A 230686-nucleotide genomic window follows, 5' to 3' on the forward strand; every position below is an offset into this window, starting at 1 on the left:
ACTCGGCCTGGGTTGGCTCAATCTTGTGATGGTTAGACATATGCAGTCACCCGCGTCTCAAGGTGTGGCGTTTGCTGCTCGATGAAAAATTTGCGCAGCAGGTTTTGCGCGCTCAGCAGGCGGTATTCCTTGCTGGCGCGAAAGTCGGACAGCGGGGTGAAATCTTCAGCCAGTGCTACGCAGGCACGTTCCAGGGTCGACGCGCTCCAGGGGGAGCCGAGCAGGGCATCTTCGCAGGCCTTGGCCCGCTTGGAAGTGGCCGCCATGCCGCCATAGGCCACCCGTGCTTCCAGCACCAGCCCTTTGTCGATATGCAGGTTGAAGGCTGCGCACACGGCACTGATGTCGTCATCCAGGCGCTTGGAGACTTTATAGGCGCGAAAGGTATGACTTGCGCTGGCGCGTGGGATGACAACTTTCTCGATGAATTCGCCTTCCTGGCGTGCAGTCACCCGGTAGTCGATGAAGTAGTCCTCAATCGCCAGGGTGCGGCGTACTTCCCCTTTGCACAGCACCAGCTGTGCACCGAGAGCGATCAACAGAGGGGGCGTGTCGCCAATGGGTGAGGCGTTGCCAATATTGCCGCCAAGGGTGCCTTGATTGCGGATTTGCAAGGACGCGAAGCGTTGCAGCAGCTCGCCGAAGTCCGGGTATTCAGCCTTGAGCGTGCTGTAGGCGTCCGTCAGTGAAACGGCGGCACCGATTTCAAGACGGTCATCAAAGCGCTCGATTCGCTTCATCTCGGCCACATTGCCGACATAAATCATGACCGGTAACGGGCGATGGAACTGCGTGACTTCCAGCGCCAGATCGGTCCCTCCAGCCAGCAGGCGCGCTTGGGGATGCGATTCATACAACTGGGCCAGATCGCTGATGGTCAAGGGCAGCAGGCAGCGTTTGTCGCCGCTGTTCAGTTCTGCGGTCTGGGTCGGGGCAATGGCCTTGAGTTGAGCGATAGTCTGGCTTTGTTGTGCATCGAACTGATCGGGTCGATCTGCGCTGCAGGCCTGCTCGGCGGCAGCCAGGATGGGGCGGTAACCGGTACAGCGACACAGGTTGCCCGCGAGTGCTTCGTGCGCCTGATGCCCATCATGATGGCCAGTGTTGTTCTTTTGCAGGGCGAACAGCGACATCACAAAGCCCGGGGTGCAGAAACCGCACTGCGAACCGTGGCAGTCGACCATTGCCCGTTGCACGCTGTGCAGCTGGCCCTGGTGCTTGAGGTCTTCAACGCTGATCAGTTGCTTGCCGTGCAGGGTCGAAACAAAGGTCAGGCACGAGTTGATACTGCGATAGCGCAGGCGCTCGGCGCCTTTATCATCGGTATGCAATTCACCCACCACTACCGTGCAGGCACCGCAGTCGCCGCTGGCGCAACCTTCCTTGGTGCCGGGTTTGTGCAGGTGTTCGCGCAAGTAAGCAAGCACGGTCATATTCGGGTCCAGCACATGCTCGGAGCGCAGCGTCTGGTTGAGTAGGAACTGGATCACGGAAGGCCTCGCAAAATCATTATTGTTATAGAGCGGGATGGGCTGAATCTAGCCAAAGCTGACTCTCAGGTCAAGAAAATAGGCTCGCCTGTCCCGGTGAATTAAATAACGGATATTTATTTGCTTATTTCGTGCCAAATTCAGCGATTGAGGCACTCCGCTAGCACCGAACAAGTGCGTTACACTGCGCCGCTTGTACTGATCGAAGATTTTGAAGGTAAAACATGACGTTCAAGGCGCCGGATAGCCTCGCCGAGCAAATCGCTCACCACCTTGCCGAACGCATCATTCGTGGCGAGCTCAAGCCAGGGGAGCGCATTCAAGAGCAGAAAGTGACACTGGCACTCAATGTCAGTCGCGGATCTGTGCGCGAAGCATTGTTGATCCTTGAGCGCCGGCACCTGATCGCGATCCTTCCGCGGCGTGGCGCCCACGTTACCGAGCTCACCGCACACAAGGTGCAGAGCCTGTGTACGCTGATGAGCGAGATGTACATCCTGCTGGGCAACGCCGTTGCCCGGCGCTGGGCGGTTCCGGCCGATCTGGGCCCCTTCCTGCAAATTCAGCAGCGCTTGATCGCCAGTTACGAGCGTCAGGACATCAGTGCATTTGTCGAAGACAGCTTCAATGTGATGCGCGCGGCGTACCCGTTTGCCGACAACCCGTATTTGCAGGAAACCGTTGAGAACCTGCATCCGGCCATGAGCCGTGCTTATTACCTGGCACTGGATCAGCGCAAGGCAGAAATGAGTGAATACCTGGAGCTGTTCGCGCAGTTGCTCGAAGCCGTGCTGGCGCGTGATTTGCCGCAGATCCGGGAGGTACTGAGCCGTTACGCCCAGCGCAGTTGTGACCTGGTGCTGTCTGCCTTGACGGTTGCCTGAGCGTGCGCCTCACTTGCATCAAGCTCGCGGGCTTCAAGTCCTTCGTCGATCCGACCACCGTTAACTTCCCGAGCAATATGGCGGCCGTTGTAGGCCCTAACGGCTGCGGCAAGTCCAATATCATCGACGCCGTACGCTGGGTGATGGGTGAAAGCTCGGCCAAGAACCTGCGCGGCGAGTCGATGACGGACGTCATCTTCAATGGCTCCACCACGCGTAAGCCGGTGAGCCAGGCCAGCATCGAGCTGGTATTCGATAACTCCGACGGCACGTTGCTGGGCGAATACGCGGCCTACGCCGAGATATCCATCCGCCGTAAAGTGACCCGCGACAGCCAGACCACCTATTACCTGAACGGTACCAAGTGCCGTCGGCGTGACATCACCGATATTTTCCTGGGTACCGGCCTCGGGCCTCGCAGCTATTCGATTATCGAGCAGGGCATGATCTCGAAATTGATCGAGTCCAAGCCCGAAGACCTGCGCAATTTTATCGAAGAGGCGGCGGGCATCTCCAAGTACAAGGAGCGTCGCCGCGAGACTGAAAACCGTATTCGTCGTACCCACGAAAACCTCGCCCGCCTGACTGACCTGCGCGAAGAGTTGGGTCGTCAGCTCGAGCGCTTGCATCGCCAGGCGCAGGCTGCCGAGAAGTATCAGGAGTACAAGGCCGAAGAGCGTCAGCTCAAGGCTCAGCTGTCAGCCTTGCGCTGGCAGGCACTGAACGAGCAGGTGGGTCAGCGCGAAGCGATTATTGGCAACCAGGAAGTCAGTTTCGAAGCCCTGGTGGCCGAGCAGCGCAATGCCGATGCCAGTATCGAACGCTTGCGTGACGGGCACCATGATCTGTCAGAGCGCTTTAATTTGGTGCAAGGGCGCTTCTATTCGGTCGGCGGTGATATTGCCCGGGTCGAACAAAGCATCCAGCACGGTCAGCAGCGTTTGCGTCAGTTGCAGGATGATCTGCGCGAAGCCGAGCGTTCACGCCTGGAAACCGAGTCCCATCTGGGCCATGACCGCACGATGCTGGCGACGCTGGGTGAAGAGCTCGAAATGCTCGCACCCGAGCAGGAGCTGTCCAGCGCTGCGGCTGAAGAAGCCGCTGCCGCGCTGGAAGAGTCCGAGCACACCATGCACGGCTGGCAAGAGCAGTGGGATGAGTTCAACCTGCGGTCGGCAGAGCCCCAGCGTCAGTCCGAAGTCTTGCAAGCGCGTATTCAGCAGCTGGAAACCAGCATGGAGCGCGTGGCCGAGCGTCAGCGGCGTCTGGCGCAAGAGCGCGCCTTGCTGGCGGCGGACCCTGAAGATGCGGCAATTCTTGAACTGAGCGAGCAACTGGCTACCAGCGAGTTGACCCAGGAAGAATTGCAGGCCAGCGAAGAACTGCTTGTCGAGCGGCTGGAGCAGGTGCGCCATGACTTGCAGCAGGCGACACAAAATCAGCAACAGGCTCAGGGTGAGCTGCAGCGGCTCAACGGTCGCCTGGCCTCCCTTGAGGCCTTGCAGCAGGCAGCTCTGGACCCGGGTACCGGTGCGGGAGAGTGGCTGCGTGAGCAGCAGCTCGCCGATCGTCCCCGTTTGGCCGAAGGCCTGCGTGTTGAAGCCGGTTGGGAGCTGGCGGTCGAAACCGTGCTGGGGGCCGATCTGCAGGCCGTGCTGGTGGATGACTTTGCGCAACTGGATCTGGCCGGGTTCGCCCAAGGCGACCTGCGTCTGTTCAGTGGCGGTTCTCAGGGGAGTCGTTTGTCGGGCAGTTTGCTCGACAAGGTTGAGGCCGACTTTGATCTGTCGCCATGGCTGGGTCAGGTCAAAGCGGTTGAAACCCTTGAGCAGGCCTTGGCCCTGCGTGCGCAATTGGCAGATGGCCACAGCATGATCAGCCGCGACGGGTATTGGGTCGGGCGCAATTTCCTGCGCGTACGGCGTGCCAGCGAAGCCGAAAGCGGTGTGTTGGCCCGTGGTCAGGAAATTCAGCGTTTAGGCGCAGAGCGCGAAGAGCGCGAAGCCACCCTGGCCACCCTTGAAGAGCAACTGCAGCACTTGCGCGAGCAACAGTTGGCGCAAGAAGACTCGCGAGAGCAGGTTCGTCGCCGTCTGCAGGATGAAGCCCGTCAGCAAGGTGAGATCAAAGCCAGGCTTTCCGCCAGTAAAGCCAAGGTCGAGCAATTGACGTTGCGTCGTCGTCGCCTTGATGACGAGCTCGCCGAGCTGGCAGAGCAGCGTGCAGTGGAGCATGAGCAGGTTGGTGAGTCGCGCCTGCAGCTTCAGGAGGCGCTGGATGCCATGGCCACCGACACGGAGCAGCGCGAACTGCTACTGGCCCAGCGCGACAGTCTGCGCGAGCGCCTGGACCGGGTGCGTCAGGAAGCACGCCAGCATAAGGACCACGCTCATCAGTTAGCGGTTCGCCTGGGCTCGCTAAAAGCGCAGCACGACTCGACCCGTCAGGCCCTTGAACGGCTTGAACTGCAAGCCGAGCGTCTGGCTGAAAAGCGTGAGCAGCTCAGTCTTAATCTGGAGGAGGGTGAAGCCCCCCTCGAAGAGTTGCGCCTCAAGCTTGAAGAGTTGCTCGACAAGCGCCTGACCGTGGATCAAGAGCTCAAGATCGCCCAGGCCGCCCTTGAGGATGCTGACCGTGAATTGCGTGACGCCGAAAAGCGCCGCAATCAGGCCGAGCAACAATCTCAGCTGATTCGCGGGCAACTTGAACAGCAGCGCATGGAATGGCAGGCGCTGACGGTGCGTCGTACCACATTGCAGGATCAGTTGCTGGCCGATGGCTATGACTTGCACGGGGTGCTTGCCACCTTGAGTGCCGAGGTCAATGAGCAGCAGGCCGAAGAAGAATTGGAACGTATTGCTGCACGTATTCAGCGTCTGGGCGCGATCAACCTGGCCGCCATCGATGAATACCAGCAGCAGTCCGAACGCAAACGTTATCTGGATGCCCAGGATGCCGATCTGGTTGAAGCACTGGATACGCTGGAAAACGTTATTCGCAAGATCGATAAAGAGACGCGCAGTCGCTTTAAAGACACCTTTGATCAGATAAATGGTGGATTACAGGCACTTTTCCCAAAAGTTTTCGGTGGTGGCAGCGCTTATTTGGAACTGACGGGCGAAGATTTACTCGATACAGGGGTAACAATCATGGCGCGTCCACCGGGCAAGAAGAACAGCACCATTCATTTGCTGTCCGGTGGCGAGAAAGCATTGACTGCCCTGGCATTGGTTTTTGCCATTTTCAAACTCAATCCGGCGCCGTTTTGCATGCTCGATGAAGTTGATGCACCGCTTGATGACGCTAACGTGGGCCGCTATGCCCGCCTGGTAAAAGAGATGTCACAGACCGTGCAATTCATTTACATCACGCACAACAAAATCGCCATGGAAATGGCTGATCAGTTGATGGGGGTGACAATGCATGAGCCCGGCTGCTCTCGTCTGGTGGCGGTTGATGTCGAGGAGGCAATGGCAATGGTCGATGCTTGAGCTATAAGCATGTAGGGGGATTTTTTCTTCTTGTAAGAGGATTCCTAAATATTTGTCTGGCATGACTGATGGGTCGTGGGCTATATGGGCATTAGCTCAATGCGACAGACGGTGTAAAGTTATCTTTGGTCGTGTTAATTTAGCGTCTAATTTTTTGTACGTGGGTAAAACGCCATTCAGAACATAGAGTTGGCGCCACGTTTTAAAGGGCTTTAGGCTCTTCTTCATAGAATCATTTTTTAGGGGCACGGGATTACATGGAAATCGGTCTGCGCGAGTGGCTGATAGTCATCGGCATAGTGGTCATCGCCGGTATTCTTTTTGATGGCTGGCGCCGTATGCGCGGCGGTAAGGGCAAGCTCAAGTTTCGCCTTGACCGCAGTTTTTCCAACGTCCCGGATGAGGAGACCAGTGCTGAATTGCTCGGTCCTTCGCGTGTCCTGGATACACCCGCCCACAAAGAGCCTCAGCTTGATGAGCACGACCTGCCATCGGTAAGCATGTCGCCACGGGATAAAAGCTCCAAGCGCAACAAGCGTGGCGGCGAGCCGAGCCAGGGTGACTTGAACCTCAATCTTGATCTGGAAGACGGTCCGAGCATCAGCGCCCGCGATGATGACTTCGCACACGAAGCCAAGCCGCGTGGGCGTTCAGCGCCAAGTGTGCCGGCGGTTGAGGCGAAGGAACAACAGCCGCAACAGGCTGCTGAAGAAGTGCTGGTGATCAGTGTTATCAGTCGCGATCCTGCCGGCTTCAAAGGGCCTGCACTGCTGCAGAACATCCTTGAAAGCGGTTTGCGCTTTGGTGAGATGGATATTTTCCACCGTCATGAAAGCATGGCGGGTAACGGTGAAGTGCTGTTCTCCATGGCCAATGCCGTGAAACCGGGCGTGTTCGATCTTGATGATATCGACTTGTTCAGCACTCCGGCCGTGAGCTTCTTCCTCGGCTTGCCGGGGCCGCGTCATCCCAAACAGGCCTTTGATGTGATGGTTGCCGCTGCACGCAAGCTGTCTCAGGAGCTCAATGGTGAGCTTAAAGATGACCAGCGCAGCGTGTTGACTGCCCAGACCATCGAACACTACCGTCAGCGCATCGTTGAATTCGAGCGTCGCGCCCTGACTCAAAAACGCTGAACAAGTGGGGGCCAGCATGATTGCTCCCGCAGAAACGCAAAATGATTAACGCAAGAGCAGCCTCGGCTGCTCTTTTGCTTTGTGAGAGAACACCCCATGACCGCCGCCAAAACCCGAATTCTAGAGCTGCGCGCTGAACTGGATCAGCACAACTATCGCTATCACGTGCTCGACGAGCCGAGCATTCCTGATGCCGAGTACGACCGTCTGTTTCGCGAGCTCAAGGCGCTGGAAGCCGAGCATCCGGAGCTGATCACTGCGGACTCGCCGACTCAGCGTGTCGGTAGCGCGGCGCTGTCGGCTTTTACGCAAGTGCGCCACGAAGTGCCGATGCTGAGCCTGGGCAACGCTTTTGATGAAACCGATATGCGTGAATTCGATCGTCGTGTCAGCGAGGGTCTGGATTTGCCGGCGGGCGATCTGTTTGGCGGCGGCGCTGAAGTCGAATACAGCTGTGAGCCCAAGCTGGATGGTCTGGCGGTCAGCCTGCTTTATCAGGACGGCAATCTGGTGCGTGGTGCTACCCGGGGTGATGGCACCACGGGCGAAGATATCAGTGTCAATGTGCGCACCGTGCGCAATATCCCGCTCAAGCTGCATGGCAGCGGTTGGCCTGCGGTCCTGGAGGTACGAGGCGAGGTCTTTATGTCCAAGGCCGGCTTTGACCGTCTTAACGAGACTCAGCTCGCCGCAGGCGGTAAAACCTTTGCCAACCCGCGTAACGCGGCTGCAGGTAGCTTGCGTCAACTGGACTCGAAAATTACCGCCAGCCGTCCCTTGGAGTTTTGCTGCTACGGCCTTGGCCAGGTGTCTGAAGAGTTTTCAGATACCCATATCGGCAACCTCAAGCAGTTGCAGCAGTGGGGCATGCCAATCAGTCATGAGTTGAAACTGGCCAAAGGTATTGCCGAGTGCCTGGACTACTACCGCGATATTGGCGAACGCCGTGCGGCCCTGCCTTATGAAATCGATGGTGTGGTGTTCAAGGTCAACAGCCTGGCATCGCAACGTGAACTGGGCTTTCGTGCTCGCGAGCCACGCTGGGCAATTGCTCACAAATTCCCGGCGATGGAAGAGCTGACCGAGCTGCTGGATGTGGAGTTTCAGGTCGGACGTACCGGGGCTGTCACGCCGGTAGCGCGTCTCAAACCGGTCAAGGTGGCAGGTGTCACTGTCTCCAATGCCACGCTGCACAACATGGATGAAGTGGCGCGTCTGGGGCTGATGATTGGCGACACGGTGATTATCCGCCGCGCCGGTGATGTGATTCCGCAGGTCGTGCAAGTGGTGCTTGAGCGGCGACCTGAAACCGCGCGCCCGGTGCAGATCCCTGAGAGCTGCCCGGTGTGTGGATCGCACGTTGAACGCACGCAATTGATCAAGCGCAGCAAGGGTCGCGAAACCATCAGTGAGGGGGCGGTATACCGCTGTGTCGGGCGGCTGGCCTGTGGTGCTCAGCTCAAGCAGGCGATCATTCACTTTGTTTCTCGCCGTGCGATGGACATTGAAGGCCTGGGCGAAAAGAGCGTTGAGCAGCTGGTGGGCGAGGGGCTGGTGAGTTCGCCTGCCGATTTGTACACCCTGACCTTCGAGCAAATTGTCGATCTTGAAGGCTTTGCCGAGCTGTCGAGCAAGAACCTGCTGCAGGCTATCGCCGACAGCAAGCGTCCGACATTGGCGCGTTTTATATACGCGCTGGGTATTCCGGATGTAGGAGAGGAGACGGCCAAGGTGCTGGCGCGCTCTCTGGCCTCTCTTGAGCGTGTTCAGCGTGCTTTGCCGCAAGTCCTCACCTACTTGCCGGATGTGGGGCTTGAAGTGGCCCATGAGATTCACAGCTTTTTCAGTGATGCGCATAACCAGCAGGTGATTACGCAACTGCTTGAGCGTGGCCTGGAGCTGCAGGATCAGGGGGATCTGGGCGCGGAGTTCGCAGCCAGTGCCACTCTGGGTGGTCTGATCGACAAGTTGCATATCCCCTCGGTCGGACCGGGTGGCGCGCAAAAGCTGGCCGAAAAGTTCGTAACGCTTGAGGGCGTAATCAACGCGGACTGGCTCGATATGCGCCAGGCACTGCCTGAGAAACAAGCCAAAGCCGTGCGCGAATTTTTCGATAACCCTGAACATGCCCGGGCGGCCTTGGAAGTCGAAGCGCAGCTGCGCGACTTCGGGATGCACTGGCAGAGCGAGAAAAAGGCGGTCGAAGGTTTGCCGCTGGCAGGGCAGACCTGGGTGCTGACCGGTTCGCTGGAGTTAATGAGTCGCGACGTTGCCAAAGACAAGCTCGAAAGTCTGGGGGCCAAGGTGTCGGGTTCGGTCTCCGGCAAGACCCATTGCGTTGTGGCGGGTCCCGGTGCGGGCTCGAAACTGGTCAAGGCCAACGAACTGGGGCTCAAGGTGCTGGATGAAGAAGCCTTTGTGGCATTCCTGGGTGAGCAGGGCATCTCGATCTAGAACGGCAACCTCCCAGTAGGAGCGAGCTTGCTCGCGAGCGCTTAGCGGTTTCGTTAAAAAGCCCGCGAGCAAGCTCGCTCCTGCACAGTCCATTGTCGGGCTCCCACCATCCATGGTCTCGGCCAAGGTATAAAGCCCAATCCAAGTGCTTGAGCCCGCTCATTTTTTTATTCTTGCCCCAGCGGTTGTAAGTTTTTCTCAGACAGGTACAATGGCGCCGTTCGCTGCTAAGCGGATGTTGTTATGGTGACCCTATCGGTCCCTCCGCAACGATTACCCGTTAACCTGGTCAGATCCGGAAGGAAGCAGCCACAGCGGGAACATTGTGTGCCGGGGTGTGGCTGGTGGGGTTGCCTCCATTTTAAAAAATCCTCCATTGCGCAGGGTTTTTAGTCCAAGCAAAGCCTTCCTTTCTCTCTGTTATCCACACCTTGTCTCGACGCTCTGTTTGCTGTCGGCGTATTTTCGTGCGCGCATTAATCGTGTGCCGGTATGACCTGAGCAGTTTAAAGTGCGCACCGGATGCAATTTTGCCCTTGCTCCGCTAGCATTAGCCCCTTCCGCTTTTCAGACGCGACGGTTATCAATGAGTTATCAGGTTCTTGCACGTAAATGGCGTCCGCGCTCGTTCCGCGAAATGGTCGGCCAGACCCATGTGCTCAAGGCTCTGATCAATGCCCTGGACAGTCAGCGCCTGCATCACGCCTACCTGTTTACCGGTACCCGTGGTGTCGGCAAGACCACCATTGCGCGGATCATCGCCAAATGCCTGAACTGTGAGACAGGTATCACCTCGACCCCGTGCGGGACGTGTTCGGTGTGCCGCGAAATCGACGAAGGGCGCTTTGTCGATCTGATCGAAATCGATGCCGCGAGCCGGACCAAGGTCGAGGACACGCGCGAACTGCTCGATAACGTGCAGTACGCGCCAAGCCGCGGGCGCTTCAAGGTCTACCTGATCGACGAAGTGCACATGCTCTCCAGCCACTCCTTCAATGCGTTGCTCAAAACCCTTGAAGAGCCGCCGCCCTACGTCAAATTCATTCTGGCGACCACCGATCCGCAGAAATTGCCGGCGACGATCCTTTCCCGCTGCCTGCAGTTCTCCCTGAAAAACATGACCCCCGAGCGTGTAGTCGAACACTTGAGCCACGTGCTGAGTGTCGAAAACGTACCGTTCGAAGATGACGCGTTGTGGTTGTTGGGGCGCGCCGCTGACGGTTCGATGCGCGATGCCATGAGCCTGACCGATCAGGCCATTGCATTCGGAGAAGGCAAGGTGCTGGCGGCTGATGTGCGCGCCATGCTCGGTACCCTCGACCATGGTCAGGTGTTTGACCTGCTGCACGCCTTGATCGAAGGCGATGCCCGGGCACTGCTTGAGGCTGTGCGCCATCTGGCCGAGCAGGGCCCGGACTGGAACGGCGTGCTGTCCGAAATCCTCAATGTTTTCCATCGTGTTGCCATTGCCCAGGCGTTGCCCGAAGGGGTCGACAACGGCCATGGCGACCGCGATCGCGTGCTGGCCCTGGCCCGGGTATTGCCCGCCGAAGACGTACAGTTTTATTACCAGATGGGCCTGATCGGCCGGCGTGATTTGCCGCTGGCGCCAGACCCGCGCGGTGGCTTTGAAATGGTCCTGCTAAGGATGCTGGCCTTCCGCCCGGCGGACACGACAGACTCACCGAGCCAGCCGCTAAAGCCAGTAGGGATCAGCCAGGCCACAGTTGATTCCGCTCCAATCGTGGCTGGCGTGCCCTCTGTTGCGCCAGTAATGGCTGCACCTGCCGCTGTTGCACCGGTTGAGGCCGTCAAGCCAGAACCGGTTGTTGAGCCAGCGCCCGTGCCTGTAGCGGTCCTCAAGGCGCCAGCAGCGCCTGTAGTGGACTTGCCGTGGAACGAGCCGGCGGCTCCAGTGATCGAGGCACCGATCGTGCCACAAGCGGTGCTCGATACCGTCGGTGAGCAACCCGATTTGCCTCCGATGCCGATGCCCACGCCTGACAGCGTGGTGCCGGAAGCGCCGCAGTGGGAAGCAGCGCCGATACCTGAGCCAACGCCCGAGCAGGTGGACTCGGCTCTGTCGGGCCCGGATCGCGATGACGAGCCGCCGCTGGACGAAGACTACATCGAGCCGGACATGGACTCCGCGGCTTACAGCTACCTGGACGAGCTGGCCAGTGAGCATGCCGGCGAGCCCGCTCCTGAGCCCGAGCCATTGCCTGCTGCCGAGCCTGCCACCGGGCTGGCCCTTGAATGGCTGAACCTGTTCCCCAAGTTACCGGTATCGGGCATGACGGCGAGCATCGGCGCCAACTGCACATTGATGGCGGTTGATGGCGATGACTGGTTGCTGCATCTGGACCCGGCGCACAGTGCACTGTTTAACGCCACTCAGCAGCGCCGGCTCAACGATGCACTGAACCAGTACCATCAGCGCACACTCAAAGTGACTATCGAGCTGGTAAAGCCGCAGCAGGAAACCCCGGCTCAGGCAGCTTCACGCTTTCGGGCCGAGCGCCAGCACCTGGCCGAGGAGTCGATCTATGCCGATCCGCTGGTCCAGCAAATGATTGAACAGTTCGGCGCGGCAGTCCGTGACGATACGATTCAACCGGTAGACGTTATTGAGGCCAAGGCTTCGTAACGTCGGAAAAACTTACAGCCCGAGGTCGTTTTGACCGCGGGTGCATTGTCCAAATAACGTTTGAGGTGATTCCCATGATGAAAGGTGGCATGGCCGGCCTGATGAAGCAGGCACAGCAGATGCAGGAAAAAATGGCCAAGATGCAGGAAGAACTGGCCAATGCTGAAGTTACCGGTAAGGCCGGTGGCGATATGGTGACTGTGGTCATGACCGGTCGTCACGACATCAAGCGTGTGAGCATTGATCCGGCTCTGCTTGAAGGCGTCAGCGAAGACGACCGCGAAGTGCTGGAAGATCTGTTTGCTGCTGCTGTCAACGACGCCGTACGCAAGATCGAAGCCAACAGCCAGGACAAAATGTCCGGCGTGACCTCCGGTATGCAACTGCCGCCGGGTATGAAGCTGCCGTTCTAAGGCGCTGCTAAAAAATGCCAGGCCCGGTGCCTGGCATTTTTTTGCCTGTCTGCTTTTGACTAATGCTGGCTTGCCCCGGTGCATGCGTCTGCTGGTATTTGACGCTGGCGCGGACCGCGGGTATAAACCGCCTCTCGTTGTTTTGTCGGACCTTTCCCTATGAGCTTTAGCCCCCTGATTCGCCAACTGATCGATGCCTTGCGCACCTTGCCGGGGGTAGGTCAAAAGACTGCACAGCGCATGGCTTTGCAATTGCTTGAGCGTGATCGCAGTGGCGGTTCGCGTCTGGCGCTGGCCTTGACGCAGGCTATGGAGGGTGTGGGTCATTGTCGCCTGTGCAGAACCCTGACCGAGGATGATCTGTGCCCGCAGTGTGCCGATGTGCGCCGCGACGACACCCTGCTCTGTGTGGTTGAGGGGCCCATGGATGTGTATGCCGTCGAGCAGACCGGTTACCGCGGTCGCTACTTTGTGCTCAAAGGGCATTTGTCACCGCTGGATGGCCTGGGCCCGGAGGCGATTGGCATTCCACAGCTGATGACGCGTATTGCAGAGCAGGGCACCTTCGCCGAGGTAATCCTGGCGACCAATCCTACGGTCGAAGGTGAGGCTACCGCGCATTACATTGCGCAATTGCTGAGCAACAAAGGCCTTATTGCTTCGCGCATCGCGCACGGCGTACCGCTGGGGGGCGAGCTGGAACTGGTTGACGGCGGAACACTGGCCCACTCATTCTCCGGGCGCAGACCCATCGCACTGTAGCAACGAGCCTGCTCGCGAGCAGGCTATGCGGCCTTACTCCGTCAGTGAGAACTCAGTCAGGCAAAACGTCGGAACGCCCATATCCTGCAGGCGTTTCGACCCGCCCAGCTCAGGCAGATCAATAATCGCAGCCGCTTCAAATACCTTCGCGCCCATGCGGCGCACCAGGCTGGCAGCAGCGATCAGGGTTCCGCCAGTGGCGATCAAGTCATCGACGATCAGCAGCGAGTTGCCCTCACACAGGCTGTCGGCGTGAACCTCCAGAAACGCTTCGCCATATTCCGTCTGATAGCCCTCGGCCAAAACATCGGCGGGCAACTTGCCTTGTTTGCGAAACAGGATCAGCGGCTTGTTGAGTTGATGCGCGAGCACTGAGCCGATCAAAAAACCACGGGCATCCATTGCGCCAATGTGGCTGAAGTCGGCCTCGACGTAGCGTTCGATAAAGGTATCGGCAATGACGCGCATGGCGCGTGGGGATTGATACAGCGGCGTGATGTCACGAAAAATGACCCCCGCCTTGGGGAAGTCAATCACGGGGCGAATCAAGGATTTGAGGCAAAAATCGTCGCGAGTCATATCGGGCTCCTGGCGTTTAAGGCGCCAGTATAGCCCGGTAAGTGAGGTCGTCAGATTTCCAGAGAGCCACCGGCCAGGGCGCACAGCTTGATCGGATCAAGAATGTGCACTTCTTTGCCTTCGGCGGTGATCAGCTGGTTTTCTTGCAGGCGGGTAAATACCCGGGATACCGTTTCGACTGCCAGGCCCAGGTAGTTGCCAATTTCATTGCGCGACATGCTCAGGCGGAACTGGTTGGCCGAGAAACCACGGGCGCGGAAACGCGCGGACAGGTTGACCAGAAAGGTCGCGATACGCTCATCGGCGGTCTTTTTCGACAACAACAGCATCATTTGCTGATCGTCACGAATTTCCCGGCTCATGATGCGCATTAACTGGCGACGCAGTTGTGGCAGTTGTACCGAAAGTTCGTCCAGACGCTCGAAAGGGATTTCGCAAACAGGCGTGGTCTCCAGTGCCTGGGCAGACACCGGATAGGATTCGGTGTCCATGCCTGACAAGCCGACCAGCTCGCTCGGCAAGTGGAAGCCGGTGAGTTGCTCTTCGCCACTGTCACTGAGACTGAATGTTTTGAGCGCCCCGGAACGGACGGCATAAACCGAGACAAATGGGTCGCCCTGACGGAACAGGAACTCGCCTTTCTTCAATGGACGACCGCGCTTGACGATTTCCTCTAACGCATCCATGTCTTCCAGATTCAACGAAAGTGGCAAACACAGAGGCGCCAGACTGCAATCCTTGCAGTGAGCCTGGCTATGAGCGCGCACTTTTACTGGCTCGGACATTTCTTAAATCCTTGTAGGAAAACACACATAAGACGCAAGGTTACCCCAGAGAGGGGGGCCGAGACCAGCGCGCCAATTCAGTGCACCTCGCTCAAGAAATCTGCAGCCTGACCGATAGTCTGTTAACGCTAAAGCACAGGGAGCAGGGCAGATGTCGTCGATGGGTGGTGTTGGCCTCAGTCAAAGTGGCATGTTGACCATAAATACGCCTGCGATAAACAGCCAGAATGCCGCAGTGGCTGACCAGGACACCGAGCCTGGCCAGGCGGCAGCTCCCGCAGAGGGGGTTAAAGTGGTCATTTCAGGTGCGGCCATGAAGTTGGCAAAAGCGCAGAAGGATCAGAACGACGACATTGAAGGCAGCGGCTTGCCGGATCAGGTGCAGAAAATTCTGAAGATGATTCGCGAGATCAAAAAGCAGATAGCTGAAAAGCAGGCTCAACTGCAGCAAGTCATGGCCAACAGCAGTCTGAATCCCGAGCAGGCCAAGGCTCAGGCCGCCGGGTTACAGGCGGCAATTGCCGGTTTGAGTGCTGCATTGCTCAATGCCAATGCCAGCTTGGTCAAGGCCATGAAAGACTTGAGCGGTGAGGACGCGCTCAAGGCTACCTCATTGATGGCCAGCTAAATCACCCGGGAAAATCGCTGCCGACTGGCCTGTTCCAGGTACGCATCAAATACCATGCACACCGAACGTACCAACAGCCGCCCGGCGGGCAGCACGGTCAGTTGCTCAGGCCCAAGTTCAATCAGGCCGTCTGCGGCCATTTTCTGCAGCGCGGGCCACTGCGGCGCAAAATACCCTCGAAAATCGATATTGAACGCCTGCTCGATGTGGGCGAACGGCAAGTGCAGATTGCAGATGATTTGTTGAATGACTTCGCGCCGGATCCGGTCATCCTGATTGCACAACAGGCCTCGAGCGGTTGCGAGCTGGCCGCTGGCCAGGGTGCGCTGATACTGGGCGATGTCGCTGTCATTCTGGCAGTACAGCTCGCCAATCTGGCTGATGGCCGAGACACCGAGCCCGATCAGGTCGCAATGGCCGTGGGTGGTATAGCCCTGGAAGTTGCGTTGCAGGGTGGCTTCTTCCTGGGCGATGGCCAGTTCATCGTCCGGCAGCGCGAAGTGATCCATGCCGATGTAGCGATAACCGGCGGCTGTCAGTTGTGCAATGGTGCACTCCAGCATTTTCAGTTTATCGGCCGGCGAGGGCAGGTCACTGGTGTTGATCCGGCGTTGCGGCATGAAACGCTCAGGCAAGTGCGCGTAATTGAATACCGACAAGCGATCCGGTTGCAGGTTGATCACTTCTTTGATGGTTTGCGCGAAGGCTTCGGGGGTTTGCTTGGGAAGGCCGTAGATCAGGTCGATATTGATCGAGCGAAACTGCAAGGTGCGCGCAGCATCGATCACGGCACGGGTTTCTTCCAGGCTTTGCAGGCGGTTGACTGCCCGCTGGACTTGGGGGTCGAGGTCTTGCAGGCCAATGCTGACGCGATTGAACCCCAGCTCGCGCAACAGGCCCATGGTCGACCAGTCGGCTTCACGCGGGTCGATTTCGATGCCGTAATCGCCGGAATCGTCGTCCAGCAAATTGAAATGCTCACGCAGGCTGGCCATCAATTGGCGCAATTCATCGTGGCTGAGAAAGGTCGGCGTGCCACCGCCAAAGTGCAGTTGCTCGACTTTTTGTTTGGGGTCGAGGTGGCAGGCGACCTGGCGGATTTCTTGTTCCAGGCGCTGCAAGTAAGGCTGCGCTCGGCCGCGGTCCTTGGTGATGACCTTGTTGCAGGCGCAGTAGTAGCAAATATTGGCGCAGAACGGCACGTGTACATACAGCGACAGGGGCCTCAGCGCCTTGCGGCTTTCACGCAGGGCGTGCAGCAGATCGAATGTGCTGACCTGGTCAGTGAACTGCATGGCCGTCGGATACGAGGTATAGCGCGGTCCGGCCAGGTCGTAGCGGCGAATTAAATCTGAGTCCCAACGAATGGCGTCGAGCATGCGGGCATTCCCCTGGGATGACTGGCAATGCGCTGGAGTCTAGGGGCTCGGGATTCGTATCACCTTGATTTGTATCAATGGCTGCGTGTGCTGCATCGCGGGCAGGCACGCTCCCACAGTGCGTCCCGGTTGCACTGCTACGGTGGGCGCCAGCTTGCTGGCGATGGTATCGGTCCGGTCATCCAGTTCGACCTGCATCGCTGGCAAGCCAGCTCCCACAGTTCGACCAGTTGCACAGTTGCCGCACAAGTGACTGGACTAATGCCCCATCAACCAGTGCTGGTGCGGGCCGGGCAAGGTCCAGATGCCGAACAGGATTACCAGTAACCCGCCGGCCATACGCACGCTGCGTTTGCGCAGCAACGCCGTGACGCGCTCGGCCGCAAGTCCGGTTGCCAGCAGCACGGGCCAGGTACCCAGACCGAAAGCCAGCATCAGGAGTGCACTGTCGATCGCGCTGCCCTGGCTGGCCGACCAGATCAGCGTGCTGTAGACCAGGCCGCATGGCAGCCAGCCCCAGAGCGCGCCCAGCAGCAATGCGCGAGGCAGGCTCGACACTGGCAGCAACCGGTTGGCAACGGGCTGGATATGCCGCCACAGGCCGCGTCCCAGGCCTTCGATACGGGTCAGGCCGCTCCACCAGCCCGCCAGATACAGCCCCATGCAAATCAGCAGCAGCCCGGCGAGGATGCGCATATACATCGCCGCCGGACTATTGGCCACTGCCCATCCGGCGAGCCCCAGCAATAAGCCCGCGGCGGCGTAGCTAAGGATTCGCCCCAGGTTATAGGCCAGCAGCAACCGAAAGCGTCGACTGCGTTGCTCTTTGGGAATGGCCAGGGTCAACGCCCCCATCAGGCCGCCGCACATGCCCAGGCAATGGCCGCCCCCGAGCAGGCCCAGAATCACGGCCGAAACCAGCAGTGGTGCCAGCTCAAGCATGGGGTGGCGCCTTGCTGTCGGTGTCTGGGTCCGATTCCGGGTGATGAAGCCTGGCTTCTTCGACAGCCGCTGTGTGCTGCGGGTCCTGGTCGTCAAACAGGATGCTGTGGGCAGGGCTGTCGAGGTCGTCGTACTGGCCGCTGTCTACTGCCCAGAAGAAGACATAGATAGCGATTGCGACAATCAGCAAGGCCGCGGGAATCATGATGTAAAGCGCTGGCATAAAGGCTCCAGGCCACCGGTTCAGATCGGTAGCGGGCGGGTTTGTGATGCAAGCTGAGTATGCGCCTGACGGGGCATGCGGGTCAGGCGCAAAGCGTTAAGCACCACCGTCAACGAGCTGATCGACATGCCGATGGCGGCCCAGATCGGGGTGATCCAGCCCAGCGCCGCAAAAGGCAGCATAAGGCCGTTATACAAGCCGGCCCAGAGCAGGTTCTCGATGATCACCCGGCGCGTGCGCCGGGCCAGGCTGAAGGCTTGCACCAGTGCATCCAGGCGATTGGACAGCAATACCGCATCGGCACTGGTTTTGGCCAGGTCAGTGGCCGAGCCCATCGCCACGCTGATATCGGCGGCAGCCAGCACCGGCACATCATTGACGCCGTCACCGAGCATCAACACTTTGCGGCCCCGGGCATGCAGTTGTTGCAATACCTGCAGTTTGTCATCCGGGCGCAAGCCGCCCCGGGCTTCATCGATACCCAGCTCGGCGGCTACGCTGTCGACCATCGGCGAACTGTCTCCCGAGAGCAGCAGCGTGCGCCAGCCGCGCGCCCTGCAGGCGGCCAGCAGTGCGGGGGCATCGTCGCGCAGGCGGTCATCGAGCACCAGCCAGGCCAGCGGGCCCCGGGTATCGCCCAGTAACAGCCATTGACCGGGTTCGTCGGGCATGTGCGGGACCGGGCAGTGGCTCAGCTCGCAGACAAAACCCGGCTGGCCGATGCGCAACCGCCGATCGCCCACCAGGCCTTCAAGGCCGCGGCCCGGCGTGCTTTGCACCTGTTCGGCGGCTTGTGCTGCGCGGCCGAACGCCCGGGCGATCGGGTGTTCCGAACGGTTCTCAAGGGCTGCCGCCAGGCCCAGGCACTGATCGCTGTCCAGTTCGCCCAGTGGCCGGATGGCGCGCAAGGTCAGCCGGCCTTCGGTGAGGGTGCCGGTCTTGTCGAAGATCACCGTGTCGATCTGGTTCAGCCCCTCGATCACATGGCCGCGCGTCAGCAGCAGCCCCAGCTTGTGCAACGTCCCTGTAGCGGCCGTGAGCGCGGTCGGTGTTGCCAGTGACAGGGCGCAAGGGCAGGTGGCCACCAGCATTGCCAGGACGATCCAGAAAGCCCGCGATGGATCGAGTTGCCACCACAGCAGGCCGATCCCGGCAGCGGCAATCAATGAAAACAGCAAGAACCATTGCGCGGCTTTATCGGCGATCTCGGCCAGCCGCGGTTTCTCGCTCTGGGCCCGGTCCAGCAGGCGCACGATGGCAGACAGGCGTGTGTCCTGGCCCAGGGCCAATACCTCGACGGTCAGTGCACCTTCGACATTCAGGGTCCCGGCGGTGACCGCATCGCCAGCCCGGCGTGCCTGGGGCAAGTACTCGCCGGTCAGCAAAGACTCATCGATGCTTGACTGGCCGTCCAGAATCTTGCCGTCGGCCGGAAGAACCGCGCCGGGGTGGACCAGCACCTTGTCGCCGACTTTCAGTTCGGTCAGCAGAATGCGCTCGCTCTGCCCGTCATCACTCAATCGCAAGCAGGACGCAGGCAGCAGGTTGACCAGTTGTGCGGTCGCGGCGGCAGTGCGCTCACGGGCACGGCGCTCCAGATAGCGCCCGGCCAGCAAGAACAGGGCGAACATGCCGACCGCATCGAAATACAGCTCGCCGACACCGGTGATGGCCGTCCAGATACCCGCGACATAGGCGCCGCCGATCGCCAGCGAAACCGAGACATCCATGGTCAGATGGCGGGTGCGCAAGTCGCGCATGGCGCCTTTGAAAAAGGGGGTACAGCTGTAAAACACGATGGGCGTTGTCAGAAACAGTGCAACCCAACGCAGGATGGTGTGCATCTCGGGGCTGAGATCGATGTTGAATTCGGGCCAGGTGGCCATGGTTGCCATCATCGCCTGGAACCACAGCAGTCCGGCGACACCCAGCTGACGCAAAGCCAGGCGGTTTTCAGTGGCCAGTTGTTCCGTCGCCCTGTCAGCCTGATACGGGTGCGCGGCATAGCCGATGTGGCGCAGTTCGCTGAGTATTTCACTCAGTGGTAACTGGCTGTCGGCCCAGCGTACATGCAAGCGGTGGTTGGACAGGTTGAGCCGTGCTTCGCTCACCGCAGGCAGGTGGCGCAGGTGTTTTTCAATCAGCCAGCCACAGGCGGCGCAACTGATGCCTTCGATCAGCAGGGTGGTTTCGGCCTGTTCGCCCTCATGCCGGACAAAGGGTTTTTGCACATCGGCGCGGTCATACAGGGCCAGCTCTTCAACCAGTTGTACGGGGAGCGCTTGAGGGTTGGCCGAGGCTTCGCTGCGATGCTGGTAATAGCTTTCCAGGCCGCCGGCCACGATCGCTTCCGCCACCGCCTGGCACCCGGGGCAGCAGAACTCGCGCAGCTGGCCCAGAACAACGGCGGTATACCGGCTGCCAGGAGGGACGGGCAGGGCGCAGTGATAGCAGGGAACGGGAGAGGTCATGACGGTCTTTCGCGATGGAAGTGCGACATTGCAGGCCCTCAGGCTCCCACAGAATTGTGGGGGGCTGAGGGCCTGCGATGGGTTATTTCGCTTTGCGGTCTTCTGCGCCCTGCAGGGGCTCGTCGCCCAGCAGCAGGTCCTTGTCAGGTCCTACCAGCTCCTCTTCAAACAGGCGCCAGGTTTTGCCGTCTTCAACGCCCAGCAGCTCTACAAAGCGACGGCCTGCGACCTTGTCATCCAGTTGGCCGATGTAACGGCCCGGTTCTGATGCGCTCTGGCTCAGACTGATCTTGCGGTCTTTCTCGGGTTGAGTCGGAGAAATCAGGTTCAGCTCCAGCACCTGCGGTTTGCTGTTGCCCTCAAGCAGCAGCACCACTTCGCCGGTCATTTCGTCCATGCGCAGCTTGGCCTTGAGTTGCAGGGTCTGGCCCAGCAATTCGCGGTCAAGGGAGCGGTTGATGCCTTTGCCGGCCTCGTAGTAGTTGTCGTTGACCAGGTTGTCCGGGTTATTCACGGCAATGGTCACCATCGACAGGGTCAGCGTCACCGAGCAGGCGAGAATGGCAATGATGATCCACGGCCAAAGATGCTTGTACCAAGGGCTGGAGGCGTTTGCTGCGGGCATGGCAGGTTCTCTTCTCTTATCTGATTTGTGGGCCGATGAAACGGCTCTTGGCTTTAACGGTCACGTCGTTGTGGTCGGCATCCTTGAGGATGAAGAACACTTCGTTGGTGCTGGAGGGTAGCTGCTCCGGCGCAATCGAGAGCTCGACCGGCAGGCTGACGATGTCGCCCGCCGCGACCTTGATTTCGCGTTTGCCCTGCAGTTTCAGGTCAGGCAGGCCGGTGGCCTCCAGCACGTAGGTATGGTCTTGCTGGTCCTTGTTCATGATCTTCAGGCTGTAGACGTTTTCGATCCGGCCTTCAGCGTTTTCGCGGTAGAGCACGCGGTCTTTACTGACATCGAACCCCACCAGGGTGCGGGTATAAAACGCTGCTGCCAGCAGGCCCATCATGGTCAGCAGGACCAGCGCATAGCCAATCAGGCGCGGGCGCAACTTGCGGGTTTTCTGGCCCGAGAGGTTGTGCTCGGTGGTGTAGCTGATCAGGCCGCGCGGGTAGTTCATTTTGTCCATGATGCTGTCGCAGGCATCGATACAGGCGGCGCAGCCGATGCACTCGATCTGCAGGCCGTCACGAATGTCGATCCCGGTCGGGCACACCTGTACGCACATGGTGCAGTCGATGCAATCGCCCAGGCCCAGGGCCTTGTAGTCAGTGTCTTTTTTGCGCGGGCCACGGACTTCGCCGCGCCGCGGATCGTAGGAAACGATCAGCGTGTCCTTGTCGAACATCACGCTCTGGAAGCGGGCATACGGACACATGTAAATGCACACCTGCTCGCGCAACCAGCCAGCGTTGCCGTAGGTGGCCAGGGTGAAAAAGCCGACCCAGAAATACGCCCAGCCATCAGCCTGGCCGGTAAAGAAGTCGAAAACCAGTTCGCGTATCGGCGAGAAGTAACCGACGAAGGTCATGCCGGTGACAAAGCCGATCAGCAGCCACAGGCTGTGTTTGCTGAATTTTCGCAGGAACTTGTTGGCGCTCATCGGCGCCTTGTCGAGCTTGATGCGCTGGTTGCGGTCACCTTCTGTGACCTTCTCGCACCACATGAATACCCAGGTCCAGACACTTTGCGGGCAGGTGTAACCACACCACACGCGTCCGGCGTATACGGTAATAAAGAACAGGCCAAAGGCGGCAACGATCAGCAGCCCGGACAGCAGGATGAAATCCTGTGGCCAGAAGGTGGCACCAAAAATAAAGAATTTACGTTCGGGAAGGTTCCACCAGACCGCCTGGTGGCCGCCCCAGTTGAGCCATACCGTGCCGAAATACAGCAAGAAAAGCACCGCCCCGCCGGCGATGCGCAAGTTGCGGAAAAGACCGGTAAAGGCCCGGGTGTAGATCTTTTCCCGGGCAGCATACAAATCGACGCTTTCGCCGGTTTTTTGCTCAGGCGCAGTGACGTTTTTAACAGGAATCTGATTGCTCATTAGTGCGTCCCACGGCAGTGGAAAATGCCTCGGTCAGTACATGCCGACCGCGGTCAGAAGGTGTAGCAGTGGCGTAATGATACGCCTGTGACTCTAGCTCAAGGGTGCGACCTTTGGTCGCGTTCCGGAAAACCTGAAGTTGGTATAGGAGTTGTAACAAGTCGTGACGTGGATCAATTGACTTGAGGCTGCGGTTGCAGTGCCAAGGCGTCACGCCCGGGCCGTTGCGGCGTCAATCGAAAGCGCCGGCGGCAATAAAAAGGCCCCGCCAGCTGTCGTTGGCGGGGCCTTTTGTGAAGCAATTACAACCCTGGTTTACTCGGCTGCCTTGGCCTCATCGCCATGGGACAAGCTGTAAACATAGGCGGCCAGCAGGTGGACCTTGTCGTTCCCTTGCAAGTCAGCCTGTGCAGGCATCTGGCCCTGACGGCCGTAACGGATGGTCTGCTGCAGTTGGGCGAAGCTCGAACCGTAGATGAATGCACCCGGGTGGGTCAGGTTCGGTGCGCCCATCAGCGGGTTGCCTTTGCCTTCCGGGCCGTGGCACACCGCACAGTTGGTGGCGAACAGTTCCTTGCCTTTGGCAGGGTCTGCTTTCGCGCCTTCGGGCAGTTTGCGACCGTCCAGGCCGGTCAGGACATAGGCGGCAACGTCGCTCACGCCTTGTTCGCCGATCACTTCAGACCAGCCCGGCATGATCGCGTGGCGACCCCCCATGATGGTGGTCTTGATGTCCGTTGGCGTACCGCCCCAGCGCCAGTCGGCGTCGGTCAGGTTAGGGAAGCCATAGGCGCCTTTGGCGTCAGAACCGTGGCACACCGAGCAGTTGGAGGCGAACAGACGGCCACCCATTTTCAGTGCTTGCGGGTCTTTGGCCACTTCTTCAATAGGCATGGCAGCGTATTTGGCGAAGATCGGTCCGAACTTGGCGTCCGATTTAGCCATCTCCTTTTCCCACTCGTGAACACCGGTCCAGCCTGTCTGGCCATTGGCAAACGCGGTTTTCTCTTTGGTGTCCAGGTAATCGTAGCCCGGCAACAGGCCTTTCCAGTTACCCAGGCCCGGGTAGAGCACCAGGTAGCCAAGGGCGAAAATGATGGTGCCGATGAACAGCATGAACCACCATTTAGGCATCGGGTTGTCGTACTCCTCAATCCCGTCGTAAGAGTGCCCAACTGTCTCGTCAGTTTGCTCGCTGCGTTGGCCCTTGCGGGTAGCCAGCAACAACCAGGTCAAGGCGAAGATGGTACCCAGACTGAGGACTGTGACGTACAGACTCCAGAACGTAGTCATTCTTTGTTACTCCTAGAAGCTTGCTCTTGCTCGACGTGCTTGATGGCTTCGGGATCATCCTTGAAGGGCAATAAGGTAGCGTCATCAAACTCCGACTTGCGTCGCGGACTGAAAACCCACAATGCCAAACCGATAAAAGCCACCATCACGACGACAGTGCCCAGGCCACGAATCATCCCGATATCCATCTAAATCACCGTTTGCTTTTGATGATGGTGCCCAGGCCCTGGAGATAGGCCACCAGCGCGTCCATTTCGGTTTTGCCTTTCACGGCATCCTTGGCACCGGCGATATCTTCGTCGGTGTAAGGGACGCCGAGCACGCGCAAGACTTCCATTTTTTTCGCCGTGTCCTTGCCGTCCAGCTTGCGTTCTACGAGGAACGGATAAGCCGGCATGATCGACTCGGGTACCACGTTGCGCGGGTTGTACAGGTGCGCACGGTGCCAGTCATCGGAGTAGCGACCGCCAACCCGGGCCAGGTCAGGCCCGGTACGCTTGGAACCCCACAGGAACGGGTGGTCCCAGACGCTTTCGCCGGCTACCGAGTAGTGGCCGTAACGTTCGGTTTCTGCACGGAACGGGCGAATCATCTGCGAGTGGCATTGCACACAGCCGTTGGCGATGTAGATGTCACGACCTTCCAGTTCCAGGGCGGTACGCGGCTTCATGCCTTCAACCGGAGTATTGGTGACATCCTCGAAGAACAGCGGAACGATTTGGGTCAGGCCACCGATGCTCACGGCGATGACCATGAAGAAGGCCATCAGGCCAATATTCTTCTCGATTGTTTCGTGCTTCATCAGTGGGCTCCAACGACAGCGATTTTGCTCGCTGCTTCAGCTTCTACCGGGTTCGAGGCGCGTACGGTGCGGAACACGTTATAGGCCATGAACAGCATGCCGCTGGCGAAGATAGCCCCGCCGATGGCGCGAACGATAAAGCCAGGGTGGCTGGCTTGCAGTGCTTCCACGAACGAGTAGGTCAGGGTGCCGTCGTCGTTGATTGCGCGCCACATCAGGCCCTGGGTGATGCCGTTGACCCACATCGAAGCGATATAAAGCACGGTGCCGATAGTCGCCAGCCAGAAGTGCGTATTGATCAGGCTGGTGCTGTACATCTGCTTCTGGCCGTAGATGCGCGGAATCATGTGGTACATGGCGCCGATCGAAATCATCGCTACCCAGCCCAGTGCCCCGGCGTGTACGTGGCCGATGGTCCAGTCGGTGTAGTGCGACAGCGAGTTGACGGTCTTGATGGCCATCATCGGGCCTTCGAAGGTCGACATGCCGTAGAAGGCCAGGGACACCACGAGGAAGCGCAGGATCGGGTCGGTGCGCAATTTATGCCAGGCGCCCGACAGGGTCATCATGCCGTTGATCATGCCGCCCCAGCTTGGCGCCAGCAGGATGATCGACATGGCCATGCCCAGCGACTGGGCCCAGTCCGGCAGAGCGGTGTAGTGCAGGTGGTGCGGGCCGGCCCAGATGTAAAGGGTGATGAGGGCCCAGAAGTGCACGATCGACAGGCGATACGAGTAGATCGGACGTTCGGCCTGCTTCGGCACGAAGTAGTACATCATGCCCAGGAAGCCGGTAGTCAGGAAGAAACCTACAGCGTTGTGGCCGTACCACCACTGGATCATGGCGTCGGTGGCACCGGCGTAAGCCGAGTAGGACTTGAAGAAACTTACCGGCAGGGATGCGTGGTTGACGATGTGCAGCATCGCCGTAACGATAATGAACGCCCCGTAGAACCAGTTACCGACATAAATGTGCTTGGTTTTACGCTTGGTAATGGTGCCGAAGAACACAATGCCGTAGACCACCCAGACGATGGCCAGCAGGATAGCCAGTGGCCATTCCAGCTCTGCGTATTCCTTGGTAGTGGTGTAGCCAAGCGGCAAGGTGATGATCGCGCCGATAATGACGGCCTGCCAACCCCAGAAGGTAAATGCGGCGAGGGCGTCGGAGATCAGGCGGGTCTGGCAGGTACGCTGCACGACGTAGTACGAGGTACCAAACAATGCACAGCCACCAAAGGCAAAAATCACAAGGTTGGTATGCAAGGGGCGCAGGCGGCCAAAGGTCGTCCACTCAAGGCCAAGGTTTAATTCAGGCCACACAAGCTGTGACGCGATAAAAACCCCGAGCCCCATGCCAAGGATCCCCCAGACCACCGTCATGATGGCGAACTGGCGGACTACCTTATAGTTATAAGCAGTCGGACTGATTGCTGTGCTCATTCTAAGGTTCCACGGTTTTGGTGTTTTATTAGGAGTAAAAATCGGTCGCAAGTATGTATAAAGCGTAGGGTTATTGCAACGCGGCTTGACCTCGGTCAATGCGTTCCAACGCTTATTCTGCGGCCTTTCCATGCGTGGTGTAGGGTCAAATAGACCGTCAACAAAACAACCCATGGAGGGCAAAAATGAAGGGTGCGGGCGGATCAAAACCGGGTGGGGTGCAGGCATCGCGACATCATGGCGAAGATCGCAATCGACGATAGCCGGTGTAAACCCACCAGTGTGGCCCGTAACGGAGCCCTTCAACTTACCGATTAATTTCACTTGACGTGAAACCGGCGGACCCGGGATCACCGAAGCTATGAGCTTAGTCCTGAATGGCGCGAGAGCAACGAGGGACTAAAAGAGGTGCGACACTTGGTCGCGCTTTGAGGCGGGAACTGCCGCACCAAAATGATGCGGCAGGAAATGTCCGGTAATTATTCGGCTGATTTTTCCTCTTGATTCCCATGAGACAAGCTGAACACGTATGCAGCCAGCAATTGCACCTTGTCGTTACCCAGCAGATCGTTTTGCGCCGGCATATGCCCCTGGCGACCATGGCGAATGGTTTGCTGCAATTGCGCCAGGCTGGTGCCGTAAATAAAGCCCGCAGGCGCAGTCAGATCAGGCGCCCCCATCAGTTGCATGCCTTTGCCATTGGCGCCATGGCAGGCCACACAGGTGGTTTCGAAAGCCTGCTTGCCCGCGACCAGATCCACTGTCGTGTCCTGTGGCAAAGGCAGCCCGGCCAGATCGTGGCGCACATAGGCGGCGACGTTCTTGACGCCGTCGTCACCCAGCACTGCACCCCAGGCCGGCATCGCCGCGATGCGCCCGCCCATGATCGTGGTTTTAATGGTGTCAGCATCGCCGCCCCAGCGCCAGGTGCTGTCGGCCAGGTTGGGGAAGCCGAAGGCGCCCTTGGCATCCGAGCCGTGGCACACCGAGCAATTGGACGCAAACAGGCGCCCGCCCATTTTCAGTGCCTGGGGGTCTTGGGCTACTTGCTCAACGGGCATGGCGGCGTATTTGGCGAAAATGGGGCCAAACCTGGCGTCTGCCTTGTCCATCTCCTTTTGCCATTCATTGACCCCGGTCCAGCCATCCTCGTAACCCGGTAGCAGGCCTTTCCAGTTGCCCAGGCCCGGATAGAGAATCAAATAGCCCACACCAAACACCAGCGTGCCGACGAACAACATGAACCACCATTGGGGCAGCGGGTTGTCGTACTCTTCGATGCCATCAAAGCTGTGGCCCATGGTCTCGACGGTTTCGCTTTTTCTTTCCCCCTTGCGGGTACTGATCAACAGCCAGGTCAGGCCGACCAGCGTGCCAATGGTCAGCACGCAGATATAGATACTCCAGAAGGTGGTCATTGTTTATTGCTCCTAGACGCTTGTTCTTGCTCGACGTGTTTAATCGCCTCTGGATCGTCTTTGAATGGCAGTAGGGTCGCGTCTTCAAACTCCGACTTGCGCCGCGGGCTGAATACCCACAGCGCCAGGCCGATAAAGGCCACCGCCACCACGACTGTGCCGAGGCCGCGGATCATTCCGCTACTCATGTCAAACATGGCTCACCTCTTGCTCTTGATGGCAGTGCCGAGCACTTGCAGGTAGGCCACCAGCGCGTCCATTTCGGTCTTGCCCTGCACCGACTGTCTGGCGTTGGCGATGTCTTCATCGGTGTATGGCACGCCCAGGGTGCGCATCACTTCGAGTTTCTTTTGGGTATGGCGGTCATCCACCGGTTCCGACACCAGCCACGGGTAGGCGGGCATTTTCGACTCCGGCACAACGTTGCGCGGGTTGTACAAATGCGCGCGGTGCCAGTCGTCCGAATAGCGTGCGCCGACCCGCGCCAGGTCCGGCCCGGTACGTTTGGAGCCCCACAGGAACGGGTGGTCCCAGACGCTTTCACCGGCGACCGAGTAATGGCCATAGCGCTCGGTCTCGGCCCGGAACGGACGGATCATCTGCGAGTGGCATTGCACGCAGCCTTCGCGAATGTAGATGTCACGCCCTTCCAGTTGCAGCGCGGTGTAAGGCTTCATGCCCTCGACCGGGGTATTGGTCACATCCTCAAAGAACAGCGGCACGATTTGCGTCAGGCCGCCGACGCTCACACAGAGGATCATCAGCAACAGCATCAGGCCGATATTTTTTTCAATGATTTCGTGTTTCATGGCGAACTCCTCAGGCCGTCTGCGCGGCGGCTACGACTTCAGCGGGCTCGGCGTTACGCACGGTGCGCCAAGTGTTGTAAGCCATCAGCAACATGCCGCTGAAGAAGATCGCCCCGCCGATCAGTCGCACGACATAGCCCGGATGGCTGGCCACCAGGGTTTCGACGAAGGAGTAGGTCAGCGTGCCGTCTTCGTTGACTGCGCGCCACATCAGGCCCTGGGCGATGCCGTTGACCCACATCGAGGCGATGTAAAGCACGGTACCGATAGTGGCAAGCCAGAAATGCGCGTTGATCAGGCCCATGCTGTACATCTGCGGGCGACCGAAAATTTTCGGGATCATGTGATACAGCGCACCGATCGAAATCATCGCTACCCAGCCCAGCGCACCGGCGTGTACGTGGCCGATGGTCCAGTCGGTGTAGTGGGAGAGGGCGTTGACGGTCTTGATCGCCATCATCGGGCCTTCGAAGGTCGACATCCCGTAGAACGCCAGCGACACCACGAGGAAGCGCAGGATCGGGTCGCTGCGCAACTTATGCCAGGCCCCGGAGAGCGTCATCATGCCGTTGATCATGCCGCCCCAGCTTGGCGCCAGCAGGATCAGTGACATCACCATGCCCAGCGACTGGGCCCAGTCCGGCAGCGCGGTGTAGTGCAAGTGGTGCGGGCCGGCCCAGATGTAAAGGGTGATCAGAGCCCAGAAGTGCACGATCGACAGGCGATAGGAATAGATAGGGCGTTCGGCCTGTTTGGGCACGAAGTAGTACATCATCCCCAAAAAACCTGCCGTCAGGAAAAAGCCCACGGCGTTATGGCCGTACCACCACTGCACCATGGCGTCAGTCGCGCCGCCATACAGCGAGTAGGACTTGGTGAAACTGACCGGGATTTCCAGGTTGTTGACGATGTGCAAGATGGCCACGGTCACGATGAATGCGCCGAAGAACCAGTTGCCCACGTAAATGTGTTTGGTCTTGCGCTTCATGATCGTGCCGAAAAACACGATGGCATAAGCGACCCAGACGATGGTGATCAGGATATCGATCGGCCACTCAAGCTCGGCGTATTCCTTGGAGCTGGTGTAGCCCAGCGGCAGGCTGATGGCAGCCAGCAAAATCACCAGTTGCCAACCCCAAAAGGTAAACATGGCGATCTTCGGCGCGAACAGCGTTGCCTGGCAGGTACGTTGTACCGAGTAAAAGGAGGATGCAAACAATGCACAACCGCCAAAGGCGAAGATCACCGCGTTGGTGTGCAAAGGGCGCAGGCGCCCGAAACTGGTCCATGGCAAATTGAAGTTAAGTTCTGGCCAGACCAGCTGCGCGGCGAGAAATACGCCGAGCCCCATACCGACGATGCCCCAAACCACCGTCATAATGGCAAATTGGCGGACCACCTTGTAGTTGTAGGCAGTACTTGTAGAAGTGTTCATGGTTCCCCATCCACGGTTCAGGCGAATACAAAGGCACGCCTGGAGTTATAGGCAGACTAAAAGCGAGGCAAGCATGGGCGTAGCAGGCAAGGCCGGTATTGACAGGGATCAATGGGCGCAATGCGTACAGGAGCAGGGCTGGTTATGGAATCCGGCCTCGGACGAGGTGAAAAGCGCGCAACCGCAGACCTTGATCCTGGCCCATGGTGCGGGTGCTCCGATGGACAGTGCCTGGATGACCGGTATGGCTGAACGCCTTGCGGCACGAGGGGTGAACGTATTGCGCTTCGAGTTCCCGTACATGGCGCAACGCCGGCTCGATGGTGGCAAAAGGCCGCCAAACCAACAGGCCAAATTGCTCGAATGTTGGCGCCAGGTGTATGCCGGGGTGCGACAGCATGTCGCCGGGCAAATTGCGATTGGCGGCAAGTCCATGGGCGGGCGCATGGCCAGTCTGGTGGCTGATGAGTTGGGAGTTGATGCTCTGGTCTGTCTGGGCTACCCGTTTTACGCCTCCGGCAAACCGGAAAAACCGCGGGTGGCGCACTTGGCCGGGCTGCAGACAGCCACCCTGATCGTGCAGGGCGAACGCGATGCCCTGGGCAACCGGCAAGCCGTCGAGGCATACACGCTGGCGCCGGGCATTGAACTGCACTGGTTAGTGGCGGGGGATCACGATTTGAAGCCGCTCAAAGTATCGGGGTTTACCCATGAACAGCATCTGGACGCCGCTGCCGACAAAATCGCGCAATGGCTCCCCCTGTAGGAGCGAGCTTGCTCGCGAGCTGTTCAATATGCCAGCGAAGAGCTCGCGAGCAAGCTCGCTCCTACAGGTAAAGGGGGGGCAGTGCTTAACGGTTGAACCGCTCCACCAGTGAATACTGGGTGTTTACGGTGCGGGTCAGTTCTTCGCTCAATAGCGCCGAATGCTGGGCCTGCTCTGAAGTCTGGTCCGCCAGGTCGGCAATGGTGCTGATGTTGCGGCTGATTTCTTCAGCCACTGCGCTTTGCTCTTCGGTGGCGGCCGCGATCTGGGTGGTCATGTCGGTGATATTGGCCACCGCTTCACTGATGCCCACCAGCGCCTTGTCCGCTTCCAGTACCCGGGCCACGCCTTCTTCAGCCTGACGATGCCCGGCATTCATGGTCTGTACGGCAGTGGCCGCCGTCTGCTGCAACTTGGCGATCAGGCCATGAATCTGTCCGGTCGACAGGCTGGTGCGTTGTGCCAGTTGACGCACTTCGTCAGCCACCACGGCAAAGCCCCGGCCCATCTCGCCGGCACGCGCGGCTTCGATGGCTGCGTTCAGGGCCAGCAGGTTGGTCTGGTCGGCAATGCCCTTGATCACGTCAACCACGCCGCCGATTTCATCGCTGTCTTTGGCCAGCTGAGTGACCGTTGCCCCGGTTTCACCGACCACGATGGACAAGCGTTCAATCGCCTCGCGGGTTTCACCGGCGATGTCACGCCCGCGCCCTGTCAGGCGATTGGCCTCTTGAGTCGCGTCAGCCGTGCGCTGTACGTGGCTGGCCACTTCTTGCGTGGTGGCAGCCATCTGGTTAACGGCGGTGGCGACTTGTTCGGTTTCAACTCGCTGGCGCTCAAGCCCCTTAGAGCTGTTGTGTGCCAGTACATCGGCTTGACGGGCCTGCTCGCTTAAATGTTCGGCAGTGTCCTGCAGTCGGGTCAAACAGGTCTTCAGGCGCGCTTCCTGGCTCAGAATCGACATTTCCAGACGCGCTTGCGGGCCACGGCTGTCGGTGTACATCTGGGCAATCAACGGGTCAGAGGTGGTTTGTTCGGCCAGGCGCAGCAAGCGCTTGATCCCGCGTTGTTGCCAGCCCAGGCCAAGCAACCCCAGCGGGATCGACAGCGCGGCCGCCAGGGCAAAGCCCCAGCTGGAGTTGAGCAGGGCGCCAATCATGAAACTCAGTTGGCTGACCAGAATGAAGGGCAGCCAGTCCTGCAGCACGGGGAGCCATTTATCGCGCTGTGGCACCGCCGACTTGCCGCGATTAAGGCGCGAATACAGAGCTTCGGCACGACGGATCTGTTCGCCGGTGGGCTTGACCCGGACCGACTCATAGCCCACCACTCGCTCATTCTCGAATACCGGGGTCACGTAAGCGTTGACCCAGTAATGGTCACCGTTGCGGCAACGGTTTTTCACAATGCCCATCCATGGCGCGCCTTTTTTCAAGGTGCTCCACATGTGTTCAAAGACGGGAGAAGGAACATCCGGATGACGCACGAGGTTGTGCGGTGCGCGTATCAGCTCTTCACGCGAGAACCCGCTGATCTCGACAAAGGCATCGTTGCAATAGGTAATTACACCTTTGGCATCGGTGGTGGAAATCAACCGTTGTTGAGCGGGGAAAGTGCGTTCGCGTTGGGTGACGGGCTGGTTATTACGCATGTCGTATCTATCCGTAAGACTTTGACAGGCTGTCGGCACGCGCAGGGATTTGTTTAATTATTAATTCGGCTGCCGCAGGTGACCAGACACCCCGGCAGCCTTTGTGTATCAGGGCGCCAGCATCGGATAAGTGAAGAATACGAAGTGCAACAGGTTAAGCCCGAAGTGAGTGGCGATCGCCGCACTCAGGCCGCCGAAACGCCAGGCCAGGCCATAACCAAGGCCGGCAATACCCGACAGCAGTACCCAATGCCAGCCTGCGGCCATATGCGCCAGGCCGAACAATAGCGCAGCAATGACCAGTGCCAGTGTCTGGCCGTAGGGCAGCTGTTTAAACCAGCGACTCAAACTGCCCTGGATGTAGCCGCGAAACAGGGCTTCTTCGACCAGTGTTACCAGCAGTAAATTGTTCAGCACCCAGATCCAGCCGTGTGCGGGCCATTTAGGGGCCCAGGTGATCATGCCCAGCAGCATCGCGCCGCCAAGCGCTGCAATTGCCACCAGTACCAGGGCCATCAACGTCGCGCCAAACGAGACTCGCCAGGAAAAGCGTGGCGCTATCCAGGGGCATACCAGTAATAGCCAGAAGCCAATCAGCGGCTTGTCCAGATTGAGGTACAACGAGAAGGGCACGGCGTCCGGCGTCAGCCGTTCGGGGTTGATGGCGCGGCCATTATGGAAACCGGGTAGCCAGTGCAGCGCCAGTGCCAGGGCCAGCAATACAAACAGCGCGTGACCGGCATAGCGCAGCCATTGCTGGCGGTGCTGACGGGCTGCGAGCCCGGACAGAATCAGGGCAAACAACGCGATAAGAGCCTGGGCGCCCAATTGGCCGTAGCTCAGGGCAAGGCAGTAGCCGAGGGTAAGAAATGCCAGATAAGGCCATGGCAGAGCAATCATGAAAATCCTTGGAATCGTTAAAAAAAACGCCCCGAATGCATGTCGGGGCGCGTCAGTATAACAATACAGATGCAAAAGATTCTCAACGCAAATTCCGTGATCCGAGCCCGGCCCGGAACACACCGGGTGGATACGATCTCACTGACACCCCATCACCCGTAGGAGCGAGCTTGCCTCGCGAGCCTTTCAGCGCGCCCCGCAACAGCTCGATCCCACAGGTATTCAGCCAGTTTCAGGAGGCAATCAACTGCCGCAATACATAGTGCAGAATCCCGCCCGCCTTGAAGTACTCGACCTCATTCAGGGTATCGATCCGGCACAGCACCTCGACTTTCTCCTGTTGACCATCCTCACGGGTGATGACCAGCGTCAGGTTCATCCTTGGTTGCAGTTCGGCACCGGTCAGCCCCAGGATATCCAGAGTCTCCTTGCCGGTGAGCTTCAGGTTCTTGCGGTTCTGATCCAGTTTGAATTGCAGCGGCAGCACGCCCATGCCCACCAGGTTCGAGCGATGGATGCGCTCAAAACTCTCGGCAATCACCGCTTTGACCCCCAGCAGGTTCGTGCCTTTGGCGGCCCAGTCACGGCTGGAGCCGGTGCCGTACTCCTGGCCGGCAATCACCACCAGGGGAGTGCCCGATGCCTGATAGCGCATCGCTGCATCATAGATCGGCAGTTTTTCGCCACTCGGAATGTAGATCGTGTTGCCACCTTCTTCGCCGCCGAGCATCTCGTTGCGAATCCGGATGTTGGCAAACGTGCCGCGCATCATCACTTCGTGGTTACCGCGCCGCGAACCATAGGAGTTGAAGTCCCGTGGTTCGACGCCTTTCTCGCGCAGATAGCGCCCGGCCGGGCTGTCGACCTTGATATTGCCGGCAGGGGAAATGTGGTCTGTGGTCACCGAATCGCCGAGCAACGCCAGCACGCGCGCGCCCTTGACGTCCTTGATCACCGGTAACGGGCCACCAATGTCATCGAAGAAGGGTGGATGCTGGATGTAGGTCGAATCTTTCTGCCAGACATAAGTCGCCGCCTGTGGCACCTCGATGGCCTGCCATTGTTCGTCACCGGCAAATACCTCGGCGTACTCCTTGTGGAACATGGCGGTCGTCACCTGTGCTACGGCATCGGCGATTTCTTTCTGGCTGGGCCAGATATCGCGCAGGTACACCGGTTTGCTGTCTTTGCCGATGCCCAGCGGTTCAGTGCTGATATCAATGCGCACGCTGCCGGCCAGGGCATAGGCCACAACCAGCGGCGGCGAAGCCAGCCAGTTGGTTTTCACCAGTGGGTGCACGCGCCCTTCAAAGTTGCGGTTGCCCGAGAGCACCGAAGCCACGGTCAGATCAGACTGGGTGATGGCTTTTTCAATCGGCTCGGGCAACGGCCCGGAGTTGCCGATGCACGTGGTGCAGCCGTAGCCGACCAGCGCAAAGCCCAGCTGGTCGAGGTACTGGGTCAGACCTGCGGCCTTGTAGTAGTCAGTCACCACCTTGGAGCCAGGGGCCAGCGACGTTTTCACCCACGGCTGGCTTTTCAGGCCTTTTTCGACCGCTTTTTTGGCCACCAGCCCGGCAGCCATCATCACACTCGGGTTGGAGGTGTTGGTACACGAGGTAATGGCCGCGATCACCACGGCACCGTTTTTCAGGCGATAAGTCTGCCCTTCAACGCTGTAGTCCACTTCACCGATCAGGTCGGCATTGCCCACGGCCACGCCACCGCCGCCTTCACTTTCAAGACGGCCTTCTTCTTTGTTGGTCGGTTTGAATTGCAGGCTCATGAAATCGTTAAATGCCTGCCCTACATTGGGCAGTGACACCCGGTCTTGTGGGCGCTTGGGCCCGGCAAGGCTGGCTTCGACGCTGCCCATGTCGAGTTCCAGGGTTTCGCTGAAGACCGGTTCCTGGCCTGGCATACGCCACAGTCCCTGCTCTTTGCAGTAGGCCTCGACCAATTTGACCGCAGCCTCGGGCCGCCCGGACAAACGCAGATAATCCAGGGTGATCTGATCGACCGGGAAAAACCCGCAAGTGGCGCCATACTCCGGTGCCATGTTGGCAATGGTGGCGCGGTCAGCCAGTGGCAGATCCGCCAGGCCGTCGCCGAAAAACTCGACGAACTTGCCGACAACGCCCTTGCTGCGCAGCATTTGCGTCACCGTCAGCACCAGGTCGGTGGCGGTGATGCCTTCTTTTAGTTTGCCGCTGAGTTTAAAACCCACCACTTCCGGGATCAGCATCGACACTGGCTGGCCGAGCATCGCGGCTTCGGCTTCAATGCCGCCCACGCCCCAGCCCAGGACACCCAGGCCATTAATCATGGTGGTGTGGGAGTCGGTACCGACCAGTGTGTCGGGGAACGCGTAAGTCCGGCCGTCTTCGTCCTTGGTCCAGACTGTCCGTCCCAGGTACTCCAGGTTTACCTGATGGCAAATCCCGGTACCGGGCGGCACGACGCTGAAGTTGTCAAAGGCATCCTGGCCCCAGCGCAGGAATGCATAACGTTCACCGTTGCGTTCCATCTCAATATCAACGTTTTGTTCAAAGGCGTCCGGGCTGGCGAATTTGTCGACCATTACCGAGTGGTCGATCACCAGGTCTACCGGGGACAGCGGATTGATTCGTTGCGGATCGCCGCCGGCCTTGGCCATCGCCGCGCGCATGGCGGCCAGGTCGACCACGGCCGGCACGCCGGTAAAGTCCTGCATCAATACCCGGGCCGGGCGGTACTGGATTTCCCGGTCGCTGCGCCGTTCCTTGAGCCAGGCGGCCAGCGCCTTGAGGTCCGGCGCGGTGACGGTCTTGCCGTCTTCCCAGCGCAGCAGGTTTTCCAGCAATACTTTGAGCGACATGGGCAGCCGGCTTAAATCGCCCAGTGATCTGGCGGCAAGGGGCAAGCTGAAATAGTGATAAGTCTTGTCGTCGACTTTTAGTGTGGCGAGGGTGTTCAGGCTATCAAGGGAGGACATGAAATGACTCCTTTTGACCCGCACGGTACGGATCGTGTGGAACGAGCAGAGCTTCTAACGTAGCCCTGAATCATTGATCTGGCTAATAACTGGACTGTCTATAAGGGTTCAAGGTTCCGAACTCAGTTATCATGCTGGCCTTTTCGTGACAGTCCTTGCTCCAAATCAAGGATGCGCAGCCGGCCAATTCCCGCCTGCTGCCCAGGAGTAATTCAATGAACACCGTTTTTATGCATTGCCGGCCCGGTTTTGAAGGCGAAGTCTGCTCCGAAATCGCCGAGCATGCTGCCCGCCTCAATGTCTCTGGTTATGCCAAGGCCAAGCCAAGCAGTGCCTGTGCCGAATTTGTCTGTACTCAAGAAGGCGGCGCCGAACGCCTGATGCGCGGCTTGCGTTTTGTCGAACTGATTTTCCCGCGTCAGTGGGCCCGGGGCGGTTTTATCGAACTGCCGGAAACCGACCGGATCAGCGTCATTCTTCAGCACATGGCCGACTTTCCGGTCTGTGGCAGCCTGTGGCTGGAAATGGTCGACACCAATGACGGCAAAGAGCTGTCCAACTTCTGCAAGAAGTTCGATGCCCATTTGCGCAAGGCCCTGATCAAGGCCGGCAAGCTGGTAGAGGACGATGAGCTCAAGCCGCGGTTGCTGCTGACCGTTAAAAGTGGTCGCGAACTGTTCCTCGGCCTGGCCGAGTCGAACAACTGCGCCATGTGGCCAATGGGCATCCCGCGGTTGAAATTCCCCCGTGAGGCGCCGAGCCGTTCGACCCTCAAACTGGAAGAGGCGTGGCATCATTTTATCCCCCGTGACCAGTGGGATGAGCGCCTGCACAGTGACATGACCGGAGTTGACCTTGGCGCTGCGCCCGGTGGCTGGACCTGGCAGCTGGTCAATCGCGGCATGATCGTTACCGCCATCGACAACGGCCCGATGGCCGAAAGCCTGATGGACACCGGTTTGGTGCAGCACTTGATGGCGGATGGTTTTACCTTCAAGCCCAAGCAGCCAGTGGACTGGATGGTCTGCGACATCGTGGAAAAGCCTGCCCGCAATGCGGCGATGCTTGAAGAGTGGATCGGCGAAGGTCACTGTCGCGAAGCGGTGGTCAACTTGAAATTGCCGATGAAACAGCGTTATGCCGAAGTGCGGCGCTTGCTTGATCGCATTGCTGACGGTTTCAAGGAGCGCGGTATCCAGGTCGAAATTGGCTGCAAGCAGCTGTACCACGACCGCGAAGAAGTGACCTGCCATTTGCGTCGACTGGACGTGAAAAAAACCAAATCCCGTTGATTCAGGAGTTACTGATGAGTTTTGCTGATTTGCCGGTTGACGGCACGCTGGACGCCACCGGGCTCAACTGCCCTGAGCCGGTGATGATGCTGCACCAGCACATTCGCGACCTGGCACCGGGCGGCTTGCTGAAGGTCATCGCCACGGACCCCTCGACCCGGCGTGACATCCCCAAGTTCTGCGTGTTTCTGGACCATGAACTGGTGGGGCAGCAGGAAGAGGCGGGCACCTACCTGTACTGGATTCGCAAGAAGCAGGATTAAACAAGCCTAACCCCTGTAGGAGCGAGCTTGCTCGCGAGCCGTTCAATGCGAAGAGCTCGCGAGACAAGCTCGCTCCTGCGGTGTGTGTTTATGCCATGCGAATCCGTTTTTTGGCGCTGCGGGTCAGGCGTACGCTGAGCATCAGCGCTGCGCAGGTAAGCCCCACGATCAAGCCTTGCCACAGCCCGCTCGGACCATTGGCCGGGCCTAACCAGTCCGTCAGCCCCAGCGCGTAACCCACCGGCAAGCCAATTCCCCAATACGCAAACAGGGTCAGGATCATCGTCACCCGCGTGTCCTGGTAGCCGCGCAACGCGCCTGCGGCAGTCACTTGGATTACATCCGAGAACTGGTACAGGGCCGCAAACATCAGCAGCATGGTCGCCACTTCGATCACCATCGGGTCGGCCGTGTAAACAGTGGCAATCTGCTGACGCAGCAACAGAATCAAACTGGCTGACATGCACGCCCATACGAGTGCCGTGCCCATGCCCACACCCGCAACAAAGCGTGCTTCGCGCGGTTGCTGGCGGCCCAGGGCCTGCCCCACGCGTACGGTAATTGCCATGCCCAGGGAGTAGGGGATCATAAACACCAGCGAGCTGAAGTTCAGGGCGATTTGATGGCCTGCGACCACCGTTGCCCCGAGGCTGCCAATCAACAGCGCGATCACCGCAAAAATGCTCGACTCGGCAAATACCGCAATGCCGATCGGTAGCCCCACACTCAGCAAGCGCTTGATGATTGCCCACTGCGGCCATTCAAAATGGCTGTACACCCGGCTCGACTGGTAGATCGCACCGCGCCAGGTCCAGGCCACCATGCCCAGCGCCATGAACCACATCACAATGGCTGTCGCCCAGCCACAGCCCACGCCGCCCATGGCCGGGACACCCAAATGCCCATAAATGAATACGTAGTTGATCGGGATGTTGAGCGCCAGCGCACACAACCCCAGCACCATGCTTGGGCGCGTCCGGCCCAGGCCATCGCTGAAGTTGCGCAACACGCAATACAGTCCCACCGCCGGCATGCCGCTGGCGATCCCGTGCAAGTAGCCCATGCACGGCTCAATAAGGTCCGGGGCGACGTTCATCAGGTGCAGCAGCGGCTCTGCCGCCAGCAGGACAAATGCCGCGCACAGCCCGGTGATCAGCGCGAGCCACAGGGCCTGGCGCACGATCGGGCCGATTTCCTGGTGACTGTTGGCGCCAAAGCGCTGGGCGACTTTGGGCGTGGTCGCCAGCAGGATCCCTGACATCAACAAAAACACCGGTATCCAGATGGAGTTGCCCAGTGCCACGGCCGCCAGGTCACGGGGCCCGACACGTCCCGCCATGACAGCATCGACAAAGCCCATGGCCGTGGTGGCGACCTGGGAGATGATGATTGGAAATGCCAGCCCCAATAGCGCACGCACTTCGGTGCGGACCCGTGCCGGACGGCTGACAGGGGTAGGGGGGGTATCAATGACAGAGTTCACAAGCGTGCATCCACAGTGTTTAAAGCGCAAAGCCGGCGATTGTACGCTTGCCCCCTGTGGGCGCAAAACCTTGAGTTGTACGGGCTTTGTAAGCGTATGCCACGGTCCGCTGGCTCATTCATTGTTACAACGCCTACACTGCCACTCCGCCAAAGGAGCCTGCCATGTTGATTGTTGCTGACGAAAATATCCCGCTGATCGAAGAGTTCTTTGCCGGGTTCGGTGAAATACGCCGTTTGCCGGGGCGCCAGATCACGCGTGCAGATGTGCATGCTGCAGATGTGCTGCTGGTGCGTTCGGTGACCAAAGTCGATCGCGAGTTGCTTGAAGGCAGCGCGGTACGCTTTGTCGGGACCTGCACCATCGGCACCGATCATTTGGCTCTCGACTACTTTGAACAGGCGGGTATTGAGTGGTCCAGTGCCCCGGGCTGCAACGCCCGTGGCGTGGTGGACTACGTGCTCGGCAGCTTGCTGACACTGGCCGAAATCGAAGGCGTCGACCTTGTTCAGCGTACCTACGGGGTGATCGGGGCGGGTGAAGTGGGCGGGCGTCTGGTCACGGTCCTGCGCGCATTGGGCCTCAAGGTGCTGGTCTGCGATCCGCCGCGTCAGGCCGCCGAGGGGGGCGACTACGTCAGCCTTGAACACATCATCGAGCACTGCGATGTGCTAAGCCTGCATACCCCGTTAGGCAAAACCGGCAGTTTCCCGACCTGGCATTTACTGGATCAGCAGCGTCTGGAGCAGCTCAGGCCGGGTACCTGGCTGATTAACGCCAGCCGCGGTCCGGTGGTCGATAACGTTGCACTGCGAGAGGTGTTGAACCGGCGCGACGACCTGCAAGCCGTGCTCGATGTCTGGGAGCACGAGCCCGAGGTGGACCGGGAACTGGCTGACTTGTGCGTGCTGGCGACGCCTCACATTGCCGGTTATAGCCTTGAGGGCAAACAGCGGGGTACGGCGCAGATCTATCAGGCCCTGTGCGACTTCCTCGGGCAACCGGCGGTAGTGCGCCTGGCCGATTTGCTGCCGCCACCCTGGCTGGTGAAGGTCGAACTGAGTGCCAGTAGCGACCCGGGCTGGGCTTTGGCCATGCTGTGCCGTGGCGTATATGACCCGCGCCGGGACGATGCAGACTTTCGCCGCAGCCTGACCGGCAGCGTCCACGAACAGAAGCTGGCGTTCGACGGGTTACGCAAGCACTACCCCGTACGCCGTGAAATAGAAGGCCTGGCGGTGCATGTCGATGGCGACTCAGTGGCCTTGAAGCAATTGGTCAAGGCCCTGGGAGCGGTATTGGTTTAAGCGGGCGGGCACAAAAAAACCGGCCTTACTGCGTAAGACCGGTCAGTGTTCTGAGTGCTGGCATGTGGGAGCGGGCTCGCCCGCTTTCCGGTTTTTCAAGCTAAACCCTGTCGTCTGCACCGCGGGCCAGCCTCGCTGCCTCAGCGTCAGTCCTTGATCACGGGCTTGACCAGACGCTGCTCCAGTTCGTGGCAGGCGTCCTGGATCATCTCTTCTGTGATCGAAATTTCCTGGCCATTTTCATCAATAATCGCGCAGCCCAATGATTGTTTGGGTTGCGTACGAATTACTGGAACCGCTTGGGCATTGTGTTGCAAATCCATGGCCTGTCTCCTCATCAGGGTGTATCGCTACTTTAGGTCCGTTTAATGACCAAGCTGTGACATGGCTTGGCGACGTACCCAGTCCAACAGAAATATCCTGAAACTTCCACCCTGATTTTAGAACGATAATGCCTATGGCTTGTTGTCTCAGGTCATATTCAAAACGATTGAGAAAGGTTTACCGCTGTAGGCCGGACTTCGTTGTAGGCTGTTTCACGCTTTCCTCTGGATGCCTACCATGCTTTCTTCGCGTCAACGCCGGGCCATTCGTCTGGCTGCCCATTTTGTAGCACCGTATCGCTGGCAGGCGGTTGGCGCCTTGTTGGCCCTGATCGTTACCGCGGGTGTCACCCTGTCGATGGGACAGGGCATTCGTCTGCTGGTCGACAAAGGGTTCATGACCCAGTCCCCGCACCTGCTCAATCAGTCCATCGGTTATTTCCTGTTGCTGGTGCTGGCTTTGTCGGTGGGCACCTTCGTGCGTTTCTATCTGGTGTCCTGGATTGGCGAGCGGGTGGTTGCCGACATCCGGCGCCAGGTGTTCAACCACCTGATCGGTCTGCATCCGGGCTTTTATGAGAACAACCGCAGTTCGGAAATCCAGTCGCGGCTGACCACCGACACCACGTTGCTGCAATCGGTGATCGGTTCTTCGTTATCCCTGTTCTTGCGCAACAGCCTGATGGTGATCGGCGGGGTAGTACTGTTGTTTGTCACCAACCCCAAACTCACCAGCATCGTGGTGGTCGCCTTGCCCCTGGTACTGGTGCCGATCCTGTTTTTTGGCCGTCGCGTGCGCACTTTGTCGCGTCAGAGCCAGGATCGCATCGCCGATGTCGGCAGCTACGTCGCCGAAGCCCTGGGCCAGATCAAAACGGTCCAGGCTTACAACCACCAGCAGCAGGATCAACAACGCTTTGCCGGCACCGTCGAAAATGCGTTTGCCACCGCACGTAAACGTATCCTGCAGCGCTCGTGGCTGATTACTCTGGTGATCCTGCTGGTGCTGGGGGCTGTGGGTGTGATGCTGTGGGTCGGCGGCATGGACGTGATCGCGGGGCGCATTACCGGCGGCGAGTTGGCGGCATTCGTGTTTTACAGCCTCATCGTCGGCAGTGCCTTTGGCACGCTTAGTGAAGTTATCGGTGAGCTGCAACAGGCTGCGGGAGCGGCTGAGCGAATTGCCGAGCTGCTGCAATCCAAAAGTCTGATCATGGCGCCGAGCAGCGACTTGCTGGTATTGCCCCCGCGGGTGGCCGGTAACTTGCAGCTTGAGAACCTGTACTTTTCCTATCCGTCACGGCCTGAAAGCTATGCGATCGAAGGGCTGAGCCTTACGATCCATGCGGGCGAAACCCTGGCCCTGGTCGGTCCGTCGGGTGCAGGCAAGTCGACGCTGTTCGATTTACTGTTGCGTTTTTACGATCCCCAGGCGGGCCAGATCCTGCTCGAAGGCCTGCCCATTACCCGGCTGGATCCGCACGATCTGCGCCGTTGCTTTGCACTGGTGGCGCAAACCCCGGCACTGTTTTTCGGCACGATTGAAGACAACATCCGCTATGGCAATGCACTGGCCAGTGACGCGCAAGTCGAAGCCGCAGCACGGATTGCCCATGCCCACGACTTCATTCAGCAAATGCCCGAGGGCTATAAAACCCATCTGGGGATGGCGGTCTGGGCTTGTCAGGCGGGCAGCGGCAACGGCTGGCCATTGCCCGGGCGCTGCTGGTGGATGCGCCGATTCTGCTGCTGGATGAGGCCACCAGCGCCCTTGATGCCCAAAGTGAGCACTTGATCCAGCAAGCCCTGCCCAGCCTGATGCAAGGCCGCACCACTCTGGTTATCGCCCACCGACTGGCCACTGTGCAAAATGCCGACCGGATAGCGGTGATGGATCAGGGCAAGCTGGTTGCGATTGGTACCCACGCGCAGCTGATCGCCAGCAACCCGCTGTATGCGCGGCTGGCGGCGCTGCAGTTCAATGTGGATATGGGCAGTACCAACCAGTAGGAGCGAGCTTGCTCGCGAGCTCTTTAAACAGCTCGCGAGCAAGCTCGCTCCTACAGATTTTTAGCGGTACTCACACAGGTAAGCGGTCTCGACCACAACCTTGAGCTGGAACTTGCTGTTGGCCGGTACGTTGAACTGGCTGCCGGTGACGAACGTCTGCCACTGCTCGCTGCCCGGCAGCTTGACGCTCAACTCACCCGATACCACGTGCATGATTTCGCGCTCGGCAGTACCGAACTCGTATTCACCCGGGGCCATGACGCCAATAGTGGCTTTACCTTCGGCTTGTGCGAAGGCAATCGACTTGACGGTACCGTCGAAGTATTCGTTGACTTTAAACATGGCGATTCCTCGGAATGGGCTAAAAATGGCTGGCCAGTATGCAGAAGCCGTTTTATCCCGTCACGCCCTTTTATGGCGGCTAAACCTTGAGAATCAGCGGTAACAGCCGTGCCGTGTTACGGGCATCTTCGAGGGCGCGATGCTGTTGCCCGTTGAACTGCATGCCCGCCAGTTGCAGGGCACTGTTAAGGCCCGGCGCACGCCTTAGCTGGCGGGCCTGGGCAAACTGTTGCTTGAGGTTCATGTGCGGCAAACGGGCCAGCGCGCTGTCGAGTTTTTTCTGCTGCCATTCCTGCTCCAGTTGCTGGCGGTCGTAGTCGCCCCAACTGGCCCAGCCTTCAAGTTTGGGCAGGTGCTGGCCGAGCCAGCGCTCGAACTGTTGCCAAACCTGTACCATCGGAGCCCCTGCATCAATATTGGCCTGGGTAATACGGGTCAGTTGCCGGCAAAAAGGAGTCAGCAGCGGGCGTCGTTGCGGGCGAATGAAGCGCTGGAAATGATCCACCTCGCGTCCGGCGCGAGTCACCACACTGGCGCCGATTTCGATGACTTCCATTTCCTCAATAGGCCAGCCGCCATCATCTGTCGTCGCTTCCAGGTCAATTACCAGCCAGTGAGGCATGTGCAGCTTCCTTAAAACAGCATCGGCGTTGAGAGTGGAGCGTAGCTAAAGCAGCGCAAATTTGTAGTGGGCCAGTCAAGCCCTTGCTTGATAACCTCAGCACCCTTAAATTACGGGCACGCATGATCTCAGGTCATGCGCAGATCAATAAGTTCCAGTGATGGGCTACTCCAGAGGTGTATGGCTTTGAAGTGTTTGCCAGTGTGGATGGTCCATTGCGCATTGTTATCCTTAAGTGCGCTTTTTCAGACGCCAGTCTGGGCTGTCCAGGAAGTCAGAGTGGGGGCGGCCCATTTTCCGCCCTATACCGTGCGCCCGGAGATCGGTGTCGATACCGGCCTGTTGCCGCAGTTGCTCGATGCCCTGAACCAGCTGCAAGCCGACTATCACTTCGTCATTGTTCCGACCTCTAACGCACGGCGCTATCGTGAGTTCGAGCAGGGGCGCATGGACATGGTGCTCTTCGAAAACCCCACCTGGGGCTGGAATACCATTGCCCATAACCCGGTAGACATGGGGCTTGAAGATGTCGAAGTGTTTGTCGCCAAGCACCAGCCTGGTCGCGGCCAAGCGTATTTTGACGACCTTGCCAATAAACGGCTGGCGCTCTTTAACGGCTATCACTACGCCTTTGCCGGCTTCAAGACCTCGCCCCAGTTCTTGAGCGCCACATTCAACGCCAGCCTGACTTACTCCCACGCCGCCAATTTACAGATGGTTCTACGCGGGCGGGCAGATATCGCGCTGATTACCCGCTCCCATCTCATCGACCTGCTGAATAAAAACCCGCAGATCGAGCCGATGGTCCTGGTGTCCGATCGTGTCGACTACATCTACCATCACTACGCCTTGCTGAGTCCGCAAGCGCCTATCCAGGGCCAGCAGCTTGCGAAGATGTTGCAGGCGCTTCGTGACAATGGCCAGTTCGCATCGATTTTTGCCCCTTACAAGATTGCCGCTGTACCCGCGCAGGTACCCGGCGCTCGACCGGTGCCTTAAATTCTGGCCGGTGGTTCACGTCATATTGTCTGATGAAGTGTATTGGGCATCTGCACAGCAGGAGCGAGCATGCCGTCATCGCGGATGCGGAATTAAAAAGCTCGCGAGCAAGCTCGCTCCTACAGGGGGGGAGTGGGGGGCTGTCAGCGTCTTGCAAAGGTGTCGGGCTGGGTTCCCGACACTCTGCGGCAATGAACCAGCGCATCACGAATCATGAAGTTCACCAGTGTCGGCGAGACACCCAATTGCTTGGCGATGTCCTTTTGCTGCACCCCGTGCAGACGGTACATTTCGAACGCATAGCGCGTGCGATTCGGCAGTTCGGTCAGCGCTACAGCGATGCGCTCAAGGGTCGAAAAGTTGATATGCGAGGTTTCCGGTGATGCGCCGTGAATGACCACATTCAAGCCTTCCTCTTCTGTGCCCGAATACTTCTGTTCGAGGGCCTGTTTGCGGTAATGGTCAATCGCCAGGTTGCGTACGATCTGAAACAAGTAACTCAGTTGCGCCTTGAATGAAGAAGTGATCTGCGGCGCTGACTGCAAGCGGAAGAAAGCATCCTGAACCACGTCTTCAGCCCTGGATCGGCAGCCGGTGATACGGGCTGCGATTTTGACCAGTGTCAGCCGATTATCTACAAAGGCTTGAAGTAAGGGTGAGTCGCACCTGCTTGTGGACACTTGTTCCGTCATGGAGATCACCTGCTGCAAATGAATGAGTGCAGCGGCTCGGGAGGCCGCGACACAGTTCGCAACAAACTAGGCTGAATGATAATTATTGTCAATTGAGAAAGAGAATTAATGGCGCGGCTGGCAGCGGATTGAGACATCGCTCACATCGCTCGTAAATGCCTCTAAAACGCCACTATTGGCCGGACTAATGGTCTGAATCGGCACCGTACAAACCTGTAGGAGCGAGCTTTCGCGCGAGCTGTTTGCTATTTCGCAAAGCTCGCTCCTACAGGCGTTCCGGGGTTATTTGGGACCGAGGATTTTTACCAGTTTGTCCGGCGAAGGTGCACCTTGCTGCTGCTGCAGGTTGCCTTGTTCGTCGAGGTAGAAAATCGCCGGGGTCGCTGACACATCGAGGTCGGTCATCAACTGTGCATTGGCGTCCAGCTTGGCCTGGACGTCAGCCGGGATCTTGGTCAGCGGCTTGAGCTTGCTGGCTTTGCCGGCCTGCTCATGTTCGTGCAGGGCTTGCTGAGGGTCTTTGGCAGCCAGCAATGCGGCAGATTTTGCCGGGCTGTCTTCGCGGATGATGCCGACCATGATGTGGCGCAGTTGCACCTTGCCCGAATCAACCCATGGCCGGGCCTGTTCCCAGAACATGTTGCAGTACGGGCAGTTCGGGTCGCTGAACAGGTAAACGATGCGCGGCGCATCTTTTTTGCCGTCGGCAATCCAGTTGCTCTTTTCCATATTGGCCCAGACCTGCTTGGCCATCGGCTCGTACACCAGCTTTTGCAGCGGTGCCAGGCTCAGGTCGTTGCCGTTGGCGTCATACAAATTACCCACCAGTACGTTTTTGCCGTCAGGGGTCAGATACAGGGCCATGCCACGGTTCTGATACTGGGCGGCATAGCCATGCATGCCGCTGGGTGCGTCGAAACTGCCAATGATTTTTGCGCCCTTGGCTTCAATCTTCTTGATCGGAGCCGGCCATTCTTCAGCGTGCAGCAGGGGCGATTGCAGCAGGGCGGCGCCCAGCAGGGTGGTTACGCTCAGGTTTAGCAGTTTGCGGTTAAACATTTTTGCAGATTCCTAGCAGGGTCGGCCTGGTGGGCCGACATTGAATTGTTCTGATCAAAGCTTTCCAGCGCGCGGGCCAGGCTGGCTTCTGACAGCTCGCCCAGGTGACTGCCCAGCAGGCGACCTTCAGGGCTGTAGAACAGGGTAGTCGGCAGGGCCATCGAGCCGACTTTTTGTGCCAGTTGGCCGCCGCTGTCGAACAGCACGTTGCTAAGGTTCAGACCCTGGGTCTCCAGGAAGGTGCTGACGCTCTGCATGCTTTCGCCCTGATTAACGAACAGGAAGGTGATGTCCTGATGGTGATGCTGGGCGTTTTGCAGCACCGGCATTTCCCGCCGGCACGGCGGGCACCAGGTGGCCCACAGGTTGATCACCAGAGGGCCGCCCTGGTAGCTGCTCAATTGCACCGATTCGCCACTGGCATTGCGCAGCACGATTTCCGGCATGCGTGTTCCTTGCTCGTAGAGGCTGGACGAGAACGTGGCCAGCAGCCAGAACGCCAGGCCAGCGCCCAGCCCCCAGCCCAACGGGCGTCGCAGCCCCGGGCGACGCCAGCCCCAGATCAGCGCACCGACCACGACTGCCAGTAACCCCGGCCACAACACAAAACCACCGTCGCGCAGGTCGAGAATCTGCAGCAGGTCTTTCTGGAAGTAGCGCCAGTAGCTGATTACAAAGCCGATTCGGGCTACCAGCAAACCCAGCAAAAACAGGCTGAACAACGCTGACTCCGGGTTTTCGCCGCCGCGTTTGGCCACCCGCCACCCCACCAGCGTCGCCAGGGCGAGCGCCAGTATCAGCAGCAGGTGGTTGATGGCCAGGGCAAACGAACCAATGGTCAGGGTGAGCATTTAAAGGAGTTCCCGGGTGGCGTTCCAGTTATTCAAAAAGGTCTCGGCGTTGACTTCGCCGGTGATGCGTTGTGCGCGGCGCTCAACAGCGTCGGGACCGATCCAGATGAAACTGGGTGGCCCCGGCACTTGATAGCGGCCGAGCAATTCGCGGCTGGCGACATTATCGGCGGTCACGTCCAGACGCAACAGGCGCACACCTTGCAGGGCCTGCATCACCTGCGGTTTGGCAAACACCTGTTTCTCCATGACTTTGCATGACACACACCAGTCGGCGTAGTAATCCAGCAACACCCATTGCCCCTGCTCTTTGGCACTGGCCAGTTCGCGCTCCAGGCTGGCGGGGTCCTTGAGGGTGATAAAGGCATCATGGGCCGTGTTTGCGTTGCTGCTGGCGACTGTTTTGGCGGTATACACCTGTAACGGTTGCCACAGATCGGAGCCACCCCCGGCGGCTCCCACCAGCAACAGGCCGCCCCATAAACCCGCCAGCAGGCTCAACGGGTTGAACAGGGCCCTGGCGCGCAGGAACGTCTGCGCCTGTTGCCACAGGCTGCATGCCACCAGAATCAGCAGCACGCCCCACAGTCCGAGCCACAGGGACTCGTCGAGCACCGGGCGGATCAGCAGCAGGGCAGTGCCCAGGAACAGGAAGCCGAACAGGCCTTTCATCAGGTTCATCCAGGCCCCGGGTTTGGGCAGGAAGCGACTGCCTACGGTGACCAGCAGCAATAGCGGCACCCCGATGCCGAGCCCCATGACAAACAGCACCAGGCCGCCTTGCACGGCATTGCCGCTTTGCGCGATGTACAGCAGGGCGCCTGCCAGCGGGGCGGTCATGCACGGGCCGACCAGCAAACCGGAGAGCGCGCCAAGAATGCCCGCGCCCAGCAGGCTGCCACCTTTGCGTCCGCGCCCGGCGTTTTCCAGCCGGTCACGCAGCGCTGCGGGCAGCTGCAATTCGAAGAAGCCAAACATGGGGAGCGACAACACGACAAACAGTGCGGCAAAACTGCCCAGCAACCAGGGCTGTTGCAGCAGTGCCTGCAAGTTGGCGCCCAGCAATGCGGCGAGTACGCCGAGCCCGGCATACACCAGCGCCATGCTGATGACATAACTGCCCGCCACCGCAAAACCGCGTCCGGCGCTGGCACCGCTGCCCACTACCAGTCCGGCCAGAATCGGCAGCATCGGCAACGAGCACGGGGTAAAGGCCAGTAGCAGGCCCAGGCCGAAAAACAGCAATAAACTCCAGCCCAGCGAACGCTGTTGCAAGCTGGCGGCCAGGGACTGGTCCTGAGCCTGGCCTTGCGCTGCGACCGGCGCAGTGCCGCCCAGATCCAGGGTCTGGCTTTGCGGCGGGTAGCACAGGCCGGCATCGGCACAGCCTTGCCAGCTGACTTTGACCTGGCCGCTGGCACCTGCCGGAATCAGCAATTCAACGCTGCCCCGATACACCTGGGTTTCGCCAAAAAACTCGTCACTGTGCTCCAGCCCTTGAGGCAACGCAGGCTTGTGTGCCTCGTCCAGGCCGTCAAACTTGAAGCGTTTCTGGTACAGGTAATAGGTATCGGCAATCTTCCAGTGCAGACGGGTTTCGCCGGATTGCAGGGCTTCAGAGCTGAACTCGAAGGCTTTATTGGCAGGCAGAAAGTCGGGCTGTGCAAAAGGATCACCCGTGCCCTTGGCTTGAGCCAGGCCGGCGAAACACACCAGCAACAAAGTCATCAACAAACGCATCTTTAAAACCTTAAGCAATCACAAGTGGCGCTACAGTGCTGGCAACCCATTAACTGATCATTAACCGCCGTACAGCCTGGTGACCCACCATTGGCTCTTTGGCGGCATAATCGGCCCTTAATCCCGGCGCTTTTTAATTGGCCACATTTACGTGGGTATCAGCATGCATGTACTGGTTTGCGAAGACGACGAACTGATTGCCAGCGGCATTGTGGCAGGGCTCACGGCTCAAGGCCTGACGGTGGAACACGTCGGCACGGCCGCAGCGGCCAGGGCCATGCTCAAAGTGGCAGAGTTCGATGTGATGGTGCTCGATCTTGGCCTGCCGGATGAAGACGGCCTCAAGCTGCTGCAACAGTTGCGTCAGCAAGGCTTCGAGCTGCCGGTATTGGTGCTTACCGCGCGCGACTCGGTGACGGACCGGGTCGATGGCCTGCAAGCCGGAGCCGATGATTACCTGCTTAAACCCTTTGATCTGCGCGAGCTCGCAGCCCGTTTGCACACCCTGTTACGCCGGGTGGCCGGGCGCAGCGTCAATCTGATCGAGCATGGTCAGTTGAGCTATGACCCCAGCAGCCGCGTGACCCTGCTTGCCGGTCAGCCGGTGGACCTTTCGCGTCGCGAGCAGGCGCTGTTGCAAGCCTTGCTGCACAACCGTGGCCGGGTCCTGTCCAGCGAGCAACTCAAGGACAGCATCTATGGCTTTGGCGACGAACTGGAGAGCAATGCCTTGAACGTGCATATCCATCACCTGCGCCGAAAGCTGGGCAATGGCATCGTTGAAACCGTTCGTGGTCTGGGCTATCGCCTGGGCCCGGCCGACGGTGTCGGGCAGCCATGATGAGCATGCGACTGCGTTTGAGCCTGACCATCGGCTCGGCGTTCGTGCTGGTCTGGGCCCTGGCCGCAGCCTGGATGCTCAGCGATCTGCGCCAGCAAATGATGTTCTCCCTTGATCAACGACTGGTGGCTTCGGCGCGGATGGTGGCCGGGCTGCTGGAGCAGTTGCCGCAATTGCCGGTCAAGGGCGAGGGGACCCATTTCAGTGCCGAACAACTGACCATCCCAGGCGGCATGGCCTGCCAGGTCAGTTCTTTGCGCGGCGAGATTCTGGCCCGCAGTCACAACAATCCGGACCAGCCGATGCAGTCCGCGGCGGCCGGTTTTCATGATCAGACCATCGATGGCGCCACCTGGCGCACCTTCACCCTGGATCGCGGCGATGTGCGGATCACCACCGCGGACCGCCAGGTTGAGCGCGAAGCGCTGAACCTCTCGGTATTGCTCGCGGCTTCGGTGCCGGTGGGCATGGCGTTGATGGTGTGCCTGCTGCTGTTGTGGCTGGGCATCGGCCAGGGGCTGGCGCCACTGCAGCGCATGCGTGCCGCCCTGATGCGGCGCGATGCCGATTCGCTGCAACCCTTGCAGATAGAACCGCTGCCCAGCGAACTGAAACCGCTGCTCGACTCCCAGAACCAGTTATTTGCACGCATCGCCAAAGCCATTGAGCGTGAGCGGCGCCTCACAGGTGATGCCGCCCATGAACTGCGCAGCCCCCTGACGGCGATCAAAACCCACCTGCAGGTGGCGCGCATGACCGATGGCGCCGCGCGTGAGCAGTCCCTGGCCCACGCTGAAACCGCGGCTGACCGCTTGCATCGCACTCTCGAACAGTTGCTGTTGCTGGCGCGGGTGGAGGGCAGCCTGTCCTTCGATGACGGCGTGCAGTGTTCGGCCGAGCAAGTGGCACGGCTGGCGATCCATGATGCGGCGAGTGGCGCGGCTGAGCGCATTGACCTGCAACTGCCTGAAGGGCTGCCGGGCACTGCACTGCAAGTGCCTTCGGTACTGGCGATTGCCGCACTGCGCAATTTGCTGGATAACGCCCTGCGCCATACCCCGGCTGATACCCAGGTTGAATTGTCGCTGCGGGTTGAAGGCCCTTACGTGCATTTTGTGGTGCGCGACCACGGCCCGGGCATCCCGCCAGAAACCCTGCAGCACATGACCCAGCGCTTCTGGCGCAATGGCAACAGCAATGGCTGCGGCCTGGGCCTGGCCATCGTGCAAGCGATAGTCGAGCGTTGTGGCGGCGACCTGAGTTTTGATAGTCGGGCCGACGGTTTGCGGGTTGAACTGCGCATGCCATTGCAAACCGCGTGACCTGTCTATGGGAGCTGGCTTGCCACCGATACTGGCGCCTCGGACTATCTGAACGTGCCAGTTGACCCCATCGCTGGCAAGCCAGCTCCCACACGGTAAGGGGCTGGCTTTTTTTCAACGGTTTTATTGATCTGAATCTTGTCGCTCAGCGATTTTTCTGGAACGATCCCCCCCTCCAATAAACACCCGCAACAGCGCTTTAACAGGGGCTTGTGCAGTATTTTCGGCGCTGCAAAAGCGTACTGTTTTCCCTTTTTCCTGGCCGATAAACGCCGTGTTTATCCGGTTTGCGGACCCCGTAAAAGACCAAGAACTCAAGGTAGAAAAATAATGAAGGATTCAACGCTTGATCACCGACCTGACGGGGAAGAACCAGAGCTCAAACGCAGTCTGTCCAATCGTCACATTCAACTGATCGCCATTGGCGGAGCCATCGGTACGGGCCTGTTCATGGGCTCGGGCAAAACCATCAGCCTCGCCGGTCCCTCGATCATCTTTGTCTACATGATCATCGGTTTCATGCTGTTTTTCGTCATGCGCGCCATGGGCGAATTGCTTTTATCCAACCTCAATTACAAGTCTTTCATAGATTTTTCAGCTGACCTGCTGGGCCCCAGAGCTGGCTACTTTACCGGCTGGACATACTGGTTTTGCTGGATCGTGACAGGCATTGCCGATGTCATCGCCATCTCCGGCTACACCCAGTTCTGGTTCCCCGACATCCCCCTGTGGTTGCCTGCAATTGCTTGTGTGGCCTTACTGCTGTCGCTGAATCTGATCACGGTGAAAATGTTCGGTGAGCTGGAGTTCTGGTTCGCCATGATCAAGATCGTGGCTATTTGCGCGTTGGTCTGTACCGGCCTCTACATGGTGGTTACCGCTTTTCAGTCGCCGACCGGCAACACGGCTTCGGTGGCCAACCTGTGGAATGACGGCGGCATGTTCCCCCATGGCTTGATGGGCTTCTTCGCCGGCTTTCAAATTGCTGTCTTTGCCTTTGTCGGCATTGAGCTGGTAGGTACAACCGCTGCCGAAACCAAGAACCCGGAACGCAATTTGCCACGGGCGATCAATTCAATCCCGCTGCGCATCATCATGTTTTATGTGTTCGCGTTGATTGCGATCCTGGCCGTTACTCCATGGCGCGATGTAGTCGCCAACAAAAGCCCCTTCGTCGAACTCTTCATGCTTGCCGGTCTGCCGGCTGCCGCAGGCATCATCAACTTTGTGGTACTGACCTCTGCGGCCTCATCGGCCAACAGCGGCGTGTTCTCCACCAGCCGGATGCTGTTCGGCCTGGCACTGGAGGGCGAAGCCCCGCGCAAGTTCAAGATCCTTTCCCGGCGCGCAGTGCCCTCCAACGGCCTGATCTTTTCCTGCATCTGTCTGTTGGCGGGTGCGCTGGTGATTTATCTGGTGCCGAACCTGATGGATGCATTCACCCTGATCACCACTGTCTCGGCGACCCTGTTCATGTTTGTGTGGACGATGATCCTGCTGTCCTACCTGGCGTATCGCAAAAAAAGCGATCACCTGCACCAGGCATCGCACTACAAAATGCCGGGTGGCAAGGTCATGGTCTGGGTTTGCCTGACCTTCTTTGTCTTCATCCTGGTATTGCTTGCCCTGGAGGACGATACCCGTCAGGCGCTGTACCTGGTGCCGGTCTGGTTCGTGGTGCTGGGCCTGGCCTACCGTTCAGTACGCCGCAACAAGATGTTGGCCCACGACCGCTAACGTGTAGTCGCTGACAAGGAACGAGGCTGCGATCGGGTGCGCAGCAGTCGTAAAAATGAGTGCTCAGGTTTTGCGGGCATTGCCCGATCGCAGCCTCGTTCCTCGACAGCGACTACAAGGGTTACGTGGCCGTGGTCAGCACTTTCACAATCGCGTCGACAGTGCTTTGCAGTGCCGTCACCGGGTCGGCGCCATCGGCGCTGACTACCACCAGTTCGCTGCCGCCTTCAGTCACCGCTGCCTGCAACGCTGCGCACGGTGGGCGATGATCCAGCACCAAGGCTACGTCATTGTCCTTCAGGGTCTGGCTCAAGGCCTTTAGTGCCTGGGGCGTCCATGGCTCATCGCCTTTGTGCTGTACCTCGACCCGCTCCAGGTTCAGGCCGCCGGTCAAGTAATCCAGTCGGTCCGACAAGCTCACCACCGTCAGGTTGTCAGCCCCGGCCAGCCTGGCCTCGCTGTCAGCACTGAGTTTGAGCAGTCGCTGCTTGAGGTTGGCAAGGTTGGCTTCAATCTGCGTTTTGGCGGACGGTGCCAGGCGCACCAGGTCCGCCGCAATCACGTCAGCCATGCGCCCCATATTGTTACTGGCCAGCCAGGGCTGGCTGTTCAGCCCGTCGGGGTGATTGCCCGGCTGCAGCGCGATGCCCGGCAAGCTGCCGTCCACCGGGCGCGCGGCGTCGACTTCGACGATACGGATATTGCTGCGCCGCGCCATCGGGTAGAGCGGGTCGTCGCGCCACACCGAGCGCAGACCGATCACTGCATCGGCATTGACCGCCAGCTGCTGCAGGGCCGGTGCGCCGCGACCACTGAAGTAAGCACTTTGCCGACTGCCGGGCAGATTGGCTGCGGCGGCCCGCTCCAGGGTGACGTTGCTGTCTTTGACCAGCAACTGGCCCAGGCCGTAAGTAATCGGCAGGCTGGCGAGGATTCGCAGCGGTGCACCGCCAGCCGTGTCGGCCGCCTGCAGCAGGGTGCTGAGCAGGCCGGCGATGGCCAGTGCCAGAGTCAGTTTGCGTAGAGTAAACATTTATCCAATATTCCCTTTCAGGCTGGGTACCACGCCACGGGCGATGGCTGCGAGGGCGAAAGCGATACCGGCCACCAGAATGATTGCCGCGCCGGACGGAATGGGCAGGTCGAACACGATAGGCAGCAAGATTCCGCACAAGGTGCTGACCGTTGCGATCAATACCGAAATCCAGAAAAAGCCTTTGAGCGACTGGCTGAGCAAGCGTGCCGCCGCCGCCGGAATCACCAGCAGGGCGCCCACCAGAATGGCTCCGATCACCTTGACCGCCGCTACGGTAATCAGGGTCACCAGAATCACGAACAGGTAGTCCAGGGTCTTGACCGCGACCCCGCGCACGGCAGCCAGTTGCGGGTTGAAGCTGGCGAGCATGATGCGGTTGTACAGCGGCAGACTCAGGCCAAGCACCAGTGTGCCGACGATCGCCAGTACCAGCAGGTCGTTTCCGTTGACCGTCAATACTGAGCCGAACAGTACGTTTTCAAGGATGTGCACGTTGATCTTGCCCGCCAGAATCAGCAGCAGGCTGGCGCCCAGTGCCAGCGACACGGACAGGAACACGCCGATCAGGGTGTCCGGGGCCAGGCCCGTTCGGTTGCGCAGGTAATTGAGTGAAATGCCGAACAACAGGCAATAGCCGAACAGGCTGCCATAAGGGCCGGTGTAGGGTTCGCCGAGCAAAATGCCGATGGCCACGCCCGTCAGCGCGGCATGCCCGACGGCTTCGGAGAAAAAGGCGAAACGCTTGACCACCACCAGGGTGCCCAGGCCGCCCAGCACAGGGCCGATCAATAACCCGGCAAGCACCGCGTTGACCACAAAGCCATAAGCCAGGATTTCCGGCAGGTAGCCGGCCGAGGCCCAGCCCTGGACCATCAGACGGAACGCTTCATAGCTCATCAGGCAACACTCCCGCGAGTCTTGGGATGGGTCGAAAACAGATTCAGCAACCGCTCCGGGCTGAGGGTCTGCTCTGGCGGGCCGTCGAACAGCACCTGGCGATTGAGCCCGGTGACGCGTTCGGCCAGGCGCTTGACGGCGGCCAGGTCGTGCTCGATCCAGACCACTGTCACTGCGTTCGCGTGCCAGTGCGCCAGCAAGCGTTCAAATACCTGGGCCCCGGCTTCATCCAGCGCCGACATCGGCTCATCCAGAACCAGCAATTGCGCAGCCGGAATCAAGCCCTGGGCCAGCAACACGCGCTGGCGCTCACCGCCCGACAACGCGCCCATGCGCCGCTTGCGCTTGTCCTGCATGCCCACCCGTTCCAGCGCCTCGCCAATGGCCGGGGCGACCTTGCGCGACAGCCCCATAAAGGCCGGCCGGCGCTGGCACATGGCTGCCATAAAGTCGTCGACGGTCATCGGCAGGCCGCGATCAAACTCCAGGGCCTGGGGCACGTAGCCGATCACCCCCGGCTCTGCGGGCCAGTTCAGGCACAGACGACCCTGATGCGGCATTTGCCCCAGCAGGGTTTTGATCAGCGAGCTTTTGCCGCCGCCGTTGGGGCCGACCAGTGCATGCACACTGCCGGGGCGAATGCTGAAACTGACGTGGTCGAGAATCAGGGTGCGACCCAGGGTCAGGGACACCTGATCAAACTCGACTCCGGGCCCCGTGGCCGTAACGCTCAGGTGTTCAGCGGCGCTCATGCTCCGGCCTCCTGAATGGCCCTGACCACGGTGTCGAGGTTGCCGGTCATTTCTTTTTCATACTTGTCGGCGCTGTAGTCACCATAGGAAATGTGCGACAGCGGGTACAGCTTGACCCCGGACTCGCGTTGAATGGTGTCGACATAGCTCGAGGGGAAATCCATCTCGGAGAAGATCACTTTCACATCCAGTTCCCGCAGTTGATCGATGGTTTTCTTCAACTGGCTGGGGCTTGGCTCGATGCCATGCGCCGGCTCCACCACGGCGGTGACTTCGAGGCCGAACTCGCGCAGCAGGTAGTCATAGGCGGCGTGTACCGTGGCCACCCGCAAGTCCGCGTTGGGCGCCTCGGTCAGCTTGGCCAGCGCGGCAGCGCGCATCTGGCGCAGGCGTTTGCCGTAGGCGCGGGCATTGGCGGTGTAGGTTTTGGCGTTGACCGGGTCGAGCTTGCCCAGTTCACGGGCGATGTTATTGACCTGGGCAATAGAGGCGCTGATCGAGAGGAAAGTATGGGGGTTGACCACCTTGCCCGCACCCCGGGCGGCATTGCCGGTAGCTGCCAGCAGCGGCACGTTCTGATTGGCTTCGATGACCGCGATCTGCGGCTTCTCGCTGGCTTCAATCATGCGGTCGGCAAAGTCATCATGGCCCACGCCATTGAGCACTATTACATCCAGCGTGCCGATGCGCTTGATGTCTTCGGCGCGGGGCTCATAGGCATGGGGATTGAAACCGGCCGGGATCAGCGGCACCACTTCGGCCTTGTCGCCGACGATATTGGCCACGTAGCTGTAATAAGGGTGCAGGGTGATGCCGATACGCAGCGGCTTGGCCAGTGGAGCAGGAGCGTCGGCCCAAGCCAGAGGAGCAAGGCAAAACGCCAACAGGCCGGCGAGCAGCAGGCCGCGGCGGCGCAAAACAGATGAAGTGGACATGTCGAGCCTCAGGTAAAACGGTGGGTTCAATGCCGATGCTGGCGAGTAACCCCGGCATCGAATTGCGCGATCACTTGCTGCCACCCGTTCTGATTGAGCGCAGCATCGCTGAAGTCGGCCGGGGCGCTGGGGCCGGGGTTGCGGTTGAGCCACACATCCGGCTGCGCGCCGATACGCATCAGGAACGAGCCCGCCACCTCAGGGGCCGCGCTGATGCCCAGATAGGCCTGGCCCCCCAGCAATTGCCAGGCGTGGCTGCCACGGCTGACGGAGCTGGCATCGATGGCAAAAGGTGCAAAGCCTTCGTCGGCCAGGTGCGCGGGCAGGGGCAAGGCGCCGGACTCTTCTTTGAGCAGCAGGATCTCGTCCAGCGTCACTCGCAGGTCGGCGTAGAGGCCTTGTTCGGCGGCGTTCAGATCGCGCCGTGCATCCAGCTGATGGGCGGCCACTGAAGTCATTTCCTGTGACTCATGACGCCAGGCCACCACGGATCCGGCGACGGCCAGAATCAGCAGGCACAACAGCAACACGTACAGCGTTTCATGCCCGGCACCGGCGGGGCGTACGACTTGAGTGGTCATGGGGCCTCGATGTCGGCTTGATCGATTTCAACGATGTGACCGGGGCCGGCGTCGAACAGCACGTAAAATTCGGCATCAGGGCGCTTGAAGGTCATGCTTGAGTCCGCCCCCAGCTTGCCCGGTACCAGGATGGTTTCGTCGTAGCCGATCACGTCCAGGGTGACCCCCGGGGCGCCGCTGCCATCGGAAAACCCGCCGGTACAGCGGATTTGCCCGTCTTTGACGCTCTTGCACTCGCACATCGGGTTGTGGGCCAGGGCCTGACCGCTCAGGCCCAGTAACGCCATCAACCCTGCGGCCATGACCGGATGTTTAAACAGTCGCGAATTCATTGTTTAGCACCTCGTTGGGCCAGCCAGGCCACGGTGGCCGGTGAAGCCTGACTCAGGGGAATGGACGCCTGATGCATCGAGCCGTCCCACCCTTCAAGGGTGATCCACAGGTCGGCGTCGGCTTTGGTGCGCTCGGGGATCGGCAGCGTGGCGCCCATGCGATACGGCGTACCGAAAAAAATCACCCCGGCGGCCCGCAGGCTGCGTGGCTTGCCAATGCGCAGGTAAGCGGCCTTGACCTGATCGATGGAGCTGTCGCTCAGCGCCGCGTTGAAGCTCTTCATGTAGCCTGCCGGGCCATCCGGTCGCGGGCCTTCGTTGCGCAGTTCAGCCAGTTGCAGGCTCCACGGCCCGACCTGCACCGTGCCCACGTCGCGCTCGCCCAGCCCGCTGTCACCGCGAAACAGCGACGCATCGGCAAAGTACTTGGGCATAAATCCCAGCGGCACCAACAGCAGCAGGATGTTTATGTGAAAGCGCCATTTGTGCCACAGCCGGCTCAGGGTGGAAGGGGGCTGTGCAGTCACTGCCTTGCTCATGCATTGGCCTCTGCAGGTTGTTTTTTACGAGGGCTGGTGGCCAGGCTTGCTGCCGGGCGCGCGGATTTATGGCTGCGTTTAAGGGCGTTGGCGGTGGCCAGTGCGGTACGTTTGGTCCAGATCAGCAGGCCGCTCAACACCATCATGCTCAGGACCAGGCCGAAGAAGAACCAGATCAGCTTGACCCACAGGCCGCCGAAGTCGCCGGTGTGCAGCGGGCGCATCGACTCGGTCACCAGCTCCAGGCCGGAGCGGTCGGCGATCATCCGCGAGCCTTCAATCGCGCCGTTGTACGGGTTGATTTCGGCGGTCTGGAACAGCAGCGGGTACCAGCCCGGGCCGCCCACTTCGATGTGGCCGTAGGCATTGCCGGGCAGGCTGACAAAGCTGGCTTCGAGGCCGGGAATCTTCTGGGCGGCAATCTTCACTGCCTGGTCGAGGCTGATCTGCGGCGCGGGCTGACCGTTGGCCATGATCGGCACATCCTGGCGCGCCACTACCGGCGGGATGCCTTCTGTGGAGATTGAAATCTGGTTATCAAACATAAAGGCCTGAATCAGAAACCACAGGCCGGTGATGGAAATCACCGCAATAAACCAGATCGACCAGATGCCGCACAGGCGATGGAAGTCGCCCCAGAAAATCCGCGCCCCGTGCTTGAGGCGCAGGTTGGGTTTGAAAAAGCCTTTCCAGAATTTCTTATAGACCACCAGCCCGGTCACCAGCGACGCCAGCAGTGGCAAGCCCAGGAATGACACCAGATACCAGCCCCAGCTGTAGCCATTGGTAAACGGCACCAGCCACCAGCCGTGCAAGGCGCGGGTGAATTGCTTGAAGTTAAAGCTCGGGCTTTCACCCTGTATCGCCCCGGTGTACGGGTTGATATAGAGCGAAGGCGAGCGCCCGTCGGGGTAAACCACATCGGCGACCAGCGCAAAATGCGACTCGTCGGGGCGGCTGATCGACTGCACTGCCAGTTTGGGTTCGGCTGTGTGAATCGCGCTGAGCACCTGCTCATAAGTGAGCAGCGGCGCGTCATCCGACGGTTGGGTGGCGCGGGCTTGAGGGGTGGCCAGCCACACAATCTCCTGGCTGACCACGGCCAGGGTTCCGGTGACACAGACAATCAGCACAAAAAACCAGATGGGCAGCGTTAGCCAACTGTGGACCAGGAACCAGAGCTTTGAACGGGACTTTTTGGACATGGGGAACGGCAAACTCGCGGCTGAGCGGGTGTGTAATCGCCATTGAGAAGCGATTGCTTATCCATGTAGGACGGATGAGATGCGCAATACCCGAAGCCGGAGTTGTAATAAAATATTTCTGTGGTTTGTCCCCTCTTCTGTAGGCGCGAGTTTGCTCGCGAGCTTTTCAAATGCCACTAAAGAGCTCGCGAGCCAGCTCGCTCCTGCAGGTATTTGGGGGGTTAATCCAGGGAGCGTCCGAGTTTCCAGTAACCCATCAAGGTCAGGGCCTTGCGATCCAGCCCGCATTCATTAATGAAAAACCGCCGGATCGTCATCACGGCTGCCGATTCACCGGCGACCCAGGCATAAAACTCGCTCTGTTTGGCGCTGGCCCGTTCCCACAGGAGCTGGCGGGTCAGATCGGGCTCTTCGAGTTCGCCCGCGGGTTGTGTTCTGATCAGCGGCAGGCTCGCGAGCTCGCGGGCGGCCAGGGTCATGCCGTCGCCGTGCTGCTTGCCCAGGCTGGCGCGGGGCAGCCAGTGAACTTTGGCACTATGGCCACAGACCAGGGGTAGGCAGTCCGATTCCTCGGGGACTTCGATAAAGGCTTGCACCCTGGGCGGGTCCGGGTGCAGGGCGAGTTGTTCGAGAATTGCGGCAATGGCCGGCAGGGCGGTTTCGTCGCCGATCAACAGCACCTGGCGCACGCCGTCTGGTGGCAGCCACTCATAGCCGCCCGGGTCGGCGTCAAACGCAGCATCGGGGGCCACGATTTGCAGGCGGTCGCCCGGTTTGGCGTGGGCGGCCCAGCGCGACGCGGGGCCGCTTTCACCGTGCAGCACAAAGTCGATGTCCAGCTCGCAGGTTTGTGGGCGCAGATTGCGAATGGTGTAGGTGCGCATGGGTACTGCGAGGTCGGGACTCAAGTTGCGCCGTGCTGCTTGCCAGTCGCCTTGCTTGGGCAGATTGGGGGCAGTGCCATTGGCTGCGGGGAAGAACAGTTTGACTCGCTGATCCGGCCCCAGTGTGCGCATCAACCCTACGTCACTGCCGCTGAACACAAAGCGCATCAGTGACGGGCTCAAGGCAATGCTGTGCTTGAGCCGGATATCGAACAGCTGGTAACCGGCCGGTTTACTGGGTTGTTTGCCCAGGGCTTGCACCAGCGTGGTGGCGACGGACATGGCAGCACCTAAATAAGCAGGAGTCATTAGATAGAACGACGCGTGCTGCGCTTAATTTACAGGCTGTTGCCTGCATCGCGGGCAAGCCCGCGATGAGGAGGGCTGTTCAAGCCCCGAAGGTGAGTTGTGCGATCAGCCAGATGTTGGCGCAACTGATCACGGCAAACAGGAACCAGGCCAGCAGTCGTGTCGGCAGGCGGTTGGCGAACGGGCCCATGAGTTTGCGGTCGCCGGTCATGCGGATCAGCGGGTACAGGGCAAAGGGCAATTGCAGGCTGAGCACCACTTGGCTGAGGATCAGCAGCTTGCCCACCGCATCGTCTCCCATTAGCCAGACTCCTAGAAACGCCGGGATCAGTGCCAGACCGCGGGTGATCAGACGGCGCTGCCAGCAGGGGATCCGCAAGTCCAGATACCCTTCCATGATGACCTGGCCGGCGATGGTGCCGGTGAAGGTCGAACTTTGCCCGGAGGCCAGCAACGCCACGCCGAACAGGACGCTGGCCATGGCGCCGCCCACCAGTGGGTCGAGCATGCGGTAGGCGTCCTGGATCTCCACCACATCGCTGTGGCCGGTTTGGTGAAAGGCCGCTGCGGCCAGGATCAGAATGGCGGCGTTGACCAGCAGTGCCAGGGCCAGTGAGCCGATGGTGTCGATGCGCGACAGGCGTACGGCGTCCAGTTTGCTGGCGTAATCGGTGCCCGTCAGGCGTGTCTGCACGATGGAGCTGTGCAGGTACAGGTTGTGCGGCATGACGGTGGCGCCAATGATGCCTATCGCAATGTATAGCGGCGCTGCCTCACTGATGGCTGACAGGGACGGTTTGAAACCTTCGAAAACATCCGGCCAGTAAGGCTTGATCAGCACCAGTTCGACAAAAAAGCACACGCCAATGGTCATCACCAGTACCAGCATGATGGCTTCCAGGCGGCGGAAGCCTTTGCCTTGCAGGGCCAGGATCAACAGAGTGTCGAAGGCGGTGAGGGCGATGCCGAAGGTCATCGAGCAGCCCAGCAGCAAGTGGAAGGCCAGCGCACAGCCGAGCACTTCGGCCAGGTCGGTGGCGATGATCGAGATTTCTGCCAGTACCCATTGTGTCCGTGCCGAACGCTTGCTGTAGCGTTCGCGGCACAGTTGGGCCAGGTCGCGGCCGGTGGCGATGCCCAGTCGCGAGCACAGGCATTGCACGGCCATGCCCGCAAGGCTGGCAAGCAACACCACGAACAGCAAGTTGTAGCCGTAACGCGAGCCGGCCTCGATGGCGGTGGCCCAGTTGCCCGGGTCCATGTAGCCGATGCTGATCAACAGCCCGGGGCCGGCGAAGCGCAGCACGCGCTTCCAGAACGGTGCACTGGCGTCGACGGGGACAGTGCCGCTGACTTCGGGAGGGCAGAAGGGCGCAGTGGCGATTTTCGGCAGGCTGAATTTCAAGCGCGGGATCCGTTGTCAGGGTTAAAGAGAAGCGGGCAAGCTCACCGGGGTCAGGACCGGTTGCCCGGAAAAATAGGCCACCAGATTGTTCACCACCATTTGCACGGTGCCTTGGGCGGCTTCTGGCGATTGACCGCCCATGTGCGGGGTCATTACCACGTTGCCGAGGGTTTTGAGCGCATCCGGAACCTGGGGTTCGTGATCGAATACATCCAGCCCGGCGCCGGCGATCCGGCCACTGGCGAGCGCTGCGATCAGGGCGTCAGTGTCTATGACGCTGCCGCGCGAGATATTGATCACGTAGCCATGTGGCCCCAGGGCATCGAGTACCGGGCCGTTGACCAGATGCCGGGTGCTGCCGCCGCCCGGGGTGGCCACGATCAGGAAGTCCACGGCGCCGGCCAGTTCGGTGGCGCTGGCACACCAGGTGTGGGTTGTGCCGGGCAGGGGTTGGCGGTTGTGGTAACTGATGCTCATGTCGAAGCCGTTGGCGGCGCGTTTGGCGATGGCCTGCCCAACGGCACCCAGGCCCAGGATGCCCATGCGTTTGCCGGCCAGGGACGGCAGGCGCAGCTTGTTCCATTCGCCGCGACGGATACCGGCATCGGCCTGGGGAATGCCACGCACCAGTGACAGCAGGAGCGCCATGGCGTGGTCGGCCACAGACGAGGCATTGGCCCCGGCGCCGTTGGTTACGGTGATCCCGCGGTTGCTGGCGGCCTGCAAGTCCACTTGCTCATAGCCTGCGCCGATCACGCAGATGATCTTGAGCAAGGGCAGGGCGGCCATCTCTTCGCCAGTCAAACCCAGGGGGCCGCGGGTTAATACCGCATCGATTCGCTGGCCGTGGCTGGCAATCGCTTCGGCACGGCTGGCGGCCGTGGGGGCCAGGATCAGCACAAAACCTTCGCGCTCGAGCAATGGCAGGTAATCGTTAACCGTTTCAACCAGCACCAGCACAACACGTGACATAGACGTCTCCAGCCCAGGGGGGATCGGGAATGGGCCGAGATTAGCACCCCTGCTGGATGTTTTTCCCTGTATCAATTCGATACAAAGGCTCTATTGACGCTTTTTTCAGCCCTGCGGGATCACTGGTCGGTCCTGTGCTGGAGCCAAGCACGGTCGGCCTGTTACCATTCGCCCTTTGTTTTATCTCCACTTCGAGACCGCCCATGACCACCGTTCGCACGCGCATCGCGCCATCGCCTACCGGCGACCCCCACGTCGGCACCGCTTACATCGCTTTGTTCAACTACTGCTTTGCCAAGCAGCATGGCGGCGAGTTCATCCTGCGGATCGAAGACACCGACCAGTTGCGCTCGACCCGCGAGTCCGAGCAACAGATCTACGACGCCTTGCGCTGGCTGGGTATCACCTGGAGCGAAGGCCCGGACGTGGGTGGCCCGCACGGTCCTTACCGGCAGAGCGAGCGCAGCGAGATTTACCAGAAGTACACCCAGCAACTGGTCGATATGGGCCATGCTTTTCCATGTTTCTGCACCAGCGAAGAACTGGACCAGATGCGCGCCGAGCAAATGGCCAAGGGTGAAACCCCGCGCTACGACGGTCGTGCGTTACTGTTGTCCAAAGAAGAAGTTGCCCGTCGCCTGGCTGCCGGCGAGCCGCATGTTATCCGCATGAAAGTGCCTACTGAAGGTGTGTGCGTTGTTCCGGATCTGCTGCGCGGTGATGTCGAGATCCCGTGGGATCGCATGGACATGCAGGTACTGATGAAGACCGACGGTTTGCCGACGTACTTCCTGGCGAACGTGGTCGACGATCACCTGATGGGCATCACCCACGTATTGCGCGGTGAGGAATGGCTGCCATCGGCTCCCAAGCTGATCCTGCTGTACGAGTACTTTGGCTGGGAGCAACCGCAGCTGTGCTACATGCCGCTGCTGCGCAACCCGGACAAGAGCAAGCTGTCCAAGCGCAAGAACCCGACTTCGGTGACGTTCTACGAGCGCATGGGCTTCATGCCTGAAGCAATGCTCAACTATCTGGGCCGTATGGGCTGGTCGATGCCGGACGAGCGCGAGAAGTTCTCGTTGCAGGAAATGGTTGATAACTTCGATCTGTCCCGCGTTTCGCTGGGCGGGCCGATCTTTGATGTCGAGAAGCTGTCCTGGCTCAACGGTCAGTGGTTGCGTGATCTGCCTTTGGAAGAGTTCGCCAGCCGCGTTCAGCAGTGGGCGTTGAATCCTGAGTACATGATGAAGATCGCGCCGCTGGTTCAGGGCCGTGTCGAAACCTTTAGCCAGATCGCCCCATTGGCCGGCTTCTTCTTCGCCGGTGGTTTGCAGCTGGATGCCAAGCTGTTTGAGCACAAGAAACTGTCCAACGAACAGGTGCGCCAATTGATGCAGCTGATTCTGTGGAAGCTCGAAAGCCTGCGTCAGTGGGAGAAGGACCCGATCACTGCCTGTATCCAGACGGTGGTTGAGTCCCTGGGGCTGAAACTGCGCGATGCGATGCCGCTGATGTTTGCTTCGATCACGGGCCAGGCCAGCTCTGTGTCGGTGCTCGATGCCATGGAAATTCTGGGCCCGGACCTGACTCGCTTCCGTCTGCGTCAGGCGCTGGACCTGCTGGGTGGTGTGTCGAAGAAAGAAAACAAAGAGTGGGAAAAGCTGTTTAACGCGATTGGCTGATCCAGACTGATACTCCCGTAGCAGCTGCCGAAGGCTGCGTCCGGCGACTTGGTTGTCGTAATGTCAGAACCATCGGTTTTTGTATGAAACCGTATGTTCAGCAATTACGTTCGCTTCGCAATCGGACGCATCCTGTGGCAGCTGCTAGGGGGGGTGCGCCAACAAGACCCCGTGTTTTCGGGGGCAGAAGGGTAAGTGGTTGTTCTCACGGCAAATTTTTTTAAAAAAGTTTGAAAATAAGTTTGACAGCCTACCCATCCAGTCTTAATATGCGCCCCGTCCACACAGCAACACGTAACAGTGACTGTCTGGGGCTATAGCTCAGCTGGGAGAGCGCCTGCATGGCATGCAGGAGGTCAACGGTTCGATCCCGTTTAGCTCCACCAAATTTACAGTTCAATGCCTGGCCACACCGGCATTGAATCGATCAGCACTCAGCGCTGGTCAGTGTTAGAAGGTTTGTGTCCCCTTCGTCTAGTGGCCTAGGACACCGCCCTTTCACGGCGGTAACAGGGGTTCGAGTCCCCTAGGGGACGCCAGTTTTACAGAAGCATCACGCAAGTGTTGCTCCGCCGCCAGGCGATAAATCGGGGCTATAGCTCAGCTGGGAGAGCGCCTGCATGGCATGCAGGAGGTCAACGGTTCGATCCCGTTTAGCTCCACCAATTTACAGTTCAAGGTCTGGCCACACGGTCCTTGAATCGATCATTGCTCAGCAGTGATCACTGTTAGAAGGGTTTGTGTCCCCTTCGTCTAGTGGCCTAGGACACCGCCCTTTCACGGCGGTAACAGGGGTTCGAGTCCCCTAGGGGACGCCACGATTACCCGCTCTGCGGGATTTATAAGGGTCATTCGGTTATTGAATGGCCCTTTTGTTTGCCTGCGATTTGGCAAACCTCCGATCTTTTCCCTTTGCCTGTATCCACCCGCGCCTTTGCACAGACCGGGTGCGTTACACTGCGGCCTTCATTCGAGTTCGGGGAGGCAAGGCATGAGTTGGGATTTGGCAACGCCATTCATCATTGATCTGCAGGTGCAGGCCGAAGACATTGACGGGTTTGGTCATGCCAATAACGCGGCTTATGTGGTGTGGCTTGAGCGTTGTGCCTGGCGGCATTCGCAGCGCCTCGGGCTGGACCTGACGGCCTATCGCCGCCTCGATCGGGCCATGGCTGTGGCTCGCCATGAAATCGATTATCTGGCCAGTGCCTATGAAGGTGATGAGCTGCAACTGGCGACCTGGATTGTTGATTGTGACAAGCGCCTGCGCATGACCCGGCACTTTCAGCTGGTACGCCCCTGTGATGGCGTGACGTTGCTGCGTGCGCAAACCACCTTTGTCTGCATCGAATTGTCTACTGGCAAGGCCAAGCGCCTGCCGCCCGAGTTCCTGGAAGGTTATGGCCCGGCTGTCGTAACGGCCTGACCAGGGTGCCTGCCTGATACCGGTTGGCCCCGGAACCCCGTAAACTGCCGCACGTTTTTTATGAGAGTCACCCATGCAAATTGCTTTGGCGCCGATGGAGGGGTTGGTCGACAACATCCTGCGTGATGTTCTGACCCGCACCGGCGGTATTGATTGGTGCGTGACCGAATTTATTCGGGTCACCGAACGTGTATTGCCAGAGGCGTACTTCCACAAGTTCGCCCCTGAACTCCAGCATGGCGCCAAAACCCGTGCCGGTGTGCCGTTGCGCGTGCAGTTGCTGGGCTCTGATCCGGCCTGCCTGGCGGATAACGCGGCATTGGCCTGTGAGCTGGGCTCAGGGGTGATTGACCTCAATTTTGGTTGCCCGGCCAAAACCGTGAACAAGTCCCGGGGCGGGGCTGTGTTGCTCAAAGAGCCCGAATTGCTGCATGCGATCTTGTTGCAGGTGCGGCGCACCGTGCCGGCGCATATCCCGGTTACGGCCAAGATGCGGCTGGGTTTTGACACGCCCGACAGTGCCAATGAGTGTGCGATTGCCCTTGCCGAAGGGGGCGCCAGCCAGATCGTGGTGCATGCCCGGACCAAGATGGACGGCTACAAGCCGCCTGCGCACTGGGAATACATCGCCCAGGTGCAAGACGCGGTCAAGGTGCCGGTGTTTGCCAATGGCGATATCTGGTCGGTTGAAGACTGGCGCCGTTGCCGCGAAATCAGTGGGGCTGAAGACATCATGCTCGGTCGCGGGCTGGTGTCGCGTCCTGACCTAGCCCGGCAGATTGCCGCTGCAAAAGCCGGTGAAGAAGTGGTCGAAATGACCTGGGCCGACCTGCAGCCCATGATCCGCGACTTTTGGGCCCAGGCCGAAGCTCAACTGACCCCGCGTTCGGCCCCGGGACGGCTCAAGCAATGGCTGGCCATGCTGACCCGCAACTACCCTGAAGCCATGGTGCTGTTCAATGCCATGCGCCGCGAAACCGATTGTGAAAAGGTCAGGCATCTGGTCAATAACCCGCCTTCGGACGCCGCCTGAAACGGGCAAAAAAAATTCAAAAAAAACTCTTGAAATGCGTTTGACGGTCCCTATCTATGGGGTACGCGATGCCGAAACCGGGTCGCGTAAAAAATCTCGCTGAAATCAGGAGGATGAAATTATGAGCACTGCACTTTCCATGGCGCCACTGTTCCGTAATTCTGTCGGCTTTGACCGTTTTAGTGATTTGTTTGAAACCGCATTACGCAATGATTCCAGTGGCGGGTACCCACCTTACAACGTTGAAAAACGTGGTGAAGACAGCTATCGCATCGTGGTGGCAACGGCGGGGTTCCAGCAAGATGATCTGGACCTGCAAGTGGAGAAAGGCGTGCTGACCGTGAGCGGCAGCAAACGTGAAAGCACCAGCGAAGAGGGCGTTACCTTCTTGCATCAGGGCATCGCACAAAGGGCATTCAAGTTGTCCTTCCGTCTCGATGACCATATCGAGATCAAGGGCGCAAACTTGAACAACGGTTTGCTCAGCATCGACCTGCAGCGGGTCGTGCCCGAAGAGGCGAAAGCCAAACGCATCCCTATCAATGGGGATCAGCAGGCAGCTCTGAACAACTGATCCGAGCATGCGCCAGCAAAGAACCCCGTCTTTAAGGCGGGGTTCTTTGTTTTGGATAGACGCACATGGCGTGCCAGGCAGGCAGCCTTGAAGAGCAGTACGCAGGCACTTGTTCCGACTCTCTCCCCGGGGCAGGTGCCTGCTTTTTTACCGGGCGAGCGGGATCAATACAGGTCTGAACAATGCGGCGGTATCGCAAGTTTGCGGCTCGATGCCAATCGGGCCCTGTACTTGCGTCAGTAAGCATTGAATAAAGCCGGAGCCAGGCCCGGGGTTGCGGGCCTGGTTGTCACGGATTACTTTGCGGCCTGATTCGCGTTGCCCTGGTAGTGCTTGAGGTTTTTCTCGGCTTTGTAACGCAGGGCCACATCAGGAACGCTGCCGCTTTTACCGGTTTCTACCCAGTTGCGAATACGGCCGGCATCGGCAAAGTGAGTGTATTTGCCGAAGGCGTCCAGAATCACCAGCGAAACCGGGCGATTACCCATTTCCGTGACCAGTACCAGACAGTGTCCGGCCTGATTGGTGAAGCCGGTTTTGGTCAGCTTGATATTCCATTTGTCTTTATTGACCAGGTGATCGGTGTTGTGAAAACCCAGGGTGTAGTTGGGTTTGCGGAACGCCACGGTCTTTTCTTTGGTGGTGCTCAACTGAGTCAGCATCGGGTAGTGCCGTGCCGCGGCCAGCAACTTGCTCAAGTCGCGTGCAGTGGATACGTTACGAACCGACAGGCCGGTCGGCTCGACGTAATGGGTGCTCATCATGCCCAGGCTTTTGGCCTTGGCATTCATCGCTGCGATAAACGCCACATAACCGCCCGGATAGTGGTGCGCCAGGCTGGCGGCGGCACGGTTTTCCGAAGACATCAGGGTGATCAGCATCATTTCATGACGCGACAGCTCGCTACCGAGCTTGACCCGGGAGAACACGCCCTTCATTTCCGGGGTGTCGCTGATATTGACCGAGATGTACTCATCCATCGACTGCTTGGCATCGAGTACGACCATGGCCGTCATCAGCTTGCTGACCGACGCGATGGGGACGATGACATCGGGGTTGCTGGAATAAATGACCTTGTTGGTCTGCAAATCGACCAGCATCGCGCTGCCTGACGCGATGTGCAGTTGTGAAGTATCCCGTGGAGCCGAAGTGCCCTCGGTCGCTGCGGCGATCGAAGGGGCGGCGGTGCCTGTAAGAACTAAAAATAGGCTCAGAATCGAAAGATGAATTTTCACGCAGAATGACTCAAGGATGGTTGGGGAGTGCTGATCTGTAACGCTGTTATACACGTATCGTTACATTTCGTGAGTATGGATCAATAATCGTTGAAATGCCTGATTTCGCAGGGGCTTGGCGCATGTATTTCAGGTAAATCGTTATTCGCGGACTTTGCCCCGCGCTGTTGGCTGCCGATCGCGTCGGTTGTCGCGGGCGAGGGTAGCAGCCCCAAGCTGTGCGCTGGCTGAACGTGAATGGGTCCGGGCGGCCCTTGGCACGCTTGAGGCACTTAAGAGGCCGGCAATTGTGTAAAATGCCGGCCCTTGAAATTGACCGGCCGGCCCGATGACTCCTGAAGCGTTAAGCACCCTGCACCTGCACTTATTGACTGCCCTGGAGGCTGCGCCCGCGGAAACCCGGCGCTTGTTCCATGGGCGCGGGCGGTGCTGGCCGGGGCTTGAGCAGTTGACGGTCGACTGGCTGCAGGGTGTAGTGCTGGTTTCGTTGTTCAAAGAGCCTGAGCTGGCGCAGCTTGAAGCTTTGAAGCAACTGCTGCTGAGCCTCTCGCAATCGCCGGTGTGGCAAGCCAGCGGGGCGCACACGCTGGTTCTGCAGCACCGCTACACGCTCAACAGCGACACTGAGTGGCTGGCAGGTGAGGCGATTGACGAGTGGACGCTGACCGAAGGTGGCCTGCGCTACCGCGTTGATCTGGGCCGCAAGCAGAACAACGGCCTGTTCCTGGATATGCGCTACGGCCGCGACTGGGTGCGGGCCAACGCGCAGGGCAAGCGGGTCCTGAATCTGTTTGCCTACACCTGCGGCTTCTCGGTCGCCGCCATCGAAGGCGGCGCACAGCATGTGGTCAACCTCGATATGTCCCGTGCGGCATTGAGTCGTGGCCGAGACAATCACCGCCTCAATCAACACGACATGAGCAAGGTCAGCTTCCTTGGGCACGAGCTGTTCAAGTCCTGGGGCAAGGTAAAAAGCATGGGGCCGTATGATCTGGTGATCATCGATCCGCCTTCCTTTCAGAAAGGCAGTTTTTTGCTGACCAAGGATTACCAGCGTGTGGTTCGGCGCCTGCCCGAGTTGCTCAGTGAAAACGCCATGGTGCTGGCGTGCATGAACGATCCGGCATTTGGCTCTGATTTCCTGATTGACGGCGTAACCCTTGATGCACCGGGTTTGCGTTTCGTGCAGCGACTGGACAACCCGCCCGAATTTCCTGATGCCGATGCTGAATGCGGTTTGAAAGCGCTGCTGTTCAAGCAAGGCGTTTGACCGGCAAAAAAAAGCCCGCGGGGGAGGGTGCGGGCGAAGGGTTCATTGAATGAGCAGGGCGAATATACAGCTCGCTGCCAGCAAAGAATGTGAAACAAATTTCATCGTATGGGGCGGCTGCAGGCTTACTTGGTGCGCGACGATTCAAACAGGAACCACACGCGGCGCTCGGCTTCGTCGATCCAGTTTTCCAGCAGGCTGGTGGTCGCCACATCCCCGAGTTCCGAGCACATATCGTGGGTTTCACGCATGTAGGCAGCCAGCTGGATGTTGTCTTCGCGCAACTCGGCCAGCATGTCGCTCGGGGTTACGAAGTCGGCGTCGTTATCCAGCAGGCGCTGGAGTTTTTTGATGTGGCCTACCGAACGAATAGTGGTGCGCCCCAGCTTGCGTACGCGTTCGGCAATGGCGTCGGTGGTGGCAAAAATCTGATCGGATTGCTCGTCCAGCAGCAGGTGGAAATCACGGAAGTGCGGGCCTGACATGTGCCAATGGAAGTTTTTGGTCTTCATGTAAATGGCAAAGGTGTCAGCCAGCAGGGCATTCACTTCTGCCGCAATGTTGATGCAGGCTTCTTCGCTCAGCGCCGAAGGTGTCCGTAGATCGGCCTTTCTGCTTTCCTTGGCGGATTTCAGGTCTTTCATGATGGTTCCTCGTGGTGGCTGTGAATAGGTTCTGACGCATGTCGAGGGGCGCTGTCTATGCCGCCTGGCTCTTGCTTATGCCGGCTGACTTAAGACCAGGATCAGTCTTTCGTCAAACCCGGCGGACCGCGCCGTACAGATGTCTACAGGTTGCGACCGGCGAAAGAGCAAGATTGTTCAATACATTCAAAGCCCATGCTGCGACCCTTTGACGCTGCCCACTGCCAGGATCATTTTTGATGTCTACGACCCTTCCGCGCATCGCATTTACACGCGGTGCGATTGCTTGTCTTCCATTGACACTGGCGTGCGCGCCCTGGGGGTTGCTGGCGGGTTCAACGGCAATTGATGCTCAACTGACCCCGCTGCAAAGTCAGGGCCTGTCGGTGTTTGTTTTCGCCGGCGCAGCCCAGTTGGTAGCCATTGGCATGATCAAGGGGGGCGCCAGCGTACTTTCAATCCTGCTGACGACCTTGCTCCTGACCTCACAACATGTGTTGTACGCGATGCACTTGCGCCCGATGGTCTCGCCTCTGCCGGTCAGGTGGCGGTTGGGGCTCGGCTTTCTGTTGACTGACGAGTTCTTTGCGCTGGTCAGTCCTTATGATCAAAAGACGTTCAGCCGCTGGTATGCATTAGGTGTCGGGCTGTGCATGTACCTGGGCTGGAACCTGTTTACCCTGCTGGGAATAGTCCTGGGCAAAAGCATTCCCGGGCTGGATAAGCTAGGGCTTGAATTCTCGATTGCGGCTACTTTTATCGCGCTGATCACACCGGTAGTGCGCAATGTGCCTACGGTTGTTTGCGTGGCGGTCTCACTGCTGAGCGTGATGCTGTTCAGCCACTGGCAGTGGGAGTCGGCGATTGTATTGGCGGGACTGGCGGGCATGACTGCAGGTTATCTGTGCAAGCGGCTGGGGGAGTACTTCGCATGATTTGGCTGATTATCGGGGGGATGACGCTGATCCTGTTTTTCAACCGTTACCTGTTTCTGGAGCCGCGCTTGCCGATTCGCCTGAATCGAAGGGTAAAGGAGTTTTTGGGGTTTGCGGTGCCGGGGATGCTGACCGCCATTTGTGGGCCGATCATTTTTGTCAAAGATCACCGCCTCGATTTGAGTGCGGATAATCCCTACCTGCTGGCCGGCCTGTGTGCGATAGGGCTGATGATCTGGAGCCGCAACGTTTTGATCAGTGTCGCGTCAAGTGTGGGGCTGTTTTATCTGTTTCGTTGGTGGCTTTGATCTGGGCTGCCGCTCGCGAGGTGAAGGGGCCGCTGACGGCAACGCCGTCATTGACCACGTACCAGCAGGCTAAGAAGCCGTCGGCCCGAAGCGGGGCAGGCACTGCGCTACCAATAACAGACATGACTTGAATTCTGGACATAAAGACCTCTGCGCAAACAATGTCGCTAGCTTAAGGTCTATGCTGGCACGCAAATAATCATTGCGCTTGATAGTCGCCATTGATGCCAGTGAGGTCAGGGGTCAATCAACCACTTGGTCAAGCATCTGCATGACTTGCTGGTCGCTCATGAGCCCTTCGCTTACAAGGTGCTGGGCCAGCAGCGACATGAGCTTCGCGGTGCGGTGGCCTTCGAGCTGCTTGAGCTCGGTCAGCGTGTTATAGACCTTGCTAGAGGTGCACAGGCCTGCGGTGCGGTGCGGGTTTTGTGTTGGCATTCAGGTCGTCCTTGTTTTTATAAACTGTTCTTGGTTGCTGCCAGGGTGCAGCGGGCTGGGCTCCATCGTGCTGCAGTTCGCAGCTTGAGGGTGTCTCACCCGCGACACTCATGACATCTAACCAGACCTGCCGGCAGCTCTACAAGCCTGCCGGTGAATGCGCTGCTTACCAGCGCGGCGGGCCGTAGTAGCCGCGGGGCGGGCCGTAATACACCGGATGCGGGCGACCATAGTAGCCCTGGTAGTAGACCGGTTGTGGCGCCGGGACGTAGACCGGCTGTGGCTGGTAATAGACCGGCGGGGCCTGGACATACACCGGCTGCGGCTGAGCGTAGACCGGTTGTTGTACATACACAGGGCGCGATTGCTGGGCAGCCATGACCGAGCCTACGACAGTCGCACCGACCACTGCACCGACAACGGCTGAACCGGCATCCCAACCGCCATGGGCGCTGGCTTGGCCTGCGACGGCCAAAGCGCCGATCAGCAAAGCAACTTTGGGGATGGTACGCATCATGACGATTCCTCTGGTTTCAGTCCCGACTTTTGGCCAACGGGCCACATCAATACTGCGGGGATAACACTAAGACAGCCTTTTTTGAAAAAACTGCGGAGCGCTTCGGTAAATTTTGTGTAAGGTTTGCCCGGCGCTGAGACGTTTCAGCCCGGGCAGCAGCAATATGATCCAACAAAATTACCCACGCGGCTTGCGCCGTTGATCTGAAAGCAATCTGCAAGGAGATGAGCATGCAAATGAATCCGGATAAAGACACCCGACTGTGCATATCGCTGTCGGGCCGACCGGGGAACTTCGGACTGCGTTTTCATAATCATCTGTACGAACAGCTGGGCCTGAACTTTTACTACAAGGCATTCAGCAGCAAGGATCTTGCAGGGGCGGTGACCGGTATCCGGGCCCTGGGCATTCGCGGTTGTGGCGTGTCCATGCCCTTCAAGGAGGCCTGCATTGCGCTGGTCGATGAGCTGGATGCTTCGGCGCAAGCCATTGCCTCGATCAATACCATCGTCAACACCGATGGCCACCTGAAGGCTTACAACACCGACTACATCGCCATCGCGCAGTTGCTGCGCAACCATAAGGTGGCGCAGGAAACCACGTTCGCCCTGCGCGGTAGCGGCGGTATGGCCAAAGCGGTGGCCTCGGCCTTGCGTGATGGCGGTTATCGCAATGGCCTGATCGTGGCCCGCAATGAAGCCACGGGCGCGGGGCTGGCCAAAAACCTGGGTTATGCCTGGCAGCCGGAGCTGGGGGCGAGCAGGCCGCAAATGTTGATCAACACCACGCCCGTGGGCATGACCGGTGGCGCCGAGGCGAATGATCTGGCATTTGAAGAGGATGCGATTGCGCAGGCAGAAATCGTCTTCGATGTGGTGGCCATTCCGGCTGAAACGCCATTGATCGTAAGCGGTCGCGCTCAGGGCAAGCGCGTCATCACCGGCCTTGAAGTCATTGCGATTCAGGCGCTGGAGCAGTTTGTGCTGTACACCGGCGTGCGGCCGACACCTGAGCAATTCAAGGCCGCCGTAGCCTTTGCGCGCAGCTGAGTGAGAAGTCGGGCGAGTCACCTCGCCCGAATTACCTGGTTATTCCAGCTCCGCCAGACGAGCTTCGAGCGCCGCTATTCTCGCCTCGAGGGCTTCAAAGCGCTCCAGTGATACGCCGGAGCCGCTGCTGCGTTCGGCCGATTGCTGACGGGCCGAGATGATTGTTTCGATATCGGCCGGGTCGCCCAGTGAATGCATGTAGCGGTCTTCGCGCTGGCCGGACTGGCGCGGCACCAGCAGCGCCAGATCACGGGCGATCAGACGCTCCAGCTGGTGCTGCACTTGCTCGGTGTCTTCAAAATCGTGCATGCGCCCGCTGCGGGTCAGCAGCTCATTGAGGGTCTGCGGGCCGCGCAAAAACAGTAACCCCAGCAGAATCACCTGGGCCGGAACCAGTTCCAGTTCCTTGTCGACCTTGTGTTCCCAGCGATCGGCACGGCTGCCCATCACCAGGCGGGTAAAGCCGCGACCTTCCAGTGCGCGCAGGCTTTGGCCAACCTGACCCTGGGTCAGGTTCATGACCGGCTCGCGACTGGTTTTCTGATTGCAGGCCAGCACCAGCGCATTAAGGGTCAATGGATAGGTTTCAGGATGGGTTGCCTGTTTCTCGATCAGGGAGCCGAGAATGCGGATCTCGATGCTGTTGAGACGAGGCCCGGTATCAGATTCGATCTGCGGGTTTTCTGGGGACTGACTCGCTGGGGCTTCCATTTCTGTTCTCCATTTTTAGCCAGCGGCCATTGTGGAGTTTTTTGCGCCTTAGAGCGACTGTCTTGATTGGCCCGCTGGCGCCGCCTTGGGCGGTACCTGCGGGGGTGACCGGCTAGCGGTTGACCAGTTTGGCCGGCAGTGCAATCACCAGCAGGCTGCTCATCAGCAGGCAGCCGGCAAAGAACCACAGCGCTCCGGCACCGCTGCCGGTGACGTCGACGGCAATGCCCATCAACGAATTGCTCACCAGCCCGGCGATATTGGCCAGCGAACAGGCCAGGGCGAACCCGGTCGCGGCCGCCCGGCCCTTGAGAAAGGTCGCCGGTAAACTGAAAAATACCGGCACGGCCCCGATGATGGTGGCCGAAGCAATGGCAAACAGCAAAACCGTGGCAAACACGTTGTGGCTAAAAAAAGTGGTGACGGCCATGGCTGCTGCACCCATCAGAAAAGGCACGATGATATGCCAGCGCCGTTCGCGGCGACGGTCCGAACTTGCGCCAATCAGCAGCATCCCAACCAGCGCGGCGGCACTGGGCAGGGCGGTCAGCACGCCGATATGGAAGTTGTCGGCTACCCCGGCGTTACGAATGAAAGTCGGCATCCAGAACGCCATGGCATAGGCACTGAGCAGGATGGAAAAGTCGATCCCGCCGAGCATCCAGACCTTGAGGTTGAAGAAACCGTCACGAAAGCTGTGCTTGCTGTGTTTACCCTCGACCTCATCCAGGCGCAGCTCACCTTCGAGCAAGACTTTTTCTTCAGGGGTCAGCCATTTGGCTTTGTGAGGGTTATCAGGCAGTACCCAGAACGTCAGGATGCCAAGCAGGACGCTGGGTACCGCCTCAACGATAAACAGCCATTGCCAGCCGCGCAGGCCGGCGGCGTTGTCGAACGCGCCCATGATCCAGCCCGACAGCGGACCGCCGATAACACTGGAAAGCGGCATGCCGATCATGAACAGGGCAATGATGCGCCCGCGCCGGTAGGTCGGAAACCAGGTGGTCAGGTAGTACAAGACTCCCGGCAGAAAGCCGGCTTCGGCGGCGCCCAGCAGCAAGCGTACAAAGTAGAACTGGGTCGGGGTAGTGACCAGCATGGTGCAGGCCGACAGCAGGCCCCAGGTGATCATGATCCGGGCAATCCAGACCTTGGCCCCGACTTTCTCCAAGACCAGGTTGCTCGGCACCTCGAACAGGATATAACCGACGAAAAACAGGCCCGCCCCCAGGCCAAATGCAGTCTCGCTGAAGTGCAGGTCCTGGAGCATTTGCAGCTTGGCGAACCCAATGTTGATGCGGTCCAGATAGGACGCCAGATAACAGAAGCAAAGGAAGGGGATCAGCTTCCAGGTGATCTTGTGATAGAGCGCCTTGATGCGCTCTGCGACAGGAGTCGCAAGGCTTGTTCCAGCATTTGCAGAGGGCATGGGTGTCTCCTGGCGGTGACGAGTGTTTGTTTTTGTGTAGCCGCGATCAGTGCTTTGCCAGGCTCCAAAAGCGGTTTCCACAGGCAGTGTCAGAAGACTGGGCCGGCCCTGCTCGATGATATGAGTGCGCAAAGGCGGGCGGACACCAGCATATCGACTTTGGCGTCTGACAGCTCAATGGCGCATGCACCCGGTTCTTCCTGCCCCGGCTTATGTCGGGCAACTGGGCCCCACAGAGCGCACGGAGCGGCTGCTTGAGCAAAGCGATGGCGGGGCCGCTGCATCACGCGGTGAACTGCGCTATGCCGCGGGGCTGGATCTGGGCGGCGATACCCCGCAAAGTGTCGCTCTTGCCATCGTCGGTGAAATCACCGCAGCATTTGGCGCTGTCAGCGCGCACACCGGAGGCAAGAGATGCCCGTCGATATGGAACAGACTGAGGTCGTGGCGGTGGTACTTGCTGCGGGGCTGAGCCGGCGCATGGGGCCCGACAACAAGTTGCTGCTGCCGTTGGCCGAGCAGCCGATGGTCAGGCATGTGGTACAGGCCGCGCTCGCCTCGCGCTGCGCCAAAGTGCTGGTGGTCATCGGGCATGAGGCCGCTGATGTTCGCCGGGCCCTGTCCGGGCTGGCGGTCGAATATGTGCTTAACCAGGATTTTATGGAAGGCATCGGCTCGTCGGTGCGTGTCGGCGCCAGAGCCCTCAGTGACCGGCAGGCGGTGATTATTTGTCTGGGGGACATGCCCGGCGTCACGTCCGGGGTCATTGATCAGTTGATTGATGCCATGCAGGCGAACCCCGGTGTCGTGGGGTTTCAGGCCAGTTACAAGGGCAAGCGCGGCAACCCGGTGCTGTGGACACCCGAGTGTTTGCCCGGGCTTAGAGCCTGTGCCGGTGACGAAGGTGCGCGCCCGCTTTTGCGCCGGTATCGCGAGCGCGTCATGGCCGTAGAAACCGCCAGTCAATGGGTGAGGGTTGATCTTGATACACCCGAAGACTACTGGCGTGTCTATAATCGCCGCACATCCAATTCCCGCCCACAGACTGTCGAGACTTTCATGACTATCTCTCTGTACGCCGCTTCCGTTCCCGTGTTCAAACAAATGCTCAACGCCCTGAGCGGTGTTCTGGCCAAGGCCGAGGCTCATGCGACGGCCAAGAACATCGATCCAAGTGTTTTCCTGCAAGCGCGTCTGGCGCCGGACATGTTCCCGCTGGTACGCCAGGTGCAAATCGCGGTTGATTTTGCCAAGGGTGTTTCGGGCCGTCTGGCTGAAATCGAACTGCCGAAGTACGACGACAGCGAAGTGACCTTTGCTGACCTGCAAGCGCTGATCAGCAAAGTGCTGGCGTTTGTCGACGGCATCAAGCCTGAGCAAATCGACGGCAAGGAAGGCATCGAAATCATCACCCGTCAGGGCACCCCGAAAGAAAAACGCTTCACCGGCCAGGCTTACCTGCTGACCTACGGCCTGCCTCAGTTCTTCTTCCACGTGACCACTGCTTACGCGATCCTGCGTCACAATGGCGTTGAAGTGGGCAAGCGCGACTACATGGGCGCGTTCTGATCGCAATACAGTAGTCGCTGAAGAGGCTGCGATCGGGCAACCCCCGAACCGCGATACCTCGCCAGCGCTTACAACACCGGCGCCGTCAAGACGCCGGTTCTTCCTTGGCCATGCAGGCCGCAGCAGTAAACAGTACGTCGGTGGACGAGTTCAGCGCGGTTTCGGCGGAGTCCTGCAGGATGCCGATAATGAAGCCCACGGCCACCACTTGCATCGCAATCTCGCTCGGGATGCCGAACAGGCTGCACGCCAGCGGGATCAGCAACAGCGAACCTCCCGCTACCCCCGATGCCCCACAGGCACAAATGGCTGCCACTACACTCAGCAAAATCGCGGTCGGAATGTCGACTTCAATGCCCAGGGTATGCACGGCGGCCAGGCTCAATACCGTAATGGTGATTGCGGCGCCCGCCATATTGATGGTCGCGCCCAGCGGGATCGACACCGAGTAGGTGTCTTCATGGAGCCCCAGGCGCTCGCTCAGTGCCATGTTCACGGGGATGTTGGCCGCCGAGCTGCGGGTGAAAAACGCGGTTATCCCGCTTTCACGCAAGCACAGAAACACCAGCGGGTACGGATTGCGGCGCAGTTTCCAGAACACGATCAACGGGTTCATGACCAGTGCCACAAACAGCATGCTGCCAATCAGTACGGCGAGCAGGTGCAGGTAGCCCAGCAGGGCACCGAAACCTGAGGTGGCGAGAGTCGAAGCCACCAGGCCGAAAATCCCCAACGGCGCAAAGCGGATGACTACGCGCACGATCAGGGTGACGCCATTGGACAGGTCGCTGAGCACGGTGCGGGTAGTATCGCCGGCATGGCGAATGGCAACGCCCATGCCGATGGCCCACGCCAGAATGCCGATAAAATTGGCGTTCATCAGTGCGCTGACGGGGTTGTCGACCACGCTCAACAGCAGGCTTTGCATGACTTCGCTGATCCCGCCCGGGGCTGCAATGGCGATATTTTCCGTTACCAGCACCAGGTTCGAGGGGAACATCATGCTGGCAATGACGGCCACGACGGCGGCGGCAAAGGTGCCGAACAGGTAGAGCACCAGGATCGGGCGGATATGGGTTTCTTGCCCGTGCTTGTGGTTGGCAATGGAAGCCATGACCAGAACAAACACCAGGATCGGGGCCACGGCTTTCAAGGCGCTGACGAACACCTTGCCGATAAAGGCCACCGAAAGTGCAGCAGCAGGCGCAAGCCAGGCCAGCAAAATACCGGCAATCAGGCCAATCACAATCTGTGTGACCAGGCTGGTGCGTTTGAGCTTTTGCAGCAGGGAAGGTGGAGCGTCAGTCATAAGGGTTTCTCTAGTTGTTTTGGACCGTGCACTGAGCAACAGCGGGACGATCTGCAACGAGCGGGCAGGCAGATCGATGACGGTCGGCGGGTTAAAACGTGTTGAGTAAAGCAGAGTCGGCAGCCTAGGTGAGTCAAGCGTGCCAAGTGGGTCTGTCCGGCCAGATTCATGGCGGGGGCGGACTTTAGCATAGTGCCGGGGGCGCTTCGCGGTTCAGGGGCAATCTGCCACACCCGTGGGGGGATCTTCTCTGGGGTGGCGTGCCCCCGGGGGCGGTCGTTCTGCTACTATCGCCCATCCTCATCCTTGTTCAAATCAGCGGACCTGTTTCGGTTATCGCTGGCGTTGCTGTTTCTGGAGTCATTTCATGTTGTTGCCCATCCTGCTGCTGTCTGCGGCCGGCTTTACCGTGCTTACCACCGAGTTCATCATTGTCGGCCTGCTGCCCTCGATTGCCCGTGATCTAGAGGTCAGCGTGCCCCAGGCCGGTTTGCTGGTGACATTGTTCGCTTTTACAGTGGCGGCCCTGGGGCCGTTTTTGACTGCATACTTTGCGCGTTTCAAACGCAAGCCTCTGTTTATTACGATCTTGTTGATGTTTGCCTTCGCCAATACCCTCGCGGCGCTGGCGCCCAATATTTGGGTGATGGGCTTTGCCCGTTTGTTGCCGGCATTGGGCTTGCCGGTGTTTTGGGCCTTGGCCAGCGAAACGGCGGTAGACATCGTAGGGCCGGAGTACGCCGGGCGGGCGATTGCCAAAATCGGTTTCGGGATTGTCTGTGCGACTGTATTCGGGATTCCGGTCGGAACCTTGATCTCCGATGCCTGGGGCTGGCGCAGTGCATTCGCCATTCTAGCGGTGGTTGCACTGGCCAAGGCCTTGTTGCTGTGGGTTTATTTGCCGGCGACGCACGTGGCCAGGGCCAGCGTTACCCTGCGCTCGCAATTGAGCCTGTTGCGCAGCCCGCTGATGATTGGCCATATCGTGCTGTCAGTGCTGGTATTCAGCGGCATGTTCACGGCCTACACCTATCTGGCCGACATCCTGGAACGACTGGCGGGCTTTGATGGCACCCTGGTTGGCTGGTGCCTGATGGGCTTTGGCGCAGTCGGCCTGATCGGTAACTCACTGGGCGGGCGCATGGTGGATCGCCATCCGCTGATCGCGTCGATTGTGTTCAGCGCCTTTATGATCGGCGCCATGGTGGCGTTGATACCGAGTATTCATTCCTCGCTGGCGCTGGCGGCAGCAATGGCCATTTGGGGGATTAGCCAGTCGGCGCTGTTTCTGGTCAGTCATGTCCGGCTGATGAAAGCGGCGCCCCATGCTCCGGCTTTTGCCGCGTCATTGAATATTGCCGGGGGCAACCTGGGGATCGGTCTGGGCGCGATGGTCGGCGGCCAGGTAATCGACACCTACGGCCTGGGCAGCCTGGGCTTTGCTGCTGCCGGTTTTATCCTGCTCTCGATTTTGCTGGCGCTGATGTTGATGACGGCAAAACCGCGTGCCGCGGCCAGCGCTTAGTCGTTGGCAGGGGTGAACAACTCGCGTCGGGCACCCTCGGTAATTGCAACAATGCCGGGGTGTTGGCTCTTGCGTTCAACGGTGATGGCGTAAAACGATTCGGTGACCGCCTCGGTCTGGCCGATCAGCTCAACGTCGAACTGACGCATGACTTCCTGGGCGATCACGCTGGGGGCGATAAATACGCCGATGCCGGACTGGCCAAACGCTTGCATCAAAGCGCTGTCATCAAACTCACCGACGATTCGCGGCTGGATTTTCTGTTCTGCCAGCCAGCGCAGCAAACGACTGCGGATCACGGTTTCAGGGCCGGGGATCAGCAGCGGGGCGCCGTGCAGGCAGTGCGGGAAGTTTTCGGCGTAGTCCCTGGCCAGGGTTGAGGTGGCAAAAAAACTGATGCCGCATTCCCCCAGTTTTTGGCTCAGGCCTTTGATGTCGAGGTGGGAGGGCATTGGGCTGTCGGAAATCACCAGGTCCAGGCGTTGAATGGCCAGATCCGCCAGTAGCCGGTCGAGCTTGTCTTCACGGCAAGTAATACGAATCGGCTGGTCCAGCTCCATGGTGGGAGCGATCAGGCGATAAACAATCGATTTGGGCACCACATCCGCCACACCCACCCTGAACAGGATCTGCTGCTCTTTGGGAGCCATGCGCAGCATGCTTTCCAGTTCGTTGCCGAGCTGGAAAATTTGCTCGGCATAGGGCAGGACCTGGCGCCCGGTCTCTGTCAGTTCCAGCTGACGGCCGACCCGGCGAAATAGCGGCAAGCCGTAGGTATCTTCCAGCAGGCTGATTTGCCCGCTGATGGTTTGTGGGGTGAGGTTCAGTTGCTCGCAGGCGCGCACAATGCTGCCGGTTTTGGCGACGACCCAGAAGTAATGCAGTTGGCGATAGTTGAGCATGAGTCCAATACTTCGTAAAAACCGAAGTATAGCGCTTTAAAATACGAATTTTACTGAAGTGTATATCTCTCTAGAATCCCGCGTTATTCGCGAGCCACACACATGGCCGCCGTTATCGAGAGGAAAGCGAGATGAACATTAAGAAAGCAGGTGCGCTGGCACTGGTAGCCGCTGGCCTGTTGCTGCTGGGCGGTTGTGATCAGGCCGAAAAAGCGGCGCAGCAAATGCTGAGTAAAACCGCTGAAACAGCCAAGCAGGCGATTGATGACACCCACAAGGCGGCGGAACAGGCGCTGAGCGAAGCCACCGGCGGTCAGGTTGAAAAAGATCAGCCCGAGCAACAACACAAAGAGTCGTCCCAAGCGATTTAACCCGTTCTAAACCAGAGTCAGAACACACTTATGGAATATCTTTTACAACTGGCTGCCAGCCCCGCAGCTTGGGTCGCGCTGGCCACGTTGATCGTGATGGAAATCGTGCTGGGCATCGATAACCTGATCTTTATCTCGATTTTGACCAACAAATTGCCTGAGGCTTATCGCACCAAGGCGCGCCGTATCGGGATCGGCATGGCATTGATTCTGCGTTTGGGCCTGCTCGGCACTATCGCTTATATCGTGCAACTGACCACGCCCGTGTTTGAAGTGCTGGGCCAGGCCTTCTCGTGGAAAGACATGATTCTGATTGCCGGTGGCCTGTTCCTGGTGTGGAAGGCGACCAGTGAAATCCACCACAGCATGAGCCCTGAGGTCGAGGATAAAACCGCGGGCGTGTCGTCCAGAGTGGCGCTGGGCTTTGCAGCTGCTATCGGGCAAATCTTGATGCTGGACCTGGTGTTTTCCATCGACAGCATTATTACTGCGGTGGGCATGACCGAGCACTTGCCGATCATGGTGGTGGCGGTCGTGGTGGCGGTGCTGGTGATGTTGCTGGCTTCGGAGCCGCTGGCCAAGTTCATCAATGAAAACCCGACCGTAGTGATGCTGGCCCTGGCGTTCCTGATCATGATCGGTATGACCTTGATCGCAGAAGGCTTTGGTGCTCATGTACCCAAGGGCTATGTCTATGCCGCGATGGCGTTCTCCGCCACGGTGGAAACCCTTAACATTGTGGCGCGCCGGGTCCGGGATAAGCGCCAGGCTGCTTTGCTGAAGTAATCGCAAGCTGCAACGTAAAGGCCGTCCACCCTGTTTGGGGGGGACGGCCTTTTTTGGTGCCGGGATTAGTGGGCGTTGACAGCGCCAGCCACTGGTTTTTCAGGCGGGGTTTGCGGCTTGGGCTGTACTTGCGGGTGGTGATGGCGGCTGATGCGCATCAGTCCCCAAAGCATCGCGGCGGCAACGGCCAGCCAGCCGGTAATCAGCAGAAAAATGGTCCATGTAGGGCTCATCAGTGCCTCCTTTGCCCACAATGGGCACAAACACACACTAAGCAACTGACAGTCTAGCGCGGGTAGTGTTGCAGTCTATTGACCAAAGGTCGTGCTGGACCAACTCATTTGTTCTATCCGCACAGCCAGGCTGTGGCTTAAGGCTATACCTTCGCCCAATCGCGTCCTATGATCGATGGCCACGTCGGGCCTCAAGGTCTGGCGCCCATTCAAAGCGAGGGAATATGCAGGGAGTGACGGGATTGAAATCAGTACGGCTGTGGCTGCTGTCGGTGTTTGCGCTGGCAATGGTGGGGTGCGCCAGTGTCGAGCCGCCCGAGCTTCGCCACCTGCCGGAAAGGGTCGAGCTCAATGGCGTGCCCTTTTTTCGCGGCAACGCCAATCAGAGCGGTCCGCAGGTGCTGGCCAGCATGCTTGGCCAGCAACGCATCAGAATCACCCCGGGGCTGTTGGTCAAACCGTTGAAACTGCCGGGTGCCGAAGCATCGCTGCAAGACAATATGGAGCAACTGGCGGCGCAGTACGGGTTGATGGTGTACCCGTTGGACACATCCCTTGCGGCGTTATTGACCCAGGTGGCGGCGGGGTATCCGGTGATGCTGCGTTTCAGCGACGGTACCGTCTGGTCCGAACCACGCTATGCCATGCTAGTGGGGTATAACCGCACCAAGCGCACCGTGTTGTTGCGTGCGGGTATGGAGCGCCGGCGGCTGATGGACTTCAACAAGTTTGAGTCGGCCTGGAAAGATGCGGGGGGCTGGGCGGTGTTGATTTTGTCACCCGAGCAACTGCCGGCCAACGTCGACAAGGCGCGCTGGTTGAAAGCGGCCAACGACCTCTCCCGCTCGGGTCAGGAGCAGGCTGGAGCGAGGGCCATCAAGGCCCTGCAGAACCCGGGCAAATAACCGGCAGCATCCATCTTGTGGGAGACGGGCTTGCCCGCGATGACCTCAACGGGGTCCATCAGCGTTGTCTGCATTGCCGGCCAGCCAGCTCCCCCGGTTGCCAAAGGTAAATTAAAAGCCGTATTTATCACGCAGGCTGTAATACCACGCACCCAGGGCAGTCAGCGGCGTGCGCAGCAGTTGCCCGCCCGGGAAAGGGTAGTGGGGCAGATCGGCGAAGGCATCAAAGCGTTCGGCCTGGCCGCGCAGGGCTTCGGCCAGCACCTTGCCGGCCAGATGGGTGTAGGTCACCCCGTGACCGCTGCAACCTTGCGAGTAATAGATGTTGTCACCGATACGCCCGACCTGAGGCAGGCGGGACAGTGTCAGCAGGAAGTTGCCGGTCCATGCGTAATCAATCTTCACATCTTTGAGTTGCGGGAAGGCTTTCAGCATTTTCGGGCGGATGATCGCCTCGATATTGGCCGGGTCGCGGGCGCCATATACCACGCCACCGCCGAAGATCAGGCGCTTGTCGCCCGTCAGTCGATAGTAATCGAGCAGGTAGTTACAGTCTTCGACGCAATAGTCTTGTGGCAGAAGGGTCTTGGCCAGCTCCTCACTCAAGGGCTCGGTAGTGATCACCTGGGTGCCGCATGGCATCGACTTGGCTGCCAGCTCGGGTACCAAATTACCTAAATATGCGTTGCCTGCGACGATGATGAATTTGGCGCGGACCTTGCCTTGTGGCGTGTGCACCACCGGGTTGGCGCCGCGTTCAATGCGGATGGCGGGAGACTGCTCGTAGATCGTACCGCCCAATGACTCAACGGCTGCGGCTTCGCCGAGCGCTAGGTTGAGGGGGTGAATATGACCGCCACTCATGTCCAGTAATCCGCCCAGATACTGATCGCAGGCAACCACTTCACGAATCCGGCGCTGATCCAGCAGCTCCAGTTGCGTATTGCCATAGCGTTCCCAGAGTTTCTTCTGGGCTTGCAGGTGACCCATCTGCTTGGCGGTGATGGCTGCAAACACACCGCCGTCTTTCAGGTCGCACTGTATTTGGTACCTGGCTACCCGGTCGCGGATGATCTTGCTGCCTTCAAATGCCATTTGCCCTAACAGCTGCGCTTGCTTAGCCCCCACCGTGCGCTCGATGACATCAATGTCGCGGCTATAACTATTAACAATCTGCCCGCCATTGCGACCTGACGCGCCGAAACCCACCTTTGCGGCCTCCAGTACCGTGACCTTGAACCCGCTCTCCAGCAAAAACAGCGCGCTCGACAGTCCGGTATAGCCGGCGCCGATCACGCAGACGTCTGTCTCAATGTCATCCTGCAGGGCGGGGCGTTCGGGAGCCGGGTTGGCAGAAGCTGCATAGTAAGACTGGGGGTAGGGGGTGTTCGACATTCTGCAGCCTCTGTTTAATATATTTGACGAGTAGGGCGATGCTACCTGAGTTGAAATCCACCGGCTAGCCACCTGCCGAACAGGTTTTTTGCAGCTCATACAAATAATTCGACTATTCATAGAGTTAGCTGCAAAAAAGGTGTTGACACCCCTCCGCAAATCTATAGAATGCGACCCCACAGCAGGCACGTAGCTCAGTTGGTTAGAGCACCACCTTGACATGGTGGGGGTCGTTGGTTCGAGTCCAATCGCGCCTACCAAACAAAATCCGCTCTGCTGGGCGGTCTAGAAGGGCTCACCGAAAGGTGGGCCCTTTTTTGTTGTCTGCGATTTGCAAAACCCCCACCTCAGAACGCCAAATCAGCGCCTGGACATATTCCTGCGGGAATTTCTACTGCCACAACCTCTCGTAGCGCCTTGCCCGTCTTGATCTGCAACCCATGGACTCCTGAGGGCGACGCCCTACAACACGCAACTCACCAGCCAATGGCCCTGGTTAACCACGCTGAGATTCCTGATGGAAGGGCGGCATGCCTACGCCCCAGGCGTCCTTGAAACGATAACCGGGTGGGTTCATGCAAGAGCAGGCGGGACTGAGGCTCGCTAGCAGGCAGATGCGCTTGTCCTATTGCTTTGCTTCATAGAGCCAGCGGGTGAGCCCTGTGCAGGAGTGTCAAAGGTGTTGATCCTCGATTTGCCGTTTAAAGGCTGCGAGCGCATTAAAAATTAATGGCCCTGTCATCGGGGCGGTGGCAATGCTCTCGGCGCTCAAGCGGCTTGCGCGTGACTCGCCCTGGGCGATGCGTTGAACAGCGCGACGGGTTTGCCAGGGAACTCGTCACTGCTCACGAGCCAGTCGAGCATGTTTTTGAATGAACCGGGAATACCTCGAGCGTACTCGGGGCATGAAAACAATAGCCCGTGCGCCTGCCCGATAATTGAGCATAACTGTGCCACTGCCTCGGGGGGATTCTCGAGCAGATCCGGGTTGAAGTGAGGCAACCCATCAATCCCGGCGTAATGCATGACCACTACGTCTGCGGGGCATAGGCGCTCAGCCGCACGCAGCAAAATCGAGTTGGAGGAGGCCTGACGCAGACTTCCCGAGACCGCAAGTAAACGCACCATTTCCACACCCCTGGCGATTCGTAAGTGGATGAATTTTCGCACGCGCTGAGCTTCATGCTCCATTGTAAAAGGTCAGGTACGCAGTCGGCTAATATCTTCCAGGCATCGGCACTCGCAAAGGTAATGATGATGCGCTGTATTACTGGTGGAGTCTGGACGCCGACACCTTTTGTTCTACGACATAGCGACTGGGCACTTCACCCAGTACACGCTTGAATACAGTTGCGAATGCACTCGAGCTGCTATACCCCAACTCTATTGCGACTTGCGTAACTGACTGGCCGTTTCCAAGTCGAACAACAGCGGCAAGGAGACAGGCTTGTTGCCTCCATTCGATATAGCTGATGCCGGCTTGCAGTCGAAAGTGGCGGGTAAAGGTGCGGCGGCTCATTGCGGTGCGATGCGCCATGTCGTCGATGCCGATCTCCAATGAAGGGTTGGCCAGGAAGTCGCGGCACACTCGAGCAAGACGCGGGTCAATCGGCAATGGCGCATTGAGCGATAGCGCAGGCATCCCGGCAATTTCGTGCAGCAACAAACCCATCAGGTAGCCATCGCGTCCATTTTTGTCATAGCGCGCGGGTATATCGATGGCCTTCTCCAGCAATTGCCGCAGCAGCGGCGATACATCGAATACCTGGCAATGAGTCGGCAGCCCCAGGCGCTGTGCAGCCTGTTTGCGGATGTAGGTATTGAGCATCGTGACCGGGCCGCGCATTTGCATGGCGTGCGGTCGCCCGGGCGGCACCCAAATGCCGCGCAGAGGTGGAACGACCCAGTTGCCTTCATCGGTGAATATCGTGATGACACCGCGTGCGGCATAGGCGAATTGTCCTCGCTGATGGCTGTGCGACGGGAACAGCTCACCGTCTGCATAGTCGGTTGCGCTCACGACAGCATCGCGCGGTATGTTTTGGTAGGGATCCAGCGTTGTTGTGTGCATGGCCTGATTTTAATGATATTTGGCCTGCGCCTGAAAGCGGGCCATTGCAGTTTCTTGCATATTCCCGCGGGTGCAGAGCATTCAAAACACACCATTAAGGGACATACACCCCAACCATGCAGAAAAAACACGTGTTGCTTGCCGTCTTGGTGACGGCCGTTTGGGGATTGAACTTCCCCATTACAAAGCTCGGTCTTGCCGATACGGACCCCCTGCTGTTGACTGCGATTCGCTTCACGCTGGCCGCCTTGCCCTGGGTGTTTTTCGTGAAGCGTCCGCACGTTGCCTTGCGCTGGGTTGCAGCCTATGGATTGATCTTCGGGGTAGCGATGTGGGCCTTGATCAACATGGGTATCGCATTGGGTGTGCCGCCCGGCAGTGCCTCGCTGCTCATCCAGTTCAGCGCATTCTTCACCCTCGGCTGGGGTGTGCTGTTGTTCCGTGAAAGCCTGTCAATGCCACAGTTTTTCGGCATTGTGCTGGCTGCAGCAGGGCTGATTGGCATTCTGTTGGACAGCCCGGGTGAGGCCACCATGACCGGTTTTGCATTAGTGCTCTTTAGCGCTGTGGCCTGGAGCATTGGTAATGTCGTGATCAAGGTATCGAAGGTGCAGCAGATTTTCGCCTTCGTGGTGTGGGCCAGCCTGTTTCCACCGATTCCGCTGTTTCTGATGACTTTGCTGTGGCATGGCCCGGCTCCCTTTATAGCATTGCCTGCGCATTTGAATGCGGTTACGACATTGTCACTCGCCTTCCAGGTCTACGGCGCCACGCTTTTCTGCTACTGGGGGTGGAACCTGCTATTGCGTGAGTACCCTGCCTCGCGGGTAGCGCCGCTGTCGTTGCTGATTCCCGTGTTTGGCATCGTCAGCTCCATTCTCATCCTCGGCCAACGCCCCAGCGCCTCAGGTTGGGTCTCCATTGCATTGATTTTGTTTGCGCTTGCCGTGGGCTCAAGGCCGGGACCTGCAATGCTGGTACGCCATCGTGGCCTCTGACACGCAATACGTGCGACGAAGTTGATAGGGTACGATCGCAGCAAACCGGTGGCAGGGGAAGGCACGAGTGACTGTGTCACTCGTGCTTTGCTGCAGCTTTTCAATATTCAGCCTCAGTTCAATCGATCGCCTTGCTAACCGCTGCGCCAATCAGTACGAACGGCGCCAGCACCACCATGAACACTGTCATCCAGGCTCCCGTGTAGGCATCGTCGACCTTCTTTCCCAATCCTGATGTGGGGGCAGCGGGCTCCTTGCTTTTGGACACGCTCAGGGCATAACGATAGTGTCCGGGCTGGTCACCTTGGCGGATGCGGCATGCTTCGTAACTGAGGCTGATAGAGCGTCCTGTCCATGACTTCATCCATTGAGTGTTTGGGTCGCCGATAATCAGGCGCAGAGTATCTGAGGTCGCTGCCATCAAGGTCATGCGCCAATTGTGGGTCATGTCGCAACTTGCCAGCGACAGGTAACGGCCGGGCATCGTTCTCACCGAAAAAAGCAAGACTGGATGTATCCACTGATTCACCATGGCGTGGCAGAAATGGAAGACTTTGTTGGCCCGGTTACTCGTCGCTCAAGGAGAGCTCCTTAATATGCAGATACGCAAACTCACCCATGACGACCTGCCCCGCGCAAGCGCCATGTGCCTGGACGCATTCATGCTGGCAGTTGCCCCCTCACTGTCGGCGCAAGGTGTAGATACCTTCGTCAAGGTGGTAGCGGCGCAGGCGTTTGCCGAACGTATGGAAGGCGATAACCTGATGCTGGTTTGTGTTTCGGACGGGCTGATTGAGCTCAAGCAAGGGTGTCACGTGGCGATGCTGTTCGTCGCCCCGGGATGGGTCGGACTTCCCGGGCCCGGAATGCAGATCCTCGGTTCGAAGACCAGGCTGGATTCCGTCGGCGAGGGTTTAACGCTGTCGTTGTGAGCAACCCATCAACTGCTCAAGGTCGCGCGCACGCTGGCGGGCCTTGAACAAGCCGACGGGATCAGCCCGGTGTTACCCCTTTGTCAGATCAACCAGCGGCGTCTGCCGCACCTCAGTCTCCCGCCCGCCCTGAATCTCGCCCACCTGCTTCAAGGCCTTATCCACGGCCGCCTTATCCGCCAACAAGCTGTAGCTGATACGGAACTGCTTGTGTTCTTTCGGACCAATTGTCGGTACCAGATTCAGTGGCCGCTGATAACGACGGTTGTAGGAAAAACTGGTCCCCGGCTCCAGCCCCGTGACATAGCCCTGGCCTTGGGTATCGGTGTTTTTCCACAGGGAAAACACCGGCAGTGTCTGGGTGTTGAAACCAACCGAAACCCCCAGGCTGCCGGCCTTGTTGTGCAACACGGTCAACGTATCGCCCTTGGCATCGGCATACGGCACCACGTTGTAAACCGTTTCATCGTAGTCCTTGGTCGGCGCGCGGTAGGTTTGCCAGTCGGCCAGTTCGTCCTTGGCCTTGTCGTTGAACGGCGACACCTGTTTGACCGGCGCGGCAAAACGGGCGCCCTGCTCCAGGAACGGGGTGCTGAAGTTACTGTGATACAGCGCCTGGTATTCCTTCGGATAGTCGCCGTTGTTGGTCAGGGTGTCGTTGAGGGCGAACACTACACTGCCGGGTTCGGTAACCAGTTCGGTCGCGACGGAGAAGTCGACCTTCTTGAACGCCTGCTCTTTCAGTTCGCCCCGCAGGGTGATGGCGTACGGGGGTTTTTCATCGATGTGCAGGGTGACTTTGTTCGCGGGAATATTGGCGGCCCGACCGTGCAGGGTCAGCAGTTCGCCGTTGTCGACACCGGGGTGCCCGACCCATTCGTATCCGCAGCGGGCGACCAGCTCATTGAAACCTTCCAGCCAGCCCAGACCACCGCGGCCATTAAGTTCGATGAAAGACGGATTGACCACTTCCTTGACCGGCGAGTCCCAGCCCAGGCGCACATTACCGACCGAGGCCTGCAAGACGTTCATTCCGCGAGTCGGCACCACCGAGAGTTTCATCGTACCGTTATCGATTTCGACGATGCTGACACCCTCCTGCCGACCGCCGTGCAGGGTGCGCTGGGTGACGCTGAAGGGTTTGTCGGTTTTTACGCCGAGTTGCTCGCTGGTGATCTGCCAGTTCCGGGCGGGATTGTCGGTGTCGAGCAGGACGTAATCCCAGGCCATGGCGTGGGAGGCAGCGGACAGGGCGCTGAGGGCAACAAAGAGTTTGAGCGGGGTCATGGCAGCAGCCTTTCTTGGAGTTGTGCCTTTTTATAAACTTGAAGAAACGTTTCAGCAAGCTAAAAAAGCGAGGCAAATCCGGTATATACCCGGATCATTTCGAACAACCCGGGTATCCGCTTTCTAACCGTTTAGGGTGAAGGCGGCGTTTTGCGTCACAATTTTCAGCAGAAAGTCCATGACTGCCCGTACTTGCGGCGACGGGCGCAGGTCCCGATGAACAGCCATCCAGATCTCTCGCGACAACTGTTCACCCTCGTATGCGACGACAGTCAGCAGGTCACTCAGCATGAGGTCGCAAGCTTTACCGGTATGGATCGCATGCACATATCGCAAATCGTTGCTCGCCTGGAAAAAGAGGGCCTTCTGGAAATCCGGCTTGCAGGGGAGCACTTCAGTTGACGAGGCAGGGGCTCTAACCTCCTGCGGGCCGTTTTCAGTAACGGCTCTGCTAGCGGGTCAAGGCGCCCTCAAGTTTGCGGCCGGCAACTCGGCAACCCTTGAGCAGTATTTTCGTGACGGGTTTGCTCTCGGCTGCCCTGAACCCCAAACCGGGTTTTCGTTGATCCGCTACGCGGATCAGTGACCACTCAAATGTTCGTCTACGGCGCCAGGTTTGCTTTACTGACCGCGCTCGGGTTCTCCTTGATGGGCGTATTTTCCACTGCAATGACCCAATGGTTACGTCCTGGTCCCCGGCTTGTTAACGGCCTGAATGTGGGGGCAGGGCTTACATTCGTTGCTTCAGGTGTATCCATAGCGGCGCTGAATCAGAAATAAGGACGTGCGATGTCATTTTCACTGGAAGAAAGAACCGCTCTGTTAGCACTCAAGGGCGTGGGGCCAACTGTTATTACCCGGCTTGAGCAGATGGGCATCGACTCACTGACAGAACTTGGCCAGGCGAGTGTTTCTGACATTCTGGCCCAGGCATCGGCGGCACTGGGATCGACCTGCTGGAAAAATAGCCCTCAAGCGCGAACAGCCATTACTGCGGCTGTAGAGCTTGCAAGGACCTCAACAGAAAGCAACTTGGCGTAACAGGCAAGGGGTTTTGTCAGTGGCATGTTGAACCAACAGGCCGGCCGGGGAATTGAAGGCAAGTGTTCCCCGGTTTCCACCTCTACCGTCTTAGGTTTTCTCTTTATCTGTAAAGGAATGGTGTTGCCAAAATCTGGTCATGCCCTGTTAAACCCTGCGCATGATCTTTTTAAAATCTGCCGAAGACTGAGCCTCGAATCGATTTGCTTGTACCGCCCGGAGCTGGCGGCTTTACGCTTGAGTGGGGCCTTTAGTCGTGCAGACGATTGTTTAGCCCCTTGTGCCTGCATGGGGTTTACCCAATGTCGGCCACAGGTTTGTAGTTGATGCTCTGACAGTTTCGCCGCATTGCTCCGGTCCGGCCTCTAAAGCATCCTTTTACTATTGATGTTATGGCGTTACGGGCAGGTACCCAAATGGACCAGAATGATAAGTTACATCGCCAACCCAAGTTCAAACTTAACCCGCCACGATTAAGTGTTTCGAACCTGGCCATCCAGCGACGGTGCGTGAATAACGAGATTCAGGTGGCCTCATAGGCACCTTGTCTCAGGAGTAATTCATAATGAATGAGTCGTTGCTAAAGGAGCTGGTAGAGCTAAGTCCTGAACTTGGAGGGTGTGCGATGTCAGCGATCGATATCGAAGTCATGATTGGCGCTTCTCTTGGGGCGTGGCTGATTATGAGCAGTAAAAGGAACGCTGGTATTTCGCAGCGTGTCACAACGTTTTTTTTGTCCGCCGGCGCCGGTTATCTGTTTGCACCCATGGCCATGCAGATAGCACCTGTGTTTACGGCAGGAGGCGCGGCATTTGGTTGCGCCCTGATTGTGGTTCCTATCAGTATCAAAGTGCATGTATGGATCAAGCAAGCGGACCTCCCTGAGTTAATCAAGCGGCTGCGGGGGGGGCGGTAAACCATGTTGTTTATCAGTCGCGAGGCCCGTTGCTCTTTTTGCCGGCAAAACTTAACGATTCAACTACCAGGCGTCGACAGGTCTGCACCAGGAATGCCGCGGTGGCAGGTAGACATCTGTATTAATCATTGTGGATGCAGTTAGACAGTAGAAGGGTTATATCTTTAATACGTTGTTCCATTTCGCGCAGGCGTTTACGTTCCAGGATAGTGTTCTTTATATGCAGCCGATCATCATCGTTTACAGAGCGGAACAGTGTAATTAGCGAGTCCTCTGCAGGACTTAAGCGCGGAACCACCACCGTGTTCTCTTGCGGGTGATTACGTCGTACTGGTCCTTGCCCGGTGAGTAACCAGTCAATCGATACTCCCAAATGAGACGCTAAGGATATCAACGCATCGGAGCGTGGATCACGTGCGCCATTGACCCAGTTTTGTAGTGAGCTATAGGGGATTTCACAAAGCGTCGCCGCATCCTTTAGCGACAGGTTACTCAACTCGATAGCTAATCTAATTCTATTTTCAATACCCATTTGGGCCTCCTTCCTTGACATAATCTCAATTGGGCATGTAGCTTTGATACCATTAAGGACTACACGGCATTTAGCAAGCATAAGCGCTGTATAAGCACTATCGCTGAGACGGTTGATCAGTGCTTAGATAACAAGGATAGCAGGGACGCTATAAGCAGAGGTTTAATAGTCTATGAGCATTAATCTGAAGAGTTGCACTGGGCGAAATAAAGTAGCCTTTGCTTTGTGCGGGTTTGAATCGGTCGGAATTACAATAAGAATATTCTTAAAAAATACTGAGAGTAAGGCAATGATATCTGCAGGCGTTGAATGGATGGGTGCAGATGGGTAACTGTTATTTTCGGGTTTCTTGCGCTGTGTCATAAGCCAGTGATGATGCCTGGCATTAAATAGCTATTTAGCGGTATTGACGAGTCTCTCCTGTAGATTGAAAGGCAGTTCTGGAAGTTAAATTCAGGGCCCTCTTCGTCAATCGGAAGGTCGTGCGCGACACGTGGGTTATTATAAAGTTTACTGTTTGACTACAGTTTCACCCTCAATCAATAATTATTTTTCAATATGGATTTTTGAATATGAGCGCCTATAAATTGGTTTGCCCCCATTGCTCTAACAAGATGCGCATCCGGACCAGTGAAGGTCGACATATTTTTTTACGAATCGCTTATCTACAGTGTGTGTTTGAGGGGTGCGGGTGGTCGGTCAGGGCCGAGTTTGAAATGACCCACGAAATGAGCCCCAGCGGCATGGCCAATCCTTCTGTCCAGCTTCCCATCGCTGACTGTGCACTGCGTCGCACGGCAATGAAAACCGAAGCCCCAACTCAAAGAGCAAGTAAAAAAAACGAACTGGATGCATCTAATAAATCTTAGCCTGTCAGCAAATGGGAAGCTGCGGCATCAGACGCAGTTTTCCGTGCTCAGTTAAATCACTACAGTTCATGGCGCTTCTTTGGGAGGGGGTCTGAACGTGCAAGGCTTAATCCTCGAATCACAGGCCGGGCTGGATACGGCACACCTGCCCGACTACTTCTTCTTAGTTCCGATAAGTAGTTTAGGTGCGCAGACATCAAGTTTCACAGTTGGATACCCTGGGCTTTTGATGTGCCTGCTTTCGCGGGGGGCGGAACAGTATCCGCTGTGACTCACTAGCACTTTACTTAACTCGATTTTGCTAAACATAAATAAAGGATGAATCATGCCGGCGGTTAATGACGCCCCTGCACAGGCTTCCAACTGGAAACAGCTTTCCTGCTGTCGAGTATTTGTCGGGAACGAAACCAGTTATCAAAATAATCGTTATCCTCTGCTCAATAACCGGCGCCAGCAACGGCTTGTTACTGTGCAGCCTGGCTGCGAAGGATGCCAACGGCACTCATGTTCAACTCTCGCAAAGTGATCTGAAAAAGTTTCGTCTGATTGACTACAACACGTCAAAACTTATCGGCTTTAATAATAGTTTTACCGGGGAGTGGACCCGCTCACGTCTCCATCAAGGCTATACGTGGGATCGAGGATTTCTTGATTCAATCAGAGTACTGCACCTGACACAAACTGCATTGTTTGAAGCGGTTGAACAGCGCGTTCATGTCGCCGGGGGCTGGAAGTTAAATTACCTGAGCAGATAAAACACCAAATTGAAAATGCGGGTTTTGTATAATTTCCCGAACTTTCCAAACGATAACCAGGATGACCGCAAGTCCGATGGTTCCGGCTATCTTAGAGATACGCTGGTTTCAGAAATGACCCGCAATGGCATAAAATATCGTGCCTATGAACAGCACCTTAACATTCGGATGTCCACTGGGCGCAAGGTCCTGATCAAAAGTATCATTCACCCCATCGGGCCTGATACCGTTAAAGGCGCGGACGTGATATGGGCATGTCGAGGTAATGTCTCGGCCACCCGAACCGCCCACACTTATATGTGTTATCCCGCACAAACACATATTCGAATGGGTCAGCCGCCTAACTTTTATGGGTGGCTGGGTTATTATTATTACGCAACGGATCTATTGACGATGGCCTTTGAAGCCTATGCGCCACGCATCGTCCACGCGCGGGAAGGTGAAGTGGTGATCGGGCATTTTCTGATGAGTTAGAACTCGTATTTTTACGATACCCGCACAGGCGCTCGTGAAACGCCGAATAAAACCAGCATGCTCATTACAGTAATTGACATTTATGGTACGCAGCATAACTTGCGGCTTAGCTTTAATCCCGATTACAACTATTTGTACCTGAATAAGGCTTGAGGGGCGCTTTCCGGTAAAGACGAAGAGTCGACGATCATTAGCCGTCATGAGCGAGTGGTCGTCATTGCGTCCTGCGTCTTTATGCCGGCGGCTCGCCACTGAGGCATGTTCGTCAGGGTTAGCGCCGGATGCGGATTTTTTGCCAGCTGACATCGCTGTGAAAGGTTCCCGTGTCGCCTCTAATCACATACAGGGTTGCCCTGTAAACCGAAGCCAGCGGCGAGCATTGTAAGCCGCGAATCTTGCTGTAGGCCCATGACCAGCCATGCTTTGTGCTGTTGTTCATCCTTCCCCCTGCTTACTCATCACTATTTCCCGGACGTTGCAAAACGATCGACATGAACTGTATTGGACTCACTCGTTTGCATTAGTTCAATTACCCACCCCCGACGGCAAGATTGCCCGGTGCACCGTCTCTGCAGAGTAGCGGGGGGTACAGGCCACCGCACGCAGCAGGGCGGTAGAGGACTTGTCGGCGTAGTGATCCACTCGTCGATCCGGCTGCACGATCAGATACAGCAGAACTCCAATTTTTGAGTAATACCGTTCTAGCCAAAGATGTGGAGGTGAACATGCGTACTGACGTACCAGAAGAACCGCGATCAACAGTTCCCGGTAGCGCGAAGAAAAATCTGGAACCCGACTCCGGTTCGCCGGATCCTTCGGGACCGGCGCTCGATCCGGCAGGCCCGGAAAAAGTGCCCAATAAACCAAAGCCGAACCCGGCAGCTGAAGAGAATCCATACAGCCCGGATTTCAAATCAGAACCTGAACCCAAACCTCATCATGACGCTGACATTGACACCCCGGGCGGGTAGCGGCACTGATAGCTCCAAGTTTACAGCGGCTGCGGGGCCCGGTTTATTTCAAGCCCCGCACGTTGTGGATCCCACCCCGCACTCAAGCAAATGACGGGCGACTGAGTTTGTTCTCCAGCCCGCAATCAGTTTAGTCGTGCAGCCAACCACAGGCCGAGACCGGCCGTACTTGCGGAACAACCCATAAAAAACTGATGCCTGTGTCTGACGGTCCCGGCTTGCCGGCGGCTGCCGGCATTATTTCTCGTGCCCCAGAAAAAGAGTCCGCAAGGCCCGTTTTATAAGGGTGCAATGACAACTTTAGTTGAATGTAAACGACCCTTGGCGCCAAAGAAAATAAGCTCGAGGTGTCAAAGTTTTGTCGTTTTTGGCGTGGAATAATATTAAATAATCGCTGGCACTAGATTTATACAAATTTTTGACGCTATCATTTTAAGCGGCATTTTTTTGACCTGCGGGATCAAGTCAGAAGCCACTCATCACGGTTGCGAGAAATCAGTCATGGATCAGACAAACGACATAGCGAAGCTCTTCAGCCGCTTCGGTGCCAGTACCGACAGCTATCTCGAGTTTGAAACCGAGTTCAATTACAAAGACCCGCCCTTAACTCTGGACAAGCCTGAAGCACCGCTTGCCCCAGTTCTTGTGGCCGGGCCCATACCCGCAAGCGAACCCCGAGCGCCAGAGCAACCGTCAGCTACTGCGTTGAGCAGCTTGCTCGCCGAAGTAGCCTTGGCCCGTCAGGCCAGGGTTGCGGGGGTAGAGCAGGAGCCAGCGAGTGAAGAGGGGACGCTTGCCCCGGCGCCCGTATGCCGGGCCCGGATTGTGGCGCTGGTGTCCTCCAGGGGCGGCGTTGGCAGGACCACACTCTGTGCAGCCCTGGCCAGCCGCCTGAACCAGGCTGGCGGTCGCACCCTTGCTATCGATCTGGATCCGCAAAATGCCTTGCACCATCACCTCAAGATCGAGGCCGGTGTCACGCAAATCGGCAGTGCAGGGTTACAGGAAAAAGTCTGGAACGACGGCTGGCAGCAGGGGCTGGCCGAGGTCCGGTTGTTGCCTTACGGCGTCCCCGGCGAGGATGAACGCTGCACACTGGAGCGCAACCTGCGTGACGACCGTCATTGGCTGGCCCGGCAATTGGCACGCATGGCGCTGGATGAGCAGGATGTGGTGATTCTCGACACACCCGGCGGGCGCTCGGTTTATCTGGAGCAGGCTCTGGATGTCGCCGATCAGGTGCTTGTGGTCACTACCGCCGACGCTGCCAGCTTTATAACCCTTGATCAAATGGACCGGGTGCTCGATGCCGCCAATGCTCGCCCGGCGTATTCACGCACCAACTATGTGGTCAATCAGTTCGACGCCAACCGTGAGTTTTCACGGGACATGCTCGAAGTGCTAAAGCGCCGTTTGGGCACACAACTGTTGTCGGTCATTGCCCGGGACGAACGCTTCGGTGAGGCCCAGGCATATGGTCATGACCCGCTGGCCGGGGTGTCTGCAGCGCGCGAGGCCATAGTGTTGCTCAGTGAGCAACTCAAGGCCCGGTTCCAGGTTCCCCGTGCCACCGGGGGCCATGCAGCATGATCGAATCCAGCCCCGAGTCGTCTGTTACAGCCACCCGGCTGCAACGTTGGGCGCAGTCTTTATACGATTGGCTTGAGCAGTTACCGGCTGCATTGCGGCGCACCCTGATCATAGGAACCACAGCGTTTTGCAGTGTGCTGGCCTTGCTCATCGTCATGACCCCGTTCGAGCTGTACGCACAGTGCATCTTCGCGGCAGGCTGTTTTGCTGCGGCGCTGGTGCTGCGCAAAATACCGGGGCGCCTGAGCATATTGATCCTGATCGGCCTGTCGCTGACCGCCTCGCTGCGATACATGTACTGGCGTCTCACCTCGACCCTGGACTTCGATGACTGGGTCGACAAAACCTTCGGTTACGGCCTGATACTGGCCGAAATCTATGCCTTGGTGGTTCTGGTTTTCGGGTATCTGCAGACCGCCTGGCCGCTGCGCCGGCAACCGGTTTTGCTCACCGCCCAGCCGAGTGAGTGGCCGGTGGTTGACGTGTTTATCCCGTCATACAACGAAGCACTGGATATTGTAAAACTCACCATTTTTGCCGCCCAGGCCATGGACTGGCCCAAGGACAAGTTGCGCGTCCACGTACTGGACGATGGCCGTCGCGAGGATTTTCGTGAGTTCTGTGATCAGATCAACGTCAACTACATCACCCGTGACAACAACTTCCACGCCAAGGCCGGCAACCTCAACGAAGCACTGAAAATCACCAGCGGTGAGTTCGTAGCGTTTTTCGACGCTGACCATGTGCCGACGCGCTCCTTTCTGCAGGTGAGCATTGGCTGGTTTTTGAAAGATCCGAAGCTGGCGATGTTGCAAACGCCACACTTCTTTTTCTCCCCGGACCCCTTCGAGAAAAACCTCGATACCTTCCGCTCGGTGCCCAACGAAGGTGAACTGTTCTACGGCCTGGTCCAGGATGGCAACGACCTGTGGAACGCCACGTTTTTCTGTGGTTCCTGCGCCGTCATCCGGCGGGCGCCATTGATGGAAGTCGGCGGGGTCGCGGTCGAAACCGTGACCGAAGACGCCCACACCGCCCTCAAGCTCAACCGTGCCGGTTACAACACGGCTTACCTGGCGATCCCCCAGGCCGCCGGGCTGGCCACTGAAAGCCTGTCGAGCCATATCAGTCAGCGCATTCGCTGGGCGCGGGGCATGGCGCAGATTTTCCGTACCGACAACCCGTTGCTCGGCAAAGGCCTGAACCTGGGCCAGCGCCTGTGCTACCTCAACGCCATGCTGCACTTCTTCTACGGCTTGCCGCGCCTGGTGTTCCTGACTGCACCTCTGGCTTTCCTGTTTTTCGATGCGCAAATCTTCCATGCCTCGGGGGTGATGATTGCCGCCTATGCCGTGCCCCATCTGTTCCATGCCAGCCTGACCAACTCCACCATCCAGGGACGGTTCCGTCACTCGTTCTGGAACGAGGTCTACGAGACGGTACTGGCCTGGTACATCATGCCCCCGGTGCTGATGGCGCTGGTCAAGCCCGGGTTCGGCGGCTTCAACGTGACTGACAAGGGCGGGACCATCGAAGACAAATTCTTCGACTGGAAGCTCGCCAAGCCCTACATCGTGCTGCTGGTGCTGAATCTGTGCGGCCTGATCTATGGACTGCTGCGTCTGGCCTTCGGTGATGAGGGGTTCATCGTCACGCTGCTGATCAACCTGGCCTGGACCCTCTACAACCTGATCATCATCAGTGCCGCCGTGGCGGTGGCCAGCGAAACCCGTCAGGTGCGAGTCGGGCCGCGGGTGGCCGCGCAACTGCCGGCACTGCTGACCCGTGCCGACGGCAGTGTGATCGAGGGCGTCACCCAGGACTTCTCACAAAAAGGCATGGGCCTGCGTCTGCCACCGGGTGTCAGCGTGCCCCATGGCGAGCGGGTACAGATCTCACTGTTTGGCAACCAGCACGTCAGCGTGTTTCCGGCCGTCATCATGTTCAGTCGTGGCGATGTGCTTGGCGCCCGGTTTGAGCCGCTGACTCTGCGTCAGCAAAGCGAACTGGTGCGTCTGACTTTTGCCCGTGCCGACACTTGGGCGGCCACCTGGGGCAGCGGGCAGGTCGACACTCCGCTGGCAGCCTTGCGCGAGGTCAGCAGCATTGGCCTGCGCGGCATCTACGAACTTTTCAAAGCCACGACAATGGAAGTGCGCAGCGTAATGCGCCGTCGCCGGGGCGCCCCACCCACGCTAGAAAATGCATTGGACAAGTCATGAATTCAACGTCATCAGCTTTCGGTAGTCTGCGCGAGCCGCGGCATGTATTGGCACGTTTGACCTGTGCCTTGCTGGCCCTTGGCATCGGCGCGGCGTCGGGTGAAACAGCACCGGCCAGCCCTGCGCCCGGCGCCGACAGCTACACCGTGACCCTCAAGCAATTGGGCCGCAACTACCCGATGAGCCTGCGCGGCGTGGAGTCCACTGACAGCGTCAATTTCGATGTGCGCGCCGATTCGATCGTTACCGGTGCCCGGCTGAATGTGCAGTACACCTATTCGCCGGCGTTGCTGGCAGAGCTGTCGCAAATCAACGTACTGGTCAACGATGAAGTGGCGGCGAGCCTGGCATTGCCCAAGGACAAGGCCGGGCAACTGCAACAGCAGGTGGTCGAGATACCGGCGCATCTGATCACCGAATTCAACCGGTTGGGCCTGCAATTTATCGGGCACTACACCTTGAGTTGCGAAGACCCGATGCACTCCAGCCTCTGGGCCAAAATCAGTAATACCACGCAGTTGGGGATCGACGTGTCGCCAGTGGTCTTGCCCAATGACCTGTCGATCATGCCGTTGCCGTTCTTTGATCGTCGTGATGCCCGTGTATTGAACCTGCCGTTTGTATTCGCCGCGGCGCCCGACAATGCCACCCTGGAAGCTGCAGGTGCGCTGTCATCGTGGTTCGGCGCCCAGGCCAGCTATCGCGGTGCGCGATTCTCGTCGCATTTGAACCAGATCCCGGCCACCGGCAACGCGGTTGTACTGCTGAGCGGCCCTGATGCGTTGCAGGCAGGCGGTCTGAACCTGCCAGCCGCCAAGGGCCCGACCCTGACCGTGATGACCAACCCCAATGATGCCAACGGCAAGTTGCTGGTCATCAGCGGACGCGACAGTGCCGAGCTCAAGCGTGCTGCCAACGCTCTGGTGTTGGGTAGCCAGGCATTGTCGGGCAACAGTGTGGTGATCGATCGTCTTGATCTGGTGAAACCGCGCAAACCCTATGACGCGCCGAACTGGTTGCCCAGCGATCGCCCGGTCAAACTGGGGGAGTTGTTGCCGGCCAAGGATTTCAACGTCTCGGGTTTCAACCCGGGCGAAATCATTGTGCCGTTGAATCTGCCGCCGGACCTGTTCAGCTGGCGCGATAACGGTGCTCCGCTGAACCTCAGGTACCGCTACACACCGCAAGAGAAATCCAACAACTCATCGCTGATAATTTCCTTCAACGATGCCCTGATCCAGTCGCAAAACCTGCCTTCGCGGGACAAGCTCGACAGCGGTCTGCTCAGCGCCCTGCAAACAGGCGACAACCTGAACCGCGAAACCGATGTGCTGCTGCCGCTCAATTCGGCGCCACCACAGTCGCGTCTGCGACTGCGCTACATGTTTGATTACCTCAAGCAGGGCGAGTGCAACGACATCATTATCGACAACATGCGCGGCGCCATCGACCCCGAGTCGACCCTCGACTTGAGCGGCTACGACCACTTCATCGCCATGCCGAACCTGGGCGTGTTCAAAGACACCGGTTTCCCGTTCACCCGCCTTGCCGATCTGTCGCAAACCGCTGTGGTACTGCCGGATAACGCGGGTGCAGCGGAACTGGATGCCTACCTGACCGTGCTCGGCCGCTTCGGTGAGTCCACGGGCTACCCGGCCACCGGCGTCGAAGTGATTCAGGCGGCGCAAGTCGCAAGCGTGGCGGACAAGGACTTGCTGGTGCTGGCATCCGGCGCCAACCAGCCGTTGCTCAAGCAATGGGCCGACCGTTTGCCCGCTGCCGGTGCCGATGGCCAGCAAAGCTTTCAGCTCTCTGATCTGGCGCTGCGCGTGCGTGACTGGTTCAGCCCCGACCCTGAAGCCAATCAGCGCAAGACCAGGCTGGACATGGCGTTCTCGGGTGGGGCGAACAGCACTTACCTGACCGGTTTCCAGTCACCGCTCAAAGACGGCCGCAGCGTGGTGTTGATTGCCAGTGGCCAGCCCCAGGGGCTGGCTGATGCGACCAATGCCCTGATCGGTGGCGATGATTACAGCCAGTCGGTCCAGGGCAGCCTGGTGGTGGTGCGCGGTAAAAACGTCGAAGCACTGGTGTCGGACCAGGATTACTACGTCGGCAGCCTTGGCCCGGTTAAATACCTGCAGTGGCTGATGTCGCGTCATGTGCTGTGGGTGCTGTCGCTCACCGGTCTGGGTGTGGTGCTGCTTGGCGGTCTGGCCTACCTGGCGTTGCGCGCACGTGCCAACCAGCGCCTGGGTCGCTGAACCGTGACCAGTCTTTTTGCAATCAGGCGTTGTGGTCCACCTGCGGCCCGTTGCCGCAGGGCGCTAGGGTGGCTGGCAAATGGTGTGGCGCTGCTGGGCCTGGCACCGGCCATGGCACAGGATATTGAGTGTAAAGGCGCCGCCTGGCCGCTTTGGGGCACTTATGCCTCGCGTTTTGTGCAGGCCGACGGCCGCGTCCTGGAGTCCAGCGTCGAGCCCGATCACAGCACCTCCGAAGGTCAGTCCTACGCCATGCTGTTCGCCGTCATCGGTAACGATCCCGAGCGTTTCGACAAGCTGTGGCAATGGACGTCTTCCAACCTGATGGCGGGCAACCCGGGTGAGCGCTTGCCGGGGTGGTTATGGGGGCGGGGCAAGGACGGTAAATGGCAACTGCAGGATGCCAACTCGGCATCCGACTCGGATCTGTGGATTGCTTACTCGCTACTGGAAGCTGCACGCCTGTGGCAGCGCCCTGACTATCGCGAAGCTGCAGGGCTGATGCTCAAGAACATTGAAAGCACGCTGGTGGTGAACCTTCCGGGCCTCGGCAAAATGCTCGTGCCCGGGCCCGAGGGTTATGTGCTGCCCGATCACCTGTGGCGTCTGAACCCCAGCTATCTGCCGCTGCCATTGCTGCGTCGGCTGGCCATGGAAGAGCCCGCCGGGCCATGGACAGAAATCGCGCTGAACAGCGTCGAAATGGTCAAGGCCTACAGCCCCCAGGGCTATGTTGCCGACTGGGTCGGTTACCGCGCGACGGCCCCCCGGTCCGGTCTGTTTGTCGAGGACCCGGTCAAGGGCGGGCTGGGCAGCTATGACGCCATCCGGGTTTATCTGTGGGCCGGCATGACGCCCGCCACCGATCCGCTGGCCGCGCCGCTACTGGCGCGCCTGGATGGCATGTCGAGGAGTACCGCTTCCATTGGCGTTGCACCGGAAAAGGTTCAGGTCAACAGCGGGGCGTACGAAGGGCAAGGCCCGTTCGGTTTCTCTGCGGCGCTGATTCCGTACTTCCAGGCCAAGGCCCAGCCCTGGCTGGCGGAGTTGCAGCAACGTCGCGTCGAGCAGGCATTGAATACGCTGCTGGACAAAGACGCCGCTGCGCCGGGCGAACCTCAGTACTACAACCTGATGCTTAGTCTGTTCGGACTCGGCTGGGCAGAAAAACGCTATCAGTTTCGTGATGACGGAACACTCAAACTGTCTTGGGAGACGTCATGTACCCGCGCCGCCACTCGCTAGTCATCGGTATGTTTACCGCCATTATCGGCACCGCTTGCCACGCAGCCACTAACGACGTGCAAGCGTTGCTGGTCGAGCAAGGGCAGTACTGGCAGAACCGCGCGGATGCGCAGCGTGCAGCCGAGGCCTGGGAAAAAGTCCTGCGCATGGACCCCAATCAGGTCGATGCCCTCTATGGCATGGGGCTGTCCAGTCTCAAACAGAACAAGCCCGAGCAAGCCAGGCAGTACCTGGCGCGCTTGCTGGCGTTGTCCCCGCGACCATGGCGGGCGGCGCAACTGGAGCAGGACATTGCCCTCGCGCAGGCGTCGAACATCGCGCTGCTGGAAGAGGCCCGGCGTCTGGTCGACAGCGGCCAGCGTGATGAAGCCACCGCGGTGTTTGGCAAACTGTTCGCCGGGCGTACACCTTCAGGCCAGGTGGGGCGCGAGTATTACAACAATCTGGCGTTCAACCCTGCTGCCTGGCCCGAGGCCCGCAAAGGCCTGGAGCGTTTGCAGCGCGAGAACCCGAATGACCCGGTTCTGGCGCTGTTCCTGGCCAAGCAACTGGTGCGTCGCGAAGACACCCGCGCGCTAGGTATCCGTGACCTGGCCAAACTGTCGACCCGCGCCGACATTGGCGGAGACGCTGACGAGAGCTGGCGTCTGGCACTGGTCTGGACGGGGCCGCCCAATGCGGCACAGGTCCCGTTGTTCGAGGAGTTCCTCAAAGCTCATCCCGATGACCAGGAAATCCGCACGTTACTGGATAAAGGCAGGTCGCAATCGGCGACTACCGGGCGCCCGGTGGCCTGGCAGGCAGATCCACTGGTCGCCCGTGGCCTACAGGCTCTGGAAAAAAATGATCCGGCCGGTGCCGAGCAAGCCTTCGCCGCCCGCTTGAAAAACAAGGCTGACGACCCGGACGCCCTCGGTGGTCTGGGGGTGGTGCGCCAGCAACAAAATCGCTTGTCTGAAGCTGAGCAATTACTCAACCGGGCCATCGCCAACGGAGGCGCACGCTGGAAGCCGGCACTGGCTAACGTGCGCTATTGGGCGTTATTGCAACAGGCCCGCGATCAGGCTACGGCGCAACCGGCCAAGGCCCGGGAAAGCATTGCCCAGGCCATGCGCCTGAACCCCAAGGGTATCGAAGCGCACCTGACCCTGGCGGATATTCAGGCTCAGGCCGGTGAACTAGAGGCGGCCCAGGGCAGCTATCGACAGGTGCTGGCTGTGCAGCCCGGCAACGCGCTGGCCGTGCAAGGTCTGGCCACTGTTCTGGCGCAATCGGGTCGCAACGATGAAGCCCTGCGTCTGCTCGACAGCCTCACGCCAGCCCAGCAGGCCGGTATGGGTGGCGCCCGGCTGCGTGCGCTGCGCTCTGCCCAGGCCGCCAAAATGGCCGAGCAACGTGGCGATGTGCGCGCTGCGCAACAAGCCTTGATGCAGGCGGTCAAGGATGACCCGGACAATGTCTGGACCCGCTTTGACCTTGCCCGCTTGTACCTCAAGACGGGTGAGCCTGACCAGGCCCGTGACTTGATCGACCGTTACCTCAAGGACCATCCGCAGGACGTTGACGCGCTCTATACCAGTGCCTTGCTCTCGGTTGAAATGGAGCAGTGGGACGCTGCGCAGGCGGCCACAAGCCGCATTCCTGTCGGGCGCCGTACTGCAGCCATCAATGAGTTGGCCGACCAGATCACCCTCAATGCGCAACTGCGGCTCGCAACGGCCATCGCCAGGCGCGGTCAGCGTCAGGAAGCCCTGGCGCTGCTTGATCGCCTGCAACCGACGGCCAGTCGCAGCCCTGATGGCATGGCAGCCCTGGCTTCGGCATATGTCGACAGCGGTGATCCGCAGCGTGCGCAGGCAATGATGGAGGAGGCGCTTAACCGCACGCCGAACCCGTCCGCCGACCTGATGCTGCAATATGCAAACCTGCTGTTAAAGACCGGCAACGACACTCAGGTCGATTCGATTCTGCGTGACCTGAAAAACCGCCAGATGAGCGTCGCAACGCGTAAACGTTTTGACGATGTGCTGTACCGCTATCGCATCCGCCAGGCCGATCAGTTACGCGAAGGTGGCAACCTGGCAGCCGCTTACGACACTCTGGCCCCGGCTCTGGCATCGCGCCCGGGGGATGTTGAAGCGGTCTCGGCGCTCGCACGCATGTATGTCAGCAATGGCGACAACGCCAAGGCATTTGAACTGTACAAGCCATTGCTCAAGAGCCGGCCTAACGATCCTCTGATCCTGCTCAATGCGGCAGACGCGGCAGTTCTGGCCGGTGATAAAAGCTACGCCGACAAGGCGCTGCAGCAGTTCATGGCGCTGAAGAACTACGATCCGCAGTCGCTGACCGAAGCGGCGCGGATTTACCGCAGCATGGGCCAATCCGCCCAGGCTACGCAGCTGTTGCGCAAAGCCGTGGATATCGAGCAAACCGAGAGCCAGCGCAGCCTGATCGCCCGGGGCGGCAGTACCAGCGTTGCAGCCAACCCTTTTGCCGACCGGGGCCAGCGTAATCAGCTCGGCCGGACCTCGATTGACGAGATCCCGCTGCCGGCCAAAACGCTGCTGCAGCCGGGGCCGGCCCTGGCCGCGGCCAACCCTTTTGCAGCGCCAGGCACGCTCAACGCAGGCGTGGAGCAAACCAGTTCCGCCCGGCATGCGCTGGATGATCTGCTTCAGGAGCGCAGCGGCTACGTGACCCAGGGCGTGACCATTCGCAGTAACGACAGCGAATCGGGCCTGAGCCAAATGACTGACATCGAGACCCCGCTGGAGGTGAACATTCCGGTGGGCGAGAACCGTCTCGCCATGCGGGTGACGCCGGTGTCGATCAACGCCGGGAGTGTCGGCAGCGATGCCGCCGAGCGCTTTGGTGGGGGTGGTCCATCGGCCGACGGCATTGGCTCGCAACGCGACAAGGGTGTTGGTCTGGGCGTGGCCTACGCCCGCCCGGACGAAGGTCTCAAGGCCGATCTGGGCACCACGCCCATTGGCTTCCTGTACAGCACGGTTGCCGGGGGTGTGAGTGTGGATCGACCACTGCCCGGCAACCCCAACATGCGCTACGGGGTCAACCTGTCGCGACGAGCCGTCACGGACAGCGTGACATCGTTTGCCGGTACCACCGACAAGCGCACCGACCAGTCATGGGGCGGTGTGACCGCCAACGGCGGGCGTGGACAATTGAGTTACGACGACCAGGTCGTCGGTGCTTATGGCTACGGCTCGTGGCACAAGCTGCTGGGGCATAACGTGGAGTCCAACAGCCGTGCCGAACTGGGCGGCGGTGTGTACTGGTACTTGCAAAATGCCCTGGACAGCAAGCTGACCCTGGGGGTGAGTGCTACCGGCCTGAGCTTTGATAACAACCAGGACTTCTTCACCTACGGTCATGGCGGCTACTTCAGCCCGCAAAGTTACTTCGCCCTTGGCATACCGGTCTCCTGGTCGCAGCGCACCGAGCGCATTACCTATCAGCTCAAGGGCTCGGTCGGGGTACAGCACTTCCAGCAGGATGCGGCGGACTACTTCCCCAATGACAAAGACTTGCAGGCCACCAGCGCCAAGCGCTACTCGGGCCAGAGCAAGACCGGGGTGGGTTACAGCCTGGCTGCAGCCGGTGAGTACAAATTCGGTTCGGCGTTCTTCCTGGGGGCCAATCTTGGCGTCGATAACGCCCAGGACTACCGGCAAATCACGGGGGCCATGTACCTGCGCTACATGTTCGAAGACATGAACGGCGCGATGGAACTGCCGGTCAGTCCTTATCGCTCCCCGTATTCCAACTGACTTTCTGGAGACTTTAAATGCCTTCTTCCGTACTTGCCGGCATGACGCTTCTGGTTCTTGGCGAGAGTCATATGAGTCTGGCGGACCACTTGATGGAGCCGCTGCACGCCAACCTGACGCAGCAGGGGGCCATCGTCCATTCGATCGGTGCATGTGGCGCCAGCGCCGGGGACTGGTTGATCAGCAAAAAAGTCGACTGCGGCGCGGAGCAAAAGGCTGACGGGAAATTTGTCCTCAAGGGGCGTGACGCGACGACGACACCGATCAAGGACCTGATCGCTGCAGACAAACCGGATCTGGTGGTGCTGGTGATCGCCGACACCATGGGGTCCTACGACAAGCCGGTGTTCCCCAAGGCCTGGGCGTGGCAGAACATCACCGCCCTGGCCAAGGAAATCACCGCCAGCGGCGCTAAGTGCGCATGGGTGGGTCCGGCATGGGGCAAGGAGGGCGGCATGTACAAGAAAAATGAGGCGCGTACCAAATTGTTGTCTGCATTTCTGGCGACCAACGTTGCACCGTGCACCTATATCGATTCGCTGACGTTTTCCAGCCCTGGCCAGTGGGTGACCACTGATGGCCAGCATTTCACCGTGGCCGGGTACAAATCCTGGGCCAATGCCATCGCCGGGGCGCTGGGCAACTTGCCGGCCGATGCGGTGAGCGCCAAGGGGGTGCACCAATGATTAGCCCCGGCAGAGGTCTGTGTGTCCTGGCTGCGCTGTTGTGCAGTGCCGGTGCCCGGGCGGGCGAGTTTGCCCTTTACCCCACAGGGCCCGCGCAAGACGCCGCGTTCATCCGCTTCGTCAACGCCGGCCCGGCGCCACTGGATGTGATCGCCAAAGCCGGCCAGGCGCCGTTGCGCATCGATAAAGAGCAGCCGGTGTCGCCGATGTTTGCGCTGGACTCGGGCAAGCCGGTTACGGGTTCACTGGTCAGCAATGGCCAGACCCTGGCGCTGGAGATGAACGTCGGGCCCGGCGAGTTCGCGACAGTGGTTGTGGTGCCCGACGGCGAGGGTATCCGTCAGGTTGCAGTGCGCGAAACTCCGGACGACTTCAACGGCCTCAAGGCTTCGCTGGCGTTCTTCAATGTCGATCCGTCCTGTAGTGACGCGACATTGCGTCTGCCCGGGCGTCCCGGTGATGTGTTCAAGGATGTGCCGGTCAACAGCATGCAACGGCGCCCGGTCAACCCGGTCAACCTGTCGCTGCAACTGCTGTGTGGGGACGCCGATGTCGGGACTCCGCTGGCGTTGGGCGAGCTGAAGGCGGGGGAGCGCTACAGCGTGCTGCTGGTGCCATCCGTCAGCGGTCCGCGTCTTTTGGGCGCTACGGACGCTGTGTTCCACTGACCGGATTGTGTAGCCGCCATGGTTTTCGCCTCACTTGAGTTTCTGACGCTGTTCCTGCCAGCTTTCCTGCTGATTTATGCCCTGGGCAAGCCGCAGTGGCGCAACGTCATTTTGCTGATCGGCAGCTGGCTGTTCTATGGCTGGCTGAGCCCGTTGTTCCTGAGCCTGCATATCGTGTTGACCATCGTCGCCTGGGGCGGTGGCTTGCTGGTGGATCGCGCGCGGGAAGGCTCGAAGGGCAGGGTGCGGCTGTTGGTTGCCCTGATCGTGTTCAACACGGCTGTGCTGTGCTGGTACAAGTACGCCAATATCGTCGCGGCAACCTGGATGGAGGTGATCACCTGGTACGGCGCTATGCCGATGGATTGGCAACGTGTGGCGCTGCCGGCCGGCTTGTCGTTTATCGTGCTGCAGGCGATTTCGTACCTGGTGGATGTGCATCGTCACACGGTGCCGGTTGAGCGCAGCTTCATAAACTTCGCCACGTATATTTCGATGTTCGGGCACTCGATTGCCGGGCCGATCATTCGTTATGACTGGGTGCGTCGCGAGCTGAGCAAGCGCTACTTCGACTGGCAGAATTTTTCCCTGGGTGCGCGCCGTTTCATGATAGGCATGTGCATGAAAGTGCTGGTGGCCGACACCCTGTCGCCGCTGGTGGAGGTGGCTTTTCATCTGGACAGTCCGTCCTTTGCCGATGCCTGGATCGGTTGCCTGGCTTACTCGCTGCAACTGTTTTTCGATTTTGCCGGTTACAGCGCCATGGCGATCGGTCTGGGGTTAATGCTGGGCTTTCACTTTCCGGAAAACTTCAACCAGCCGTATCTGGCCAGCAGCATTCAGGATTTTTGGCGGCGCTGGCATTTGTCGTTGTCCAGCTGGCTGCGCGACTACCTGTACATCGCTCTGGGCGGTAACCGTCACGGTGCCTGGAAGACCTACCGCAACCTGTTCCTGACCATGGCTATCGCCGGTCTGTGGCATGGCGGTGACAGCTGGAATTATCTGCTGTGGGGGGCGGCCCATGGCATTGCATTGTGCATTGACCGGCTGTGGTCGCGTTCGAGCCTGCCGAGCATCCCCCTGCTGCTGTCCCACAGCCTGACCCTGCTGTTTGTGTTTCTGGCCTGGACCCTGTTCCGGGCGCCGGACTTCCACAGCGCGCTGAACATGTATGCCGGCCAGTTCGGTTTTCACGATTTTGCCCTGGGTGACGGGCTGGCGGTGACCCTGCGTTCGGCCCACGGCCTGGCCGCTTTGCTGGGGGTCGGATGCATTCTTGCGCCGCTGCTCAAAAGTCGTTATGAGCAGCGGTTCGCTGGGCGTATCTGGTTTGCTCCGTTAGCGGCCCTATGGCCAGTGGCGGGTTTCCTGCTCTCGTTCGCATTAATCGCGAGCCGGGAAGCGGTGCCTTTCCTGTACTTCCAGTTCTGAGGGGCCCCATGTCCGATTCTTCTCCCAAAGCGTCAGTGCCCAGTGAGCTCACTCTGCGCAGCAGCAAGCTGGCCGGTTTTGTATTCGTGGCATTCCTGGGAACAACCTTTGCTTCGGCGCTGTGGCTGTTGATCAGCGGCAAGGTGCAGATGCTGGCGCCCGATCTGAGCCGTGATGCGGTGCTCAATGGCGAGGTGACCCACAAGATCGCCAAGCAGCTGTCTGCGGCGTCCGTGCCGCAAGGGGTGGCCGACCTTGAGCGCGGCGTCAGCTGGCTGGCATTTAACGACACTGGCACGCGGGTGCGTGCGGGCTGTACCGGCTGGCTGTTTTTGACCGATGAGCTGCGCATCAACCGCAATGCCCGGGCCAATGCCGGGACCAAGGCTGGCGTGGTGCGCGACATCCGCCAGCGTCTGGCTCAACGCGGTATCGAGCTGTTGGTGGTAGTGGTGCCGGACAAGAGCCGAATCGCCAGTGCGCAGCTGTGTGATTTACGGCGCCCGGCACAGTTGCTAGACCGTGCCGTGAACTGGGTCGAGGGCTTGAATGCGGCTGGCGTCAGTGCGGTGGATCTGGCGTCGGCATTGCAACCTTCAGGGGCTGAAGCTTTTTTGCGCACCGACACCCACTGGAGCGAAACCGGCGCAGCGGCTGCCGCTCAGGCAATAGCCCGGCAGGTGCAGGCAATGGGGATCAACGCGACGCCGCACAAGGTGTTTGAGGTGACGGTGCAAAAACCGGCATTGCGCGCGGGGGATCTGGTGCGCCTGGCCGGACTCGACTGGTTGCCACTGGCCTGGCAGCCGGCTGCCCAAACCGTGGCCGCGACCCGGTTCAGCGAGAAAGCCGCTGAAGTGCAGGGTGGCGCTGACCTGGATGATCTGTTTGGCGATGACAATCTGCCGGACGTGGCGCTGATCGGCACATCGTTTTCGCGCAACTCCGGTTTTCTCGGGTTTCTGCAGCAAGCGCTTGGCGCCACGATTGGCGACTTCTCCAGGGATGGCGGTGAATTTTCCGGGGGGGCCAATGCCTACTTCAACAACCCGGCATTCAAACAGACACCGCCCAAATTGCTGATCTGGGAGATCCCCGAGCGCGATTTGCAGACGCCCTACAGCGAGGTGATTGAATACCGGCCCACAGCGCCGGACGTGTCTCGCGCTGCCCGATAACAAACCTGCAGGCATGGCAAAAGGTCAAAAACCAAGTATCAAAAGGGGGGGAGGTATTTATACGTGTGGCGCCTGGCGGCTGAATGACACGTGGATGAATCATGTAAATGGCAGGGGCGGCTGGATTTGAACCAACGCATGGCAGGATCAAAACCTGCTGCCTTACCGCTTGGCGACGCCCCTGTATCTGTAGCTCTTGCTGCACATCGTTCTCTGGTGATACTGCTCATTGCGAGTGGTATCGAGAGGATGGCTACCGTTGTTGCAAGCCTTGTTTTTGGCCCGCTTCAACAATGCGCAGAAATTTACCAACATTTATTCCATATGGGAAGCATTAACTGAAAAAAATCTCGTAAAAACAGCTGCTTACTATCAAAAAGAGGCCAATGCACGGTCCTGAACCCGCTATTGCACCCACAGCGTCAGCGCGACGGCCAGATGATTAACAGTCGCGGACAGTTTTGCGTTACCGGCAAATCCATCCGCGATTCACAGCCCGGCAGGGGAGTGCAAAGAACAGGGACACCGGTTGATCAAGCCTTCAGTGGCACCTTTACCGTGCTTTTCAGGCGCACCACTACGGCGGCCACCAACAGCAGCAAAGCGGATGCCGCCAGAACCGCAACAAACCCCTGATCAAACGCAGCCCGGGCCAGTGCAGTCAGCGTGGCAGCTGATTCTGTGCTCATGCCCTCGGCCGCAATCAGGGCTTCGTCCAGACTGTCGCTGACCATGGCCGGCACTTGCATCCCGGCCGGAATGATCATGCTGGCCGCGTAGACCGCCGACAGGATGCTGCCCATCAAGGTCACCCCGATCGCGCCGCCCAGCTCGAATGACACTTCCTCTATAGAGGCCGCCATGCCCGCCTGATCCTGGGAGGCACCGTTCATGATGGTGCTTGAGGCCGCAGTCATGGTTGCCCCCAGGCCCAGGCCCAGCACGATCAGGCTGGCGATTTGTGCCCCGATGCCGGCGTTGTACAGCAGCAGGTACGCGCCCATGCCGATGCTCGATACCAGCAGCGCCCAGAACAGCATCCGCTGGCTACCGACGCGCTGCAGCCAGTGCCCGGTCAAAGGTCCCGAGACAAATGAGGCCAGAGGCAAAGGCAAAATAAACAGCCCGGCCTGCAAGGGCGACAGGCCCATGACCAGCTGTAAGCGCTGGGTGAACACCAGCTCCATCCCGATCAACGCCGTGGTGGCGACCATCGCCGATGCTACGGCTGCGGTGAACCCGTGATTTTTGAAGATCTTGAAGTCGATCATCGGCTGAGCTTTAGTGCGCTGACGGCGAACGAACCAGACCATGAACGCCAGGCCAATGGCGAACACCACCGCCGCAGTCGCAAAGGAGGGAACGCGTTTGCCCAGCTCTTTAATGGCATAGGCGATACCGATCAGGCCGATCATGACCTGGACCGAACCCCACAAATCCCAGCGTTTGTGGCTGTTGCCCGGATGTGCCGGAATCAACATCACCCCTAGCACCAGTGCCACCAGCACGATGGGCACATTGATCAGAAACACCGAGCCCCACCAGAAGTATTCCAGCAATGCGCCGCCCAACACCGGACCAAATGCGGCACCGCCTGAAGCCACGGCGGCCCAGATACCGATCGCCATCGAACGCTCGCGCTCATCGGTGAATGTCATGCGGATGATCGAAAGGGTCGCGGGCATCATGACCGCGGCACCTACCGCCAATAATGAGCGGGCGGCGATCAACCATGCAGGCGTGGGCGAGAATGCCGCGCACAGCGACGCCACCCCGAAGATCCCCAGGCCTGCGATAAACAGCCGTTTATGGCCAAGCCGGTCACTCAGGGTGCCCATCCCCAGCAGCAAGCCGGACACTACCAGCGCGTAGGAATTGACAATCCAGAGCTTTTCCGAGGCCGATGCCTGCAACTCCCGGGTCAACGTCGGCAGCGCGGTATAGAGCACGGTCATATCGATAACGATCAGAAACAAGGCGCTAGAAATGATCGCCAGAATCAGCCAGCGTTGCGAATGCGTCATGGTTTCTCCGTTTTAAACCCGTCTGGATATTGGTCATGATGGGCGTAGCGAGCTTGATGCACATCTATTACAATACGATCGTATTCTAATTCGGGAATTTTCAAATGGCCAGACCTTCCGTTATTGACCCAAACCAGGTGCTTGATGCTGCTGAGTTGCTGGTGCGCGAGGGTGGCATCGCCAGTTTGACCATCGGTGAAGTGGCCAAGGCTGCCGGCGTCAGCAAAGGCGGGGTGCAATCGTGCTTTGGCACCAAGGACAACCTCATACAGGCGATGTATGAGCGCTGGAGCCTGGAGTTTGATGATCAGGTGCACAGCCTGGCGGGTGATGAGCCCGGGGGGCTACACATCATTGCCGCCCATACCGAAGCAACCCGCGCCACCGATGGCATGCAGGCAGACCGTGCTGCCGGCCTGATGACGGCGTTGCTCAACGTAGACACGCTGCGCCAGCCGACCCGTGACTGGTACCGTGCCCGCATGGACCTGGTGGATCCGTCCACCGAGCAGGGGCGTCGGGCCCGCCTCGCATTCCTGGCCACCGAAGGCGCTTTCCTGCTGCGCAGCTTCGGCTTTCTGGCGATGGAAGAAGAAGAGTGGCAAAGCATTTTTGCTGACATTCAGACATTGCTGGTGGTGGACGGCACGCAGGACGCACAACAGACTGATCCTTGACCCGGGCCGTGCCCCGATAGAGCCTGCGCCAGCTCCCTACAGCGCTTGATACAGGACACAAGTTGCAGGGGGGTTCTTTGCTATACCTATTGATCAGTTCGATAACGGGTCAATCGGGGCGACAGCAAATGAGGCGCAAACCTTCGACAAGTCAGACGCTCAAGTCTGCAACAGTGGCTTTACCGCTGTTGGCTTTCATGCAAGTGGCCCATGCCGAAGGCTCGGCAGCCACACCCGCCGAGCCTCAGTGGCTGCTGCTGGCCAGTCCGTTTGTATGGGCGCCGTCAATGAACGGGCAGGCGGCACTTGGCGGGGTCAACAGCAAGGTCGATGTACCGTTTTCAGAGGTCATGCACAACCTCAGCTCAGTGTTCATGGGCAATCTGGAACTGACCAACCGCACCCTGGGTTTCTATCTGGATGGGGTCTATGCCAAAACCGATCAGTCCGAGCGCGTATACGGGCGCAAGGTCGGGCTGGCGATCACCCAGACCACGCTTGCCGCAGGCGTGTATTACCGGGTGTTTGAACACGCCCTGGGTGGCTCGACGGTTTTTGCCGAGCCTCGCACCTGGCGTATCGAGCCCACATTCGGCCTGCGCTGGACCCGGCTCTCGACCAAGCTGGACGTCAACTCCCTGGGTTTGAGTCTCAGTAAAAAAACCGAGTGGACGGATCCATTTGTGGGCTTGCGCACTCAGGTCGACCTGACTGATCGCTGGACCCTTACCGGTGAAGCCGATACCGGTGGCCTGGATACGGCTTCGAAGAAAACCTGGAACGCCCAGGGTTATCTGGGCTACAGAATGTACGTTGCTGATCACCCCGCCATCATTCGCGTCGGTTACCGGGTGCTATCCCAGGATTACCGGACCACCGACTTTACCGGCAACAAGTTCAAATACGATGTGACCCAGCGCGGACCGGTGCTGGGCCTGTCCATGCGGTTTTAATCCGCCTTCAAGGAGGCCAAGCAATGCAGCTACTCAAACAAACCCGACACCTTGCACTGGCACTGGCGGGCTTTAGTCTGGCGCTACCGGTGGCCGATGCCTGCACCCGCCTGGTTTACCTGGGAGATAACCAGAATGTGATTACTGCCCGCTCCATGGACTGGAAAACCGATGTGGCGACCAATCTGTGGATCTTCCCCCAGGGCATGCAGCGGAGTGGAGAGGCGGGCCCCGGCTCACTCAAGTGGACGTCTAAATACGGCAGTGTGATTGCCACCGGCTATGACATTTCCACCACCGACGGGGTGAATGAAGCCGGGCTCTCGGCCAACCTGCTCTGGCTTGTGGAGTCGGAGTATCCGCCGGTGCATAAGGGCAAGCCCGGGCTAAGCATCGCGGGCTGGGCGCAGTACGTTCTGGATAATTTCAGCAGTGTTGCCGAAGCGGTCGCGGTGCTTGAAACCGAGCCCTTCACCGTGGTCACTGCGCAGGTGCCGGGTGAAAGTCGTCTGGCGACCCTGCATCTTTCGATGTCTGACGCCTCGGGTGACAGTGCAATCATTGAATACATCGATGGCAAACAAGTGATCCATCACGACCGACGCTATCAAGTGATGACCAACTCGCCGGCGTTCGATGCACAGCTGGCAATGAATGCTTACTGGGAGTCCATTGGCGGGACGGTGATGCTCCCCGGCACCAATCGTTCGGCGGACCGTTTTGCGCGGGCATCCTTTTACGTCAATGCCGTGCCCAAATCCGAAGATCCGCGCTCGTCACTGGCCAGCGTATTCAGTGTGATCAGGAACGTTTCGGTGCCTTACGGCATTACCACGCCCGGCGAGCCGAACATCTCGTCGACCCGCTGGCGCTCGGTGATCGACCACAAGCGCGGGTTGTACTTCTTTGAATCGGCGGTCACCCCCAACACGTTCTGGGTGGACCTGAACCGGATTGATTTCTCGAAAGCCACGGGAGCGGTTAAAAAACTCGACCTGGGGCCGGACCAGAGCACGATTTACTCGGGTGAAGTTTCAAACCGGTTTCAGGTGACCCCGGCCTTCAAGTTCGAAGGTGCCTGACGATCATGGACACGCCGGGCTCCTGTGGGAGCCAGCTGGCTGGCGATTCAGGCAACGCGGCCTGTCTGCTTCACCGCATCCATGCCATCGCTGGCAAGCCAGCTCCCACAGGCTTCAACCCTTAACCTGGAGCAACGAGCTTGCTCGCGGGCTTCTCAAGATTGCCACCTTCACTGGGCATCAATATCGGCTCGATAAAAAGTTCGCTCCTACAAAAAACACCCAGCCTCAATTGCTTAAAACGACTGCCCCAGCGAGAACTGGAATACCTGGGTCTGGGCGTCTTCGGGTTTGCGCACCGGCAAGGCCAGGTTGACGCTCAGCGGGCCCATCGGGCTGTACCAGGTCACGCCAACCCCCACCGAACTGCCCAGCTGGTCAAGGTTGACCCCGTCACAACCGGTGGTGGTGCTCAGGTAGCACTTGTTCGAGAACACGCTGCCCACGTCCCAGAACAACGAGGTACGCAGTGATTTGTTGTCTTTGATAAAGGGCATCGGGAACAGGTATTCCACCCCGCCGGTGAGCATGATGTTGCCGCCCAGCGCTTCGGTATCGCGGTCGGAGTAATAGGCCTGCCCGGCGCTGGCGTAGTTGCCGGTGGCCGGGGTGTTGCGCGGGCCCAGGGTGCCGCTTTCAAATCCGCGCACCGAGCCCTCGCCACCGGCGGTGTAGTTTTCATAGAAGGGCAGGCCATCGGTTGAACCGTAGCTGTTGCCATAGCCGAGCTTGGTATGCAAACGCAGGGACGTGTCTTTGCTCAGGGGCACGAAGGTCTGGCCGTTGTAGTCGATCTTGTAAAAACTCAGGTCGCTGCCGGGCACGGTCACCATCAGGTTGAGGTTTTGCGAAGAGCCGCGGGTCGCCATGACCCCTTTGTTCAGGGTTGACTCCGACCAGCCAAGGTTGGCCTTGAAGTTGGTGAACTGCTTGCCCTCCCGCTCGATAAAGTCATAGATCTCATCGGCGCTGTAGGTGCCCGGCTCAATGACGTCGTGCTGCGCGGTCAGGCCGAAGCTCAGGCGCGAGGTTTCATTGATCGGGTAACCCAGGGTGGCACCCGCGCCATAGCTGTTGATGGAGTAATACGAGACGCCGTCAGAGTAGTAATCGTTGTAGTCGGTTTTGTTGTAGAAGGCGTTGTAGCCCAGGCTCACGCCATCGGCCGTGAAGTAGGGGTCGGTAAAACCGATGTTGTACTTGCTCTGGTATTCGGAGCGGGTCAGGCCGATGCTGGCCGAGTTGCCTGTGCCTAAAAAATTGTTCTGGGTAATCGCGCCGCCCAGAATCAAACCGGCGCTTTGAGCGAAACCGACGCTGGCAGTAATCGATCCCGACGCCTGCTCCTCGACGCTGTAGTTGACGTCCACCTGATCGTCGACACCCGCCACGGCCGGTGTCTCAACGTTCACTTCCTTGAAGTAGCCCAGGCGCTCCAGACGGGTCTTGGACTGGTCAATCAGAAAGGTCGAAGCCCAGCCGCCTTCCATTTGCCGCATCTCACGGCGCAGCACCTGATCCTCGGTCTTGGTGTTGCCGCGAAAGTTGATGCGGTTGGCGTAGGCGCGCTTGCCCGGATCCACCACAAAGGCGATATCCACCGTGTGGCTGCCACTGTCGGGGGTCGGTACCGCGTTGACGTTGGCGAAGGTGTAGCCTTCATTACCCAGGCGACGGGTAATCAGGTCTGAGGTAGAGGTCATCAGCTTGCGTGAAAATACCTGGCCCGGTTGTACCAGCAGCAGGACCTTGATCTGGTCTTCGGGCACTTTCAAGTCGCCCTTGAGCGAGGTATCACGCACCGTGAATTTCTCGCCTTCACTGATGTTGACGGTGATGAACACCTGCTTTTTGTCCGGGGTGATCGACACCTGGGTCGAGACGATTTCCATGTTGATATAGCCACGGTCCAGGTAGTACGAACGCAGACGCTCCAGGTCTCCGGAGAGTTTTTCGCGGGCGTACTTGTCATCGTTCTTGAAGAACGAGAGCCAGTTGCTGGTCTTGAGGGTGAACTGGTCAGTGAGGTCGGCTTCGTCGAAGACCGTGTTGCCCACCACATTAATGTGCTTGATCGCCGCCACTTCGCCTTCGTCGATCTTGATTTTCAGGCCTACGCGGTTGCGCGGCTGGCTGATCACTTCGGTGTCGACCGTTGCGCAATAGCGGCCCTGGGCGACGTATTGGCGCTGCAGTTCGTTGCGTACGCCTTCAAGCGTGGCGCGCTGGAACACTTCACCTTCCGCCAGGCCGGATTGCTTGAGGCCTTTCATCAAATCGTCAGTTGAGATCGCCTTGTTGCCTTCAATGTCGATGCTGGCGACAGACGGCCGCTCGACTACAGTGATCACCAGCACGTCGCCATCGCGGCCCAGTTGAATATCCTGAAAGAAACCGGTTTTGAACAATGCCCGCGTGGACGCCACCAGGCGCTGGTTATCCACTTCTTCACCGACGTTCAGTGGCAAGGCGCCGAACACACTGGCGGCTGAAACCCGCTGCAGGCCGTTAATGCGAATATCAGAAATTTTGAAGCTTTGGGCGTGCGCAAGTGTGGCATTGAGCAACAGTGCAACCGAACAGAGCAGGCGCGTAAATTTCATCAAGATCTTTATATCCAGGACACATCGACAAGCAGCGAAAGCGGGCGCGGTTATGGTTCATCAAGACGACATATCGCGAGGCAAGCAGGCTGGTGGAGGTCAAGCATAAAAGTTCGAGGCGTATGATGGGGTTAACCCAATGTCAAGTTAGGTAAAGGTTGGCGCAGGACGATGACTGCGCACAGCGCAAGGCCGATAATGCCCGCACCGCCACTCAAGAGTCCGCCATGATCCGTGTATTGCTCGTCGACGATGACCAGGAACTGACTGCAATGCTCAGTGAATATCTTGAGCGCGAAGGTTTTGAAACCAGTGCGGTGCATACCGGCGAGGAGGGTGAAATTGAAGCGCTTTCAGGGCTTTACAGCATCGTGGTACTGGACGTGATGCTGCCGCGCCTGTCGGGGATCGAAGTGCTCAGGCGTATCCGTGCGCGCAGTCAGGTGCCGGTGGTTTTGCTGACTGCGCGGGGCGACAACATTGACCGCATTACCGGGCTTGAACTGGGGGCGGACGATTACGTGCCCAAACCCAGCTCACCGGGGGAGTTGGTGGCGCGTTTACGGGCCATCATGCGGCGGGTGCAACCCGGCGACCGGCACACCTGCGAAGTCATCCGCAGCGGGCCGCTGGTATTGTGGCCCGGCAAGCGCCAGGCGCAGTGGCAGGGCCGCGAGCTGGGGGTGACCAGTACCGAGTTCAGCCTGCTCGAGGAGCTGGCGCGTTCAGCCGGGCAAGTGGTGAGCAAGCAGGACCTGTCGCTCAATGCCCTGGGTTGTCCCTTGACCCGTTACGACCGGCGCATCGACGTGCACATCAGCAGCATCCGCCAGAAACTGGGGCCACGCCCTGATACCAAGGCCTGGATTCAGAGCGTACGTGGCCTGGGCTACTTGTTGATTGCCGAATGAGCAAACCCGGGCGGCTGTTCTGGAAGCTGTTTCTGGCATTCTGGCTGGCCACCAGCCTGACGTTTTTTGTCGGTATCTGCATCGTCACCTTCAGTGGTTCAAGGCCGGGCGACCCGCATCTGGACACCATCCTCACCAGCGAAGTGCATCTGCTGCAAGAGTTCGGTGTCGAGGCGGGAAAGCAACTGCTCAGCGTGTGGAAGCACCCGGATGACCAGGCCATTGGTGTGTATGACCGTAGCGGCCAGTTGCTGGCCGGTTCGCAGGTTTTGCAGCCGGCCTTCCAGCGCACCGTGACCAGCAAGGACGGTGTCGAACTGACGCTCCGATCCACCCGCGCGCCGGGTAATGAGGGTGAGCGTGGCCCCGGGGCGATGCCGCTGGTCATCGGTACGGTGATGAGTGCGCTGTTCAGCGGCTACATGGCCTTCTATCTGACCTGGCCCCTGGCCTTTTTGCGCCGGGCCATGAGTGATGTGGCCCAGGGCCGTTTCGGCACCCGGGTCAAGCCCATGATGGGCGGGCGGCGGGATGAAATCGTTGATCTGGCCGAAGACTGCGACCGCATGGCCAATCAGCTGAGACTGTTGGTCGATGCCCAGCAAAACCTGTTGCACGACATCTCCCACGAATTGCGTTCACCCTTGACCCGCATGCAGGCGGCCATTGGCTTGCTGCATCAGGACCCGGGCCGCCAGGAAATGGTCGGCCGCATCGAGCGCGAATCGGTGCGCATGGACACCCTCATCGAGGCGCTGCTGACCCTGGCCCGGGTCCAGGGTCGCCCCGAAAGTATCGAGCGTGAGACGGTCGACATCCTCGAATTGCTGGCGTTGATCGTCGAGGATGCGCAGTTTGAGGCCGGGATCAAACAGTGCCGCGTCACCCTGCAGGGATGCCCGCCGTTTCTTACCCGGGTCAGCGGTGAATTGCTGTACCGGTGTTTTGAAAATGTGATCCGCAATGCCGTGCGTTATACCGCAACGCAAACCGAAGTACGGGTCCAGGCCCGGATCGATCCTGACACCGGTTGTTTAAACGTGCGCATCAGCGACCGGGGCCCTGGTGTTGAACAGCACCGCCTGAAGAGCATTTTCCAGCCATTTGAGCGCGGCGTGAGTGAGCCCGGTGCCGGTTTCGGGCTGGGCCTGGCGATTGCCTCAAGGGCCGTGGAAATGCACGGGGGCACCATCGTGGCGCGCAACCAGCCCTCCGGCGGCCTGACCGTAGAAATCAACTTGCCCCGTAACCGCGCTTCCTGACCCCGCAACCCCGCAACCCATAACCCCGTAGTCGCTGACGAGGAACGAAGGCTGCGAGCCTTTAACACCCCGGGTGCCACTTCGGAACTTAAAACCGGGGCTGCTTCGCATCCCATCGCAGCCTTCGTTCCTCGTCAGCGACTACCGGGCTTTTGCTTCTTTACACGAAATTACATTGCCTTGACGGCCCTGTACGCCATGCCCCCGTAGACTTGCAGCTCAAACTGAGCGGGAGACGGGCATGTTTCTGGTGCATAAAAAAGGCTTCGTTGCTGGCAAGAAAATGGTCGACGGTCTGGTGCCTTACGATTTTTTTTGTGAAGACAATCCAGCCATCAATCTGTTTGTGTTTACTGGCGCAGGCGCGTCCGGCAAGCCGGTCGAAGAGCAGACGCTATGGGGCTTTACCCGTCTGGAACGCTTCGAGGCGTTGACCGGCACCCTGGTGTCGAACAAAAAGAATCAGGACTGGTTCCAGAGTGTGAATGTCCTCACCGGCCCTGCGCAAAACGGTACCCAGAGCGTTAAATTTCAGCGGGTGCTGAAAATCATCAAGCACGTCAGCGTCACCCGCAAGGCGGGTTACGAGATCCTGACCGATGAGGGCGACACTTACTTCACCCTCAAACCGGCGGCGGGTCACAGCGCTCAGACTGTGATTTACGCCGCCGATCAGTAACGGCTGTCAGGCCAGCGGGTTGCGGCTGCTTTTGCCGTTGACCAGACGCTGGATGCCCAGCGGGTTGGCGTCTTGCAACGCCTGCGGCAACAGGCTGTCAGGGTAGTTCTGGTAGCACACCGGGCGCAGGAAACGGTCAATGGCCAGGGTGCCGACCGAGGTGCCACGGGCATCGGAGGTCGCCGGGTACGGGCCGCCATGGACCATCGCGTCACACACTTCGACGCCGGTGGGGTAGCCGTTTAACAGCAGGCGTCCGGCCTTCTGCTCCAGCACCGGCACCACCTCGGCGAACGCCTGCAAGTCGCCAGGTTCGGCGATCAGTGTCGCAGTCAGTTGGCCATGCAGGCTATGCAACGCTCGCAGCAACTGGGCCTTGTCCGCCACTTCGACAATCACGGTGGTTGGCCCGAACACTTCTTCCTGCAACACCTCGGCGCCGTCGATCAACAAGCTGGCATCAGCCTGGAACAGCTGCGGGAAAGCCTGGTTGCCCTGTTGCTCCGAGCCTGCAATATGGCGAATGCCTGGCACTTGCGCCAGACGGTTAATGCCTTTGCGGTAGCTGCTCAAACCGCCTGCGTTGAGCAGCGTTTGCGCGGGCTGGTTGCTGAAAAACTGGCTGAGCGCTTCGACAAAGCCACTGAACTCCGGCGAGCGGATACCCAACACCAGACCCGGGCTGGTGCAGAACTGGCCAGCACCGAGCATCACCGAACCGCCCAACTCAAGGGCTAACGTGTCGCCGCGAGTAGCCAGGGCCTGTGGCAACATCAACACCGGGTTGATACTCGACATCTCGGCAAACACCGGGATTGGCTGCGGCCTGGCAGCGGCCATGTCACACAGGGCGCGGCCGCCGGCCAACGACCCGGTAAACCCGACGGCCTGAATTGCCGGATGCTTGACCAGCGTGGCGCCGACACCCGCACCGTAAATCATGTTGAATACCCCGGCCGGCATGCCGGTGCGGGTGGCAGCGCGCTCAATGGCCTGAGCCACCAGATCGGCCGTTGCCATATGCCCGCTGTGGGCCTTGAACACCACCGGGCAACCGGCTGCGAGTGCCGAAGCGGTATCGCCGCCGGCCGTCGAGAACGCCAGCGGGAAATTGCTGGCGCCAAACACGGCTACCGGGCCGACCCCGATGCGCCACTGGCGCAGATCGGCCCGTGGTAGCGGCTGACGGTCGGGCAGGGCCTGATCGATACGGGCACCGTAAAAATCCCCCCGGCGCAATACGCTGGCGAACAGGCGCATTTGCCCGCTGGTGCGGCCACGCTCACCCTGGATACGTCCTGCAGGCAAGGCGGTCTCGCGGCACACGATGGCGACGAAATCGTCACCCAGGGCGTCGATTTCGTCGGCGATAGCTTCCAGAAGTTCAGCCCGGCGTGTCGCCGGCAAACTGCGGTACGTCGCGAATGCGGTGCTGGCAGCCATTGCTGCGGCATCGACTTCGGCCTCGGTGGCCTGGATAAAGCTGTAGGGCAATGTTTCGCCGGTGCTGGCATCAAGGCTTTGCAAACGAACAGTGCCGGCGGCGCAGCGCTGCCCGGCGATAAAATTTTGACCGCTAATGTGTGTCATCTGTGTGTCCTCAAAAAAATCGGTGAAACGTGTAGGGGTGCGAGGCGGCTCTGTAACCGTCAACACCTGCCCCTGTAGGCGCGAGCTTCTCAAAAATGCCCGGCAATCGAATGTGGGCTCGATTAAAAGCTCGCGAGCCAGCTCACTCCTGCAGCAAGCCAGCTCCTACAGGAGGTATGTACTCAGGTAATCGCCCCGATCTGCCACGGTACAAATTCGTTCTGACCGTACCCGTGCTGCTCACTTTTGCTGCGCTCGCCCGAAGCAATGCGCAGCATCATGCGGTAGATGTATTCGCCGCGTTCTTCGATGGTCATGCTGCCATCGGCTATGCCGCCGCAGTTCACGTCCATGTCTTCTTCCTGGGTTTCCCACAACCGGCTATTGGTCGCCAGCTTGATCGAAGGCGAGGGCGCGCAGCCATAGGCCGAGCCCCGGCCTGTGGTAAAGGCGATCAGGTTGGCGCCTCCGGCGACTTGCCCGGTGGCTGAAATCGGGTCATAGCCCGGCGTGTCCATAAACACCAGGCCGTGGGCGCGGACCGTTTCGGCGTATTCATATACGTCCACCAGATCACTGGAGCCAGCCTTGGCCACAGCCCCCAGGGATTTTTCAAGAATGGTGGTCAAGCCCCCGGCCTTGTTACCTGCCGACGGGTTGTTGTTGAGCTCGGCGTTCATTCGCTGGCAGTAGTCCTCCCACCAGTGGATGCGCCTGATCAGCTTCTCGCCCACTTCACGGCTGACGGCGCGGCGGGTAAGCAAATGCTCTGCGCCATAGATCTCCGGAGTCTCGGACAGGATGGCGGTGCCACCTGCGGCCACCAGCCGGTCGACCGCATTGCCCAGCGCCGGGTTGGCGGTGATGCCGGAGTATCCATCCGAACCCCCGCATTGCAGGCCGATAATCAAGTGGCTGGCGCTGACGGGCTGGCGCTGCACAAGGTTGGCCTGGGCCAGCAGGGACTTGACCTGCTCGATGCCGCTGGCGATGGTTTTCGAGGTGCCGCCCGTGCCCTGGATGGTGAAGGCCCGCAGGAACTCGCCTTTTTCCAGGCCTTGGGCCGCCAGCAAATCGGCGATCTGGTTGGTTTCGCAGCCCAGGCCGATCATCAGCACCGATGCGAAATTGGGGTGCACCGCATAACCGCCCAGTGTGCGCCGCAGCATCGCCAGGGCTTCGCCGCCGGGGTCCACGGCACAGCCGAAGCTGTGGGTCAGGGCAACAACGCCGTCAACATTGGGATAGTCGATGAGCGCTTGTGGATTGATATCCCGGCGGAAGTGATCGGCGATGGCCTTGGCCACGGTCGCCGAGCAGTTGACCGACGTCAGGATGCCGATGTAATTGCGGGTGGCGACCCGGCCATCGGGTCGCACGATGCCCATGAAGGTGTCGCTGGTCTGCGTGCCGACACCGCGTGCGTCGACACCAAAGGCGTAATCGCGGGCGAAGTCGCCCATCACCAGATTGTGCACATGCACATGCTCCCCGGCCCTGATCGGCTGGCTGGCGAAGCCAATGATTTGTCCGTAGCGGCGCAGCGGCTGACCGGGCTCGATATCGCGGGTCGCAATCTTGTGCCCGGAGGGAATCGGATTCAGCGCCACCAGCCCTTCAGCTTCCAGCACCAGGCCCTGGGGCACGGGTTGGCGGGCGATCAGCACATCGTCCAGCGGGTTGAGGCGGATCACGGCATTGGCAGCATTTTCGCTGCCTGTTTTAGTTATCAGTTGCATCACGGTTACCCCAATAGAGCGCAGTGGCTCAGGCCAGTCCGCGTTCACGGTAGTCAATGAGGGAAGAAAACAGCATCAGGCCGAACGCCATGACCACAAAGAAGATCAGCGCCAGGAAATACGATCCGGTGAATTGCACGATCAGGCCGATCAGGATGGGCACGATAACCCCGACCATATTGCCGCAGAAGTTCATGCTGCCACCCAGTACACCGGCTTTGGATTTGCCGCCCAGAATGGCCGGCAGGCACCAGTACATGCCGCACCAGCGGATGAAAAACAGCGCCACACAGAGCAGGGAAATCACGGTGACGGCGTCCGGTGTGTAAGCCACCAGCAGGATGCACAACGCTGCAATGGCCGCCGAACCGCCAAACATGCAACGCATCACCTTGTTGGGTTCGCCGCCTGCGTCTTTCCATTTGTCTGCCAGCCAGCCGCCAAAGATTTCACCGATAAAACCGCACATGAAGATCAGGAACGTAGCGCCGCCCATGGCCTTGATATCCAGGTTGTGGGCCTTGTGCAGATAGCTCGGCATCCAGGTCAACAGGCCGTAGAACACACTGTTGTAGCAGGCATACCCGGCAAACATGGCCAGTACCGAGCGGCTTTTGAGCAGGTCCTTGAGGATGGCCTTGCGTTCGCCGTGGGTGCGGGCCGCTTCGGCATTGGCGTCGGTGATGTAAGCCAGTTCGGCCGCGTTGACCTTGGGGTGCTCGGCCGGGCTGTTGCGGATGTACCACCAGGCCCAGACACCGACGATCATGGTGCCGACCCCGGCAATCACGAATGCAATCCGCCAGGAGTCAAACCAGGTAATCAGCCCGGCGATGATGATGGCGCCGAACGCCGTCCCCAGTGGGGCTCCGCCATCCACCAGGGTCGCGCCGCGGCCACGTTCGTTAGGCGTTAGCCAGGCCCCGTTCAACTTGGCGCCGGCGGGCATGATCGGTGACTCTGCAACCCCGAGGCCGATACGGGTGGCCAGCAGTGTGATCCAGCTATGGGCGCCGCCTGCTATGGCCTGAAAAAAGCCCCAGCCCACGGTGGCAACGCCGACGATATTGCGCACTTGAAAGCGGTCCAGCAGCATCCCGCCGGGGATCTGCATCAATGCGTAAGACCAGAAAAACGCACTGAGCATCAAGCCTTCCAGGGCCGGCGTCATTTCAAACTCGGAGGAAATCAGCGGCATGGCCACCGACAGCGAAGCGCGGTCGATGTAGTTGATTGCCGACAACAGCAGCAGGATCAGGAATATGCGCCAGCGCACAGTGGTGGGACGCGAGGCATCCGCGTGATCGGCCACCGTTGACGACGCAGACACCGAAGTTTTGATGTTCATACCTGTCTCGTTTCTTATATTTTTTATTAAACGGGGCGGGTCTGTTGCCAGACCCGAAAAACGCTTTACAGCGGTTTGACCTTGCCGGCGGGCAGCTCGGCGGTGCCTGCCTGAATGCCATTGATCAGTGGCTCGCCAAACTCGGCCATGCTGATTTCGAACCGGTCGCCTTCGCGGGTTTGGATGTTGTCGGCGAAGGACAGGGTGGCGGTGCCGAAGAAGTGCACATGCACATCGCCCGGGCGCAGGAATTGCGCATATTTGAAGTGATGGTATTCAAGGTTTTCGAGGCTGTGGCACATGTTGTCCTCGCCGCTGAGGAACTCTTTTTCCCAGATCACCTCATCGCCTCGCAGGATGCGGCTCATCCCGCTCAAATGACGCGGCAGCTCCCCGACCCGCAATTCCGGGCCATAGCTGCAATTGCGCAACTTGGAATGGGCCAGGTACAGGTAATTGCGCCGCTCCATGATGTGGTCGGAAAACTCATTGCCCAGGGCAAAACCGACCCGGTACGGTTTACCGTCTTCGCCGACCACATACAGGCCGGTCAGCTCGGGCTCTTCGCCTGCATCCTCGGCAAAAGGCGGCTTGTCAAAGGCCGCGCCGGGGCGTACCACAATCGAGCCGTCGCCCTTGTAGAACCACTCCGGCTGGACCCCCGGGGTGCCCGCGGGCGGACGTCCACCTTCGATGCCCCACTGGAAAATCCGTGCGGTATCGGTCATTGCCGCCTGCTCTCCGGCGTTTTTCTGGTGCATTTTGTCGCGGGTCGAAGCGCTGCCCAGGTGGGTCAGGCCGGTGCCGCTGACCAGGCAATGGGCCGGGTCCTGGTGATCAAGCGGCGGCAAGACCCGGCCTTCGTGCAAGGTCTGGCGATAACTGTGCGGGCTTGGGTCGGTGCCGCGTTCCAGCACTTCTTCAACCAGACCATGGCCTTTGGCAATTGCGCCTAGCGCCAGCTCCCGGGTCGTGTCGGTGGCCCGCACCACATGGATTTCATCGCCTTCAATAACACCGACGTGTCGCGTGCCCTGGGGGGTTTCAAACTGGATTAGACGCATGGAGTGAGCTCTTCGCAGATTATTTTTATCGCGAGCCATAACGGCTCTTCTGGCGCTCACTTTAATTTTTGTCAGGGATGCTGCCTAATGACAGATGCTGATTGAGCGATAACCATTAGTCATCCCCCTATGCTGCCATCCCTCACTACCATCATTTCCCGGCTGCGCCTCAAGCAACTGCGATTGCTGATTGCGCTGGACGAACACGGCTCCCTGCACAAGGCGGCCGAATCCGTGGCGATCACCCAGCCCGGTGCAACCAAGGCGCTGCATGAAATTGAATCGACCCTGGGTTCAACCCTGTTCGAGCGCACGACCAAAGGCCTGACCCCCAACGACCTGGGGCGCTGCGTGATCCGTTATGCGCGGCTGATTCACACTGACGTGGCCCACCTGCGTGAAGAAATGCTCGGCATCATGCAAGGCCACGGCGGTCGCCTGTCGGTGGGGGTGATCATGGGCGCGGTGCCGGTGCTGGTGGAATCCCTGGCGCGCTTGCGGGCCAGGCAACCGCAACTGTCGGTCGAAATCGTCGAAGACACCAGCGCCCGCTTGCTGGCACTGCTCGACGAAGGGCGGCTGGACCTTGCTCTGTGTCGAACCAGCGTCAGCCGGAACCCGGCAGCCTATGACTGCCGCCTGCGTGATCAGGAGCCGCTGGTGGTGGTCGCCAGCCCCCGTCATCGCTTTGCCGGTCGGCCGATGCTGGCGTTGAGTGAACTGGCAGCTTCAGCGTGGGTAGTGTTCCCGGTCAACATGCCGATGCGCCTGACCCTGGAGCGCGAGTTCAGAGAAGCGGGGCTTAATTTCCCGACTTACCCGATTGAAACCTCATCCACCTTCACCACGCTCTCATTGCTGCTGCAAGATCCGGAACTGGTGGCCGTCATGCCGGTGGATGTCGCACAGATGGCGGTTGCCCACGGCATGCTGGTGCATTTGCCCCTTGAACTGAAATCCCGTAGCGAGCCCTATGAAATCGTCACTCGCCATGGCATTGCGCTCACGGCCCCGGCCCGGTTGCTGGTGGACGAACTGACTCTGCAAAAACAGGGCGCGGCGCTTTGAAAAGCTCGCTCCTACAGCCCGTGCCACTCTGTAGGAGCGAGCACTTTCAATCCGCAAGGTCGCTGCGCATGGCATCCCAGGCGCTCATCACCTGAGTGATAGCAGCCTCCATCACGCCATGGTCTAGACCCTCTCTGGCCAGGGTGGTAAGCCCCAGCAAAAAGCTTTCAAACACCGTGGCCAACGCCACGGGGCTGGTCTGCGCCAGCAACTCCCCCGAGGCCATGCCGCGCTCCACACAGGCCACAAACCCGGCCCGGTTGCGCGCCCGGGCTGCGGCGAGCGGGGCGCAAATGGCGATGGCTTCAGCCGAGCTGGCACTCATAAGCCCCAACGCCACCAGGCAACCACGGGGGTGACCGTCCTCGCATTGCATTCGGGCGGAACCACGTAATGTTTTTTCAATCGCCTCGCGCGCTGGCAACTGCAAATCGAACAGGCTTGCGGTGACTTGGCCGTGGGTGTTCAGGTAGCGCTCCATGACCTCCTTGAACAAGGCTTCCTTGGAGCCAAAGGCCGCGTAAAAACTGGGCGCGGAGATGCCCGAACCGATGTTCGCCTTGAGCTGGCTCAGTGAAGTCGAGTCATAGCCATGTTCCCAGAACAGGTGCATGGCCTGAGTGATTGCCGCGTCGCGGTCAAATGTACGCGGGCGTCCCATCTGTGCCATTTCAGTTTCCTCGGTGACAGGACTTAAATACTATTCGATACAAAAGTCGTTGACCAACACTCTTTTGCAGGCCTACATTTGTACTCATCGATACATAACTAACAAGGCTGGAACAAGCGATGGCGCTACCACAAAGCAGCACTGAACGATTACCCATGGGGGCACTGCTTGCGCTGGCCATGACCGGCTTCATTTGTATCGTGACCGAGACCTTGCCTGCGGGCTTGCTGGCGCAAATCAGCAGCGGTCTTGAGGTTTCATCTTCACTGGCCGGGCAGATGGTTACGGTTTATGCGCTGGGATCCCTGCTGGCCGCCATCCCGCTGACCATTGCCACCCAGGGCTGGCGTCGGCGCCATGTGCTGCTGTTGACGATTGTCGGTTTCCTGCTGTTCAACTCTATTACCGCCTGGTCTTCCAGTTATGGCATGACCCTGGTTGCGCGCTTTTTTGCCGGTGCCTCTGCAGGTCTGGCCTGGAGTCTGCTGGCGGGGTATGCCCGGCGCATGGTCGCACCGCACCTGCAGGGGCGGGCCATGGCAGTGGCCATGGTCGGCACGCCGGTTGCGCTCTCGCTCGGCGTGCCGTTGGGCACCTGGTTGGGGACGCTGGTGGGCTGGCGCACGGCCTTTGGCCTGATGTCGGGTTTGACCCTGGTGCTGATGGTCTGGGTGCTGGTCAAGGTGCCTGATTATCCGGGGCAGTCGGCCTCGCAACGCATAGGGCTGCGGCAGGTGCTGTTGACGCCGGGAGTGCGCTCAGTACTTGGCGTGGTAATGACCTGGATGCTGGCGCACAACATTCTCTACACCTACATCGCACCTTTCGTAGCGCCCGCAGGTCTGGGCAATGACGTCGATATCGTGCTGCTGGTCTTCGGCCTTGCGGCGCTGGGGGGGATCTGGCTGACCGGGCGCCTGGTAGATCGGCACTTGCGCAAAGCGGTGCTGGCGAGCCTTGGAACATTCGCTGCGATCGCGCTGGTATTTGGTTTTTCTGCTCAATCAGCCACGGTGATATACGCCGGGGTGCTGGTATGGGGCTTGTCGTTTGGCGGTGCTGCGACCCTGCTGCAAACAGCATTGGCTGACTCTGCAGGCGAGGGCGCTGATGTTGCGCTGTCATTGAACGTAGTGGTCTGGAACAGCGCCATTGCGATCGGCGCATTGACCGGTGGCGTGCTGCTGGATCAGATCGGGGTAGGCATCTTTCCATGGGTATTGTTGGTGTTGCTGCTGGCGGGCCTGTGGATTGTATTCAGCGCCCGCCAGCATGGTTTCCCCGAAGGTCAGCGCCAATCGCCAGACTTCTCGTAGCTGAGGATTACGATCGCTGCGCAATCGGACGTAGCCTTCGGCAACTGCTACGCAAAGCGGGGGTTGTAGTCGCTGACGAGGCACGAGGCTGCGACAAGGGCCGCAGGACCTTCAACCTTGGGTCTGCGTTGCAGTCCATCGCAGCCTCGTGCCTCGTCAGCGACTACGCACCGCCAAGCGTCTCACCACAAGTTCACCATTGGGCCGCAATGTATATGTCCTAACCTGCTGTCATTACTCCTACGTGCAAATATAAGACAACTCGTAGTTATTTAAGAAAGTTCCTGCGTGTAGAAAACTGGATATATAAAAACCTATAAATAGTTAGTGAGGGTTGTTATTTATTGTTTGTTGTTAATGAGCTGAATTGATTAGAATCCCCTCCGAATTTTCTGTCATGTAACAGGCCGGTTCTTGCATATACCCGTGGTTGCTGGGCTTGAGCCTAATGCCGAGGTGCACTCTCTTATAGAACTGCTGCTTGCAGTTGCGCCGCCCTCCGTTACCCATACCCGCAATTCCAGAGTTAACCAGCGCAACTTGTTCATTACTTGAAGCAGGCTTTGGCGACTGAGTTTTGAGGATTTATTAATCGCCATAGAGGCCTGAACACGTTCAATCAACTGCGCACTTTTTTTGACCACAGCCGCCCCTGATGGATAGCTTTAACCGCTCTCAAGGAAGAACCCCATGAACGATCCCGACATAGTGGTGCCGGTCGCACTCCAGCACACCAATGAAGCTGTCTGCAGTGCGCCCTGGTACGTGCAGAACACCGAATACCCCCCGGCAAAGGCCACCTATCAACCGCTGATCAACGGTGAGGAAGCCTTCAGGGCGGTGCACCTGGCTATCGCCGGCGCGACTACAACCATCGACATCATCTGCTGGGGGTTTCAGCCGTCGATGTATTTCATTCGCGATGGCAGTGCCTCGTGCATTGGCGAACTGCTGATGAGCAAAGCCCGGGTAGGGGTCAGGGTACGGCTACTGGGCTGGGAGATGCCGTTCAACTCGGCGGGCGTTGCGGGCGAGGCCAACTTGCCCGGCAAGGGCACGATCCGGATCAAGGACCGGGCGTTGCAAAGCGCTACAGAGGATCAGTACGCCTATGACCATCAGTGGTTTGCCGACTGCGGGGTCCCGGACAGCAAGGCCGCTGGGCGTGGTGCCGATGGCATGCCGGTGTTTGTCAGTCGCGGCTTCAGTTGGGACGAACGGGCCTAAACTGCCCATCAGGTGAAATACAGTGGCCTTGACCCGCAGATCAGCAGGCAGATGCGCAATACGCTGAGGTTTTCCGCGACCCACCATCAAAAGAGCGTTCTGGTTGATTACGGGCGGGTGGATAGTGCCGTTGGCTTTGTCATGGGCACGAGTACTGGGACACAGATCGGCATTCGGCGCTGAACCGTTCCGGGAACCACAAGCCGACTCCGAACCTGGGCCCCCGTGGTGCTCAGCCCCGCCAGGATATTTCCGGCCAGGTCAGCGGGCCGATTCTGGAGCACCTGCACCACAATTTCGCCACAGCCTAGCGCAAGGAAACCGGTGAGGACCTGCTGGCTTTACGCCAGGCCAAACTGGTCGGGCCACAGCTGCAATGCACCCCCGGCGCGACCCGCCAGATCGCCCAGATTGTGCGTACCCAGCCGCAAGACGGCAAACGCGACATCGAAAGGATTTACCTGAAAGCGGTTAACAACGCGACGCAGTTCATCTACATCGAAAACCAGTACTTTCGCTGGCCGCCGTTGGCCGAGGCGATCAAGAAGGCCGCGCTGGAACAGACCGGCAATGGCCGCGATCCGGGCCTGCATGGCGCCTTGCACCTGTTCGTGGTCACCAACGCCACCACCGATGGCGTGGGCGCGGGCACCCTCAACACCCAGCGCATGCTGGAAAGCCTGGGGCGTGCCGAAACCATTCCCGAAGTGACCAAGTTACTGCTCATCAAACAGGCACAAAAGATGCACCGCCGCGTCCACAACCCGACTCGCGTGACCAGGCGGGGCAGAGGGAGCTGGCGCAATGGCAGGCCGATCGCGATCAGGAAGCAAAAAAAACCGTGGACAGCACGCTGGTCTTGCAACCGATTCCCGGCCTCAAAGTCCACGTCTGCTCGCTGGTCGCACCCGATTCACCGGCGGGTAAACCCTGGATGCCGGTGTACATCCATTCCAAGCTGATGATCGTCAATGACGTGTTCACCACCCACGGCTCGGCCAACATCAACACCCGCAGCATGCAGGTGGACAGTGAGCTGAATATTGCCCATGAGTGGGTGAGTGTGACCCGGGCGTTGCGGCGCAGATTGTGGAATCTGCATACCAATGGAATGGGGGCGCAGGATGATCCGGAGGAGGCGTTCGATATGTGGCAGAAGATCATCAATAAGAACAAAGGCCTTAAATCGAAAAAACTGACACCTGACGCTCCGTTGGTCGAGTTTTATTACGACAAAGCCATCCTGAAGGACCTCGACTGATGCGCCGCATTCTGCTGCTGTCAATCCTGCTGCTGGCCGCCTGTGACAGCCGCAGTGAATTTACTTATATGAAGAAGGACCCTCATGTGAAATCGCTCAGCGAGATCAAGGCCAATCTGGCGTTCACCTGCGTACACGAAAAAATACCTGCGGCCACAGCCGAGTGTGAAGTTCTGTTTCAGTACGCGCGCTGGTTACAGAGAAACAACCAGCTAAAACAGGACCAAAGCGTCAATGCCGAGATCGAGCGGTTGTACCGGATTGCTGCCGAGAACGGCCATTACAAGGCCAATATCAACCTGCAGAACGGCACCATGCGTGGTCATTTCAAACTGCGGGGCGATGAGCATTTGCGCCTGAGCCAGCAACTGATCGATGCGGGTGTGGCGACGGGTTATTACTTTATTGGCATCTTCCTGAAGAACGGCTCGGCCGGGTTGCAGCAGGAACCGGAAATGTCATTGCGTTATTTTCGCAAGGCAGCCGACCAGGGCAGTGCCCTAGCCCAGTATGTCCTTGGAGAAAAACTGGCCCCCATCGATATTGCGCCGGATATTGCCCGGCAGATGCGCCGCTGTGCAGCAGAGCAGAGCAGGGACATGGCGAGGCAGCTACAGATCTAGGCGTTGATTTATCGATAGATGGCCATTATCAGGAGGCACTCGAAGCATTCCAGCTTGGAGTCGTTGCAGGTGACAGCACCTCGGCTTCTGTGCCAGCGGCTTAGCCCTCGTACCTCCAGGCCCTGCGGTTCTTCAGATAAACCGTGCACTGAGGATTACGGTCGCTGCGCGACCGGACGTAGCCTTCGGCAACTGCTACAAAAACGGGGGTTGTGGTGGCCAACGTTCAGGCGCACTGCTGTTTGTCAGGCAACAGTTGCCACACAGACTGTTGCCCTGCCAACTCCCTGTGTTTGCTATAAAACATAAACTATTGATTTATAAGTAAAAAATATCTGGCATGGATTCTGCTCCTGCTCTGTTACCGGTTGTCCCTGCCGACAACCCAACATGTGTAAAGAGTGAGAAATCCATGCCGCACAACCCTGCCGATGCTCCGTATCCACTTTCCGTTGCCAATGCCCATGTGATCCGCACGGATGCCGAAGCCATTGATGTTGCCCATAAAGTGGCGGCATTTTTGCTGGAGGGTGACGCTGAGCGTGACCGGCTGCGTCAGGTGCCCGCCGAGGTGGTCGACGTGTTTTCCAATAGCGGCCTGTGGGGCATTACCGTGCCCGCAGAGTTTGGCGGGGCGCAGGTGTCTTACGCCACGCTGGCCGAGGTGATCACCATTATTTCCGCTGCCGATGCGTCCCTGGGGCAGATCCCGCAGAACCATTACTGCCTGCTCGAAGATATTCGCCTGCAAGGCAATGACGAGCAAAAGGCCTGGTTTTTTGATCTAGCGCTCAAGGGCAATCGCTTTGCCAATGCGATCTCGGAAACCGGCGGCAAAACCGTTCAGGATATTCAGACCCGCTTTGTCGAGGATGGCGAGCAGGTGGTCATCAATGGCCGTAAAGGCTATTGCACCGGTTCGCTTTATGCTCACTGGCTCGGGGTGCTGGCGCTGGATGGCGCGGACAAGGCCCATCTGGCTTTCGTGCCGCGTGCCACTCCCGGGCTGACGGTGGTGGATGACTGGTCCAGCATCGGCCAGCGCAACACGGCCAGCGGCACGGTGCTGTTAAAGGATTTGCGGGTGGCGCAGTTCAACGTTTTCAAGACTTACCGCTCGTATGAACATCCGACGCTGGCAGGCCCGTTTGCGCAAATTACCACCGCCGCGATCGATGCCGGTATTGCCCGCGCCGCCCTGCGCGACACCCTCAGTTTTGTCCGTGAGCACGCCCGGCCATGGATCGACTCGGGCCTGGACAAGGCCAGTGACGACCCGCTGACCATCATCCAGATCGGCAAGCTGAGTATCCAGCTGGACGCTTCTGAAGCCTTGCTCGAACGTGCCGGCAAGGTCATGGACAGCGTGCGCGAAGCGCCGGGTGAAGACGGTGTGGCGCGCGCATCGGTGGCGGTGGCCAAGGCCAAGGTGCTGACCACTGAAATCGCTCTGGAAGCCAGCACCCGCTTGTTTGAGCTGGGCGGTACGCGCTCGTCCCTGGCCCACCATAACCACGACCGTCACTGGCGCAATGCCCGGGTCCACACCCTGCATGATCCGGTGCGCTGGAAATACCACGTGGTGGGTAACTGGCTGTTGAACGGGGTCAATCCGCCCCGTCACGACTGGTCTTAAGCGTGGGTGCTTTGCTGATCAACCTCAACTGGCCTGAAATCGGCCGGGCCTGTCTCGATACCCTGAGCATGCTCGGCGTGGCCCTGGGTTTTACCCTGTTGCTGGGCTTGCCGCTGGGGGTGTTGCTGTTCCTCACCGGCAAGCAGCAGCTGCACGCCAGACCCGGCCTGTACCGGCTGCTATCGGTGCTGGTGAATATCCTGCGCTCGCTGCCATTCATCATCCTCCTGATTTTGCTGATCCCGCTGACCGCCTTGCTCACCGGGACTTCCCTCGGTGTGAAGGGCGCCATCGTGCCACTGGTGGCGGGCTGCACGCCGTTCTTTGCACGACTGGTGGAAATCGCCCTGCGGGAAGTCGATCACGGGGTGGTGGAGGCGACTCAGGCCATGGGCGCCAGCACCTGGCAAGTGATCCGCCACACCCTGCTGCCAGAGGCGCGCCCCGCGCTGATCGCAGGCGTCACCGTGACGGCCATCGTGCTGGTGGATTGCACCGCGATGGCCGGGGTCGTAGGCGGCGGTGGGCTGGGAGACCTGGCGGTGCGCTTCGGTTATCAGCGTTTTCAGACTGACGTGATGGTGGTCACCGTGGCCTTGCTGGTGTTGTTGGTGCAGGGCCTGCAAATCAGCGGCGACCGCCTGGTGCTGCGTTATAGCCGTCGCTGAGACGGCCAATTTCTTATTGTCCGGAGTGTATGTAATGAAAAAGCTGTTTGCCCTTGTGGCCGTGCTTGCTGCTTTTACCGCCCAGGCGAACGAGAAACTGGTGGTCGGTGCCAGCCCGGTGCCCCATGCCGAGATTCTTGAGTTCGTCAAACCGCAACTGGCCCAGGAGGGGGTTGATCTGGATATCAAAGTGTTCAGCGACTTTATCCAGCCCAACGTGCAGTTGGCGGAGAAAAACATCGACGCCAACTACTACCAGTACCGACCGTTTCTGGATGAGTTCAACAAGACCCGGCACACCGATCTGGTGCCGGTAGCGGGTGTGCACATCGAACCTTTCGGTGCCTATTCGACCCGGATCAAAAACATCTCCGAGCTTAAGGATGGCGCCTCCGTGGCCATTCCCAATGACCCGGTGAACGCCGGTCGCGCACTGGTGCTGCTGGACGAAGCGGGGCTGATCAAGCTCAAGGACCCAAGCAACACACTGTCGACCACCCGCGACATCGCCGAGAACCCCAAACACCTGAAAATCCGCGAGCTGGAAGGGGCATTGCTGGCCCGTGCAGTGAACCAGGTCGACCTGGCTTTCGTGTTCGCCAACTACGCCCTGGAAGCCGGTATCGACACCAACAGCGCGCTGATTGTCGAGAAGGGCAAGGACCTGTATATCGAATACCTGGTGGCCCGTGCGGACAACATCGATAGCCCGGCCATCCAGAAACTGGCCAAGGCACTGAACTCACCGCAAGTGCGCGAGTTCATCCTCACGCGCTACAAAGGTCAGATCGTTCCGGGCTTCTAAGGCAGCTGGCGGCTGGCTGCCACGATCAGCATCATCGGCCGATGCATCTCATCCGCAAGACCGGGGCAGCTGGCCAGATCCTCGGCATCCGGTCCCCATTCGTTTATGTGGTCGAGGGTGAACCCGGTTTCGATCAGCAGATTGAGCAGGGTGCCCAGCGTACGGTGATGCTTGATCACACCCTTGCTCAGCCAGTCGGTTGAGCGCGGGCCTTGCTGTTGGTAGTGGTCGACCGGCCAGGTTTTTTGCCCTTGGGCGTCAATGATCCAGCCCGGTTTGAGGCTGGCCATGTAGATCGGATGCTCAATCGAAAACACCAGCTTGCCACCCGGCAGCAGGGCGTCAAACACCTTGCGCAGCAATGCTCCCAGGTCCTGGATGTAGTGCAATGCCAGCGAGCTGTAGACCAGGTCGAAGCCCGACTCTGCAAGTACCAGCTGTTCCAGATCAGCCCGCCGGTAAGTGATGCGCGGGTCGTTATGGCTGGCCCTGGCGCGCTCCAGCATCTTGTTTGAAACGTCCAGCCCCAGCACGCTGGCAGCGCCCTGTTGCGCCGCCCAGTGACAGAACCAGCCATAACCGCAGCCCAGATCCAGCACCTTGCACCCGGCCAGCGGCGGCAACAGCGAGCGCAGGGCCGGCCATTCAGGCGCACCGTCCAGGCCTTCAACGGAGCGTGGCAAGCGGCTGTACCCCTCGAAGAACTCGGGAGTGTCATAGATGTTCTGGGTCATGGGTGACGCCTCCAAATGTACATACACCGCAAAATCACTGTAGGAGCGAGCTTGCTCGCGAGCTCTTTGAACATCAACAGCTCGCCAGCAAACTCGCTCCAGCAGAGGATCTGCGCTGTTGCCTGGCCAACAATAGATACACAGACTGTGCGGCTCTCAACAACGCTGGCCGCTCAATGGGCCCCGGGACACAAGCTTGAGCACCGTGGCATGTTAGCTGCAAGGACCTGGCCCCGGCTTCAAAACTTAATTAAAGGATCACTCATGCGTTACCGCCAACTGGGCAGCAGCGATATCAAGGTCAGCGTCATCGGGCTTGGGACCATGACCTGGGGTCATCAAAACAGCGAAAGCGATGCCCACCAGCAGATCGAGCTGGCGCTGGCAGAAGGTGTCAATCTGATCGACACCGCCGAGATGTACCCCACGCCGACCCATGCCGATACCTGGCGTACCACTGAACGCTATATCGGCAACTGGCTGGCACGCAGTGGTCGCCGGGACGAGGTGGTACTGGCCAGTAAAATTGCCGGCCCCGCCCGCGAACCCGGCGGGCAGTTGCACATTCGCGAGGGCCTGACCCGCCACGACAGGCGCAATATTGTCGAGGCGCTGGACGGCAGTCTCAAGCGTCTTAATACCGACTATCTGGACCTCTATCAATTGCACTGGCCGGACCGGGCGACCAATTTTTTCGGTCTGCGCGAGTATCCGTATGTTGAGGACAACCAGAGCGTGGCCATTGAAGAAACGCTGTCGGTGCTGGCCGAACAGGTCAAGGCCGGCAAGATCCGGCACATTGGCGTGTCCAACGAAACCCCCTGGGGCGTGGCCGAATTTATCAAGCAGAGTGAGCGCCTGGGTTTGCCGCGCATTGTCAGTGTGCAAAACCCCTACAGCTTGATCAGCCGTTTGTACGAGGGCGGGCTCTCGGAGTTCAGCCACCGCGAAGGCGTAGGGCTGCTGGCGTATTCACCCCTGGCATTCGGCTCGCTGACCGGCAAATACCTGGGCGGTGCGCGTCCCCAGGGCTCGCGTCTGTCGTCGGTGTACCGCACGTTCACCCGCTATGACGGCCCGGAGGTAGACCAGGCCGTCAGCGGTTACCTGCAGATCGCCAGAGAGCACAACCTGAGCCCGGCGCAACTGGCCCTGGCTTACGTCATCAACAAACCCTTTGTGGCCAGTGCTCTGACGGGCCAGACCAGCCTCGCCCAGTTACGCGAAAACCTCGGCGCGCTGCACATCACCCTGGATCAAGAAATCCTGGCCCGGATCGAGGCCGTGCACCAGCGCACACCCAACCCTGCGCCGTAGGAGCACGACTGATGCCCAAGCAACTGCATGTCAATCTGTTTGAAATGAACTGTGTGAGCCATATCGTCCACGGGCTGTGGGTGCATCCCGAGAACAACCGGCACCGCTTCAACGATCTGGACTACTGGACCGAACTGGCTCAATTGCTGGAGTACGGTACGTTCGACGGGGTGTTTCTGGCGGATGTGATTGGCACCTACGATCAATTTCGAGATGGCCCGCAAACCGCATTGCGCGAGGCCATGCAAATCCCCAGCAATGATCCGTTGATGGTGATTCCGGCCATGGCGGCGGTCACCAAAAACCTCGGGTTTGGCGCTACCTTTTCCACCACCTACGAGCCGCCATTTGCCTTTGCGCGACGCATGAGCACCCTCGATCACCTGACCAAAGGCCGGGTGGGCTGGAACATCGTGACCTCTTATCTACCCAATGCAGCGCGCAATTTCGGGCATGCCACAGAGGTGGTGCATGACCACCGCTACGAGATCGCCGACGAATATCTGGATGTGCTTTACAAGTTGTGGGAGGGCTCCTGGGACGATGACGCGGTGATCCAGGACCGCGAGCAACGGATCTACACCGACCCGGCCAAAGTGCGCTATATCGATCACGTCGGCGAGCATTTCAAAGTCGCCGGGCCGCATTTGTGCCAGCCTTCGCCCCAGCGCACCCCGGTGCTGTTCCAGGCCACCGGGTCAGCGGCGGGTATCGAATTTGCCGGGCGTCACGCTGAAGTGGTGTTTACCGGCGGTATCGACACGGCGGCGGTACGCGCCAATATCCAGGCCATGCGCAGCAAGGCGATCGCCCATGAGCGTGACCCGGCGGGGTTGAAATTCATCGTCATGGCCGGGGTGATCGTTGGCCGTACCGACGAAGAGGTCAGCCGCAAACTCGACAGCTATCGCCAGTTGATGAGCGTTGAAGCGTCCCTGGCCCATGCCCAGTCGGCGGTTGATTTGACGGCCTACCCCGGCGATGCCCTGATCAGCGATTTGATCAGGCTTGAGGTCAAGGGCTGGCAGAGTTTGCAGCGCTACAAACCCGAGTGGACGGTAAGCACCGTGTTGGCCCAGTTCTCGGGTTTTAACCGGGAGCGTTTTTTCGTTGCCGGAACCCCGACTGTAGTCGCCGACCAGATCGAAAAGTGGCTGGATGAGGACGGCATCGACGGGATCAATTTGCGTCAGTACCTGTCCTTTGAAACCGCGCGCGATTTCATTGAACTGGTGGTGCCGGAGTTGCGCCGTCGCGGACGTTTTCGCGAGCGCTACAGCGAGGGTGAAACCCTGCGCGAACGCTTGTTCGGTGCAGGGCAAGCGCGCTTGCCGGATGATCATTTCGGCGCCCGATACCGCGACCCGGCAGTACTGCGCCAACCGGCGCAGCCGTTGCGTTTTTGATCCGGAACTTGGCCCTGCACAATCATTGCGCGAGCTGGCTAGCGCAGCGATGGTAATCCTCGGTTGATGCGGTAGTCGCTGACGAGGAACGAGGCTGCGATGGACTGCGCAGCAGGCCCGATGAATGAAGGCCCTGCGGACCTTATCGCAGCCTCGTGCCTCGTCAGCGACTACAAGAGCTGACCGTTTTTCATAGCAATTGCCGCAGGCGGCGTCCGATTGCGCAGCGATGGTAATCCTCGGTTGATGCGGTAGTCGCTGACGAGGAACGAGGCTGCGATGGACTGCGCAGCAGGCCCGATGAATGAAGGCCCTGCAGCCCTTATCGCAGCCTCGTGCCTCGTCAGCGACTACAAGAGCTGACCGTTTTTCATAGCAATTGCCGCAGGCGACGTCCGATTGCGCAGCGATGGTAATCCTCGGTTGATGCGGTAGTCGCTGACGAGGAACGAGGCTGCGATGGACTGCGCAGCAGGCCCGATGAATGAAGGCCCTGCGGCCCTTATCGCAGCCTCGTGCCTCGTCAGCGACTACAAGAGCTGACCGTTTTTCATAGCAATTGCCGCAGGCGACGTCCGATTGCGCAGCGATCGTAATCCTCGGTTGATGCGGTAGTCGCTGACGAGGAACGAGGCTGCGATGGACTGCGCAGCAGGCCCGATGAATGAAGGCCCTGCAGCCCTTATCGCAGCCTCGTGCCTCGTCAGCGACTACAAGAGCTGACCGTTTTTCATAGCAATTGCCGCAGGCGACGTCCGATTGCGCAGCGATGGTAATCCTCGGTTGATGCGGTAGTCGCTGACGAGGAACGAGGCTGCGATGGACTGCGCAGCAGGCCCGATGAATGAAGGCCCTGCAGCCCTTATCGCAGCCTCGTGCCTCGTCAGCGACTACAAGAGCTGACCGTTTTTCATAGCAATTGCCGCAGGCGACGTCCGATTGCGCAGCGATGGTAATCCTCGGTTGATGCGGTAGTCGCTGACGAGGAACGAGGCTGCGATGGACTGCGCAGCAGGCCCGATGAATGAAGGCCCTGCGGCCCTTATCGCAGCCTCGTGCCTCGTCAGCGACTACAAGAGCTGCCCGCTTTTCGTAGCGGCAACTGTTGGCTCACCAACAGTTGCCGCACAGAGTGTTGGTTTTACCCCGGCAGCACCTCGCGTTTCCCCCCTGTTTACGGGCCGAAAAAATCGGCATGGCTTGTGCAATAGCCTTGTTCCCGGACTTTAGGCAGTAAGCCCCATGCTCGAACTCTCGCCCCATTTGCGATCTCAAGGCCGACGATCCAGGTCGCTGCTCAAGAGCACTCCCCTCATTGGCCTCGCTGCCCTGTGCAGCCTGCTGATCGGCTGCGGCCAGGATGCATCGACGGTCGCGCGCAGTGACAAACCGGTCAGCGGCGGCACGCTGGTGTACGCCACTGACCGTGAACCCACGTGCCTGGACCCCCATGTCAGCGGTGACATGCCGCAAGTGTTTATCGGCCAGCAGTATCTCGACTCGCTGGTGTCGATGGACCAGCAGGGGCAAATAGGGCCGTGGCTGGCCAAGGGCTGGGAGGTGTCGGCCGACGGTCTGGTTTACACCTTCCACCTGCGCAACGATGTGCACTTCACCGACGGCACGCCATTCAACGCGGCTGCGGTCAAGGCCAACCTCGATCACATGGCCAATCCGAAAACCCAGTCCAGTACTGCCGGTGGCTACATCCGCCAATACCGCAGCACCGAGGTGCTCGATGACTACACGGCAGTGGTGCATCTGGCCACACCCTATGCCGCATTTCTGGAGGTGCTGGCGCAAGGTTTTCTCGGCATTGAATCGCCCACGGCATTGCTGCGCTCCCGTGACCAGAACTGTGAAAGCCCGGTGGGCAGCGGCCCGTTCAAGATCGTCAAGTGGGACCGCCAGAGCCAGGTCGAACTGGTACGCAACCCCGATTACAACTGGGCGCCACCCACCGCCAGGCATCAGGGCCCGGCATGGCTGGAGCGCATTGTGTGGAAGTTCATTCAGGAGCCATCGGTGCGGTTTGCCTCGCTGCAGGCCGGCGAGGTCGACGTGATTGAGGCGCTGCCGCCCGAATCCCATGAAGCGGCGCGGCGCAATCCGGACTTGACCATGCTGGTCGCCCTGCGTCCGGGCAATCCCACCAACGGCACGCTGAATATCACCCGCGCTCCCTTCGATAACGTGAACGTGCGTGAAGCCTTTGTGCGCAGCGCCGATGTCGAGGGCGCCCTGAAAAGCGTGTACTTCAATGAGTTCCCCCGTGCCGGTGGCGCGCTGAGTTCGGCCACGCGTTTTTACAGCCCGGACTTTGAACATGCCCAGGACTACGACCAGGGCCTCGCCGCGCAGCTACTGGATGAAAGTGGCTGGACCGGGCGCGACGCCGAGGGCTATCGCACCCGTGACGGTAAACGCCTGCAAGTGCATGTGGTGATTGGCAACCGCACACCGCCCTCTGAACTGACGCTGTGGGAGCAAGTGCAGGCCACCACGCGCAAGGCCGGGTTTGAACTGCTGATCGAGCAGATGAGCGATGTCCTGGCCACCCAGCGTCAGGCCGACTGGGACTACGACATCCGGGTGGGCTACTGGAACACCAACACCGCAGACGTGCTGCGGATTGTGTTCGGCTCAGAGTTCGTGCAGCCGGCAGGCGTCGGTGGCTACCACCAGAACACCGCCGGGTTCGCCAGCCCGCAGTTTGACGCAATCAACCAGCAAGCCCTGGCCACCCAGGACCCCGAACAGCGTCGAGCCCTGTACTACAAGACCCAGCAGATTGCTTCGCAGCAATACCTGCAACTGACCACCTACCCGCAAAGCTCGCGTCTGGGGATCTACAAAACCACCCAGGGCGTTCGGCTGGAGCCTTCGCTGGCGGTGACTTACCTGTATGACGCCTGGGTCAACAAATGAGAGGGGTAAACCAATGAGCGCAATCACATACTCCAGTCCACGGCACGAACGTTTGACCCGGCTGGCCCGTCGCGCGGCATGGCGTCTGGCAGGCGGGGTGCTGGTGCTGTGGGCCGTCGCGACCCTGACGTTCTTCGCCTTGCACCTGATGCCGGGCGATCCGGTGCTGGCCATTCTTGGCGGCGCCAGTGGTAACCCGACCGCAGAGACCATTGCTGAAGCCACCCGTGAGTTTGGTCTGGACAAGCCGTTGGCGGTTCAATATGCGCTGTACCTGGGGCGTGTGTTGCAGGGCGATCTGGGGATGTCCTACTCCCAGCACTTACCGGTCACGCGCGTGCTCGCCGAGCAATCCTGGGCGACGTTGCAGCTGACCTTCAGCGCCCTGGCGCTGGCCTGGCTGCTGGTCCTGGCGCTGACCGTGCTCACCGCCGGCCGTGGCCGCTGGGTGTCCAGCCTGGCCTCGCTGGCTGAAACCCTGGCCGCTGCCTTGCCGCACTTCTGGCTGGGTATTTTGCTGCTGGCGGTGTTCGCCTTCGGTTTGCGCTGGTTCCCCCCGGCCGGGAGCGATGGCTGGCGCACCCTGGTGTTGCCGGCGGTGGCACTGGCCATTCCGCTGGCCGGCTTTATCGCCCAGGTCACCCGTGAATCCCTTGAACTGACACTGGAACAACCCTTTGTCCTGACCGCCCGCACCCGGGGCCTGAGTGACACGGCCGTGCGCTTCAAGCACGCGCTGCGCCATGCCGTGTTGCCCGGTATTTCGTTGTCTGGCTGGGCCATCGGCGCGCTGATCAGCGGCGCGGTGGTGATTGAAGTGATCTTTTCGCGCAAGGGCCTTGGCCGCCAGTTGTACCAGGCGGTGCAGGCGCAGGACTTGCCGCTGACTATCGGCATCAGTCTGGCGGTGGCCGCCGTCTACGTGCTGGCCAACATTGTGATCGATCTGCTGTACCTGTGGATCGATCCGCGCCAACAGGGGAAAACCGCATGAGCGAACTGACTTTCGACACCGTACTGCCCGCTGTGCGGGTGCAGCGCACAGCGTCAAGGGTGCGCCCCGGACCCTTTCTGGCCGTGACTTTTCTGGCCTTTCTGATCATCGCGGCGCTGGTGCCGCAACTGTTTGCCCACAGCGACCCGTTGGCGATCGTTCCCCACGATGCCTTCCATCCGCCGGGCTGGGCGCACTGGTTCGGTACCGATCAATCGGGGCGGGATATTTTTTCGCGGGTGATCTATGGCACGCGCCAGTCCTTGTTTATCGGCCTGGCCGCCACGGCACTGGCCATGGGCATTGCGATCGTCCTGGGTTTGCTGGGCGGCCTGGGCGGCGCTTATCTGGACCGCGGCGTCGGCTGGCTGCTGGAGATCCTGTTTGCCTTCCCCAGCCTGGTGCTGGCGCTGCTGTTCGTGGCGATCTTTGGCAGTGGCGTCGGTCCCTTGATCGTCGCCACCGGGCTGGGCGGGGCGCCGGGCTATGCGCGCATGGTGCGCGGTCAAGTGCTGGCGGTGCGTAACGCCGGCTACATCGAAGCTGCCGTGGCCCTGGGGCATCCGACACGGCGGATCATCCTGCGCCAGCTGTTACCCAATGCCATGCGCCCACTGATCGTGACCCTGACCATGGGCGTCGGTCAGGCCATTGTCTGGGCTTCGGCCCTGAGCTTTCTGGGGCTGGGCGCACCGCCGCCCGCGCCGGAGTGGGGGACGATGCTGTCGATGGGGCGTGACTTTGTTGCCAATGCCTGGTGGCTGACGTTCTTCCCCGGGCTGTTCATCGTACTGACCACGCTCTCGACCACGGTCGCCGGCCGCTATCTGCAACAACGTCTGGAGGGACGCCTGTCATGAGTGACAAACACTTGATCGTTGAGGGCCTGTCCATCGAATTCGACGGCCAGATCGTGGTGCACAACCTGTCGTTTACCCTGGCCCCGGGCAAGACCCTGGCGCTGGTGGGTGAGTCCGGTTCCGGCAAGAGCGTAACCGCCCGCAGCCTGATTGGGCTGGCGGGCGCAGGGGCGCGGGTGAGCGCCCGGACCCTGAGTTACGGCGGGCAGGATCTGCTGGGGTTGTCCGAGCGTGGCTGGCGCCGGCTGCGGGGCAAGGGCATTGGTTTCGTGCTGCAGGATGCACTGGTGTCGCTTGACCCCTTGCGTGCGGTAGGCAAGGAAATCCTCGAGGTGCTCAAGGCTCACAATTGGGGCGATCGCCGCAGTCGCGGCGAACGGGTTATTGAGTTGCTGGATAAAGTCGGTGTGCCCGACCCCCGGTTGCGTGCCCGGCAACGTCCCGATCAGCTGTCCGGCGGCTTGCGTCAGCGGGCGCTGATTGCCAGCGCGCTGGCGCTGAGCCCGGGGCTGGTGATCGCCGATGAACCGACCACCGCACTGGATGCCACGGTACAGGCGCAAATCCTCGAAGTGCTGCAGGAAATCAAGGCCCGCGGCGACTCGTTGCTGATCATCAGCCATGACCTGGCGGTGGTGGCGCAGCTGGCGGATGAAGTGCTGGTGCTGCGCCATGGCGTGACCGTGGAGCAGGGGCCAACGGAGCAGGTGTTGCGCAACCCGCGTCACCCTTACACCCGGGCCTTGCTGGATGCAGTACCTGCCGAACATGCACGGGGTACGCGCCTGTCGCCGGGGCAGCCTGCCGTGAGCGGGCCGCCCCGCTCGGGCGCTGACTCGCCGCTGCTGCTCAGGGCGAGCGGGCTGGGCAAACGTTATATCGGCCCCGATCATCAATCGCGGCAAGTGGTGGATGACGTCAGTTTTGAACTGCGGGCCGGGCGCACGCTGGGAATCGTCGGTGAGTCTGGCTCGGGCAAAACCACTGTCGCGCGCATGGTCCTCGGGCTGCTGGAACCCGACGCAGGGCGTGTCGAATTTCTTGGGCAGCCATGGACGGCGGCGGGCAGCGAGCGGGTCACGGAAAAACAGCGACGCCTGCATCGACGGGATATCAGCGTCATCTATCAGGACCCGCTCAGCTCTTTCGATCCGCGCTGGAGCGTCGGCCAGATCCTTGCCGACGCGCTGGATGTGGCGGGGTTCCAGGCCGGGCAACACGCTGCGCGCATCAGCCAACTGCTGGAACACGTGCGTTTGCCAGCCGAACTGGCCACGCGCCGTCCCTTGCAATTATCGGGTGGCCAGCGTCAGCGCGTGGCGATCGCCCGGGCCATTGCCAGCAACCCCAAAGTGATTATTTGCGACGAGCCGGTGTCGGCGCTGGACGTATCGGTACAGGCGCAGGTGCTCGACCTGTTGGCGGACCTGCAAGCCAGTCTGGGGCTGGCGTATTTGTTTATCTCCCACGACCTGGGGGTGATCCGCCATGTCAGCGATCAAGTGCTGGTGATGCGTCACGGCAAGGTGGTGGAAAGCGCCCCGGTCGAGGACCTGTTTGACAACCCGCAGCATGAATACACCCGCCGCCTGCTGGGGGCTGTACCGCGCCTGCCCGGTGCCCAAGTGCAGCTGGTGGTGCCGCCGCTGGAAGCCGAAAACACCGCGTGGCTGTTTGATGAATCACAGCTATGGAAAATCGCCATTTAAGCGTTATCAATGCAAGGAAATGCCATGAGTAAGCTGTTTGCTGTAACCGAACGTCCCGTTGCTACGGTGGCAGAACTCAATGCCCGTGCCGACCGCCTGTTGCCGGAGATTGGCCAGGGTGCGGCGTTACGCGAACGCGATCGGCTGCTGCCGTTTGAGGCGGTGGCGCAGATTGCCAAAGCCGGCTTTTTTAGCGCCCGAATCCCGGTTCGCTATGGCGGCAGCGGCGGTTCGGTGAAAGAGGTGATTGGGTTATTGATCCGCATCGCGGCGGTGGACTCCAACGTTGCCCAGGCATTGCGCCCCGGCTTCGGCTTTGTCGAAGGGCTGCTGGCATCACGGGCAGATGATGCCGAAGGCGAGCGCGAGCGCTGGTTCGAGCGCTACCTGCAGGGCGCGGTGATCGGCAATGCGGGTTGGGAGGTGGGCGGCGCCAATGGCTCGATCAGCGCCCGGATTGTGCGTGACGGCGAGCATTATCGGGCCACGGGCAACAAGTACTACAGCACCGGTTCGTTGTACGCCGACTGGGTCAGTGCGGTGGCGCTGGACGAAAACGATCAGCCGGTGTCGTTCATCCTGCCGCGCAACCGCGAGGGGCTCGAACTGCTGGACGACTTCGACGCCATGGGTCAGCGCCTGACTGCCAGCGGCACGACCCGCTTGAACAACGTCCAGGTGCTGACGCAAGAGATTCGCACCCGGACCGTGGAAGAGGGCAAGCGCACCATAGTCACCCCCTTCCTGCAATTGTTTCTGGCAGCGGTGCAGGCGGGTATTGCGCGCAATGCCCTGAACGATGCCGTAGCGTTTGCCAATGAGCATGCGCGGCCGATCAAACACAGCAGCGCAACCCGCTCGGTTGACGACCCTTACGTAGAGCTGAGCGTGGGCGATATCGCGGCCCGGGCTTTCACGGCTGAGGCGGTGGTGCTGCATGCGGCGCAATCCATCGACCGGGCGTGGGCGGGCGACCTTGATCCGCTATTGGTAGACCAGGCAGCGGTAAACGTTGCGCAGGCGCAATACATTGCTGCGGAGTCTGCGCTCAAGGCGGCGGAGCTGGTATTCGACGTGGGTGGCGCCTCGACTACGGGGCGGGCCCACAACCTTGACCGGCACTGGCGCAATGCCCGCACGGTGGCCAACCACAACCCCCGGCAATGGAAAGCGGCGGCGGTGGGGGCGTGGCAACTCAAAGGCACCCCGCCCCCGACTTCCGGATTGTTCTGATCAAGGTTTGAGGACAGGGTTGTGCGGTTTTATGACGACTGTGTCGCCGGACGCAGCCTTCGTAGTCGCTGACGAGCTGCGCGAGGCTGCGATCGATTGCGCAGCGTTCGCAAGATTTTGGGACTGTGCGGTTTTACGCCGACAGCGTCGCCGGACGCAGCCTTCGTAGTCGCTGTCGAGCTGCGCGAGGCTGCGATCGATTGCGCAGCGTTCGCAAGATTTTGGGACTGTGCGGTTTCACGCCGACTGCGTCGTCGATCGCAGCCTTCGGCAGCGACTACATAGCCGGGGTTTTGTAGTCGCTGTCGAGCTGCGCGAGGCTGCGATCGATTGCGCAGCGTTCGCAAGATTTTGGGACTGTGCGGTTTTACGCCGACTGCGTCGTCGATCGCAGCCTTCGGCAGCGACTACATGGTCGGGGTTTAGTAGTCGCTGACGAGCTGCGCGAGGCTGCGATCGACGACGCAGCGTTCGCAAGATTTTGGGACTGTGCGGTTTTACGCCGACTGCGTCGTCGATCGCAGCCTTCGGCAGCGACTACATAGCCGGGGTTTTGTAGTCGCTGACGAGCTGCGCGAGGCTGCGATCGATTGCGCAGCGTTCGCAAGATTTTGGGACTGTGCGGTTTCACGCCGACTGCGTCGTCGATCGCAGCCTTCGGCAGCGACTACATGGTCGGGGTTTAGTAGTCGCTGACGAGCTGCGCGAGGCTGCGATCGACGACGCAGCGTTCGCAAGATTTTGGGACTGTGCGGTTTCACGCCGACTGCGTCGTCGATCGCAGCCTTCGGCAGCGACTACATAGTCGGGGTTTTGTAGTCGCTGACGAGCTGCGCGAGGCTGCGATCGATTGCGCAGTGTTCGCAGGTTCAGGTTAGATGGTCAGCCTTCCCAGCCCCCTCCCAGTGCCGTCAACAATCCCACGCTGGCCTGCAACTGGCGGGTGCGCAGGGCTTGTACCGCGCGTTGGGCCTGTAGCGCCGCGGTCTGTGCCGTGACCACATCCAGGTAGCTCACCGCGCCAGCCTCGTAGCTGTTGGTGGCCAGCGCCCGGGTGTGTTCGGCTGCATTGGCCGCCGCCTGTTCATCCAGACCCTGTTGCCTCAGATCACGTAACTGCGCCAGGTTGTCTTCGACTTCGCGCACGGCATGCAGCACCTGGCCGCGGTAGTGCGCCGACGCTTCTTCGAATTCGGCCCTGGCCTGGCGCTCTTCGGCATCCAGTCGGCCACCCTCAAAAATCGGCAGGTTGACCAGTGGCCCCAACGCCCAGAAACGATTGCTCGCCGACAATAAATTACCGACGCCCTGGGTCTGCCCGCCCAGTAGTCCGGTCAGGCTGAAGTCGGGATACCAGGCGGCCTTGGCCACGCCGATTTGCGCATTGGCGGCAAACATCCGGCGTTCGGCCGCGGCGATATCAGGCCGGCGCTGCAACAAGCTGCCGGGCAGGGCAGCGGGTTGCTCTGGCAGGCTCAGGGTCTGCTCGCTGGCCGGCAGGACAAAGTTGCTGGCCGGCTCACCCACCAGTTCGCCAATGGCGTGCTCGGTGAGGTTGCGCTGGCCGCGCACGTCGTCCAGTTGGGCCTCGGCTTCGGCCAGCTGGCTCTGGGCACGGGTCAGGTCAAGTTCGGAAGAAATCTGCCCCTGATAGCGGGCCCGGGTCAGTTGCAGGGCCTGGCTGTAATCATCCAGCGAACTGGACAGAATGCGCTGTTGTGCATCCAGACCGTCGAGCTGCACGTACAGGCTGGCAAGCTGGCGCTGCAAGCTCAGGCGGGCCACGGCCAGGTCATCTGCCGAGGCCTGTGCCCGGGCATCGCCCGCCACCACCTGGTTGCGGATTTTACCCCACAGGTCGAGATCGTAATTCAGCGCAAAGCCCGCGGTATTGCTGTTGTACACCGCTGGCTGTTCCGTACCGCGCAACGGCCGGCTGTCCGACTGGCGCTGGCGCAGCGGTTGCCCGCTGGCGGTTATCTGCGGGAATAGCCCGGCATGCAGCTGGCTGGCGTACGCCTGGGCGCCATCGTAATGCGCCAGGGCTGCCGCCAGGTCCGGGTTGGCCTTGAGCAGGCGCTGCTGCAGTGAATTCAGGCGTTCGTCGTGATACAGCCGCCACCACTGGGGGGACAGTTGATCGGCCGGTTGCGCGCTGTGCCACGGGCCGTCGCTGCTTTGTTCGCGATAGTGCTGTGGCAGGTCCAGTTGCGGCGGTTTGTAGGCCGGTGCCAGCGAGCAGCCCTGCAACGCCAGGGCCAGCAACAGAGCGCCGCGTTTAAGCTTTGGCTGCATGGTTGGCTCCTGCATCGGCAAGTTTGACCGGGTCGCCTTCGCGCAGGGCATCGGGCGGGTTGTCGATCACGGTGTCGGCAGGTTTGAGCCCTTGGTCAATCACCAGACGGTCACCCAGGTCCAGGCCGATATGGATGCTTTGCATATGCACATGCCTGGCGCTGTCGAGTACCGCCACCTGGGTGCCCTGGGCGCGGAAGATCAAGGCGCTGGCCGGAATGCTGACGCCATGGGTGTCGGGCGGGATTGCCAGGGTTGCCTCGGCGTAGTCCCCGGGCATCAGCACATCGCCGGGGTTTTGTGCAACAAACTGGGCCATCAGGGTGCCCGAGCGCTGATCAATGGCGGCCGAGTTGCCGATCAGTTTTGCATCGAAGGTTTGCCCTGGATGTTCCGGCACGCTGAGCTGCACCTGCATGCCCGGACGAATCACGCTGGCGTAGTTCTGCGGCACCGGTACGTACAGGCGCAGTTGATGGGTGTCGGCAATGTCAAACAGTTCGGTGTCGCTGTCGGTATCGGCCTTGATCAGTTGGCCAATGTCGGTGTGGCGCGCAGTGACGGTCCCGGCGAAGGGCGCGCGAATGGTTTTGTAGTCTTCCAGGCTGGACAGGCGTGCGTAGTCGGCTTCGGCCGCCTGGGCATTGGCTCTGGCGGCGGCAGCGTTGGAGGCTTTCTCGTCGGCTTCCTGGCGCGAGACCGAATGACTGGCCAGCAGGTTTTGCCAGCGCGACGCGGTGGTGGCAGCGAGCTTGGCGTTGGCCTGTTCTTGCAGCATATGGGCGCGGGTTTGCGCCAGTTGCTGATCAAGGTCTGGGCTATCAATGACCGCCAGCACCTGCCCGGCGGTGACCTTGCTGCCAATATCGCTTTGCCAGCTTTTGAGGTAACCGCTGACCCGGGCATGGATCGAGGCCTTGCTCCAGGCTTGCAGATGCGCGGGTAAACGCAGGGTGTCGCCATGGGCATTTTGCTGCGGCTGGAACACGCTGACCACCGGCAGGGCAGCGACTTCGGTCCAGCTGGCGACCTCTTTTTCGTGGCGGCTGCGTGCCGCCAGCCCGTTGGCCACCAGCAGCGCGGCCAGGGTCAGGCCACCGATACCCAGGTACATCAAGCGCTTGCGCGAAGGTTTTTGATCAGACGACATGGGTGGTTTCTCCAGCTGCAACGCGATTTTTTTCACGGCCGTGCACCAGGCTGAACACCACGGGCACGAACAACAAGGTGGCAACGGTGGCCAGCATCAGGCCGCCAATCACGGCGCGTCCGAGCGGGGCGTTCTGTTCTTCGGAAAGGGCCAGCGGCAGCATGCCGATCATCATGGCCAGGGCGGTCATGCATACCGGCCGGAACCGGGTATAGCCCGCTTCGAGCGCGGCCTTGAGGGCGTCGCCATGTTCAGCCAGCCGCTCGCGGCAGAAGCTCACCACCAGAATCGAGTTGGCAGTGGCCACCCCCATACACAAGATGGCCCCGGTCAGTGCCGGCACCGACAAGGACGTGCCGCTGAGGAACAGCATCCACACGATCCCGGCCAGCGCGGCGGGCAGGGCGGTGATGATCACGAATGGGTCCACCCACGACTGGAAGTTGACCACGATCAGCAGGTAGATCAGCACGACCGCGCCAAGCAGGCCCAGGCTCAAGCCGCTGAAGGCTTCATGCAGCGCGTCGATCTGGCCGTGCAGGGTGATGGTGGCGCCTTTGGGACGCAGGTCCGAAGCGCCATCAATCACTTTTTGCACATCGGCGGCCACTGAGCCCAAATCGCGGCCCTGAATGTTGGCGTACAGATCCAGGGTTGGCTCGATGTTGTAATGGGTGACCACCGCCGGGCTGTCGACCCGGGTGATGGTCGCCAGCCCGCCAAGGATTTGTGACTGGCCGTTGCTGCCGGTCACCGGCAAGGCTTCCAGCGAGGGCAGGCTGTCCAGCCGGTATTGCGGAGTCGCGGCAACTACCCCGTAAGACACGCCGTTTTGCGGGTTGAGCCAGAAGGTCGGCGCCACCTGTGAACTGCCCGCCAGCGAGGCCACCATGCTGTTGGTGACATCACGTTCGGTAATTCCCAGGCCATTGGCCCGCAACCGGTCAACATTCACTTGCAGGGACGGGTAGCCGACCGATTGCTGAATCCGCAGATCGGCAATCCCCGGCACATGTTGCAGGCGACGTTGCAGCTCCAGGGCATAGGTGCGGTTGGCCGCGTCGTCGCGGCCGGAGATTTTCACGTCCAGCGGAGCCGGGGCACCAAAATTGAGGATCTGGGTGCTGATGTCGGCCGGCATAAAGGCAAACTGGCTGCCAGGGAAACTCTCGGGCAGGGCTTCACGCAAGCGTTTGACGTAGTCCGCGGTCGGGCTGTGGTCGGCCTTGAGGGTGACTTGAATATCGCCATCCTGCGGGCCGATGGTGCCGCTGCTGCTGTAGGCCATGTCGATGCCGCTCAGCGGAATCCCGATGTTGTCGATGATGGTGTCCAGTTGCTCGGCGGGGATGATTTCACGAATGCGCGACTCGATCCGGTCGAAGGCCGCGGCGCTTTCTTCAATGCGCGTGCCCAGCGGCAGGCGCACATGCAGCGCCAGAGCCCCGGCGTCGGTGGCCGCAAAGAAGTCCTGGCCCAGGCTCGGCAGCAACACGAACGAGGCCAGCACGCAGGCCATGAAGCCCAGCAAAAAACGCTTGCGATGGGCCAGGGCCAATTCCAGCACGCCGTAATAAGCATCGCGCCCGGCCGAGAAACGCCGCTCGAACCCTTGCTGGAAACTCAGCAGTGCCCGCACCGGTGCCGAATGCTGTGGGGTGTGCCGGTCGCCCTCGTGATGGTTGATGTAGCCATCTTCAGGGTGATGGCCTGGGCCTTGCTCCGGCACATGGGGCTTGAGCAGGAACATCGCCAGGGTGGGCACCAGGGTGCGCGACAGAATGAAGGAGGAGCCCATGGCGAAAATCACCGACAGGGCCATCGGCCGGAACAGGTAGCCGGCAATCCCCTGCAACATGAACATCGGCACAAACACGATGCAGATACACAGCAGCGAGACGAATGCCGGGCCGACGATCTGTTTGGCGCCATCGAGAATCGCATCACGCACCGACTTGCCTTGCTCAAGGTGCCAGTTGATGTTCTCGATGGTCACCGTCGCATCATCCACCAGGATCCCCACCGCCAACGCCAGCCCTCCGAGGGTCATGACGTTCAGGGTTTGCCCGCTGAGGGCCAGCAGGGCAATGGCCGAGAGCACCGCCAGCGGGATCGACACGGCAATGATCAGGGTCGAGCGCCAGCTGCCGAGGAACAGCAGAATCATCGCGCTGGTCAGCAGGGCGGCGATGATCCCTTCCTGGGCCACACTGCCCACCGACTGTTTGACGAACACCGAAGCATCGCCCAGCAGGGATGTTTTGAGTGAGGGCGGCAGGGTTTCGTTGATTCGCGGCAGCATCGAGCGAATGCCGTCGACGATCGACAGGGTCGAAATATTGCCGTTCTTCAACGCCGGCATCAGCACTGCCCGTTGCCCGTCCACCCGCACGATGTTGGTTTGCGGCGGCGAGCCGTCACGCACGTGGGCCACCTGGCCGATGGTAATCAGGGCGCCATTGACGGTCTTGATCGGCAGATCATTGAGCTCGTCGATGGCTTTGGGGCTGTTGTTGAGCAGTACCGTGTATTCATAGGTGCCGAGCTTGGCGGTGCCCACCGGGATGATCTGGTTTTGCGCTGCCAGTGCGTTGCCCACGTCCTGTGCCGACAAGCCTTTGGCTGCCAGGGCCTGGGGGTCGAGGTCGAGGGTGATCTGACGCTGTTTACCGCCCATGGGGGTCGGCATGGCCAGACCGGGCAGCGAGCTCAGGGGCAGGCGGATTTTGTTCTGCACCAGATCGCGGATCTTGGCTTCCGAGAGCGTGGGACTGGAAAACGCCAATTGCAGGATCGGCACCGTGGAGGCGCTGTAGTTAAGAATCAGCGGCGGGGTGATCCCCGGCGGCATCTGCTTGAGTACGGTTTGAGACACCGCGGTCACTTGCGCGTTGGCGGTCCTGATATCGACGCCGGGCTGGAAGAAAATCTTCACGATGCCCATGCCGGGCAACGACTGCGACTCGATATGTTCGATGTCGTTGACCGTGGTACTGAGCGAGCGCTCGTAGGTGTAAATCACCCGGCCCGCCATATCGGCCGGTGCCAGGCCGGTGTATTGCCAGACGACGGCGACTACCGGAATACCAATGTCAGGGAATACATCAGTGGGCGTGCGCACAGCTGCCAACGGCCCGATGATGCAGATGAAAATCGCCAGCACGATAAACGTGTAGGGCTTGTGCAGTGCGGTCTTTACCAGCCCGAGCATGCCTGAACCTCCGAGGAGTGGAATTGCAAACCTCGTCAGTCTTACCGCCCGATCCTAACGATCAGCTTTCAGCAACGTGAAGGATCCTTTAGGAAAGAGCTGAAAATCCCTTCACTTTCATTCATTTGGCGCAACACGCGCTGGGTCGCAAGCTTGAGGCCTGTTCGACGGGTCAGCCTGTCGTATCTTTTTGAACTCTGTGCGAGGCGTACTTGCGATGACTCTTAAACCGCTTTTGCTGATTCCGTCCCTGAGCCTGGTGTTGTTGCTGTCAGCCTGTGCCGGACCGATGCCCAAACAAGACCCGGGCCAAGCCTGGATCGGTCTTAAGGAAGAGGGCAGCAGTGACCTGATGGCCGAGCGGGTAGACGGCAAGAACATCAATGATGGTCGTTACTTTGAAGTGACCCCCGGTGCTCACCGGCTGGACGTGACCTTGTTTGAGGGTGCCACCGGTGATGAAAACCAGGTCGATTGCCAGGGCAAGGTCAATTACAAGCAATTCAAGGCCGGAGAGCGCTACGAGCTGATCGAGTCGAGCCTGGGGCCGGAAATCAGCGCGACGCTGGTGGACTCCCACGGCAAGGAAGTGGCCCACACCGCGGACTTCAACTGCATGCCGGGTTGAGATCCCCCGGAACCACTGCCTCTGTAGGAGCGAGCTTGCTCGCGAGCTGTTGCGAGTTGCGCCGAGACGCTCGCTCCTGCAGGTGTTAGAACGAGCGGACGATCTTGCCCAGGGTTTCCATGGCCTTTTCACTGGCTTCGTCCCACGGGCTGCCGTAGTTCAGGCGGATGCAGTTGCGAAAACGCTGGGTGGCCGAGAAGATCGGGCCCGGGGCAATGCTGATGCCTTGGGCCAGGGCCATCTGGAATAACTTGAGTGAGTCCATTTGCTCGGGCAGTTCCAGCCACAAAAAATACCCGCCCGACGGCTGGCTGACTCGGGTTTGGGCCGGGAAGTAGCGGGCTATCGCCGCCAGCATCGCACTCTGTTGTTCTTCCAGGGCATAGCGCAGTTTGCGCAGGTGGCGATCGTAGCCGCCGTGCTGCAGGTAGTCGGCAATCGCCGCCTGGGCCGGCATCGAGGCGCACAGCGAGGTCATCAGTTTGAGACGCTCGATTTTCTGCGCGTAGCGACCCGCCGCCACCCAGCCAATGCGATAGCCCGGGGCCAGGCTTTTGGCAAACGAGCCGCAATGCATCACCAGCCCTTCGCTATCAAAGGCTTTCGCCGGTTTTGGCGCATGCTGGCCGTAATACAGCTCGGCGTAGACATCGTCTTCAATCATTGGCACCTGGTGGCTGCGCAACAGTTCGACCAGCGCCTGTTTTTTGGCCTCGGGCATGGTCGCGCCAATCGGGTTCTGAAAGCTGGTCATGCACCACACCGCCTTGATCGGATGGCGCTCCAGGGTTTGTGCCAGCACCCCCAGGTCGATGCCGTCTCGCGGGTGGACCGGGATTTCCACGGCTTTGAGTTTGAGCCGCTCCAGTACTTGCAGGCAGGCATAGAACGCCGGGGCCTCGATGGCCACCAGGTCGCCGGGCTCGGTGACGGCTTGCAGGCACAGGTTCAAGGCTTCCAGGGCGCCATTGGTGATCAGCAGTTCTTCCATGGGCAGCATCAGCCCGCCGACCATGTACCTCAGGGCAATTTGCCGACGCAGCTGCGGGTTGCCCGGCGACATGTCGGTGACCACCATGCGCGGGTCCATTTCGCGGCTGGCGGTGGCCATGGAACGGGCCAGTCGTTGCAGCGGGAATAAGGTCGGGCTGGGGAACGCCGAACCGAAGGGCACGGTGTGCGGGTCTTTCATCGAGTCCAGTACCGAGAACACCAGGGCGCTGACATCCACTTCGGTGGATTCGGTCACATGGCTACTGAACACCGGCTCGCAAAACGGACTCGGCGCATGCACGTTGACGAAGTAGCCGGAGCGCGGCTTGGCGCGGATCAGGCCGCGGCGTTCGAGCAGGTAATAGGCCTGAAACACGGTGGAGGGGCTAACCCCGTAGGTCTGGCTGGCATAACGTACCGAAGGCACGCGCTGGCCGGGGCCGAGCACTCCGCTGCGAATCAGTTCAGCAATATCGTCGGCGAATTTTTCGTAGCGTTTCATTAATAAGGCCCGGCTATTGCTGTAGGAGCGGGCTCGCTCGCGATGGCTCACTCCGGTCAGTCTGATTGACCGGGGTGATGCTATCGCGAGCACGCCCGCGGCCACAGGGATTTATCGTTTATCGATTCAATGGCGCTACAAAACGGCTCTTGGCCACACTGCGCACGCTCGGTTGATCTGTGTCGGTGACCACAAACCCGATGGTTTGCGAACTGCTTTTCGGGCGCTCGGCCAATAGCGCGACCGATACCGGCACATCGACGATTTCGCCGGGGGCCAGGGTCAGCTCGGTCTTGCCCTGCAAGCGGAAATCTTCGTTGTCTTGCAAGGACACCCGGTAATGCTGCGGCGCCTGGGTCTTGTTGATGATTTTAAGGCTGTAGATGTTCTCTATCTGGCCCTGACTGTTTTCGCGAAACAGGCCCCGGTCCTTGATCACATCCAGTGACACCATCGAGCGCTGGTCAAGCGCGACCACCAGAGCCCCGATCATCAGCACCAGCACCACTGCGTAGCCGATCAGTCGCGGGCGCAGCAGGTGAGTTGTGCCGCCCTGCAACTCGTGTTCGGAGGTGTAGCGCACCAGCCCGCGGGCATAGCCCATTTTGTCCATTACCGTATCGCAGGCGTCGATACAGGCGGCGCAGCCGATGCACTCCATCTGCAGGCCATCGCGGATGTCGATGCCGGTGGGGCAGACCTGCACGCACATCTGGCAGTCGATGCAATCCCCCAGGCCAGCCTGGGCCGGGTCGACTCCGCGTTTGCGCGGGCCGCGGTTTTCGCCACGGGCCACGTCATACGAGATGGCAAGGGTGTCTTTGTCGAACATCACGCTCTGGAATCGCGCATAGGGACACATGTGCATGCACACCGCCTCGCGCAGCCAGCCGGCGTTGATATAGGTGGCGCCGGTGAAAAACAGCACCCAGAACAGACTGACGCCTGCCATTTCCAGGGTCAGCAATTCTGTGGCCAGCGGCCGGATCGGGGTGAAGTAACCGACAAAGGTCAGCGCTGTCATTACGCTGATTGCCATCCACAGCGCGTGCTTGGCGGTGCGGCGCACGATCTTGTTCAGGCGCCAGGGCGCGGCTTGCAGTTTTATGCGCTGGTTCCTGTCACCTTCGGTGATCTTCTCGCACCACATAAACAGCCAGGTCCAGGTGCTTTGCGGGCAGGTGTAGCCACACCACACCCGGCCCGCAAAGACCGTGATCGCAAACAGGCCGAAGGCGGCAATGATCAGCAGCGCCGACAACAGGATGAAATCCTGCGGCCAGAAGGTCGCCCCGAAAATGTGGAACTTGCTTTCAGACAAGTCCCACAGGACCGCCTGACGACCGTCCCAATTGAGCCAGACCGTGCCAAAGAACAGCAAAAACAGAACGCCTGCGCCGACGATGCGCAGGGTCCGGAACAGGCCGGTAAAGCTGCGGGTGTGGATTATGTTGTCACTGGAGCGGCTTTTGTTTTTTGCGGCTCTGGGTCGCGAAGCCTCGAATGTTTCAAGTATCTGGACGGGAATTTGTTCGCTCATGGTCTTTCGCTCATCAGCCTCCATCAGGCCTGAGCACTATCCCCTGCGAACTGTTTGCATAACAGACTCAGTCATTTGATTAAAAACCGGATCAGATGCGTTTCAGGAGCCGCCTGCGACAACTTGCTGCACCCGGGTCGCGGCCATGTGCAGCAAGCCCTTGATGCCTTTAACCCAGGTCCGGGCGGTGAGTGCTGACTGAGGTCAATTAAATCACCGAATCACCGAAGTTGAGCCCAGGCTTGCGGCTCATCAGTCCAAGCCCTTCAGATAATTGACTCACTCCCCCCCGCTCGCAGCAACTCGCGGCTGTCCTTGGCGCCCGCCGCGACCAGGGCTTCGGCCTCGTCTGAGGTGATGGCGATGCGCAGGCCATTCATCAGCGCCATGCACATTCTCGAGGCGTGGTCTGTAATGACTTCTACCCGCTCGGCCGGGGAGTGCTCCGCGCCTTCGGGTGATTCATACCAGCAGCTTTTGTCGGCATCGATTGTGATAGTCATGAACGTGGTCCTTTTATGGGGGGTTAAACGTTAGTGCGTGGAAAACCGGCCGGGTTCGATTGAATGGATTGGCGGTCATTGGCTGCGCGCTGCGCGCGGGTAGTCGCTGACGAGGAACGAAGGCTGCGAGCTGTTAAGCAGCAACCGCAACCGCCGTTTAGTCAGTAGCAACCACCCTGACTTCAGCACCGCGTGGTATCAGTCATATCCAGAGCCCGGTTTTACGGCCGCTTCGCGCCCGATCGCAGCCTTCGTTCCTTGTCAGCGACTACGCAGGTTGGACAGCGCTCAAGACTGGCATCAGATTTTCATCGGTGCATCTTCGCAAGGTGGATCACCAATCGGGTTGGGGTCCTTGACCGGCGGATCCTCTTCCGGAACCGGCTCGGTATCACCGGGTGGTAATACGGGATCGTCAATATTGGGATCGGGGGTTTCTGCGGGAATGGGGATATTCATGGACATGGCCTCATTGCTGCATGGGAAGGGTTACAGCCGGTCGACCTCACTGAAGGCCGCTCGGTTCCCCGGCCAATGACCAACGGAGTATCGGTAATTAGTCTGAACTTTTAATTCTTTCCCCCGCTCCCAACCAGGTGCCCGGTGACCGATGCCGGGAATGGCTTTGCTACGACCACACATGAACGTCTGCGGGCGTGAGGAGTGCTGCTCGATGACTGCTGATTTCCCGCAAGACCCTGATTCCACTGCGAATTTGCCGTTGTCGCAGGCGTTGCTGTTGCCGCGTATTGCTATTGAATCCACGTCCCCGGTGCTCGAAAACGGTGAGTTCGCGGTCAAGGCTACTGCGGGGCAGCAGGTCGATGTGCGCAGTAAAGTGTTTGTCGACGGTCACGACCGGCTGGCAGTCGTGTTGCACTGGCGTCGGGCCAGTTCCGGGGACTGGTCGGCAACGCCTATGCAGTTTCTGGGCAATGACAGCTGGAGCGCACAGTTCCCGGTGCCCGAAGTGGGGCGCTATGTGTTTTGCATTGAGGCCTGGATTGATCGCTATGCCAGCTTTTGCCATGAGCTGGAGAAAAAACATCAGGCGGGCATTGCCGTCAGCCTGGAGTTGCAGGAAGGCCGCATCCTGGTGCAGCACGCCATTGAACGCAGCCAGGGCGAACTGCATGAACAGCTGCAGGCATTGCTCGGGCAATTGTCAGGACTGCTGGAGACTGAGCAGGTGGCGCTGTTTATGCACGAACATAGTGCGCAGTTGATGGCCGAGGCACAAAACCACGCTTATTTGAGCCTTAGCCCCGAGTACCCGGTAGAGGTTGAGCGTCAGCTGGCGCAGTTTGCCAGCTGGTACGAGCTGTTCCCGCGTTCGGTCACCGATGACCCGGCTCGCCACGGCACCTTCAATGATGTGCACCAGCGCTTGCCGATGATTCACGACATGGGCTTTGACGTTCTGTACTTCCCGCCGATCCACCCCATTGGCCGCCGTCATCGCAAAGGCCCCAACAATTCATTGCAGGCCGGGCCGGATGATCCGGGCAGCCCTTATGCGATTGGCAGCGAGGAGGGGGGGCATGACGCCATCCACCCGCAGCTGGGCACCCGTGATGACTTCCGGCGCCTGGTCGCTGCTGCCGCGGACCATGGTCTGGAAATCGCTCTGGATTTTGCCATTCAGTGCTCCCAGGACCACCCTTGGCTCAAACAGCATCCCGGCTGGTTCAACTGGCGCCCCGATGGCACCATTCGTTACGCCGAAAACCCGCCGAAAAAGTATCAGGACATCGTCAATGTCGATTTTTATGCCCCGGATGCGATTCCCGGTCTGTGGCTGGAGTTGCGTGACATCGTGCTGGGTTGGGTCGATGAGGGGGTCAAGATCTTCCGCGTCGACAACCCGCACACCAAACCCCTGCCGTTCTGGCAGTGGTTGATCGCAGAGGTGCGCGCCCTGCATCCGCAGGTGATGTTCCTCGCCGAGGCATTCACCACCCCGGCCATGATGGCGCGCCTGGGCAAGGTCGGTTACACCCAGAGCTATACCTATTTCACGTGGCGCAACACCAAAGCCGAGCTGGCAGCGTATTTCACAGAGCTGAATGAAAGCCCGTTGCGTGAGTGCTTTCGCCCTAACTTCTTCGTCAATACCCCGGATATCAACCCCGGCTTCTTGCATGACTCGGGGCGCCCCGGCTTTTTGATCAGGGCGGCGCTGGCAACCATGGGCTCGGGCTTGTGGGGCATGTACAGCGGCTTTGAACTTTGTGAGTCGGCGGCGGTGGCGGGGAAAGAGGAGTACCTGGATTCGGAGAAGTACCAGATTCGCCCCCGTGATTTCAGCGCGCCGGGCAATATCGTGGCCGAGATTGCCCAGCTCAATCGCATCCGGCGTCAGAACCCGGCCCTGCATAGCCACCTGGGCTTCACGCTGTACAACGCCTGGAATGACAACATCCTGTATTTCGGCAAACGCAGCGCCGACGGCAGCAATTTTGTACTGGTGGCGATCAGTCTCGACCCGCATAACGCCCAAGAGGCTCATTTCGAGCTGCCCTTGTGGGAAATGGGCCTGGCTGATGATGCCTGGACCTCGGGGGAAGACCTGATGAACGGCCACCGCTGGACCTGGTATGGCAAAACCCAATGGATGCGCATCGAGCCCTGGCAACAGCCGTTCGGCATCTGGCGCATCAAACCCCTTTAAGCACCTATTGCCAGGGGGCTTTGTCGGCTCCGGGCAACCAGCAGGTATTTTCCTTATGGCAAAGAAACCCGCTTCGGCCAGCTTTATCAAAGACCCGCTCTGGTACAAGGACGCGGTGATCTATCAAGTGCACATCAAATCGTTTTTCGACTCCAATAACGATGGAATCGGCGACTTTCCCGGCCTGATCAGCAAGCTGGATTACATCGCGGAGCTTGGGGTCAATACCCTGTGGCTATTGCCGTTTTATCCCTCGCCCCGTCGTGATGATGGCTATGACATCGCCGATTATCGTGGCGTGCATCCGGACTACGGCACCCTGGCCGACGTCAAACGGTTTATCGCCGAGGCCCACAAGCGCGGTCTGCGGGTCATCACTGAACTGGTGATCAACCACACTTCGGATCAACACCCGTGGTTCCAAAAGGCCCGCCGCGCCAAGCCCGGCTCCAAGGCGCGGGATTACTACGTGTGGTCGGATACCGATGAAAAGTATGACGGCACCCGGATCATTTTTCTCGACACCGAAACCTCGAACTGGACCTGGGACCCGGTCGCCGGGCAGTACTTCTGGCACCGCTTTTATTCCCACCAGCCGGACCTGAATTTCGATAACCCGCAGGTGATGAAAGAAGTGCTGGCCGTGATGCGCTACTGGCTGGACATGGGCATTGACGGCCTGCGCCTGGATGCCATCCCGTATTTGATCGAGCGCGACGGCACCAACAACGAGAACCTTCCCGAAACCCATCAGATCCTCAAGCAGATCCGCGCTGAAATCGATGCCCATTACCCCGACCGCATGCTGCTGGCAGAGGCCAATCAATGGCCGGAAGACACCCAGCAGTATTTTGGCGACAGTGATGGCATCAATGGCGACGAATGCCATATGGCCTTTCACTTTCCGCTGATGCCGCGCATGTACATGGCGCTGGCCCAGGAAGACCGCTTTCCGATCACCGACATTCTGCGCCAGACCCCGGAAATCCCGGCCAATTGCCAATGGGCGATTTTCCTGCGCAACCATGATGAGCTGACCCTGGAAATGGTCACTGACAAGGAGCGCGATTACCTGTGGAACTACTATGCCGCCGATAAGCGGGCGCGGATCAACCTGGGGATTCGTCGGCGCCTGGCGCCGTTGATGGAGCGTGACCGCCGGCGAATCGAGCTGCTCAACAGCCTGTTGCTGTCGATGCCCGGTACCCCGACCCTGTATTACGGCGATGAAATCGGCATGGGGGACAATATTTACCTCGGCGACCGGGACGGGGTGCGCACGCCGATGCAGTGGTCGATTGACCGTAATGGCGGGTTTTCGCGGGCCAACCCGGCGAGCCTGGTATTGCCGCCGATCATGGACCCGCTGTATGGCTATCAGTCGGTGAACGTTGAAGCGCAAGCCGGCGATCCGCACTCATTGCTCAATTGGACCCGGCGTCTGCTCGCGGTGCGTCAGCAGCAAAAAGCCTTTGGCCGCGGCAGCCTGAAAATGCTGTCGCCGAGCAATCGGCGGATTCTGGCGTACATCCGCGAATACACCGATGGCGACGGCAGGAATGAAACCATCCTGTGTGTGGCGAACGTGTCACGCAGTGCCCAGGCGGCAGAGCTGGAACTGTCGGAGTTTGCCGGGCGGGTACCGGTCGAGATGCTGGGCGGCAACGCCTTTCCGCCCATTGGCCAGCTGGATTTCATGCTGACCCTGGCGCCGTACGGTTTTTACTGGTTTTTGCTGGCCAGCGAGAATCAGATGCCGAGCTGGCACGCAGAACCGGCGCAAAGCCTGCCTGAACTGCTGACCCTGGTGCTCAAGCAACGCCTTGAAGAGTTACTCGATGCCCCGGCACGCACCACTCTGGAAAACGTGATCTTGCCCGCCTGGTTGCCCAAGCGGCGCTGGTTCGGGCAAAAGGATGCACCGATCGAGCAGATCAGCATCCTCCACGGCACGCGTTTCGGTGATGCCCGAGACCCCATGTTGCTGACCGAGGTGCAAGTCACCAGCGGTGGCGAACAGCACAGTTATCAAGTGCCCCTTGGGGTATTGGGCGAGGATCAGGCCGGCAGCGCACTGGCTCAGCAGTCGGTGCTGTCGCGACTGCGGCGTGGCCCTCAGGTCGGTTTCATGACCGATGCTTTCGGTCTTGAAGCCTTTGTGCGTGCCGTACTGGCGGGCATGCAAAACGGCCAGACAATCAGCAGCAGCGCGGGGGATATCAGCTTCACGGCGACCCCTCAGCTGGCGGCCCTGGGGCTGGACGAACAGAGTGAGGTGCGTTACCTCACGGCCGAGCAATCCAACAGCTCGGTGGTGATCGGCGGCGCCATGGTGCTCAAACTGATCCGCAAAATCAGCAGTGGTCAGCATCCGGAGCTGGAACTGGGCGCCTATCTGACCGAAGCCGGATTTCAGCATATTTCTCCGTTGCTCGGCGCGGTGGTGCGCCATGAAACCGGGGGTGAAGAGACCTTGCTGATGATTGCCCAGGGCTATCTGAGCAATCAGGGCGATGCCTGGACCTGGACCCAAAACAACCTGGAGCGGGCCATTCGTGACGAAATGGCCGACGCCATGTCCGAGCACGAACAGCATTACAACGCCCTGGGTGAGCTGGCAGATTTCGCCGGTCTGCTCGGCCAGCGTCTGGGCGAGATGCATGTGGTGCTGGCGCAAGCGAGCAACAACCCGGACTTTGCCCCTCAGACCACATCCGAGGCGGACACCCGGCAGTGGGCAAGTCATATCAATGGGCAACTCAAGCACGCCTTGACACTGCTCAAGCAGCATCTGCCGGCGCTTGCTGAGCGCGAACAGAAACAGGTCAAGAATCTGATCGCCCAACACAGTGCGATTAGCGCCCATGTGCAGCAACTGGCCAAAAAAACCCTGGGAGGATTGAAGATCAGGGTGCATGGTGACTTGCATCTGGGGCAGGTGCTGGTGGTCAAGGGCGATGCTTACTTCATCGACTTTGAAGGTGAGCCGGCGCGCTCGCTGTCAGCCCGGCGCAGCAAGCACAGCCCCTATAAAGACTTGAGCGGTGTGTTGCGCTCTTTCGATTACGCCGCGGCCATGGCGGTCAGCAACGTGCAACAGTCGGACCATTCGGATCAGGCCGCCGATGCCCGGCAACGGGTGGTTGAACGCTATATACAAGAGGCTCGCAGGGCGTTGGTCGATGCATATCGGCTGGCAACAGCTAGCCTTGAACATAACTGGAAAACGGCCACAGGCGAGGATGCTGCGCTGGCGTTGTTCAGTCTGGAAAAGGCGGCTTATGAAGTTATCTATGAAGCAGCAAATCGGCCTGCCTGGTTGCGTGTTCCCTTGCAGGGCTTAAGCGATTTGCTCACCCACTTGCCAAGCACGGCCAAGCCTTTACCGGATGGAGAGAAGTGATGAGTTCAAGCAAGGTTCCAGGCCCGGAGAAAACTGCTCTGTTGCCCCCGCGTGAAGATATCGAGGCGCTGATTAATGCCCGGCACCGGGACCCGTTTGCGGTGCTGGGCCCGCATCCGGATGGAGCAGGCGGGCAGGTGATACGGGCGTTTTTGCCCGGCGCCCTGAGCGTCAAGGTAGTGGCCCGCGACTCGGATGACGTCATCGGCACTCTGGACAGCACCGAAGTCCCGGGCCTGTTTGCGGCCCGTTTTGCCGATGCCTGCGGCTATCGGTTGCGCATCAACTGGGCCGGCGGCGAGCAGACCAGCGAAGATCCTTACAGTTTTGGTCCTTTGCTGGGGGAAATGGACCTGTATCTGTTTGCAGAGGGTAATCATCGCGACTTGAGCAGCTGTTTCGGTGCCCAGCTCATGAGCGTCGATGGCGTACCCGGCGTGCGTTTTGCGGTGTGGGCCCCCAATGCCCGGCGGGTTTCGGTGGTAGGAGATTTCAATGTCTGGGATGGCCGCAGGCACCCCATGCGTCTGCGCCATCCAAGCGGGGTCTGGGAGTTGTTTATCCCGCGTCTTGAGGCAGGTGAAGCCTACAAGTACGAAATACTCGGGGCCAATGGCATCTTGCCGCTCAAGGCCGATCCGGTGGCGCTGGCAACCCAGTTGCCGCCCGATACGGCTTCCAGAGTGGCCTCGCCGCTGCAGGTGGAGTGGCAGGACTCGGCCTGGATGCAGGGCCGCTCAGAACATCACAAGCCCGATGCGCCGTTGTCGATCTACGAATTGCATGCCGGTTCATGGCAGTGCGAAGTGGACGATGCAGGGGAGGTCGCTCGCCAGTACAACTGGCACGAACTGGCAGTACGCTTGATTCCTTACGTGCAGCAACTGGGTTTTACCCATATCGAACTGATGCCGATCATGGAGCACCCGTTTGGCGGCTCGTGGGGTTATCAACCGTTATCCCAGTTTGCGCCGAGCGCGCGCTACGGTTCGCCGGATGATTTCGCAGCCTTCGTCAATGCCTGCCATGTGGCCGGGATCGGGGTGATTCTGGACTGGGTGCCCGCGCATTTTCCGAACGATGCCCACGGCCTGGCGCAATTTGACGGCACGGCGCTGTATGAATATGCCAACCCGCTGGAAGGTTATCACCAGGACTGGAACACGCTGATTTACAACCTGGGCCGCACTGAAGTACACGGCTTCATGCTGGCCTCGGCGTTGCACTGGCTCAAGCATTTTCATATCGACGGCCTGCGGGTGGATGCGGTGGCCTCGATGTTGTACCGCGATTACTCGCGCAAAGCGGGCGAGTGGGTGCCCAACATTCATGGGGGCCGTGAAAACCTTGAAGCCATTGAGTTCTTGCGCCATCTCAATGATGTGGTGGCCCTGGAAGCTCCCGGCGCGCTGATGATTGCCGAAGAGTCAACGGCGTGGCCCGGTGTCAGCCAGAGTACCGGGCAGGGCGGTCTGGGGTTTTCCTACAAGTGGAACATGGGCTGGATGCATGATTCGTTGCATTACATCCAGCAAGACCCGTTGTACCGCGCCCATCATCACAACGAGTTGAGCTTTGGTCTGGTGTACGCCTGGAGCGAGCGTTTTATCTTGCCGATTTCCCACGATGAAGTGGTGCACGGCAAACATTCGCTGATCGACAAGATGCCGGGTGATCGCTGGCAAAAGTTCGCCAACCTGCGGGCCTATCTGAGTTTTATGTGGGCGCATCCGGGCAAGAAGTTGTTGTTCATGGGCTGTGAATTCGGGCAATGGCGTGAGTGGAATCACGATCAGCAACTGGACTGGTACCTGTTGCAATACCCGGAGCACCAGGGGGTACAGAAGCTGGTGGGCGATTTGAACCGCCTGTACCGCGAAGAACCGGCGCTGCATGATCAAGATGATGTGGCGCAAGGCTTTCAATGGTTGATCGGGGACGATGCGAGCAACAGTGTCTATGCCTGGTTGCGCTGGAGCAAGGCGGGTAAACCACTGTTGGTGGTAGCGAACTTTACCCCTGTGCCCCATCCCGGTTATCGCATCGGGGTGCCGTTTGCCGGCAACTGGCAAGAAGTACTCAACAGTGATGCCGGGACCTATGCGGGTTCCAACTATGGCAATGGTGGTGGGGTCATGACTCAGGATGTGCCAAGTCATGGCCAAGGGGTTTCGGTGGCGTTGAATCTGCCGCCGTTAGGGGTTTTGTTTTTGCAGCCGACGTAAGCCCGACCCTGCAGGAGCGAGCTTGCTCGCGAGCTGTTCCAGGTAAAAAGCTCGCGAGCAAGCTCGCTCCTACAACAATGCGATAAGCATTTTACCCCTGAGCCCCCGCATGGCATTTATGCGGGGGCTCTGTTCACTGGGGCCCTCTAACGTGTCTCGATACCCGCCTGCAATTCCTGGCGGTCACTGTGCCCGCCAACCCGCAACGGGCCCAGGTTGAAGACTTGATCCTTGCGTGTTGCATCGTCCTTTTTGTCGGAAAGTTCGTTTTGGGAGTCCACAATCAGATTGACTGGCGATTTCGAAAGGTTCAGGCCCACATCGGCGCGATAGTCGCTGCCGGCCAGAGCCGTTGCAGTGACGGCTGAACCACCCAGATCAACTTTCCCCCCGGTGGCACTGATGCGTGCCCCCGTCAGCTGAGTACCGCCCTGAACCTGCAAATTGACACCCTCGATGCTGCTGATACCCGAAGCTTGAGAAGCGTTGTCTTTGACGATATGGCTGACATCCAGATTCAGGGTCGGGGTGTAGACGGTGTTACCGCTCTTGTCGCCGAACAATAGGCTTTGTGCAGCATTGGCCACGGCCGGGCCAGGGCTGAGCTTGCCGCCGCCAGCATAGTTGTTGACGGTGTTTTCTATTTTTTCGCGGTTGTTCTCGAATGCACCTTCTGCCTTGGCTTGCACCTTGTCCTTGAGCGGGCCAGTGGCCTCGGCCACTTTGTTGACCGCGCCAGGCTGGTTTTTCTCGGCATCCAGCCTGGTATCGACGGTGACTTGGGTGCTGTTGACCTGATCCTTGCGGCTCTCGACCACCAGGTCCCCGCCAATCTTGCCCTGCACCTTGCCTGCTTCGATCCTTGCCCCGGCCAGCCGGGTATCGCCAGCACTGGTGATCACCACGTTGTCGGCCTTGATCAGGCTGTGGTGCTGAGTGGTGCCTTGCTGGTGATCAACGCTGACCCTGGCCCGGGCATTGATGCCGTGATTGGACGTGTCCTGTTCGCTGGCGCTGGCTAGGGTGGTTTTGCCGCCTGTCCCCCCTGCGCCGAGCGTCAGGCCCCAGCTGTTGTGAGCCTGGGTTGATTGCGCGGACTCTTGCAGGATGCCGCCTTTTCCTGCATCCAGACTGACGCTGCCAGCCGCGACTTGAGTGCCTTGCAGATGTATGGCGTCGCCAGTGCCGGCGCCACTGGCGAGGGTGACCCTGGCGTTGCTGTGCAACTGCCCGACGCTGACGCTGCGGTCATTTTCCGCGACTTTGCCGATATTGACGTTGGCGCTCAGGCTGCCGGTCTTGCTGCTGCTTTCGGCGCTGCCGGCCTTGGTGGCACCGGCGCTCACGCCGCCGCCCAGGTTGTTGCCATCGCTGATGTGGCTCCCGGTCGCGGCTTGCAGGTCCAGCTTGCCACCGGCGTTGAGGCTGATATCGCCGGTTTTTTCGCTGCTGCTGCCAATCCGCGTGCCTTGCAGGGTCAGGTCGGCGCCGCTGGCGAGCCGGACAGTGCCCTTACCCTCAATGGTCGCAACGCGGGCCTGACTGTCCTCGGTAGCCAGCCGTTTGTGGTCCAGCTGCGCGCTGGCACCGAGGTTGGCGCCAGTGCCGTTGGTGCCCGGTGTTGTGCCCAGGGTCAATGACGCGTTGCCGCGCAGGGATGTGTCGGTTTTACTCCGGGTATCGTTGCTCTGATTGAGCGCCAGCTTGCCGCCTGCCTTGAGGTCGACCCCGGCCTGGTTGCCCTGGAACTGGCTACCCTGGTGGCTGGCATCACCCTTGACCTCGATGGTGACGCCCTGTGCACCGTTATAGCCGGCAACCACGGCCGTACGTGTCGATTCCCGCACATCGCTGCTGCCGCCTGCGCCGCTGCCACGCAGGTTCAGGTCCTGGCTGGTGTTGGTGTAGACCCGTAGCCCCGCCTTGGCGTCCAGTCCTTGCTCGCTGCGACTGTGGTCATTGGCCGCGGCCGTGGCATTGTGGCTACCGGCATTGATCTTCAAACCGCCATCAGTGGCACGATATTGAGTGCCCTCATCCTTGAGCGTGCCTGCCACATTGACTTGCACCGTGCTGCCCCTCAATTGACTGACCACCGCCGTGTTGTCCGTTTGAGTGCGGTTTTGTCGGGCATGGTTTGCTTCAACATCAACCCCAGATTGGGCTGCTCGAGTGCATCCACCAGCATTGGCTGATGAAACTTGGTCTGGGGGGTGTCCTTGAGAGCTTTTTCGACGGGCCGGGAAATGCCCTTGTATTCGATACTGGCGCCGGCATCGGCGCTCCAGCTGTTCTTCTTGAGGGTGGAGGTTTCGCTGTTATGCGCTGCCTGGTTATCGACCCGGGCGGCGTTGACCTCTAACTGGGCATCGGCTTCGACCCGGGAGCCCTGGGTGGTGAGGGTGCCGGTATTGATGGTCAGGTTGCCGGCCGCCGCCAGGTTGCTGCTTTGCACGGTAGTTTTGTTGCTGGTGTCGTGCGTGCTCTGATGGCTGATCTCTGCACCACTGCCGGCCTTGTCGAGGCCGCCGGTGTAGTAGACGCCGCCTGCGGTCGTGGTCTGTCCGGCTGCAGTACGATGAGTGTCTTGTGTCGCCAGCAGGTTGATGTTTTTGCCATTCAAGGTTGCATCGCCCCGTGTGGCCTTGAGTTCGGAACCCTTGACGTTCAAGTCAGCGCCTGCCGCAACGGTCAGGGTGCCGCCGCTAAGACTGGAGGCTTGCTGTCGCGTAGTGTCGGTGCTGGCGGTGTTCTTCCGGTCTTCATACCGCACCCCAGCACGATACTGACGGCTGCCGTCGGCAGTTTCCCCGGCATGGCCATCAATTTCGCGAGTGTGGTTGCTGTTGGCGTCTTGCGAGGTGTTTTGTGCTGAAGCGATGTTGATATCGCCCTTGGCGTCAACCTTCAGCCCACTTGCGGCAGATACCCGTGAACCGCTGACTTCGATATCTTTGGCGCTTTGTAGTACCAGATTGCTGTCCGAGCGCAGATCGCTGGCGACGATGTTGCTGTCCTTGAGGTTCTTGCGGTTTTCATGGCTGGAGAAACCGAAGAACTTGCTGTCCTTGTTGTAGCGATTATCGTGGGTGGTGTCGCGCACGCCGTCGATCACCAGCGAACCTTTGTCGCTGATAACGCTGGCCTGCGTACCCCCACGGGCCTGGCTGCCACTGATATGCACTTGATCGGCCCTGACGATCAGCTTGCCGCCCGCGTTGACCTTGCTGCCGGTATTCAAGGTCTTGCCCTTGTCTCCGTCGCCCTTGGTGCCAAAGAAACTGCCACCCACGAGGTCGCCGGCATAGGTGTTGTCGCGACTGCTCTCGGTGCGACTGGCGCTGGTAATTTCCACTTGCCGCGCGGTCAGTTGAATATCCCCCGCAGTTTTCAGCTCGGCCCCTTGCAGTTGCAGTGTTTTCTGGCTGCTCAGTTCAAGGTTTTTACCGGCCTTGAGGAGACTGGTGACACTGCTTTGCTCGCTGCTGGACTTGTCCCAATTGGCGTTCCACAAGTGCTTGCGGTGTTTGCCCTTATCATGCCGTTCATGGGTCTGGGTGGCGGCGCTCAGGTGCAAGTCAGCGCCGCTGTCGACGCGCAGGCTATCACCGGCATCAATGCTGCTGGCCTCGATCCGGGTGTTGGCACCGGAAGACAATGCAGCATTTTGCAGGGCGACGATTTTGTTGCCGTGCTCACGCGAGTCTTTGTCGGTGATGGTGGCGTCATGGGTCTCGTAAGTAAAAAGGTGATTGGCCTTGTTCCACTTATCGCGTTTTTCCTCAAGTTTTTGGCTTTGCAGGCTGCTCAGGGTCAGGTTGCGGCTAGCGTCGAGTTTGACGTTGCGCCCCTGGACATCGGTGGCCGCCAGGTTCAAGTCCCCGGCGCTGTGTACGTCGACATCGCCCTGACGGCTCTTCAGGCCGGCACGCGTGGTTTCGTGGCTGTTAGCGTGTACCTGGCCGCTTATATCGAGGCTGCCGGCCGAGCTGATCTTCACGCCGTCGCGGCCCTCTATTTGCACGGCCCCTACGCGCACACCCGCCCCTTCGGCGGTGCTGACAATGTTGATCCTTCCGGCCTGCATTGCACCAAAAAGGCTGGCGTCTATACGTTGGTCCCGGGTGTTGCCGGCAGGCTGTGTGCGCAGCACCCGGGCGCTGGCTGAGTCGACCTGATTACGGCCGGCGATCAGGTTCAATTGATCACGGGCGATCAGACGGCCGTTGCTGTCGATGCGCGGTGCAATCAGGCTGAGCGAGCCGTCGAGGTTTTTCAGGCCTTGTTCTTGCACCGTCAACTGGCCGTCGGCAATGCCGGTGTTCAAGGCTTGCAACTTGCCGTTGTCGAGCTCGGCACGACCTACCACCAGGTTGGCGTTGGGGGTGTTGATGAAGCTGGCGCCATTGACGGAGATGCCGTTCGGATTGGCCAGCACGTAATCTGCTGCCCGGCCAAAAATTTCCTGGGCGCCGTTCAGAGTCGAAGCGTTGCGGCTGACTACTTCGTTGAGGATGACGCTGGCCGCATGGCCCCGCAGTTGCGGGTTGGCCGCCAGATGCCCGGCAAGCTGGGACTGGCCGTCCTGCAAGGCGTTGTTCAATACCACGCCCTGGCGGTCGACGTTGTAGTCGAGAAACTGGTTATGGGACAGACCGCCAGCGTTGGGCGCGACGATATTGAGGATAGGCACGCCGGCCTGATTTTGTAATTGAGGGGTTCCGCCAGGCCCTTCAACGACAGTAAGGCCTGCGGCCAGAACCAGTTGAGGGAGCAGGGGCAGGCTGGCTATGGCCCAGCGTAGTTTGCCCCGTGCAGACAGGTGAAAGAGGTGGGTATGATTTGTCATCAATAGTCTCGCTCTGGGTTGGCTGATCCGCGAAGTACGCTGTTCTTTGCAGCGCTGCTTCGCCGGTCGGGTGCTGCGGTTATTTCAGGCTAATCAGATGTGTGTCTTGTCTGCAGGCTCATATCTGCAAGCTCAGGCGCGTCAGCCAGACTTCAGGTTCCCGGGTAAAACCTGCGGGCGTGTTGAGGTTGCGCTGGTAATCGAAGTCGAGCTGCAGGTTTTTCCAGTGCAGGTTGATTCCGGCACTGGCGCTGCTCAGGCGTTGGCTGCTGGCGCCGTGCTCGCGTTTGATCCAGCCGTTATCAAGCCCCAGGCGCGGGGTGACCCTGAACGGCAGGTCGCTGTTGAGTGGCAGGCGTAAGGTGTTGCGCCACGCCATACCGATGGCGCCGGAGGCGATGTTTTCGCGATAGCCGCGCACCGCAGAGTCATCGGTGCCCAGCAGTTGTTCCAGGGCGGGTAACGTATCCGGGCTGTATTGCATTGATACCTGGCTCTGCCACTGCCACGGTTGCCCCTGAACCTGCCCGTTGCGCCATTGGGTAAGGTTGGCCCGGTACCTTTGAAATTGCGCACGGGGCAGGTTTTTCTGTAACTGATCTGCATCGCGATCGGCGCCGAACCAGGTCAGCCCGCGGGCATAATTGACCTCCAGGTTCCATACCGCCTTGTTGAGCCAGAATAGATTCACCCCGGCCTCGGCCACGGTCAGGGTCGGGCTCTGAATCCCCAGGCGAACCTTTTGCAGATAGCTATCGACGTCTTTGTAGGCCAGTTGCAGGTTGGCGCTCAGTTGATGCCCCTGGTCGCGCCATAGCACCCGGTCGGTACGCAAGCTGACCTGATCGGTACGGCCGCTGTTGTAGAGCGTGGTGTTGCTGAGTTTGAACGCTGAACGATATTCGGCATGGCTGGCAAACAGGCTGTAGGTCCAGTAACCATAGGGGACTGAATAGAAAAGACTGTGGCTGCGGCTGTAGCGCGGGCCGTGGTTGAGGGTATCGCTGAAGCTCAGGTTTAACGAGTCGATGAGCTGCAACGGGTTGTCCAGGCTCAAGCTGATGGTGTTGCGGTCACGCCCGGGTGCGGCACTTCCCAGGTTGTCGACCCCTAGCCCCAGCCCCCAGCGCGGGGCGTTGCTGCGCGAACGCAGAATGATCCGTGAGGCACCAGGCGCACTGCCAGGGGCAATGTCGGCGGTGAGGTCCACCGAACTCAGGCGATTGAGCTGGTCCAGGCCCTGTTCCAGGTCCCGCAAGTTCAGCGGTTCGCCGAGCATCCCTGGAAACGCCCCGCGTAGCGACAGCGCCAGGCTTTGGTCGGCCAGCTCGATGGCTTCGAGGTAGCCTTCTTCAACGTGAATATCCAGCGTGTGTCCCGCGACCGGGGTGCTGATCAGGTAAGGACGACTGGCTATATAGCCTTTATCTCCATACAGACGGGTGATCCCGGCCAGCAGACGGTTGATCCGGTTGACGCTCATGCACGGCGCTACATAGGGCTCGATGAGCGTGTTCAGGCTGGTGTTGTTGAACCGGGTGACACCGGCCACGCGTATACCGCTCAAGGGCCAGCAACGTTCGTCTTCGAGGCTGTCCGCAGGCAGTGCGGGCGTTACGGGTTGTGCCGCGGAAGCGCCTCTTTGAATTTGCCGCCGGCGCTGATCCCGTTGTAATTGCTGCAACTCATGCTGCTGTTGCTGTTGCAGGCGAAGGGCTTCCTGATCGGGCTGCTGCCCAACGGCAGAGGTCATGGGCAACGCGTACAGGCAAAGCATGGAGACGATCAATTTCACGGGGCCACAGGGGCATTCAGTTGAGAGCGGATTGAGCATCCGACACCTCCCTTAAAGCTGAAATTCAGGCGAGGGAGCTACTTCGGGCTGATCCAGATCATCTGATTGCAGTACCGTTTTGTACGGCCTGAACATCGGCGCCTGACTTTCCAGCCCGTCCGGCAAAAAGTATTCTTCGTCGTTATACAGCTGCGGGTTTATTGGTGCGGGCACAGGCGCAGCGTCACTCGAGTCGCACTCTTGTACGCGGGCCCTTAAATGGTCAATTTGAGAGTTGAACTGAATAAAGTACAGGCCCAGAGCCAGACTCATGGCGATAATGAAGTACAGGCAGTGCGTTATAATGCTCGAGTGATTTTTAATGTTTTTTACATACATGGGCTCACCGTTTTTAACTAATGAATATTAGTCGTGAAGTTTTGTTGATCAAATGGTCAGGACTTACTGGCCGCTGCACTATCCTTCGTTCATCGAACCCGATTATCCAAAGCCGGACAGAGTTGGACTACCCAGGTTTTGGCGACCGGGTTGTCAATGAAACTGCCTGTAGTTAGTTCCACGTCTAATTCATGTTCCGGGGCGGTAGCCCACCAGGTGTTGATCATCGAAACATCTTCAATACAGCCTGATTGTTCAGCTGTGCAAACATCTGTACACAACTGCGGCGGGTCAGCGCGAGAAAAAGGGCTGATCATTAGCCCTATAATAATGAAAGCCAGTACCATCCAGTTGCCTGAAGCATTGTTCATCTCGACCTCTCTTTTGGGAGAACGCAGTGAACAGTAAAAGATCAGCGGTTACAGCCGGGTTAACGCTGGCACAAATGCACTTAATGCCCCTTATGCTGGTGTGAACAAACTGCTAAAGGTTTAAGGAAACACGCATGTACATCAACGTACTGTTGGTAGAAGACAATATTGACTTGGCAATTACACTCGTCGAGTACCTGAATATCAGCAACATTATTTGCGACCACGCCCGGGACGGAGTCAGCGGCCTGCAACTGGCGCGCGCACAGCGCTACGATGTCATCTTGCTTGATGTGATGCTGCCCAGGATGCATGGTCAGAAGGTCTGTCGCGCCTTGCGCGAAGATGGCGGACAAACTCCGATCCTCATGCTGACCTCACTGGATGCCTTGCAAGACAAGCTTGACGGCTTCGCGTCAGGTGCCGACGACTATCTGGTCAAGCCCTTCGATCTGCAGGAACTGGTCGCTCGTATTCGCGCATTGAGCCAGCGACGCAGTTGTCAGGCCAGTCTCCTGCAGGTTGCAGACCTGTGCTTGAACACCGCCAGCCGGGAGGTTTCACGCGATAACCAGCCTTTGCATCTTTCACCAACCAGTTGGCAACTTCTGGAATGCCTGATGCGCGCCAGCCCCGCGCCTGTTAGCCGTGAACGCCTGGAATTGGCGATCTGGGGTGATGATCCACCGGACAGCAATAGCTTGAAGGTGCATATGTGCCGCCTGCGGCGCAGTGTCGACAAGGGCTTCAAGGTGCCATTGATTCATACGCTGGCAGGTGTGGGATTCAAACTGGGGGTGATATGCGACAAGGCTTGAGCCTCAAGTACGTGATGGGAGGAGGTATCGGGCTGATGATTGGCGCGATACTGGTGGTCTGTGTACAGATATTGTCGACCTACACGGGGCACGGAGTGGACTATATCGGCAGCTACATCATGGAAGAGGAGGCCCTGTATTTCTCTGAACGATATGAAAAGGATCCGCTGACCCCGTTGCCCAAAACTGCTTTTTTTACCGGAGTCATTGGCAAGCAATCATTACCTGAAAATGTGCGTTTGCTTCTAGAGTCACCCCCTACGCGGGTAGTCGGCACGGTGCAGATATTTGAAGATACACCCGAGGCGCCTTTCGCTGTTTATCTGCAGATGCAACCACTGGATGATGGCAAAGTGCTTTATCTGTTTGAAACCCTGCGTGACGAGGACAGGGAAGAGGTTCCCCGCCTCTCCGAAGAGTACTTCGAGAAAAAAATCCGCGGGCTAATCGCCGTTGGTCTGTCAGTACCTCTCACTGCGTTGCTGGTGATCGTTGGCCTGGTATGGCTGATAATCAATCCGCTGCACCGTTTGACCCGCTGGTCGACCGCCCAGGGCAATCCTGGGGCAAACCCAGGCCTGCGGCCCAATTTCAGTTACAGGGAGCTCAATATTCTTGCCTCCTCGCTTGCGGACAGTGTGCAGCGGGTCAAAGCCGCGAGCCTTCGAGAGGAGCGTTTGCTCAGGTACAGTAGCCACGAACTGCGCACGCCTTTGGCCATTGCCAAAGCAAACCTGCAACTGCTGGCATTAAACGGTGAGCTCTCTCCACCGTTGCAACGCCTGCAGCGATCGGTGCAAAACATGCAGAACATCACCGAAACCCTGCTATGGATGAGCAAGGAACATTCTGCCGCTCCGGCCAGAGAAACTGTTGATATACGCTTGATGCTGGGGGAGTTGATGGAAGATCACGAGTACCTGGCTGGCTCCCGAAATCTCAAACTGATGATCACTGCCCAGGAAACCCTGTATTTATTGCCAGCCCAGGCTTGCCGCATTATTTTCGGCAACCTGTTGCGCAATGTGCTGCAATACGCTGATGAAGGTTATATAGAAATTGTGTGTACGCCACAGCAACTGAGCGTGATAAATCGCGTAGGGGTTTTACGGTCCGGGGATGACTCCGCAGATTTCGGCTATGGCCTTGGCCTGGAACTGGTTCAACAATTGTGTGAGAGGCTGGGATGGCAAGTTCACCTGCACGAGGAGGGGCACTGCTTTACCGCTGTCATAATATTCGCCCCCTATTAGCGGGAGATTTATTTGCATCATCCCGGGTGCCGGCCTACTCAGGTTTTCGACTATTGTTGATTCTGCCTTGGCCACTTCTCTTCATATAAGTACGCCGCTCCTGCAAGAGCTGAGCCGTGAGAGTCATGCGTGTGCCTGGCAATCTTCAAATCCCTTGGATGAGCTTCGTGTAGACCTGTGCTCAAAGACCCGTTAGTTACTTGAGTGATCATGGGGTATCACTGGTTAGCGTTATTCATCAAGTAGAAATTAGATGAGTCGCTGAAAATTTCGGAAGTTTCCTACATACAAATTCTTGTTAATAAAGATTCGGGATGTTTAGTGGTCTCTTATTATTTATTGTTTGTTTTTGGTGATCTGTACTGATTAGAATCGCCCCCGAAATTTTCAATCATGCGATACACCTGTCCTTAGCTTTACCCGCAATTGCCTGATTGGTAATGGGCTTTTCTGTGTCCGATGCCGCGGGCCGTAAAACGGTTTGCAACGCAGCTGCGCCAGGCGCACGTCAATATCAAGTTTGATGCTATAGCCTGTGCGAACTCGCATTGGCTATTGAAGGGATGTCATTAGTGATCCGTGGCCAAGGAGGCCTGAACATGTCTACTCAACTGCGCACTTTTTTTGACCACAGCCGCCATAAACTGTGGGTACGTAATGTTACTTCGCTGCTCGACGTTCTCGCCTTCGAGGGCCGCGAAGGCCTGAGCCAGGTGTTCAACTACCGGATTGAATTCACTTGCACCGACACTGATATCGCGGCCGAGTCCATGCTCGGCAAAGACGCCAGTTTCAGCCTCTACGCCCCCCTTAAACCGCTGCCTTATCGGGGTTTTGTCCGGCCCGAGATCAAGCCCTTGCGGGCATTGAACGGGGTGATCAGCAGCTTCAGGCGCCTGTCCGGTTCACGCGACGAAGGCCGCTACGAAATCACCCTCGAACCCCGCCTGGCGCTGCTCGGTCGCGGCCGGCAGTTCCGGATCTACCAGCACCAGACGGTGCCGGAAATTGTCGAAAGCATCCTGCGCAGCCGTCACGACTTTCGCGGCCAGGATTTTTTCTTCAACCTGCTATGGGAATACCCCAAGCGCCTGCAAGTGATGCAGTACGGCGAAAGCGACCTGGCCTTCATCACGCGGCTGCTGGCCGAGGTCGGCATCTGGTACCGCTTCACCCGCGATGAGCGCCTGAACATCGACGTAGTGGAATTTCACGATCACCAGCGCTTCTACCAGTTCGGCGTCGAGGTCGACTACCTGCCGCCCTCGGGCATGAGCAGCAGCGGCCACGACAGCGTCTGGGCCCTGCAATCGAGCCACCAGGTGGTGGAACGCCACGTCAACATCCGCGCCTATGACCCGCGCAACGTCCACGCCCATCTCGACGGCGAACTCGACCAGACCCGTGGCGCCAGCGGCACCTACGGCGAGGCCTACCACTACGCCGAGCCCTACACCGAAATGGGCGACCGCTACGCCTATGACGACGACCTGCCAACCGAAAGCGGCTACTTCTACGCGCGCATTCGCCACGAACGCTACCTCAACAGCCGCACCGGCCTCAGCGGGGTCAGCAGCAGCGCGACCCTGGCCCCCGGCCAGGTACTGACCGTCAACGGCGGCCCGCCCCAGGCCTTCCTGCCGCGCATAGTCATCACCCGAGTCACCACCCGGGCCGCCCGCGACCGCAGCTTCGAAGTCAACTTTGAAGCCATGCCGTACTCGCAAACGGTGTGCTTTCGCCCGCCCCTTGAGACCAAACCCCAGATCGCCGGCACCGTTGCGGCGCGGGTCACCAGCCCGCAGCCACACGACCCCTACGCCCACATCGACCTTGAAGGGCGCTACAAGGTCAACTTCCTGTTCGACCGCGACAGCTGGCAGCCGGGTGCAGAAAGCCTGTGGCTGCGCCTGGCCCGACCCTACGCCGGTGACACCCACGGCCTGCACCTGCCGCTGATCCCCGGCACCGAAGTGGCGGTGGCCTTCGAACAGGGCGACCCCGACCGGCCGTACATCGCCTGCGCGTTGCACGACAACGAGCACCCGGACCATGTGACGCTGGGTAAACGCGACTACACGCGCAACGTGCTGCGCACGCCAGCCAACAACAAGCTGCGCATGGAAGACCGGCGCGGGCAGGAGCACATCAAGCTCAGTACCGAGCACAGCGGCAAGAGCCAACTCAACCTTGGGCACCTGGTCGATGCGCAGAAGCAAAAACGCGGCGAAGGCTTTGAACTGCGCACCGATGGCCGGGGGGCGATTCGGGGTGGCAGCGGCATCTTTATCAGTGCCGACGCGCAGCCCAAAGCCCAGGGCCAGATGCTGGAAATGGATGCCGCCGTGAGCCGCTTGCAGCAGGCCGGCGAACAACTGCAAAAACTCTCCAGCGATGCCGTGGCCAGCCACACCGACCCCGCAGACCTGCAGGCCCAACTGGACCTGCTGAAACAGGATCTACAACAGCTCAAGTCATCGGTGCTGCTGCTCAGCGTCCCCCAAGGCATCGCCCTCACCAGCGGCAAACACCTGCAACTGGCCGCGCAAAACAACCTGATGATCAACGCCGGTGCCGGCGCCGACATCAGCGTGGTCAAGCGCCTGTTTATGGGGGTGGGGCAGGGCCTGAGCCTGTTCGTGCGCAAGCTGGGGATCAAGCTGATCGCCAATCAGGGGCCGGTGAGCATCCAGGCGCAGAACGACAAACTGCAACTGCTGGCGCGCCATGGGCTGGAGATCACCAGCACCGAAGATGAAATCCGCATCACGGCAAAAAAGAAAATCACCCTCAATGCCGGTGGCAGCTACATCACCCTCGACCAGAACCGCATCGAATCGGGCACGGCAGGCGACTACAACATCAAGTCGGCGCACTTCGAGTACAGCGGGCCGGCCAGCCTGACGGCCTCGCATCCGGAATATCCGCAGAGTCAGACCACACAAGCATTACGCCTCAGCGTGCCGCAATCGGCCAATGACTCTCGCCAAAACTGGGCCGGCATGCCCTACACACTCTACGCCGACGGTGCACGGCTCAAGCAGGGTGTGTTGGACAACAGCGGACATCTGCTGGTTGACCATCAGGTCGTAACCCGCAATTACCGGCTGGCCCTGAGCAACGGCGTGAGTTTCCAAATCCCGGTGCCCACCGATTACCGCAACCGCGAGCAAGCACTCCTGGCCAATAGCGGGATGCACAACCACCGCTCGCAGGCCGACACCGAGGTGAGCCAACCCTCATCCCACACGGATCACCGTGACCTCTACGCGGCACAGATGGATAGCTTTAACGACTCTCAAGGAAGAACCCCATGAACGATCCCGACATAGTGGTGCCGGTCGCACTCCAGCACACCAATGAAGCTGTCTGCAGTGCGCCCTGGTACGTGCAGAACACCGAATACCCCCCGGCAAAGGCCACCTATCAACCGCTGATCAACGGTGAGGAAGCCTTCAGGGCGGTGCACCTGGCTATCGCCAGCGCGACTACAACCATCGACATCATCTGCTGGGGGGTTCAGCCGTCGATGTATTTCATTCGCGATGGCAGTGCCCCGTGCATTGGCGAACTGCTGATGAGCAAAGCCCAGGAAGGGGTCAGGGTACGGCTACTGGGCTGGGAGATGCCGTTCAACTCGGCGGGCGTTGCGGGCGAGGCCAACTTGCCCGGCAAGGGCACGATCCGGATCAAGGACCGGGCGTTGCAAAGCGCTACAGAGGATCAGTACGCCTATGACCATCAGTGGTTTGCCGACTGCGCGGTCCCGGACAGCAAGGCCGCTGGGCGTGGTGCCGATGGCATGCCGGTGTTTGTCAGTCGCGGCTTCAGTTGGGACGAACGGGCCTAAATTGCCCATCAGGTGAAATACAGTGGCCTTGACCCGCAGATCAGCAGGCAGATGCGCAATACGCTGAGGTTTTCCGCGACCCACCATCAAAAGAGCGTTCTGGTTGATTACGGGCGGGTGGATAGTGCCGTTGGCTTTGTCATGGGCCACAACATGCTGGGCGAGTACTGGGACACAGATCGGCATTCGGCGCTGAACCGTTCCGGGAACCACAAGCCGGCTCCGAACCTGGGCCCCCGTGGTGCTCAGCCCCGCCAGGATATTTCCGGCCAGGTCAGCGGGCCGATTCTGGAGCACCTGCACCACAATTTCGCCACAGCCTGGCGCAAGGAAACCGGTGAGGACCTGCTGGCTTTACGCCAGGCCAAACTGGTCGGGCCACAGCTGCAATGCACCCCCGGCGCGACCCGCCAGATCGCCCAGATTGTGCGTACCCAGCCGCAAGACGGCAAACGCGACATCGAAAGGATTTACCTGAAAGCGGTTAACAACGCGACGCAGTTCATCTACATCGAAAACCAGTACTTTCGCTGGCCGCCGTTGGCCGAGGCGATCAAGAAGGCCGCGCTGGAACAGACCGGCAATGGCCGCGATCCGGGCCTGCATGGCGCCTTGCACCTGTTCGTGGTCACCAACGCCACCACCGATGGCGTGGGCGCGGGCACCCTCAACACCCAGCGCATGCTGGAAAGCCTGGGGCGTGCCGAAACCATTCCCGAAGTGACCAAGTTACTGCTCATCAAACAGGCACAAAAAGATGCTCCGCCGCGTCCACAACCCGACTCGCGTGACCAGGCGGGGCAGAGGGAGCTGGCGCAATGGCAGACCGATCGCGATCAGGAAGCAAAAAAAATCGTGGACAGCACGCTGGTCTTGCAACCGATTCCCGGCCTCAAAGTCCACGTCTGCTCGCTGGTCGCACCCGATTCACCGGCGGGTAAACCCTGGATGCCGGTGTACATCCATTCCAAGCTGATGATCGTCAATGACGTGTTCACCACCCACGGCTCGGCCAACATCAACACCCGCAGCATGCAGGTGGACAGTGAGCTGAATATTGCCCATGAGTGGGTGAGTGTGACCCGGGCGTTGCGGCGCAGATTGTGGAATCTGCATACCAATGGAATGGGGGCGCAGGATGATCCGGCGAAGGCGTTCAAGGCTTGGGAGGAGATCATCAAAAATAACAAAGATTCTCAATCAAGAAATTTGATGCCGACTGCTCCTCTTGTCGAGTTTTATTACGGTGAGAAGACCCTGAAGGACCTTGACTGATGCATCGATTCCTATTGCTGACAAGTCTGCTGCTGGCCGCCTGTGACAGCCGCAGTGAATTTACTTATATGAAGAAGGACCCTCATGTGAAATCGCTCAGCGAGATCAAGGCCAATCTGGCGTTCACCTGCGTACACGAAAAAATACCTGCGGCCACAGCCGAGTCTGAAGTTCTGTTTCAGTACGCGCGCTGGTTACAGAGAAACAACCAGCTAAAACAGGACCAAAGCGTCAATGCCGAGATCGAGCGGTTGTACCGGATTGCTGCCGAGAACGGCCATTACAAGGCCAATATCAACCTGCAGAACGGCACCATGCGTGGTCATTTCAAACTGCGGGGCGATGAGCATTTGCGCCTGAGCCAGCAACTGATCGATGCGGGTGTGGCGACGGGTTATTACTTTATTGGCATCTTCCTGAAGAACGGTTCTGCCGGGTTGCAGCAGGACCCGGAAATGTCATTGCGTTATTTCGCAAGGCAGCCGACCAGGGCAGTGCCCTAGCCCAGCCTGACAGCAGGCTGCACTACCTAGGGCAACAGGAAGACGTTGAACGCGCTGAACGCTATAAAACCATCTGGCGAATACTTGCCAATTACTCCTACGCCGATCCAAAAGTCCCTGAGATCAACGAAATCCTCCCTTTGCCACCGGCCAAGCTTCCTGCCTGGGACGCCAAGCTGCAATGGCTGGAAGCCCGGCTGGCCAATGTGCCGCCGAAAAAGCCCGGCGAAGCGCTTATCCAGCAGTTGGCCAAGGCCATGTTGCTAGAGCCAGCGACCGGCAGAGCCACGGCTGTTTCTTCCGCTCTTTTCAAAGCCAGCTACCCGCACCGACCTGTGCCAGCGGCTTAGCCCTCGTACCTCCAGGCCCTGAGGTTCTTCAGATAAACCGTGCACTGAGGATTACGGTCGCTGCGCGACCGGACGTAGCCTTCGGCAACTGCTACGAAAAGCGGAGTTGTAGTCGCTGACGAGGAACGAGGCTGCGATAAGGGCCGCAGGGCCTTCAGTTGCGGGGCCTGCTGCGCAGTCCATCGCAGCCTCGTGCCTCGTCAGCGACTACAGGTGGGCGGCAACGAGCGTGATGGTCACCCTTCGGCAACTGCTGCTACAAATGCACTTCAACCGCCAACGGCAGGTGATCCGATAAATGGGTCCACGGCTTGTTACCCAGGATGGTCGGGTTATGGCTGGTGGCATTGCGCAGGTAGATCCGGTCCAGTCGTAGCAGCGGCCAACGCGCGGGGTAGGTTCTGGCCAGCTTGCCGTGGTGGCGCTCAAAGACTTCGTGCAGATCGTCGCGCTGGGAAAGCATGGCATTGCCTTGCAATTTCCAGTCATTGAAGTCGCCGGCAATGATCACCGGATCGCCAGGCGGCAAGGACTTGAGCAATTGATTAAGCAGCACGATCTGCAACTGTCTGTGGCTTTCGAGCAGGCTCAAATGGACGCATATGGCATGCACGTTCTCGTGCCCCGGGACCTCCAGCACGCAGTGCAGCAGGCCACGCCGTTCAGGGCCGGTGATGGAGACATCGAGGTTGCGGTACGACTTGATCGGGTACTTGGACAACACCGCGTTGCCGTGATGACCGTCGGGGTATACCGCATTGCGCCCGTAGGCGTAGTCGGTCCACATGCTGTCTGCAAGGAACTCGTATTGCGATACCTGCGGCCAGGCGTCGTAGCGCGATGCGTGCTTCTCATGTTCGCCCTGTACTTCTTGCAAAAACACCAGGTCGGCCGAGGTGCTGCGTACGGCTTCGCGCAGCTCGGGCAGGATGAAACGACGATTCAAAGCTGTGAACCCCTTGTGCATGTTGACCGTGAGCACCTTCATTCGGTGTACATCGGGCACGGCGACCGGCGCTGGCGAGTCTATGTTGTTGCCGACAATATCAAGGGTCATGGTCTCTCCTGGTTGTCAGGGTCTGACTCGGTGCGAGCCTGGCCGTTCAACACAGGCTATTTATAGCGCACCGGGTCGAGAGTCCGGTTGATGTTGATCAGGCCCAGGCCCGGCCAGCAGTGACTTCAAGTAATCACCGAAGCCCCCTTTGGCGCGACAGTCCAGCCGGGCACTGGTGGTCACCCTGGGCCGATGGCTCCAGGCGATGGAGGCGCCACAGGCCTGGAACTGCTTCACCAGATGCACATCTTCATGGCATGCCAGCGGCTGAAAACCACCGGCCTGGCGATAAGCCCGGGCGCTGAAACCCAGGTTGGCGCCATGAATGTGCCGATGCCCGTCCTGGCCCTGATAGGCCGCCAGGTAACGAGCCTGGGCGGGCGTATCGATCAGGGTGCCCCAGTCCTCGATCCGCACCGTACCGCACACGGCATCGGCATTGAGCGCCAGTTGCGCCACCAGCCAGTCATCGGCTACCAGGCTGTCTGCGTCGGTGCAGGAGATCCAGCGCGCCCCCTGGTCGAGCAACCACTGCGCACCGGTGCCCCGGGCGATGCCGACATTGCGGGCCTTGATTGGCAGCACCTTGATGTCGTAGTTGGCGGCTATGTCTGCAGAATCATCGCTGCAACTGTCGAGTACCAGCGTCACCATGACGGCCTCACCGTTGAGCCCGGGGTGCCGGGCTGCCGCAAGTGCGGCTTGCAGGCATTGTGCGAGCAGGTCTTGCTCGTTGTGAGCAGGGATCAGAATGCCGATCATCGCAGGCCCTCCTGGCTTGCCACTGACATAGGGTCGCGGCCCCAGACTTCAAGTACAAAATCATCTTCCAGGTGCTGCGCGAGCCGGCTCAGCCCCAGGCGGGCATGCAACAGGGCATGCACTTGATCCCCGGTCAGTGCGCAGCCCTCGATGGCCGGGCGCCAGTGACAGGCCAGGACCTGACCCTGTTCTGCAAGGCTGTCCACGACCCGCTCAATCATGCGCTGCAACTCGTTGGCATCCAGGTAGTAGCCCAGTTCACTGAGTACGATCAGGTCAAAGCTGCCACTGGCCCAGTCCGCCGGTAACCGGCTCTGACGCACTTCAACGTTCGGGCAATGGTTCAGGCGTTGCTGTGCCAGTTCGACCGCCCTGGCGGCCGCGTCGCAGCACAACAGGCGGTCAGTGCGCAGGGCCAGGCCGGCACTCAACTCGCCATTGGCACAGCCCAATTCATAGATCGACCCATAATGCTGACGCGGTAAGCTGGCCAGGGTCAGTGCGCGTTTGCGCTGTTCGTACCAGCGCTCGCGAAAAGCCCACGGGTCCGGGTTTTGCTCATACAGCTGATCAAAAAAAGCAGTGGAGACACTCATGTTTCACTCCTGCACAAAGACTATTTCATAGGGGCGCAGCAGGCGCTCGAGTGCCAGGGCGGGCAAAATCGGGCCTGACCCGGTACTCGGGTCTTCCTGCAACTGACTGGTAAACGCACTGGCCGCATAACGTTTACGGGCCATGGCGCTGGGGCTGAGGTTGATTTTGTGCGCACGGGCCCAGGGCACCCGTGCATCGTCATCGCGGGCCCAGTGCCAGGTCCAGATCGGCAGTTCATGCAAGGTGGCACCCACGGCTCTGGCGGCCGTGCTACTGGCGCGGCCGACCGCATCATGATCGCTGTGGCCATCCTCGCGCCACGTTGCAAACACCACATCGCCTGGGCGTAACTGCTGCTCGATAAACATTGCCACCGCGGCTTCGTGGGTGGCGACCTGACTGTCCTCAAACCCTGCGCGCAGCCATTGCCACTCCGGTAGCGCGAGCCCCAGGCGGCGCAGCGCTTCTTCGGACTCCTGAACCCGTAACGCGCCCAGCTGCTGCGCAGGCCATCGAGTTGACCCCGGGTGGCTGGCAGTGCCGTCGGTGACCGAGATCAGCAGCAATGAACGCCCGGACGCGCCGATCATTTGCAGCAAGCCGCCGCTGCCCAATATTTCGTCATCCGGGTGTGGGGCAATAATCACGGCGCGGGCGCCTTCGGGCACAAGGTCCGAAAGCTGTATTTCCGGGAGCATGGCCAAGCGTTGAGAGTCGCTCCAGTGATCCAGCGATGTGCCGGCCCCTACGATCAGATTGGTTTTCATAGCGGCCACCTAGTGTCAGGTTGCAGCGCCGCCAGTTTGCCCAGCACTTGCAGATCGCGTTCGGCATGGCTCTGGCGCAGGTACACCGGCAGGTCGGCGCTGAGCTGTGCAAAGTGCGGATTCTTGCAATAAGGGCCCGCGCCAAGAGCACGGCCGACATGCTGAATCACCTGTTCGGCGCACGCTTCAATGTGCGCCCGGGCCTGGCGTGCCAGCCGTTGCGCATCGTCCCCGGGTGTTGCGTCCACCTGCTGCGCGCAGTCACGCAACACGCAGGTGGCGCTGTACAGTGCGGCATTAACGGCCCCCAGATGGGCCAGCGCATGGGGCTCTTCGCGCTGGCTGCAGTGGTGTTGCAGGTAACTGGCCAGCCGGCTGGCTGCACCGTGCCAGCAGGCGGCGATGCCGATGGCGCCGTGCCAGAAACCGGGGCGTTGCAAGTAGTCGCCGGGGCCTCCGACACAGGTGGCGGGCGCTTGTTCAAAGGTCACCTCAACGCTGGCGGTGGCGCGCATGCCTACCGCTTCCCAGCCGTGCGATGCGACGCTGATCTGTGGCTGGTGCATGTCCACCGCCACCAGTTGCACCGCGCCTTGCTCATCCCGTGCGGTGAGCAAGCCATAACTGACCACCGCCGCGCCCGAACACCAGGCCTTGCGGCCGCTGAGGATGGCCTGGCCATCGGTCATATGCACATCGACCCGCGCATCCGGCGGTTCTGCGGCCCACAATCCCCAGGTGCTGCCTGGCGCAGGCCGGGCGGCGCCCAGTTCGTGGAGGGTGGCCAGGGCATCGGTATGGCCTTCATAAAGCTTGCACAGGCCCAAATCATGGGCGGCGACCAACCCCAGTCGCTGCCAGCGCTCCAGAGTCTGGCCGCTGCCCGGCATCGGCAGTTGATCGAGGCCGGCCTGCACCATGTGCCGCAGGCAATCGCCCAGCGCCTGAGGGGTATCCAGGCGCGGCGCGTTGATGTCAAAAAATGCGTGCAGATCCATGTTCAGGCACCTTGTTCACGCATCAGCTCGAACAGCGCCATCGAGCGTCCATTGACGCAGTAGGTGCTATTGAAAGCGAGGGCATCCTGGCCCTTGATATCCGGGTCGAAGGTGTCGAGTTTACAAATCCAGCCCGTACCCTCGGGGACTTCTGGCAGGGTGAAGTCGATCCCGTCGTGGTGTGCGTTGACGGCAATCAACAGCGTGGCGTCGGCCCCGGCCCGTTGTACCCCCGAGACCCGTGCCCGGCCGTCCAGCAGCATGCCCAGGCTGCGGCCATTGGCGTCTTCCCACTGCTCGATACTCATTTCATTGCCATCGGGGGCAAGCCAGGTCACGTCCTTGACCCCAAGCTCTTCGTTGTAATGACCGACCAGAAACAGGTTGCGGCGCAGGATCGGGTAGCTCATGCGCAGTTTGATCAGGCGCTTGACGAACTTGAGCAGCGACTTGCCGTCTTCGTCCAGGTCCCAGTTGACCCAGCCAATCTCGCTGTCCTGGCAATAGGCGTTGTTATTGCCGTGCTGGGTACGGGCGAATTCGTCACCGGCCACGATCATCGGCGTGCCCTGAGCCAGCAGCAGGGTGGCAAAGAAATTGCGCATCTGGCGCAGGCGAAGGGTGTTGATTTCAGGATCGTCGGTAGGGCCTTCGGCGCCATGGTTCCAGGACAGGTTGTTGTTGCTGCCGTCCTGGTTGTTCTCGTCGTTGGCCTCGTTGTGCTTGTCGTTGTAGGACACCAGATCGTGCAGGGTAAAACCGTCGTGGGCGGTTATGAAGTTGACCGAGGCATAGGGCCTGCGTCCACGCTGGTCATACAGCTCGCCGGACGCGGTCATGCGCGCGGCGAAGTCGGCTAGCTGGCCTTCGTCGCCTTTCCAGAAGGCGCGCACGGTATCGCGAAACCGGTCGTTCCACTCTGCCCAGCCGGGCGGGAAACCGCCCACTTGATAACCTCCGGGGCCGCAGTCCCAAGGCTCGGCAATCATCTTCACCTGGCGCAGCAATGGGTCCTGACGGCAAGCCACCAGAAAGCTGTGCCGCTCGCTGAAGCCTTCGTGATAACGCCCCAGAATGGTCGCCAGATCGAAGCGGAAACCGTCCACGTGCATTTCCTGGGCCCAGTACCGCAAGGAGTCGGTGACCATCTGCAGCACGCAAGGGTGGCTCAGGTCCAGGGTATTGCCGGTGCCGGAATCGTTGATGTAGTAGCGATTGTCATCGGGCATCAGCCGGTAGTAGGAGGCGTTGTCGATCCCGCGCATCGATAAGGTGGGGCCCTGCTCATTGCCCTCGGCGGTGTGGTTGTAGACCACGTCCAGAATCACTTCCAGCCCGGCCTCGTGCAGGTGGGCGACCATCTCCTTGAACTCGGCAATTTTGCCGCTGGCGAGGTAGCGCGGGTCGGGGGCAAAAAACGCAATGCTGTTGTAGCCCCAGTAGTTGGTCATGCCTTTTTGCAGCAAGTGCTGATCGTTGACGAAGGCGTGTACCGGCAGCAGTTCGACGCTGGTGACCCCCAGCTTGCGGATGTGCTCGATAACTTCGTCCACCATCAGCCCGGCAAAGGTGCCGCGTACCTCATCAGGCACCGCCGGATGACGCATGCTGATCCCGCGCACGTGGGTTTCGTAGAAAATCGTACGGTCCCATGGCACTTGCACCCGATGGTCGTGGCCCCAGGTGTGGGCGGGGTCGATGACTTTGCATTTGGGTACAAAGGGCGCGCTGTCACGTTCGTCGAAACTCAGGTCGGCGTCGGGATGGCCAATGGTGTAGCCAAACAACGCTTCTGACCATTTCAGCTCGCCCACCAGTTGCTTGGCATAGGGGTCGATCAGGAGTTTGTTGTGGTTGAAGCGATGGCCATTTTGCGGGTCGTACGGGCCATATACCCGGTAACCGTAGATTTGCCCCGGGTGCGCATCGGGCAAGTAGCCGTGGTAGGTCTCGTCGGTGTATTCGGGCAGTTCAATGCGTTCAAGTTCGACTTCGCCGGTGGGGTCGAACAGGCACAGTTCGACTTTGGTGGCGTTGGCCGAAAACAATGCAAAGTTGACACCCAGTCCGTCCCAGGTCGCGCCGAGCGGAAAGGGCAGGCCTTCACGAATACGCGAGTGTTCGACATCCGGTGTAACAGGGGGGGCTGACTTGCGCTTGGTCATGACGGCTCCTGGTGGTGGGTGAAAGCATGAATGTGAATTTAGAAAAGTGACCGGTTTCGCCGACGGTGTTTTTTGCGGGCAACACGTGCCCGTCAGGCATTACCGGCCCGTTAAAAACAACATCAGCGATTAAGTGCGCAGTTGCGTCTGCGCACTCGGCGTCAGGGTTAAGGCGTCGCCGGCTTGCGTGGAGCCCGGGTTTTTTTCGCTGCAGGCTCCTTCGGTGGCGCTTTTGGGGCCGCGCTGGCCCCCGGTTTGGCCCGGGCCTTGCGGGGTTCGGCCTGGGTCGGGGCGAGCGCTTCGGCCTGAGCCAGTTTGTGCGCCATATCCCAATGCCGGGTTTCCTGACCTTCGGGTTTTCCTTCGGATTCCCATATTTGGTAGGCAAATTCACGGATGCGTTTTTCGTTGGTACTCATCGCAAAGCTCCTGAACTCAAGTGTTGATCATGAGGGTGACGGGGAAGGTGTCGAGAGCATCGCTGACCCGTAGCGTCTTACTTTTAATGACTACGGGTATTTCAAAAAGTCCCTTAAATTTGCAGCCGAATCGGTCAGACGGTAATTCGATGCAGGTATCTGCCCAAACTGAGGCTGAATTAAAGGTGGGTGTCTGTTGTTGAATGTCATGGGCGCACAGGCGGGGCACCACGATCACGGCTGTCTGGTCCTGCCATTGGCGGGCAAAAGCCAGTATTTGGCCGGCCCGCGGGCCGTTCACCGCAAGCGGGATGTAACTGCCGTGGCTGAACAATTGGGGATGCTGGGCGCGCAGATTCAGGGTGCGTGCAATCAACGCCTGTTTGATCGCGCCGCTGCGCCAGTCCTGCAGCAGCATCTGTTCGTCGGGGCAGGTATCGAGCAGTTGCCGGCGCTGTTGGAAATCCACCGCCCGCCGGTTGTCCGGGTCCACCAGGCTCAGGTCCCAGAGATCGGTGCCCTGATAGATATCGGGGACTCCGGGAGTTGTCAGTTTCAACAGGCATTGCGCCAGCCCGTTGACGGCTCCGGCACTGGCGATAGCTTCGCAAGCCCGGAAAAGCTCCATTCGCAATGTCAGGCCGGCCGGTTGCAGCAACAGCCTCTCAATAAAGGTTTTGACGGCGAGTTCATAAGGCTCATTGGGTGCGTCCCATTGGCTCTGGAGCTTGGCTTCGCGCAAGGCCTTGAGCTGCCATTGCCAGAGCCTGTCGTTGTACTGCTGCAAGCCGTGCCCGTCTTCAGGGCTCAGATCCAGTGGCCAGCTGCTGAGGATGACTTGATACAGGATCAACTCATCGCCGGGCGTGGGGCTTGCGGCGTCGGTCTTCAGAGCCTGCGCCAGCGGTAGCCAGCGCTCGACGCATTGCACATACCAGGTGCTGCGCTCACTGAGCACGGCAAGGCGTGCACGGCTGTCTTCGCCGCGCTTGTGATCATGGGTGGCGGTGGCCAGCAGGTTATGGGGGAAGTGTTTTAAGCGCTGGGCACAGGCGCGGTGAAAATCCTCGCTCGGGGCGCTGAAACGCTCAACACTGAAGCCCACATCGTTGCGCGACAACAACCGCCCATAGCGATAGAACGCAGTGTCTTCCACGGCTTTGGCGGCCGCGGGCGAGGTCAGTTGCTGAAAGCGCGCGCAGGCATGTTTGAGGCGTCTGCGCGTGCGTCCCGGCGGCAAGTTGCGCCAGGGATTACCGCCCAGCCACTGCTGTAAACAGTCCAGTACCGGCCAGTCCGCTTCACTCAGGTCTTCGCGGGCGCCGGCCAGCGCTTGCTGAAAGAAAACCTCATCGGCGGCACCGCGTCCGTCTGCACTGATGTAGGTGCGGTACACCGGAAAATGTATCACCAGGGCTTCCAGAGCCCGGCGTATGGCGCCCAGGGTCAAGTCGCGGCTCATGATGTCGTCGCGGGCGACGTCCAGCAATGCATGGGCCACGCTTGAGAAATCACCGGCCAGCGAACCTTTGAGGATCTGTTGGCGTGCCAGCAGCGCTTCGGGCTGGAAGTCGGCCGGCCTCTGGCTCAGGGTCGACCATAATTGAGCAAGGGGCTGCTCACCCTCGGGCTGATGCTGGAGCAATGACACCTGATCCATGAATTCATAACCGGTGGTGCCGTCTACACACCAGTCGTCAGGCAGTTGTTCGTCCATGGCGAGGATTTTTTCCACATGGATCGATACATGCTGGCCAGGTCTGAGACTGTCGACCCGGCGTCGTAATTTTCGGCAATACGCCCTGGGGTAGGCGAGGCCGTCAATGTGATCGATGCGCACGCCGTCTACCAGCCCTTCGGCAATCAGCTGGAAAATTTTGCTGTGGGTGGCTTCAAACACCGTCGAGCGCTCAACGCGCACACCTGCGAGTTCGTTGACATCAAAGAAGCGCCGCCAGTTGATGTCATCGGCGGCAGTACGCCAACTGGCGAGTCGGTAAGCCTGACGTTCGAGCAACTGGTGCAGGCGGGCAAAGCCTTGGGCATGGCGTGAATCGAAACGCGACAACAATTGCCCGATAGCCTCAGTGCAGTCCGCAGACTGGCTTAAGCCGGCCAGCTCCTGTTGCAGCGCCAGGGCCTGCTCCCGGGGGGAGTCACTGTCTTTGAGTGCGCCAAAGCGCTCTGCCAGTGCCTGCAATTGCGGCTGCGGGCTGTTGTCCAGCAGGCTGGGGTAATGCAGCGGGCAAATCGGGAAATGATGAGCGCCATACTCTGCGTGAAAAGCCCCCGTGCCGGGATTGAAACGCAACCGGATACTGCCTTCCTGCAGGCTTGCTCCATAGTCATTGCCCAGAAAGGGCAGCAATAACAGGCCATTGAGCAACGGGTCGGTGGAGTTCCACTGGATATCAAAATATTCGGCGTAGGGGCTGGCCCGGCCCCAGGCCAGCAGGTCAAGCCACCAGGCATTGTCGCTGCCGCCGACGGCCATATGATTGGGCACGATATCGAGAATCAGCCCCATGCCGTGGGCCCGCAACTCTGCCACCAGCCGGCGCAACGCCGGTTCACCGCCCAGTGCGGGGCTGACGTGGGTCGGGTCCACCACGTCGTAGCCATGCATCGAGCCTTCACGGGCGGTGAGCAACGGCGAGGCGTAAATATGGCTGATGCCCAGGCGAGCGAGGCAGGGCACCTGCAGTCGTGCATCGTCCAGGGTGAAACCGGCATGCAATTGCAAGCGCTGGGTTGCCCGAAGGGAGAGTGCAGTAGCCCCGTTCATTGATCGCGCTCCTGAGCTTGCAGCCGGGCGCAGGCAAGTAATTCCAGGCGTCGGGATACGTCCGGTGAATCAAGCAGGGTTTCGCCATCGGCGCCAAGGCGTCGGCACCAGTTGGGGTGGGTGCTCACGGTTCCAGGCAAATTGGCCTGCTCTTGCAGGCCCAGCGCATCCTCGATGGGCAGCAGCACCAGCGGAGCGCGGGTATGCCCGAGGAAGCGGGCGCTGGCGTCGAGTACCTGATCGGCGCCGGTGGATTCATCGATGAAGTTTTGCGGGTCCTGACCCAGGGCGTTGCGCAGGCCATCACGTTCCTGCTGGCGGTTTTCCCGCCAGTGCGCCTCAGTCACCTGATCCACCATGCCCAGCCGGGCATTCCAGTCGATATCGCGTTCCAGCCACCAGCCATTGAGCGTCGGTAAATCATGGGTGCTGGTGGTGGCCAGGGCGTTATCCGGCCAGTCCAGAATGGGCCTGAAACGTGCCCCGTAATCTTGTTCGAACAACAACACGCGCATGCCGAGGATTGAGCGTTCACTCAGTTTTTCGCGCAGTCCGTCGGGAACGGTGCCCAGGTCTTCACCCATGACGATGGCCTGGTGGCGTACGGATTCGAGCGCCAGCAGGCGCAGCATGTCTTCGACCGGGTAATACAAGTACGCCCCTTCATGGGCCGGAGCGCCCAAAGGGATGACCCACAGGCGTTGCAGGCCCATCACGTGGTCAATACGCAAGCCGCCGGCGTAAGCAAAATTGGCCCGCAGCATTTCAATAAAGGCGCGGAAACCGTTGCGTTTGAGGCCGTCAGGCGAAAAGGCCGAGATGCCCCAGCCCTGGCCCTGGCGATTGAGCAGGTCCGGTGGCGCACCGACGGTGAGCTGCGCCAGCAATTCATCCTGGCGGCACCAGGCCTGGCTTCCGCCGCCATCGGCGCCCACTGCCAGATCGGCGATCAGGCCAACGGCCATACCGCTGTCGCGGGCCGCTTTCTGTGCCTGTGCCAGACACCGGGCAATCAGCCATTGGCAAAAGGCGTAGTAGCCGATCTCGTGGGCATGTTCTTCGGCAAATATCAGCAGCGCCGGGCTGTCGGGGTCGCGCCATTGCTCGGGCCAGAGCCGCCAGTCGATGCTTTGATGTTCGGCGACATGCAGGGCTTGCAACGCTTCGAACCGGCAGTGGTTTTCAAGTGCTTCACCACCGCTGTCGCGAAACTGATTGAAGTCCTCGCTCAGCGGTTGCTCACCCAGCAGAAAGTCTTCGTAGAGCTGGCGCAGCAGCGTTTGTTTGGCCACCGTTGCCGCAGGCCAGTCAATCAGTGGCAGTTGTTCCAGGCGGTGCAGCTCGGGCCCCAGACCGCAGGTCTCAATCGCCCGTTGCACGGCCACCTCCCCCAAAATGCTGGCTGGGGCGGCGTACAGGCTGTTGAGAAACAGCCGGCTGGACGGTGAGTAGGGGCTATAGCGATACGGGTCGCAGCTGAACATGGCATGCATCGGGCTGATAGCAAGGGCGTCGGCGCCACGCTCACCCGTGACCTTGGCAAATATTTCCAGGGCCTGTGTGTCGCCAAAGCCGCCATCACCCTGGCGTCTGAGCGAATACAGTTGTGCACTCAAACCCCAGGCCCGGGGCGTCGCGTTGTCGACGGCGTCCGCCATGCTGTAGCACTGCGCGGGGGCGACGGCGAGGGTGAAGTGTTGATCATCAACTTGCGCCCGGTGATAACCGACCGGAATCATGCCTGGAAGCCAGGCGTCGGCGTCCAGTTGAACGTCCAGGGTGCCGCCGGTTTCCAGGTGGATGACACAGTGGCTATGGGGGTTGAAGTAGCGGGTCAGGTCCAGCCCTCTGCCCACATCGGCGGTCAGCAGGGGTGGCAGGCGTTTGTTTTGCTGTTCCAGTTGCAAATTGAGCAAGCTGGTTTCTATCGCTTCGGCCGTGTCGGCAGGCAATCCGAGCCCGGCCAGCACCGCTTCGAGTACGTGGGGCGAGACATGCTGAGGTGTACCGTTGGCATCGACCCAGTCCACTGCCAGGCCTGCACGGCTGGCCAGTATTTCAAGTTGCGCTTCACTCATGGGCGCTCTCCGGCGGGGGACGATTGATGGGGGGCACGAACCAGACTGACCAGCGCGCTATAAGGCGCCAGCAGATGCCGGTCGCGCAGTTGCGTGGCCACGTCGGGCTGGCTTTGAAACAGGAGTTCGGTGTCTGGCGCAGCCGTATGGCTCACCGGGCGGGGGCTCAAATTCAGGGCAATGTGCAGCACGCTGTTATCGCCCATGAGCCAGCGGGCGGCCACGGCACCCGCTGCCAGTGTATGGGCCCCCAGTGACTGGGCATCGGCCAGGCGTGGAATGATCGATTGGTGGCGTATGCGCAGTAATTGTTGATAGAGCGCGAGCATGTTGTTTCGCTGCCCGTCATCGGCCCTGGCCAGTGAGGGACGGGCGTGCTCAAAGGTAGACCGGACATTGGGGTCGGGAATTCCCGGCCCCGGGTTTTGCGAGTTGAAGCTGCTGAAATCGGCGAACTCCTTGCGCCGGCCCTCAGTGACGGCCTGCGCCAGTTCGCCGGTGTAGTCGGTGAAAAACAGAAAGGGCTCGGGCGCTGCACTTTCTTCGCCCATGAACAGCAACGGAATCATCGGTGATAGCAGCAGCAGGGCAGTCGCGGCGCGCAAGGCCTGGGGCGGGCAAAGTTCATGCAGGCGATCGCCAAGGGCGCGATTGCCGACCTGATCGTGATTTTGCAAAAACAGGACGAAGGCAGTGGGAGGCAAATGGCTGCTGGGTTCACCCCGTGCGTTTCCGTGGCGGTCGTTCTGGCCTTGAAAGATAAATCCCTCACTCAAGCAGCGGGCCAGCTTTTGGGTGGTGTCTTCGACAAACTCGGCGTAATAGGCGTCCGTCTCTGCCGTCAGCAGTACATGCAGAACGTTGTGGCCGTCATCATTCCATTGCGCGTTGTAGTCGTTTTCCAGCAGGAACGCCTGATTGGCCTCATTCTCCAGGGTCAACCAGACCTGGCGTGCCGGCTCTACATGCTGGCGCACCTGGTGTGCCAGTTCATGCATAAAACCCGGGTGATTGATTGCATGCACCGCATCCAGGCGCAGCCCGTCGAAGCGATACTCAAGCAACCACATCAGTGCGTTGCCAATGAAGAACTCACGTACCTCACGGCGTTCGTAGTTGATCCCTGCACCCCAGGGCGTATGGGTCTGTTCGTTGAAAAACGGGTTGGCATAGGTGGGCAAGTAATTGCCTTGTGGCCCGAAATGGTTGTAGACCACGTCCACAATCACCATCAGGCCCAGGCCGTGGGCCTGGTCAATCAACTGCTTGAGTTCTGCAGGTGAGCCGTAGGTGTCATGGGGCGCGTAAAGCAGGGCGCCGTCATACCCCCAATTGCGTTCGCCGCTGAATTGCGCCAGCGGCATCAGTTCTATGGCGGTGATGCCCATTTGCGCCAGACGCGGCAATTGTTTAGCCACTTCGCCATAGCCGCCCAGCACCCCGACATGCAGCTCATAGATCACCGCCTCATGCCAGGGCCGGCCTTGCCATTGATTGTTTTGCCATGGGTAATCGTCGGGGTCGACGACCACGCTGTAACCGTCGAGCCCGCCGTCCTGTGCGCGAGACGCCGGGTCCGGCACCTCAAACTCGCCATTGATGCAGTAGCGATAACGAGTGCCCTTCGGGCAGGGGGCATCCAGTAAAAACCAGCCTTCAGGGCGGGGCAGCATCTGCAGCGAGCGGCCATCCTTCAGTTCAACGCTGACCGAATGCGCGTCCGGTGCCCAGAGCGTGAAGCGCGTGTGGTGCGCGTCCAGCAACTGGGCGCCATGGGGCCAGGTTTTCAATGTCTGTGAAGGCATCGATTAAGGCCTCTTCAAGATTTTCCGGCGTTGCTCTGAGACGTGCTCACCAATTGTTCGTACAGCTCGGCATAGGGTTCCACTGCCTTGCACCAGTTGAACGGTGCGGCCATGGCGCGGCAGCGCATGGCGTTAAGCAGTCCGGGGTAAGCAAAGACCTTGAACGCACGGCGCAGGGCCTGTTCATAGCTTTCTACGGTGGATTCATCAAACAGGAAGCCGGTGACCCCGTCTTCTATGGTGTCGGCCAGGCCGCCGGTGTTGCGTGCCACGGGCAGAGAGCCGAAGCGTTGCGAGTACATCTGGCTCAAGCCGCAGGGCTCGTAGCGAGAAGGCATCAATAAGAAGTCGCTGCCGGCGAACATGCGCCGGGCATCGGTTTCGTTAAAGCCGATGCGCACGCTGACATGTCCCGGAAAGCGCTGGGCCAGTTCACGCATGGCCTGTTCTGCTTCAGGCTCGCCACGCCCGATGATGCAAATCTGCCCGCCCGAAGCGACGATAAACGCCGCCACGGCTTCAGTCAGGTCCAGCCCTTTTTGGTACACCAGGCGCGACACCACGGCGAACAAGGGGCCTTTGGACGGTTTGAGGCCAAACAGGTTGCGCACGTGATCTGCGTTCAGGGCCTTGCCTTTCCAGTCGCCCATGCTGAACGGGGCGATCAGGTGCGGATCGGTAGACGCTTCCCAGCTTTCATCAATGCCGTTGGGGATACCGCTGAGCAGGCCTTGCTGGGTTTTGCTGGCGAGGAATCCGTCCAGCCCGCAACCAAAGGCCGGGGTGGTGATTTCTGCGGCATAGGTGGCACTGACGGTGGTGATATGGCTCGAATACGCCATGCCGGCCTTGAGGAACGACAATTTTCCATAGAACTCCATGCCGTCCTGTTGCAGGGCATGGTCCGGAATCGCCAGCTCGGGGCAGCAGGCCCGGCTGAACACCCCCTGATAAGCCAGGTTATGGATGGTGAACAATGTGGGGGTGCTCTGGCCGCGCCAATGCATATAGGCCGGCGTCAGCCCGGCTGGCCAGTCGTGAGCGTGTACCAGGTCGGGCTGCCAGTGGATTTGCGCCAGGTTGGCTGCAATATCGGCCGCTGCCAGGCCCAGACGGGCAAAGCGGATATGGTTGTCCGGCCAGTCACGACCATTATTGGCGCCATACGGGCTCCCTTCGCGCTCATACAGTTCGGGGCAGATCAGCACATAGATGACCAGCCCGTCTTTCAAGTCCATGCGTCCGATTTTGCAGGCGGGCAAGGCTGCATGCCCGCTGAGTTCACCGATGACATGAATCGGATTGTCACTGTTGAGCACCTGGCGATAGCCCGGAATCAATACCCGTACGTCATGCAGGTGGCGCATGGCCCGTGGCAGTGCAGCGGATACATCCCCCAGACCGCCGGTTTTAACCAGATCTGCCAGTTCCGATGTAACAAACAGAACTTTCTTTTTGTTGGGGTTGGCATTCCCTGCCGGCAGTACTGCCTTTCCCGCAGGACCTGAATCTGGCAGTGAAACCAGATTGGAGGCCTGGGGGGCAAGCCGATCATCTTGTTGAGGCGCAGCAGCACTGATCATGACTATCTCCCTTTATATTTATTGATTCACTTTTGTCTGGCCGGCAGGGAAACAAGCATTTCCACAGGGGGCGACATTTAACTCCGCATTAATAAATAAACGACGACTGATGGCTTGCAAGCGCAAGCGGCTGACAGATCGCTGCAAGGAATGCACCATAACCGGTGCCCCGCCTTTAACTTGACCTGTGCCTGATGCAGAAGGTTCGGTTTATTTAAGCGCGAAAATCAAGCGTCGTAATTGCGACAGCCTGCAGTGTAGGAGGGATGCACTAAGGCTGTATGACAGGTGTCATGAATAAGCGCTGTCAGAGGGAGATTCGGCTGAGCGGTAAGGTTTCGCAGACGTGCGGCCAGGCCTGCAAACGCACTCACTTGGTGCGTTTGCAGGCGTGCAGATCAATTTCCCGGATATTGCGCAACCACCTCATCGCGGCCGTCGTTACGCAGGCCTATCACCTGATAGGCATCCTTGCGATCGCCCATTTCCATACCCGGGGAACCCACCGGCATGCCCGGAACGGCAATGCCCTTGAGGTCATTACGTTTGGTCAAGGCCACCACCTGATCGGCCGGCACATGACCTTCCACGAACTTGCCGTTGATCATGCCGGTGTGGCATGAGGCCAGTCGCGGTTCAACGCCTGCCTGCTGTTTAAAACTGCTCATGTCCGCTTCTACATGGTCATTGACCTTGAAGCCATTGGCTTGCAGGTGGGAGATCCAGGTTTTGCAGCAGCCACAATTGGCATCGCGGTGAACATCGATAGTCAGTTGCTCGGCAGCCTGTGCCATGGAGGTCAGCAACAGGGCCGAAAGGGCGACAAGACGTAATGGGGTTTTCATCGGGTTCCTCTTTATCCAAAAAGTTTCAGTCTGAGTGACAGCTACTGTCAGGCAGCTGATAACAAGATGACGAATTTGTCAGGCAAGGGCAGTTCTGGCGCCATCAAGACTTCAGTCTGGTTGTCGGGCAATGGCTTGGCTACCATGGCTCCTCACTTTTCTGACGTTTACTGCTCATGGCGCTTGCAGCCCCGCCTGATTTGTCTGATCCCGCCGTGCCGGTACAGCCGTTGGCACGTACGTATCCGCGCGGTTTATACATTGATCCCCACGAGCATGAGTGGGGCCAATTGTTATATGCCATGTCTGGGGTGATGTGGGTCGATACCCCGCAGGAGGCACTGGCGGTTCCGCCGCAACGGGCGGTGTGGCTTCCACCGGGGGTGCCCCACGGGATTCGTGTGGTCTCGGACTTGCAGATGCGCAATATCTACTTGCCCCCGGCACTGGCCAGAACCCTGGACAGCACCGTGCAGGTCATCGAAGTCGGCCGGTTACTGCGCGAGCTGATTATTAATCTGGTGGAGCAAGCCGACGGGCAATCGCCTTACACCGAGGCAGTGCTCAAGCTGACCTTGCTCGAGTTGCAACGGGCGGGCCGTACCCTGCTCAGGGTGCCGCTGCCCGACACGGCTGATCGGCGTCTGTTGCACCTTTGCCAGTCGGTAATGGCCAGCCCGACCCTGGACATCTCCTTTGAACAGCATGCACAGCACGCCGGGGCCAGTGTTCGCACCCTGGCGCGGCTGTTTCAGATCGAGCTGGGCACAGGCTTTGCGCAATGGCGGCGTCAGGTGCAATTGGCCACCGCTGCTGCCGAGCTGATTCAGGGCACTGGCGTCAATCAAATCGCACACTCGTTGGGGTATTCGCCCAGCAGCTTTAGTGACATGTTCCGACGCGAGTTGGGTATGAGTCCTTCTTTATATGCCTGTCGCCAAGGGGGCGGGATCAAGGTTTGACCGATAGGCAGAAGCCTTTGGCCGGCTGGTGTCGTTTATCGGTCATACACTGGGGCCTTCAATCCACCACCCGAAGGGCCGAGCATGCACGCACTGCAATTTTCCACAACCGGTGACCTGGCCGCACTGAGCCTGGTTGAACTGCCCGCACCTGTAGCCGCTGCAGACGAGGTGCTGGTGCAGGTCAAGGCCGCTGGCCTGAACCCCAGCGATGTGAAGAATGTGCTGGGGCGTTTCCCCTACACCACTTTGCCGCGTATTCCGGGGCGAGACTTTGCCGGGGTCATTGTCGATGGCCCGGCAGCACTGGTAGGGCAAGAGGTGTGGGGCACCGGCAAGGAGCTGGGGTTCTATCGTGATGGTTCCCATGCCGGTTTTCTGGTCTTGCCGGTTGAAGGCGTAGCGCTTAAGCCCCGGTCCTTGAGCTTTGTTCAGGCCGCCAGCCTGGGCGTGCCCTACACCACGGCCTGGGATGCATTGCAACGCAGCGGTGTAGGCACTGACACCTGCTTGTTGGTGATTGGTGCCAACGGAGCTGTAGGCCGCGCGGCCATTGCGTTAGCGAAAGTACTTGGCGCCAGGGTGCTGGCGGCGGTACGTGGCCCGGAGCAGGCCCAGACATTGCGTGAGCAAGGCATCGAAGTGATTGTCCTGGGCAAGCCTGAAGACCTGGCTGCTCAGGTCAATTCAGTGTTTAGCGGTGGGGCTGAAGTCATCTTCGATACCACCGGTCACTGGCTGCCGGCGACCGTCGGGGCGCTGCGGGTTTTTGGCCGGGTCGCCTTCATTGCCGCGCCACTGGACGGCCACGTGCACTTGCCAGCATTGGCGCTATACCGCAAGGGCGGAACCTTGATCGGAGTCAACTCGCTGCTCTACAGCTGTGGCGAATGCGCCCGGATGCTTGATCAATTTGGCCAGTATTTCGACCAGGGCCTGCTGCCCGTACCCCACCCGCTGCAAGAAGCGCGATTGGCCGACGGGCTGGGCAGCTATGCGGAGGTCAATGCAGGAACCTGCGCCAAAGTGGTTCTGATCCCTTAGGTGGAATGTGTTGGTGAATCCCCTTGTAGGAGCGAGCTTGTCTCGCGAGCTTTTCAGCGCGGTATCGGCGATCTGGAACAGGGGCGGGTTAGGAGGGTTCGTTTATTGGCTGGCCGGTTATTTCATCCATGAATTCATGCAGGAAGCTTTCCAGGCGTTGATGTCTGATTGCAGCCAGGCGGGCGCCTTCCGGGGTTTGAAAGCCTGAGGCCAGCCTGAGCAGCTTGGTATGAAAGTGTTCGATGGTGAAACGCTTGTCTTGATACTCACGCCCGGTCGCCAGCGGGTTGGTGTAGTCATACAGCGCCGACCCCATTCTTCCCGAGACGTAAAAGCAACGGGCTACGCCGATCAGGCCGATGGCATCCAGGCGGTCGCTGTCCTGCAGGATTTTTGCTTCCAGGGTCGTGGGTATCAGGGCCGCGGAAAAGCTGTGGGTCTGCACGGCATGGGCCACGGCGTTCACTCTCGAATCCGGCCACGACAGGCCGTTCAGGATCCTCGCTGCCCTGTCAGCCGACAGGGTGGACGCCTGAGCCCGTAAAGGTGAGTTCTTTTCGACGGGCACACAGTCATGCAGGAGGGTGGCAGCCAGCAGGATTTCCGGATCCCCGCCTTCTTTGGCCTGGATTACTTGTGCATTGGTCCACACGCGGTGGATGTGCGACAGGTCGTGGGAGCCGTCCCCGTTGTCTTCCGGCAGGAAGGGAAGCAAGGTGTCGGCCAGCGCCTGAAAGGGGAAAAATGGCTGTTTGTTCACTGGGCAGATTCCGGTCTGGACAAGTACAGGGTTTATGGCGTCAGCCGCAGGCTGGCCCGTATCCCCAATACTTCAGCTTCGTTGACTTTGTAGCCATCGGCCGGGCCGGCGTAGGAAAGGGCGTAGGCATTGCTGTCATGGGTGGCGGCCACCAGCGTCTGGGTGATCACGTGGTTGCCGTTCTGGGTGATTTTGCAGGTGGTTTCCAATGCATCCAGGCCGCCCAGGGTGCTGCTGTGAATTTTGTTACAGGCGCTCTGATAGCCGGCACCGGCGAAATTCTTTTGCAACGTCTTGCGCATCTGCAGCAGCACCGCCTCCATGTTGACCTTGTGGTCAGGCGTCAATGTGGTCTGGGTCAGTTCCATCACCATTAACGGATCACCGTGGGGGTCATTTTTTACCGCCCGCTGGCGCTGGCCATTGTCATCGGGTGCAGGCGGCACGGCCTGAACCTCCCAGTCGCCGGGCCAGATGATCGTCAGGCTTTCGGCATTCGCCATCGGTAGGGAGAGGGCGGCCAGCAGTCCGATCAATGCGGTGTAACGGTGCGAAACAGTCATGGGCGACAGGCCTTCCGGGCAGTTTTTTGGCAGACATAGTGTATCAATTGGTTTCCAACTGTTGCTTTGACGCGACAGATGATTTTCACCGTTGCTCAGCTAAACCTTTGCTTCTTATGGCGAATCCCCCAGAATCGCGCCCTTCTTATGGTCGGGGCGTTGTCTGTAAGGTGTGTTTTGTCCGCCCCGGCCGCGTGGTAACGACCGGCTAGCGGAGATTCGACCGGATGAATGACCAGGCTAACAGCGTCGATGAACGCTTTGACGCGGCACCTGCGACCCTCAGTCGCTGGAGTCGTCATGACACTACCTGGATGCTGGGCCTGTTTGGCACGGCCATTGGCGCAGGTACTTTGTTTTTGCCCATCAATGCAGGGCTTGGCGGCTTTTGGCCGTTATTGATTCTGGCACTGCTGGCATTTCCGATGACGTTTTATGCTCACCGTGGGTTGACCCGTTTCGTACTCTCCGGACGCGAAGGTTCAGACATCACTGATGTGGTTGAAGAGCATTTCGGTCTACGGGCCGGTGCGCTGATCACGTTGCTGTATTTCTGTGCGATTTTTCCGATTCTGCTGATTTACAGCGTTGCCCTGACCAACACGGTCGGCAGCTTTATGCTCAATCAACTGCATATCACGCCGCCACCCCGGGCTATTTTGTCGCTGGTATTGATTCTCGGCCTGTTGGCCGTGGTGCGTTGCGGCGAACAGGCGATCGTCAAGGCCATGAGCATGATGGTCTATCCGTTCATTGTCGCGCTGTTGTTTTTGGCGGTGTTTCTGATTCCACACTGGAACGGCGGGATTCTGAGCACGGCGAGCACCCTGCCGGCGCCGTCAGCGTTGCTGCACACCTTGTGGCTGGCGATCCCGGTGATGGTGTTTTCATTCAACCACTCGCCGATCATTTCGGCCTTCGCCGTTGATCAGAAGCGCCGTTACGGCGCCAACGCTGATGAGCGCAGCTCGCAGATCCTATCCCGCGCCCACCTGTTGATGGTGGCCATGGTGCTGTTCTTCGTCTTCAGCTGCGTGCTCACGCTGTCACCTGAACAGCTGGCTGAAGCCAAGGCGCAGAACCTGTCGATCCTGTCCTACCTGGCCAATCATTTCAGCAACCCGACCATTGCCTTTGCCGCACCGTTGATAGCATTTGTGGCGATTGCCAAGTCGTTCCTGGGCCACTACATCGGCGCCAGTGAAGGCCTTAAAGGTCTGGTGTTGAAAACCGGCAAGCGCCCGGCAGAGAAAACCCTGGACCGCATGACTGGCGCATTCATGCTGGTGGTGTGCTGGGCAGTTGCCACGCTTAACCCGAGCATCCTGGGCATGATCGAAACCCTGGGCGGCCCGGTGATCGCGGCCATCCTGTTCCTGATGCCGATGTATGCCATTCGCCGCGTTCCGGCCATGCGCCAGTACTCGGGCAAGATCTCCAACGTGTTTGTCACTGCAGTTGGCCTGGTGGCTATTTCGTCGCTGGTGTATTCGCTGATTCCTTGATTGTGCCCCGTCTGTTGCCGCCGTCCTGTGCGGCATCAGGCGGGTGATTGGCCCTCGCAAGCCGCTCAAGGCTTGAGTCTGGCAGGCGCTGCGAATATGATTGCGACCCATTCCTATTCGTAATTGTTGCCCAGTACGCCCCGAGGGTTCCCGTGTCGCCATCCCCGTCGAACCCGTCGCTGTTGTATTCAGACGTTCACGCCCTCTATAGCGACCATCACGTCTGGCTGGTGAGCTGGTTGCGCCGGCGCCTGCGCGATACAGACAATGCTGCGGACATGGCGCACGACACCTTTCTTTATGTACTGGGCAAACCGGAGCAGGTTGCGCATTTGCGTGAGCCCCGCGCCTGGTTGAGCAGCATCGCCAAAGGCTTGCTGATTGACCGCTTTCGTCGCCAGCAAGTCGAGCGCGCCTATCTGGACGCCATCGCCAATTTGCCGGAGCAGGATGTGCCTTCGCCCCAGGAGCGCCTGATCCTTCTGCAAACCCTGACCCGCATTGATGCTTTGCTCGACGGCCTGAGGCCCAGGGTGCGGACTGCCTTCTTGCTGTCGCGCCTGGAAGGCCTTGGCTATCAAGCAATAGCCGGGCGCCTGGGGGTCAGCGTGAGTTCAGTGGAGAAGTACATGGCCACGGCTATCCGCCACTGTTTTCTGGCGCGTAACAGTCTTTGAGCCGCAGGGAAACCGGTGGCCCGGTACAGGTGACGTTCACCCCGCAGGTGCTCGATCAGGCGATCGAGTGGTTGGTCAAAACCGGGTCCGGAGAGGCGTCACCCCGGGTGTATACGAAGTGTGAGCAGTGGCGTGCTGCAGACGCCAGCCATGAGGCCGCCTGGCAAGCGCTGCAAGTCGCCGAATCGACCTTTCGCCAGGCCTCGACGCTGCCCGGCGGCGTGGCCCTCGAAACCCTGGCCGGGAGCGACCGGCTGCGCTCGCGCCGCCAGACCCTCAAAGTGCTTGGTTTAGGCCTGCTGGGGGCCGGGGCGGGCGGGTTACTGGTGCAACAACCCTGGCGCACCTTTGGCGCCGATTACACGACCGGCGTGGGTGAGCGAAGGCTGTTCAACCTGGCTGACGGTACGCGTTTGCAGCTCAATACCGACAGTGCTGCTGATGTGCTGTTCAGTGAGCAACAGCGGCTGGTGGTGTTGCGTGCTGGCGAGATCTTTATCCGCACGGGGGGCGATTCTGACTTTGCCCCGGGCCGTCGACCGTTTTGGGTGCAGACCCGTGAGGCGCAATTACAGGCCATCGGCACGGCTTTCGATGTGCGTCAGGAGTCAGCAGGCACGCGTCTGATGGTCGAAGAGGGAGTCGTGGCAGTGCATCGGCCCCATTCCGGGCCGCCGCTGTTGGTGCAGGCGGGCAGCGAGTACCTGATCGATGCGCGCTCGGCACAGTTACAGGTCTCGCCCGGGTTGTATGCCAGTGGCTGGGCGCGAGGAGCACTGGTGGCCAGGCAAATGTCCTTGCAAGACCTGGCGGGCGAACTGTCACGCTATCGCCATGGCTGGCTGAACTGCGATCCGGCTGTGGCGCAGCTGCGGGTCTCGGGCGTGTTCCAGCTCGAACACATTGATCTGGCGCTGGATAGCCTGAGCCAGTCGCTGGCGGTACGCATTGAACGCAGAACGCGTTTCTGGACGCGGATCGTGGCGGCCTGAGGAATCAGCTTGCTGGCGATGGGATCAGCTCAATCCTGCAGGCAAACCCGGATCGGCTTTATGGGAATAGGAATTAATCGCAAATTTATTTGCGGGTTTTTGGGCGTCCTTCGACAAACAGGGCATAGGACCATTTAATTGCAGGAGCCCCACGCCAATGTCCCGTGTTTTTCGCAACCTTCCTTTGTCGTCGCGCAACCGTTTAGCCATCGCCTTGCACGCCGTTTTACTGGGCAGTGGCGTGCTGACGGTCACGCAGCCGGTCACAGCCGCGCCTGTCAGCGCGCAACGCAGCTTTGATGTGCCTGCCAGCGATCTGCAGGAGTCGTTAAATATATTTGCCCAGCAGGCCAATATTTCCCTGCCTTACGACCCCGCGCTGGTGAATAACAAACAGGCTCCTGCCCTGAGGGGCCGATTTGATGTGGCGCAGGGCTTGCAACGCCTGCTCGGCGGTAGCGGCCTGACTGCCACCGAAAGCGCCGAGGGTGTGTGGACTCTGTACCCGCTGACGTCCGGCGGTGCTGGCGGGCAATTGCAACTGCAAGCCACCAGCGTAACGGGGCAGGTATTGGGTGCCACCACTGAAGGCAGCCATTCCTACACCACCGGGGAAACAAGGACCGCCACCAGGCTGGCGCTTTCGCCGCGAGAAACACCGCAATCGGTCACGGTCATCACCCGTCAGCAAATGACCGATCAAGGCTTGGGCAGCATCGCCCAGGTGCTGGGGCAAACCCCGGGGATCACGGTGGTGCATGACGATAGCGAGCGATTCAACTTCTACTCCCGTGGCTTCACCCTGGATAACTTTCAATACGACGGCGTGCCGACCTCGGATTTCACCACGAATACCAATGGCCTGGGCATGCGCGACATGGCGATTTACGACCGGGTTGAAGTGGTGCGCGGCGCAACAGGGTTGATGAGCGGGGTGGGCAGCCCGTCCGGCGCGGTGAACCTGGTGCGCAAGCGTCCAACCAAAGAGTTTCAGGGGTATGTGGCCGGCAGCGGCGGCTCCTGGGACCGCTATCGCAGTGAACTGGACCTGTCGGGCCCGCTTACTGAAAACGGTGCGGTGCGCGGCCGGATTGTCGCGGCCCGTGAAGATGGCCGCTCCTTTATCGATCGCTATTCCTCCACCAAGGATGTGTTTTACGGCATCGGCGAAGCCGACCTGAGCGATGACACCACCGCCTATGCGGGCATCGACTATCAACGCATCAACTCCAATGGCTCAAGCTTTGGTCAATTACCGCTGTATTACAGCGACGGCAGCCGAACCCACTTCAAGCGCTCGACCAATCCGGCGGCGAAATGGGCGTATGCCGACAGCGAAAGCACCAAATACTTTGCCGGGGTAGAACAGCGTTTTGCCAGCGACTGGCTGCTCAAGGTCGAGGCCAGCCACTGGAAAGGCAATACCGAACAGCTACAAGGCAACATCGTGGGCTGGGGGCCGTTCCCGGACAAAACCACCGGTCAAGCGCAGTTCATGAGCGGTACCAAAACCTTCGAAATAAACACGGACACCCTGGACGCCTATGCCACCGGGCCATTTGAGTTGTTAGGCCGCAGCCATGAGCTGGTGCTGGGGGTTAACGTCAGCAACCGCCGTACCGACTATCTGGCCATGAATGCCGATGATGTGACCATCAACTATCAAGACTGGAACAACGACGCGCCACGCCCTGCTGATTTAAGCCGCGGCTTGAAGCAAAGGTATAAAACCAGAGAGTCAGCGGCCTACGGCGCGTTGCGCTTGAAGCCCACGGATGATTTGTCGGTCATTCTCGGGACACGGGTGGTGGACTACGACCGCAAGGGGTCCATGACCTACAACGCCGAGCAAACAACGCCGACCACGGATAACTCGAAAACATCTGGAAAAATGATCCCTTACGCGGGCATCGTCTACGACCTGAATGAAAACCACTCGGTCTATGCCAGCTATACCGATATTTTCACCCCGCAAAGTTACTTTGACCGTGATGACAAAGTCCTGGCACCGATGACCGGCCAGAGCTATGAAACAGGATTGAAGTCGGAATATTTCGGCGGTGCCCTCAACACCAGCTTTGCACTGTTCCTGATCAAGCAGGACAACTACGCCCAATACGACGGCGTGCGCTCCAACGGCGAAGAGGCCTACAAGGCCATCAGCGGGACCAAAACCAAAGGCTTTGAGGCTGAAATCTCCGGCGAAATCATGAGCGGCTGGCAGTTGCTCGCGGGCTATACCTACGCCCAGCCACGGGACAAGGACGGCAAACGGATCAACAGTAACCACCCTGAGCAGTTGTTCAAGCTGGCGACCAGTTATCAGCTTGACGGCGACCTTAAAGACCTGACGGTCGGCGGTAATGTGGCGTGGCAAGGCTCGACCTACACCGAGCTGGATTCCTCGATCAAGGCTGATGCCAAGGAGGGCAGCTTCGCGGTGGTGGGCTTGATGGCCCGCTATGAGATCAACCGCAACCTCAGCGCTACGGTCAATCTCAACAACGTGTTCGACCGCGAATACCTCAGCGGTTACGGGCTGTATTCGACCTATTACTACGGCGATCCACGCAATCTGATGCTGGGGATGAAGTACAGTTTCTGACGCAATGCTTTGCGCTTTCTGTAGGAGCGAGTTCGCTCATGCGGTGAGCGGCATTCAGCTATGGTTGGTTCAGCCAGGCGGCTGCAGGCGCAACATCTGATCTGCGTCAAGACTGTCTGAGCGCACCGGCATAGGCTGAGCTCAACCCATGGGAGGTAGTGACTGATGAGCATCATCGTAACCGGGGCCGCCGGTTTTATCGGCAGCAACCTGGTGAAGGCACTTAACCGGCGCGGTGAGCGTGACATCATTGCCGTGGACGATCTGACTGAAGGCGACAAGTGCCGCAATCTGGCGGACTGTGATATCGAGGACTACATCGATAAACGCGAATTCGTGCATCGTTTTTCCAACCGTCAGTTGGGTGATATACGCGCCGTGCTGCATCAGGGCGCATGCTCCAGTACGGTTGAAAGTGACGGCCGGTTGATGATGGACAACAACTACCGTTTCAGCTGTGACGTGCTGCAAGCCTGCCAGGAGCAATCGACTGCTTTTATTTATGCCTCCTCGGCTGCGGTCTATGGCGCCAACCGGGATTTTCGCGAAGTTCGCGAGTGTGAGCGGCCGCTGAACGTGTACGCCTACTCCAAATTTCTCTTCGACCAGTACGTGCGCCGGCTACTGCCCAGGGCGCGCAGCCAGATTGTGGGTTTGCGCTACTTCAATGTGTACGGCCCGCACGAGCAACACAAAGGGCGAATGGCCTCGATGGTCTGGCATTGCTTCAACCAGTACCGCGAGCATGGTCATGTCGAGTTGTTTGGTGAATACGGCGGCTACCCGGCAGGCGGGCACATGCGCGATTTTGTCGCGGTGGAGGATGTGGTCAAGGTCAATCTGCACTGGCTCGATCACCCGCACACCAGTGGCATTTTTAACCTGGGTACCGGTGTAGCCCGTACGTTCAACGATCTGGCGCTGGCGACAATCAACTGTTTGCGTGGGGCAGCGGGGCGGCCGCCCTTGACCCTGGAAACGGCAGCCCTTGAAGGGGCGTTGCGCTATTTCGAATTCCCTGAAGAGCTCAAGAGCAAATATCAGGTTTACACCTGTGCCGACCTGAGTCAGTTGCGTGAGGCGGGGTATGGCGAGCCGATGGCGGGTCTGGAGGCGGGCGTGGAACGCTATTGCAGGAGTCTGCTGACTCGCTGAACACCCCTGTGGGAGCGGGCAAGCCCGCTCCCACAGGTTGTGTGCTGCTGCGCCTGCGGGAGAGGCGCGGGTTACTTGGCCGTTAACAATGCCTCGAGTTTTTCCTGGTCGCGGGCGAACTGGCGGATGCCCTCGGCCAGTTTCTCGGTGGCCATTGCGTCTTCGTTGGAGGCCCAGCGGAACTGCGCTTCGTTCAGGCTCTGGCGTGGCTCGCCCTGATGGCCCGGGCTCAATTTGCGCTCCAGTTGGCCTTGGTCCAGTGCCAGTTTTTCCAGCAGGTCCGGGCTGATGGTCAGGCGGTCGCAACCGGCCAGCTGTTCGATCTGGTTCAGGTTACGGAAGCTGGCACCCATGACCACGGTCTTGTAGTCATTGGCTTTGTAGTAGTTGTAGATGCGGGTCACGGACTGCACACCCGGATCATCCGACCCTGTGTAGTCAATGCCGGTGGATTTTTTGTACCAGTCGTAGATCCGGCCCACGAACGGCGAAATCAGGAACACCCCGGCATCGGCACAGGCAGCAGCCTGGGCAAACGAGAACAGCAGGGTCAGGTTGGTTTGAATGCCGTCATTTTCCAGTTTTTCAGCGGCACGGATGCCTTCCCAGGTCGAGGCAAGCTTGATCAGTACCCGGTCGCGGCCCACGCCGGCCTTGTCGTAAAGCTCGACCAGCTGGTTGGCTTTTTTCAGCAAGGCATATTCGTCGAACGACAGGCGGGCATCGACTTCGGTCGAAATACGGCCCGGAATGACCTTCAAGATACCGCTACCCACCGAGACCGCGAAGTGGTCGCAGGCCAGGCCAACATCACCGTTTGCGTGGGCGATGGCGTTTTTCAGCAGCTCGGCATAACCCGGCATGGCTGCGGCTTTAAGCAGCAGCGATGGATTGGTGGTGGCATCAACAGGTTTGAGGCGGGTAATCGCGTCGAGGTCGCCGGTGTCTGCGACCACGGTGGTGAACTGCTTGAGTTGTTCCAGCTTGGAAGTCATGAGCGTCTCTGTCGGAAAGGTATTAATGGCTGTACAGATTGAGTGCGTAGTCGATCAAAAGTTCGTTAAACCCAAGCTGGCAGAATGCCGCCGAACACCTTGGTTGTGCAACTGATCGTGCGATTTAATCTGTGCAAAGGGCCATTCTCCTCGATTCAGAGTTCCAGCGTGTACCGGTCTGGCTTGCGGCTTTGTGGCTCGCTCATCTGCACTGCGTTGATCTTTTTGCCCGTGGCGCGTTCAACCCGGCGCGCCACTTCAGGGTCATCGGCAAAGGGGATCAGGCTGGCCTCGTCGATATCGCTTTGGGTTTTATGTTTCAAACACCAGCTGATGGCGCAATAGAGGCTGATGACGGCTGCGCAATTGAGGGCTATTTCGATCATGTCCAGCGCTCCTTGTTGGATAGCACCCGGCGCAGGTCCGGCGACCTGCGTCGGGTGAGGGTCAAGCTATCTGTGCCGTCAGCTCGGCTTGCTTGAGGTTGGCCACGCGTACTGTCCGCCACACGTTCCAGCACATCAGCAGCATGCCGCTGAGGAAGAACAGCCCGCCCACCAGACGAACGACGTAGCCCGGGTGGCTGGCGGTCAACGACTCTACGAACGAATAGGTCAGGGTGCCGTCGTCGTTGATCGCGCGCCACATCAGGCCCTGGGTGATGCCGTTGACCCACATCGAGGCGATGTACAGCACGGTGCCGATGGTCGCCAGCCAGAAGTGCAGGTTGATCAGCCCAATGCTGTACATCTGCTCGCGGCCGAAGATCTTCGGAATCATGTGATAGAGCGCGCCGAAGGTGATCATCGCCACCCAGCCCAAAGCGCCGGCGTGGACGTGGCCAATGGTCCAGTCGGTGTAGTGGGAGAGGGCGTTGACAGTCTTGATTGCCATCATCGGCCCTTCAAAGGTCGACATGCCGTAGAACGCCAGGGACAGCACCAGAAACCGCAGGATCGGGTCGGTGCGCAATTTATGCCAGGCCCCCGAAAGGGTCATCATGCCGTTGATCATGCCGCCCCAGCTCGGGGCCAGCAGGATGATCGACATGGCCATGCCTAGCGACTGCGCCCAGTCAGGCAGTGCGGTGTAGTGCAGGTGATGGGGCCCGGCCCAGATATAGAGAGTGATCAGCGCCCAAAAATGCACAATCGAGAGGCGATACGAGTAGATCGGCCGGCCGGCCTGTTTCGGCACAAAGTAGTACATCATCCCGAGAAAGCCGGTGGTCAGGAAAAATCCTACTGCGTTATGCCCATACCACCACTGCACCATGGCGTCGGTGGCCCCGGCATACACCGGATAAGACTTGAACCAGTCCACCGGAATCGCCAGGTGGTTGACCACGTGCAGCATGGCAATCACCAGAATAAAGGCGCCAAAAAACCAGTTGCCGACGTAGATATGTCTGGTTTTGCGCTGCACCACGGTGGTGAAGAACACGATGGCGTAGACGACCCAGACCACGGTCAGCCACACGGCACCGGTGAATTCTATTTCTGCGTATTCCTTGGTTGTGGTGTAGCCCAGCGGCAGGGTGACCAGCATGATCACGATCACCGATTGCCAGCCCCAAAAGGTGAAGGCCGCCAGCTTGTCGGAGAATAACCGTACCTGACAAGTGCGCTGCACCGCGTAATAGCTGGCGGCAAACTGTGCGCTGCCGGCAAAGCCGAAAATCACCAGGCTGGTGTGCAGGGGTCGCAGGCGGCCGAAGGTGGTCCAGGGCAGGTCCAGATTCATTTGCGGCCAGACCAGTTGCGAGGCGATCCACACCCCCATGGCCATGCCGACCACGCCCCATACTACCGTCATGATGGCGAATTGGCGGACGACCTTATAGTTATAGGCCTGCCCGTTTAGTGCTGTGCTCATGCTCAAGTCTTCCACGGTTCAAAGTCCTGCCAGGCCTGGTGGTCTGGCGCTGGATGAACTCTAGGAAGTTGGCGAGAAACAAAACAGATTCAGGGGGATAGAATTAATACGGAGCAGATTTCAATGCACATTTGAACGTTTTTTTAGAATCTGATCTGGTTTTTTTTTGGAATTGAATATTTTTTTTCTTCTGAGCTGTGCAGTTTTAGAGCTGACACCATGGAATATTGATCTGCGAGGCAGCGATTTTTCGCGGGGTTAGCTATACCTACACTCCGTACATATAAAGTTACGTCCTCACCAGGAGCTACAGCATGAAGCTTGGACTTATGATCGGTACGTTGTGTATTGCCTCAATCGGGGTAGTCGGTTGTGCAAGCAAGGTCCAGCAGCCGGATGAATACTCCGGTTTTTTGAAGGATTACAGCCGTCTTAAAGAAGCCAAATCGCCTTCGGGTGCTGAAGTAATGCGCTGGATCGATCCAAAGCTGAATGTGAACAAGTACACCAGCGTCTATATCGAGCCAAGCCAGCTCTACCCGGCGCCGAAACCGACGGAGAAGATCCCGCAAAGCACTTTGAACGGCATCACCAGCTACTACGATCAAGCGCTCAAGCGTGAACTCAGCAAGTCATTGCCCTTGGCCAGTGCCCCCGGGCCGGGCGTAATTGTGCTGCGGCCAGCGATCACTGCCGTGAGCAGCGAGACCGAGAGCCTGGCACCTTACGAATATATTCCGGTAGCGCTGGTGGCGGCTGCGGTCAGTACTGCGTCGGGTATCCGCGATCAGGAAACCCAGCTGGCAACCGAAGCCGTGTTTATTGACGGGCAAAGCCAGGACGTTGTAGCGCAGGTGGTGCGCAAAGGCATCGGCAAGCCGCTGGCGAACAGCAGCCAGCAAATGAAGCCCGATGATGTGAAAAAAGTGATTGATGGCTGGGCATCAGACGTTCATCAGTCGTATCTGAAGATCAAGAATCAGTAAAAACCCCGCGCTGTAACTAAAAACACCCCGGCTTGCCGGGGTGTTTTCGTATCAGCCCGTTATTTACTTGCCGAAGGTGACGTTAATCCCGGCAAACAGGGTGAATTGCGGCAAGTCATCGCCTTTGCGTTCTACGGTCCATTGCGGTTCAACGTAGGCGTTGAGGATGTTGCTCCCGGCTTTCCACGCCTTGCCGATACCCAGCCCTACAGGGATGTAGTGGGTGTTGTTTTTCAGGTCGTAGGTCCAGGTGCCGGTGGAGCGCAAATACCAGCCCTTTGGCAGGTTATGGATGATGAACGGCTGGAAAGTGGCGCTCTCGACATGCTGACGATCACTGTCGCCGGCGAACGAACTTTGGTACTGCACCAGAGCCCCCAGCAGGCCACGTGGTGAAGCGTCGATGGCAACTGCGGCCAGGCCTGCTTGCCACTTGCCGGTGCCCAGTTCGTCATGTTCGGCCGTTGGCGCCGTAATTTGCGGGCCGATGCCCAACTGCACACCGTCGGTTTTGAGGAGGAAAATGTCGAACAGGTTGAGATCGCCGATGCCCGTGCTGTAACCACTTTTGGGGTCAGGCCGGGTGCTGATCGGCAGGGTGGCGCGCAACAGTTGCGGTACGCCGATAAAATCGCTCGGTGCTACCGGTAGCGTGCCACGCAGCAGGGCATCATTAGTGTGGATGTTGCTGTCGTACACCTGGGGGGTGTAATAGTCCTGCAGGTTCATGCCCGGTGCCAGGTTCAGCGGGTTGTTACTTTTGTTGGCTATATCGGGGTTATCTGCCAGAACTGCAGTGGCCGGCGCCAGAGCGAAAGTCAGTAAAAGTCCAGAAGCAAGGCGTGTGTTCGACATGAATGTCCAATTCCCTGGAGGTTTTGAAAAGCAGGCTGAATCTGAACGCTAGCAGCTGATTGCAGCATCGCCACTTCCCGGACGTTTGCGACTGCTTTTTGTTTGAGGTTGGGCCTCGGTTGGCTTTTTCATTATTGGCACAGCCTTTTTGTAACCATGGCCATGACAATTTACGTGCGGGCCGTAGGTCGGCTGCCTGATTCGTGTTTAACTTCGGCCTCTTCAAAAACCGTTAAGAAGGACATCGTTCATGGCTCAAGTGACGCTTAAAGGCAACCCTGTTCAAGTCAAAGGCGAACTGCCAGCAGTAGGTTCCAAGGCGCCGGCGTTTTCGCTGGTAGCAGGTAATTTGTCCGATGTGACATTGGCCAGCCTTGCGGGTAAACGCAAAGTGCTGAACATCTTCCCGAGCGTTGATACTCCGACCTGCGCGACTTCGGTGCGCACGTTCAACGCCAAGGCCAACGAACTGGCCAACACCGTGGTGCTGTGCATCTCGGCTGACCTGCCGTTTGCCCAGGCCCGTTTCTGCGGTGCCGAAGGTCTGGAAAACGTACAGAACCTGTCGACCCTGCGCGGTCGTGAGTTCATCGAGAACTACGGCGTGGCAATCGCTGATGGTCCGTTGGCTGGTCTGACTGCCCGCGCGGTAGTCGTGCTGGACGAAAACGACAACGTGCTTTACAGCGAGCTGGTTAAAGAAATCGCTGAAGAGCCGAACTACGAAGCAGCACTGGCTGCTTTGAAGTAAGTCGCACCGCTACTAAAAAAACGGCCCGGCATTTATTGCCCGGCCGTTTTTTTGTGGGCTGCTACAAATAACTCTGCAGGCGTGGAGCCCGGCCCGGTGTAAATGTCACACCCGTCGGTTAAAACCGAACCGCCCCCCGACTGCTGCGGCAGACGATTCACAGGATTGCGGGGCAAACCCATGGCCTTGACACCGCTATAACGTAAATACCCGGTAAAGAACCTTTTCATAACCGTGCGCACTGCTTATCTTTCAGCCTCCTGATAATAAGCGCTCGCCGCCCAATGGTTGATCATTCAATGCAATCGTCTGTTTCCCACAAATCTCGTCGCTGGCTGTTTGGCCTGCTGGTCCTGTTGATCGTTGTTGCCCTGTGCTGGTGGCTGTGGCCATCCGCCTCGAAAAAGGCAGCGACTGCTCAGCCCGCCGGGCACACCAGCAAGTCGGGGATGATGCGTCCCGGATTCGGCGGTTCGACCCAGGCAGTGCCGGTTCGGGTTTCAGAAGTGACGCGGGGTGATTTTCCGGTCTACTACAAGGCGCTGGGCACGGTAACCGCGCTCAACACGATCAATGTACGCAGCCGGGTGGCAGGCGAGCTGGTCAAGGTCTATTTCAAGGAAGGGCAGATGGTCAAGGCTGGCGAACTGCTGGCTGAAATCGACCCGCGCAGCTATCAAAACGCCTTGCTCCAGGCCGAAGGCACGCTGTTGCAGAATCAGGCCCAGTTGAAAAACGCCCAGGTCGATGTTCAGCGCTATCGTGGCCTGTACGCTGAAGACAGTATCGCCAAGCAGACCCTGGACACCGCAGAAGCACTGGTCGGCCAGTATCAGGGTACGGTCAAGACCAATCAGGCAGCGGTCAACGACGCCAAGCTGAATCTGGACTTCACCAAGATTCGCGCTCCGATCACCGGCCGTGTGGGCCTGCGTCAACTGGACGTCGGCAACCTGGTGGCGGCCAACGACACCACCGCGCTGGTGGTGATCACCCAGACCGAGCCGATTGTGGTCAGCTTCACCTTGCCCGAGAAGGACCTTGCCCTGGTGCTTGAGCGTTATCGCAGCGGCGCCAAGTTGCCGGTACAAGCCTGGAACCGTGGCGACACCCAGGAGCTGGCAACAGGGGTGTTGAGCAGTATCGATAACCAGATTGATATCACCACCGGCACCTTGAAGTTCAAGGCCCTGTTCGATAACCGCGATCAGGTGTTGTTCCCCAATCAGTTCGTTAACGTGCACCTGCTGGCCGACACCCTGAAAAATGTGGTCCTGGCCCCGACCGCAGCGATTCAGTACGGCACCAACGGTTCGTTCGTCTATGTGATGGACGGCGACAAAAAGGTCAAGATTCGCAGCATCAAGGCCGGTGTCACCGACGGTGATGTGACGGTGATCGAACAAGGCCTCGAGCCCGGCGATCGCGTAGTGCTTGAAGGCACAGACCGCCTGCGTGATGGCGGTGCGGTGGAAGTGGTCAACGACAGCACCGAGGTGCCGGCCACTCCGGCGCAGCACCTGCAAGGCGGGTCTGAAGCCGATGCAACGGCTGATGGCAAGGGCAAGGCCCACGAATGAATCTGTCGCGGCTGTTTATCCTGCGCCCGGTCGCAACCACGCTATGCATGCTCGCCATCGTATTGTCCGGGATCATCGCCTATCGCTTGTTGCCGGTATCGGCCTTGCCCCAGGTCGATTACCCGACCATCCGCGTAATGACGCTCTATCCGGGTGCCAGCCCGGATGTCATGACCAGTGCGGTGACTGCACCGCTTGAGCGTCAGTTCGGGCAAATGCCGGGCCTGACGCAAATGGCCTCCACCAGCTCCGGCGGTGCTTCGGTGCTGACCCTGCGTTTTAACCTCGACATCAATATGGATGTCGCCGAGCAGCAGGTGCAGGCCGCGATCAATGCCGCCAGCAACCTGCTGCCCAAGGATCTGCCGGCGCCACCGGTGTACAACAAGGTCAACCCGGCGGATACCCCGGTGTTGACCCTGGCGATCACCTCCAAAACCATGCTGTTGCCCAAACTCAATGATCTGGTCGACACCCGCATGGCGCAAAAGATCGCCCAGATCAGCGGCGTCGGCATGGTCAGCATTGCCGGCGGTCAACGCCAGGCGGTGCGCATCAAGGTCAACCCTGAAGCGCTGGCCGCCAACGGTTTGAACCTGGCGGACGTGCGCACCCTGATCGGTGCCTCCAACGTCAACCAGCCCAAGGGCAACTTTGACGGCCCGACCCGGGTGTCGATGCTGGACGCCAATGACCAGCTGAAAACCCCGCAGGAATATGCCGAGCTGATCCTTGCCTACAACAACGGCGCGCCGTTGCGGCTCAAGGATGTGGCGGAAATTGTCGATGGCGCCGAAAACGAACGTCTCGCCGCCTGGGCCAACGAAAACCAGGCCGTGTTGCTGAATATTCAGCGCCAGCCGGGCGCCAACGTGATTGAAGTGGTGGACCGGATCAAGGCGTTGCTGCCAAGCATCACCGACAACCTGCCGGCCGGTATCGACGTTACCGTCCTCACCGACCGCACCCAGACCATCCGCGCCTCGGTGCGCGATGTGCAGTTTGAATTGCTGATCGCCATCGCGCTGGTGGTGATGGTGACGTTCCTGTTTCTGCGTCGCGCCAGCGCCACCCTGATCCCTTCGATTGCCGTGCCGCTGTCGCTGGTGGGCACCTTTGGCGTGATGTACCTGGCGGGATTCTCGATCAATAACCTGACGCTGATGGCCCTGACCATCGCCACCGGTTTTGTGGTCGATGACGCCATCGTGATGCTGGAAAACATTTCGCGTTACATCGAAGAGGGCGACAGCCCGATGCAGGCCGCGCTCAAGGGGGCCAAGCAAATCGGCTTTACCCTGATCTCGTTGACCCTGTCGCTGATTGCGGTATTGATCCCGCTGTTGTTTATGGCTGATGTGGTGGGGCGCCTGTTTCGCGAGTTTGCGATTACCCTGGCGGTGGCGATTCTGCTGTCGCTGGTGGTCTCGCTCACACTCACGCCCATGATGTGCGCGCGCCTGCTCAAAGCCGAACCCAAGGAAGAAGAGCAGGGGCGGTTCTACCGCGCCAGTGGTGCCTTCATCGACTGGATGATCGCCCGCTACGCCAGCATGTTGCAGTGGGTCCTCAGGCATCAGCCGCTGACCCTGCTGGTGGCCATCGGTACTCTGGCGCTGACGGTGGTGCTGTACATGGTGGTGCCCAAGGGCTTCTTCCCGGTGCAGGACACCGGGGTGATCCAGGGCATCTCCGAAGCGCCGCAGTCCATCTCGTTCAGTGCCATGAGCCAGCGTCAGCAAGAGTTGGCCAGGATCATTCTGCAAGACCCGGATGTCGAGAGCCTGTCGTCCTACATCGGGGTGGACGGGGATAACCCGACACTCAACAGCGGGCGCATGCTGATCAACCTCAAGCCCCATAGCGAGCGCAGCGAAAGTGCCGCGCAAGTGATTGAGCGCCTGCAGCCGCAACTGGACCAGCTGGTGGGTATTCGACTGTACATGCAGCCGGTGCAGGACCTGACCATCGAGGACCGCGTCAGCCGTACGCAATACCAGTTCAGCCTGTCCTCCCCGGACGCCGAGATGCTTAGCACCTGGAGCCAGAAACTGGTGACGGCGCTGAACAATCAGCCCGAGTTGACCGATGTGGCCAGCGACCTGCAGGACAAGGGCCTGCAGGTGTTCCTGGTGATTGACCGCGATGCGGCTTCACGCCTTGGTGTGTCGGTGGCCAACATCACCGATGCGCTGTATGACGCCTTTGGTCAGCGCCAGATTTCCACCATTTACACCCAGGCCAGCCAGTACCGCGTGGTGCTGCAGGCCCGGGACGGCGAGAAAATCGGCCCCCAGGCGCTGGAGCAGATCCACGTCAAAACCACCGATGGCGGCCAGGTCCGGTTGTCGAGCCTGGCCAAGGTCGAAGAGCGCCAGGCACAACTGGCGATCTCTCATATCGGCCAGTTCCCTTCGGTGATGGTGTCGTTCAACCTGGCGCCGGGCGTTGCCCTGGGGCAAGCGGTCGAGTTGATCGATCAGGTGCAGAAAGACATCGGCATGCCGGTAGGGGTGAAGACCGAGTTCCAGGGCGCAGCCCAGGCCTTCCAGGCCTCGTTGTCGAGCACCCTGCTGCTGATTCTGGCGGCAGTGGTGACCATGTACATCGTGCTCGGCGTGCTTTACGAGAGCTACATCCACCCGATCACCATCCTCTCGACCTTGCCCTCGGCAGCGGTCGGGGCCTTGCTGGCCTTGATCCTGAGTGGCAATGATCTGGGGATGATTGCCATCATCGGCATCATCTTGCTGATCGGTATCGTGAAAAAGAACGCGATCATGATGATCGACTTCGCCCTCGACGCCGAACGCAATCAGGGCATGGCCCCCGAGCAAGCGATCTATCAGGCCGCACTGCTGCGCTTCCGGCCGATCCTGATGACCACTCTGGCGGCGCTGTTCGGTGCCATACCGCTGATGCTGGCCACCGGCTCCGGCGCAGAGTTGCGACAGCCACTGGGGCTGGTGATGGTCGGCGGTCTGCTGGTGAGCCAGGTGCTGACCCTGTTTACCACCCCGGTGATCTATCTGTACTTCGATCGACTGGGCCGCCGCTGGCGGGGTGATGCGGCTTCGTCCGAGCAGGCGTCGGTATGAACCTGTCCGGTCCGTTCATCAAACGTCCCGTGGCGACCATGCTCCTGAGCCTGGCCATCATGTTGCTGGGCGGAGTGAGTTTTGGGTTGTTGCCGGTGTCGCCGCTGCCGCAGATGGATTTCCCGGTGATCGTGGTGTCGGCCAGCCTGCCGGGCGCCAGCCCCGAGGTGATGGCGTCCACGGTCGCCACCCCACTGGAACGTTCCTTCGGCGCGATTGCCGGGGTCAACACCATGAGCAGCCGCTCGAGTCAGGGCTCGACCCGGGTCATCCTGCAGTTCGATCAGGACCGCGACATCAACGGCGCCGCCCGCGAAGTGCAGGCGGCGATCAATGCGTCGCGTAACCTGTTGCCCAGCGGCATGAAAAGCATGCCGACCTATAAAAAGGTCAACCCGTCCCAGGCCCCGATCATGGTGCTGTCGCTGACTTCCGACGTGCTGTCCAAGGGCGAGCTGTACGACCTGGCCTCGACCATCCTGTCCCAGAGCCTGTCCCAGGTGCCGGGCGTGGGCGAAGTGCAGATCGGCGGCAGCTCGCTGCCTGCGGTGCGCATCGAACTGGAGCCGCAACTGCTCAACCAGTACGGTGTGGCGCTGGATGACGTGCGCAACACCATTGCCAACGCCAACGTACGCCGGCCCAAGGGCGCGGTGTCCGATGGCGATCGCAACTGGCAGATCCAGGCCAATGACCAGCTGGAAAAAGCCAAGGATTACGAACCGCTGATCATTCGCTACCAGGACGGTGCAGCCTTGCGCCTGAGCCATGTAGCCAAGGTTCAGGACAGCGTTGAAGACCGCTACAACAGTGGCTTTTTCAACAACGATGCGGCCGTATTGCTGGTGGTCAACCGCCAGGCCGGGGCCAACATCATCGAGACCGTGAACGCGATCAAGGCCCAGTTGCCTGCACTGCAGGCGGTGTTGCCGGCCAGCGTCAAACTGAACCTGGCCATGGATCGCTCGCCGGTGATCAAGGCCACCTTGCACGAAGCCGAGATGACCCTGCTGATTGCCGTGGCGCTGGTGATTCTGGTGGTGTTCCTGTTTCTGGGTAACTTGCGGGCCTCGCTGATTCCGACCCTGGCGGTGCCGGTATCGCTGGTGGGCACCTTTGCCATCATGTACCTGTACGGTTTCTCGCTGAACAACCTGTCGCTGATGGCCCTGATTCTGGCCACCGGGCTGGTGGTGGATGATGCCATCGTGGTGCTGGAGAACATCTCGCGGCATATCGATGCCGGAATCGCGCCGATGAAAGCGGCGATGCTGGGGGCCAAGGAAGTCGGTTTTACCCTGCTGTCGATGAACGTTTCGCTGGTGGCGGTATTTCTTTCGATCCTGTTTATGGGGGGGATTGTCGAAAGCCTGTTCCGTGAGTTTTCCATCACCCTGGCCGCCTCGATCGTGGTGTCACTGGTGGTGTCGCTGACCCTGACGCCCATGCTTTGTGCGCGCTGGCTCAAGCCCCATGTGCCGGGCACCGAAAACGCCATGCAGCGCTGGAGCATGCGCCTCAACGAGCGCATGGTCGCCGGTTATGCCCGCAGCCTGGACTGGGTGTTGCGCCACAAGCGCCTGACCCTGTTGAGCCTGCTGGTGACCATTGGCGTCAACGTGGCGCTGTACGTGGTGGTGCCCAAGACCTTCATGCCGCAACAGGACACCGGGCAGTTGATCGGCTTTGTGCGCGGTGACGACGGCCTGTCATTCAGCGTGATGCAACCGAAGATGGAAATCTTCCGCAAGGCGGTGCTGGCTGACCCGGCGGTCGAGAGTGTGGCAGGCTTTATTGGCGGCAATGGCGGCACCAACAACGCGGTCATGATCGTGCGCCTCAAGCCCATTTCCGAGCGCAAGATCTCCGCGCAAAAGGTCATTGAGCGTCTGCGTGACACCATGCCCAAAGTGCCCGGCGGGCGCCTGATGCTGATGGCCGACCAGGACTTGCAGTTCGGCGGGGGGCGCGAGCAAACCAGTTCGCAGTACTCCTACATCCTGCAAAGCGGCGACCTTGGCGAACTGCGGACCTGGTACCCGAAAGTGGTGGCCGCGCTCAAGGCCCTGCCCGAGCTGACGGCAATCGACGCCCGTGAAGGACGGGGCGCGCAGCAAGTGACACTGGTGGTGGATCGCGATCAGGCCAAGCGCCTGGGGGTGGACATGGACATGGTGACCGCCGTGCTCAACAACGCCTACAGCCAGCGTCAGATTTCTACCATCTACGACAGCCTGAACCAGTACCAGGTGGTGATGGAGGTCAACCCCAAGTACGCCCAGGACCCGCAGACCCTGGAGCAGGTGCAGGTGATCACCGCTGATGGCCAGCGGATTCCGTTGTCGGCCATTGCCCATTACGAGAACAGCCTGCAGGACGACCGGGTCGAGCACGAAGGCCAGTTTGCCTCCGAGACCGTCTCGTTTGACATGGCTCCCGGGGTATCGACCGAGCAGGGCACCGCAGCGATTGAGCGGGCCATTGCCAAACTCGGCCTGCCCGAAGACGTGATTGCAAAAATGGCTGGCACCGGCGATGCCTTTGCCGCGACCCAAAAAAGTCAGCCGTTCATGATTCTGGGCGCGCTGGTGGCGGTGTATCTGGTGCTGGGGATTCTCTATGAGAGCTATATCCACCCACTGACCATTCTCTCGACCTTGCCGTCGGCCGGGGTGGGTGCCTTGCTGAGCATCTACCTCACGGGGGGCGAATTCAGCCTGATATCGCTACTGGGCCTGTTCCTGCTGATCGGGGTGGTGAAGAAAAACGCGATTTTGATGATCGACCTCGCGCTGCAGCTGGAACGGACTGCCGGGTTCAGCCCTGAAAATTCGATTCGCAGCGCGTGCCTGCAACGTTTGCGCCCGATCCTTATGACCACCCTGGCGGCCATCCTGGGGGCCGTGCCGTTAATGCTCAGTACTGCCGAAGGGGCAGAAATGCGCCAGCCGCTGGGCCTGACCATTATCGGCGGGCTGATCTTCAGTCAGATCCTGACCCTTTACACCACCCCGGTGGTTTACCTCTATCTTGATCGCGCCCGCCATCGTTTCAACAAATGGCGTGGCGTGCGCACTGATGCTGCTCTGGACACTCCGTTATGACCTCTCGTTTGCTTAAACTCGCTCCGCTGGTGTTATCGGGTCTGTTGCTCAGCGCCTGTGCAATCGGTCCGGACTACCAGCGTCCCGAATCGGCGGCGCCGTCGGATTACAAAGAGGCTGCCGGCTGGACCCGGGCCAACCCCAGTGATGCGCTGGCCCGTGGAGCCTGGTGGGAGCTGTATGACGACGCTCAGCTCAATGGGCTGGTGGAGAAACTCAACAGCACCAACCAGACCGTGGCTCAGTCCGAGGCCCAGTTCCGTCAGGCCCAGGCTCTGGTGCGCAGCGCCCGCGGGGCGTTTTTGCCCAGCGCCGACTTGAGCGTGGGCAAAACCCGCTCCAGTCAGGGCACCGGCAGTTCCAACTCCAGTTTGACCAGCTCCAGCAGTGGCATTCGCGACACCTTGAACGCCCAGGTCGGGGTCAGCTGGGAAGCGGATGTCTGGGGCAAGCTGCGCCGCGGGCTGGAAGCCAATGAAGCCACTGCCCAAGCCAGCCTGGCCGACCTGGCCGCCATGCGCTTGAGTCAGCAGTCGGAACTGGTGCAGAACTACCTGCAACTGCGGGTGATCGATGAGCAAAAACGCTTGCTGCAAGCGACGGTCGAGGCTTATCAGCGTTCGCTGAAAATGAGCGAAAACCAATACAAGGCCGGGATTTCCGGCAAGGACGCCGTGGCTCAGGCGCAGACCCAGTTACGTAACACCCAGGCCAGCCTGATCGACCTGATCTGGCAACGCGCGCAATTTGAGAACGCCATTGCGGTGCTCACCGGTCAGGCGCCTTCGGGGTTTAGCCTGGCTGAAACCACAACCGTTCCCGCGCTGCCGCAAATCCCGCTGAGCCTGCCTTCGCAGTTACTGGAACGACGTCCGGACATCGCCTCGGCGGAGCGCTCAATCATCGCCGCCAACGCCAACATCGGCGTGGCCAAAGCCGCTTACTACCCCGATTTCAGCTTGAGCCTGCAGGGCGGTTACAGCAGCAGTCAGTACCAGGACTGGATCAGCGTGCCGAACCGTTTCTGGTCGGTGGGGCCCAAAGTGTCCTTGCCGTTGTTCGATGGCGGCCAGCGTTCGGCCGAGGTTGACCGCAACGAGGCGGTGTATGACCAGACCGTGGCCAAATACCGCCAGACCGTGCTGGATGGCTTGCGCGAAGTGGAAAACTACCTGGTGCAGCTCAAGGTACTGGGCGATGAGAGCGTCGTCCAGGAACAGGCACTGGAGTCGGCCCGCGAGTCGTTACGCCTGACCAACAATCAGTACAAGGCTGGCCTGATTGCTTACCTGGACGTCGTGGTGGTCCAGGCCACTGCCCTGAACACCGAACGCAGCGTGCTTAACTTGCAGCAAAGCCGCCTGATTGCCAGCGTCAAACTGATTGCCGCTCTGGGCGGTGGCTGGGACGGCAATACCGATCTGAGCGAAGACCGCTAATCAACCTGAACCTTGCAGGCGCGAGCTTTTCGCGGGCAGCTTGAACAGCTCGCGAGCTAGCTCGCTCCTACAGGGCCAGGCATGAGCCCTAACGAAAGGTAAACCGGTCCTTGCCGCTGTTCTTGGACACGTACAGCGCCTTGTCAGCCTTGGCCAGCGCCTGGTTCAGGGTGTCATTGTCTTCGACCCGGGTCAGCCCGATGCTGACGGTCACGGGGTGTGCATGGGGGTCTTCGCGTACTTGCCGGCATAACTTGTCCATCAGCGCCTCGACGTCACTGCGGCGCACCCCCGACAAATACACGGCAAATTCCTCACCACCCATGCGCGCGTACTCGTGGTCAGCCAAAACCGACTGGATGCTGGCTGCGGTGCGCTTGAGTACCTCATCACCAATGTCATGACCGTAATGGTCATTTACCTGCTTGAAGTTGTCGATGTCGATCATCGCCAGGTAGTGGTCATACACCCGGGGCCGGCTCTGTAATGTGCTGGTGGCCCGGGTCATGAAGGCGCGGCGATTGGGAATCTCGGTCAGGGCGTCAATGTAGGCCTGGGTCACCAGCAGCCGGGTCATGGTGAAGTTGTACAGCTTGATTTTGCGCAACTTGAAAAAGCTGTAGATGGTCAGGCTGCTGAGAAAAGCGAGGTAGCACAGGAGCAGGGTGCCCCGCAGATCCGTGACAGACTCTTGAGTCATCAGAAAAGGGTTGAGGGTCACCCAGGTGATCGCCACTACGGCGATAAATGCCCCGCGGCTCAGAGGCAGAACCGACGCGCTATAGAGGGTGCTGGACGTGACGAGAATCAGCCAGATCGGCTGCGCATCGGTTGGCAGGCCGAAAATGATCAGGCGGATACCGAGCGTAATCACCAGTACAAACATCACATTGAGTATGTCGAAGTGCCGGGACTTGCGGACAAAGCCCAAAATGATGGTGAGCACCACCATGACGCTGAGAAAAACCATCGAAGCGCCCGTAAACCCCTGGCCACCCTTGATGCTGACAATCAGGTCAAACAACAGCCAGATGAAGATGCTTGCGATATAGGTCAGGCGGCAAAAATTGCGCAGTTTCTCGAAATCATGTTGGGCGAATTCAGCTTGCAGGGCGGGAGGGGCCGCTTGATTCGAGATTTCTTTTTCAATGGTCTTGAGCATTACAGGCCTTGAACGCGGTCAACCGAGGGAATTCGGGCCACCTGCGTGACAAAGGCAGGGGCCTTTGCATCCGGGCGATCAGGAACAGTGAAAACCGGGTCGCCAGGACGTTGCACGGATAACCCTAGCAGGAAGTTCAGGGTAACAGTGCAATGCCTCCTGCCCGGCTGCGCATGCCGCTCAGCGGGCCTGGGCGAGCACCTCGCCGACACTGCGTCGGCGGGCATAGTGCTCACTGGCCCGAATCAGTTCTTCAAGGTCTTCGGGTGTCACGTCAATAAACGCGTCCATCTGTTCCAGGGCTTTTTGCAAGTCTTCAGCCTTGATCCCCGGGTCGCCGGCAACCTGCGGTGTGCTCGCTACCGGGCTCGGCTCGGCGGGTTTTTTCGGGTAGCGCACCCGTGTCAGGTTGTTATAAACCAGCGCTGCCAGCAGCATGCACGCTGCGGCGAGCATCACGGGCGCGAGCAAGCCCCAGCCCAGGTTTGCGCTGTCCGGGTCGGCCAGTACCACCAGCAGGGCCAACGCCCCGGCAGGCGGGTGCAGGCAGCGCAGCAGGCACATGACAATCAGGGCCAGGCCCACGGCCAGGCAAGCGCTGTCCAGGTTGCGGCCGAAAAAGTGCGCTACCGCCAATGACACCAGGGTTGCACAGCAGTAGCCGCCAATAATCGACCAGGGTTGCGCCAGTGCCCCTGAAGACACGGCAAACAACAAGACCGCACTGGCCCCCAGCGGGCCAATCAGGTGCATGGCGATCGGCAGGCCGAAAAACAGGCTGCAGACCCAGACACTCAAGAGCGTGCCAAGGGATACGCCAATGGCGGCGCGGCTCCATTCGGTGGGACGGGTATGGGTGGCCGCAGGCAATAGGCGGCTGATCCAGCGGGTTGGCATGGTGAGGGAAATCCGGTGTTGGCGACTCAAGAGATAAAAAAAGGGCTTAGCGGGTTTCCCGGCAAGCCCTTGAAAATGTCCCTTCATTTGGGGGAGGAACGGGCGCAGTGTGCAGCAGGCCGTTCCAGTCTGCAAATTCATAATAATGATGTTTAACTGCATTTATTTTGATGTTTAGAGCTGGGCGCTCTAGTCGTCAAACCCCACTTGCTCGTGAATTTCATCCACTTTCAGTTCCAGCCGGTAGGCCACGGCAATAAACAGGGCCTGGCACAGACACAAGGTTGCACTCAACGAGCGAAACGCAAACGAACTGCCCTCATTGACCAGCAACACGCTGTTGGCGCGCTTGGCCAGCGGTGACAGGTTGCTGTCGGTGATGATCAGGGTCTTGGCCTGATGCAGTTGCGCGATGCGCAGGCAATGCTGGGTTTCCTTGCCATAGGGGGTAAAGCTGATGGCAATCACCAGGTCGTTGGCCCGTACGCTGCGCATTTGTTCGCGGTAACTGCCACCCAGCCCGGACACCAGATGAATGCGCTTGTTGGTGTGCTGCAGGTTGTACACCAGGTAGTCGGCCACGGCGAAGGAGCGTCGCACGCCCACCACGTAGATATTGTCGGCATTGACCACCAGATCCACGGCTTTGTCGAAGGATTGGTCATCGAGCTCCAGCCCCAGACGCTCTATGCCCGACAGGGTCGCATTGATGCATTCGCGGGCCAGGTCGCCGCCACTGGCTTTTTGCGACTTGTTGGCAATCATGCTGCGAATGCGCTGCTGATAGTTCTGCGCCGGCGTGGCCTTGTGGGTGTAAGCCTCGCGAAACAGCGCCTGCATTTCACTGAAACCACTGAAACCGAAACGCTGTGAGAAGCGCACGATGGCTGAAGGGTGAACTTCGCACTCGCGGGCAATATCACTGATCCGGTCAACCATGATCCGGTCACTTTGCTGGCTCATGTAACTGGCAATACGTTTGAGCTGGCGCGGCAGGCTCTCGTACTCCTCGGTAATAAGCTGCAACAGGCGTTCGGCATTGATCGGTGGGCCGGCCTGTTCGCTCTCAGGCGTTTGCTCGATCGGGGCCGGCTGATCAGTGGAGGGCATAGGGAGTCCTTATGGATGGCTCTTCAGGGCATGGGGCAGTTTAGCCTGCAAAGTCTACAGGGTAGGTGCGCAAATAATCCTGACCTGGCGTTCAATGACCCGCTAGCTGAATCGCTACAGGGCCGAAAACTGATCACGTACGACCAGTATGGAACAAAAATTCTACATTAAAAAATTATGGAATAAATATTGTTTTATGTGGGGAGACGTTTTAGTCTTCATCTCACAAAGAGCGCTCAACCGTCGGGTGATGAGTGCAGGCTGATAAAAATAACAGGAGCCAGCATGGGACAGACTCGTTTTGCCACAGGGCGTGATTTGGATTTGATCTGCCTTGGACGCCTGGGCGTCGACCTTTATTCGCAGCAAGTCGGCGCGCGCCTGGAGGATGTCAGCAGCTTCGCCAAATACCTTGGCGGCTCATCGGCCAATATTGCGTTCGGCACTGCGCGTCTGGGCTTGCGCTCAGCCATGCTGAGCCGGGTGGGCGATGATCACATGGGCCGTTTTCTGACCGAGTCACTGGCTCGCGAAGGCTGCGACGTGAGTGCCGTCACCATCGATCCCCAGCGCCTCACCGCACTGGTGCTGCTGGGTCTTAAAGACCGCGAAACCTTCCCGCTGGTGTTCTACCGCGAAAACTGCGCCGACATGGCGCTGCGTGCAGAAGACATCGATCCGGCATTTATAGCGTCGAGCAAGGCACTGCTGATCACCGGCACTCACTTCTCCACCGAGGGGGTCTACCAGGCCAGCGTCCAGGCCCTTGAGTACGCCGAGCAGAACAACGTCAAACGGATTCTGGACATCGATTACCGTCCGGTGCTTTGGGGGCTGGCAGGCAAGGCCGATGGCGAAACCCGCTTTGTCGAAGACCGGAAAGTGACCGCACACGTGCAATCGATCCTGCCGCGCTTCGACCTGATCGTGGGCACTGAAGAAGAATTCTTGATTGCCGGTGGCGGCACTGACTTGCTGGCTGCATTGCGCGCGGTGCGGGCAGTGACTGCGGCAACGCTGGTGGTCAAGCTGGGCTCCCAGGGATGCACGGTGATCCATGGCGATATTCCGGCCCGGCTTGAAGACGGTGCGGTTTATCCCGGCGTGCGGGTTGAGGTGCTTAACGTGCTGGGCGCCGGCGATGCCTTTATGTCCGGCTTCCTCAGCGGCTGGCTCAAAGATGCCAGCGATGAGCGTTGCAGCCAGCTGGCCAATGCCTGCGGCGGGCTGGTGGTATCGCGGCATGCCTGCGCCCCGGCGATGCCGACCCCGGCCGAACTCGACTACCTGTTCAATAGCCCGGTGCCGATCACCCGTCCGGATCAGGATGTGGCTTTGCAGCGTTTGCATCAGGTCAGCGTGCCGCGCAAACAGTGGAAACAACTGTTTGTATTCGCCTTCGATCATCGCTGGCAACTGGTGGAAGTGGCCCAGCAGTATGGTCGCGATCACACCAGCATCTGCGCGCTCAAGCAGCTGTTTATCCGCGCTGTCGAGCGGGTTGAAACCGACCTGCGCCGCCAGGGTATCGACGCCGATGTCGGGTTGCTGGCCGACCAGCGTTTTGCCCAGGACTCACTCAATGCCGCCACCGGTCGCGGCTGGTGGATTGCCCGTCCGGTAGAGGTCCAGGGTTCACGGCCACTGGCCTTCGAACATGGCCGTTCGGTGGGCAGCAACCTGATTGGCTGGCCGCAGGAACACATCATCAAATGCCTGGTGCAGTTTCACCCCGACGACGAGCCGCTGCTGCGCCTGGAGCAGGAAGCGCAGATCAAGGGCTTGTACGAGGCGTCACTGGTCAGTGGCCATGAATTGCTGCTGGAAATCATCCCGCCCAAGGATCACCCCTCGACTTATCCCGATGTGCTGTACCGCGCATTGAAGCGCTTGTACAACCTGGGGATCTACCCGGCCTGGTGGAAAATCGAAGCCCAGACGGCACAGGTTTGGGAGCAGCTCGACGCCTTGATTCAAGAGCGCGACCCTTATTGCCGCGGCGTGGTACTGCTGGGCCTCAATGCCCCGGCGCAAGCACTGGCAGAAGGTTTCAGGCAGGCACGCCACAGCAGCACCTGCCGCGGGTTTGCCGTGGGCCGCACGATCTTCCAGGAACCGAGCCGGGCCTGGCTGGCGGGAGAGATCGATGATGAAACCTTGATTGAACGGGTACAGGGCACGTTTGTGCAGCTCATCGAATCCTGGCAAGCGGCAAGAAAGGCGGATTAAAACCCTGTGGGAGCTGGCTTGCCAGCGATGGCATCACTAGGTCAGCGCTGGAAGACCGGGTCGTCTGTATCGCTGGCAAGCCAGCTCCCACAAGCCATCAGCCATACCGCAGATTTAATTCAGAAAACAATAATAGGTGCAGCCATGCCCGCTATCCGTATTGGCATCAACCCGATTTCCTGGAGTAACGATGACTTGCCGTCATTGGGCGGTGAGACGCCATTGAGCACGGCGCTCAGTGAAGGCAAGCAAATCGGTTACGAAGGTTTCGAACTCAACGGTAAATTCCCCAAGGACGCCAAGGGCGTCGGCGACGTGCTGCGACCCTACGATCTGGCTTTGGTCTCGGGCTGGTATTCCAGCCGCCTGGCCCGGCGCTCGGCCGCCGAGGAAATCGACGCAATCGCCAGCCATGTGCAGTTGCTGGCCGCAAACGGGGCCAAGGTGCTGGTCTATGGCGAAGTCGCCGACTCAATTCAGGGCCAGCGCATTCCATTGGTCGAGCGCCCGCGCTTTCACACTGAGCAGGCATGGCAAGCCTACGCCGACAAACTCAATGAACTGGCGCAGTTCACGTTGTCCCAGGGCGTGCGCCTGGCTTATCACCATCACATGGGCGCCTATGTTGAGTCGCCGTCGGACATCGACACCTTGATGAGCCTGACCGGCCCCGACGTTGGCCTGCTGTTCGACGCCGGCCATTGCTACATGGGCGGTGGCGAGCCGATCGAGGTGTTGCGCAAACATATTGACCGGGTCTGCCACGTGCACTTCAAGGATGTGCGCAAGGCTGTGGTGCAACTGGCGCGCAACAACCTGTGGAGTTTCCCCGACTGCATCATCAACGGCACCTTCACCGTACCCGGCGACGGCGACATTGATTTCGCAGCGTTGCTCGATGTACTGCTGGCAGCCGATTACCACGGCTGGCTGGTGGTAGAAGCCGAACAGGACCCGGCCGTGGCGCCGAGTTTTGCCTATGCGCAAAAGGGTTACCAAACCCTGCGCGCGCTGCTGGATGCGAGGACTGGAAAATGAGCTTGCTGATCAAAGGTCGGGCCACGGGCAACACCTTGGTCGAACTGCCACAGGGTGCCCTGGAGTACGTGGGCTTTAGCGCTTATCGCCTGGCCCCCGGCGAGCAATTGCCGGTGAGCGCCGGCACTCAGGAACTGTGCCTGGTGCTGCTCAGCGGTCGGGTCACCATCAGTGGCGTAGAGCCGGGCAAGGGCGCTTTCAGCTGGGAGGATATTGGCGATCGCAACTCGGTTTTCGAGGATAAATCGCCGTTTGCGGCCTACCTGCCACCGGGCAGTCAGGCCCGGGTGCTGGCCTTGAGCGACGTGCAAATTGCCGTCTGTGCCGCACCCGGTTCGGCCACTGCCGGGCTGGCTGCACGCCTGATCACGCCGCCCAGCATGAAACGCAGTGTGCGCGGCAAAGGCGCCAATACCCGCTACGTGTGCGACATCCTGCCCGACACCGAGCCGGCGCATTCGCTGCTGGTGGTCGAGGTGCGGACTCCGTCCGGGCACTCGTCCAGCTATCCGCCGCATAAACACGACACCGACGATTTGCCGCATCAGAGCTTTCTTGAAGAAACCTATTACCACCGCATCAACCCGCCCCAGGGCTTTGTGTTCCAGCGCGTGTATACCGATGACCGCAGCCTCGACCAGGCCATGGCGGTGGAGAACAGCGACCTGGTGGTGGTGCCCAAGGGTTACCACCCGGTCAGCGTGCCCTATGGCTATGAATCTTATTACCTCAATGTCATGGCCGGTCCCAAGCGCGTCTGGCAATTTCACAACGACCCGCAGCACAGCTGGCTGATGGATCTTTAACGCTTTCGGAGAACAATAATGAGCACTACCCCGGTTATCGGTCACTACCTCAACGGCCAGGTCCAGGACACAGGCGGTGAGCGTTTCAGCGACGTATTCAATCCAGCCACCGGCGCCGTCCAGGCACGGGTCGCACTGGCCAGCCAGCACACGGTAGATGAGGCCGTGGCTTCGGCACTCAAGGCGTTTCCTGCATGGTCCGAACAGTCGTCCTTGCGCCGTGCGCGGGTGATGTTCAAGTTCAAGCAACTGCTCGATGAACACCACGATGAACTGGCCGAAATCATCTGTCGCGAACACGGCAAGGTGTTTTCCGACGCCAAGGGCGAAGTGACCCGCGGCATCGAGATTGTTGAATATGCCTGCGGTGCGCCGGCACTGCTGAAAACCGATTTCAGCGACAACATCGGCGGTGGCATCGATAACTGGAACCTGCGCCAGCCCCTAGGCGTGTGCGCCGGGGTAACGCCGTTCAACTTCCCGGTCATGGTGGCGCTGTGGATGATTCCGCTGGCGCTGGTGACCGGCAACTGCTTCATCCTCAAGCCTTCGGAGCGCGATCCTTCGGCCAGCCTGCTGATGGCCCGGCTGCTGACTGAAGCCGGTTTGCCGGATGGCGTATTCAACGTGGTGCAGGGCGACAAAAGCGCGGTTGACGGGCTGTTGCAGCACCCGGACATCGAAGCCATTTCGTTTGTCGGCTCCACCCCGATTGCCGAGTACATCTACCAGCAGGGCACTGCGCGGGGCAAGCGTGTACAGGCGTTGGGCGGGGCGAAAAACCACATGATCGTGATGCCCGATGCCGACCTCGACCAGGCGGCGGATGCATTGATCGGTGCCGCTTACGGCTCTGCGGGCGAGCGTTGCATGGCGATCTCGATTGCTGTGACCGTGGGCGATGTGGCCGACAAATTGATCGAAAAACTGCTGCCGCGCATCGACCGGCTCAA

Annotated in this window: 183 protein-coding genes, 6 tRNA genes, 1 other RNA gene and 9 pseudogenes (2 of these 199 cut by a window edge); 102 read left to right on the forward strand and 97 right to left on the reverse strand. The window is 59.5% G+C overall.

The genetic code is table 11. The annotated features are described in order from the left end of the window. Positions 1-40, reverse strand: partial view of a xanthine dehydrogenase molybdopterin binding subunit gene (gene xdhB / locus AOC04_RS04980; protein WP_060691425.1) — the 5' portion only. 2336 nt of this gene lie to the left of the window's left edge; only the first 40 of its 2376 coding nucleotides appear in the window; it begins with the start codon at positions 38-40; the stop codon falls past the left edge of the window. Beyond that, on the reverse strand, positions 33-1490 hold the full coding sequence (gene xdhA / locus AOC04_RS04985; protein WP_060691426.1) for a xanthine dehydrogenase small subunit: 1458 nt from the start codon (positions 1488-1490) through the stop codon (positions 33-35). The genes xdhB and xdhA overlap by 8 nt, the downstream gene beginning before the upstream one ends. A gap of 224 nt (positions 1491-1714) precedes the next feature. Between xdhA and AOC04_RS04990 the strand changes: the two genes are divergently transcribed. The 8 genes from AOC04_RS04990 (at position 1715) to recR (ending at position 13277) form a co-directional block, all read left to right on the forward strand. Then, positions 1715-2374, forward strand: coding sequence for a GntR family transcriptional regulator (locus AOC04_RS04990; RefSeq protein ID WP_060691427.1), 660 nt, complete (start codon positions 1715-1717; stop codon positions 2372-2374). Positions 2375-2376: 2 nt separating this feature from the next. Continuing rightward, positions 2377-5865, forward strand: a complete 3489-nt coding sequence (gene smc, locus AOC04_RS04995; protein WP_060691428.1) for a chromosome segregation protein SMC — start codon at positions 2377-2379, stop codon at positions 5863-5865. Between the two features lie 257 nt (positions 5866-6122). Further along, a complete protein-coding gene (gene zipA / locus AOC04_RS05000) occupies positions 6123-7001 on the forward strand; it encodes a cell division protein ZipA (RefSeq protein WP_060691429.1) in 879 nt (292 codons plus the stop codon). A 96-nt stretch (positions 7002-7097) separates the two neighbouring features. Beyond that, the gene (ligA, locus tag AOC04_RS05005) at positions 7098-9455 is read left to right on the forward strand and encodes an NAD-dependent DNA ligase LigA (RefSeq protein WP_060691430.1); all 2358 of its coding nucleotides are present in this window, start codon (positions 7098-7100) and stop codon (positions 9453-9455) included. Between the two features lie 253 nt (positions 9456-9708). Continuing rightward, an RNA gene (gene ffs / locus AOC04_RS05010) (signal recognition particle sRNA small type) lies at positions 9709-9805 on the forward strand. Positions 9806-10041: 236 nt separating this feature from the next. Beyond that, positions 10042-12102 carry a DNA polymerase III subunit gamma/tau gene (gene dnaX, locus AOC04_RS05015; protein ID WP_060691431.1) on the forward strand — a complete coding sequence of 687 codons (2061 nt, stop codon included), beginning with the start codon at positions 10042-10044 and terminating at the stop codon, positions 12100-12102. A 74-nt stretch (positions 12103-12176) separates the two neighbouring features. Then, positions 12177-12515 (forward strand): YbaB/EbfC family nucleoid-associated protein, encoded by a 339-nt coding sequence (locus tag AOC04_RS05020; protein ID WP_060691432.1) that lies wholly within the window; start codon positions 12177-12179, stop codon positions 12513-12515. Between the two features lie 159 nt (positions 12516-12674). After that, positions 12675-13277 (forward strand): recombination mediator RecR, encoded by a 603-nt coding sequence (gene recR, locus AOC04_RS05025; protein WP_060691433.1) that lies wholly within the window; start codon positions 12675-12677, stop codon positions 13275-13277. Positions 13278-13310: 33 nt separating this feature from the next. On the opposite strand, the gene AOC04_RS05030 is transcribed toward recR, so the two are convergent. Continuing rightward, complete coding sequence (locus AOC04_RS05030) at positions 13311-13856, reverse strand: adenine phosphoribosyltransferase (protein ID WP_060691434.1); 546 nt, start codon at positions 13854-13856, stop codon at positions 13311-13313. A gap of 50 nt (positions 13857-13906) precedes the next feature. Continuing rightward, entirely contained in the window at positions 13907-14641 is a 735-nt protein-coding gene (fnr, locus tag AOC04_RS05035) for a fumarate/nitrate reduction transcriptional regulator Fnr (RefSeq protein WP_060691435.1), read from the reverse strand. Positions 14642-14876: 235 nt separating this feature from the next. Between fnr and AOC04_RS05040 the strand changes: the two genes are divergently transcribed. Next, a complete protein-coding gene (locus AOC04_RS05040; RefSeq protein WP_060696872.1) occupies positions 14877-15269 on the forward strand; it encodes a hypothetical protein in 393 nt (130 codons plus the stop codon). On the opposite strand, the gene hemN is transcribed toward AOC04_RS05040, so the two are convergent. The 14 genes from hemN to ccoN (AOC04_RS05110) all read right to left on the reverse strand — a co-directional run bounded on the left by hemN (position 15266) and on the right by ccoN (AOC04_RS05110) (position 29540). Further along, entirely contained in the window at positions 15266-16648 is a 1383-nt protein-coding gene (hemN, locus tag AOC04_RS05045; RefSeq protein ID WP_060691436.1) for an oxygen-independent coproporphyrinogen III oxidase, read from the reverse strand. The genes AOC04_RS05040 and hemN overlap by 4 nt on opposite strands. 258 nt (positions 16649-16906) lie before the next feature. Beyond that, entirely contained in the window at positions 16907-17590 is a 684-nt protein-coding gene (locus AOC04_RS05050) for a sulfite exporter TauE/SafE family protein (RefSeq protein WP_060691437.1), read from the reverse strand. Continuing rightward, complete coding sequence (gene ccoS / locus AOC04_RS05055) at positions 17583-17813, reverse strand: cbb3-type cytochrome oxidase assembly protein CcoS (protein ID WP_060691438.1); 231 nt, start codon at positions 17811-17813, stop codon at positions 17583-17585. Before ccoS ends, AOC04_RS05050 begins: the two co-directional genes overlap by 8 nt. 20 nt (positions 17814-17833) lie before the next feature. After that, positions 17834-20284, reverse strand: coding sequence for a heavy metal translocating P-type ATPase (locus AOC04_RS05060; RefSeq protein ID WP_060691439.1), 2451 nt, complete (start codon positions 20282-20284; stop codon positions 17834-17836). Positions 20285-20366: 82 nt separating this feature from the next. Then, the gene (locus AOC04_RS05065; RefSeq protein ID WP_060691440.1) at positions 20367-20909 is read right to left on the reverse strand and encodes a FixH family protein; all 543 of its coding nucleotides are present in this window, start codon (positions 20907-20909) and stop codon (positions 20367-20369) included. Between the two features lie 16 nt (positions 20910-20925). Further along, the gene (gene ccoG / locus AOC04_RS05070; RefSeq protein WP_060691441.1) at positions 20926-22341 is read right to left on the reverse strand and encodes a cytochrome c oxidase accessory protein CcoG; all 1416 of its coding nucleotides are present in this window, start codon (positions 22339-22341) and stop codon (positions 20926-20928) included. 315 nt (positions 22342-22656) lie between these two features. After that, entirely contained in the window at positions 22657-23634 is a 978-nt protein-coding gene (ccoP, locus tag AOC04_RS05075) for a cytochrome-c oxidase, cbb3-type subunit III (RefSeq protein ID WP_060691442.1), read from the reverse strand. Beyond that, positions 23631-23822, reverse strand: a complete 192-nt coding sequence (locus AOC04_RS05080) for a CcoQ/FixQ family Cbb3-type cytochrome c oxidase assembly chaperone (protein WP_003447209.1) — start codon at positions 23820-23822, stop codon at positions 23631-23633. The genes ccoP (AOC04_RS05075) and AOC04_RS05080 overlap by 4 nt, the downstream gene beginning before the upstream one ends. Positions 23823-23827: 5 nt before the next feature. After that, the gene (gene ccoO, locus AOC04_RS05085; RefSeq protein WP_060691443.1) at positions 23828-24436 is read right to left on the reverse strand and encodes a cytochrome-c oxidase, cbb3-type subunit II; all 609 of its coding nucleotides are present in this window, start codon (positions 24434-24436) and stop codon (positions 23828-23830) included. Further along, positions 24436-25878, reverse strand: a complete 1443-nt coding sequence (ccoN, locus tag AOC04_RS05090) for a cytochrome-c oxidase, cbb3-type subunit I (protein WP_060691444.1) — start codon at positions 25876-25878, stop codon at positions 24436-24438. Before ccoN (AOC04_RS05090) ends, ccoO (AOC04_RS05085) begins: the two co-directional genes overlap by 1 nt. Positions 25879-26357: 479 nt before the next feature. Next, positions 26358-27296 (reverse strand): cytochrome-c oxidase, cbb3-type subunit III, encoded by a 939-nt coding sequence (gene ccoP, locus AOC04_RS05095; protein WP_060691445.1) that lies wholly within the window; start codon positions 27294-27296, stop codon positions 26358-26360. Continuing rightward, positions 27293-27484 (reverse strand): cbb3-type cytochrome oxidase subunit 3, encoded by a 192-nt coding sequence (locus tag AOC04_RS05100; RefSeq protein ID WP_003447218.1) that lies wholly within the window; start codon positions 27482-27484, stop codon positions 27293-27295. The genes ccoP (AOC04_RS05095) and AOC04_RS05100 overlap by 4 nt, the downstream gene beginning before the upstream one ends. 12 nt (positions 27485-27496) lie before the next feature. Then, positions 27497-28105, reverse strand: a complete 609-nt coding sequence (ccoO, locus tag AOC04_RS05105) for a cytochrome-c oxidase, cbb3-type subunit II (protein ID WP_060691446.1) — start codon at positions 28103-28105, stop codon at positions 27497-27499. Between the two features lie 10 nt (positions 28106-28115). After that, on the reverse strand, positions 28116-29540 hold the full coding sequence (gene ccoN, locus AOC04_RS05110) for a cytochrome-c oxidase, cbb3-type subunit I (protein ID WP_060691447.1): 1425 nt from the start codon (positions 29538-29540) through the stop codon (positions 28116-28118). 73 nt (positions 29541-29613) lie between these two features. On the opposite strand from ccoN (AOC04_RS05110), the gene AOC04_RS05115 reads away from it, so the two are divergent. Beyond that, positions 29614-30306, forward strand: a complete 693-nt coding sequence (locus AOC04_RS05115) for an alpha/beta family hydrolase (RefSeq protein ID WP_060691448.1) — start codon at positions 29614-29616, stop codon at positions 30304-30306. 85 nt (positions 30307-30391) lie between these two features. On the opposite strand, the gene AOC04_RS05120 is transcribed toward AOC04_RS05115, so the two are convergent. The 3 genes from AOC04_RS05120 to acnA form a co-directional block, all read right to left on the reverse strand. Further along, entirely contained in the window at positions 30392-31957 is a 1566-nt protein-coding gene (locus tag AOC04_RS05120; protein WP_060691449.1) for a methyl-accepting chemotaxis protein, read from the reverse strand. 108 nt (positions 31958-32065) lie between these two features. Beyond that, positions 32066-32857 carry a CPBP family intramembrane glutamic endopeptidase gene (locus AOC04_RS05125; protein ID WP_060691450.1) on the reverse strand — a complete coding sequence of 264 codons (792 nt, stop codon included), beginning with the start codon at positions 32855-32857 and terminating at the stop codon, positions 32066-32068. Between the two features lie 232 nt (positions 32858-33089). Further along, positions 33090-35831: an aconitate hydratase AcnA gene (acnA, locus tag AOC04_RS05130; RefSeq protein ID WP_060691451.1), complete on the reverse strand. Its 2742-nt coding sequence runs from the start codon at positions 35829-35831 to the stop codon at positions 33090-33092. Between the two features lie 215 nt (positions 35832-36046). On the opposite strand from acnA, the gene rlmM reads away from it, so the two are divergent. Then, positions 36047-37123: a 23S rRNA (cytidine(2498)-2'-O)-methyltransferase RlmM gene (rlmM, locus tag AOC04_RS05135; RefSeq protein WP_060691452.1), complete on the forward strand. Its 1077-nt coding sequence runs from the start codon at positions 36047-36049 to the stop codon at positions 37121-37123. A gap of 14 nt (positions 37124-37137) precedes the next feature. Continuing rightward, positions 37138-37386 carry a sulfurtransferase TusA gene (gene tusA / locus AOC04_RS05140; RefSeq protein WP_060691453.1) on the forward strand — a complete coding sequence of 83 codons (249 nt, stop codon included), beginning with the start codon at positions 37138-37140 and terminating at the stop codon, positions 37384-37386. Between the two features lie 88 nt (positions 37387-37474). Here the strand turns inward: tusA and AOC04_RS05145 are convergent, their stop codons facing one another. Continuing rightward, positions 37475-38869 carry an MATE family efflux transporter gene (locus AOC04_RS05145; RefSeq protein WP_060691454.1) on the reverse strand — a complete coding sequence of 465 codons (1395 nt, stop codon included), beginning with the start codon at positions 38867-38869 and terminating at the stop codon, positions 37475-37477. Positions 38870-39033: 164 nt separating this feature from the next. Between AOC04_RS05145 and pdxB the strand changes: the two genes are divergently transcribed. Continuing rightward, positions 39034-40176 (forward strand): 4-phosphoerythronate dehydrogenase PdxB, encoded by a 1143-nt coding sequence (gene pdxB / locus AOC04_RS05150; protein WP_060691455.1) that lies wholly within the window; start codon positions 39034-39036, stop codon positions 40174-40176. A 146-nt stretch (positions 40177-40322) separates the two neighbouring features. Here the strand turns inward: pdxB and AOC04_RS23910 are convergent, their stop codons facing one another. Then, on the reverse strand, positions 40323-40499 hold the full coding sequence (locus tag AOC04_RS23910; RefSeq protein ID WP_060691456.1) for a PA1571 family protein: 177 nt from the start codon (positions 40497-40499) through the stop codon (positions 40323-40325). 229 nt (positions 40500-40728) lie between these two features. Between AOC04_RS23910 and AOC04_RS05160 the strand changes: the two are divergent. Then, positions 40729-42509, forward strand: a pseudogene (locus tag AOC04_RS05160) (ABC transporter transmembrane domain-containing protein). Between the two features lie 60 nt (positions 42510-42569). Here the strand turns inward: AOC04_RS05160 and ppnP are convergent. Both ppnP and AOC04_RS05170 read right to left on the reverse strand, forming a co-directional pair. Then, on the reverse strand, positions 42570-42851 hold the full coding sequence (gene ppnP / locus AOC04_RS05165; protein ID WP_060691457.1) for a pyrimidine/purine nucleoside phosphorylase: 282 nt from the start codon (positions 42849-42851) through the stop codon (positions 42570-42572). A gap of 79 nt (positions 42852-42930) precedes the next feature. Further along, entirely contained in the window at positions 42931-43473 is a 543-nt protein-coding gene (locus AOC04_RS05170) for a 3'-5' exonuclease (protein ID WP_060691458.1), read from the reverse strand. 180 nt (positions 43474-43653) lie between these two features. Between AOC04_RS05170 and AOC04_RS05175 the strand changes: the two genes are divergently transcribed. Continuing rightward, on the forward strand, positions 43654-44472 hold the full coding sequence (locus tag AOC04_RS05175; protein WP_418054941.1) for a substrate-binding periplasmic protein: 819 nt from the start codon (positions 43654-43656) through the stop codon (positions 44470-44472). 143 nt (positions 44473-44615) lie between these two features. On the opposite strand, the gene AOC04_RS05180 is transcribed toward AOC04_RS05175, so the two are convergent. The 4 genes from AOC04_RS05180 to dsbD form a co-directional block, all read right to left on the reverse strand. Continuing rightward, positions 44616-45164, reverse strand: a complete 549-nt coding sequence (locus AOC04_RS05180; RefSeq protein WP_060691460.1) for an RNA polymerase factor sigma-70 — start codon at positions 45162-45164, stop codon at positions 44616-44618. 282 nt (positions 45165-45446) lie between these two features. Further along, positions 45447-46223, reverse strand: coding sequence for a thiol:disulfide interchange protein DsbG (gene dsbG / locus AOC04_RS05185; protein ID WP_060691461.1), 777 nt, complete (start codon positions 46221-46223; stop codon positions 45447-45449). Further along, positions 46202-47074, reverse strand: a complete 873-nt coding sequence (locus AOC04_RS05190; protein WP_060691462.1) for a TlpA disulfide reductase family protein — start codon at positions 47072-47074, stop codon at positions 46202-46204. Before AOC04_RS05190 ends, dsbG begins: the two co-directional genes overlap by 22 nt. Beyond that, complete coding sequence (gene dsbD / locus AOC04_RS05195) at positions 47075-48814, reverse strand: protein-disulfide reductase DsbD (protein ID WP_060691463.1); 1740 nt, start codon at positions 48812-48814, stop codon at positions 47075-47077. It abuts the gene before it with no gap. Positions 48815-48977: 163 nt separating this feature from the next. Between dsbD and AOC04_RS05200 the strand changes: the two genes are divergently transcribed. The 3 genes from AOC04_RS05200 to cycA all read left to right on the forward strand — a co-directional run bounded on the left by AOC04_RS05200 (position 48978) and on the right by cycA (position 52714). Beyond that, on the forward strand, positions 48978-49655 hold the full coding sequence (locus AOC04_RS05200) for a response regulator (RefSeq protein ID WP_003447260.1): 678 nt from the start codon (positions 48978-48980) through the stop codon (positions 49653-49655). After that, the gene (locus tag AOC04_RS05205) at positions 49652-50977 is read left to right on the forward strand and encodes an ATP-binding protein (RefSeq protein WP_060691464.1); all 1326 of its coding nucleotides are present in this window, start codon (positions 49652-49654) and stop codon (positions 50975-50977) included. Before AOC04_RS05200 ends, AOC04_RS05205 begins: the two co-directional genes overlap by 4 nt. A gap of 330 nt (positions 50978-51307) precedes the next feature. Continuing rightward, on the forward strand, positions 51308-52714 hold the full coding sequence (gene cycA / locus AOC04_RS05210) for a D-serine/D-alanine/glycine transporter (RefSeq protein WP_060691465.1): 1407 nt from the start codon (positions 51308-51310) through the stop codon (positions 52712-52714). A gap of 121 nt (positions 52715-52835) precedes the next feature. Here cycA and AOC04_RS05215 read toward each other — a convergent pair whose 3' ends face one another. The 11 genes from AOC04_RS05215 to AOC04_RS05265 all read right to left on the reverse strand — a co-directional run bounded on the left by AOC04_RS05215 (position 52836) and on the right by AOC04_RS05265 (position 62561). Continuing rightward, entirely contained in the window at positions 52836-53747 is a 912-nt protein-coding gene (locus AOC04_RS05215; protein WP_060691466.1) for a metal ABC transporter substrate-binding protein, read from the reverse strand. After that, positions 53748-54647 (reverse strand): metal ABC transporter permease, encoded by a 900-nt coding sequence (locus AOC04_RS05220; RefSeq protein ID WP_060691467.1) that lies wholly within the window; start codon positions 54645-54647, stop codon positions 53748-53750. It abuts the gene before it with no gap. Continuing rightward, complete coding sequence (locus AOC04_RS05225) at positions 54647-55399, reverse strand: metal ABC transporter ATP-binding protein (RefSeq protein WP_060691468.1); 753 nt, start codon at positions 55397-55399, stop codon at positions 54647-54649. Before AOC04_RS05225 ends, AOC04_RS05220 begins: the two co-directional genes overlap by 1 nt. Then, a complete protein-coding gene (locus tag AOC04_RS05230) occupies positions 55396-56334 on the reverse strand; it encodes a metal ABC transporter substrate-binding protein (protein ID WP_060691469.1) in 939 nt (312 codons plus the stop codon). The genes AOC04_RS05225 and AOC04_RS05230 overlap by 4 nt, the downstream gene beginning before the upstream one ends. A 26-nt stretch (positions 56335-56360) precedes the next feature. Further along, positions 56361-56915: a DUF6162 family protein gene (locus tag AOC04_RS05235; RefSeq protein WP_060691470.1), complete on the reverse strand. Its 555-nt coding sequence runs from the start codon at positions 56913-56915 to the stop codon at positions 56361-56363. Further along, the gene (locus AOC04_RS05240) at positions 56912-57217 is read right to left on the reverse strand and encodes a hypothetical protein (RefSeq protein WP_418054945.1); all 306 of its coding nucleotides are present in this window, start codon (positions 57215-57217) and stop codon (positions 56912-56914) included. The genes AOC04_RS05235 and AOC04_RS05240 overlap by 4 nt, the downstream gene beginning before the upstream one ends. A gap of 26 nt (positions 57218-57243) precedes the next feature. Next, complete coding sequence (locus AOC04_RS05245; RefSeq protein WP_060691472.1) at positions 57244-57786, reverse strand: hypothetical protein; 543 nt, start codon at positions 57784-57786, stop codon at positions 57244-57246. After that, on the reverse strand, positions 57783-58991 hold the full coding sequence (locus AOC04_RS05250) for a PepSY-associated TM helix domain-containing protein (RefSeq protein WP_060691473.1): 1209 nt from the start codon (positions 58989-58991) through the stop codon (positions 57783-57785). Before AOC04_RS05250 ends, AOC04_RS05245 begins: the two co-directional genes overlap by 4 nt. Positions 58992-59212: 221 nt before the next feature. After that, positions 59213-60157, reverse strand: a complete 945-nt coding sequence (locus AOC04_RS05255) for a siderophore-interacting protein (protein ID WP_060691474.1) — start codon at positions 60155-60157, stop codon at positions 59213-59215. A 106-nt stretch (positions 60158-60263) separates the two neighbouring features. Next, positions 60264-61589, reverse strand: coding sequence for an Nramp family divalent metal transporter (locus tag AOC04_RS05260; RefSeq protein ID WP_060691475.1), 1326 nt, complete (start codon positions 61587-61589; stop codon positions 60264-60266). Between the two features lie 21 nt (positions 61590-61610). Next, positions 61611-62561: a 2-hydroxyacid dehydrogenase gene (locus AOC04_RS05265; RefSeq protein WP_060691476.1), complete on the reverse strand. Its 951-nt coding sequence runs from the start codon at positions 62559-62561 to the stop codon at positions 61611-61613. A 203-nt stretch (positions 62562-62764) separates the two neighbouring features. On the opposite strand from AOC04_RS05265, the gene gltX reads away from it, so the two are divergent. From gltX to AOC04_RS05305, 8 genes are all read left to right on the forward strand, one after another. Continuing rightward, positions 62765-64246 (forward strand): glutamate--tRNA ligase, encoded by a 1482-nt coding sequence (gltX, locus tag AOC04_RS05270; RefSeq protein ID WP_060691477.1) that lies wholly within the window; start codon positions 62765-62767, stop codon positions 64244-64246. 310 nt (positions 64247-64556) lie between these two features. Further along, positions 64557-64632 (forward strand) — tRNA-Ala (locus AOC04_RS05275). A 77-nt stretch (positions 64633-64709) separates the two neighbouring features. Continuing rightward, positions 64710-64785: transfer RNA gene (locus tag AOC04_RS05280), tRNA-Glu, on the forward strand. Positions 64786-64835: 50 nt separating this feature from the next. Further along, positions 64836-64911: transfer RNA gene (locus AOC04_RS05285), tRNA-Ala, on the forward strand. Between the two features lie 77 nt (positions 64912-64988). After that, positions 64989-65064, forward strand: a tRNA-Glu gene (locus AOC04_RS05290). Between the two features lie 173 nt (positions 65065-65237). Beyond that, positions 65238-65672, forward strand: a complete 435-nt coding sequence (locus AOC04_RS05295; protein ID WP_060691478.1) for an acyl-CoA thioesterase — start codon at positions 65238-65240, stop codon at positions 65670-65672. A gap of 73 nt (positions 65673-65745) precedes the next feature. Then, positions 65746-66705: a tRNA dihydrouridine synthase gene (locus tag AOC04_RS05300; protein WP_060691479.1), complete on the forward strand. Its 960-nt coding sequence runs from the start codon at positions 65746-65748 to the stop codon at positions 66703-66705. Positions 66706-66826: 121 nt separating this feature from the next. After that, positions 66827-67279 carry an Hsp20 family protein gene (locus tag AOC04_RS05305; protein WP_060691480.1) on the forward strand — a complete coding sequence of 151 codons (453 nt, stop codon included), beginning with the start codon at positions 66827-66829 and terminating at the stop codon, positions 67277-67279. Positions 67280-67575: 296 nt separating this feature from the next. On the opposite strand, the gene pbpG is transcribed toward AOC04_RS05305, so the two are convergent. Beyond that, positions 67576-68514 (reverse strand): D-alanyl-D-alanine endopeptidase, encoded by a 939-nt coding sequence (gene pbpG / locus AOC04_RS05310; protein ID WP_060691481.1) that lies wholly within the window; start codon positions 68512-68514, stop codon positions 67576-67578. Positions 68515-68842: 328 nt separating this feature from the next. Here pbpG and AOC04_RS05315 point away from each other — a divergent pair, with 328 nt between their 5' ends. Continuing rightward, positions 68843-69784 (forward strand): class I SAM-dependent methyltransferase, encoded by a 942-nt coding sequence (locus AOC04_RS05315; protein WP_060691482.1) that lies wholly within the window; start codon positions 68843-68845, stop codon positions 69782-69784. Between the two features lie 125 nt (positions 69785-69909). Here the strand turns inward: AOC04_RS05315 and AOC04_RS05320 are convergent, their stop codons facing one another. Further along, positions 69910-70428 (reverse strand): Dps family protein, encoded by a 519-nt coding sequence (locus AOC04_RS05320; RefSeq protein ID WP_060691483.1) that lies wholly within the window; start codon positions 70426-70428, stop codon positions 69910-69912. Positions 70429-70667: 239 nt separating this feature from the next. Between AOC04_RS05320 and AOC04_RS05325 the strand changes: the two genes are divergently transcribed. Both AOC04_RS05325 and AOC04_RS05330 read left to right on the forward strand, forming a co-directional pair. Further along, positions 70668-71363: an AzlC family ABC transporter permease gene (locus AOC04_RS05325; protein WP_060691484.1), complete on the forward strand. Its 696-nt coding sequence runs from the start codon at positions 70668-70670 to the stop codon at positions 71361-71363. Beyond that, positions 71360-71671 carry an AzlD domain-containing protein gene (locus tag AOC04_RS05330; RefSeq protein WP_060691485.1) on the forward strand — a complete coding sequence of 104 codons (312 nt, stop codon included), beginning with the start codon at positions 71360-71362 and terminating at the stop codon, positions 71669-71671. Before AOC04_RS05325 ends, AOC04_RS05330 begins: the two co-directional genes overlap by 4 nt. On the opposite strand, the gene AOC04_RS24080 is transcribed toward AOC04_RS05330, so the two are convergent. The 3 genes from AOC04_RS24080 to AOC04_RS05340 all read right to left on the reverse strand — a co-directional run bounded on the left by AOC04_RS24080 (position 71619) and on the right by AOC04_RS05340 (position 72626). Next, positions 71619-71813, reverse strand: coding sequence for a hypothetical protein (locus AOC04_RS24080; RefSeq protein WP_073510503.1), 195 nt, complete (start codon positions 71811-71813; stop codon positions 71619-71621). The genes AOC04_RS05330 and AOC04_RS24080 overlap by 53 nt on opposite strands. Positions 71814-71914: 101 nt before the next feature. Then, positions 71915-72109 (reverse strand): hypothetical protein, encoded by a 195-nt coding sequence (locus AOC04_RS05335; protein WP_060691486.1) that lies wholly within the window; start codon positions 72107-72109, stop codon positions 71915-71917. Between the two features lie 166 nt (positions 72110-72275). Beyond that, entirely contained in the window at positions 72276-72626 is a 351-nt protein-coding gene (locus AOC04_RS05340) for a hypothetical protein (protein WP_060691487.1), read from the reverse strand. 230 nt (positions 72627-72856) lie between these two features. Between AOC04_RS05340 and AOC04_RS05345 the strand changes: the two genes are divergently transcribed. Then, positions 72857-73675, forward strand: a complete 819-nt coding sequence (locus AOC04_RS05345; RefSeq protein ID WP_060691488.1) for a shikimate 5-dehydrogenase — start codon at positions 72857-72859, stop codon at positions 73673-73675. Between the two features lie 39 nt (positions 73676-73714). On the opposite strand, the gene AOC04_RS05350 is transcribed toward AOC04_RS05345, so the two are convergent. Further along, positions 73715-74386, reverse strand: coding sequence for a YceH family protein (locus AOC04_RS05350; RefSeq protein WP_060691489.1), 672 nt, complete (start codon positions 74384-74386; stop codon positions 73715-73717). 112 nt (positions 74387-74498) lie between these two features. Next, positions 74499-75815: an MFS transporter gene (locus AOC04_RS05355; RefSeq protein WP_060691490.1), complete on the reverse strand. Its 1317-nt coding sequence runs from the start codon at positions 75813-75815 to the stop codon at positions 74499-74501. Between the two features lie 184 nt (positions 75816-75999). Here AOC04_RS05355 and AOC04_RS23305 point away from each other — a divergent pair, with 184 nt between their 5' ends. From AOC04_RS23305 to AOC04_RS24090, 3 genes and pseudogenes are all read left to right on the forward strand, one after another. Beyond that, a complete protein-coding gene (locus tag AOC04_RS23305) occupies positions 76000-76287 on the forward strand; it encodes an XdhC family protein (protein WP_073514973.1) in 288 nt (95 codons plus the stop codon). A gap of 8 nt (positions 76288-76295) precedes the next feature. After that, a pseudogene (locus AOC04_RS24085) lies at positions 76296-76691 on the forward strand (nucleotidyltransferase family protein); the annotation flags it as partial. A gap of 183 nt (positions 76692-76874) precedes the next feature. Continuing rightward, positions 76875-77384, forward strand: coding sequence for a DUF1993 domain-containing protein (locus AOC04_RS24090; protein WP_060696873.1), 510 nt, complete (start codon positions 76875-76877; stop codon positions 77382-77384). 85 nt (positions 77385-77469) lie between these two features. Here AOC04_RS24090 and sstT read toward each other — a convergent pair whose 3' ends face one another. After that, entirely contained in the window at positions 77470-78693 is a 1224-nt protein-coding gene (gene sstT / locus AOC04_RS05365; protein ID WP_060691491.1) for a serine/threonine transporter SstT, read from the reverse strand. Between the two features lie 367 nt (positions 78694-79060). Between sstT and AOC04_RS05370 the strand changes: the two genes are divergently transcribed. Beyond that, entirely contained in the window at positions 79061-80218 is a 1158-nt protein-coding gene (locus AOC04_RS05370; RefSeq protein WP_060691492.1) for an MFS transporter, read from the forward strand. On the opposite strand, the gene nhaR is transcribed toward AOC04_RS05370, so the two are convergent. Beyond that, positions 80215-81120, reverse strand: a complete 906-nt coding sequence (nhaR, locus tag AOC04_RS05375; RefSeq protein WP_060691493.1) for a transcriptional activator NhaR — start codon at positions 81118-81120, stop codon at positions 80215-80217. The two genes, AOC04_RS05370 and nhaR, sit on opposite strands and share 4 nt — an antisense overlap. Positions 81121-81251: 131 nt before the next feature. On the opposite strand from nhaR, the gene AOC04_RS05380 reads away from it, so the two are divergent. After that, positions 81252-81491: a hypothetical protein gene (locus tag AOC04_RS05380; protein WP_060691494.1), complete on the forward strand. Its 240-nt coding sequence runs from the start codon at positions 81252-81254 to the stop codon at positions 81489-81491. 30 nt (positions 81492-81521) lie between these two features. Then, positions 81522-82277 (forward strand): TerC family protein, encoded by a 756-nt coding sequence (locus AOC04_RS05385; RefSeq protein WP_060691495.1) that lies wholly within the window; start codon positions 81522-81524, stop codon positions 82275-82277. A gap of 65 nt (positions 82278-82342) precedes the next feature. On the opposite strand, the gene AOC04_RS23915 is transcribed toward AOC04_RS05385, so the two are convergent. After that, positions 82343-82510, reverse strand: coding sequence for a hypothetical protein (locus tag AOC04_RS23915; RefSeq protein ID WP_167344876.1), 168 nt, complete (start codon positions 82508-82510; stop codon positions 82343-82345). Between the two features lie 224 nt (positions 82511-82734). Here AOC04_RS23915 and AOC04_RS05390 point away from each other — a divergent pair, with 224 nt between their 5' ends. After that, positions 82735-83415: a peptidase C39 family protein gene (locus tag AOC04_RS05390; protein WP_060691496.1), complete on the forward strand. Its 681-nt coding sequence runs from the start codon at positions 82735-82737 to the stop codon at positions 83413-83415. A 111-nt stretch (positions 83416-83526) separates the two neighbouring features. Here the strand turns inward: AOC04_RS05390 and AOC04_RS05395 are convergent, their stop codons facing one another. Further along, positions 83527-84810: an NAD(P)/FAD-dependent oxidoreductase gene (locus AOC04_RS05395; protein WP_060691497.1), complete on the reverse strand. Its 1284-nt coding sequence runs from the start codon at positions 84808-84810 to the stop codon at positions 83527-83529. 183 nt (positions 84811-84993) lie between these two features. On the opposite strand from AOC04_RS05395, the gene AOC04_RS05400 reads away from it, so the two are divergent. After that, positions 84994-85070: transfer RNA gene (locus AOC04_RS05400), tRNA-Val, on the forward strand. 508 nt (positions 85071-85578) lie between these two features. On the opposite strand, the gene AOC04_RS05405 is transcribed toward AOC04_RS05400, so the two are convergent. Next, positions 85579-85938 carry an NADPH-dependent FMN reductase gene (locus AOC04_RS05405; RefSeq protein ID WP_167344877.1) on the reverse strand — a complete coding sequence of 120 codons (360 nt, stop codon included), beginning with the start codon at positions 85936-85938 and terminating at the stop codon, positions 85579-85581. Positions 85939-86077: 139 nt separating this feature from the next. Beyond that, complete coding sequence (locus tag AOC04_RS05410) at positions 86078-86881, reverse strand: AraC family transcriptional regulator (protein WP_060691498.1); 804 nt, start codon at positions 86879-86881, stop codon at positions 86078-86080. Positions 86882-86997: 116 nt separating this feature from the next. On the opposite strand from AOC04_RS05410, the gene AOC04_RS05415 reads away from it, so the two are divergent. Next, complete coding sequence (locus tag AOC04_RS05415; RefSeq protein WP_060691499.1) at positions 86998-87879, forward strand: EamA family transporter; 882 nt, start codon at positions 86998-87000, stop codon at positions 87877-87879. Positions 87880-87997: 118 nt separating this feature from the next. Here the strand turns inward: AOC04_RS05415 and AOC04_RS05420 are convergent, their stop codons facing one another. Next, positions 87998-88363, reverse strand: coding sequence for a hypothetical protein (locus tag AOC04_RS05420; protein WP_060691500.1), 366 nt, complete (start codon positions 88361-88363; stop codon positions 87998-88000). 112 nt (positions 88364-88475) lie between these two features. Between AOC04_RS05420 and AOC04_RS05425 the strand changes: the two are divergent. Then, positions 88476-88721: pseudogene (locus AOC04_RS05425) on the forward strand (GNAT family N-acetyltransferase); the annotation flags it as partial. 162 nt (positions 88722-88883) lie between these two features. Here the strand turns inward: AOC04_RS05425 and AOC04_RS05430 are convergent. Further along, positions 88884-90098, reverse strand: a complete 1215-nt coding sequence (locus AOC04_RS05430) for an aldose 1-epimerase family protein (protein ID WP_060691501.1) — start codon at positions 90096-90098, stop codon at positions 88884-88886. A 455-nt stretch (positions 90099-90553) separates the two neighbouring features. Between AOC04_RS05430 and AOC04_RS24095 the strand changes: the two are divergent. The 3 genes and pseudogenes from AOC04_RS24095 to AOC04_RS05445 form a co-directional block, all read left to right on the forward strand. Next, positions 90554-90878, forward strand: a pseudogene (locus AOC04_RS24095) (hypothetical protein); the annotation flags it as partial. Positions 90879-90887: 9 nt separating this feature from the next. Next, positions 90888-91139 carry a Pathogenicity locus gene (locus AOC04_RS05440; protein ID WP_060691503.1) on the forward strand — a complete coding sequence of 84 codons (252 nt, stop codon included), beginning with the start codon at positions 90888-90890 and terminating at the stop codon, positions 91137-91139. A gap of 565 nt (positions 91140-91704) precedes the next feature. Continuing rightward, positions 91705-92055, forward strand: a complete 351-nt coding sequence (locus AOC04_RS05445; protein WP_060691504.1) for a putative holin — start codon at positions 91705-91707, stop codon at positions 92053-92055. Between the two features lie 121 nt (positions 92056-92176). On the opposite strand, the gene AOC04_RS05450 is transcribed toward AOC04_RS05445, so the two are convergent. After that, positions 92177-92587, reverse strand: coding sequence for a helix-turn-helix domain-containing protein (locus AOC04_RS05450; protein ID WP_060691505.1), 411 nt, complete (start codon positions 92585-92587; stop codon positions 92177-92179). A gap of 572 nt (positions 92588-93159) precedes the next feature. Between AOC04_RS05450 and AOC04_RS23330 the strand changes: the two genes are divergently transcribed. The 13 genes from AOC04_RS23330 to AOC04_RS05505 all read left to right on the forward strand — a co-directional run bounded on the left by AOC04_RS23330 (position 93160) and on the right by AOC04_RS05505 (position 110734). Further along, positions 93160-93456 (forward strand): Ogr/Delta-like zinc finger protein, encoded by a 297-nt coding sequence (locus tag AOC04_RS23330; RefSeq protein WP_073510607.1) that lies wholly within the window; start codon positions 93160-93162, stop codon positions 93454-93456. Positions 93457-93794: 338 nt separating this feature from the next. Beyond that, positions 93795-94211, forward strand: coding sequence for a hypothetical protein (locus AOC04_RS24100; RefSeq protein ID WP_060691506.1), 417 nt, complete (start codon positions 93795-93797; stop codon positions 94209-94211). Between the two features lie 24 nt (positions 94212-94235). After that, a complete protein-coding gene (locus AOC04_RS24105) occupies positions 94236-94685 on the forward strand; it encodes a hypothetical protein (RefSeq protein WP_237178892.1) in 450 nt (149 codons plus the stop codon). 725 nt (positions 94686-95410) lie between these two features. Beyond that, a complete protein-coding gene (locus AOC04_RS23340) occupies positions 95411-95656 on the forward strand; it encodes a hypothetical protein (RefSeq protein WP_073514974.1) in 246 nt (81 codons plus the stop codon). A gap of 501 nt (positions 95657-96157) precedes the next feature. After that, entirely contained in the window at positions 96158-97246 is a 1089-nt protein-coding gene (bcsQ, locus tag AOC04_RS05465) for a cellulose biosynthesis protein BcsQ (RefSeq protein ID WP_060691508.1), read from the forward strand. Continuing rightward, positions 97243-99468, forward strand: coding sequence for a UDP-forming cellulose synthase catalytic subunit (bcsA, locus tag AOC04_RS05470; RefSeq protein WP_082363652.1), 2226 nt, complete (start codon positions 97243-97245; stop codon positions 99466-99468). Before bcsQ ends, bcsA begins: the two co-directional genes overlap by 4 nt. Beyond that, positions 99465-101732: a cellulose biosynthesis cyclic di-GMP-binding regulatory protein BcsB gene (gene bcsB, locus AOC04_RS05475; protein WP_073514975.1), complete on the forward strand. Its 2268-nt coding sequence runs from the start codon at positions 99465-99467 to the stop codon at positions 101730-101732. The genes bcsA and bcsB overlap by 4 nt, the downstream gene beginning before the upstream one ends. Before the next feature lie 21 nt (positions 101733-101753). After that, the gene (gene bcsZ, locus AOC04_RS05480; RefSeq protein ID WP_060696876.1) at positions 101754-102977 is read left to right on the forward strand and encodes a cellulose synthase complex periplasmic endoglucanase BcsZ; all 1224 of its coding nucleotides are present in this window, start codon (positions 101754-101756) and stop codon (positions 102975-102977) included. Continuing rightward, positions 102953-106768: a cellulose biosynthesis protein BcsC gene (locus tag AOC04_RS05485; RefSeq protein ID WP_060691509.1), complete on the forward strand. Its 3816-nt coding sequence runs from the start codon at positions 102953-102955 to the stop codon at positions 106766-106768. Before bcsZ ends, AOC04_RS05485 begins: the two co-directional genes overlap by 25 nt. 17 nt (positions 106769-106785) lie before the next feature. Continuing rightward, the gene (locus AOC04_RS05490; RefSeq protein WP_060691510.1) at positions 106786-107454 is read left to right on the forward strand and encodes an SGNH/GDSL hydrolase family protein; all 669 of its coding nucleotides are present in this window, start codon (positions 106786-106788) and stop codon (positions 107452-107454) included. Further along, positions 107451-108122 carry an alginate O-acetyltransferase AlgF gene (locus AOC04_RS05495; RefSeq protein WP_060691511.1) on the forward strand — a complete coding sequence of 224 codons (672 nt, stop codon included), beginning with the start codon at positions 107451-107453 and terminating at the stop codon, positions 108120-108122. The genes AOC04_RS05490 and AOC04_RS05495 overlap by 4 nt, the downstream gene beginning before the upstream one ends. Before the next feature lie 18 nt (positions 108123-108140). Continuing rightward, entirely contained in the window at positions 108141-109556 is a 1416-nt protein-coding gene (locus AOC04_RS05500; RefSeq protein ID WP_060691512.1) for an MBOAT family O-acyltransferase, read from the forward strand. A gap of 8 nt (positions 109557-109564) precedes the next feature. Next, on the forward strand, positions 109565-110734 hold the full coding sequence (locus tag AOC04_RS05505; protein WP_060691513.1) for an alginate O-acetyltransferase AlgX-related protein: 1170 nt from the start codon (positions 109565-109567) through the stop codon (positions 110732-110734). Positions 110735-110842: 108 nt separating this feature from the next. Here AOC04_RS05505 and AOC04_RS05510 read toward each other — a convergent pair. Further along, a tRNA-Gln gene (locus tag AOC04_RS05510) sits at positions 110843-110917 on the reverse strand. A gap of 350 nt (positions 110918-111267) precedes the next feature. Next, on the reverse strand, positions 111268-112758 hold the full coding sequence (locus AOC04_RS05515) for an MFS transporter (protein ID WP_060691514.1): 1491 nt from the start codon (positions 112756-112758) through the stop codon (positions 111268-111270). A gap of 104 nt (positions 112759-112862) precedes the next feature. Here AOC04_RS05515 and AOC04_RS05520 point away from each other — a divergent pair, with 104 nt between their 5' ends. The 3 genes from AOC04_RS05520 (at position 112863) to AOC04_RS05530 (ending at position 115470) form a co-directional block, all read left to right on the forward strand. Continuing rightward, positions 112863-113435 carry a TetR/AcrR family transcriptional regulator gene (locus AOC04_RS05520; RefSeq protein ID WP_060691515.1) on the forward strand — a complete coding sequence of 191 codons (573 nt, stop codon included), beginning with the start codon at positions 112863-112865 and terminating at the stop codon, positions 113433-113435. 128 nt (positions 113436-113563) lie between these two features. Next, positions 113564-114388, forward strand: coding sequence for a porin family protein (locus AOC04_RS05525; RefSeq protein WP_125878542.1), 825 nt, complete (start codon positions 113564-113566; stop codon positions 114386-114388). A gap of 23 nt (positions 114389-114411) precedes the next feature. Continuing rightward, positions 114412-115470 (forward strand): linear amide C-N hydrolase, encoded by a 1059-nt coding sequence (locus AOC04_RS05530; protein ID WP_060691516.1) that lies wholly within the window; start codon positions 114412-114414, stop codon positions 115468-115470. A gap of 236 nt (positions 115471-115706) precedes the next feature. Here the strand turns inward: AOC04_RS05530 and bamA are convergent, their stop codons facing one another. Then, positions 115707-118073: an outer membrane protein assembly factor BamA gene (gene bamA / locus AOC04_RS05535; protein WP_060691517.1), complete on the reverse strand. Its 2367-nt coding sequence runs from the start codon at positions 118071-118073 to the stop codon at positions 115707-115709. 227 nt (positions 118074-118300) lie between these two features. On the opposite strand from bamA, the gene AOC04_RS05540 reads away from it, so the two are divergent. The 3 genes from AOC04_RS05540 (at position 118301) to AOC04_RS05550 (ending at position 120925) form a co-directional block, all read left to right on the forward strand. Then, on the forward strand, positions 118301-118984 hold the full coding sequence (locus tag AOC04_RS05540; protein WP_060696878.1) for a response regulator transcription factor: 684 nt from the start codon (positions 118301-118303) through the stop codon (positions 118982-118984). Further along, positions 118981-120246, forward strand: a complete 1266-nt coding sequence (locus AOC04_RS05545) for a sensor histidine kinase (protein WP_060691518.1) — start codon at positions 118981-118983, stop codon at positions 120244-120246. Before AOC04_RS05540 ends, AOC04_RS05545 begins: the two co-directional genes overlap by 4 nt. A gap of 241 nt (positions 120247-120487) precedes the next feature. Next, on the forward strand, positions 120488-120925 hold the full coding sequence (locus tag AOC04_RS05550) for a hypothetical protein (protein ID WP_060691519.1): 438 nt from the start codon (positions 120488-120490) through the stop codon (positions 120923-120925). Between the two features lie 6 nt (positions 120926-120931). Here the strand turns inward: AOC04_RS05550 and AOC04_RS05555 are convergent, their stop codons facing one another. From AOC04_RS05555 to araD1, 4 genes are all read right to left on the reverse strand, one after another. Then, on the reverse strand, positions 120932-122515 hold the full coding sequence (locus AOC04_RS05555) for an aldehyde dehydrogenase (NADP(+)) (RefSeq protein WP_060691520.1): 1584 nt from the start codon (positions 122513-122515) through the stop codon (positions 120932-120934). A 182-nt stretch (positions 122516-122697) separates the two neighbouring features. After that, complete coding sequence (locus AOC04_RS05560; RefSeq protein WP_060691521.1) at positions 122698-124254, reverse strand: UxaA family hydrolase; 1557 nt, start codon at positions 124252-124254, stop codon at positions 122698-122700. Positions 124255-124282: 28 nt separating this feature from the next. After that, the gene (locus AOC04_RS05565; protein WP_060691522.1) at positions 124283-125602 is read right to left on the reverse strand and encodes an MFS transporter; all 1320 of its coding nucleotides are present in this window, start codon (positions 125600-125602) and stop codon (positions 124283-124285) included. Positions 125603-125667: 65 nt separating this feature from the next. Beyond that, complete coding sequence (gene araD1, locus AOC04_RS05570) at positions 125668-126666, reverse strand: AraD1 family protein (RefSeq protein ID WP_060691523.1); 999 nt, start codon at positions 126664-126666, stop codon at positions 125668-125670. 129 nt (positions 126667-126795) lie between these two features. Here araD1 and AOC04_RS05575 point away from each other — a divergent pair, with 129 nt between their 5' ends. Continuing rightward, positions 126796-127734 (forward strand): LysR family transcriptional regulator, encoded by a 939-nt coding sequence (locus tag AOC04_RS05575; protein ID WP_060691524.1) that lies wholly within the window; start codon positions 126796-126798, stop codon positions 127732-127734. Between the two features lie 46 nt (positions 127735-127780). Here AOC04_RS05575 and AOC04_RS05580 read toward each other — a convergent pair whose 3' ends face one another. After that, entirely contained in the window at positions 127781-128404 is a 624-nt protein-coding gene (locus tag AOC04_RS05580) for a TetR/AcrR family transcriptional regulator (RefSeq protein WP_060691525.1), read from the reverse strand. 119 nt (positions 128405-128523) lie between these two features. Between AOC04_RS05580 and AOC04_RS05585 the strand changes: the two genes are divergently transcribed. The 6 genes and pseudogenes from AOC04_RS05585 to AOC04_RS05615 all read left to right on the forward strand — a co-directional run bounded on the left by AOC04_RS05585 (position 128524) and on the right by AOC04_RS05615 (position 135940). Beyond that, positions 128524-129720: an MFS transporter gene (locus AOC04_RS05585; protein ID WP_060691526.1), complete on the forward strand. Its 1197-nt coding sequence runs from the start codon at positions 128524-128526 to the stop codon at positions 129718-129720. A gap of 690 nt (positions 129721-130410) precedes the next feature. Further along, positions 130411-132208 (forward strand): annotated as a pseudogene (locus tag AOC04_RS05595) (phospholipase). Then, a pseudogene (locus AOC04_RS05600) lies at positions 132208-132920 on the forward strand (tetratricopeptide repeat protein); the annotation flags it as partial. The pseudogenes AOC04_RS05595 and AOC04_RS05600, both read left to right, overlap by 1 nt. A gap of 323 nt (positions 132921-133243) precedes the next feature. Beyond that, on the forward strand, positions 133244-134467 hold the full coding sequence (locus AOC04_RS05605) for an SfnB family sulfur acquisition oxidoreductase (RefSeq protein WP_060691528.1): 1224 nt from the start codon (positions 133244-133246) through the stop codon (positions 134465-134467). Between the two features lie 68 nt (positions 134468-134535). Then, positions 134536-135135: an ABC transporter permease subunit gene (locus AOC04_RS05610; RefSeq protein ID WP_082363744.1), complete on the forward strand. Its 600-nt coding sequence runs from the start codon at positions 134536-134538 to the stop codon at positions 135133-135135. Positions 135136-135169: 34 nt separating this feature from the next. Next, the gene (locus AOC04_RS05615; RefSeq protein ID WP_060691530.1) at positions 135170-135940 is read left to right on the forward strand and encodes a MetQ/NlpA family ABC transporter substrate-binding protein; all 771 of its coding nucleotides are present in this window, start codon (positions 135170-135172) and stop codon (positions 135938-135940) included. Here the strand turns inward: AOC04_RS05615 and AOC04_RS05620 are convergent. Further along, on the reverse strand, positions 135937-136674 hold the full coding sequence (locus tag AOC04_RS05620; RefSeq protein WP_060691531.1) for a class I SAM-dependent methyltransferase: 738 nt from the start codon (positions 136672-136674) through the stop codon (positions 135937-135939). The genes AOC04_RS05615 and AOC04_RS05620 overlap by 4 nt on opposite strands. A gap of 264 nt (positions 136675-136938) precedes the next feature. Here AOC04_RS05620 and AOC04_RS05625 point away from each other — a divergent pair, with 264 nt between their 5' ends. From AOC04_RS05625 to AOC04_RS05655, 7 genes are all read left to right on the forward strand, one after another. Then, positions 136939-137991 (forward strand): NADP(H)-dependent aldo-keto reductase, encoded by a 1053-nt coding sequence (locus AOC04_RS05625; RefSeq protein ID WP_060691532.1) that lies wholly within the window; start codon positions 136939-136941, stop codon positions 137989-137991. Positions 137992-138002: 11 nt separating this feature from the next. After that, positions 138003-139397: an LLM class flavin-dependent oxidoreductase gene (locus tag AOC04_RS05630; RefSeq protein ID WP_060691533.1), complete on the forward strand. Its 1395-nt coding sequence runs from the start codon at positions 138003-138005 to the stop codon at positions 139395-139397. A 1242-nt stretch (positions 139398-140639) separates the two neighbouring features. Then, on the forward strand, positions 140640-142325 hold the full coding sequence (locus AOC04_RS05635) for an ABC transporter substrate-binding protein (protein ID WP_060691534.1): 1686 nt from the start codon (positions 140640-140642) through the stop codon (positions 142323-142325). 13 nt (positions 142326-142338) lie between these two features. Beyond that, positions 142339-143319, forward strand: a complete 981-nt coding sequence (locus tag AOC04_RS05640) for an ABC transporter permease (protein WP_060691535.1) — start codon at positions 142339-142341, stop codon at positions 143317-143319. After that, on the forward strand, positions 143316-144179 hold the full coding sequence (locus AOC04_RS05645; protein ID WP_060691536.1) for an ABC transporter permease: 864 nt from the start codon (positions 143316-143318) through the stop codon (positions 144177-144179). Before AOC04_RS05640 ends, AOC04_RS05645 begins: the two co-directional genes overlap by 4 nt. Further along, positions 144176-145888, forward strand: a complete 1713-nt coding sequence (locus AOC04_RS05650; protein ID WP_060691537.1) for a dipeptide ABC transporter ATP-binding protein — start codon at positions 144176-144178, stop codon at positions 145886-145888. Before AOC04_RS05645 ends, AOC04_RS05650 begins: the two co-directional genes overlap by 4 nt. A gap of 24 nt (positions 145889-145912) precedes the next feature. Then, positions 145913-147121, forward strand: coding sequence for an acyl-CoA dehydrogenase family protein (locus AOC04_RS05655; RefSeq protein ID WP_060691538.1), 1209 nt, complete (start codon positions 145913-145915; stop codon positions 147119-147121). Between the two features lie 882 nt (positions 147122-148003). Here AOC04_RS05655 and AOC04_RS05660 read toward each other — a convergent pair. Genes AOC04_RS05660 through AOC04_RS05670 form a run of 3 tightly spaced genes read right to left on the reverse strand, consistent with a single transcriptional unit; the run spans position 148004 to position 153777 of the window. After that, positions 148004-149416 carry an efflux transporter outer membrane subunit gene (locus AOC04_RS05660; protein ID WP_060691539.1) on the reverse strand — a complete coding sequence of 471 codons (1413 nt, stop codon included), beginning with the start codon at positions 149414-149416 and terminating at the stop codon, positions 148004-148006. Then, complete coding sequence (locus AOC04_RS05665) at positions 149400-150566, reverse strand: efflux RND transporter periplasmic adaptor subunit (protein ID WP_060691540.1); 1167 nt, start codon at positions 150564-150566, stop codon at positions 149400-149402. The genes AOC04_RS05660 and AOC04_RS05665 overlap by 17 nt, the downstream gene beginning before the upstream one ends. Continuing rightward, a complete protein-coding gene (locus tag AOC04_RS05670) occupies positions 150556-153777 on the reverse strand; it encodes an efflux RND transporter permease subunit (protein WP_060691541.1) in 3222 nt (1073 codons plus the stop codon). Before AOC04_RS05670 ends, AOC04_RS05665 begins: the two co-directional genes overlap by 11 nt. 217 nt (positions 153778-153994) lie before the next feature. Between AOC04_RS05670 and AOC04_RS05675 the strand changes: the two genes are divergently transcribed. Continuing rightward, a complete protein-coding gene (locus AOC04_RS05675) occupies positions 153995-154405 on the forward strand; it encodes a PA0061/PA0062 family lipoprotein (RefSeq protein WP_060691542.1) in 411 nt (136 codons plus the stop codon). Between the two features lie 85 nt (positions 154406-154490). On the opposite strand, the gene mapR is transcribed toward AOC04_RS05675, so the two are convergent. The 4 genes from mapR to AOC04_RS23920 all read right to left on the reverse strand — a co-directional run bounded on the left by mapR (position 154491) and on the right by AOC04_RS23920 (position 158402). Continuing rightward, the gene (gene mapR / locus AOC04_RS05680) at positions 154491-155900 is read right to left on the reverse strand and encodes a GntR family transcriptional regulator MpaR (RefSeq protein ID WP_060691543.1); all 1410 of its coding nucleotides are present in this window, start codon (positions 155898-155900) and stop codon (positions 154491-154493) included. A gap of 118 nt (positions 155901-156018) precedes the next feature. Further along, the gene (gene ccoG, locus AOC04_RS05685) at positions 156019-157440 is read right to left on the reverse strand and encodes a cytochrome c oxidase accessory protein CcoG (RefSeq protein WP_060691544.1); all 1422 of its coding nucleotides are present in this window, start codon (positions 157438-157440) and stop codon (positions 156019-156021) included. A 266-nt stretch (positions 157441-157706) separates the two neighbouring features. Then, positions 157707-157943, reverse strand: a complete 237-nt coding sequence (locus AOC04_RS05690; RefSeq protein ID WP_060691545.1) for a DUF3203 family protein — start codon at positions 157941-157943, stop codon at positions 157707-157709. 300 nt (positions 157944-158243) lie between these two features. Beyond that, on the reverse strand, positions 158244-158402 hold the full coding sequence (locus tag AOC04_RS23920; RefSeq protein ID WP_167344878.1) for a hypothetical protein: 159 nt from the start codon (positions 158400-158402) through the stop codon (positions 158244-158246). A 214-nt stretch (positions 158403-158616) separates the two neighbouring features. Here AOC04_RS23920 and AOC04_RS05695 point away from each other — a divergent pair, with 214 nt between their 5' ends. The 3 genes from AOC04_RS05695 to glgB are packed head-to-tail and all read left to right on the forward strand — an operon-like array spanning position 158617 to position 166242. After that, positions 158617-160614, forward strand: a complete 1998-nt coding sequence (locus AOC04_RS05695) for an alpha-1,4-glucan--maltose-1-phosphate maltosyltransferase (RefSeq protein ID WP_060691546.1) — start codon at positions 158617-158619, stop codon at positions 160612-160614. A gap of 55 nt (positions 160615-160669) precedes the next feature. Beyond that, positions 160670-164017: a maltose alpha-D-glucosyltransferase gene (gene treS, locus AOC04_RS05700; protein WP_060691547.1), complete on the forward strand. Its 3348-nt coding sequence runs from the start codon at positions 160670-160672 to the stop codon at positions 164015-164017. Then, complete coding sequence (gene glgB / locus AOC04_RS05705; protein ID WP_060691548.1) at positions 164017-166242, forward strand: 1,4-alpha-glucan branching protein GlgB; 2226 nt, start codon at positions 164017-164019, stop codon at positions 166240-166242. The genes treS and glgB overlap by 1 nt, the downstream gene beginning before the upstream one ends. A 146-nt stretch (positions 166243-166388) precedes the next feature. Here the strand turns inward: glgB and AOC04_RS05710 are convergent. From AOC04_RS05710 to AOC04_RS23735, 4 genes and pseudogenes are all read right to left on the reverse strand, one after another. Then, positions 166389-171091 (reverse strand): annotated as a pseudogene (locus AOC04_RS05710) (hemagglutinin repeat-containing protein). 118 nt (positions 171092-171209) lie between these two features. Beyond that, a complete protein-coding gene (locus tag AOC04_RS05715; protein ID WP_082363654.1) occupies positions 171210-172925 on the reverse strand; it encodes a ShlB/FhaC/HecB family hemolysin secretion/activation protein in 1716 nt (571 codons plus the stop codon). 12 nt (positions 172926-172937) lie between these two features. After that, the gene (locus tag AOC04_RS05720; RefSeq protein ID WP_060691549.1) at positions 172938-173264 is read right to left on the reverse strand and encodes a hypothetical protein; all 327 of its coding nucleotides are present in this window, start codon (positions 173262-173264) and stop codon (positions 172938-172940) included. Between the two features lie 89 nt (positions 173265-173353). Further along, positions 173354-173635 (reverse strand): hypothetical protein, encoded by a 282-nt coding sequence (locus AOC04_RS23735; protein ID WP_125878550.1) that lies wholly within the window; start codon positions 173633-173635, stop codon positions 173354-173356. A 134-nt stretch (positions 173636-173769) separates the two neighbouring features. Here AOC04_RS23735 and AOC04_RS05725 point away from each other — a divergent pair, with 134 nt between their 5' ends. The 5 genes and pseudogenes from AOC04_RS05725 to AOC04_RS05750 all read left to right on the forward strand — a co-directional run bounded on the left by AOC04_RS05725 (position 173770) and on the right by AOC04_RS05750 (position 181684). Beyond that, positions 173770-174453, forward strand: a complete 684-nt coding sequence (locus tag AOC04_RS05725) for a response regulator transcription factor (RefSeq protein WP_060691550.1) — start codon at positions 173770-173772, stop codon at positions 174451-174453. 95 nt (positions 174454-174548) lie between these two features. Then, complete coding sequence (locus AOC04_RS05730) at positions 174549-175706, forward strand: sensor histidine kinase (protein WP_157883474.1); 1158 nt, start codon at positions 174549-174551, stop codon at positions 175704-175706. A 599-nt stretch (positions 175707-176305) separates the two neighbouring features. Next, on the forward strand, positions 176306-179023 hold the full coding sequence (locus AOC04_RS05735; RefSeq protein WP_060691552.1) for a type VI secretion system Vgr family protein: 2718 nt from the start codon (positions 176306-176308) through the stop codon (positions 179021-179023). Continuing rightward, positions 179020-180831, forward strand: a pseudogene (locus tag AOC04_RS05745) (phospholipase D-like domain-containing protein). Before AOC04_RS05735 ends, AOC04_RS05745 begins: the two are co-directional and overlap by 4 nt. Next, a pseudogene (locus AOC04_RS05750) lies at positions 180831-181684 on the forward strand (DUF6396 domain-containing protein). Before AOC04_RS05745 ends, AOC04_RS05750 begins: the two co-directional pseudogenes overlap by 1 nt. A 256-nt stretch (positions 181685-181940) precedes the next feature. Here AOC04_RS05750 and AOC04_RS05755 read toward each other — a convergent pair. The 12 genes from AOC04_RS05755 to AOC04_RS05810 all read right to left on the reverse strand — a co-directional run bounded on the left by AOC04_RS05755 (position 181941) and on the right by AOC04_RS05810 (position 197545). Continuing rightward, on the reverse strand, positions 181941-182741 hold the full coding sequence (locus AOC04_RS05755) for an endonuclease/exonuclease/phosphatase family protein (RefSeq protein WP_060691554.1): 801 nt from the start codon (positions 182739-182741) through the stop codon (positions 181941-181943). 60 nt (positions 182742-182801) lie between these two features. Next, positions 182802-183503, reverse strand: coding sequence for a glycosyltransferase family 2 protein (locus AOC04_RS05760; protein ID WP_060691555.1), 702 nt, complete (start codon positions 183501-183503; stop codon positions 182802-182804). Then, the gene (locus AOC04_RS05765; RefSeq protein WP_060691556.1) at positions 183500-184099 is read right to left on the reverse strand and encodes an SAM-dependent methyltransferase; all 600 of its coding nucleotides are present in this window, start codon (positions 184097-184099) and stop codon (positions 183500-183502) included. Before AOC04_RS05765 ends, AOC04_RS05760 begins: the two co-directional genes overlap by 4 nt. A 3-nt stretch (positions 184100-184102) precedes the next feature. Further along, positions 184103-184867, reverse strand: coding sequence for a PIG-L deacetylase family protein (locus AOC04_RS05770; protein WP_060691557.1), 765 nt, complete (start codon positions 184865-184867; stop codon positions 184103-184105). Continuing rightward, positions 184864-185865 (reverse strand): acyl-CoA dehydrogenase family protein, encoded by a 1002-nt coding sequence (locus tag AOC04_RS05775; protein ID WP_060691558.1) that lies wholly within the window; start codon positions 185863-185865, stop codon positions 184864-184866. The genes AOC04_RS05770 and AOC04_RS05775 overlap by 4 nt, the downstream gene beginning before the upstream one ends. Before the next feature lie 2 nt (positions 185866-185867). Continuing rightward, positions 185868-188030: a glycogen debranching protein GlgX gene (gene glgX, locus AOC04_RS05780; RefSeq protein WP_060691559.1), complete on the reverse strand. Its 2163-nt coding sequence runs from the start codon at positions 188028-188030 to the stop codon at positions 185868-185870. A 167-nt stretch (positions 188031-188197) separates the two neighbouring features. After that, positions 188198-188449 (reverse strand): DUF2934 domain-containing protein, encoded by a 252-nt coding sequence (locus tag AOC04_RS05785; protein ID WP_060691560.1) that lies wholly within the window; start codon positions 188447-188449, stop codon positions 188198-188200. Between the two features lie 16 nt (positions 188450-188465). Next, positions 188466-191234: a malto-oligosyltrehalose synthase gene (locus tag AOC04_RS05790; RefSeq protein ID WP_060691561.1), complete on the reverse strand. Its 2769-nt coding sequence runs from the start codon at positions 191232-191234 to the stop codon at positions 188466-188468. Beyond that, complete coding sequence (malQ, locus tag AOC04_RS05795) at positions 191231-193312, reverse strand: 4-alpha-glucanotransferase (protein WP_060691562.1); 2082 nt, start codon at positions 193310-193312, stop codon at positions 191231-191233. The genes AOC04_RS05790 and malQ overlap by 4 nt, the downstream gene beginning before the upstream one ends. After that, a complete protein-coding gene (gene treZ / locus AOC04_RS05800; RefSeq protein WP_060691563.1) occupies positions 193309-195117 on the reverse strand; it encodes a malto-oligosyltrehalose trehalohydrolase in 1809 nt (602 codons plus the stop codon). Before treZ ends, malQ begins: the two co-directional genes overlap by 4 nt. Before the next feature lie 14 nt (positions 195118-195131). Further along, positions 195132-196700: a glycogen synthase GlgA gene (gene glgA / locus AOC04_RS05805; protein ID WP_060691564.1), complete on the reverse strand. Its 1569-nt coding sequence runs from the start codon at positions 196698-196700 to the stop codon at positions 195132-195134. A gap of 398 nt (positions 196701-197098) precedes the next feature. After that, positions 197099-197545, reverse strand: coding sequence for a DUF411 domain-containing protein (locus AOC04_RS05810; protein WP_060691565.1), 447 nt, complete (start codon positions 197543-197545; stop codon positions 197099-197101). A 176-nt stretch (positions 197546-197721) separates the two neighbouring features. On the opposite strand from AOC04_RS05810, the gene AOC04_RS05815 reads away from it, so the two are divergent. Together AOC04_RS05815 and AOC04_RS05820 are read left to right on the forward strand one after the other, a co-directional pair. Further along, positions 197722-198507 (forward strand): AraC family transcriptional regulator, encoded by a 786-nt coding sequence (locus AOC04_RS05815; RefSeq protein WP_060691566.1) that lies wholly within the window; start codon positions 197722-197724, stop codon positions 198505-198507. Between the two features lie 84 nt (positions 198508-198591). Further along, entirely contained in the window at positions 198592-199551 is a 960-nt protein-coding gene (locus AOC04_RS05820) for a quinone oxidoreductase family protein (RefSeq protein WP_060691567.1), read from the forward strand. An 88-nt stretch (positions 199552-199639) separates the two neighbouring features. Here the strand turns inward: AOC04_RS05820 and AOC04_RS05825 are convergent, their stop codons facing one another. Continuing rightward, positions 199640-200311 (reverse strand): HD domain-containing protein, encoded by a 672-nt coding sequence (locus AOC04_RS05825; RefSeq protein WP_060691568.1) that lies wholly within the window; start codon positions 200309-200311, stop codon positions 199640-199642. Positions 200312-200343: 32 nt separating this feature from the next. Beyond that, on the reverse strand, positions 200344-200874 hold the full coding sequence (locus tag AOC04_RS05830; protein ID WP_060691569.1) for a DUF4946 domain-containing protein: 531 nt from the start codon (positions 200872-200874) through the stop codon (positions 200344-200346). Positions 200875-201101: 227 nt separating this feature from the next. Between AOC04_RS05830 and AOC04_RS05835 the strand changes: the two genes are divergently transcribed. The 5 genes from AOC04_RS05835 to rfaD all read left to right on the forward strand — a co-directional run bounded on the left by AOC04_RS05835 (position 201102) and on the right by rfaD (position 207808). After that, positions 201102-202379 (forward strand): serine/threonine transporter, encoded by a 1278-nt coding sequence (locus AOC04_RS05835; RefSeq protein ID WP_060691570.1) that lies wholly within the window; start codon positions 201102-201104, stop codon positions 202377-202379. Positions 202380-202531: 152 nt separating this feature from the next. Continuing rightward, entirely contained in the window at positions 202532-203056 is a 525-nt protein-coding gene (locus AOC04_RS05840) for a sigma-70 family RNA polymerase sigma factor (RefSeq protein ID WP_060691571.1), read from the forward strand. Beyond that, the gene (locus tag AOC04_RS05845; protein ID WP_082363656.1) at positions 203053-204048 is read left to right on the forward strand and encodes a FecR domain-containing protein; all 996 of its coding nucleotides are present in this window, start codon (positions 203053-203055) and stop codon (positions 204046-204048) included. Before AOC04_RS05840 ends, AOC04_RS05845 begins: the two co-directional genes overlap by 4 nt. Positions 204049-204205: 157 nt before the next feature. Further along, positions 204206-206653 carry a TonB-dependent siderophore receptor gene (locus tag AOC04_RS05850; RefSeq protein WP_060691572.1) on the forward strand — a complete coding sequence of 816 codons (2448 nt, stop codon included), beginning with the start codon at positions 204206-204208 and terminating at the stop codon, positions 206651-206653. Between the two features lie 165 nt (positions 206654-206818). After that, complete coding sequence (gene rfaD, locus AOC04_RS05855; protein WP_060691573.1) at positions 206819-207808, forward strand: ADP-glyceromanno-heptose 6-epimerase; 990 nt, start codon at positions 206819-206821, stop codon at positions 207806-207808. Between the two features lie 71 nt (positions 207809-207879). On the opposite strand, the gene tal is transcribed toward rfaD, so the two are convergent. The 3 genes from tal to ccoN (AOC04_RS05870) form a co-directional block, all read right to left on the reverse strand. Further along, positions 207880-208803: a transaldolase gene (tal, locus tag AOC04_RS05860; protein WP_060691574.1), complete on the reverse strand. Its 924-nt coding sequence runs from the start codon at positions 208801-208803 to the stop codon at positions 207880-207882. Between the two features lie 155 nt (positions 208804-208958). After that, positions 208959-209189, reverse strand: coding sequence for a hypothetical protein (locus AOC04_RS05865; protein ID WP_060691575.1), 231 nt, complete (start codon positions 209187-209189; stop codon positions 208959-208961). A 61-nt stretch (positions 209190-209250) separates the two neighbouring features. Beyond that, positions 209251-210678 (reverse strand): cytochrome-c oxidase, cbb3-type subunit I, encoded by a 1428-nt coding sequence (gene ccoN / locus AOC04_RS05870; RefSeq protein ID WP_060696882.1) that lies wholly within the window; start codon positions 210676-210678, stop codon positions 209251-209253. A 314-nt stretch (positions 210679-210992) separates the two neighbouring features. On the opposite strand from ccoN (AOC04_RS05870), the gene AOC04_RS05875 reads away from it, so the two are divergent. Beyond that, positions 210993-211664, forward strand: a complete 672-nt coding sequence (locus AOC04_RS05875; RefSeq protein ID WP_060691576.1) for a DUF3313 domain-containing protein — start codon at positions 210993-210995, stop codon at positions 211662-211664. Positions 211665-211727: 63 nt separating this feature from the next. On the opposite strand, the gene AOC04_RS05880 is transcribed toward AOC04_RS05875, so the two are convergent. Then, complete coding sequence (locus tag AOC04_RS05880) at positions 211728-212519, reverse strand: hypothetical protein (RefSeq protein WP_060691577.1); 792 nt, start codon at positions 212517-212519, stop codon at positions 211728-211730. A gap of 250 nt (positions 212520-212769) precedes the next feature. Here AOC04_RS05880 and tpx point away from each other — a divergent pair, with 250 nt between their 5' ends. The 5 genes from tpx (at position 212770) to AOC04_RS05910 (ending at position 222491) form a co-directional block, all read left to right on the forward strand. Beyond that, positions 212770-213270 carry a thiol peroxidase gene (tpx, locus tag AOC04_RS05885; RefSeq protein WP_060691578.1) on the forward strand — a complete coding sequence of 167 codons (501 nt, stop codon included), beginning with the start codon at positions 212770-212772 and terminating at the stop codon, positions 213268-213270. A gap of 284 nt (positions 213271-213554) precedes the next feature. Continuing rightward, a complete protein-coding gene (locus AOC04_RS05895) occupies positions 213555-214850 on the forward strand; it encodes an MdtA/MuxA family multidrug efflux RND transporter periplasmic adaptor subunit (RefSeq protein WP_060691580.1) in 1296 nt (431 codons plus the stop codon). Continuing rightward, on the forward strand, positions 214847-217948 hold the full coding sequence (locus AOC04_RS05900; RefSeq protein ID WP_060691581.1) for an MdtB/MuxB family multidrug efflux RND transporter permease subunit: 3102 nt from the start codon (positions 214847-214849) through the stop codon (positions 217946-217948). The genes AOC04_RS05895 and AOC04_RS05900 overlap by 4 nt, the downstream gene beginning before the upstream one ends. Further along, a complete protein-coding gene (locus AOC04_RS05905) occupies positions 217945-221052 on the forward strand; it encodes an efflux RND transporter permease subunit (RefSeq protein WP_060691582.1) in 3108 nt (1035 codons plus the stop codon). The genes AOC04_RS05900 and AOC04_RS05905 overlap by 4 nt, the downstream gene beginning before the upstream one ends. Next, the gene (locus AOC04_RS05910; protein ID WP_060691583.1) at positions 221049-222491 is read left to right on the forward strand and encodes an efflux transporter outer membrane subunit; all 1443 of its coding nucleotides are present in this window, start codon (positions 221049-221051) and stop codon (positions 222489-222491) included. The genes AOC04_RS05905 and AOC04_RS05910 overlap by 4 nt, the downstream gene beginning before the upstream one ends. A gap of 88 nt (positions 222492-222579) precedes the next feature. Here the strand turns inward: AOC04_RS05910 and AOC04_RS05915 are convergent, their stop codons facing one another. From AOC04_RS05915 to AOC04_RS05925, 3 genes are all read right to left on the reverse strand, one after another. After that, entirely contained in the window at positions 222580-223653 is a 1074-nt protein-coding gene (locus AOC04_RS05915) for a GGDEF domain-containing protein (protein WP_060691584.1), read from the reverse strand. A gap of 180 nt (positions 223654-223833) precedes the next feature. Continuing rightward, a complete protein-coding gene (locus tag AOC04_RS05920) occupies positions 223834-224550 on the reverse strand; it encodes an HPP family protein (RefSeq protein ID WP_060691585.1) in 717 nt (238 codons plus the stop codon). Positions 224551-224739: 189 nt separating this feature from the next. After that, complete coding sequence (locus AOC04_RS05925) at positions 224740-225660, reverse strand: MurR/RpiR family transcriptional regulator (RefSeq protein WP_060691586.1); 921 nt, start codon at positions 225658-225660, stop codon at positions 224740-224742. Between the two features lie 285 nt (positions 225661-225945). On the opposite strand from AOC04_RS05925, the gene AOC04_RS05930 reads away from it, so the two are divergent. The 4 genes from AOC04_RS05930 to AOC04_RS05945 form a co-directional block, all read left to right on the forward strand. After that, a complete protein-coding gene (locus AOC04_RS05930; RefSeq protein ID WP_060691587.1) occupies positions 225946-227889 on the forward strand; it encodes a bifunctional 5-dehydro-2-deoxygluconokinase/5-dehydro-2-deoxyphosphogluconate aldolase in 1944 nt (647 codons plus the stop codon). A 144-nt stretch (positions 227890-228033) separates the two neighbouring features. Next, positions 228034-228927 (forward strand): myo-inosose-2 dehydratase, encoded by an 894-nt coding sequence (gene iolE, locus AOC04_RS05935; RefSeq protein WP_060691588.1) that lies wholly within the window; start codon positions 228034-228036, stop codon positions 228925-228927. Further along, positions 228924-229733, forward strand: coding sequence for a 5-deoxy-glucuronate isomerase (iolB, locus tag AOC04_RS05940; RefSeq protein WP_060691589.1), 810 nt, complete (start codon positions 228924-228926; stop codon positions 229731-229733). The genes iolE and iolB overlap by 4 nt, the downstream gene beginning before the upstream one ends. A gap of 18 nt (positions 229734-229751) precedes the next feature. Next, on the forward strand, positions 229752-230686 hold the 5' portion of the coding sequence (locus AOC04_RS05945; RefSeq protein ID WP_060691590.1) for a CoA-acylating methylmalonate-semialdehyde dehydrogenase. 568 nt of this gene lie beyond the right edge of the window; only the first 935 of its 1503 coding nucleotides appear in the window; the start codon lies at positions 229752-229754; its stop codon lies beyond the right edge, outside the window.

It is taken from the genome of Pseudomonas versuta (assembly GCF_001294575.1).
Lineage (GTDB): Bacteria > Pseudomonadota > Gammaproteobacteria > Pseudomonadales > Pseudomonadaceae > Aquipseudomonas > Aquipseudomonas versuta.

Excerpts from the sequence above, each read along its gene's own strand:
- AOC04_RS04990 (WP_060691427.1), top strand. The coding sequence starts at position 1,715 with ATGACGTTCAAGGCGCCGGATAGCCTCGCCGAGCAAATCGCTCACCAC.
- zipA (WP_060691429.1), top strand. The coding sequence starts at position 6,123 with ATGGAAATCGGTCTGCGCGAGTGGCTGATAGTCATCGGCATAGTGGTC.
- ligA (WP_060691430.1), top strand. The coding sequence starts at position 7,098 with ATGACCGCCGCCAAAACCCGAATTCTAGAGCTGCGCGCTGAACTGGAT.
- dnaX (WP_060691431.1), top strand. The coding sequence starts at position 10,042 with ATGAGTTATCAGGTTCTTGCACGTAAATGGCGTCCGCGCTCGTTCCGC.
- AOC04_RS05020 (WP_060691432.1), top strand. The coding sequence starts at position 12,177 with ATGATGAAAGGTGGCATGGCCGGCCTGATGAAGCAGGCACAGCAGATG.
- recR (WP_060691433.1), top strand. The coding sequence starts at position 12,675 with ATGAGCTTTAGCCCCCTGATTCGCCAACTGATCGATGCCTTGCGCACC.
- AOC04_RS05030 (WP_060691434.1), bottom strand. The coding sequence starts at position 13,856 with ATGACTCGCGACGATTTTTGCCTCAAATCCTTGATTCGCCCCGTGATT.
- fnr (WP_060691435.1), bottom strand. The coding sequence starts at position 14,641 with ATGTCCGAGCCAGTAAAAGTGCGCGCTCATAGCCAGGCTCACTGCAAG.
- hemN (WP_060691436.1), bottom strand. The coding sequence starts at position 16,648 with ATGCTCGACGCCATTCGTTGGGACTCAGATTTAATTCGCCGCTACGAC.
- AOC04_RS05050 (WP_060691437.1), bottom strand. The coding sequence starts at position 17,590 with ATGCTTGAGCTGGCACCACTGCTGGTTTCGGCCGTGATTCTGGGCCTG.
- ccoS (WP_060691438.1), bottom strand. The coding sequence starts at position 17,813 with ATGCCAGCGCTTTACATCATGATTCCCGCGGCCTTGCTGATTGTCGCA.
- AOC04_RS05060 (WP_060691439.1), bottom strand. The coding sequence starts at position 20,284 with ATGACCTCTCCCGTTCCCTGCTATCACTGCGCCCTGCCCGTCCCTCCT.
- AOC04_RS05065 (WP_060691440.1), bottom strand. The coding sequence starts at position 20,909 with ATGCCCGCAGCAAACGCCTCCAGCCCTTGGTACAAGCATCTTTGGCCG.
- ccoG (WP_060691441.1), bottom strand. The coding sequence starts at position 22,341 with ATGAGCAATCAGATTCCTGTTAAAAACGTCACTGCGCCTGAGCAAAAA.
- ccoP (WP_060691442.1), bottom strand. The coding sequence starts at position 23,634 with ATGACTACGTTCTGGAGTCTGTACGTCACAGTCCTCAGTCTGGGTACC.
- AOC04_RS05080 (WP_003447209.1), bottom strand. The coding sequence starts at position 23,822 with ATGGATATCGGGATGATTCGTGGCCTGGGCACTGTCGTCGTGATGGTG.
- ccoO (WP_060691443.1), bottom strand. The coding sequence starts at position 24,436 with ATGAAGCACGAAACAATCGAGAAGAATATTGGCCTGATGGCCTTCTTC.
- ccoN (WP_060691444.1), bottom strand. The coding sequence starts at position 25,878 with ATGAGCACAGCAATCAGTCCGACTGCTTATAACTATAAGGTAGTCCGC.
- ccoP (WP_060691445.1), bottom strand. The coding sequence starts at position 27,296 with ATGACCACCTTCTGGAGTATCTATATCTGCGTGCTGACCATTGGCACG.
- AOC04_RS05100 (WP_003447218.1), bottom strand. The coding sequence starts at position 27,484 with ATGAGTAGCGGAATGATCCGCGGCCTCGGCACAGTCGTGGTGGCGGTG.
- ccoO (WP_060691446.1), bottom strand. The coding sequence starts at position 28,105 with ATGAAACACGAAATCATTGAAAAAAATATCGGCCTGATGCTGTTGCTG.
- ccoN (WP_060691447.1), bottom strand. The coding sequence starts at position 29,540 with ATGAACACTTCTACAAGTACTGCCTACAACTACAAGGTGGTCCGCCAA.
- AOC04_RS05115 (WP_060691448.1), top strand. The coding sequence starts at position 29,614 with ATGGGCGTAGCAGGCAAGGCCGGTATTGACAGGGATCAATGGGCGCAA.
- AOC04_RS05120 (WP_060691449.1), bottom strand. The coding sequence starts at position 31,957 with ATGCGTAATAACCAGCCCGTCACCCAACGCGAACGCACTTTCCCCGCT.
- AOC04_RS05125 (WP_060691450.1), bottom strand. The coding sequence starts at position 32,857 with ATGATTGCTCTGCCATGGCCTTATCTGGCATTTCTTACCCTCGGCTAC.
- acnA (WP_060691451.1), bottom strand. The coding sequence starts at position 35,831 with ATGTCCTCCCTTGATAGCCTGAACACCCTCGCCACACTAAAAGTCGAC.
- rlmM (WP_060691452.1), top strand. The coding sequence starts at position 36,047 with ATGAACACCGTTTTTATGCATTGCCGGCCCGGTTTTGAAGGCGAAGTC.
- tusA (WP_060691453.1), top strand. The coding sequence starts at position 37,138 with ATGAGTTTTGCTGATTTGCCGGTTGACGGCACGCTGGACGCCACCGGG.
- pdxB (WP_060691455.1), top strand. The coding sequence starts at position 39,034 with ATGTTGATTGTTGCTGACGAAAATATCCCGCTGATCGAAGAGTTCTTT.
- AOC04_RS23910 (WP_060691456.1), bottom strand. The coding sequence starts at position 40,499 with ATGGATTTGCAACACAATGCCCAAGCGGTTCCAGTAATTCGTACGCAA.
- ppnP (WP_060691457.1), bottom strand. The coding sequence starts at position 42,851 with ATGTTTAAAGTCAACGAATACTTCGACGGTACCGTCAAGTCGATTGCC.
- AOC04_RS05170 (WP_060691458.1), bottom strand. The coding sequence starts at position 43,473 with ATGCCTCACTGGCTGGTAATTGACCTGGAAGCGACGACAGATGATGGC.
- AOC04_RS05175 (WP_418054941.1), top strand. The coding sequence starts at position 43,654 with ATGGCTTTGAAGTGTTTGCCAGTGTGGATGGTCCATTGCGCATTGTTA.
- AOC04_RS05180 (WP_060691460.1), bottom strand. The coding sequence starts at position 45,164 with ATGACGGAACAAGTGTCCACAAGCAGGTGCGACTCACCCTTACTTCAA.
- dsbG (WP_060691461.1), bottom strand. The coding sequence starts at position 46,223 with ATGTTTAACCGCAAACTGCTAAACCTGAGCGTAACCACCCTGCTGGGC.
- AOC04_RS05190 (WP_060691462.1), bottom strand. The coding sequence starts at position 47,074 with ATGCTCACCCTGACCATTGGTTCGTTTGCCCTGGCCATCAACCACCTG.
- dsbD (WP_060691463.1), bottom strand. The coding sequence starts at position 48,814 with ATGCGTTTGTTGATGACTTTGTTGCTGGTGTGTTTCGCCGGCCTGGCT.
- AOC04_RS05200 (WP_003447260.1), top strand. The coding sequence starts at position 48,978 with ATGCATGTACTGGTTTGCGAAGACGACGAACTGATTGCCAGCGGCATT.
- AOC04_RS05205 (WP_060691464.1), top strand. The coding sequence starts at position 49,652 with ATGATGAGCATGCGACTGCGTTTGAGCCTGACCATCGGCTCGGCGTTC.
- cycA (WP_060691465.1), top strand. The coding sequence starts at position 51,308 with ATGAAGGATTCAACGCTTGATCACCGACCTGACGGGGAAGAACCAGAG.
- AOC04_RS05215 (WP_060691466.1), bottom strand. The coding sequence starts at position 53,747 with ATGTTTACTCTACGCAAACTGACTCTGGCACTGGCCATCGCCGGCCTG.
- AOC04_RS05220 (WP_060691467.1), bottom strand. The coding sequence starts at position 54,647 with ATGAGCTATGAAGCGTTCCGTCTGATGGTCCAGGGCTGGGCCTCGGCC.
- AOC04_RS05225 (WP_060691468.1), bottom strand. The coding sequence starts at position 55,399 with ATGAGCGCCGCTGAACACCTGAGCGTTACGGCCACGGGGCCCGGAGTC.
- AOC04_RS05230 (WP_060691469.1), bottom strand. The coding sequence starts at position 56,334 with ATGTCCACTTCATCTGTTTTGCGCCGCCGCGGCCTGCTGCTCGCCGGC.
- AOC04_RS05235 (WP_060691470.1), bottom strand. The coding sequence starts at position 56,915 with ATGACCACTCAAGTCGTACGCCCCGCCGGTGCCGGGCATGAAACGCTG.
- AOC04_RS05240 (WP_418054945.1), bottom strand. The coding sequence starts at position 57,217 with ATGGCCGCAGGGTTGATGGCGTTACTGGGCCTGAGCGGTCAGGCCCTG.
- AOC04_RS05245 (WP_060691472.1), bottom strand. The coding sequence starts at position 57,786 with ATGAGCAAGGCAGTGACTGCACAGCCCCCTTCCACCCTGAGCCGGCTG.
- AOC04_RS05250 (WP_060691473.1), bottom strand. The coding sequence starts at position 58,991 with ATGTCCAAAAAGTCCCGTTCAAAGCTCTGGTTCCTGGTCCACAGTTGG.
- AOC04_RS05255 (WP_060691474.1), bottom strand. The coding sequence starts at position 60,157 with ATGTCCGTCGCCACCACGCTGGTGCAAGCCCTGGGCAAACAACCCAGT.
- AOC04_RS05265 (WP_060691476.1), bottom strand. The coding sequence starts at position 62,561 with ATGTCACGTGTTGTGCTGGTGCTGGTTGAAACGGTTAACGATTACCTG.
- gltX (WP_060691477.1), top strand. The coding sequence starts at position 62,765 with ATGACCACCGTTCGCACGCGCATCGCGCCATCGCCTACCGGCGACCCC.
- AOC04_RS05295 (WP_060691478.1), top strand. The coding sequence starts at position 65,238 with ATGAGTTGGGATTTGGCAACGCCATTCATCATTGATCTGCAGGTGCAG.
- AOC04_RS05300 (WP_060691479.1), top strand. The coding sequence starts at position 65,746 with ATGCAAATTGCTTTGGCGCCGATGGAGGGGTTGGTCGACAACATCCTG.
- AOC04_RS05305 (WP_060691480.1), top strand. The coding sequence starts at position 66,827 with ATGAGCACTGCACTTTCCATGGCGCCACTGTTCCGTAATTCTGTCGGC.
- AOC04_RS05315 (WP_060691482.1), top strand. The coding sequence starts at position 68,843 with ATGACTCCTGAAGCGTTAAGCACCCTGCACCTGCACTTATTGACTGCC.
- AOC04_RS05320 (WP_060691483.1), bottom strand. The coding sequence starts at position 70,428 with ATGAAAGACCTGAAATCCGCCAAGGAAAGCAGAAAGGCCGATCTACGG.
- AOC04_RS05325 (WP_060691484.1), top strand. The coding sequence starts at position 70,668 with ATGTCTACGACCCTTCCGCGCATCGCATTTACACGCGGTGCGATTGCT.
- AOC04_RS05330 (WP_060691485.1), top strand. The coding sequence starts at position 71,360 with ATGATTTGGCTGATTATCGGGGGGATGACGCTGATCCTGTTTTTCAAC.
- AOC04_RS24080 (WP_073510503.1), bottom strand. The coding sequence starts at position 71,813 with ATGTCCAGAATTCAAGTCATGTCTGTTATTGGTAGCGCAGTGCCTGCC.
- AOC04_RS05335 (WP_060691486.1), bottom strand. The coding sequence starts at position 72,109 with ATGCCAACACAAAACCCGCACCGCACCGCAGGCCTGTGCACCTCTAGC.
- AOC04_RS05340 (WP_060691487.1), bottom strand. The coding sequence starts at position 72,626 with ATGATGCGTACCATCCCCAAAGTTGCTTTGCTGATCGGCGCTTTGGCC.
- AOC04_RS05345 (WP_060691488.1), top strand. The coding sequence starts at position 72,857 with ATGCAAATGAATCCGGATAAAGACACCCGACTGTGCATATCGCTGTCG.
- AOC04_RS05350 (WP_060691489.1), bottom strand. The coding sequence starts at position 74,386 with ATGGAAGCCCCAGCGAGTCAGTCCCCAGAAAACCCGCAGATCGAATCT.
- AOC04_RS05355 (WP_060691490.1), bottom strand. The coding sequence starts at position 75,815 with ATGCCCTCTGCAAATGCTGGAACAAGCCTTGCGACTCCTGTCGCAGAG.
- AOC04_RS23305 (WP_073514973.1), top strand. The coding sequence starts at position 76,000 with ATGCACCCGGTTCTTCCTGCCCCGGCTTATGTCGGGCAACTGGGCCCC.
- AOC04_RS24090 (WP_060696873.1), top strand. The coding sequence starts at position 76,875 with ATGACTATCTCTCTGTACGCCGCTTCCGTTCCCGTGTTCAAACAAATG.
- sstT (WP_060691491.1), bottom strand. The coding sequence starts at position 78,693 with ATGACTGACGCTCCACCTTCCCTGCTGCAAAAGCTCAAACGCACCAGC.
- AOC04_RS05370 (WP_060691492.1), top strand. The coding sequence starts at position 79,061 with ATGTTGTTGCCCATCCTGCTGCTGTCTGCGGCCGGCTTTACCGTGCTT.
- nhaR (WP_060691493.1), bottom strand. The coding sequence starts at position 81,120 with ATGCTCAACTATCGCCAACTGCATTACTTCTGGGTCGTCGCCAAAACC.
- AOC04_RS05380 (WP_060691494.1), top strand. The coding sequence starts at position 81,252 with ATGAACATTAAGAAAGCAGGTGCGCTGGCACTGGTAGCCGCTGGCCTG.
- AOC04_RS05385 (WP_060691495.1), top strand. The coding sequence starts at position 81,522 with ATGGAATATCTTTTACAACTGGCTGCCAGCCCCGCAGCTTGGGTCGCG.
- AOC04_RS23915 (WP_167344876.1), bottom strand. The coding sequence starts at position 82,510 with ATGAGCCCTACATGGACCATTTTTCTGCTGATTACCGGCTGGCTGGCC.
- AOC04_RS05390 (WP_060691496.1), top strand. The coding sequence starts at position 82,735 with ATGCAGGGAGTGACGGGATTGAAATCAGTACGGCTGTGGCTGCTGTCG.
- AOC04_RS05395 (WP_060691497.1), bottom strand. The coding sequence starts at position 84,810 with ATGTCGAACACCCCCTACCCCCAGTCTTACTATGCAGCTTCTGCCAAC.
- AOC04_RS05405 (WP_167344877.1), bottom strand. The coding sequence starts at position 85,938 with ATGGTGCGTTTACTTGCGGTCTCGGGAAGTCTGCGTCAGGCCTCCTCC.
- AOC04_RS05410 (WP_060691498.1), bottom strand. The coding sequence starts at position 86,881 with ATGCACACAACAACGCTGGATCCCTACCAAAACATACCGCGCGATGCT.
- AOC04_RS05415 (WP_060691499.1), top strand. The coding sequence starts at position 86,998 with ATGCAGAAAAAACACGTGTTGCTTGCCGTCTTGGTGACGGCCGTTTGG.
- AOC04_RS05420 (WP_060691500.1), bottom strand. The coding sequence starts at position 88,363 with ATGCCCGGCCGTTACCTGTCGCTGGCAAGTTGCGACATGACCCACAAT.
- AOC04_RS05430 (WP_060691501.1), bottom strand. The coding sequence starts at position 90,098 with ATGACCCCGCTCAAACTCTTTGTTGCCCTCAGCGCCCTGTCCGCTGCC.
- AOC04_RS05440 (WP_060691503.1), top strand. The coding sequence starts at position 90,888 with ATGTCATTTTCACTGGAAGAAAGAACCGCTCTGTTAGCACTCAAGGGC.
- AOC04_RS05445 (WP_060691504.1), top strand. The coding sequence starts at position 91,705 with ATGAATGAGTCGTTGCTAAAGGAGCTGGTAGAGCTAAGTCCTGAACTT.
- AOC04_RS05450 (WP_060691505.1), bottom strand. The coding sequence starts at position 92,587 with ATGGGTATTGAAAATAGAATTAGATTAGCTATCGAGTTGAGTAACCTG.
- AOC04_RS23330 (WP_073510607.1), top strand. The coding sequence starts at position 93,160 with ATGAGCGCCTATAAATTGGTTTGCCCCCATTGCTCTAACAAGATGCGC.
- AOC04_RS24100 (WP_060691506.1), top strand. The coding sequence starts at position 93,795 with ATGACGCCCCTGCACAGGCTTCCAACTGGAAACAGCTTTCCTGCTGTC.
- AOC04_RS23340 (WP_073514974.1), top strand. The coding sequence starts at position 95,411 with ATGCGTACTGACGTACCAGAAGAACCGCGATCAACAGTTCCCGGTAGC.
- bcsQ (WP_060691508.1), top strand. The coding sequence starts at position 96,158 with ATGGATCAGACAAACGACATAGCGAAGCTCTTCAGCCGCTTCGGTGCC.
- bcsA (WP_082363652.1), top strand. The coding sequence starts at position 97,243 with ATGATCGAATCCAGCCCCGAGTCGTCTGTTACAGCCACCCGGCTGCAA.
- bcsB (WP_073514975.1), top strand. The coding sequence starts at position 99,465 with ATGAATTCAACGTCATCAGCTTTCGGTAGTCTGCGCGAGCCGCGGCAT.
- AOC04_RS05485 (WP_060691509.1), top strand. The coding sequence starts at position 102,953 with ATGTACCCGCGCCGCCACTCGCTAGTCATCGGTATGTTTACCGCCATT.
- AOC04_RS05490 (WP_060691510.1), top strand. The coding sequence starts at position 106,786 with ATGCCTTCTTCCGTACTTGCCGGCATGACGCTTCTGGTTCTTGGCGAG.
- AOC04_RS05495 (WP_060691511.1), top strand. The coding sequence starts at position 107,451 with ATGATTAGCCCCGGCAGAGGTCTGTGTGTCCTGGCTGCGCTGTTGTGC.
- AOC04_RS05500 (WP_060691512.1), top strand. The coding sequence starts at position 108,141 with ATGGTTTTCGCCTCACTTGAGTTTCTGACGCTGTTCCTGCCAGCTTTC.
- AOC04_RS05505 (WP_060691513.1), top strand. The coding sequence starts at position 109,565 with ATGTCCGATTCTTCTCCCAAAGCGTCAGTGCCCAGTGAGCTCACTCTG.
- AOC04_RS05515 (WP_060691514.1), bottom strand. The coding sequence starts at position 112,758 with ATGACGCATTCGCAACGCTGGCTGATTCTGGCGATCATTTCTAGCGCC.
- AOC04_RS05520 (WP_060691515.1), top strand. The coding sequence starts at position 112,863 with ATGGCCAGACCTTCCGTTATTGACCCAAACCAGGTGCTTGATGCTGCT.
- AOC04_RS05525 (WP_125878542.1), top strand. The coding sequence starts at position 113,564 with ATGAGGCGCAAACCTTCGACAAGTCAGACGCTCAAGTCTGCAACAGTG.
- AOC04_RS05530 (WP_060691516.1), top strand. The coding sequence starts at position 114,412 with ATGCAGCTACTCAAACAAACCCGACACCTTGCACTGGCACTGGCGGGC.
- bamA (WP_060691517.1), bottom strand. The coding sequence starts at position 118,073 with ATGAAATTTACGCGCCTGCTCTGTTCGGTTGCACTGTTGCTCAATGCC.
- AOC04_RS05540 (WP_060696878.1), top strand. The coding sequence starts at position 118,301 with ATGATCCGTGTATTGCTCGTCGACGATGACCAGGAACTGACTGCAATG.
- AOC04_RS05545 (WP_060691518.1), top strand. The coding sequence starts at position 118,981 with ATGAGCAAACCCGGGCGGCTGTTCTGGAAGCTGTTTCTGGCATTCTGG.
- AOC04_RS05550 (WP_060691519.1), top strand. The coding sequence starts at position 120,488 with ATGTTTCTGGTGCATAAAAAAGGCTTCGTTGCTGGCAAGAAAATGGTC.
- AOC04_RS05555 (WP_060691520.1), bottom strand. The coding sequence starts at position 122,515 with ATGACACACATTAGCGGTCAAAATTTTATCGCCGGGCAGCGCTGCGCC.
- AOC04_RS05560 (WP_060691521.1), bottom strand. The coding sequence starts at position 124,254 with ATGCAACTGATAACTAAAACAGGCAGCGAAAATGCTGCCAATGCCGTG.
- AOC04_RS05565 (WP_060691522.1), bottom strand. The coding sequence starts at position 125,602 with ATGAACATCAAAACTTCGGTGTCTGCGTCGTCAACGGTGGCCGATCAC.
- araD1 (WP_060691523.1), bottom strand. The coding sequence starts at position 126,666 with ATGCGTCTAATCCAGTTTGAAACCCCCCAGGGCACGCGACACGTCGGT.
- AOC04_RS05575 (WP_060691524.1), top strand. The coding sequence starts at position 126,796 with ATGCTGCCATCCCTCACTACCATCATTTCCCGGCTGCGCCTCAAGCAA.
- AOC04_RS05580 (WP_060691525.1), bottom strand. The coding sequence starts at position 128,404 with ATGGCACAGATGGGACGCCCGCGTACATTTGACCGCGACGCGGCAATC.
- AOC04_RS05585 (WP_060691526.1), top strand. The coding sequence starts at position 128,524 with ATGGCGCTACCACAAAGCAGCACTGAACGATTACCCATGGGGGCACTG.
- AOC04_RS05605 (WP_060691528.1), top strand. The coding sequence starts at position 133,244 with ATGCCGCACAACCCTGCCGATGCTCCGTATCCACTTTCCGTTGCCAAT.
- AOC04_RS05610 (WP_082363744.1), top strand. The coding sequence starts at position 134,536 with ATGCTCGGCGTGGCCCTGGGTTTTACCCTGTTGCTGGGCTTGCCGCTG.
- AOC04_RS05615 (WP_060691530.1), top strand. The coding sequence starts at position 135,170 with ATGAAAAAGCTGTTTGCCCTTGTGGCCGTGCTTGCTGCTTTTACCGCC.
- AOC04_RS05620 (WP_060691531.1), bottom strand. The coding sequence starts at position 136,674 with ATGACCCAGAACATCTATGACACTCCCGAGTTCTTCGAGGGGTACAGC.
- AOC04_RS05625 (WP_060691532.1), top strand. The coding sequence starts at position 136,939 with ATGCGTTACCGCCAACTGGGCAGCAGCGATATCAAGGTCAGCGTCATC.
- AOC04_RS05630 (WP_060691533.1), top strand. The coding sequence starts at position 138,003 with ATGCCCAAGCAACTGCATGTCAATCTGTTTGAAATGAACTGTGTGAGC.
- AOC04_RS05635 (WP_060691534.1), top strand. The coding sequence starts at position 140,640 with ATGCTCGAACTCTCGCCCCATTTGCGATCTCAAGGCCGACGATCCAGG.
- AOC04_RS05640 (WP_060691535.1), top strand. The coding sequence starts at position 142,339 with ATGAGCGCAATCACATACTCCAGTCCACGGCACGAACGTTTGACCCGG.
- AOC04_RS05645 (WP_060691536.1), top strand. The coding sequence starts at position 143,316 with ATGAGCGAACTGACTTTCGACACCGTACTGCCCGCTGTGCGGGTGCAG.
- AOC04_RS05650 (WP_060691537.1), top strand. The coding sequence starts at position 144,176 with ATGAGTGACAAACACTTGATCGTTGAGGGCCTGTCCATCGAATTCGAC.
- AOC04_RS05655 (WP_060691538.1), top strand. The coding sequence starts at position 145,913 with ATGAGTAAGCTGTTTGCTGTAACCGAACGTCCCGTTGCTACGGTGGCA.
- AOC04_RS05660 (WP_060691539.1), bottom strand. The coding sequence starts at position 149,416 with ATGCAGCCAAAGCTTAAACGCGGCGCTCTGTTGCTGGCCCTGGCGTTG.
- AOC04_RS05665 (WP_060691540.1), bottom strand. The coding sequence starts at position 150,566 with ATGTCGTCTGATCAAAAACCTTCGCGCAAGCGCTTGATGTACCTGGGT.
- AOC04_RS05670 (WP_060691541.1), bottom strand. The coding sequence starts at position 153,777 with ATGCTCGGGCTGGTAAAGACCGCACTGCACAAGCCCTACACGTTTATC.
- AOC04_RS05675 (WP_060691542.1), top strand. The coding sequence starts at position 153,995 with ATGACTCTTAAACCGCTTTTGCTGATTCCGTCCCTGAGCCTGGTGTTG.
- mapR (WP_060691543.1), bottom strand. The coding sequence starts at position 155,900 with ATGAAACGCTACGAAAAATTCGCCGACGATATTGCTGAACTGATTCGC.
- ccoG (WP_060691544.1), bottom strand. The coding sequence starts at position 157,440 with ATGAGCGAACAAATTCCCGTCCAGATACTTGAAACATTCGAGGCTTCG.
- AOC04_RS05690 (WP_060691545.1), bottom strand. The coding sequence starts at position 157,943 with ATGACTATCACAATCGATGCCGACAAAAGCTGCTGGTATGAATCACCC.
- AOC04_RS23920 (WP_167344878.1), bottom strand. The coding sequence starts at position 158,402 with ATGAATATCCCCATTCCCGCAGAAACCCCCGATCCCAATATTGACGAT.
- AOC04_RS05695 (WP_060691546.1), top strand. The coding sequence starts at position 158,617 with ATGACTGCTGATTTCCCGCAAGACCCTGATTCCACTGCGAATTTGCCG.
- treS (WP_060691547.1), top strand. The coding sequence starts at position 160,670 with ATGGCAAAGAAACCCGCTTCGGCCAGCTTTATCAAAGACCCGCTCTGG.
- glgB (WP_060691548.1), top strand. The coding sequence starts at position 164,017 with ATGAGTTCAAGCAAGGTTCCAGGCCCGGAGAAAACTGCTCTGTTGCCC.
- AOC04_RS05715 (WP_082363654.1), bottom strand. The coding sequence starts at position 172,925 with ATGCTCAATCCGCTCTCAACTGAATGCCCCTGTGGCCCCGTGAAATTG.
- AOC04_RS05720 (WP_060691549.1), bottom strand. The coding sequence starts at position 173,264 with ATGTATGTAAAAAACATTAAAAATCACTCGAGCATTATAACGCACTGC.
- AOC04_RS23735 (WP_125878550.1), bottom strand. The coding sequence starts at position 173,635 with ATGAACAATGCTTCAGGCAACTGGATGGTACTGGCTTTCATTATTATA.
- AOC04_RS05725 (WP_060691550.1), top strand. The coding sequence starts at position 173,770 with ATGTACATCAACGTACTGTTGGTAGAAGACAATATTGACTTGGCAATT.
- AOC04_RS05735 (WP_060691552.1), top strand. The coding sequence starts at position 176,306 with ATGTCTACTCAACTGCGCACTTTTTTTGACCACAGCCGCCATAAACTG.
- AOC04_RS05755 (WP_060691554.1), bottom strand. The coding sequence starts at position 182,741 with ATGACCCTTGATATTGTCGGCAACAACATAGACTCGCCAGCGCCGGTC.
- AOC04_RS05760 (WP_060691555.1), bottom strand. The coding sequence starts at position 183,503 with ATGATCGGCATTCTGATCCCTGCTCACAACGAGCAAGACCTGCTCGCA.
- AOC04_RS05765 (WP_060691556.1), bottom strand. The coding sequence starts at position 184,099 with ATGAGTGTCTCCACTGCTTTTTTTGATCAGCTGTATGAGCAAAACCCG.
- AOC04_RS05770 (WP_060691557.1), bottom strand. The coding sequence starts at position 184,867 with ATGAAAACCAATCTGATCGTAGGGGCCGGCACATCGCTGGATCACTGG.
- AOC04_RS05775 (WP_060691558.1), bottom strand. The coding sequence starts at position 185,865 with ATGGATCTGCACGCATTTTTTGACATCAACGCGCCGCGCCTGGATACC.
- glgX (WP_060691559.1), bottom strand. The coding sequence starts at position 188,030 with ATGACCAAGCGCAAGTCAGCCCCCCCTGTTACACCGGATGTCGAACAC.
- AOC04_RS05785 (WP_060691560.1), bottom strand. The coding sequence starts at position 188,449 with ATGAGTACCAACGAAAAACGCATCCGTGAATTTGCCTACCAAATATGG.
- AOC04_RS05790 (WP_060691561.1), bottom strand. The coding sequence starts at position 191,234 with ATGAACGGGGCTACTGCACTCTCCCTTCGGGCAACCCAGCGCTTGCAA.
- malQ (WP_060691562.1), bottom strand. The coding sequence starts at position 193,312 with ATGAGTGAAGCGCAACTTGAAATACTGGCCAGCCGTGCAGGCCTGGCA.
- treZ (WP_060691563.1), bottom strand. The coding sequence starts at position 195,117 with ATGCCTTCACAGACATTGAAAACCTGGCCCCATGGCGCCCAGTTGCTG.
- glgA (WP_060691564.1), bottom strand. The coding sequence starts at position 196,700 with ATGATCAGTGCTGCTGCGCCTCAACAAGATGATCGGCTTGCCCCCCAG.
- AOC04_RS05810 (WP_060691565.1), bottom strand. The coding sequence starts at position 197,545 with ATGAAAACCCCATTACGTCTTGTCGCCCTTTCGGCCCTGTTGCTGACC.
- AOC04_RS05815 (WP_060691566.1), top strand. The coding sequence starts at position 197,722 with ATGGCGCTTGCAGCCCCGCCTGATTTGTCTGATCCCGCCGTGCCGGTA.
- AOC04_RS05820 (WP_060691567.1), top strand. The coding sequence starts at position 198,592 with ATGCACGCACTGCAATTTTCCACAACCGGTGACCTGGCCGCACTGAGC.
- AOC04_RS05830 (WP_060691569.1), bottom strand. The coding sequence starts at position 200,874 with ATGACTGTTTCGCACCGTTACACCGCATTGATCGGACTGCTGGCCGCC.
- AOC04_RS05835 (WP_060691570.1), top strand. The coding sequence starts at position 201,102 with ATGAATGACCAGGCTAACAGCGTCGATGAACGCTTTGACGCGGCACCT.
- AOC04_RS05850 (WP_060691572.1), top strand. The coding sequence starts at position 204,206 with ATGTCCCGTGTTTTTCGCAACCTTCCTTTGTCGTCGCGCAACCGTTTA.
- rfaD (WP_060691573.1), top strand. The coding sequence starts at position 206,819 with ATGAGCATCATCGTAACCGGGGCCGCCGGTTTTATCGGCAGCAACCTG.
- tal (WP_060691574.1), bottom strand. The coding sequence starts at position 208,803 with ATGACTTCCAAGCTGGAACAACTCAAGCAGTTCACCACCGTGGTCGCA.
- AOC04_RS05865 (WP_060691575.1), bottom strand. The coding sequence starts at position 209,189 with ATGATCGAAATAGCCCTCAATTGCGCAGCCGTCATCAGCCTCTATTGC.
- ccoN (WP_060696882.1), bottom strand. The coding sequence starts at position 210,678 with ATGAGCACAGCACTAAACGGGCAGGCCTATAACTATAAGGTCGTCCGC.
- AOC04_RS05875 (WP_060691576.1), top strand. The coding sequence starts at position 210,993 with ATGAAGCTTGGACTTATGATCGGTACGTTGTGTATTGCCTCAATCGGG.
- AOC04_RS05880 (WP_060691577.1), bottom strand. The coding sequence starts at position 212,519 with ATGTCGAACACACGCCTTGCTTCTGGACTTTTACTGACTTTCGCTCTG.
- tpx (WP_060691578.1), top strand. The coding sequence starts at position 212,770 with ATGGCTCAAGTGACGCTTAAAGGCAACCCTGTTCAAGTCAAAGGCGAA.
- AOC04_RS05895 (WP_060691580.1), top strand. The coding sequence starts at position 213,555 with ATGGTTGATCATTCAATGCAATCGTCTGTTTCCCACAAATCTCGTCGC.
- AOC04_RS05900 (WP_060691581.1), top strand. The coding sequence starts at position 214,847 with ATGAATCTGTCGCGGCTGTTTATCCTGCGCCCGGTCGCAACCACGCTA.
- AOC04_RS05905 (WP_060691582.1), top strand. The coding sequence starts at position 217,945 with ATGAACCTGTCCGGTCCGTTCATCAAACGTCCCGTGGCGACCATGCTC.
- AOC04_RS05910 (WP_060691583.1), top strand. The coding sequence starts at position 221,049 with ATGACCTCTCGTTTGCTTAAACTCGCTCCGCTGGTGTTATCGGGTCTG.
- AOC04_RS05915 (WP_060691584.1), bottom strand. The coding sequence starts at position 223,653 with ATGCTCAAGACCATTGAAAAAGAAATCTCGAATCAAGCGGCCCCTCCC.
- AOC04_RS05920 (WP_060691585.1), bottom strand. The coding sequence starts at position 224,550 with ATGCCAACCCGCTGGATCAGCCGCCTATTGCCTGCGGCCACCCATACC.
- AOC04_RS05925 (WP_060691586.1), bottom strand. The coding sequence starts at position 225,660 with ATGCCCTCCACTGATCAGCCGGCCCCGATCGAGCAAACGCCTGAGAGC.
- AOC04_RS05930 (WP_060691587.1), top strand. The coding sequence starts at position 225,946 with ATGGGACAGACTCGTTTTGCCACAGGGCGTGATTTGGATTTGATCTGC.
- iolE (WP_060691588.1), top strand. The coding sequence starts at position 228,034 with ATGCCCGCTATCCGTATTGGCATCAACCCGATTTCCTGGAGTAACGAT.
- iolB (WP_060691589.1), top strand. The coding sequence starts at position 228,924 with ATGAGCTTGCTGATCAAAGGTCGGGCCACGGGCAACACCTTGGTCGAA.